260 protein-coding genes, 1 tRNA gene, 1 CRISPR repeat array, 6 riboswitches and 3 other annotated features (1 of these 271 only partly in view) are annotated in these 230686 nt (G+C 27.6%); of the genes, 112 read left to right on the forward strand and 149 right to left on the reverse strand.

Going from position 1 to position 230686, the window contains the following annotated elements:
* Positions 1-43 precede the first annotated feature (43 nt).
* A riboswitch (Lysine riboswitch) is annotated at positions 44-212 on the forward strand.
* Between the two features lie 81 nt (positions 213-293).
* The 3 genes from IC174_RS07790 (at position 294) to IC174_RS07800 (ending at position 3667) form a co-directional block, all read left to right on the forward strand.
* Positions 294-1487, forward strand: a complete 1194-nt coding sequence (locus IC174_RS07790; RefSeq protein WP_227482593.1) for an aspartate kinase — start codon at positions 294-296, stop codon at positions 1485-1487.
* A gap of 17 nt (positions 1488-1504) precedes the next feature.
* Positions 1505-2797, forward strand: a complete 1293-nt coding sequence (gene lysA / locus IC174_RS07795) for a diaminopimelate decarboxylase (protein WP_227482594.1) — start codon at positions 1505-1507, stop codon at positions 2795-2797.
* 204 nt (positions 2798-3001) lie between these two features.
* The gene (locus tag IC174_RS07800; protein ID WP_227435027.1) at positions 3002-3667 is read left to right on the forward strand and encodes a hypothetical protein; all 666 of its coding nucleotides are present in this window, start codon (positions 3002-3004) and stop codon (positions 3665-3667) included.
* Positions 3668-3815: 148 nt separating this feature from the next.
* Here the strand turns inward: IC174_RS07800 and IC174_RS07805 are convergent, their stop codons facing one another.
* Positions 3816-4901, reverse strand: a complete 1086-nt coding sequence (locus tag IC174_RS07805; RefSeq protein WP_227482595.1) for an AI-2E family transporter — start codon at positions 4899-4901, stop codon at positions 3816-3818.
* A 191-nt stretch (positions 4902-5092) separates the two neighbouring features.
* On the opposite strand from IC174_RS07805, the gene IC174_RS07810 reads away from it, so the two are divergent.
* From IC174_RS07810 to IC174_RS07820, 3 genes are all read left to right on the forward strand, one after another.
* On the forward strand, positions 5093-5809 hold the full coding sequence (locus IC174_RS07810) for a pseudouridine synthase (RefSeq protein WP_227482596.1): 717 nt from the start codon (positions 5093-5095) through the stop codon (positions 5807-5809).
* 42 nt (positions 5810-5851) lie between these two features.
* A complete protein-coding gene (locus IC174_RS07815; RefSeq protein WP_227435032.1) occupies positions 5852-6433 on the forward strand; it encodes a tRNA (mnm(5)s(2)U34)-methyltransferase in 582 nt (193 codons plus the stop codon).
* A 378-nt stretch (positions 6434-6811) separates the two neighbouring features.
* On the forward strand, positions 6812-7684 hold the full coding sequence (locus IC174_RS07820; RefSeq protein WP_227435034.1) for a MurR/RpiR family transcriptional regulator: 873 nt from the start codon (positions 6812-6814) through the stop codon (positions 7682-7684).
* Between the two features lie 185 nt (positions 7685-7869).
* On the opposite strand, the gene IC174_RS07825 is transcribed toward IC174_RS07820, so the two are convergent.
* Entirely contained in the window at positions 7870-8070 is a 201-nt protein-coding gene (locus IC174_RS07825) for a cold-shock protein (protein ID WP_021384215.1), read from the reverse strand.
* Positions 8071-8219: 149 nt separating this feature from the next.
* Positions 8220-8316: riboswitch (cyclic di-GMP riboswitch) on the reverse strand.
* 264 nt (positions 8317-8580) lie between these two features.
* Between IC174_RS07825 and hcp the strand changes: the two genes are divergently transcribed.
* Entirely contained in the window at positions 8581-10239 is a 1659-nt protein-coding gene (gene hcp, locus IC174_RS07830; protein ID WP_227482597.1) for a hydroxylamine reductase, read from the forward strand.
* Between the two features lie 48 nt (positions 10240-10287).
* Here the strand turns inward: hcp and IC174_RS07835 are convergent, their stop codons facing one another.
* From IC174_RS07835 to IC174_RS07845, 3 genes are all read right to left on the reverse strand, one after another.
* Positions 10288-10497 (reverse strand): helix-turn-helix domain-containing protein, encoded by a 210-nt coding sequence (locus IC174_RS07835; RefSeq protein WP_227482598.1) that lies wholly within the window; start codon positions 10495-10497, stop codon positions 10288-10290.
* A 10-nt stretch (positions 10498-10507) separates the two neighbouring features.
* Positions 10508-10975: a DUF2975 domain-containing protein gene (locus IC174_RS07840; RefSeq protein WP_227435040.1), complete on the reverse strand. Its 468-nt coding sequence runs from the start codon at positions 10973-10975 to the stop codon at positions 10508-10510.
* A 290-nt stretch (positions 10976-11265) separates the two neighbouring features.
* The gene (locus IC174_RS07845; RefSeq protein ID WP_227482599.1) at positions 11266-11964 is read right to left on the reverse strand and encodes an alpha/beta hydrolase; all 699 of its coding nucleotides are present in this window, start codon (positions 11962-11964) and stop codon (positions 11266-11268) included.
* Between the two features lie 243 nt (positions 11965-12207).
* Between IC174_RS07845 and IC174_RS07850 the strand changes: the two genes are divergently transcribed.
* On the forward strand, positions 12208-12765 hold the full coding sequence (locus tag IC174_RS07850; protein ID WP_227482600.1) for a TetR/AcrR family transcriptional regulator: 558 nt from the start codon (positions 12208-12210) through the stop codon (positions 12763-12765).
* A 269-nt stretch (positions 12766-13034) separates the two neighbouring features.
* Here the strand turns inward: IC174_RS07850 and IC174_RS07855 are convergent, their stop codons facing one another.
* On the reverse strand, positions 13035-13514 hold the full coding sequence (locus IC174_RS07855) for a GNAT family N-acetyltransferase (RefSeq protein WP_227482601.1): 480 nt from the start codon (positions 13512-13514) through the stop codon (positions 13035-13037).
* 307 nt (positions 13515-13821) lie between these two features.
* Here IC174_RS07855 and IC174_RS07860 point away from each other — a divergent pair, with 307 nt between their 5' ends.
* From IC174_RS07860 to IC174_RS07900, 9 genes are all read left to right on the forward strand, one after another.
* On the forward strand, positions 13822-14580 hold the full coding sequence (locus tag IC174_RS07860) for an N-acetyltransferase (protein WP_227482602.1): 759 nt from the start codon (positions 13822-13824) through the stop codon (positions 14578-14580).
* 639 nt (positions 14581-15219) lie between these two features.
* The gene (locus IC174_RS07865; protein ID WP_227435051.1) at positions 15220-15621 is read left to right on the forward strand and encodes a hypothetical protein; all 402 of its coding nucleotides are present in this window, start codon (positions 15220-15222) and stop codon (positions 15619-15621) included.
* 411 nt (positions 15622-16032) lie between these two features.
* A complete protein-coding gene (locus IC174_RS07870; protein WP_227482603.1) occupies positions 16033-16533 on the forward strand; it encodes a GNAT family N-acetyltransferase in 501 nt (166 codons plus the stop codon).
* Positions 16534-16613: 80 nt separating this feature from the next.
* Positions 16614-16827, forward strand: a binding site (T-box leader).
* A 262-nt stretch (positions 16828-17089) separates the two neighbouring features.
* Positions 17090-18124 (forward strand): N-acetyl-gamma-glutamyl-phosphate reductase, encoded by a 1035-nt coding sequence (gene argC / locus IC174_RS07875; protein WP_227482604.1) that lies wholly within the window; start codon positions 17090-17092, stop codon positions 18122-18124.
* Between the two features lie 41 nt (positions 18125-18165).
* On the forward strand, positions 18166-19383 hold the full coding sequence (gene argJ / locus IC174_RS07880) for a bifunctional glutamate N-acetyltransferase/amino-acid acetyltransferase ArgJ (RefSeq protein WP_227435055.1): 1218 nt from the start codon (positions 18166-18168) through the stop codon (positions 19381-19383).
* 13 nt (positions 19384-19396) lie between these two features.
* On the forward strand, positions 19397-20257 hold the full coding sequence (gene argB / locus IC174_RS07885) for an acetylglutamate kinase (RefSeq protein ID WP_227435056.1): 861 nt from the start codon (positions 19397-19399) through the stop codon (positions 20255-20257).
* A gap of 52 nt (positions 20258-20309) precedes the next feature.
* Positions 20310-21503 (forward strand): aspartate aminotransferase family protein, encoded by a 1194-nt coding sequence (locus IC174_RS07890; protein ID WP_255613184.1) that lies wholly within the window; start codon positions 20310-20312, stop codon positions 21501-21503.
* Positions 21504-21609: 106 nt separating this feature from the next.
* Positions 21610-22632, forward strand: a complete 1023-nt coding sequence (argF, locus tag IC174_RS07895) for an ornithine carbamoyltransferase (RefSeq protein WP_227435057.1) — start codon at positions 21610-21612, stop codon at positions 22630-22632.
* A gap of 124 nt (positions 22633-22756) precedes the next feature.
* The gene (locus tag IC174_RS07900) at positions 22757-23365 is read left to right on the forward strand and encodes a DUF4878 domain-containing protein (protein ID WP_227482605.1); all 609 of its coding nucleotides are present in this window, start codon (positions 22757-22759) and stop codon (positions 23363-23365) included.
* Between the two features lie 377 nt (positions 23366-23742).
* On the opposite strand, the gene IC174_RS07905 is transcribed toward IC174_RS07900, so the two are convergent.
* From IC174_RS07905 to IC174_RS07920, 4 genes are all read right to left on the reverse strand, one after another.
* Positions 23743-24957 carry a M20 family metallo-hydrolase gene (locus IC174_RS07905; protein WP_227482606.1) on the reverse strand — a complete coding sequence of 405 codons (1215 nt, stop codon included), beginning with the start codon at positions 24955-24957 and terminating at the stop codon, positions 23743-23745.
* Positions 24958-25187: 230 nt separating this feature from the next.
* Positions 25188-25826, reverse strand: coding sequence for an ABC-2 transporter permease (locus IC174_RS07910; protein WP_227482607.1), 639 nt, complete (start codon positions 25824-25826; stop codon positions 25188-25190).
* Positions 25826-26689, reverse strand: a complete 864-nt coding sequence (locus IC174_RS07915; RefSeq protein WP_227482608.1) for an ABC transporter ATP-binding protein — start codon at positions 26687-26689, stop codon at positions 25826-25828. Before IC174_RS07915 ends, IC174_RS07910 begins: the two co-directional genes overlap by 1 nt.
* Positions 26686-27060, reverse strand: coding sequence for a GntR family transcriptional regulator (locus IC174_RS07920; protein WP_227435065.1), 375 nt, complete (start codon positions 27058-27060; stop codon positions 26686-26688). The genes IC174_RS07915 and IC174_RS07920 overlap by 4 nt, the downstream gene beginning before the upstream one ends.
* Before the next feature lie 423 nt (positions 27061-27483).
* On the opposite strand from IC174_RS07920, the gene IC174_RS07925 reads away from it, so the two are divergent.
* From IC174_RS07925 to IC174_RS07945, 5 genes are all read left to right on the forward strand, one after another.
* The gene (locus IC174_RS07925) at positions 27484-27828 is read left to right on the forward strand and encodes a replication/maintenance protein RepL (RefSeq protein ID WP_227435067.1); all 345 of its coding nucleotides are present in this window, start codon (positions 27484-27486) and stop codon (positions 27826-27828) included.
* Positions 27829-27844: 16 nt separating this feature from the next.
* Positions 27845-28441: a hypothetical protein gene (locus tag IC174_RS07930; protein ID WP_227435068.1), complete on the forward strand. Its 597-nt coding sequence runs from the start codon at positions 27845-27847 to the stop codon at positions 28439-28441.
* Positions 28442-28477: 36 nt separating this feature from the next.
* On the forward strand, positions 28478-31072 hold the full coding sequence (gene clpB, locus IC174_RS07935; RefSeq protein WP_227435070.1) for an ATP-dependent chaperone ClpB: 2595 nt from the start codon (positions 28478-28480) through the stop codon (positions 31070-31072).
* 282 nt (positions 31073-31354) lie between these two features.
* Positions 31355-31825 (forward strand): methylated-DNA--[protein]-cysteine S-methyltransferase, encoded by a 471-nt coding sequence (locus IC174_RS07940; RefSeq protein ID WP_227435071.1) that lies wholly within the window; start codon positions 31355-31357, stop codon positions 31823-31825.
* Positions 31826-32413: 588 nt separating this feature from the next.
* Positions 32414-32554 (forward strand): hypothetical protein, encoded by a 141-nt coding sequence (locus IC174_RS07945; RefSeq protein WP_227435245.1) that lies wholly within the window; start codon positions 32414-32416, stop codon positions 32552-32554.
* Here the strand turns inward: IC174_RS07945 and IC174_RS07950 are convergent.
* Positions 32551-32922 (reverse strand): helix-turn-helix domain-containing protein, encoded by a 372-nt coding sequence (locus IC174_RS07950; protein ID WP_227435072.1) that lies wholly within the window; start codon positions 32920-32922, stop codon positions 32551-32553. The two genes, IC174_RS07945 and IC174_RS07950, sit on opposite strands and share 4 nt — an antisense overlap.
* Positions 32923-33559: 637 nt before the next feature.
* On the opposite strand from IC174_RS07950, the gene IC174_RS07955 reads away from it, so the two are divergent.
* Positions 33560-33817, forward strand: a complete 258-nt coding sequence (locus IC174_RS07955; RefSeq protein ID WP_227435074.1) for a hypothetical protein — start codon at positions 33560-33562, stop codon at positions 33815-33817.
* Between the two features lie 260 nt (positions 33818-34077).
* Here the strand turns inward: IC174_RS07955 and IC174_RS07960 are convergent, their stop codons facing one another.
* Positions 34078-34752 carry a VanZ family protein gene (locus IC174_RS07960; RefSeq protein ID WP_227482609.1) on the reverse strand — a complete coding sequence of 225 codons (675 nt, stop codon included), beginning with the start codon at positions 34750-34752 and terminating at the stop codon, positions 34078-34080.
* A 263-nt stretch (positions 34753-35015) separates the two neighbouring features.
* Between IC174_RS07960 and IC174_RS07965 the strand changes: the two genes are divergently transcribed.
* The 6 genes from IC174_RS07965 (at position 35016) to IC174_RS07990 (ending at position 41023) form a co-directional block, all read left to right on the forward strand.
* Positions 35016-35315 (forward strand): hypothetical protein, encoded by a 300-nt coding sequence (locus IC174_RS07965; RefSeq protein WP_227435077.1) that lies wholly within the window; start codon positions 35016-35018, stop codon positions 35313-35315.
* A 145-nt stretch (positions 35316-35460) separates the two neighbouring features.
* Positions 35461-35685: a DUF5071 domain-containing protein gene (locus tag IC174_RS07970; protein WP_227482610.1), complete on the forward strand. Its 225-nt coding sequence runs from the start codon at positions 35461-35463 to the stop codon at positions 35683-35685.
* Between the two features lie 922 nt (positions 35686-36607).
* Positions 36608-37261, forward strand: a complete 654-nt coding sequence (locus IC174_RS07975) for a TVP38/TMEM64 family protein (protein WP_227482611.1) — start codon at positions 36608-36610, stop codon at positions 37259-37261.
* A 156-nt stretch (positions 37262-37417) separates the two neighbouring features.
* Entirely contained in the window at positions 37418-39073 is a 1656-nt protein-coding gene (gene ilvD, locus IC174_RS07980; protein WP_227482612.1) for a dihydroxy-acid dehydratase, read from the forward strand.
* Between the two features lie 358 nt (positions 39074-39431).
* Complete coding sequence (locus tag IC174_RS07985; protein ID WP_227435084.1) at positions 39432-40370, forward strand: S8 family peptidase; 939 nt, start codon at positions 39432-39434, stop codon at positions 40368-40370.
* A 224-nt stretch (positions 40371-40594) separates the two neighbouring features.
* Positions 40595-41023 carry a flavodoxin gene (locus tag IC174_RS07990; RefSeq protein ID WP_227435085.1) on the forward strand — a complete coding sequence of 143 codons (429 nt, stop codon included), beginning with the start codon at positions 40595-40597 and terminating at the stop codon, positions 41021-41023.
* Between the two features lie 288 nt (positions 41024-41311).
* Here the strand turns inward: IC174_RS07990 and IC174_RS07995 are convergent, their stop codons facing one another.
* Positions 41312-41854: an aldolase/citrate lyase family protein gene (locus IC174_RS07995; protein ID WP_227482613.1), complete on the reverse strand. Its 543-nt coding sequence runs from the start codon at positions 41852-41854 to the stop codon at positions 41312-41314.
* A 159-nt stretch (positions 41855-42013) separates the two neighbouring features.
* Between IC174_RS07995 and IC174_RS08000 the strand changes: the two genes are divergently transcribed.
* The 8 genes from IC174_RS08000 (at position 42014) to IC174_RS08030 (ending at position 47975) form a co-directional block, all read left to right on the forward strand.
* Entirely contained in the window at positions 42014-42244 is a 231-nt protein-coding gene (locus IC174_RS08000) for a MerR family transcriptional regulator (RefSeq protein ID WP_227482614.1), read from the forward strand.
* 595 nt (positions 42245-42839) lie between these two features.
* Complete coding sequence (locus tag IC174_RS08005; RefSeq protein WP_227482615.1) at positions 42840-43202, forward strand: metal-dependent transcriptional regulator; 363 nt, start codon at positions 42840-42842, stop codon at positions 43200-43202.
* Positions 43203-43213: 11 nt separating this feature from the next.
* Entirely contained in the window at positions 43214-44878 is a 1665-nt protein-coding gene (locus IC174_RS08010; protein ID WP_227482616.1) for a helix-turn-helix domain-containing protein, read from the forward strand.
* Positions 44879-44940: 62 nt separating this feature from the next.
* A complete protein-coding gene (locus IC174_RS08015; protein WP_227435094.1) occupies positions 44941-45693 on the forward strand; it encodes a sulfite exporter TauE/SafE family protein in 753 nt (250 codons plus the stop codon).
* A 368-nt stretch (positions 45694-46061) separates the two neighbouring features.
* Positions 46062-46196, forward strand: coding sequence for a hypothetical protein (locus IC174_RS21095; protein WP_255287792.1), 135 nt, complete (start codon positions 46062-46064; stop codon positions 46194-46196).
* Between the two features lie 265 nt (positions 46197-46461).
* Positions 46462-46755, forward strand: a complete 294-nt coding sequence (locus tag IC174_RS08020) for an autorepressor SdpR family transcription factor (protein WP_227435096.1) — start codon at positions 46462-46464, stop codon at positions 46753-46755.
* On the forward strand, positions 46736-47377 hold the full coding sequence (locus tag IC174_RS08025) for an SdpI family protein (RefSeq protein ID WP_227482617.1): 642 nt from the start codon (positions 46736-46738) through the stop codon (positions 47375-47377). Before IC174_RS08020 ends, IC174_RS08025 begins: the two co-directional genes overlap by 20 nt.
* A 265-nt stretch (positions 47378-47642) precedes the next feature.
* A complete protein-coding gene (locus IC174_RS08030; protein WP_227435101.1) occupies positions 47643-47975 on the forward strand; it encodes a carboxymuconolactone decarboxylase family protein in 333 nt (110 codons plus the stop codon).
* Between the two features lie 421 nt (positions 47976-48396).
* Here IC174_RS08030 and IC174_RS08035 read toward each other — a convergent pair whose 3' ends face one another.
* Entirely contained in the window at positions 48397-49377 is a 981-nt protein-coding gene (locus IC174_RS08035; RefSeq protein ID WP_227482618.1) for a MerR family transcriptional regulator, read from the reverse strand.
* A 647-nt stretch (positions 49378-50024) separates the two neighbouring features.
* Between IC174_RS08035 and IC174_RS08040 the strand changes: the two genes are divergently transcribed.
* The 4 genes from IC174_RS08040 to IC174_RS08055 all read left to right on the forward strand — a co-directional run bounded on the left by IC174_RS08040 (position 50025) and on the right by IC174_RS08055 (position 53163).
* Complete coding sequence (locus IC174_RS08040) at positions 50025-50189, forward strand: hypothetical protein (RefSeq protein WP_227435106.1); 165 nt, start codon at positions 50025-50027, stop codon at positions 50187-50189.
* A 290-nt stretch (positions 50190-50479) separates the two neighbouring features.
* Positions 50480-51862: a PLP-dependent aminotransferase family protein gene (locus IC174_RS08045; RefSeq protein WP_227482619.1), complete on the forward strand. Its 1383-nt coding sequence runs from the start codon at positions 50480-50482 to the stop codon at positions 51860-51862.
* 280 nt (positions 51863-52142) lie between these two features.
* Positions 52143-52844, forward strand: coding sequence for an AzlC family ABC transporter permease (locus IC174_RS08050; protein ID WP_227482620.1), 702 nt, complete (start codon positions 52143-52145; stop codon positions 52842-52844).
* Positions 52837-53163: an AzlD domain-containing protein gene (locus tag IC174_RS08055; protein ID WP_227435111.1), complete on the forward strand. Its 327-nt coding sequence runs from the start codon at positions 52837-52839 to the stop codon at positions 53161-53163. Before IC174_RS08050 ends, IC174_RS08055 begins: the two co-directional genes overlap by 8 nt.
* Positions 53164-53470: 307 nt before the next feature.
* On the opposite strand, the gene IC174_RS08060 is transcribed toward IC174_RS08055, so the two are convergent.
* From IC174_RS08060 to IC174_RS08070, 3 genes are all read right to left on the reverse strand, one after another.
* Positions 53471-54295, reverse strand: a complete 825-nt coding sequence (locus tag IC174_RS08060) for a tetratricopeptide repeat protein (RefSeq protein ID WP_227435113.1) — start codon at positions 54293-54295, stop codon at positions 53471-53473.
* A 264-nt stretch (positions 54296-54559) separates the two neighbouring features.
* Positions 54560-55327: an ABC transporter ATP-binding protein gene (locus tag IC174_RS08065; protein ID WP_227482621.1), complete on the reverse strand. Its 768-nt coding sequence runs from the start codon at positions 55325-55327 to the stop codon at positions 54560-54562.
* A gap of 10 nt (positions 55328-55337) precedes the next feature.
* A complete protein-coding gene (locus IC174_RS08070) occupies positions 55338-57671 on the reverse strand; it encodes an FtsX-like permease family protein (protein WP_227482622.1) in 2334 nt (777 codons plus the stop codon).
* A 682-nt stretch (positions 57672-58353) separates the two neighbouring features.
* Positions 58354-58447, forward strand: a riboswitch (cyclic di-GMP riboswitch).
* A gap of 85 nt (positions 58448-58532) precedes the next feature.
* Here IC174_RS08070 and IC174_RS08075 point away from each other — a divergent pair.
* A complete protein-coding gene (locus IC174_RS08075; protein ID WP_227482623.1) occupies positions 58533-59015 on the forward strand; it encodes an SH3 domain-containing protein in 483 nt (160 codons plus the stop codon).
* Between the two features lie 249 nt (positions 59016-59264).
* Here the strand turns inward: IC174_RS08075 and IC174_RS08080 are convergent, their stop codons facing one another.
* Entirely contained in the window at positions 59265-59792 is a 528-nt protein-coding gene (locus IC174_RS08080) for a PadR family transcriptional regulator (RefSeq protein ID WP_227482624.1), read from the reverse strand.
* A gap of 376 nt (positions 59793-60168) precedes the next feature.
* Between IC174_RS08080 and IC174_RS08085 the strand changes: the two genes are divergently transcribed.
* From IC174_RS08085 to miaB, 4 genes are all read left to right on the forward strand, one after another.
* Positions 60169-60663, forward strand: coding sequence for an AAA family ATPase (locus IC174_RS08085; protein ID WP_227482625.1), 495 nt, complete (start codon positions 60169-60171; stop codon positions 60661-60663).
* Between the two features lie 289 nt (positions 60664-60952).
* Entirely contained in the window at positions 60953-61351 is a 399-nt protein-coding gene (locus IC174_RS08090; RefSeq protein ID WP_227482626.1) for a hypothetical protein, read from the forward strand.
* 281 nt (positions 61352-61632) lie between these two features.
* Positions 61633-61897 (forward strand) — a binding site (T-box leader).
* A gap of 150 nt (positions 61898-62047) precedes the next feature.
* A complete protein-coding gene (locus tag IC174_RS08095; protein WP_227435120.1) occupies positions 62048-62599 on the forward strand; it encodes a tryptophan transporter in 552 nt (183 codons plus the stop codon).
* Positions 62600-62952: 353 nt separating this feature from the next.
* Positions 62953-64389, forward strand: a complete 1437-nt coding sequence (gene miaB / locus IC174_RS08100) for a tRNA (N6-isopentenyl adenosine(37)-C2)-methylthiotransferase MiaB (RefSeq protein WP_227482627.1) — start codon at positions 62953-62955, stop codon at positions 64387-64389.
* A gap of 292 nt (positions 64390-64681) precedes the next feature.
* On the opposite strand, the gene IC174_RS08105 is transcribed toward miaB, so the two are convergent.
* The 3 genes from IC174_RS08105 to IC174_RS08115 all read right to left on the reverse strand — a co-directional run bounded on the left by IC174_RS08105 (position 64682) and on the right by IC174_RS08115 (position 67072).
* The gene (locus IC174_RS08105; protein WP_227435122.1) at positions 64682-65020 is read right to left on the reverse strand and encodes a DUF3784 domain-containing protein; all 339 of its coding nucleotides are present in this window, start codon (positions 65018-65020) and stop codon (positions 64682-64684) included.
* Positions 65021-65340: 320 nt separating this feature from the next.
* Complete coding sequence (locus IC174_RS08110) at positions 65341-65952, reverse strand: NUDIX hydrolase (protein WP_227435123.1); 612 nt, start codon at positions 65950-65952, stop codon at positions 65341-65343.
* A gap of 421 nt (positions 65953-66373) precedes the next feature.
* Entirely contained in the window at positions 66374-67072 is a 699-nt protein-coding gene (locus IC174_RS08115; RefSeq protein WP_227482628.1) for an amino acid racemase, read from the reverse strand.
* A gap of 580 nt (positions 67073-67652) precedes the next feature.
* Between IC174_RS08115 and IC174_RS08120 the strand changes: the two genes are divergently transcribed.
* Both IC174_RS08120 and IC174_RS08125 read left to right on the forward strand, forming a co-directional pair.
* On the forward strand, positions 67653-68660 hold the full coding sequence (locus IC174_RS08120; RefSeq protein ID WP_227482629.1) for a M56 family metallopeptidase: 1008 nt from the start codon (positions 67653-67655) through the stop codon (positions 68658-68660).
* Positions 68661-68800: 140 nt separating this feature from the next.
* Complete coding sequence (locus IC174_RS08125) at positions 68801-70207, forward strand: metallophosphoesterase (protein WP_227482630.1); 1407 nt, start codon at positions 68801-68803, stop codon at positions 70205-70207.
* 413 nt (positions 70208-70620) lie between these two features.
* Here the strand turns inward: IC174_RS08125 and IC174_RS08130 are convergent, their stop codons facing one another.
* Positions 70621-70797, reverse strand: coding sequence for a hypothetical protein (locus IC174_RS08130; RefSeq protein ID WP_227435127.1), 177 nt, complete (start codon positions 70795-70797; stop codon positions 70621-70623).
* Between the two features lie 53 nt (positions 70798-70850).
* Positions 70851-70940, reverse strand: a riboswitch (cyclic di-GMP riboswitch).
* A gap of 470 nt (positions 70941-71410) precedes the next feature.
* Positions 71411-71510: riboswitch (TPP riboswitch) on the forward strand.
* Between the two features lie 130 nt (positions 71511-71640).
* On the opposite strand from IC174_RS08130, the gene IC174_RS08135 reads away from it, so the two are divergent.
* From IC174_RS08135 to IC174_RS08225, 19 genes are all read left to right on the forward strand, one after another.
* Positions 71641-71931: an MTH1187 family thiamine-binding protein gene (locus IC174_RS08135; RefSeq protein WP_227435128.1), complete on the forward strand. Its 291-nt coding sequence runs from the start codon at positions 71641-71643 to the stop codon at positions 71929-71931.
* Positions 71906-72676, forward strand: a complete 771-nt coding sequence (locus IC174_RS08140; protein WP_227482631.1) for an ABC transporter permease — start codon at positions 71906-71908, stop codon at positions 72674-72676. The genes IC174_RS08135 and IC174_RS08140 overlap by 26 nt, the downstream gene beginning before the upstream one ends.
* Positions 72677-72697: 21 nt before the next feature.
* Complete coding sequence (locus IC174_RS08145; RefSeq protein WP_227482632.1) at positions 72698-73717, forward strand: ABC transporter substrate-binding protein; 1020 nt, start codon at positions 72698-72700, stop codon at positions 73715-73717.
* On the forward strand, positions 73686-74420 hold the full coding sequence (locus IC174_RS08150) for an ABC transporter ATP-binding protein (protein WP_227482633.1): 735 nt from the start codon (positions 73686-73688) through the stop codon (positions 74418-74420). The genes IC174_RS08145 and IC174_RS08150 overlap by 32 nt, the downstream gene beginning before the upstream one ends.
* Positions 74421-74582: 162 nt before the next feature.
* Positions 74583-77426, forward strand: coding sequence for a DNA mismatch repair protein MutS (mutS, locus tag IC174_RS08155; protein WP_227482634.1), 2844 nt, complete (start codon positions 74583-74585; stop codon positions 77424-77426).
* A 10-nt stretch (positions 77427-77436) separates the two neighbouring features.
* A complete protein-coding gene (mutL, locus tag IC174_RS08160) occupies positions 77437-79422 on the forward strand; it encodes a DNA mismatch repair endonuclease MutL (RefSeq protein ID WP_227482635.1) in 1986 nt (661 codons plus the stop codon).
* 38 nt (positions 79423-79460) lie between these two features.
* Positions 79461-80396 carry a tRNA (adenosine(37)-N6)-dimethylallyltransferase MiaA gene (gene miaA, locus IC174_RS08165; protein WP_227482636.1) on the forward strand — a complete coding sequence of 312 codons (936 nt, stop codon included), beginning with the start codon at positions 79461-79463 and terminating at the stop codon, positions 80394-80396.
* A gap of 115 nt (positions 80397-80511) precedes the next feature.
* Entirely contained in the window at positions 80512-80772 is a 261-nt protein-coding gene (gene hfq / locus IC174_RS08170) for an RNA chaperone Hfq (protein WP_003428780.1), read from the forward strand.
* Positions 80773-80895: 123 nt separating this feature from the next.
* Positions 80896-82176 (forward strand): methionine gamma-lyase family protein, encoded by a 1281-nt coding sequence (locus IC174_RS08175; RefSeq protein ID WP_227435134.1) that lies wholly within the window; start codon positions 80896-80898, stop codon positions 82174-82176.
* A gap of 69 nt (positions 82177-82245) precedes the next feature.
* Positions 82246-83592, forward strand: coding sequence for a M20 family metallopeptidase (locus IC174_RS08180; protein ID WP_227435135.1), 1347 nt, complete (start codon positions 82246-82248; stop codon positions 83590-83592).
* A gap of 138 nt (positions 83593-83730) precedes the next feature.
* Entirely contained in the window at positions 83731-84813 is a 1083-nt protein-coding gene (locus tag IC174_RS08185) for an SIR2 family protein (RefSeq protein ID WP_227482637.1), read from the forward strand.
* Positions 84814-84896: 83 nt separating this feature from the next.
* Positions 84897-85529 (forward strand): cyclase family protein, encoded by a 633-nt coding sequence (locus IC174_RS08190; RefSeq protein ID WP_227482638.1) that lies wholly within the window; start codon positions 84897-84899, stop codon positions 85527-85529.
* Positions 85530-85588: 59 nt separating this feature from the next.
* Entirely contained in the window at positions 85589-86128 is a 540-nt protein-coding gene (locus IC174_RS08195) for a prolyl-tRNA synthetase associated domain-containing protein (RefSeq protein ID WP_227435138.1), read from the forward strand.
* A gap of 51 nt (positions 86129-86179) precedes the next feature.
* The gene (locus tag IC174_RS08200) at positions 86180-86866 is read left to right on the forward strand and encodes a DUF554 domain-containing protein (RefSeq protein WP_227435139.1); all 687 of its coding nucleotides are present in this window, start codon (positions 86180-86182) and stop codon (positions 86864-86866) included.
* Positions 86867-87048: 182 nt separating this feature from the next.
* Positions 87049-87924 carry a kinase gene (locus IC174_RS08205; RefSeq protein WP_227435140.1) on the forward strand — a complete coding sequence of 292 codons (876 nt, stop codon included), beginning with the start codon at positions 87049-87051 and terminating at the stop codon, positions 87922-87924.
* 357 nt (positions 87925-88281) lie between these two features.
* Positions 88282-89580, forward strand: coding sequence for an acyl-CoA thioesterase/bile acid-CoA:amino acid N-acyltransferase family protein (locus IC174_RS08210; RefSeq protein ID WP_227482639.1), 1299 nt, complete (start codon positions 88282-88284; stop codon positions 89578-89580).
* Positions 89581-89731: 151 nt separating this feature from the next.
* Positions 89732-91123, forward strand: coding sequence for a hypothetical protein (locus IC174_RS08215; protein ID WP_227482640.1), 1392 nt, complete (start codon positions 89732-89734; stop codon positions 91121-91123).
* Positions 91124-91299: 176 nt separating this feature from the next.
* Complete coding sequence (locus tag IC174_RS08220; RefSeq protein ID WP_227482641.1) at positions 91300-91887, forward strand: TetR/AcrR family transcriptional regulator; 588 nt, start codon at positions 91300-91302, stop codon at positions 91885-91887.
* Positions 91888-91919: 32 nt separating this feature from the next.
* Entirely contained in the window at positions 91920-92711 is a 792-nt protein-coding gene (locus IC174_RS08225) for a class I SAM-dependent methyltransferase (protein ID WP_227482642.1), read from the forward strand.
* Positions 92712-92825: 114 nt separating this feature from the next.
* Here the strand turns inward: IC174_RS08225 and IC174_RS08230 are convergent, their stop codons facing one another.
* The 6 genes from IC174_RS08230 to IC174_RS08255 all read right to left on the reverse strand — a co-directional run bounded on the left by IC174_RS08230 (position 92826) and on the right by IC174_RS08255 (position 98925).
* Positions 92826-94148 (reverse strand): ABC transporter permease, encoded by a 1323-nt coding sequence (locus IC174_RS08230; protein ID WP_227482643.1) that lies wholly within the window; start codon positions 94146-94148, stop codon positions 92826-92828.
* Between the two features lie 44 nt (positions 94149-94192).
* Complete coding sequence (locus tag IC174_RS08235) at positions 94193-95236, reverse strand: FtsX-like permease family protein (protein WP_227482644.1); 1044 nt, start codon at positions 95234-95236, stop codon at positions 94193-94195.
* Between the two features lie 12 nt (positions 95237-95248).
* Positions 95249-95914, reverse strand: a complete 666-nt coding sequence (locus IC174_RS08240; protein ID WP_227482645.1) for an ABC transporter ATP-binding protein — start codon at positions 95912-95914, stop codon at positions 95249-95251.
* A gap of 82 nt (positions 95915-95996) precedes the next feature.
* Positions 95997-97028, reverse strand: a complete 1032-nt coding sequence (locus IC174_RS08245; RefSeq protein WP_227482646.1) for a sensor histidine kinase — start codon at positions 97026-97028, stop codon at positions 95997-95999.
* Positions 97018-97704: a response regulator transcription factor gene (locus tag IC174_RS08250; RefSeq protein ID WP_227482647.1), complete on the reverse strand. Its 687-nt coding sequence runs from the start codon at positions 97702-97704 to the stop codon at positions 97018-97020. Before IC174_RS08250 ends, IC174_RS08245 begins: the two co-directional genes overlap by 11 nt.
* Positions 97705-97860: 156 nt before the next feature.
* Entirely contained in the window at positions 97861-98925 is a 1065-nt protein-coding gene (locus tag IC174_RS08255; protein WP_227482648.1) for a 4Fe-4S dicluster domain-containing protein, read from the reverse strand.
* 298 nt (positions 98926-99223) lie between these two features.
* Here IC174_RS08255 and IC174_RS08260 point away from each other — a divergent pair, with 298 nt between their 5' ends.
* From IC174_RS08260 to IC174_RS08280, 5 genes are all read left to right on the forward strand, one after another.
* Positions 99224-99868 carry a TetR/AcrR family transcriptional regulator gene (locus IC174_RS08260; RefSeq protein WP_227435150.1) on the forward strand — a complete coding sequence of 215 codons (645 nt, stop codon included), beginning with the start codon at positions 99224-99226 and terminating at the stop codon, positions 99866-99868.
* Positions 99869-100013: 145 nt separating this feature from the next.
* The gene (locus IC174_RS08265) at positions 100014-100685 is read left to right on the forward strand and encodes a response regulator transcription factor (protein ID WP_227435151.1); all 672 of its coding nucleotides are present in this window, start codon (positions 100014-100016) and stop codon (positions 100683-100685) included.
* Between the two features lie 2 nt (positions 100686-100687).
* Positions 100688-101596, forward strand: a complete 909-nt coding sequence (locus IC174_RS08270) for a sensor histidine kinase (RefSeq protein ID WP_227482649.1) — start codon at positions 100688-100690, stop codon at positions 101594-101596.
* Between the two features lie 83 nt (positions 101597-101679).
* Complete coding sequence (locus IC174_RS08275; protein WP_227482650.1) at positions 101680-102366, forward strand: ABC transporter ATP-binding protein; 687 nt, start codon at positions 101680-101682, stop codon at positions 102364-102366.
* Positions 102363-104918 carry an ABC transporter permease gene (locus IC174_RS08280; protein ID WP_227482651.1) on the forward strand — a complete coding sequence of 852 codons (2556 nt, stop codon included), beginning with the start codon at positions 102363-102365 and terminating at the stop codon, positions 104916-104918. The genes IC174_RS08275 and IC174_RS08280 overlap by 4 nt, the downstream gene beginning before the upstream one ends.
* A gap of 139 nt (positions 104919-105057) precedes the next feature.
* On the opposite strand, the gene IC174_RS08285 is transcribed toward IC174_RS08280, so the two are convergent.
* Positions 105058-106257, reverse strand: coding sequence for a coenzyme F420-0:L-glutamate ligase (locus IC174_RS08285; RefSeq protein WP_227435155.1), 1200 nt, complete (start codon positions 106255-106257; stop codon positions 105058-105060).
* A gap of 118 nt (positions 106258-106375) precedes the next feature.
* Here IC174_RS08285 and IC174_RS08290 point away from each other — a divergent pair, with 118 nt between their 5' ends.
* Both IC174_RS08290 and IC174_RS08295 read left to right on the forward strand, forming a co-directional pair.
* A complete protein-coding gene (locus tag IC174_RS08290; protein WP_227435156.1) occupies positions 106376-107263 on the forward strand; it encodes a LysR family transcriptional regulator in 888 nt (295 codons plus the stop codon).
* A 254-nt stretch (positions 107264-107517) separates the two neighbouring features.
* A complete protein-coding gene (locus IC174_RS08295) occupies positions 107518-108072 on the forward strand; it encodes a GNAT family N-acetyltransferase (protein WP_227435157.1) in 555 nt (184 codons plus the stop codon).
* A 168-nt stretch (positions 108073-108240) separates the two neighbouring features.
* Here IC174_RS08295 and IC174_RS08300 read toward each other — a convergent pair whose 3' ends face one another.
* On the reverse strand, positions 108241-109101 hold the full coding sequence (locus IC174_RS08300) for a YitT family protein (protein WP_227435158.1): 861 nt from the start codon (positions 109099-109101) through the stop codon (positions 108241-108243).
* Positions 109102-109604: 503 nt separating this feature from the next.
* Here IC174_RS08300 and IC174_RS08305 point away from each other — a divergent pair.
* The 6 genes from IC174_RS08305 to IC174_RS08330 all read left to right on the forward strand — a co-directional run bounded on the left by IC174_RS08305 (position 109605) and on the right by IC174_RS08330 (position 116768).
* Positions 109605-111011, forward strand: a complete 1407-nt coding sequence (locus tag IC174_RS08305; RefSeq protein WP_227482652.1) for a sensor histidine kinase — start codon at positions 109605-109607, stop codon at positions 111009-111011.
* 242 nt (positions 111012-111253) lie between these two features.
* A complete protein-coding gene (locus IC174_RS08310; RefSeq protein WP_227482653.1) occupies positions 111254-113734 on the forward strand; it encodes an FtsX-like permease family protein in 2481 nt (826 codons plus the stop codon).
* Positions 113735-113750: 16 nt separating this feature from the next.
* Positions 113751-114440 carry an ABC transporter ATP-binding protein gene (locus IC174_RS08315; protein ID WP_227482654.1) on the forward strand — a complete coding sequence of 230 codons (690 nt, stop codon included), beginning with the start codon at positions 113751-113753 and terminating at the stop codon, positions 114438-114440.
* Between the two features lie 343 nt (positions 114441-114783).
* On the forward strand, positions 114784-115104 hold the full coding sequence (locus tag IC174_RS08320) for a Fe-S cluster assembly protein HesB (protein ID WP_227435162.1): 321 nt from the start codon (positions 114784-114786) through the stop codon (positions 115102-115104).
* A 139-nt stretch (positions 115105-115243) separates the two neighbouring features.
* The gene (gene trmB / locus IC174_RS08325) at positions 115244-115888 is read left to right on the forward strand and encodes a tRNA (guanosine(46)-N7)-methyltransferase TrmB (protein ID WP_227435163.1); all 645 of its coding nucleotides are present in this window, start codon (positions 115244-115246) and stop codon (positions 115886-115888) included.
* A 148-nt stretch (positions 115889-116036) separates the two neighbouring features.
* Positions 116037-116768, forward strand: coding sequence for a hypothetical protein (locus tag IC174_RS08330; RefSeq protein ID WP_227435165.1), 732 nt, complete (start codon positions 116037-116039; stop codon positions 116766-116768).
* 146 nt (positions 116769-116914) lie between these two features.
* On the opposite strand, the gene IC174_RS08335 is transcribed toward IC174_RS08330, so the two are convergent.
* Entirely contained in the window at positions 116915-117193 is a 279-nt protein-coding gene (locus tag IC174_RS08335; RefSeq protein ID WP_227435168.1) for a hypothetical protein, read from the reverse strand.
* 270 nt (positions 117194-117463) lie between these two features.
* Between IC174_RS08335 and IC174_RS08340 the strand changes: the two genes are divergently transcribed.
* The 10 genes from IC174_RS08340 (at position 117464) to lexA (ending at position 125885) form a co-directional block, all read left to right on the forward strand.
* On the forward strand, positions 117464-117910 hold the full coding sequence (locus IC174_RS08340; RefSeq protein WP_227435171.1) for a hypothetical protein: 447 nt from the start codon (positions 117464-117466) through the stop codon (positions 117908-117910).
* Positions 117911-118178: 268 nt separating this feature from the next.
* Positions 118179-118631, forward strand: coding sequence for an acetyl-CoA carboxylase biotin carboxyl carrier protein (accB, locus tag IC174_RS08345; RefSeq protein ID WP_227435173.1), 453 nt, complete (start codon positions 118179-118181; stop codon positions 118629-118631).
* Between the two features lie 15 nt (positions 118632-118646).
* Positions 118647-120008, forward strand: a complete 1362-nt coding sequence (gene accC / locus IC174_RS08350) for an acetyl-CoA carboxylase biotin carboxylase subunit (protein WP_227435176.1) — start codon at positions 118647-118649, stop codon at positions 120006-120008.
* Between the two features lie 14 nt (positions 120009-120022).
* Positions 120023-120877: an acetyl-CoA carboxylase, carboxyltransferase subunit beta gene (accD, locus tag IC174_RS08355; RefSeq protein WP_227435179.1), complete on the forward strand. Its 855-nt coding sequence runs from the start codon at positions 120023-120025 to the stop codon at positions 120875-120877.
* 20 nt (positions 120878-120897) lie between these two features.
* A complete protein-coding gene (locus tag IC174_RS08360) occupies positions 120898-121842 on the forward strand; it encodes an acetyl-CoA carboxylase carboxyltransferase subunit alpha (protein WP_227435182.1) in 945 nt (314 codons plus the stop codon).
* A 188-nt stretch (positions 121843-122030) separates the two neighbouring features.
* Entirely contained in the window at positions 122031-122291 is a 261-nt protein-coding gene (locus IC174_RS08365; RefSeq protein WP_003424039.1) for a stage V sporulation protein S, read from the forward strand.
* Between the two features lie 153 nt (positions 122292-122444).
* Positions 122445-122816, forward strand: coding sequence for an ACT domain-containing protein (locus IC174_RS08370; protein WP_227435185.1), 372 nt, complete (start codon positions 122445-122447; stop codon positions 122814-122816).
* Positions 122817-122845: 29 nt separating this feature from the next.
* Positions 122846-123691: a hypothetical protein gene (locus tag IC174_RS08375; protein WP_227435188.1), complete on the forward strand. Its 846-nt coding sequence runs from the start codon at positions 122846-122848 to the stop codon at positions 123689-123691.
* A gap of 328 nt (positions 123692-124019) precedes the next feature.
* Complete coding sequence (locus IC174_RS08380) at positions 124020-125147, forward strand: tyrosine-type recombinase/integrase (RefSeq protein ID WP_227482655.1); 1128 nt, start codon at positions 124020-124022, stop codon at positions 125145-125147.
* Positions 125148-125249: 102 nt separating this feature from the next.
* Complete coding sequence (gene lexA / locus IC174_RS08385; RefSeq protein ID WP_227435195.1) at positions 125250-125885, forward strand: transcriptional repressor LexA; 636 nt, start codon at positions 125250-125252, stop codon at positions 125883-125885.
* Positions 125886-126049: 164 nt separating this feature from the next.
* Here the strand turns inward: lexA and IC174_RS08390 are convergent, their stop codons facing one another.
* The gene (locus tag IC174_RS08390; protein WP_227482656.1) at positions 126050-127213 is read right to left on the reverse strand and encodes a ComEC/Rec2 family competence protein; all 1164 of its coding nucleotides are present in this window, start codon (positions 127211-127213) and stop codon (positions 126050-126052) included.
* A 449-nt stretch (positions 127214-127662) separates the two neighbouring features.
* Between IC174_RS08390 and IC174_RS08395 the strand changes: the two genes are divergently transcribed.
* Positions 127663-129069, forward strand: a complete 1407-nt coding sequence (locus IC174_RS08395; RefSeq protein ID WP_227482657.1) for a sensor domain-containing diguanylate cyclase — start codon at positions 127663-127665, stop codon at positions 129067-129069.
* A gap of 361 nt (positions 129070-129430) precedes the next feature.
* On the opposite strand, the gene IC174_RS08400 is transcribed toward IC174_RS08395, so the two are convergent.
* Both IC174_RS08400 and IC174_RS08405 read right to left on the reverse strand, forming a co-directional pair.
* Entirely contained in the window at positions 129431-130063 is a 633-nt protein-coding gene (locus IC174_RS08400; protein ID WP_227435201.1) for an OmpA family protein, read from the reverse strand.
* Positions 130056-131414, reverse strand: coding sequence for a hypothetical protein (locus IC174_RS08405; RefSeq protein ID WP_227435203.1), 1359 nt, complete (start codon positions 131412-131414; stop codon positions 130056-130058). Before IC174_RS08405 ends, IC174_RS08400 begins: the two co-directional genes overlap by 8 nt.
* 169 nt (positions 131415-131583) lie before the next feature.
* On the opposite strand from IC174_RS08405, the gene IC174_RS08410 reads away from it, so the two are divergent.
* Both IC174_RS08410 and IC174_RS08415 read left to right on the forward strand, forming a co-directional pair.
* A complete protein-coding gene (locus IC174_RS08410) occupies positions 131584-132183 on the forward strand; it encodes an ABC transporter ATP-binding protein (RefSeq protein ID WP_227482658.1) in 600 nt (199 codons plus the stop codon).
* Positions 132184-132563: 380 nt separating this feature from the next.
* Positions 132564-134162 carry a peptide chain release factor 3 gene (locus tag IC174_RS08415; RefSeq protein ID WP_227437655.1) on the forward strand — a complete coding sequence of 533 codons (1599 nt, stop codon included), beginning with the start codon at positions 132564-132566 and terminating at the stop codon, positions 134160-134162.
* A gap of 176 nt (positions 134163-134338) precedes the next feature.
* Here IC174_RS08415 and IC174_RS08420 read toward each other — a convergent pair whose 3' ends face one another.
* Positions 134339-134515, reverse strand: a complete 177-nt coding sequence (locus tag IC174_RS08420; RefSeq protein WP_227437652.1) for a hypothetical protein — start codon at positions 134513-134515, stop codon at positions 134339-134341.
* 341 nt (positions 134516-134856) lie between these two features.
* Here IC174_RS08420 and IC174_RS08425 point away from each other — a divergent pair, with 341 nt between their 5' ends.
* The 5 genes from IC174_RS08425 to IC174_RS08445 all read left to right on the forward strand — a co-directional run bounded on the left by IC174_RS08425 (position 134857) and on the right by IC174_RS08445 (position 139622).
* Positions 134857-136500, forward strand: a complete 1644-nt coding sequence (locus IC174_RS08425) for a recombinase family protein (RefSeq protein ID WP_227482659.1) — start codon at positions 134857-134859, stop codon at positions 136498-136500.
* Positions 136469-136660, forward strand: coding sequence for a hypothetical protein (locus tag IC174_RS08430; RefSeq protein ID WP_255287799.1), 192 nt, complete (start codon positions 136469-136471; stop codon positions 136658-136660). The genes IC174_RS08425 and IC174_RS08430 overlap by 32 nt, the downstream gene beginning before the upstream one ends.
* A complete protein-coding gene (locus IC174_RS08435) occupies positions 136650-137450 on the forward strand; it encodes an ABC transporter permease (protein WP_227435206.1) in 801 nt (266 codons plus the stop codon). The genes IC174_RS08430 and IC174_RS08435 overlap by 11 nt, the downstream gene beginning before the upstream one ends.
* An 813-nt stretch (positions 137451-138263) precedes the next feature.
* On the forward strand, positions 138264-138707 hold the full coding sequence (locus tag IC174_RS08440) for a deoxycytidylate deaminase (RefSeq protein WP_227435208.1): 444 nt from the start codon (positions 138264-138266) through the stop codon (positions 138705-138707).
* A 123-nt stretch (positions 138708-138830) separates the two neighbouring features.
* Positions 138831-139622 (forward strand): N-acetylmuramoyl-L-alanine amidase, encoded by a 792-nt coding sequence (locus IC174_RS08445; RefSeq protein WP_227435210.1) that lies wholly within the window; start codon positions 138831-138833, stop codon positions 139620-139622.
* A gap of 160 nt (positions 139623-139782) precedes the next feature.
* On the opposite strand, the gene IC174_RS08450 is transcribed toward IC174_RS08445, so the two are convergent.
* The 4 genes from IC174_RS08450 to IC174_RS08465 all read right to left on the reverse strand — a co-directional run bounded on the left by IC174_RS08450 (position 139783) and on the right by IC174_RS08465 (position 141692).
* Positions 139783-140136 carry a hypothetical protein gene (locus IC174_RS08450; protein WP_227435212.1) on the reverse strand — a complete coding sequence of 118 codons (354 nt, stop codon included), beginning with the start codon at positions 140134-140136 and terminating at the stop codon, positions 139783-139785.
* Between the two features lie 2 nt (positions 140137-140138).
* On the reverse strand, positions 140139-140522 hold the full coding sequence (locus IC174_RS08455; RefSeq protein WP_227482660.1) for a YtxH domain-containing protein: 384 nt from the start codon (positions 140520-140522) through the stop codon (positions 140139-140141).
* A gap of 535 nt (positions 140523-141057) precedes the next feature.
* Positions 141058-141375, reverse strand: a complete 318-nt coding sequence (locus IC174_RS08460) for a PBECR2 nuclease fold domain-containing protein (protein WP_413927186.1) — start codon at positions 141373-141375, stop codon at positions 141058-141060.
* A gap of 110 nt (positions 141376-141485) precedes the next feature.
* Positions 141486-141692 (reverse strand): helix-turn-helix domain-containing protein, encoded by a 207-nt coding sequence (locus IC174_RS08465; RefSeq protein WP_227435217.1) that lies wholly within the window; start codon positions 141690-141692, stop codon positions 141486-141488.
* A gap of 181 nt (positions 141693-141873) precedes the next feature.
* Here IC174_RS08465 and IC174_RS08470 point away from each other — a divergent pair, with 181 nt between their 5' ends.
* The gene (locus IC174_RS08470; protein WP_227435218.1) at positions 141874-142074 is read left to right on the forward strand and encodes a hypothetical protein; all 201 of its coding nucleotides are present in this window, start codon (positions 141874-141876) and stop codon (positions 142072-142074) included.
* Between the two features lie 343 nt (positions 142075-142417).
* Here IC174_RS08470 and IC174_RS08475 read toward each other — a convergent pair whose 3' ends face one another.
* The gene (locus IC174_RS08475; RefSeq protein ID WP_227482661.1) at positions 142418-143161 is read right to left on the reverse strand and encodes a hypothetical protein; all 744 of its coding nucleotides are present in this window, start codon (positions 143159-143161) and stop codon (positions 142418-142420) included.
* Positions 143162-143308: 147 nt separating this feature from the next.
* Here IC174_RS08475 and IC174_RS08480 point away from each other — a divergent pair, with 147 nt between their 5' ends.
* A complete protein-coding gene (locus IC174_RS08480; RefSeq protein ID WP_227482662.1) occupies positions 143309-143692 on the forward strand; it encodes a hypothetical protein in 384 nt (127 codons plus the stop codon).
* Between the two features lie 143 nt (positions 143693-143835).
* On the opposite strand, the gene IC174_RS08485 is transcribed toward IC174_RS08480, so the two are convergent.
* The 75 genes from IC174_RS08485 to IC174_RS08845 all read right to left on the reverse strand — a co-directional run bounded on the left by IC174_RS08485 (position 143836) and on the right by IC174_RS08845 (position 189094).
* Positions 143836-144651, reverse strand: coding sequence for an N-acetylmuramoyl-L-alanine amidase (locus tag IC174_RS08485; protein WP_227482663.1), 816 nt, complete (start codon positions 144649-144651; stop codon positions 143836-143838).
* Positions 144651-144908, reverse strand: coding sequence for a phage holin family protein (locus IC174_RS08490; RefSeq protein ID WP_076639254.1), 258 nt, complete (start codon positions 144906-144908; stop codon positions 144651-144653). The genes IC174_RS08485 and IC174_RS08490 overlap by 1 nt, the downstream gene beginning before the upstream one ends.
* Positions 144909-144923: 15 nt before the next feature.
* A complete protein-coding gene (locus IC174_RS08495; protein WP_021384792.1) occupies positions 144924-145154 on the reverse strand; it encodes a hemolysin XhlA family protein in 231 nt (76 codons plus the stop codon).
* Positions 145155-145190: 36 nt separating this feature from the next.
* Positions 145191-145373, reverse strand: a complete 183-nt coding sequence (locus tag IC174_RS08500) for a hypothetical protein (RefSeq protein ID WP_074091881.1) — start codon at positions 145371-145373, stop codon at positions 145191-145193.
* Entirely contained in the window at positions 145373-145666 is a 294-nt protein-coding gene (locus IC174_RS08505) for a hypothetical protein (protein ID WP_227482664.1), read from the reverse strand. The genes IC174_RS08500 and IC174_RS08505 overlap by 1 nt, the downstream gene beginning before the upstream one ends.
* An 11-nt stretch (positions 145667-145677) precedes the next feature.
* A complete protein-coding gene (locus IC174_RS08510) occupies positions 145678-147393 on the reverse strand; it encodes a glycine rich domain-containing protein (RefSeq protein WP_227482665.1) in 1716 nt (571 codons plus the stop codon).
* Positions 147394-147410: 17 nt separating this feature from the next.
* Complete coding sequence (locus IC174_RS08515; RefSeq protein ID WP_227482666.1) at positions 147411-148229, reverse strand: phage tail protein; 819 nt, start codon at positions 148227-148229, stop codon at positions 147411-147413.
* A gap of 15 nt (positions 148230-148244) precedes the next feature.
* Positions 148245-148862, reverse strand: a complete 618-nt coding sequence (locus IC174_RS08520) for a YmfQ family protein (protein WP_227482667.1) — start codon at positions 148860-148862, stop codon at positions 148245-148247.
* On the reverse strand, positions 148855-149904 hold the full coding sequence (locus tag IC174_RS08525; RefSeq protein WP_227482668.1) for a baseplate J/gp47 family protein: 1050 nt from the start codon (positions 149902-149904) through the stop codon (positions 148855-148857). Before IC174_RS08525 ends, IC174_RS08520 begins: the two co-directional genes overlap by 8 nt.
* A complete protein-coding gene (locus IC174_RS08530) occupies positions 149904-150323 on the reverse strand; it encodes a DUF2634 domain-containing protein (RefSeq protein WP_227482669.1) in 420 nt (139 codons plus the stop codon). Before IC174_RS08530 ends, IC174_RS08525 begins: the two co-directional genes overlap by 1 nt.
* Before the next feature lie 4 nt (positions 150324-150327).
* Positions 150328-150588 carry a DUF2577 domain-containing protein gene (locus IC174_RS08535; RefSeq protein WP_227482670.1) on the reverse strand — a complete coding sequence of 87 codons (261 nt, stop codon included), beginning with the start codon at positions 150586-150588 and terminating at the stop codon, positions 150328-150330.
* Between the two features lie 13 nt (positions 150589-150601).
* A complete protein-coding gene (locus IC174_RS08540) occupies positions 150602-152575 on the reverse strand; it encodes an NlpC/P60 family protein (RefSeq protein ID WP_227482671.1) in 1974 nt (657 codons plus the stop codon).
* The gene (locus tag IC174_RS08545) at positions 152568-153263 is read right to left on the reverse strand and encodes a LysM peptidoglycan-binding domain-containing protein (protein WP_227482672.1); all 696 of its coding nucleotides are present in this window, start codon (positions 153261-153263) and stop codon (positions 152568-152570) included. The genes IC174_RS08540 and IC174_RS08545 overlap by 8 nt, the downstream gene beginning before the upstream one ends.
* Before the next feature lie 12 nt (positions 153264-153275).
* Positions 153276-155669 carry a tape measure protein gene (locus tag IC174_RS08550; protein WP_227482673.1) on the reverse strand — a complete coding sequence of 798 codons (2394 nt, stop codon included), beginning with the start codon at positions 155667-155669 and terminating at the stop codon, positions 153276-153278.
* Positions 155670-155755: 86 nt separating this feature from the next.
* Positions 155756-156283 carry a zinc ribbon domain-containing protein gene (locus tag IC174_RS08555; RefSeq protein ID WP_021396655.1) on the reverse strand — a complete coding sequence of 176 codons (528 nt, stop codon included), beginning with the start codon at positions 156281-156283 and terminating at the stop codon, positions 155756-155758.
* An 815-nt stretch (positions 156284-157098) separates the two neighbouring features.
* Positions 157099-157257 carry a hypothetical protein gene (locus IC174_RS08560; protein ID WP_021396650.1) on the reverse strand — a complete coding sequence of 53 codons (159 nt, stop codon included), beginning with the start codon at positions 157255-157257 and terminating at the stop codon, positions 157099-157101.
* Between the two features lie 54 nt (positions 157258-157311).
* Positions 157312-158121, reverse strand: coding sequence for a Bro-N domain-containing protein (locus IC174_RS08565; protein ID WP_021396652.1), 810 nt, complete (start codon positions 158119-158121; stop codon positions 157312-157314).
* A gap of 127 nt (positions 158122-158248) precedes the next feature.
* The gene (locus IC174_RS08570) at positions 158249-158419 is read right to left on the reverse strand and encodes a ribbon-helix-helix domain-containing protein (RefSeq protein ID WP_021361718.1); all 171 of its coding nucleotides are present in this window, start codon (positions 158417-158419) and stop codon (positions 158249-158251) included.
* Between the two features lie 224 nt (positions 158420-158643).
* Positions 158644-159341: a CRISPR direct-repeat array (repeat unit 29 nt; unit sequence ATTTACATTCCATATAGTTAATCTAAAAC).
* A gap of 741 nt (positions 159342-160082) precedes the next feature.
* Entirely contained in the window at positions 160083-160244 is a 162-nt protein-coding gene (locus IC174_RS08575; protein ID WP_003429855.1) for a type I toxin-antitoxin system toxin, read from the reverse strand.
* Between the two features lie 340 nt (positions 160245-160584).
* Positions 160585-161025, reverse strand: a complete 441-nt coding sequence (locus IC174_RS08580) for a phage tail assembly chaperone (RefSeq protein ID WP_003429853.1) — start codon at positions 161023-161025, stop codon at positions 160585-160587.
* 71 nt (positions 161026-161096) lie between these two features.
* Positions 161097-161924 (reverse strand): hypothetical protein, encoded by an 828-nt coding sequence (locus tag IC174_RS08585; protein ID WP_009888843.1) that lies wholly within the window; start codon positions 161922-161924, stop codon positions 161097-161099.
* Between the two features lie 58 nt (positions 161925-161982).
* On the reverse strand, positions 161983-162453 hold the full coding sequence (locus IC174_RS08590; protein WP_009888842.1) for a phage tail tube protein: 471 nt from the start codon (positions 162451-162453) through the stop codon (positions 161983-161985).
* Positions 162454-162469: 16 nt separating this feature from the next.
* Positions 162470-163780 carry a phage tail sheath family protein gene (locus IC174_RS08595; protein ID WP_021396649.1) on the reverse strand — a complete coding sequence of 437 codons (1311 nt, stop codon included), beginning with the start codon at positions 163778-163780 and terminating at the stop codon, positions 162470-162472.
* A complete protein-coding gene (locus tag IC174_RS08600; RefSeq protein ID WP_022620090.1) occupies positions 163781-163966 on the reverse strand; it encodes a hypothetical protein in 186 nt (61 codons plus the stop codon). It abuts the gene before it with no gap.
* On the reverse strand, positions 163950-164387 hold the full coding sequence (locus IC174_RS08605; RefSeq protein WP_009888839.1) for a DUF6838 family protein: 438 nt from the start codon (positions 164385-164387) through the stop codon (positions 163950-163952). The genes IC174_RS08600 and IC174_RS08605 overlap by 17 nt, the downstream gene beginning before the upstream one ends.
* A 348-nt stretch (positions 164388-164735) precedes the next feature.
* A complete protein-coding gene (locus tag IC174_RS08610; RefSeq protein WP_009888838.1) occupies positions 164736-165542 on the reverse strand; it encodes a hypothetical protein in 807 nt (268 codons plus the stop codon).
* A gap of 109 nt (positions 165543-165651) precedes the next feature.
* Positions 165652-165942: an HK97 gp10 family phage protein gene (locus IC174_RS08615; protein WP_009893135.1), complete on the reverse strand. Its 291-nt coding sequence runs from the start codon at positions 165940-165942 to the stop codon at positions 165652-165654.
* Positions 165942-166289: a hypothetical protein gene (locus tag IC174_RS08620; protein WP_003433540.1), complete on the reverse strand. Its 348-nt coding sequence runs from the start codon at positions 166287-166289 to the stop codon at positions 165942-165944. The genes IC174_RS08615 and IC174_RS08620 overlap by 1 nt, the downstream gene beginning before the upstream one ends.
* The gene (locus IC174_RS08625) at positions 166283-166693 is read right to left on the reverse strand and encodes a hypothetical protein (protein WP_227482674.1); all 411 of its coding nucleotides are present in this window, start codon (positions 166691-166693) and stop codon (positions 166283-166285) included. Before IC174_RS08625 ends, IC174_RS08620 begins: the two co-directional genes overlap by 7 nt.
* Positions 166694-166702: 9 nt before the next feature.
* A complete protein-coding gene (locus tag IC174_RS08630) occupies positions 166703-166993 on the reverse strand; it encodes a hypothetical protein (RefSeq protein ID WP_227482675.1) in 291 nt (96 codons plus the stop codon).
* Entirely contained in the window at positions 166993-167892 is a 900-nt protein-coding gene (locus tag IC174_RS08635) for a capsid protein (RefSeq protein ID WP_227482676.1), read from the reverse strand. Before IC174_RS08635 ends, IC174_RS08630 begins: the two co-directional genes overlap by 1 nt.
* Before the next feature lie 11 nt (positions 167893-167903).
* The gene (locus IC174_RS08640; protein WP_227482677.1) at positions 167904-168467 is read right to left on the reverse strand and encodes a phage scaffolding protein; all 564 of its coding nucleotides are present in this window, start codon (positions 168465-168467) and stop codon (positions 167904-167906) included.
* 69 nt (positions 168468-168536) lie between these two features.
* Positions 168537-168809, reverse strand: a complete 273-nt coding sequence (locus tag IC174_RS08645) for a hypothetical protein (protein ID WP_227482678.1) — start codon at positions 168807-168809, stop codon at positions 168537-168539.
* An 18-nt stretch (positions 168810-168827) separates the two neighbouring features.
* The gene (locus tag IC174_RS08650) at positions 168828-169394 is read right to left on the reverse strand and encodes a hypothetical protein (RefSeq protein ID WP_227482679.1); all 567 of its coding nucleotides are present in this window, start codon (positions 169392-169394) and stop codon (positions 168828-168830) included.
* Positions 169395-169805, reverse strand: a complete 411-nt coding sequence (locus IC174_RS08655) for a hypothetical protein (RefSeq protein ID WP_227482680.1) — start codon at positions 169803-169805, stop codon at positions 169395-169397.
* 1 nt (position 169806) lies between these two features.
* Positions 169807-170058 carry a hypothetical protein gene (locus tag IC174_RS08660; protein ID WP_227482681.1) on the reverse strand — a complete coding sequence of 84 codons (252 nt, stop codon included), beginning with the start codon at positions 170056-170058 and terminating at the stop codon, positions 169807-169809.
* Between the two features lie 87 nt (positions 170059-170145).
* Positions 170146-171150: a minor capsid protein gene (locus IC174_RS08665; protein ID WP_227482682.1), complete on the reverse strand. Its 1005-nt coding sequence runs from the start codon at positions 171148-171150 to the stop codon at positions 170146-170148.
* Positions 171143-172594, reverse strand: coding sequence for a phage portal protein (locus IC174_RS08670; protein ID WP_227482683.1), 1452 nt, complete (start codon positions 172592-172594; stop codon positions 171143-171145). The genes IC174_RS08665 and IC174_RS08670 overlap by 8 nt, the downstream gene beginning before the upstream one ends.
* 5 nt (positions 172595-172599) lie before the next feature.
* Entirely contained in the window at positions 172600-173841 is a 1242-nt protein-coding gene (locus tag IC174_RS08675; protein ID WP_227482684.1) for a PBSX family phage terminase large subunit, read from the reverse strand.
* Positions 173831-174514, reverse strand: coding sequence for a phage terminase small subunit (gene terS, locus IC174_RS08680; RefSeq protein ID WP_227482685.1), 684 nt, complete (start codon positions 174512-174514; stop codon positions 173831-173833). The genes IC174_RS08675 and terS overlap by 11 nt, the downstream gene beginning before the upstream one ends.
* Before the next feature lie 80 nt (positions 174515-174594).
* The gene (locus IC174_RS08685; protein WP_227482686.1) at positions 174595-174963 is read right to left on the reverse strand and encodes a hypothetical protein; all 369 of its coding nucleotides are present in this window, start codon (positions 174961-174963) and stop codon (positions 174595-174597) included.
* A gap of 14 nt (positions 174964-174977) precedes the next feature.
* Positions 174978-175238: a Gp49 family protein gene (locus IC174_RS08690; RefSeq protein WP_227482687.1), complete on the reverse strand. Its 261-nt coding sequence runs from the start codon at positions 175236-175238 to the stop codon at positions 174978-174980.
* A gap of 59 nt (positions 175239-175297) precedes the next feature.
* A complete protein-coding gene (locus tag IC174_RS08695) occupies positions 175298-175999 on the reverse strand; it encodes a BRO family protein (RefSeq protein ID WP_227482688.1) in 702 nt (233 codons plus the stop codon).
* A 155-nt stretch (positions 176000-176154) separates the two neighbouring features.
* The gene (locus IC174_RS08700) at positions 176155-176361 is read right to left on the reverse strand and encodes a hypothetical protein (protein WP_219674184.1); all 207 of its coding nucleotides are present in this window, start codon (positions 176359-176361) and stop codon (positions 176155-176157) included.
* A gap of 78 nt (positions 176362-176439) precedes the next feature.
* Positions 176440-176516 (reverse strand) — tRNA-Ile (locus IC174_RS08705).
* Positions 176517-176717: 201 nt separating this feature from the next.
* Positions 176718-176849: a hypothetical protein gene (locus IC174_RS21100; RefSeq protein ID WP_255613378.1), complete on the reverse strand. Its 132-nt coding sequence runs from the start codon at positions 176847-176849 to the stop codon at positions 176718-176720.
* Positions 176850-176917: 68 nt separating this feature from the next.
* Complete coding sequence (locus IC174_RS08710) at positions 176918-178066, reverse strand: XRE family transcriptional regulator (RefSeq protein ID WP_227482689.1); 1149 nt, start codon at positions 178064-178066, stop codon at positions 176918-176920.
* Positions 178067-178099: 33 nt separating this feature from the next.
* Positions 178100-178855 carry a DUF5986 family protein gene (locus IC174_RS08715; protein WP_227482690.1) on the reverse strand — a complete coding sequence of 252 codons (756 nt, stop codon included), beginning with the start codon at positions 178853-178855 and terminating at the stop codon, positions 178100-178102.
* 320 nt (positions 178856-179175) lie between these two features.
* Complete coding sequence (locus IC174_RS08720) at positions 179176-179664, reverse strand: hypothetical protein (RefSeq protein WP_227482691.1); 489 nt, start codon at positions 179662-179664, stop codon at positions 179176-179178.
* 93 nt (positions 179665-179757) lie between these two features.
* Positions 179758-180495, reverse strand: a complete 738-nt coding sequence (locus IC174_RS08725; RefSeq protein WP_227482692.1) for an antA/AntB antirepressor family protein — start codon at positions 180493-180495, stop codon at positions 179758-179760.
* 62 nt (positions 180496-180557) lie between these two features.
* Complete coding sequence (locus IC174_RS08730) at positions 180558-180965, reverse strand: RusA family crossover junction endodeoxyribonuclease (RefSeq protein WP_227482693.1); 408 nt, start codon at positions 180963-180965, stop codon at positions 180558-180560.
* Between the two features lie 137 nt (positions 180966-181102).
* Positions 181103-181297, reverse strand: coding sequence for a hypothetical protein (locus tag IC174_RS08735; protein ID WP_227482694.1), 195 nt, complete (start codon positions 181295-181297; stop codon positions 181103-181105).
* A 70-nt stretch (positions 181298-181367) separates the two neighbouring features.
* The gene (locus IC174_RS08740) at positions 181368-181547 is read right to left on the reverse strand and encodes a hypothetical protein (RefSeq protein WP_227482695.1); all 180 of its coding nucleotides are present in this window, start codon (positions 181545-181547) and stop codon (positions 181368-181370) included.
* On the reverse strand, positions 181540-181710 hold the full coding sequence (locus IC174_RS08745) for a hypothetical protein (RefSeq protein WP_227482696.1): 171 nt from the start codon (positions 181708-181710) through the stop codon (positions 181540-181542). The genes IC174_RS08740 and IC174_RS08745 overlap by 8 nt, the downstream gene beginning before the upstream one ends.
* Positions 181711-181729: 19 nt before the next feature.
* Positions 181730-182020 carry a hypothetical protein gene (locus tag IC174_RS08750; protein ID WP_227482697.1) on the reverse strand — a complete coding sequence of 97 codons (291 nt, stop codon included), beginning with the start codon at positions 182018-182020 and terminating at the stop codon, positions 181730-181732.
* A gap of 10 nt (positions 182021-182030) precedes the next feature.
* Positions 182031-183026, reverse strand: coding sequence for a nucleoid-associated protein (locus tag IC174_RS08755; RefSeq protein WP_227482698.1), 996 nt, complete (start codon positions 183024-183026; stop codon positions 182031-182033).
* A gap of 11 nt (positions 183027-183037) precedes the next feature.
* A complete protein-coding gene (locus tag IC174_RS08760; protein ID WP_227482699.1) occupies positions 183038-183229 on the reverse strand; it encodes a hypothetical protein in 192 nt (63 codons plus the stop codon).
* A complete protein-coding gene (locus tag IC174_RS08765) occupies positions 183226-183447 on the reverse strand; it encodes a hypothetical protein (RefSeq protein WP_227482700.1) in 222 nt (73 codons plus the stop codon). The genes IC174_RS08760 and IC174_RS08765 overlap by 4 nt, the downstream gene beginning before the upstream one ends.
* Before the next feature lie 94 nt (positions 183448-183541).
* Positions 183542-183895 carry a hypothetical protein gene (locus tag IC174_RS08770; protein ID WP_227482701.1) on the reverse strand — a complete coding sequence of 118 codons (354 nt, stop codon included), beginning with the start codon at positions 183893-183895 and terminating at the stop codon, positions 183542-183544.
* On the reverse strand, positions 183895-184059 hold the full coding sequence (locus IC174_RS08775; RefSeq protein WP_227482702.1) for a hypothetical protein: 165 nt from the start codon (positions 184057-184059) through the stop codon (positions 183895-183897). The genes IC174_RS08770 and IC174_RS08775 overlap by 1 nt, the downstream gene beginning before the upstream one ends.
* Positions 184052-184240 carry a hypothetical protein gene (locus IC174_RS08780; RefSeq protein WP_227482703.1) on the reverse strand — a complete coding sequence of 63 codons (189 nt, stop codon included), beginning with the start codon at positions 184238-184240 and terminating at the stop codon, positions 184052-184054. Before IC174_RS08780 ends, IC174_RS08775 begins: the two co-directional genes overlap by 8 nt.
* Positions 184240-184563, reverse strand: coding sequence for a hypothetical protein (locus tag IC174_RS08785; protein WP_227482704.1), 324 nt, complete (start codon positions 184561-184563; stop codon positions 184240-184242). Before IC174_RS08785 ends, IC174_RS08780 begins: the two co-directional genes overlap by 1 nt.
* The gene (locus IC174_RS21105) at positions 184556-184681 is read right to left on the reverse strand and encodes a hypothetical protein (protein ID WP_255613033.1); all 126 of its coding nucleotides are present in this window, start codon (positions 184679-184681) and stop codon (positions 184556-184558) included. Before IC174_RS21105 ends, IC174_RS08785 begins: the two co-directional genes overlap by 8 nt.
* The gene (locus IC174_RS08790) at positions 184681-184854 is read right to left on the reverse strand and encodes a DUF3797 domain-containing protein (protein WP_227482705.1); all 174 of its coding nucleotides are present in this window, start codon (positions 184852-184854) and stop codon (positions 184681-184683) included. Before IC174_RS08790 ends, IC174_RS21105 begins: the two co-directional genes overlap by 1 nt.
* Positions 184851-184991, reverse strand: a complete 141-nt coding sequence (locus IC174_RS08795) for a hypothetical protein (RefSeq protein ID WP_227482706.1) — start codon at positions 184989-184991, stop codon at positions 184851-184853. The genes IC174_RS08790 and IC174_RS08795 overlap by 4 nt, the downstream gene beginning before the upstream one ends.
* Positions 184960-185340 carry an NUMOD1 domain-containing DNA-binding protein gene (locus IC174_RS08800; protein ID WP_227482707.1) on the reverse strand — a complete coding sequence of 127 codons (381 nt, stop codon included), beginning with the start codon at positions 185338-185340 and terminating at the stop codon, positions 184960-184962. The genes IC174_RS08795 and IC174_RS08800 overlap by 32 nt, the downstream gene beginning before the upstream one ends.
* 3 nt (positions 185341-185343) lie before the next feature.
* Positions 185344-185694 carry a hypothetical protein gene (locus IC174_RS08805; protein ID WP_227482708.1) on the reverse strand — a complete coding sequence of 117 codons (351 nt, stop codon included), beginning with the start codon at positions 185692-185694 and terminating at the stop codon, positions 185344-185346.
* An 11-nt stretch (positions 185695-185705) separates the two neighbouring features.
* Positions 185706-185963, reverse strand: coding sequence for a hypothetical protein (locus IC174_RS08810; RefSeq protein ID WP_227482709.1), 258 nt, complete (start codon positions 185961-185963; stop codon positions 185706-185708).
* 65 nt (positions 185964-186028) lie between these two features.
* Entirely contained in the window at positions 186029-186895 is an 867-nt protein-coding gene (locus IC174_RS08815) for a hypothetical protein (RefSeq protein WP_227482710.1), read from the reverse strand.
* A 14-nt stretch (positions 186896-186909) separates the two neighbouring features.
* On the reverse strand, positions 186910-187530 hold the full coding sequence (locus tag IC174_RS08820; RefSeq protein WP_227482711.1) for an ERF family protein: 621 nt from the start codon (positions 187528-187530) through the stop codon (positions 186910-186912).
* A complete protein-coding gene (locus IC174_RS08825; protein WP_227482712.1) occupies positions 187520-187798 on the reverse strand; it encodes a hypothetical protein in 279 nt (92 codons plus the stop codon). The genes IC174_RS08820 and IC174_RS08825 overlap by 11 nt, the downstream gene beginning before the upstream one ends.
* Positions 187799-187875: 77 nt before the next feature.
* Positions 187876-188121 (reverse strand): hypothetical protein, encoded by a 246-nt coding sequence (locus IC174_RS08830; RefSeq protein WP_131023942.1) that lies wholly within the window; start codon positions 188119-188121, stop codon positions 187876-187878.
* Complete coding sequence (locus IC174_RS08835) at positions 188111-188293, reverse strand: hypothetical protein (protein WP_021385604.1); 183 nt, start codon at positions 188291-188293, stop codon at positions 188111-188113. The genes IC174_RS08830 and IC174_RS08835 overlap by 11 nt, the downstream gene beginning before the upstream one ends.
* A gap of 133 nt (positions 188294-188426) precedes the next feature.
* On the reverse strand, positions 188427-188756 hold the full coding sequence (locus tag IC174_RS08840) for a helix-turn-helix domain-containing protein (protein ID WP_227482713.1): 330 nt from the start codon (positions 188754-188756) through the stop codon (positions 188427-188429).
* 140 nt (positions 188757-188896) lie between these two features.
* Positions 188897-189094 (reverse strand): helix-turn-helix domain-containing protein, encoded by a 198-nt coding sequence (locus IC174_RS08845; protein WP_227482714.1) that lies wholly within the window; start codon positions 189092-189094, stop codon positions 188897-188899.
* Between the two features lie 68 nt (positions 189095-189162).
* On the opposite strand from IC174_RS08845, the gene IC174_RS08850 reads away from it, so the two are divergent.
* Positions 189163-189396 carry a hypothetical protein gene (locus IC174_RS08850; RefSeq protein WP_227482715.1) on the forward strand — a complete coding sequence of 78 codons (234 nt, stop codon included), beginning with the start codon at positions 189163-189165 and terminating at the stop codon, positions 189394-189396.
* Positions 189397-189399: 3 nt separating this feature from the next.
* Here the strand turns inward: IC174_RS08850 and IC174_RS08855 are convergent, their stop codons facing one another.
* The 3 genes from IC174_RS08855 to IC174_RS08865 all read right to left on the reverse strand — a co-directional run bounded on the left by IC174_RS08855 (position 189400) and on the right by IC174_RS08865 (position 190629).
* On the reverse strand, positions 189400-189570 hold the full coding sequence (locus tag IC174_RS08855) for a hypothetical protein (RefSeq protein ID WP_227482716.1): 171 nt from the start codon (positions 189568-189570) through the stop codon (positions 189400-189402).
* 83 nt (positions 189571-189653) lie between these two features.
* Positions 189654-190454, reverse strand: a complete 801-nt coding sequence (locus IC174_RS08860; protein ID WP_227482717.1) for a BRO family protein — start codon at positions 190452-190454, stop codon at positions 189654-189656.
* Positions 190444-190629 carry a hypothetical protein gene (locus tag IC174_RS08865; RefSeq protein WP_227482718.1) on the reverse strand — a complete coding sequence of 62 codons (186 nt, stop codon included), beginning with the start codon at positions 190627-190629 and terminating at the stop codon, positions 190444-190446. Before IC174_RS08865 ends, IC174_RS08860 begins: the two co-directional genes overlap by 11 nt.
* A gap of 196 nt (positions 190630-190825) precedes the next feature.
* Between IC174_RS08865 and IC174_RS08870 the strand changes: the two genes are divergently transcribed.
* A complete protein-coding gene (locus IC174_RS08870; RefSeq protein WP_227482719.1) occupies positions 190826-191176 on the forward strand; it encodes a helix-turn-helix domain-containing protein in 351 nt (116 codons plus the stop codon).
* 208 nt (positions 191177-191384) lie between these two features.
* Here IC174_RS08870 and IC174_RS08875 read toward each other — a convergent pair whose 3' ends face one another.
* The 3 genes from IC174_RS08875 to IC174_RS08885 form a co-directional block, all read right to left on the reverse strand.
* Entirely contained in the window at positions 191385-191555 is a 171-nt protein-coding gene (locus IC174_RS08875; RefSeq protein WP_227482720.1) for a hypothetical protein, read from the reverse strand.
* 83 nt (positions 191556-191638) lie between these two features.
* On the reverse strand, positions 191639-192439 hold the full coding sequence (locus IC174_RS08880) for a phage antirepressor KilAC domain-containing protein (RefSeq protein ID WP_227482721.1): 801 nt from the start codon (positions 192437-192439) through the stop codon (positions 191639-191641).
* Positions 192432-192611 (reverse strand): hypothetical protein, encoded by a 180-nt coding sequence (locus tag IC174_RS08885; RefSeq protein ID WP_227482722.1) that lies wholly within the window; start codon positions 192609-192611, stop codon positions 192432-192434. The genes IC174_RS08880 and IC174_RS08885 overlap by 8 nt, the downstream gene beginning before the upstream one ends.
* A gap of 135 nt (positions 192612-192746) precedes the next feature.
* Between IC174_RS08885 and IC174_RS08890 the strand changes: the two genes are divergently transcribed.
* Positions 192747-192926 (forward strand): Arc family DNA-binding protein, encoded by a 180-nt coding sequence (locus IC174_RS08890; protein ID WP_074438730.1) that lies wholly within the window; start codon positions 192747-192749, stop codon positions 192924-192926.
* 3 nt (positions 192927-192929) lie between these two features.
* Here the strand turns inward: IC174_RS08890 and IC174_RS21110 are convergent, their stop codons facing one another.
* Positions 192930-193058 (reverse strand): hypothetical protein, encoded by a 129-nt coding sequence (locus IC174_RS21110; protein WP_255613034.1) that lies wholly within the window; start codon positions 193056-193058, stop codon positions 192930-192932.
* A gap of 102 nt (positions 193059-193160) precedes the next feature.
* Here IC174_RS21110 and IC174_RS08895 point away from each other — a divergent pair, with 102 nt between their 5' ends.
* Complete coding sequence (locus IC174_RS08895) at positions 193161-193355, forward strand: hypothetical protein (RefSeq protein ID WP_227482723.1); 195 nt, start codon at positions 193161-193163, stop codon at positions 193353-193355.
* A gap of 82 nt (positions 193356-193437) precedes the next feature.
* Here IC174_RS08895 and IC174_RS21375 read toward each other — a convergent pair whose 3' ends face one another.
* The 3 genes from IC174_RS21375 to IC174_RS08905 all read right to left on the reverse strand — a co-directional run bounded on the left by IC174_RS21375 (position 193438) and on the right by IC174_RS08905 (position 194474).
* Complete coding sequence (locus IC174_RS21375) at positions 193438-193869, reverse strand: hypothetical protein (protein ID WP_413927184.1); 432 nt, start codon at positions 193867-193869, stop codon at positions 193438-193440.
* Between the two features lie 89 nt (positions 193870-193958).
* Complete coding sequence (locus IC174_RS21380; protein ID WP_413927185.1) at positions 193959-194231, reverse strand: ORF6N domain-containing protein; 273 nt, start codon at positions 194229-194231, stop codon at positions 193959-193961.
* A 39-nt stretch (positions 194232-194270) separates the two neighbouring features.
* A complete protein-coding gene (locus tag IC174_RS08905) occupies positions 194271-194474 on the reverse strand; it encodes a helix-turn-helix domain-containing protein (RefSeq protein WP_021423652.1) in 204 nt (67 codons plus the stop codon).
* A gap of 166 nt (positions 194475-194640) precedes the next feature.
* On the opposite strand from IC174_RS08905, the gene IC174_RS08910 reads away from it, so the two are divergent.
* Positions 194641-195015, forward strand: a complete 375-nt coding sequence (locus IC174_RS08910) for a helix-turn-helix domain-containing protein (protein WP_227482724.1) — start codon at positions 194641-194643, stop codon at positions 195013-195015.
* Positions 195016-195049: 34 nt separating this feature from the next.
* Here the strand turns inward: IC174_RS08910 and IC174_RS21115 are convergent, their stop codons facing one another.
* The 3 genes from IC174_RS21115 to IC174_RS08920 all read right to left on the reverse strand — a co-directional run bounded on the left by IC174_RS21115 (position 195050) and on the right by IC174_RS08920 (position 197060).
* A complete protein-coding gene (locus IC174_RS21115) occupies positions 195050-195178 on the reverse strand; it encodes a hypothetical protein (RefSeq protein ID WP_255618924.1) in 129 nt (42 codons plus the stop codon).
* A 524-nt stretch (positions 195179-195702) separates the two neighbouring features.
* The gene (locus tag IC174_RS08915; RefSeq protein WP_227482725.1) at positions 195703-196647 is read right to left on the reverse strand and encodes a hypothetical protein; all 945 of its coding nucleotides are present in this window, start codon (positions 196645-196647) and stop codon (positions 195703-195705) included.
* Positions 196614-197060, reverse strand: coding sequence for a type II toxin-antitoxin system antitoxin SocA domain-containing protein (locus tag IC174_RS08920; protein WP_227482726.1), 447 nt, complete (start codon positions 197058-197060; stop codon positions 196614-196616). The genes IC174_RS08915 and IC174_RS08920 overlap by 34 nt, the downstream gene beginning before the upstream one ends.
* A gap of 624 nt (positions 197061-197684) precedes the next feature.
* Here IC174_RS08920 and IC174_RS08925 point away from each other — a divergent pair.
* The 3 genes from IC174_RS08925 to IC174_RS08935 all read left to right on the forward strand — a co-directional run bounded on the left by IC174_RS08925 (position 197685) and on the right by IC174_RS08935 (position 199512).
* Entirely contained in the window at positions 197685-197882 is a 198-nt protein-coding gene (locus IC174_RS08925; protein ID WP_227482727.1) for a type II toxin-antitoxin system HicA family toxin, read from the forward strand.
* Between the two features lie 40 nt (positions 197883-197922).
* Positions 197923-198324: a type II toxin-antitoxin system HicB family antitoxin gene (locus IC174_RS08930; RefSeq protein WP_227482728.1), complete on the forward strand. Its 402-nt coding sequence runs from the start codon at positions 197923-197925 to the stop codon at positions 198322-198324.
* Positions 198325-198393: 69 nt separating this feature from the next.
* Entirely contained in the window at positions 198394-199512 is a 1119-nt protein-coding gene (locus IC174_RS08935) for a site-specific integrase (RefSeq protein ID WP_227482729.1), read from the forward strand.
* Positions 199513-199678: 166 nt separating this feature from the next.
* On the opposite strand, the gene IC174_RS08940 is transcribed toward IC174_RS08935, so the two are convergent.
* The 6 genes from IC174_RS08940 to IC174_RS08965 all read right to left on the reverse strand — a co-directional run bounded on the left by IC174_RS08940 (position 199679) and on the right by IC174_RS08965 (position 205520).
* Positions 199679-200068 carry a YkvA family protein gene (locus IC174_RS08940; RefSeq protein WP_227432374.1) on the reverse strand — a complete coding sequence of 130 codons (390 nt, stop codon included), beginning with the start codon at positions 200066-200068 and terminating at the stop codon, positions 199679-199681.
* A gap of 191 nt (positions 200069-200259) precedes the next feature.
* On the reverse strand, positions 200260-201261 hold the full coding sequence (gene asnA / locus IC174_RS08945) for an aspartate--ammonia ligase (RefSeq protein ID WP_227432373.1): 1002 nt from the start codon (positions 201259-201261) through the stop codon (positions 200260-200262).
* 58 nt (positions 201262-201319) lie between these two features.
* Positions 201320-201575, reverse strand: a binding site (T-box leader).
* Between the two features lie 137 nt (positions 201576-201712).
* Complete coding sequence (locus IC174_RS08950; protein WP_227482730.1) at positions 201713-202903, reverse strand: MalY/PatB family protein; 1191 nt, start codon at positions 202901-202903, stop codon at positions 201713-201715.
* Positions 202904-203183: 280 nt separating this feature from the next.
* Entirely contained in the window at positions 203184-204305 is a 1122-nt protein-coding gene (locus tag IC174_RS08955) for a M20 peptidase aminoacylase family protein (protein ID WP_227482731.1), read from the reverse strand.
* Between the two features lie 59 nt (positions 204306-204364).
* Positions 204365-204850 (reverse strand): YjiG family protein, encoded by a 486-nt coding sequence (locus tag IC174_RS08960; RefSeq protein ID WP_227482732.1) that lies wholly within the window; start codon positions 204848-204850, stop codon positions 204365-204367.
* Position 204851: 1 nt separating this feature from the next.
* Entirely contained in the window at positions 204852-205520 is a 669-nt protein-coding gene (locus IC174_RS08965) for a nucleoside recognition domain-containing protein (RefSeq protein WP_227482733.1), read from the reverse strand.
* A 387-nt stretch (positions 205521-205907) separates the two neighbouring features.
* On the opposite strand from IC174_RS08965, the gene IC174_RS08970 reads away from it, so the two are divergent.
* The gene (locus tag IC174_RS08970; protein WP_227482734.1) at positions 205908-207932 is read left to right on the forward strand and encodes a sigma 54-interacting transcriptional regulator; all 2025 of its coding nucleotides are present in this window, start codon (positions 205908-205910) and stop codon (positions 207930-207932) included.
* Positions 207933-208083: 151 nt separating this feature from the next.
* Here the strand turns inward: IC174_RS08970 and IC174_RS08975 are convergent, their stop codons facing one another.
* The 3 genes from IC174_RS08975 to IC174_RS08985 all read right to left on the reverse strand — a co-directional run bounded on the left by IC174_RS08975 (position 208084) and on the right by IC174_RS08985 (position 211540).
* Entirely contained in the window at positions 208084-209271 is a 1188-nt protein-coding gene (locus tag IC174_RS08975; protein ID WP_227482735.1) for a DUF3798 domain-containing protein, read from the reverse strand.
* A 203-nt stretch (positions 209272-209474) separates the two neighbouring features.
* On the reverse strand, positions 209475-210746 hold the full coding sequence (gene brnQ / locus IC174_RS08980; protein WP_227432748.1) for a branched-chain amino acid transport system II carrier protein: 1272 nt from the start codon (positions 210744-210746) through the stop codon (positions 209475-209477).
* A gap of 140 nt (positions 210747-210886) precedes the next feature.
* Complete coding sequence (locus IC174_RS08985; RefSeq protein ID WP_227432366.1) at positions 210887-211540, reverse strand: pentapeptide repeat-containing protein; 654 nt, start codon at positions 211538-211540, stop codon at positions 210887-210889.
* A gap of 333 nt (positions 211541-211873) precedes the next feature.
* Positions 211874-211975, forward strand: a riboswitch (purine riboswitch).
* A 71-nt stretch (positions 211976-212046) separates the two neighbouring features.
* Between IC174_RS08985 and IC174_RS08990 the strand changes: the two genes are divergently transcribed.
* Together IC174_RS08990 and IC174_RS08995 are read left to right on the forward strand one after the other, a co-directional pair.
* Positions 212047-213390 (forward strand): NCS2 family permease, encoded by a 1344-nt coding sequence (locus IC174_RS08990; protein WP_227432365.1) that lies wholly within the window; start codon positions 212047-212049, stop codon positions 213388-213390.
* A 155-nt stretch (positions 213391-213545) separates the two neighbouring features.
* Positions 213546-214910, forward strand: a complete 1365-nt coding sequence (locus tag IC174_RS08995) for an amidohydrolase (RefSeq protein ID WP_227482736.1) — start codon at positions 213546-213548, stop codon at positions 214908-214910.
* 604 nt (positions 214911-215514) lie between these two features.
* Here the strand turns inward: IC174_RS08995 and IC174_RS21385 are convergent.
* The 6 genes from IC174_RS21385 to IC174_RS09025 all read right to left on the reverse strand — a co-directional run bounded on the left by IC174_RS21385 (position 215515) and on the right by IC174_RS09025 (position 223635).
* Positions 215515-217380 carry an HIRAN domain-containing protein gene (locus IC174_RS21385; protein WP_227482737.1) on the reverse strand — a complete coding sequence of 622 codons (1866 nt, stop codon included), beginning with the start codon at positions 217378-217380 and terminating at the stop codon, positions 215515-215517.
* Positions 217381-217551: 171 nt separating this feature from the next.
* Complete coding sequence (locus IC174_RS09005; RefSeq protein WP_227482738.1) at positions 217552-218334, reverse strand: shikimate kinase; 783 nt, start codon at positions 218332-218334, stop codon at positions 217552-217554.
* 63 nt (positions 218335-218397) lie between these two features.
* A complete protein-coding gene (locus IC174_RS09010; RefSeq protein ID WP_227432360.1) occupies positions 218398-219615 on the reverse strand; it encodes an MFS transporter in 1218 nt (405 codons plus the stop codon).
* A 220-nt stretch (positions 219616-219835) separates the two neighbouring features.
* Positions 219836-220699, reverse strand: a complete 864-nt coding sequence (gene aroE / locus IC174_RS09015) for a shikimate dehydrogenase (RefSeq protein WP_227432359.1) — start codon at positions 220697-220699, stop codon at positions 219836-219838.
* Between the two features lie 83 nt (positions 220700-220782).
* Positions 220783-222705 (reverse strand): FAD-dependent oxidoreductase, encoded by a 1923-nt coding sequence (locus IC174_RS09020; protein ID WP_227482739.1) that lies wholly within the window; start codon positions 222703-222705, stop codon positions 220783-220785.
* Positions 222706-222786: 81 nt separating this feature from the next.
* Positions 222787-223635: a sugar phosphate isomerase/epimerase family protein gene (locus IC174_RS09025; protein ID WP_227432357.1), complete on the reverse strand. Its 849-nt coding sequence runs from the start codon at positions 223633-223635 to the stop codon at positions 222787-222789.
* A gap of 412 nt (positions 223636-224047) precedes the next feature.
* Here IC174_RS09025 and IC174_RS09030 point away from each other — a divergent pair, with 412 nt between their 5' ends.
* Positions 224048-224929: a LysR family transcriptional regulator gene (locus IC174_RS09030; protein WP_227432356.1), complete on the forward strand. Its 882-nt coding sequence runs from the start codon at positions 224048-224050 to the stop codon at positions 224927-224929.
* Positions 224930-225139: 210 nt separating this feature from the next.
* Here IC174_RS09030 and IC174_RS09035 read toward each other — a convergent pair whose 3' ends face one another.
* The 6 genes from IC174_RS09035 to IC174_RS09060 all read right to left on the reverse strand — a co-directional run.
* Positions 225140-225949: a DUF3800 domain-containing protein gene (locus IC174_RS09035; protein ID WP_255613040.1), complete on the reverse strand. Its 810-nt coding sequence runs from the start codon at positions 225947-225949 to the stop codon at positions 225140-225142.
* A 210-nt stretch (positions 225950-226159) separates the two neighbouring features.
* Positions 226160-228094, reverse strand: a complete 1935-nt coding sequence (locus tag IC174_RS09040; protein WP_227482740.1) for a cell wall-binding repeat-containing protein — start codon at positions 228092-228094, stop codon at positions 226160-226162.
* A 110-nt stretch (positions 228095-228204) separates the two neighbouring features.
* Positions 228205-229218 carry a UDP-glucose 4-epimerase GalE gene (gene galE / locus IC174_RS09045; protein ID WP_227432353.1) on the reverse strand — a complete coding sequence of 338 codons (1014 nt, stop codon included), beginning with the start codon at positions 229216-229218 and terminating at the stop codon, positions 228205-228207.
* Positions 229219-229240: 22 nt separating this feature from the next.
* Positions 229241-230116, reverse strand: a complete 876-nt coding sequence (gene galU, locus IC174_RS09050) for a UTP--glucose-1-phosphate uridylyltransferase GalU (protein ID WP_285894577.1) — start codon at positions 230114-230116, stop codon at positions 229241-229243.
* A gap of 193 nt (positions 230117-230309) precedes the next feature.
* On the reverse strand, positions 230310-230630 hold the full coding sequence (locus tag IC174_RS09055) for a hypothetical protein (RefSeq protein ID WP_227432352.1): 321 nt from the start codon (positions 230628-230630) through the stop codon (positions 230310-230312).
* On the reverse strand, positions 230620-230686 hold the 3' end of the coding sequence (locus tag IC174_RS09060; protein WP_227482741.1) for a hypothetical protein. The gene runs 1925 nt beyond the window's last position; 67 of the gene's 1992 nt are visible here — the last part of the coding sequence; the start codon falls outside the window, past its right edge; its stop codon occupies positions 230620-230622. Before IC174_RS09060 ends, IC174_RS09055 begins: the two co-directional genes overlap by 11 nt.

The raw sequence follows: 230686 nt of genomic DNA on the forward strand, positions 1-230686 counted from the left end.
GAATATGATAAAACTATATTAATAAATTAATTAATAATAATGAGCCTAGGGTAGAGGTAGCTATATTCAAGAGTAATCAATAGTAGCTGGTAAGTGTTGATGATTGATGAAAGGGTCTATAGCCGAAGAAAAGTTGTTGACAAACAGATTTTCTGGACTTATGCAGAATATGCATAAGGCTGTCACTTTTAAAGTGGTGAGCTACAAGGTTACTTGGTCTATGAAGTTCACACGTCCAAAGTATACCTTTGGGCGTTTTTATTTATCAAAATTTAGCTTGAGGGGGAAAGAGCATGAGTATAATTGTCCAAAAATATGGAGGAAGTTCAGTTGCAGATACTGACAAAATAAAGTCAATTGCAGAAAATATAATAGAAAGAAGAAAAGAAAATCCACAAATGGTAATAGTTGTATCTGCTATGGGAAAATCAACAGATGAATATATAAACTTGGCAAAAGAATTGAGTAATGAACCTAGTAAAAGAGAGCTAGATGCTTTAATGTCTACTGGAGAAATGATTTCGGCATCTTTATTATCAATAGCATTAAATGCACTTGGTTGTAAAGCCATAAGCTATAATGCTTATCAATTAAATATAAAAACAAGCGGACTTCATGGAAAATCTCAAATTGACGATATAAATGTAAATAGAATAAAGAATAGTTTAGATGAAGGGAATGTTGTAATAGTAACTGGATTTCAAGGAATCAATGAAGATGGTGATGTAACTACTCTTGGAAGAGGTGGTTCAGACACATCTGCTGTAGCTCTTGCAGTTAAATTAAATGGTAAATGTGAGATATATACAGATGTTGATGGAATTTATTTTACAGACCCAAGAAAATATGCAAAGGCAAGTAAACTTGATGAGATTGAATATGAAGAGATGCTTGAATTAGCAAGTTTAGGAGCACAAGTAATGCATTCAAGAAGTATAGAACTTGCACAAAAATATGGTGTTGAAATTTATGTTGGACGTACATGTGGTACAGTAAAAGGAACATATATAAGAGGGGGAAAAGACATGAAATTAGAGGATAAAGTAATAACAGGATTAGCTACTAGTGATGATGATAGTTCTATAACAATAAAAGATTTTAAAGTAGAAAATATATCTAGTTTATTTGAAGATATAGCAACTATGGGAATAAGTGTGGATATGATAAGTCAAACTGCACCTATTTTAGATAAAATAAGTGTGTCATTTACAGTTCCAAAAGAAGAATTAGGAGAGTGCAAAAAGATAGTGTCTAAATATACAAATGAAGAACATGTAGTAATTGATAATAACATCACTAAATTCTCTTTAGTAGGTCTTGGTATGAAAAATACTTCTGGAGTTGCTGCTAAAGTATTTAAGATATTTAATGAAAATGGTATAATGGTAAAACTTATAACTACATCAGAAATTCGTATAACTTGTGCCATAAATTCTGATGATAAACAAGTAGCTATTGAGAAAATAGCAGAAGTATTTAATATATAAAACTTAGGGAGGATATTATGAAACTTCATGGAACTATGACTGTAAAAGACAATGAATTATATATTGGAGGTGTAAGCTGTCTAGAGCTTAGTAAAAAATATCAAACTCCATTATATGTATTTGACGAAGACTTAGTAAGACAAAACTGTAGAGAATATATAAAATATTTTAAGGCTAAAGATGGAAAAAATAAAGTTGCTTATGCAGGTAAGGCATTTTTACCTCTTTATATGTGTAATCTTATAAATGAAGAAGAGATGTGTTTGGATGTAGTTTCAGGAGGGGAACTATATACAGCTTATAAATCAAATTTTCCTATGGAAAAAGTTTTCTTTCATGGAAACAATAAAACTGAAGAAGAAATAAATATGGGATTAGATTTGGGAGTAGGTAAGTTTGTAGTAGATAATTTCTATGAGTTAGATTTAATTGAAAAATTATGTGAAGAGAAGGAGAAAACTCAAGAAATATATTTTAGAATAACACCTGGTATAGAAGCTCACACACACGATTATATAAAAACAGGTCAAATAGATTCTAAATTTGGTTTTGCTTTAGTAAATGGAGATTTGTTTAGAGCAATAGAAAAATTGAATGATTATACAAATATTAAATTGGTAGGTCTTCATGCTCATATCGGTTCACAAATATTTGATGTAGAACCATACATAGATACAGTAGATATAATGATGAACTTAGTAAAAGAAATAAAAGAAAAATTTAATATACAGCTGACAGAAATTGACTTAGGCGGAGGTGTAGGTGTTTATTATAGTAAAGGTGATAAACCTAAAACTATAAGAGAATTCTGTGAAACTATAATCACTAAAGCAGAAAATTCTTGTAAAGAACTTGGAATAGAAGTACCTACATTGGTAATAGAACCAGGAAGATCAATAGTTGCAAATGCAGGAAGTACATTGTATACAGTAGGTTCAATAAAAGATATAAAAGATGTTAGAGTTTATGTAAGTGTAGATGGAGGTATGACAGACAATGTAAGACCTTCACTATATCAAGCTAATTATGAATGCAGTATTGTAAATAAGATTAACCATGAGACCATGAACCATGTAACAATAGCTGGTAAATGTTGTGAAAGTGGAGATATATTAATTGGAGATATAGATATAATGGATATAAAAAGTGGAGATGTACTTATAACAACATCAACAGGTGCATATGGATATTCAATGTCTTCAAATTATAATAAAATACCAAGAGCAGCAGTAGTGTCAGTATTTGATGGAGATGACAAGATAATTTGTAAAAGACAAAGTTATGAAGACTTATTATCTTTAGAAGTATAGAAGAAGAATTAAATATTAAATTTTAAAATAAGTAGATTAGACGATATATCTATAGATTTAAACTAATTTTTAGTTTGTTATAGTTATTCAAGTCATATCTACTTATTTTCTGTTTTATTAACAATTTTCCTGTAATAAATATAAAATATTTTAAAAACTTCCTGATTATGATAAAATTTAAAGTATATGACAAGGAGGGATTTAATGAGAGGAAGAGTAATTTTATTGATATCGATATTATCTATATTTCTTGTAGGATGTTCATTTAATAAAAAAGATGAAATAAGTTCAACTGAGCAAGGAAAAATATATTTAGAGAAACATGACTATAAAAAAGCTATGGAAGCATTATCCTCTGCATTAGAAGAAGATAGCGCTAATGAAAATGCAAGAGCTATGTATATGCAATCTATGAGAATGCTAAATGTGGATGAATTTGAAAAAGCTACAAATTATACGGATGCAATTAAAGAGCTTAAGCTTATAGAGAAAATTAAAAACGGCTCATCTGTTATTAAAAATGAAGCATCTAAAAAGAAAGAGGAATTGACTAAATTAGAAAAAGAACAGAATGAAGCAGAGGAAGAACGAAAGAAAAAGGCAAAAGACACAGCTGGAGAAGATAGGTATAGAGTGGAATCAGAAGCAAAGAAATCTTCCTATAGTGAAAAGAGTAAAAATAATAAATCTAATTCCAAAAACAAAAATACAACTTCAAACAATAACAAAGATGTAACTAACAATGATTCTTCTCAAAATCAAGAAAAACCAAATACGAGCAATCCAACACCGACACCAACTCCACCTTCATCAGAAAATAGTGGAGGGTCAGATAGTAGTGGAAATTCTCAGAACTCAAATAATCAGTAAATGTAAAGTATTACATATAAAAAATTAAGACTTTGTATCAGAAAATGAAATTAACTTTTAGCATATATTCTTTGCCAAGAGTTAATTTCATTTTTTTATAGTAATGTAATAGATAATAATTAATTTTTAAAATTATAAAAGATAAAGCTTATTGCAATCTCTTGTCAATATATTTGTCAATAGAAGTTTTTACAACAGCAGCTACAGGTACTGAAAGAAAAACACCTATAAATCCAAAAAGAGACTGTCCTATTAAAATCGCAGAAATTATCCATATAGCTCCTATTCCAACTTGATTGCCCATAACCTTTGGCTCTATGAAATTTCCATCTAGTTGTTGTAATATAAATATAAATACGATAACCCATATGGTTTTTTGTGGGCTGTATAAAATTGTCATAGCTACTGGAGGTATAGCTCCAATAAATGGCCCTAGATAAGGTATTATATTTGCTAAAAATATTATTGAAGCTAAAAATAAAGCATTTTCTATTCGAATGATAAATTGAAATCCTATAAATGCAATTATACCAATAATGAGAGAGTCTAAAATTCTACCAATTAAATAATCATAAAAAATATCATGAGTAGTTCTAAAAAATTCTATAATGTCATCAGCTTTGTTTCTAGCAGTAGAAGAATATAGCAATCTTTTAAATCCTAATGCAATTTTTTCCTTATCATATATAATATATATAGATAATATAAAGCCCATTACCATACTAAATAGCATAGATGATATGCTAAGTGTATAGATTAAAAAGTTTTTAGGAATTCTACTAATAAAATTACTAGCTTCTTTTAATGCATTATCTAAGCTGTGTTGTATATGAGGAATTAGAGCTTTTAAAAAATCTATGTTTGACATATTTTTTTCTATAAAATTATCTATATAATCACTGTAGATAGGCATTTCATTTATTAATCTATTTAATGTATTGGCTATTGAAGGAATTAGTAATCTAATACCAAAAGCTAAAATAATACCTATCAATATATAAGATAAAAAAATGGATAAAAGCCTATGTGTTTTAAATTTTATTTCAAAAAGCATTACAAGAGGATTTAAAAGCAAAGCGAGTAAAATAGCTAGTAAAAATGGACTAAAAAAACTTAATAATCCTTCAATGCTAGATATAAAATCTGCTGGAGTATTAATAAACTTAAAAAATAAAATTCCAATAAACACGACCATTAAATAATATTTTACATTTTCTTTTGAAATAATAATCACTTCCTTAAAATAGTGTTTAATCAGCTATTACATATTAATAGTATGTGAAAAGAAATTACAATTATTTAGGAAAATTAAATAATTTTTTGGCTTGTTTTTAATTAAGGTCTAGTATAGTATAATAATGTAACAAAATTAATGTTGATAAAAATATTAAATAACATATAATTTAAGATAAGAAAGGATTATGTATGAGAATTAATAAATATATAGCTTCTTGTGGAATTGCATCTAGAAGAAAAGCAGAAGAAATCATTCTTGAAGGAAGAATAAAGGTAAATGGAAATATAGTAAAAGAGCTATCTTTTAATATTGATGAAGAAAAAGATATAGTAGAATTTGATAATAAAGCAGTAAAGCCAAGCGAAAATTATGTCTATATAGTATTGAATAAGCCAGAAGGTTATATAACTACTGTAAAAGATCAGTTTAATAGAGCAAGTGTAATAGATATATTAAAAGATGTAAAGGAAAGAGTATATCCAATAGGGAGGTTAGATTATGAAACAAGTGGGCTTTTGATACTTACTAATGATGGAGATTTAACATATAAACTTACTCATCCAAAACATGAAATTAATAAAACTTATGTGGCAAGTGTAAAAGGAATTATAAATAAGGATGAAATAAAAAATTTTGAAAAAGGACTAAAAATAGAAGATTATACAACAGCACCTGCTAAAATCAGAGTAACTAAGGAAAATAAAGAAAAGAATTATTCAGTATGCGAAATAACTATACATGAAGGAAGAAATAGACAAGTAAGAAAAATGTGTAAGGCTATAAATCATCCAGTTTTAAACTTAAGAAGAATTTCTGTAGGGAAAATAGTATTAAAAGATATAAAAGTTGGTGAATATAGATACTTAACAGAAGATGAAATAAAATATTTAAAATCAATAAAATAACATGAAAATGAAATGAAGTTAATAGTAGGGAGAAATAATATTATGGCATATGCAAAACATTTAACTAAAATTACAGATATAAATAAATTTTATTTAGAAAATATTATTAATAAAGGTGATGTAACAATAGATGCTACCATGGGAAATGGTTATGATACAAAGTATTTGGCTGAAAAGGTTGGAGAAAAAGGCTTTGTATATGCTTTTGATATACAAGAAGAAGCTCTAAAATCTACAAGAAAAAAATTAGAAAAAGAAGGATATATAGATAGAGTAAAATTAATACTTGATGGTCATGAAAATATCGATAAATATGTAAAAGAAGAAGTTTCATGTGTTTTATTTAATTTAGGATATCTTCCAAGAGCAAAACATCTAATTATAACTAAACCAGATACAACTTTAAAAGCTATAAAGTCTAGCTTAGAAATATTAAAAGAAAATGGAATAATAAGTATTGCTATATATACAGGACATGATGGAGGGCAAGAAGAAAAAGATAGTATATATAATTTTGTAAATAATTTAAATCAAGATGAATTTAATGTTTTAGAATCTAAATTTTTAAATCAAGTCAATAACCCACCACAATTGATTTTAATTGAAAAGAAAAAATCACAATAAACACTAAAAAAAACTTGACAAGATTCTATTAAGAGTTAATATATATATTGTAACCTTTTAAAAACACTTTAAATAATAAGTATATGATAATTTACTTTTAAAGTAAGTAATGTACTTAAATATGCAAAATAAAATATTTAACTTTTAAATGAGTAAAAATTGAAAATTTTAAAAGAAATATTGAATAAATCTTAAAAAATGCAAGGAAAGATGGTATAATAAATTTAATCGAAAATACTATGTGAAGTATAAGGTACAGAAAAGTTAGAATTTTATGAGTTTAAGAAGCTGAGATAAAAACTAAAATAATAAAATTTTTAGAAAAAATATTAGTAGTGATAAAAAGAAAATAGTTTATATAACTAAAAGGAGAAAAAAATGGAAGAAACAAATGAAATGAAAGATAGTAAACATTTGATATCAAATATACAATCTCAATACACGAGGTTAAGTAAGGGGCAAAAACTTATAGCACAATATATTTTGAATAATTATGATAAAGTTGCATTCATGACTGCATGCAAATTAGGTGAAACTGTAGGAGTGAGTGAATCTACTGTTGTAAGGTTTGCAAATGCTCTAGGCTATAGTGGGTATCCAAAATTACAAGCTGCACTTCAAGAACTCATAAAAAATAAATTAACTACAGTACAAAGAGTTGAAATGGCACATGATTATTCTGATGATTTTGCAATATTGAACAAAGTTTTAAAGAGTGATATAGATAATATAAGATCAACATTAGAAGAAATTGATGAAAAAGCATTTAAGGAAGCTTCTAATAAACTTTTAAAGGCAAGAAAAATATATATACTTGGTATGAGAAGTTCTTTTGTAGTAGCTCAATACCTAGGTTTTTACTTAGATATAATACTTGATAATGTCCATATAATTAGAATGGATATGGGAGATGCATTTGAACAGATTGTAAGAATAAACGAAGAAGATGTTATAGTTGCAATTAGTTTCCCACGTTATTCAAAAAAATCTTATCAAATTGTCAATTATGCTAAGGAAAAAGGAGCACATGTAATTTCATTAACAGATAGTTTATTTGCACCAGTAGCAGCACTTGCAGACAATACTCTTTTGGTTAAGAGTAATATGGCTTCATTTGTAGATTCACTAGTTCCAGCACTTAGTATTTCAAATGCTCTTGCAATCTCTGTTGGTATGAAAGAAAAAGAAGATATTAAACAGCACTTCGATGACTTAGAGCAAATCTGGAAGAGATATTCTGTATACGAGTAAAGTTTATATATTAATAAGTATGATTAATTATTAAAAATCTCAAATCCATCAGTTTTTGAGTAAAAATACTATAAAAAACTGACTGACATTTAACTGACAGTCAGTTTTTTTATTTAAATAAAATTTTGCTTAAATTATCAATAAAAAAAGACTCTCAAAAGAGTCTTTCCCGAAAAATCTATATATTATAATATAGTTATATTTTCTGCTTGAGGACCTCTAGCGCCTTTAACTATATCAAAGCTTACTTGTTGACCTTCTTCTAATGATTTAAATCCTGAAGTTTGTATAGCTGAGAAATGAGCAAATACATCATCTCCACCTTCTATTGATATAAACCCAAATCCTTTTTCATTATTAAACCATTTCACTATTCCATTATTCATTAAAAATACTCCTATTAACCTATATCAAGATATACTTGATTTAATTGTGTATTACCACAAATACTATTATATCATAGATTAATAGGAATGTCTATTCAATTATATTTTTTAGTTAACATTTTTGGTTATTATTAGTCTTAAAAATATATTTTTAAGACTGTCTGACATAACTCATAATTTAATTTATAAGTCTTAGTCCCTATAGCTTTGCGTCACTAAATTTCTCTAGTTTTGCCGATTTAGTTTTATTCTACAACTACAATAATACATTAGAATGAGTTATTATTCAACATTCTTGTTTTAAAATCAAATAAATTTAAAAATAGTTTACTTAAATTTTTAAATCATATCTAAAATAATTTAGGAGTACCTTTAAATTTACTTACTTTCATTATAGAGAATACTTATCATAGTATGTACATTTGAAGATGCAATTTTAATTTACTATTTTTATAATATATAACATATATGGGTAAACTATGTAACAAGGTAAAGAGGAGGTATAAATATATGGAAAATTCAATGTTCTGTTATCAATGCGAGCAAACTGTTGGTGGAAAAGGATGTACAAAAATAGGGGTTTGTGGTAAAACGCCAGAAATAGCAGCACTTCAAGACTTATTAATCTATCAATTAAAAGGTATAAGTTGTTATGCTAAAGTTTTGTTAGATAATGGAGAAAAAATAGATAAAGATATAGTTTCTTTTGTAGAAAATAGTTTATTTACGACTTTAACAAATGTAAATTTTGATGGTGATGTACATGAAAATATGCTAAGAAAATCACAAGAAATAAAGCAGAGATTAAGAGAAAAAATTAAAGAACCTATTGTAAACAATGAGTATGCTGAATATAATTTAAGTGAAACAAGAAGTCAAATGATAGAAGATGCTAAAAGAGCTGGAATAATGTTTGATGAAAGTTTAAACCCTGATATACGTTCACTAAGAATGACAATACTTTATGGATTAAAAGGAATAAGTGCTTATGGGCATCAGGCTAGAGAGCTTGGATATTATAATAATCAGGTAGATGAATTTTATTTTAGAGCATTATCAGCAATTACAGATGATGATATTTCTTTAGAAAACTTAATAACATTAACTCTTAAGACGGGTGATATGAGTGTTGCTGTAATGCAAAAACTAGATGAAGCTAATACTACCATTTATAAAAATCCAGAACCTCATAAGGTAAATGTAAAAATAAAAAAAGGACCTTTTATAATAGTTTCAGGACATGATTTAAAAGATTTGGAAATGTTACTTAAACAAACAGAAGGAAAAGGGATAAATATATATACTCATGGAGAAATGATTCCTTGTCATGGATATCCAGAATTAAATAAATATACTCATTTAGTAGGGAACTTTGGAGGAGCATGGCAAGATCAACAGAAGGAATTTGATTCTATACCAGGATGTATACTGATGACAACAAATTGCTTAATGAAACCAAGAGATTCTTATAAAGATAGAATTTTTACAACTAGTGTCGTCGGATGGGATGGTGTAAAATATATAGGTAAAAGTGAAAATGGAGAAAAAGATTTTAGTGAAATAATAAATAAAGCACTAGAACTTGGTGGGTTTGAAGAAAGTGAAGAACCATATGAAATATTAGTAGGATTTGGACATAATGCTACATTAAGTAATGCACCAGCAATAGTAGATGCAGTTAAATCTGGAAATATAAGACATTTCTTCCTTATTGGAGGATGCGATGGTGCAAGACCTGGAAGAAACTATTATACTGAGTTTGCTAAACAAGTTCCTAAAGATTGTATAATTCTTACACTTGCATGTGGAAAGTATAGATTTAATAAATTAAACTTTGGTGAAGTAGCGGGGTTTCCTAGGTTGTTAGATGTTGGTCAATGTAATGATGCTTATTCAGCAGTAAGAATAGCCTTAGCTTTAGCTGATGCATTTGATACAGATGTGAATAGTCTTCCTCTCTCAATAATATTATCATGGTATGAGCAAAAAGCTGTGGCAGATTTATTAGCATTATTATCACTAGATATAAAAAATATTTATTTAGGGCCAAGTTTACCAGCCTTTATAAGTCCAAATGTACTACAATACTTAGTTGATACATTTAATTTAATACCTATTAGTACACCTGAAAAAGATTTGGCAACATGTCTAAATGTTCCACTAAAATAATAAAAGCTATAGGTGATAATCAAAAAGAGTGTTTTAGACACTCTTTTCTTAATCATCTTCTACATATTCAAGTATATCACCTGGTTGGCAGTCTAAAGCTTTACAAATTTCATTTAGAGTGGTGAATCTAACAGCTTTTGCTTTACCAGTCTTTAAAATTGATAAATTAGCATTTGTAATATCTATTTTTTCAGCCAAATCTTTAAGTGATATTTTTCTTTTTGCCATCATTACATCTAGATTAACTATAATTGCCATAATATCACCTCTATATCGTTAAATCGTTATCTTCTTTTATTTTTATAGCTTTATTAAATGTTTCAGCAATTACAAAACACATTAGTGAAAAGATAAAAGAGATGACCATAAGTGGTGAAATTCCTCCATTATCAGTTCCAAATATTTTTATAGGACCAGCATTTACACTATAACCATTGATACATTCAATTATAGTATTTATCAATAAGCAATATCCCATTATTTTAAATCTCTTAACATTTTCAAGTATAAAAGGTGAGTATTTAGTGCTATTAATTATAAAAGTTAGGAATAAAATAACTATATAATAGTCAGAAAAATAAACAATTCTAACAATTGTAATAATCAATTTTTCAAAGCTAAAATTATACAAAGATATGGGTATCATACATAAGAATATTATACCTGTTGCAGCCATACTTACTAACATAATGTACAAAAACACTGTTAGAATATTTCTAAAAAATTTTGTACTCATAAATACCATCTCCTTAATATAGGTTATATTATTGATTATAATATATAATTTATTGTTTTTCAATAAAAAAATATTGATTAAAATATAAAAATATTATTGTATATATAAATAAAAATATTAAGGTGGTAAGTTTATATGAAAAAGAATATAAGTTCTAAAATATTAAATAATATTATGCTAGTTGGAATAATTTTAGCTTTATTATCGCTTATTTTAATGATACTAAAATAAAGTGAATTGATAGAATAATTATTCTAATTTATAGATAAATAGTAATAATGAAATTATCTTCATTCAAATAAAGTATTTGTCCATTTATTTAATACTTTTAATTGCTCTTGTGTATTAAACCAATGCTCCCCGTTTTCTATAACTGTTAAATTACAATTAAAATGGCGTGTAAATTTATCTACCACACTTAGTTCTGTAAGTTCGTCATGTTTACCATATAGTATTCTTGTTGTAGTGTTCCATTTAGTAATAGGATGTTTTTTGACATATTGCAGATATTCCCATGAAAGTGTATGACCAAATGAAGTTGGAATAATTAGTTCATGTTTAAGTTGTTCTTCTGATACATTTTCCCAAAGCATCATATTAGAAATAAGCTGTTGCATATCGAGAATTGGAGATACAAAAACACACTCTTCCAGATTCTCATTTTCAAAACTTAACATACTAAACCATGCACCAATACTATTTGCATATAATGCAATTTGATTCCAATTAGATTTTGCATATTTCATTATAGCTAATAACTCTGGAACAACATTCCATGGGTCAAACGAAATGTTTTCTTCTTTACGTTCTCCATGTTTAGGTAAATCAATGCTTAAAACCTGCCATCCATGATTAACAGCGATATTAGCAAAACTTTCGGCTTCTTCTTTATAACCGCATTGTCCGTGTATATAAATATACAATTTGTTTGAAGGATTTCCCCAAAGAATTGAAGGAATTCCATGAATTTGAAAATATTTCTTTTCCATAAAAATCTCCCTTCAGTTTAATATATAGTATCTATTGATATATCTATTAAACTATAAAATTATACTGTAATATTCTAATTTAATTAGTTATAATACTAATATAGTTAGTATTATATTAAACTAAAATTAAATTGTCAACATTGCACTCAATATAAAGTTTTTTATAAGTCTTAATTGTTGACGAAGCTAATTAGATTAGTTAAACTAATAAAGTAATTAATTTTAGTTGAGAGAGGTATAATCATGCGTGTTAGTAGAGATATAGTAATACAGGTAGCATCTGATATAGCTGATAAAGATGGGCTTAACAAGCTTTCTTTAAAAGTTGTTGCAGAAAAACTAAGTATACGTACACCTTCTTTATATAATCATATAGAAAGCTTAGATGATTTGTTGAGAGAGGTTGCTCATAATGGTATGAGGAAAATGAATAAACAGATGGAGAAAGTTGCTATTGGTGATTCTGGAGATACAGCTATAAAGTCTGTAAGTATTGCATATTTTAATTTTATAATTGCTCATCCTGGGGTTTATGAAACAATTCAATGGGCTATTTGGCATGGGAACAAAGAAACATCAGAGATATTTGAAGAATATAAATCGCTATTAGGAAAACTTATTCTTTCTTGTAATTTAAGAACAAAGAATATAGATGAAGTATTAAATTTGTTGATGAGTGTGATTCATGGATATTCAACTTTGCAACTTGGAAAAGCTCTTTTAGATTCAGAAGAAGCCATAAAAAGTTTATCTGACACTGTTGATACTGTACTATTAGGTATTCATAAAAAGTATGACTAAATATATCGCTAAATATTAATGTAAATGATAGAATTAATAATCAACATTACATATATATCAATAAATTATAATATAGTTGATTTAATTAATAGATTGGATTAGAAAATAAGAAGTAAAAAAATAAATATTAATGTCTTTGCTAGAAGATTCTTTCAAAGTATATTACTTAAAACTTAAAGAAAAATAGTGTACTTTAAAAATTTAATCTAAAAGCAAATCAACTTTAAAAACTTTAAGTGGATTTGCTTTTGATATATTTCTTTGTTAAATTAATTTGATATTGATAGTTTCATTGGAGTAAAACGTATACCATTGACAATCTGTTCAGCATTAGTATTTTTAAATCCTAATTTATGGTAAACTTCAACAGCATAAGGGGATGAATTTACAGTTACTTCAGTTAAATCATCTATGTTTTCAGTACAATACTTTACACCTATATCCATTAATTTTTTTGCAACACCACATTTGTGATAATTTTTATCTACAAATAACATACATATATGATTTAGGTCTCTGATAGCTAAAACCCCAATTAACTTTTCACAATCAAAACAGCCCCAAAAGAAAATAGATTTTTCTTTGACTTTTTCAATAATAGAGTTATATTCTATAAATTCATGGAATGACTTAATTCCTTCAACACAATAATCTGGAGACTCAAATTCTTCAAATACATTCCAAATTAAATTTAATGCACTTCTAATATCAGGTTCTTTTAATTCTCTTATTAGGTACTTTTCACACATTATAAACAACACCTCTATTATTAAAAATTTTTCTTATAATTATATACCTTAAATATATTTATTTCAATATAAATTGTTTTATTAAATTTGAATTTAAAGGTGATTAATAAAACAATCCATATATAATATAGTTAGAACATAAAAATTTATTTAATTTTACATATAATTTAATAATAATGATAAATTTAAAATAATTTAATATAAAATGAAAATATATATGACATATAAGTGTCATATATATAATAGTACAATTAAAGATATAGTATATATATGAAAACTATTTTGTAAAGAGAGAAGGAGAGGTAATATGCAGATTATAGATATAAATTCAAACAATATTGATAATGAACATGTATGTTGTGCAATTACTGAAAAAAAGGGAGAAAACTGTGTTTCTTCTAAAAAATATTGGATGAAAAGTAATTTTGACAAAGGTCTTGTATTTAAAAGATTAGATGAAAGAGGTAAAGTTTTTATAGAATATATACCAGCAGAAAATGCATGGTGTCCTATTACTGCAGATAATTATATGTATATTAATTGTTTCTGGGTATCTGGAAAATTTAAAGGACAAGGATACTCTAATTTATTACTACAAAAATGCATTGATGATGCAAAGTCAAAAGGAAAATATGGGTTAGTTGTACTTTCATCTGAAAAAAAGCTACCATTTTTATCTGATTCTAAGTATTTAAAATATAAAGGATTTTATATGGCAGATACATCAGAACCAAGTTATGAGTTATTGTATTTTCCATTTACTGATAATGCACCTATTCCATGCTTTAAAGATTGTGTAAAACAAAGTAAATCAAAGGAGAATGGGATAGTTTTATATTACAGTAATCAGTGTCCACATACTGCAAAATATGCTCCTATTTTAAAAAAAATTGCGAATGCTAGAGGTGTTGAAGTAAATCTTATAAAATTTGAAACAGCAAAAGAAGCACAAAATGCTCCTGCACCATTTACTACATATAGTCTTTTTTTCAATGGAGAATTTATAACTAATGAGATACTTTCTGAGAAAAAAATTGAAAAATTTTTAGATAGTAAAGGTTTTTAAAACTTAATTAAAATAAGATATAAATTTAAATCTTCTAGTTTTTGTGCAATTTTTAGGTGTTTGTTTGGACATAAATGAGAATATACATTCCATGTTGTTTCAATTTTTTCATGTCATAAATGTTCTGCTATTGTTAGTATATTTATTCACTAGTCAAATTATAATATTTTACAGAATAACTAAACATTGCAACAAGATGGTTGTGTATTGTTTTTAGATATGTTTGACTGTAATTAACTTTTAATAATTAGTTTTGTCACTTTCTTACATGGGAAGGAATAATTTCATTTATTTAAAAATTTCAAAAGAAAGGAAGTAATTTTAAATCTATTGTAAGCTTTTCATTAATAGTAGTATCCTTTGCTGTTGTTTGAGTTCTTCTATATTTATTCTCCATATACTTATATTAACATTATATGTGTATGTATCAATGTTTTTTATATACTATTTGTGCTATCCATTCAACCTAAATGAGTGTGATTTCCACTCTAAATTGTAAAAGCTTCATATAAATCCTATGATATATTTAAGATATTTTTATAATAATTATAAATTTATATTAATAAACAACTGTAAAGGTGAACTTGCTTATAGTATAATAAATTAATATATTATGCAAAGAGTTAAGGAGAGATACTTATGCAGACTTTAGATGTATACATGAAAAAATTATGTCCACAATATCTAATAAAACATAGTGAAATCGTTGATGAAGTAACTGTTGATGTACGTACATCGATAGAATATGGTAGTATAGCCAAATTAGAACATAATATCTCTGTTATTAATGAAAAAGAATATGACTTCCTGCACAGGAATAAACCCATCGCAGGAATTGTTGTCTTATATGGTTTAATAAAAAATCGTAAAAAAATAAAAGATAGGCTTCTATCTATTAGCGATAATAATAGTAAAAAGATAATAATTGTTTGCTCTAGAGGTAGGCTTCGTAGTCCAATTGTTTGGATGTATTCTAGATATTTAAAAATAGATTCTAAAGTATTAATAAATGGAATACACTCTCTAAAAAATAATTCTTAAACTTATAAAAATATAGATCATTCTCGATATTATGCAACTAATTATCACATATATAGTATCAAGCTAGAATGTATATATATTTACACAAATCTATATGTATTCTCACTTGTTGTTCAACTGTGTTGAATTAATAATGATACTTTTATCAGTTAATTTCCATCAATTTTATTTTCAATAATTACAATTGTAAAATTGAGGATGTTGTAGAAATAAAAAAAGATATTGAGTAGTAAAATTTATGATACTAATATACTTTATAGCCTGTTAGAAAATATAGAACTAATAAATGAAATTTCATGTGATAGATGAGCTTTTATCAGATTAAAAAGAAAATCAGAAGAAAGACTATTGTTGTGTATGATTAAGAATTCTTTGATAACAATTTTAGTCTTTCTCTTAAAAGGAGAAAAAATGATATTAAAAACAGAAAGATTAACTCTAATTCCACTATCACTTCGTCAACTTGAACTTTGGACTTCCAATAATTCAGAATTAGAAAAGGAATTAGAATGCATTTATTGTGCAGAACCAATGACTGGTTTTTTTTATGATATTGTAAAAGGACAATTAAATATTGCTAAAAAAGATGAAAAAAATATATTGTTTTATACATTTTGGTTTATTATGTTAAATGAAAACCGTACAATTATAGGATTAGCCGATTTTAAAGATGTGCCAAATTCTTATGGTGAAATTGAGATTGGTTATGGATTAGGTGAGGATTATAAAAAACAAGGATATATGACAGAAGCTATTAAAAAGATATGTAGCTGGGGATTAAGTCAACTAAATGTTTCTTCTGTGATAGCTGAAACTGATGCTTACAATACAGATTCACAAAATGTTTTATTAAGATGTGGTTTTAAGTTATATCGTAACTCGGATACAAAATGGTGGAAATTAACAACCTAGAAAAAATTTCCAAAAATTTATAAATAATATTGACAAACTACTAAAAATAAATTATTATATAAAACAACAAGAAAAGAAATTGAAATCCTATGAAAAAGAAAGTAGCATAAAAGGATTTGATAGAGAGCTAGGGATGGTGGAAGCCTAGTAATGAATTTTATTGTGAATAGAGCTTTGGAGGAAGTTACCAGAATTAGTAGTATGGTAATTGGTGAGTCTCGCCTTAAGAGATTAGAGTGGGTAAGATTATCTTATCAATTAGAGTGGTAACGCGGGTGTATATTCGTCTCTTGGTCTTTGACCAAGAGGCTTTTTTAATTTTAAATATACATTTGCAAATACTTTTTAATTCATAAGAATTATTATAATTGTAATTTTACCAATAAGAGTGGTACCGCGGAAATTCGCCTCTTAGCATTATAATGCTAAGGGGCTTTTTATTGTTAGTTAGATAGTTTTAAACTTATATATTATCAAATGATTATTAAATAATAATATTAATTTAAAAAAATAATTCGAAATATTCTTAAAATAATTATAAAACGGAGGAAATAAAATGAGCAAAATAAAAGCTGGAATTATTGGAGCAACTGGATATGTTGGTGTAGAATTACTAAGATTACTAATAAATCATGAAGGAGTAGAAGTTACAGCTATAGGTTCAAATTCATACATTGGCAAAAACATAGTTGATATATACCCAAGTATAGGTTATGAAAACAGTATGACATGTATAGAAAACGAAAAAGTAATTGATATGTGTGATGTTGTATTTACTGCTCTTCCACATGGTGTAAGTGAAAAGTTTGCAATAAAAGCAATTGAATCTAAAAAGAAAGTCATAGATTTAGGTGCTGATTTCAGAATAAAAGATGAAAAAATATATAGTAAATGGTATGGAGTATCTTTTATAGATACAATTTTGCACAAAAAAGCTGTATATGGATTAAGTGAGATATATCAAGAAGATATAAAAAGTGCTGATATAGTTGCAAATCCAGGATGTTATCCTACTAGTATTTCTTTACCATTGATGCCATTATTAAGTTCTAAATTAATAAAAAATAATAATATAATAATTGATTCTAAATCAGGTCTTACAGGAGCTGGTAGAGAGTTATCAACAAGTAGTCATTTTACAGAAGTTAATGAGAATATAACTGCATATAAAATAGGAAAACATAGACATACTCCAGAAATAGAACAAAATCTAAGTGAAGCGTATAAAGAAGATGTAGATGTAGTTTTTACACCAAATCTAATTCCAGTAAATAGAGGGATACTATCAACTATATACTGCATAAAAGAAGATAATGTATCTATAGGTGATATACATAAAAAATTAACTGATTATTATGAATATAAAGAATTTGTAGAAATACTCCCATTAGATAAGATAACCTCTTTAAAAAATGTTGTATATTCAAATAAATGTGTAATATCAGTACATGAAAATAAAGATACATTAATAATCTGTTCAACTATAGACAACATGATTAAAGGGGCAGCAGGGCAAGCCGTACAAAATATGAATATAATGTTTGGAATTGAGGAGACTACAGGCTTAAAGCATATTGCACCAGCATTTTAGGAATAGAAAAATACTAAACTCATATAATTAGGAGGATAAAAATGGAGATTATAAAAGGTGGAGTTACAGTTCCAGAAGGGTTTGTTGCTTCAGGAATTCACTGTGGCTTAAGAAAAAATAAAGAAAAGAGGGACTTAGCTTTAGTTTATTCAGATATTTTATGTGATGCAGCAGCAGTAGTTACTCAAAATAAAGTTAAAGGAAATCCAGTTTATGTAACACAGGAGCATATTAAAAATGGAAAAGCACAAGCGATTATAGTCAATAGTGCTAATGCTAACACATTTAATGGAAAAGAAGGTCTTATAAACGCATATAAAATGGCTAAATTTACTAGTGAAAAATTAAATATTAAAGAAGATGATGTTTTGGTTGCATCTACTGGTGTTATAGGAAAACCACTAAATATAGATTTAATAGAAAAAAATATGGATGAGTTAGTAAGTAATCTCAGTAAACAAGGTCATATTGGAGCAAGAGAAGCGATTATGACAACTGACATTATAAAGAAAGAAATAGCAGTAGCAATAATGTATGGAGATAAAAAAATAACTATTGGAGGTATGGCAAAAGGTTCAGGAATGATACATCCTAATATGGCAACAACATTGGGATTTATAACGACAGATGCAAATATCGATAGCGTTCTCTTAAAAGAAGCTCTAAAAAGTGCAGTTGATAAAAGTTTTAATAGAGTTAGTGTAGATGGAGATACAAGTACTAATGATATGGTAATGATTTTGGCAAATGGAAAAGCGAAAAATGAGAGAATGGATGAAAAAGATGAACATTATCAAGTATTTTTAAGTGCGCTTACATATGTTTGTATAGAACTTGCTAAACTTGTTGCTAAAGATGGAGAAGGATGTACAAAATTAATTGAATGCTATATAAATGGAGCACTAAGTGAAGAACATGCAGTAAAGTTAGCAAAAACAGTTATATCTTCTTCCTTGGTAAAGACAGCTGTATTTGGAGCTGATGCAAATTGGGGAAGAATATTGTGTGCTTTAGGATATGCGGGTGAAGAAATAGATATGGAAAAAGTAGATATTATTTTTGAAAGCATGAAAGGATATATAGAAGTATGTAAACAGGGAAATGGGTTGGATTTTAATGAAGAAAAAGCGAAAAAAATTCTTGAAGATGATGAAATAAGTATATTAGTAGATTTGAACATGGGAAATGCTAGAGGAAATGCATGGGGATGTGATTTAAGTTATGATTATGTAAGAATAAATGGAAGTTATAGAAACTAGGAGGAAATGCTTAATGATTGATATAGAAAAAGCAAATACACTGATAGAAGCTTTACCATATATAGAAAAGCATCAAGGCAAAACTATTGTAGTTAAGTATGGTGGAAGTGCAATGAAAAAAGATGGTTTAAAAGAGTCTGTTATGGAAGACCTTGTACTTATGAGTTATGTTGGAATAAATATAGTTTTAGTACATGGTGGAGGAGCAGAAATCAATAAAATGCTTGCTAAAGTAGATATAGAAAGTAAATTTGTAAATGGGCTTAGATATACAGATGAAGAAACTATGGAAATTGTAAAAATGGTCTTAGCTGGAAAGGTAAATAAAGACTTAGTAAACAAGATACATACAAAAGGCGGAAGAGCAGTAGGGCTTTGTGGGATAGATAATAATATGATTTTATGTGACCCATATAAAAATTATGAACTAGGATTTGTTGGAGAAATAAAGAAAGTAAATGTTGAACTTATAGAATCTTGCTTGAAATCAGGCTATATTTCAGTAATTGCAACTATTGGAGTAGGAGAAGATGGTGAGACCTATAATATAAATGGAGATACAGCAGCATCAGCTATAGCTAAAGAATTAAATGCAGATAAGCTGATACTTCTTACTGATGTGCCAGGTCTTTTAAGAGATCCAGATGAAGAAAAGTCATTGATAACAGAAGTTATACTAGATGATGTTGATAAGCTATTTGATGAAGGTATAATTACTGGTGGCATGATACCTAAGATACATGGATGTGTAGACGCTTTGAATAATGGGGTAAATAGAGTTCATATTTTAGATGGAAGAGTTCCTCATTCTATAATAACAGAGTTATTTACTGATAGTGGAATAGGCACATTAATAAGAAAAGAAAATGAATAAGAAAATAAGTTAAATATAAAAAAGATTATAAACTTAAGTGAGGATGATAAAAATGAAGATAAATAACAATAATATAGTTTCAAAATGGGAGGAATATTTCATAAATACATATAGCCAACCTGATTTTATTATAGATTATGGCGAAGGTAGTTGCTTTTTTGATACTAAAGGCAATAAATATATAGATTTTACAAGCGGATACGGAGTGTCTTCTCTTGGATATAGTAATAATAATTTAAAAACTGCTTTAAAGGAGCAAGTGGACAAATTATTACATACATCAAACTTATATTTCAATGGTCCAGTATTGTCTGTAGGAGAAAAAATAATTAATATAAGTGGATTGGATAAAGTATATTTTTGTAACTCTGGAACAGAAGCAAATGAAACTGCTTTTAAAATAGCAAGAAAGTACAGTAGTGATAAATATGGTGAAGGAAGAGGGACAATCATAAGTTTAAAGGATTCTTTTCATGGTAGAACAATGATGTCTTTGATGGCAACTGGTATGGATAAGTACCATAAATATTTTTATCCACTTCCCGAAGGATTTAAATATGTAGAAAAAAACGATATTGAAGATTTTAAAAATAATATTGATTCAACTGTTTGTGCAGTAATTCTTGAAGCAGTTCAAGGTGAAGGTGGAGTTAATGTTCTTGAAAAAGATTATATTTTAGAACTTGTAAAAATATGTAAAGAAAAAGACATAGCAGTAATATTTGATGAAGTTCAATGTGGCATAGCAAGAACGGGGAAACTTTTTGGATATGAATATTTTGATGTAAAACCAGATATTGTTACAATTGCAAAAGGTTTAGGCGCAGGGATACCAATAGGAGGAGTATTAGTAAATGAAAAATTTTCAAAAGTTTTAGGAAAAGGAGACCAAGGTACAACATTTGGAGGGAATTTATTAGCTATGGTGGCAACTTCTGTTGTGTTAGATGAAATATCTAAAGAAGGATTTTATGAAGATGTGTTAGAAAAAGGAGATTATATAAGAAAATCTATTGAAAATTTTAATAGTACAATCGTAGTAAAGACAAAAGGTATGGGCTTGATGATAGGAATCGAAACTACTATTGAATCTAGCACTATAGAAGAAAAAGCTAGAAAAAAAGGATTACTTATTTTGACTGCTGGAAAGAATGTACTTAGATTTTTACCACCTTTAACTATTAGCTACAAGGAGATAAATGAAGCTCTTGAAATTTTAAAAGATATATTACTAGAAGATAATTAAGTTATTAAAAGATTCATTGTTAGGGTGAGAATTAGAGTAGATAAAAATATATGAAACTAAAAATTTTATAGCATTTAAATAAATTTACAAAAAGGGGAAAATCAATATGAATAATATAAGTTTAAAAGGAAAGAGTTTTTTAACATTAAAGGATTTTACAAAAGAGGAAATTAGATATTTATTAACTTTATCTAGTTATTTAAAAACTAAGAAGAAGGTTGGTATAAAAGGAGATTTATTGCAAGGTAAAAATATAGCATTATTGTTTGAGAAGACATCAACAAGAACTAGATGTTCGTTTGAGGTGGCTGCTCATGATGAAGGTGCTCATGTAACTTATCTAGGACCCAATGACTGCCATATGGGTAAAAAAGAATCTGTATCCGATACAGCAAAAGTTTTAGGAAGATTTTATGATGGTATAGAATTTAGAGGATTTAAACAGGAAACAGTTGAAAGTTTAGCAAAATACTCTGGAGTACCTGTTTGGAATGGCCTTACAGATGAATATCACCCAACTCAAATACTTGCAGATTTTCTAACAGTAATTGAAAATGTAGATAAAGATTTAAATAAAGTTAAATTTGTTTATGTTGGGGATGCTAGAAATAATATGGGTAACTCATTGATGATAGGATGTGCTAAAATGGGAATTCATTTTGTAGCGCTTGCTCCTAAAGAACTTTGGCCAAATGAAAAGTTAGTTGAAGATATGAAAGAAATAGCTAAAAAGTCTAAAGGAGATATATTGTTAACTGAAAATATTGATGATGTAAAGGGTGCTGATGTTATATATACAGATGTATGGGTTTCTATGGGAGAAGAAGAACAATATGAAGCGAGAATAAATCAACTTAAAGATTATCAAGTGAATATGGATATGATAAAGAAAACTGAAAATGAAAATGTTATATTTTTACATTGTCTTCCAGCTTTTCATGATTTAGAAACTAAAGTTGGTCAAGAAATTTATGAAAAGTTTGGATTATCAGAATTAGAGGTTACTGACGAGGTATTTAATTCCAAGTATTCAAAAGTATTTGAAGAGGCAGAAAATAGAATGCATACTATAAAGGCTGTTATGGTTTCTACTATGACTGATGTAAATATGAATAATAATTTAATATAAATATTTTTTAATCTAGATTTATGTTTTGATAAAAGTCATAAATATTCTAAATATATTATTAAAAATCCTCATTATATGTTAAAATAATTTATGTATTAACAAATTAAGAGGGAGGATTTGAGATATGAAAAAAATCATATTACTTTTAACAACTTTTTTATTAGCAATATCTTTGACAGCATGTTCAAGTGCAAAACCAGAAGATACAATCAATAATTTTTTTAGTAGTGCAAAGAAATTTGACTTTGAAGGTATGAACAAAGTTATGGAAAATAATGATGAAAAATATAAGGATATACTAAAAGAATTAGAAACAGAAGACCCAAGTACACAGTATGTTTTAGATTATCTAAAACATAATGCATCTAAAATAACATACACAATAAAAGACAGTGAGATTAAAGATAATAATGCAAAAATTCAAGTAGAGTGTAAGTTTGTAGATTCAACACCATTACTTAAAGAAATAGTGGCTGAAGCATTTACAAAGATGCTTGGCATGAGTTTTTCAGGTCAAGATTTAACAGATGAGAAAACAACTGAAATGTTAGTGTCAATTATGAAAGAAAAGCAAAAAAGTGTTGAAGAAACTTTTGTAACAAAAACTGTAGAGTTTGAATGTACTAAGAAAGATAATAAATGGATAATAAGTTCAGCTAATGATGCACTGGCTGATGTATTATTATCTAATCTTGTTACAGCAGGAGAGGAATTTTCTAACTCTATGAGTTAAGTTGAATATTAAATTGGAACTATAATAAAAAATGAATATATAACATTTATAAGGGATATCAGCTTTGGTATCCTTTATATTTTTAAGGTAAATAGATAAAAATCAATGGAGATATTAAAAATAATTTGAATATTTATTGTCATTATTAGAAAAATATTTACTGTATAATATATATTATTTAAAATGAGATAATTACGAATAGAATGTATAATTATAAGTAAGACATATATCTAATGGAAATGATAGATGTGATATTATTGATGAGAAATCAACTTTTATATAAATAGAATTAGAAGGTAGCAATTAGAGTTAGTTGCTACCTTTTTCATGTTTATTTTCTTTTTTTATACATCAGAATGAAGAGTATTATCGTAAAATTATTTTAGATTAAGATTATCTAGTATTTTTAAAAATATTTTTACTGCAATATCTAAATCATTCACAGTAACATTTTCATTAGGATTATGACTTATGCCTTCAGTACATCTTATAAATACCATGCCTATATCAGTTATATTATCCATTTCTTGAGCATCATGACCAGCGCCACTATAAATATAAAATGGGTTGAGATTTAAATCCACAAAACTTTTTTCTATAACTTTTGTCATTTTATCAGAACATGGTACAGGAACATTTTCAAAAGAGAGTTCACTTGTATAATTAAGTTTTCTATTTTGACATATGCGAGTTATTTCATCAAATATTTTTATTACTGAAGTATCAAGAGTTTCTTGTGAACATGAGCGGATGTCAAGAGTAAAATCAACCCTTTCAGGAACTACATTTGATGATGATGGATAGAAATTCATCTTTCCAACTGTAGCAATTAAATCAGGCGTTATCTTAGCTATATTTTCAATTGATAATACACATTCACAAGCACAACATCCAGCATCAAATCGCATATCCATTGGGAGTGTTCCAGCATGGCCAGATTTGCCATTTACTGATATTTTAAAACTCTTAAATCCTGTAATACTTGAAACAATACCAGCAGGAAGAGCATTGTTTTCTAAGACAGGTCCCTGTTCGATATGGAATTCTAAATAAGCATCAATATCTTTTCTAGGGTGTAAATTTATTAAATTTTTAGTATCAAATCCAAATTTTGTCACAGCTTCTTCAAGCGTAATTCCATTTTCATCAACAGATTTGAGTAGTTCCTCTTTAAAAGTACCAGCAAAAACTTTACTTCCCATTAGAGATGTTTCAAATCTTGTTCCTTCTTCCTCAGCAAATGCAACTAATTTAATATTAAATGGATAAGACTTATTATTATTTATAGCTTCTTCAAGTCCAATTAGAGGAACAATTATTCCTAGCATTCCATCAAATATACCTCCACATTTTACACTATCTTGATGAGATGCAACTACTAATGTAGGTGCGTTTAAGAAATTAGATTTATATGTACCTATAATATTTCCAATATCGTCAATTTCAATATCAAGATTCAAATTTTTCATCCAAGAACTTATTAATTCAATCGATTTTTTATGCTCATCAGTTAATATAAGTCTTGTAAGACCTGTTGTTGAACTTATTTTTCCTAATGTTTGTAAATAATCCATACATCTTTGTCCTAACATGGGTACCCTCCTAAAAATATAATTGTCAACTAAATTTATCAGATAATTATATTATATCAGTATATTTAGAAAATAATAGGATGTTACTGAATAAATAAATAATAAAAAAATAAAAATCCGAGTAGAAATGAATTCATAAAAAACAAAAATACTATCAAATTTTACCCTGATAGTATTTTTATAAAATCTTTTATAAAATCACTTAAATATAAAACTAGTGTTAATATATTTTACACTTCTTTTTTACAATAAATTTTTGTAGAAATAAAATATGAAATTACAAATAATAAAATCGCAATAAATGGAAGAGAATAAACTAAAGTATTAAGTATAATTTCAATAGAAATACTTGAATTAAATCTTTCCAAAAGACTTTTAAATCCTAATATTGCAGCAGTAGGAAGTAAAAAGCATGCAATCATTAATAAACTAGCTTTTTCTGTACCAAATTTATAAATAAGTGGTAAAATAAGGCTAGCAAAACATACTGAAATTGATAAAATTAATCCTGTAATAACTAAAGTATCATCTAAAACAAGTGTATTTTTAAAATATCCATTAACAATGCGAATAATAAGTGAAAAAAATACACCTATAAAGCTAAATATTAACATAGTTAAATATTTACTTAATACAATAGTGTCACGTTTGATAGGCATTGTAAGTACATAGCTATCCCATTTATTTAAATCATCATATGAAAATGTTGAAACAATCATTGTTGTACATAAAACTATAATAACACCTATAAAACTACTGTTATTTCCATCTCCAACAGAAGAGATATATCCAAATACAATCATAAATAAAATTAGAAATTTTATATTGCTTTTTAAATTAAGTAAGTCCTTTAAAATTAGTCCCTTCATTATTTATCACCTCTCACATAAAATAACATAATTTCTTCAATTGATGTATTATCAACTATAAGGTTTGGATGTTTTGTAATAAATTTATACTTATCTTTAAGTAGTACTTCATATCCAAACTGGCTTTTACGATAATATGAATAATCTTCATTTGTAAGTTTAGCAAAATCATTAGAATTACATTTTAAGATACCCATAGTATCGATTAATTCATCTTTGCTTTCGCTAAATACAATTTTCCCCTTATGTATAAATGTAATATAATCTGCTATTTTGTCCAAATCACTTGTAATATGTGAAGATAAAATAATAGAATGTTCTTCATCTTGTATAAAATCTAAGAATATATCCAATATTTCTTCTCTTACAATAGGGTCAAGTGAACTAGTTGCTTCATCTAATATTAATAACTTTGGTTTATGAGATAAAGCTACAGCAATACTAAGTTTCATTTTATTACCTTTTGAAAATTCTTTAATTAGTTTATTATTTGGAACTCTTAGTTGTTTTAAATATTCTTTAAATAGTCTATCATCCCAGTTTTTATAGATATGGCTCATAATTTTTGAGATATTATTTGTATTTAAATTCTCATGAAAGTTGCTTCCTTCAAATACGACACCAATTTGTTCTTTGATTTCTTTTTCATTTTTTATGTTATCAAGGCCAAAGATTTCAATATTTCCACTATCATAAGATATTAAATTTAAAATTGATTTTAGTGTAGTAGTTTTTCCTGCACCATTTTCACCTACAAATCCCATTATAGAGCCTTTTGGTACTGAAAAAGATACATCTTGTAATGCAAAATTTTTGTAAACTTTGTTTAGGTTTTTTATAGTTATTGCGTCCATAATTATCATTCTCCCTTATATAATAAAAGTAAAATATCTTGTAACTCATTATATGTAATGCCACTACTTTGAGCTGTATCAACTGCTTTTTGTAGATATTCTTCGATTAAACGAAGTTGTTCTTCTTTAACAAAATCCATATTTTTGCCAGATACGAAACTACCTTTACCAGTAACTGTTTCAATAAATCCATCATGTTCTAAATCACTATATGCTCGTTTTGTAGTAATTACACTTATTCTAAGTTCTTTTGCTAATAATCTCATACTTGGAAGAGCAGTACCTTCTGGCAACTCTCCACTTATAATCATACTTTTAATTTGTGTAGTAATTTGTTCGTATATTGGCTTGCCACTTGAATTACTAATAACTATATTCAATTAAACACCTCCTTAAATTGTATATATAGTATATATACATTATATAAATATATATATACTATGTCAAGTAAACTTACAAAAAAATAATTGGAAATATTATGTGTTTAGTGGTTTTACTCTGTAGAAAAGATTATTTTACTGAGCATATTAAAATTTTTAAAAAAAATTTACAAATATTATTCAAAAATCTTACCAATAAATTGAAAATACTGATTTTAAAAAACAATAAAGTTTAGCTTATAGATAAATAAAAGTTTAGCTTATAGATAAACTTTTGCTATTTTTGTTTTTGACATACATATTTTTTTGTAATATATTTATATTATCAATTAGAGATAAGGAGAGTGAGAAGAGATATTTAATTTAGATAAGGCATTAAAAAAAGATTTAAATCAAGAATACACAGAAAGTAGAAATTTGGTTATGAACAAAAGTAAATATATGAATGTTTGCTTTAAAAATTATATCAAAGTGGCAGAAGGAATGTATACTAAAAGAGATTTAATTCCAATAAAATTGATAAATTCTATGGATAAAAATAATAAGATTAGGAAAACACTACATGAATTATCTTGCGAATTTGAATATCCAAAGACTTCCTTGTCTTCATTGTTTACAGAACTAAAAAAATTAGATTTTTTACAGAAAGTAAAAAATGGTGAGTATATGATAAATCCACATATAGCATATAAAGGAAATAAAGCTGATAAAGAAAGTTTACTAGAAGAATATAATCAGATAAAAAGACCTAATAAGGTTAGTAAATAAGGAAGAAGGTTTTTATATGAGTTTAAAACTTGATAGAAATGTTCTACAGTGGTTTGATTATGTATTTGAAAATGAAGAAACTAGTTTGAGATATTATAATTTTGAATGTACATTAAAAGAGATTAGCCCCACTAGTTTAAACAGAGTAGCATTTATATTAGAAAAAAATAATTCTGAATACTGGAAGTTGTATTTTGAAATACCAGCTGAAGTTACTTTGAAACTTAAACAAAACATTCATCCTTTATTTAGAGAGTATATATATGAACAAATATCACTGTATAACGATAATCAAATTTACAATTTTGTAAATTCAAATTTATTAAAAGTGTTTAATAATATTGCAATTTACCAATATAATCTTTTAGAAAATCTATATACTATTGATTTTAGAAAGAGTTTTATAGATAAGTGCCAATATTTGTTAATAGGTGAAAAAAGACTTATAGATGAAGATTTATATCTAAGAGCAAAATCAAAAGAAGTGTTTGATTTTTTTAATTCAGATGGAACCTTTAATCTGACATTAAGTTTTGACATACAAAAAAATGAAAGTTTGCTTGATAGTCTTTTAGAGCTTAGAAAATCAATAATCATAAATGAGAGAATTTAATTTATTTGGATATAATATTAAAATGGAGGGATTTATATGGACGTAGAAAAAATGACTTTAAGAGTTCAAAAAAGTTTAAATGAGGCTTATAATGAAGCAGTAAAAAATCATAACCAACAAGTAGATGTAATTCATCTTTTTTCAGCACTTATTAATCAAGAAGATGGATTAATACCAAATATAGTAGAAAAGATGAATATATCAATAGATTCTTTAAGAAATACTGTAAACTTTGAAATGGATAAACTTCCAAAAGTATATGGAGAAGGAGCAGATTCACAAGGAGTGTCAGCTACTAGAAAAATAAATGAAGTACTTATAAAAGCAGAAAGTATTTCTAAAGAATTTAAAGATTCATATATAAGTGTTGAACATGTTATGCTTGCAATGATGGAAACAGAATCAAAATCAGTTGTTGGTAAAATATTGAAACAATATAATATAAATAAAAATGATTTTTTAAATGTTTTATCACAAGTTAGAGGTAGTCAAAGGGTAGAAACGCAAGACCCAGAAGGAACATATGATGCACTTGCTAGATATGGAACAAATTTAGTAGATTTAGCTAAAAAAAATAAATTAGACCCTGTAATTGGAAGAGATGAAGAAATAAGAAGAATTATAAGAATTTTATCAAGAAGAACAAAAAATAACCCTGTATTAATTGGTGAACCAGGTGTAGGTAAAACTGCGATAGTTGAAGGCTTAGCAGAAAGAATAGTAAGAGGAGATGTACCAGAAGGATTAAAAGATAAAATAGTATTTTCTCTTGATATGGGTGCATTGATTGCTGGTGCAAAATATAGAGGAGAATTTGAAGAAAGATTAAAGGCTGTCTTAAAAGAAGTTCAAAGTTCTGATGGAAAAATCATTCTATTTATAGATGAGATTCATACTATAGTTGGTGCTGGTAAAACAGAAGGCTCAATGGATGCAGGTAACCTGATTAAGCCTATGCTTGCAAGAGGAGAGTTAAATTGTATTGGTGCAACTACTTTTGATGAGTACAGAAAATATATAGAAAAAGATAAAGCACTTGAAAGACGTTTCCAACCTGTAATTGCAGAAGAACCTACTGTTGAAGATACAATATCTATACTTAGAGGACTTAAAGAAAGATTTGAGATACATCATGGAGTAAGAATTCATGATAATGCTATTGTAGCAGCAGCAAAACTTTCTCATAGATATATACAAGATAGATTTTTACCAGATAAAGCAATAGATTTAATAGATGAAGCTGGAGCTATGATTCGTAGTGAAATAGATTCATTGCCAACAGAATTAGATGTGGTTAGAAGAAAATTATTTACACTAGAAACTGAGAGAGAAGCTTTGCTTAAAGAAAATGATGATAAGAGTAAGACAAGATTAGAAGATATTCAAAAGGAAATAGCAGAGTTAAAATCTAAAAATGATGAAATGACTGCTAAATATGAAAAAGAGAAGAGTCAAATACTAGATATCAAAAATTTAAAATCTCAATTAGATGAAGCTAAAGGAAAAGCTGAAAAGTACGAAAGAGAATATGATTTTAACAAAGCAGCAGAGGTTAAATATGGTGAAATACCTAAATTAGAAGAGCAAATAAAGAAATATGAAGAAAGTATGAATGATGGTTCTGAAAACTCACTTTTAAAAGAAGAAGTTACAGAAGAAGAAATATCTAATATTGTATCAAAGTGGACAGGTATACCAGTAACTAAATTAGTCGAAGGTGAAAGAGAAAAGCTACTTAAGCTAGAAGATGAACTTCATGAGAGAGTTATTGGACAGAATGAAGCTGTTACAGCAGTTTCAAATGCAGTAATACGTGCAAGAGCTGGCCTAAAAGATGAAAGAAAACCAATTGGTTCATTTATATTCTTAGGGCCTACAGGAGTTGGAAAAACTGAACTTGCAAAAACTCTTGCTAGAAATTTATTTGATAGTGAAGACAATATAATTAGAATTGACATGTCTGAATATATGGAAAAACATGCTGTATCAAGATTAGTAGGACCTCCTCCAGGATATGTAGGATATGAAGAGGGCGGACAACTTACAGAAGCAGTTAGACGTGCACCTTATTCTGTAATATTATTTGATGAGATAGAAAAAGCACATGAAGATGTATTTAATATGTTTTTACAAATATTAGATGATGGTAGACTTACTGATAATAAAGGTAAGACTGTAGACTTCAAAAATACTCTTATAATAATGACCTCTAATATAGGAAGTAATTATTTATTAGAAGCAGGTGGAAATATAACAGATACTACTAACAGTCTTGTAATGAATGAGATGAAGCATAGATTTAAACCTGAATTTCTAAATAGAGTAGATGATATTATAATGTTTAAACCTTTAGACCAAGATAATATCAAGAAAATTATAGACATATTTATGGAAGATTTAAAAAATAGATTAAAAGAAAAAGATATTTCTATTGAGGTTACAGATTCAGCTAAAGATGTAATGGTGAGAGAAGGTTATGACCCTGTGTATGGTGCAAGACCTCTTAAGAGATATATAGGAAATACATTAGAAACTATAATTGCAAGAAAACTTATTGCTGGAGATATATATAATGGATGTACTATAGTTATAGATGGGCAAGATGAAAATATTGAAGTTTTAGTTAAGTAATAAAAGTCAGTAGAGCAAAATGTATGGTTTGATACATCACGCTCTACTGACTTTCTTGTTCATTAATGTTAATTAATTTATATATTTATGGTTTTAATAAGGAAAATATAATTAGTTTTATTATTTATATAATATAGGGTATTAATTGATTTTATATAAAACAAATATTTTTAAACATAGTAAGGTTTTTTTAGTAAAAGTTGATAAAATATATGATATAAATAAGTAAAACTATTAATCATAACTGAAGATAAAAATAAATATGGAAGGATATAGTGCTCAATGAAAAATATATTTTACTATGAAACTAAAATTGGGAAAATAGGAATATCAGAAGAAAATAATTACATTACAGATTTATTCTTTGGGATACAAGAATTATCTTGTGAAAAATATACAGTTAAAGAGACTAAAATTATAAAAGATGCAAATAAACAACTAAGTGAATATCTAAATGGTGATAGAAAAAAATTTGATTTACCATTACATCCATCAGGAAGTGAGTTTAGTAAACAAGTGTGGAGTGAACTTTGTAAAATTCCATATGGAGAAACAAGAACTTATCTAGAATTAGCGAATACAATCAATAGACCTAAATCATATAGAGCAGTGGGGTTAGCCAATAGTAAAAATCCTATTTCTATTTTTATACCTTGCCATAGGCTTATTGGTTCTAATGGAAGTTTAAGAGGTTATTTGGGCGGAATAAAAACAAAGGATTATTTATTAAAACTGGAAAGTGAAAATAAATAATAGAATTATATAGTAAGTACATATTGAAAAGATAATACTTATAATGAAAATAGTTTAAAGCTAAATAAATTTTACTACACAAATATAAAGTGAATAACATAAATAAAAGATAAATAGTATTCTGTGAGAAAAATTTGAAGTGTAGTCAGGTAAATCTAGCCTCTTTAGAAAGTGGATTTTAATTACGTTTATAAATGGTAAAAAAATACTGATAATGATAGTTAGTAAACTATAATTATCAGTATTTTTTATACTTTATCAAGTACTAAAAAGTAGATTAAATAAACATAAAAATTTATATATTTATACAAAATTTTATAATAAGAATTATCTTAAAAAATATATAAAAACATAAAAAATATACAAAATTCTACAATAATAGATTTTTTTGTTATAATTACGAGTTTTTTATTGCATCTGTAGAATAAAAGTATTATTATATAGTTAAGATAATTATCCAAGAAAATTTTGGATAAGAGAAAAATATTTTATGAAATGAAAAAATCATAATTACATAATTTTTATTAAAAATTTGTTGGGAATCTTTGAATAAAATTAAGAACATAGGTTCGCTGGGGGATGGTGTATGTGGAAAAATCAAATACTACTATTATAAGAAAGGAAAAAATTAAAGACACAGGAATTAAATTAGATTTTTTATTGAGTGTAGATATTGATTTTTATGAACTGTTATTAGAAATATTGGAAAAAGTAAAAGAAGAGAACTAATTCTCTTCTTTTAAAAATCTCTTTATATAAGCATTATCAATCATTTTTTCTATAGCCTCTCTATCTTCTTCTTCAAGTGAATATATCTTTTCTAAAAGTTGCTTTGTTTTTTCACTAACTGATAAACTTTCTATTATTAATTTGTCTTCTCTATTTATTTTTGTATTTTCATTTATACCTAATAAATAATCTGTAGATGTCTTCAGTGATTTTGCTAATCTTACTATTATTTCACTTTTAGGTTCTCGCAGATTATTTTCATAACGTGATAAACTAGCTTCAGTTATACCAACTTTAGTAGCAAGTTCCTTTTGATTTATATTCAACTCTTTTCTTAGCTTTGCTATTCTATCTCCTAAACTTTCCATATGTACATCACTCCTTACCGAAATTATAAGTTATTTTGCTGAAAAGTAAAATAAAATTACCAAAAATATATAAAAAAAGAAAAAAGATAAGAAAAAAGATTGATAATTACCGTTTGTATATATATAATATAAATTATACAAATGGTAATTTATGGAGAGGTGATATGTTGAATGGAAACAAATCAAAATTAAAAATGATGCTATAAAAAAATAATGAAAATATTAAAAATAAATCCTATAATACATTTATTTGAAGAAAATATAAAAATAAGTTTATAGAAAAGAGATATATATGTTGTAAAATATTGTGTTTTGATATAGATGATTTAATATACAAATGATTTGAATAAAAATTTTTATTAATACAATTACCAAATGTATAAATCGACATAGAAAGGGTGGTAAGGATAAGTTTTACTAAGTGAAATAGATTATATAATGATGTTGGAATAATCAACAAATGATTTATTATGGAAATAAAAAAGAGAACTAATTAGCAAGGCTTTTAGGATTAAAGAAACTCTCAAAAGAGAAAGATGGTATATAAATATGTAATGGTAAAAGTTTTAATTATGTCAAAATAGTATATAACAAGGAAATGACTTAAAAATAAATTAAATATATTGGAGAATTTGAAATGATAATAATTAGAAGCCAGGATAAAACTAATTTAATGAAAGTTAGTAAAATTGAAATAAATGATAATCAAATATATGTAACATTTGAAGATATGTATAATACTAGGAAGATAGGATGTTATGAAAGTAAAGAGAGAGCAATACAAGTATTAGATAAGATACAAAATTTTATTGAGAATGGCACTGAATATGATTATATAACTGCTAATAAAGTTAGATGTAATGTAAATCGAATATTTCAAATGCCAATTAAGTAAGGTTATTATATTAGGCTATTCAGATTTGAAAATTATTCTAATAATTTTGTTGAAAGTGATTATAATTAAAATTTATTTTAAATATTGTTTTTGCTATAATCAAGCAGAAAAGTGAAAATAGGTATTATCAATAAGATAAAAAGTTATTGTTAAATATATTAAAGAATAAAATACCCTGTTCTTAAGGTAGTAAGAATGGGTATTTTATTTGTACATAAATATTAAGATAAAATGTAAAGCTAATAGATACATTAAATTATCTAATAAGTGATATAAAAATTATACAATAGAAATTCTCCTAAAACAGCTAATATTAAGTACATAATAGCTTCATTTTTAGGGAGGTTAATAGTTTTTCTATTTGTATCATCATCAGCTTCAACAGCAATTTCATCTTGAAGAATCTGTTCATATCGATGTGCAAAGATAGTCTTTTTACTTATATAATTAAATAAATTATCTATACATATCCATATGAAGTATCCCAAAATAGCACCTAGAGTATTCATCATCAAATCATCAATATCTGTGGTTCTATGATTAAATAATTGACAAATCTCAATTGCCAATGAAAAGCTTAGTCCAGTACATAATATGCTAATAAAATTTCTAAATCTTTTCCAAATCAAAGGAAGTAAAAATCCTAAAGGCATAAACATGATGATATTTAGAATGTAGGTTAAAGCACCACTTGAACTAAATGGAATTAAATTTATTTCATCTAGTCTAATAATTTCACCATATCTACCTATATCCCATATACTTCCAATACCTGCTTTGCTAAGTGCTAAGTAAATATAAAACAAAAAAACATAGACCCATATTAGATGTGTTACTAAATTCCTTTTTTCTTTTAAATTTACTCTTCTTATAACAATTATTTGGTATATTAAACAAGGTAATATTGCACAAAATAACGGATAAAGTGTACACATAATTTTAATTTATCTCCCTCCAAAATTTATATTTTTGACCTTATAAATACTATCTTTATTGTAATCTTTAAAAATAAACTTTTCTTTAATAAAACCTTAAAAATTTATTAACTTATAAAAATAAACTATATATCCTTATAAGACTTAGAAAATTGAATCTTCTACACTTAATATGTAAGTATTTAAAAATTTTATCATATGTATAAATATTATAAATATATGGAAATAATAATGGTATATATTGGTAAAATAGGAGGAATTGTATGAAATGGATTAAATGGTATAGTATTACATGTATATGTATTTTTGCTCTTATAACTTTTTTTATGTTGATGTTTCCTAATAAAGTAAAAATACTTGATGCTTCATCTGCATATAGTTTTATTGAAAAAAAAGTGCCAAATAATGCTAGCTATCAAGGATATAAGAGGAATCAAATTGATGGTACTACTACAATTTATTATAATTATAATAATTCAACTCATGTAGTAAAATTATCACACCCTGAATATAATTCGAGAGCGATTAACTGGGATAAAGTTTCAAATATTATATTTGATTAACTTAAAATTAGTACTTATATACAAGTATATTAAGTTATAATTTGTTTTACATTTGTAAATGTAGATATTAGAATCTAAACATAAACGATTTTTGTCTATCTTGAAGATAAGACAACTATTGTGTGTTAGACTGGAGAAATAGATTATGAAAAATGTCGAAGAACTACTTCCAAAAGATAAGTTTGATAACTATAATATTGAAAAATTAAAATTATTATCTGATGAAGAGATAAAACCTATTTGCCTTAAGCTTTTAGAATGGATACAAAATTACAATTGGCCTGTTGCAAAAGATATATTGCCTGTATTGGTATTACATCAAGAAATTATTACTCCACTGATAATAAATATTCTTACCCCAGAGGAATAAGATGATGATTGGAAATATTGGATAATCGTATGTCTATTACCAATGTTCACAGATAAAAAACTTGAACCAATTATACTTTTTATAAAGAGAATTGCAGAAAAGCCAACAAAATGGGAAAATATTTCAGAAGTAGATGAGGTTGCGAGAAAATTATTACAATTAAGGTTATGAGTATTTTTGGAGCGTGCTTTATTAGATAAGATATGTATAATGGTTCAACTTTACAAAACTATGCTATTATGTGATATGCAGTTAAAAATATGGGATTTTAGAAAATAATTATTTTATGAAGGTTTATGGATTTATATATGAATATATGAAGATATTTTAGACTTATATTCTCCAAAAAATATTGTTGATAGAATACAAATAGCAGTGTATTTCTAATATACTTATATACCTAAAAACATTCTCTTAATGGGAATGTTTTTTATTTATTAAAAAATCAATATTTATTAATGCATGAAATAATAAAGCTCATATTTTCTATAAATAATACTATATTACATCTTATTAAAAAAATTTTCTAAGGAATACAATAAAAAATAATTATTTAGTTTAATTGTGTAATTTATTGATATTTTTTAGATTTTTTGTAATTAGTTAATATAAAAATGTATTATAATGATATTATTGAAACTTGAAAATCTGATAAAGAGATAATATCATAAGAAGTGATTACTATTAACTTTCATCTAAGAAGTCTAAATCATATAGAATCTGAATTAATTAATATTAAAAATCTTATTTTAATTTTTGATGTAGGATTATTAACTTTGATGAAATTTTAAAAAGTCATGAAGAAGTTATTTAGATGGAATATAAATAAAGGGTTATTTATTGAAACTTAAAAAAGAAGATAAATAATAGAGATATACAGTAAATACACATAGAAAGGATGATATTTATTATAAAAAGGAATTTGAAAGGAATTGTTACAGCACTTATCATTGTTATTTTTATACTCATTTATTATGCATTTTTTAGGGGTATTACAGCAGAGCAAATACGTCAATATGTGCAATCATATGGAAACTATGCACCCTTTGTATATATATTGATTTTCTCAATTTTGCCAATTACTTTTTTTCCAGTTCCAGTATTAGCATTGGCTGGAGGATTAGCATTTGGATTGTGGAAAGGGACACTTTATACGATAATAGGTGCAGGTGTTAATAGTGCAATTATGTTTATGATGGCAAAGGTATTAGCTAAGGATGCCATAACTAAGTTTTTAAAAAATAAATTATCACCATCTTTATGGAAACTTTTTATGGAGGCAGATGAGAAGAGAGGATTTTTTATTATATTTGTATTAAGATTGATACCAATTACTCCATATAATCTTATAAACTATGGAGCAGGGCTTACTAATATAAGATTTAGTAGCTATATGTTTGCAACACTTATTGGTATTTTACCAGGAACATTAGTGTTCTTAAATATAGGAGATAAAGCTATTGATATCACTAATCCTTCTTTTATAATTTCTATAGTGTTGTTGTTTTTATTAATAATAACATCTTTAATATTGGCAAAAAAGATTTCTCCAACTAGTATATCTAAGAGAGAATAACTATTTAATTTATTTGTGTAAGATATTAATATAAAATAGTAATATTTTTATATTAATATCTTTTAATATTTTTTGGGTTTTTTGTAATTAATTGATATAAAAATATATTATAATAATATTATGAAAATTTTAAAAATATAAGAAAGAGGTAATACCATGAGAAGCGATATAAAAAAAGGAATAGAGGGAGCTCCAAAGAGAGCATTAATGTATGGAATGGGTCTTACTAGAGAAGAAATTGAAAGACCATTAATAGGTATAGTAAATGCACAAAATGAAGTGATTCCTGGTCATCTTCATCTTGATGAAATAGCAGAAGCAGCAAAAAATGGAGTGAGAATGAGTGGTGGATTACCATTAGAATTTCCGGCTATAGGAGTTTGTGATGGTATAGCTATGGGGCATGTTGGAATGAATTATTCACTTGCTTCAAGAGAATTAATAGCCGATTCTATAGAGGCAATGGCAATGGCACATGGTTTTGATGCTTTAGTACTTATACCTAATTGTGATAAAATAGTCCCAGGAATGTTAATGGCGGCTGCAAGACTTAATATACCAAGTGTTGTTGTAAGTGGAGGTCCTATGCTTCCAGGAAAAGCAAATGGAAAAGTATATGACTTTAACTCTGCAATGGAAGGTGTTGGCGCTTGTAAGGATGGGACAATGAGTGAAGAAGAACTAGAAGTGTTGGCAGTGAATTCTTGTCCTGGCTGTGGTTCATGTTCTGGGCTTTTTACAGCTAATAGTATGAATTGTTTAACAGAGGCACTAGGTATGGGTATTCCATATAATGGTACTGCTGCTTCACATTCAGGAGAAAGAAAAAGAATAGCAAAATATGCAGGTATGTATGTTATGGAACTTCTTAAGAATAATATAAAGCCTAGAGATATTTTGACAATAGACGCTTTTAAAAATGCAATAACTGTAGATATGGCAATGGCTGGTTCTACAAATACAGTGCTTCATTTACCTGCAATAGCCTATGAAGCAGGAATAGAACTTAATTTAGATTTATTTGATGAAATAAGTGAAAAAACTCCTTGTTTAACAAAATTAAGTCCAAGTGGTAAGCATCATATCGAAGATTTACATATGGCAGGAGGAATACCAGCTATAATGAATGAACTTTCAAAGATAAAAGGAATAAATTTAGATTGTAAAACAGTAACAGGCGAGTCTATAGGAGAAAACATAAAAAATTGTGAGATAAAGAATGAAGAAGTAATACATACATTAGAAAATACATATAGCAGTCAAGGTGGCCTATCAATTTTAAGAGGTAATCTTGCTGTAAATGGAGCAGTTGTAAAAAAATCAGCAGTAGCAGAGGAAATGTTGATTCATGAAGGTCCAGCAAGAGTTTTTAATTCAGAAGAAGAAGCTGTTAGTGCTATATTTGACAAAAAAATAAACAAAGGTGATGTTATAGTTATAAGATATGAAGGTCCAAAAGGAGGGCCAGGAATGAAAGAAATGTTATCTCCTACATCAGCAGTTGCGGGAATGGGGCTTGATAAGCATGTAGCACTTCTTACTGATGGGCGTTTTTCAGGAGCTACCAGAGGGGCATCTATAGGGCATATTTCTCCAGAAGCTATGGAAGGTGGTTTAATAGGAATAGTTGAAGAAGGAGATATAATTTCTATAAATATACCAGATAAAAAATTAGAACTAAAAGTAAGTGAAGTAGAAATAGAAAATAGAAAATCAAAATTTAAGCCTTTAGAACCAAAAATAAAGCATGGATATTTAAGTAGATATGCTAAGCTGGTTACATCAGCAAATACAGGGGCAGTTTTGAAATAGTAAATATATTAAAAAAGTAGAGAATATTAAATACTAACAGGATATCTTAAAAAGTTTTTACCATAAATAAGATATCCTATTTTATTGTTTTAAATGTATAAAATATTTTATATCCTACAAAAAAGTAAATTATCTATAAAAGTAAATCTGTATATGTAAGCAAATCTTTATTTTGATATAACATATAAATTTTATTTTGTAGACAATAAAATATGACTCCTAAAAATAAAAAACATATCATAAATATAAATAGATGAGTATAAGCATGTAACTATAAATTAATAATTTAATTTATAGTTTATCACTTTAACTTGTTTATAATTTTTTATATGCAATAAAATTTTTAGGGGGATACATTATGAATAAAAAAATGAAGTTAATTCCATATGAGATAAATGAAAATCTAAGAGGAACAAAGAATAAATTTCCATATGGTATAAAACAAATGAATGCTAAAGGAATGTGGGAAGAGGGTTACACTGGTAAAAATGTTGTAGTTGGTATAATAGATACAGGTTGCGATACATCTCACCCTCTATTAAAAGGAAAAATCATTGGAGGTGCAAATTTCAGTGATGATAGTAATGGAAATAAAAATATATATGAGGATTTTAATGGACATGGAACACATGTAGCAGGCATTATAGCAGCATCTAATTATAATAATGAAGTTATGGGAGTAGCACCAGATTGTAAATTATTAATAGCAAAAGCATTAAATAAAGATGGTATTGGGACATATCAGAGTATAATTAATGCTATCAACTTTGCTGTAAGTAGCAAGGTAGATATTATATCTATGTCTCTAGGAGGGAATAAAGATGATAAAAATCTAAAAAATGCTGTTTTACAAGCAGTAAAAAATAATATTCCTGTAGTGTGTGCAGCTGGTAATAATGGAGATGGGGATTCTAGTACAAGTGAATATAGTTATCCAGCAAGTTATCCTGAAGTAATAGAAGTAGGTGCAATAAATGAAAATTATTTAGTTGAGAAATTTAGCAATTCAAATAGTACAATAGATTTAGTTGCACCAGGAAGAAATATTTTATCCACTTATATGGATAATAAACTTGCTATTATGAGTGGTACTAGTATGAGTGCACCCTATGTAACAGGTTCAATGGCATTGATTAAAGAGTGGGCAAGAGAAGAGTTTGAACGAAATTTTGATGAAGCTGAGTTGTATGCACAGTTGATAAAGTGTACAAGAGCACTTGGTTTGCCTAGAACAGAACAAGGAAATGGTTACTTATATTTAAACCTTTATAAATACAAGGGAAATACTAAAAGATAATCTTTGTTTGCTAATGAAAGATAATGACTATATATTTACGAAATAAATGATAAAAATTATTCAATGAGAAAAATTATCAATAAGTATTGATTTTTAAAACTGTGCATGATATTATATATTTAGAAAAAATAAAGAGATTTCAAATAAAGAAATCTTTTATTTTTTAAATTCTAGTTAGCTATAGCTAACTAGAAGAATGATTAAAAATATCGTAGGAGGTAAAAATGAATAAAATATATATTGTTTATTGGAGTGGAACAGGAAATACTGAAAAAATGGCAAATTTTGTAGCTGAAGGTGTAAAGTCAAAAGGTAAAATAGCAGAGGTTTTAGATGTAAGTTTATTGAAACCAAGCGATTTAAAAGGAGAAAATAAATTTGCACTAGGTTGCCCATCTATGGGAGCAGAACAATTGGAAGAAGGTTATATGGAACCATTTGTATCAGAATTAGAAGCAATGGTATCAGGTAAACAGATTGGATTATTTGGTTCATATGGTTGGGGAAATTGTGAATGGATGAGAGATTGGGAAGAACGTATGCAAAATGCTGGTGCTACAATTATAGGTGGTGAAGGAATCACAGCAATGGAAGATCCAGATGGAGAGGCAGAGGCTAATTGTATTGAATTAGGTAAAATGTTGGCTGAATAAATTTGTATGCTATGAAAAGCTAATTTTTAAAAACTAATGATAATATTAGTATACATAACACTAAAAAATATTAATAGCATGATATATGTAATGAATATTTTATAAAAGATAAAATATTTAATATTTTGACTTCAATATATATTCAGTACTGCCAGATAACGATTTTTTATTTGTTATCTGGCAGTATGTTTATTAAGTATAAACTGAATAATCTGAGCTATTTAATCTTATGAAAGTTTTAATAAGTGTTGTAGAAAAATGTAAGGAAAAGGAGTAATGGTGAAATTATTAGACTAAATGTGCTCCATTTATTGTAAAAGAAATATAACCATCAACCTGTACTATCTCTTCAAGATTGTCATAGCCTGATTTTTGTTCAATTAACATCATTTTCAATGTTTCTTTATCTGCATTTTTAATATAGTTTAAATAATTCATACGTCCATAATACGAAGCACGTTGAGGGTTGCATCCTCTTATGCCTTTTGGTGGATAGGTACAAACTGATACTGCTTTTTGTGCGTCTTGTACTGTATTAATAAATGGAAAGCCTATAATATCTGTTCCCATATTCATTATAGATCTAACAAGAGTAGGGTCACTATTTCCCAATCTAACCAAAGAAGCAGCACCACCAGCATGTGCTGCTATCATATGTTGCTGAATGTATTTACGGTCTAAAGCTCCATGTTCTCCCTCAATCCATACAAAATCATATCCAGATAATTCTACTAATTCACTTACAGCTGAATCAGACAGTGAAACTGCAATCCCACAAAGTACTTTTCCTGCATTTAAATTTTCTTTAATCATAGTTGCATATTTTTCCATTTATATCATCCTTTCTTTTACAAATTGATTTTTACACTTCAAACTATACAACTTCAACCTAACTTGAAGTCAATATTTTTTATTGAATACTGATTGACTATTATGAAAGGAATTTTTATAATGTTATTATTCATTTAAAAGTTTAGGGGGGTAAAGAACATGCAATATTCCATGACTGAGGTATCAAAAATAACTGAAATTTCTCCATCAGCAATCCGTTTTTATGAAGAAAAAGGTTTACTACTTCCCACCAATAGAAAACCAAGCGGTGTTCGTTACTTTTCAGAAAAGGATGTAGAACACTTGATATTTATTACAGAACTTAAAAAGGCAGGTTTATCTATAAAGAATATATATGAATGTTTTCATTTCTGCGATATGGCACAATAGATAAAAGAATTTGCCTATTTGAGCAATATAAACAGAATATTCAAAATAAAATACATGTGTTGGAACATTGTATGGAGCAAATAGATGAAAAAGTAGCTTATCTAAATGAAAAAAAGGCAGTTAAGAAATAATTTTTTGTGCTCTTTTTATAACTATTTCTATTGAGGATAAGTAAATATAGAAAAAGGATACTAGTTTTTGATATTAACTTCTTAGAATTAATGGGTTGATAATAATTAAAATAGTGTGTAGAAAATGAATTAGTATTCCTGTCATTTATACCTGATTTTATGAAGGTTTTTCAACTATGTTGTCTATTTATTTATGTAAAGTCTCGTTTTTAATGATTTTTACACTATATATCAAAATCTAAAATGGGTTTTATTTTATATGATATTTCTCTATGTAATAAAAAAGAAAATTATGATAAGATATATTAATGTAAGTGATAAAAATACTTATGAGTATAAAAGTGAGTATTTTTTTATTATATATGAACAATCTAGATTATGATGTTAAAACATACAGTTATACTTTTTTAATTAGTATGATAAAAATATTAGAATTGAATTATTATTGCTTGGGGGAAGTAGAAATGTATGAATCAAGAGAAAATTATTTAGAGACAATATTGATTTTGGAGAAGAAAAATGGAGTTGTAAAGTCTATTGATATAGCAAAAGAATTAAATTATAGTAAAGCAAGTGTAAGTAGAGCTGTAGGGATTTTAAAAGAAAGTGGTCTTATTATAATGATGCTTGATGGTGAAATTATTTTAACTGAGAATGGTAGAAAAAAAGCAGAAGAAATTTATGAAAAACATATTTTAATTACTAGATTTCTAATAAATACATTGGGAGTTTCATTCAATATAGCTGAAAAAGATGCATGTAGAATAGAGCATGTGATAAGTAATGAGACATTTGAAAGAATAAAAAAATATTTAGACAAAAACTAAGAGGTGAGCTTATGGAGTATTTTAGTGAGTCGAGTAAATATGAAGTGCAAAAATTTAATTGGGGAGAAGTTACATGGATACATGAGCCATCAAAAACACAATCTAATAGACTTAGTGCTGGAGTTGTAAAATTTTTTCCAGGAAATTGTCAAGAAAAACATTTTCATTTAAGTGAAGAACAACTTTTATACGTGATTCAAGGAGAAGGAATACAAATAATTGATGGTAGAAAGATTAATATAAAGAAATCATCAATAATCTATTGCCCACCATATTCAGAACATGAAATTATAAATACTGGTAAAAATGATTTGATAATATTAATCGCCTATGTTCCCTATAAATTTTCGAGCTTAAAACAATTACCAATCATGTTTTCTGAGAATAATATACAAGAATTAGTTAATATAAATATACTTGAAAATATTGCAAATCAAATATCTAATATATTGAAGCTTAAAATATCTATTTATGATTCAAAACACGAAAAAATATTTGAAACTAATGGAGAAGTTAAATTTTGTGTTACTTGCAAAAATATAAGAACCTGTAATAGAAAACTTAATAAAAATATAAATAACGACAATTTTACTAAAATATATAATTGTGATTATGATGTTTCTAGTCTAGAGATACCTATAGTATTAGAAGAAAATATAATTGGATATATAGAATGTGGAAATTTTATAATATATAAATCTATTGATATAAATAAAAAGTTGTCTATATTATCAAATAACTCAAATATAGATACAAAATATATAAATAAAATTTACAGTGAAATTCCATTAAATCCTAAAAGTAGATTATATGTATTAAAAGAAAATTTACTAATGGTAACTGATTTTATTCAGGAAATAGCGAAAAGAAAATTCTTTGAAAACCAACTTAGCATAAAGGATGAGGAAATATTAAAAAATAGAAAAGACAATATAAGGCTTGAAGATGCACTTAAAAAGGCTAATACTAGGTTGTTAGAAGAAAAATGTATTATAAGCCCTATAGAAATTAGTATACTTAATACTGCTGGTGGAGAGTATCCTTATGAATTAGAATTTTCTCTTGAGAAAGAAATTAAAAATATGAATTTAGAAGGTATTTGTAAATTAATAGAGGTAAATAAGAAAATACATAATAATATTAAGAGTATTGTTCAAGAGATGACGCTCATATTATCTAGAACAGTACTTAGAGATTTAGAAGATTTAAATCTTATTTATTATGTAAAAAATAAATATACTAAAAAAATATCACTTGTAAGTAGTGATGAAGACTTATGGAATATATTACTTGAATTTTCTAAAGAATGTATTGATATTAATAGAGACTTTTGGAGAAAAGATAAAGTAAATTTAATTGAAAAGATAAACGAATATATACAAAAACATTATAAAGAAAATATAAATTTAAATAGCATATCTGATGTATTTTTTATAAGTCCAAATTATTTAAGTTCTATTTTTAATGAAAAGAATAAAATTTCAATAACTGAGTATATAAATATTCTTAGAATAGAAGAATCTAAAAAATATTTAAAAAATGGAAATATGAGTATAGCAGATATTTGTAAGAAAGTAGGATTTAATAATAGCAGTTATTTTTCACAAATATTTAAAAAATTTAATAATAGTACTCCAAATGAATATAGAAAAAATATATTGGACAATAAAAATTAAAAAGAAATTGTATAGAGTATATATTATAAAGGAGATTGAAATAGAATGTATGGAGGAATTTTATGTTTGTAATTACTTTTTTATGTATCGGGGGTTTTATAGCTGCTTTTGTAGATTCTATAGCAGGTGGAGGTGGGCTTATCAGTATGCCTGTTCTTATGGCTATTGGAGTACCAATACATCTTGCTATTGGTACAAATAAATTTGCAGCATCAGCAGGTTGTATAAGTAGTGCTTATAGATATGCAAAATCTGGCAAAACTAATAATGAACTTTTAAAAAAGCTAGTTCCTTTTACTATTATAGGTAGTATTTTAGGAGTAAAATGTGTATTATCAATAAATGAAAATATACTAAATGTTTTAGTTGTATTAATGATTTTAATAGTGGCAATTTATACTTTTGTTTCTAAAAATTTAGGTCAAGAAGATAGATTTGAAGGTATTAATAAGAAAAATTTGAGATTAGGAATGCTTATGGCATTTATAATGGGATTTTATGATGGTTTTTTTGGACCTGGAACAGGAACATTTCTAACTTTCGGATTTATAAAAATATATGGATATGATTTCTTGCATGCTTCAGCAAATACAAAAATATTAAACTTGACAAGCAATGTAACTTCGTTATTATTATTTATGATAAATGGTCAAGTATATTATAAAATTGCTGTATTGTTTGCATTAGTGATGATAATAGGGGCCTATGTGGGTGCTAAAGTTGCAATAAAAAATGGTTCAAAAATGATAAAACCAATATTTTTAGTAATGGCATTGTTTATGGTCACAAAGCTAATGTACCAGACATTGTTTTAATTAGATATTTTTAATTCCTATAATTATTTATATATTATATAAAAATCTACAACCATTGTAGTTATATTAGTTATGGCTTTTTTATAGGATACTGATAATTAAAAACTTCAAGTGTTTTGTAGTTTCTAAATGCTCATTATAGTATATATGAGAACATATATTTCATGTTATTTTAAGATTTTCATGAGGTTAATGTTGTATAAATATGAATATATACAAATTTTACAAAAATTCTAATTATCTTCTAATACAGTTCATATATAATACATATGGAAATTGTAATATTATAATAGAAAAGTTATATAGTATAAAAATATAACTTTAATCTATGTATATGAAATATATAATAATTTGTAGGAGGAATATATATGAACATATCAAGAAGAGCTATGAAAATAATTGAACTGGCACAGAGAATTGCTAATAAAAGAGGTGTAACAGTACAAGAAGCTTGGAATGATGCCGTAAGAGAATACAGAGAAAAGTATGAATATGTTGCATAAATAGTGCGCATTATATTTTAAATATAAGAAAGTTTATAAAATAAAAGGACTTAGAGTTTTATTTCTAAGTCCTTTATTTTTTTGAAAGTAAAGTATTTAAATAAAACAATCTATGATTGAGATTGTTTTATTTAAAGCTAGTTTTAGAAATTTATATAATAATTTTCAATAACTATTTAGAAAAAAATCTAAATAGTTATTGAAATGAATAATTAATTATGCTATATTGTATTTAGATGAAATTCTAAATAGAGAGGTGATATTGTTGGGTTTTCCAGAAACGTTTAAAGCTCTTTCTGACCCTGTAAGAAGAGAAATCTTACTTATGCTAAAGAATAACAAGATGTCAGCAGGAGAAATTAGTGAAAAATTTAATATGACAAATGCCACAATCTCTTATCATCTATCTCAATTAAAAAAGGCAGGGCTCATATTTGAAACCAAGTATAAAAACTTCATTTTCTATGAAATAAATACTTCAGTTTTTGAGGAAGTTATGCTTTGGTTTTCACAATTTATGGAGAAGGGAGAAAAAGATAATGAAAAAAATGATAAATAAACAATTTGTTTTATCAACTTTAGTATGTTTTATACCATTTATTGTATCAGTTTATTTTTATAATAGATTGCCAGATCAGGTTGCAATTCATTTTGACAATTATGGAAATCCAGATAATTATGCTCCAAAAGTTATAGCGGCTTTTGGTGTACCATTATTAATGCTATGTGTTCATTTATATACATGGTTTAGAATTGAAAATGAACCAAAGAAAATAGGATTTTCAAAAATACTTCAAGGTTTTTCAAAATGGGGAGTTGCTATACTTTCAGTTATTTTGCAAGTAATGATGACTGTGTATTCAATAGGAATTACTTTAGAGACAAATTTTTATATAGGATTATTTTCAGGAATATTGATTTTCTTTATTGGAAACTATATTCCTAAATGTAAACAAAACTATACATTAGGAATAAAATTACCATGGACTCTTAATGATGAAGAAAATTGGAATAAAACACATCATTTAGCTGGATGGATTTGGATTATTGGTGGAATATTGTTAATTATTAATGCATTTATTAATATTCCTTTTTATAATACTTTTGTAATAATTATGATTGTAGTGATACCATTTATTTATTCTTATTTTATATATAAAAGTTCAGCTAAAAATAACTAGGATAGTTATATATTTTTATAAAACTTAGCTAAATCTTATATATTTCAGAGCTAAAACAGACAATTAAAAACTTATTAAGATATTTATCTTAGCTCTGAAATTAATTAACATTAAAAGTAAGAAGTCATCAGTAACTATATATTCTAAGGTTATTTACCAATCAGGATATGCATTATAAATTGAAAATTCATATTTAATATTGAAAATATAAGTATGATGTTATATCATACTCTATAAAAATTATTTATGAACACAGGAGGTAGACATGAATCTTGAAGAAATGAAAGAATATAGAAAATTATATAATAATAAACTAAGTGAAACAGATGAATTTTTTAGAGCCTTTGGAAGTCTTGATGATAAGACTTATTCTGAGGGAGCTATAAGTAAAAAAAATAAAGAGTTGATGGGATTAGCAATTTCTATTTTAAGTCGTTGTGATGAATGCATTTGCTATCATATAGAGGGGTGTGTAAACTCTGAAGCAAGTAAGGCTGAAATTATAGAAGCAATAAAAATAGGTGTAATTGGTGGTGGCTCTATTACATATCCAAATGCAAGATTTGCAATAAAAATCTTAGAAGAACTTAATATATAATTATAGATTTGTTTTTGTAATTAATATTTAATATCTAAGATATATTCTAAGACAGTTTTTTTAATACTGATATAATAAAACCTCTTAGAAAATCAAGTATATCAGAGGATGTATGAGATAAGATTGACGATTAAAAAAAGGAAGTGGTTCTTGGTACTTCATTTATCTTTTTCAACTTTAAGACTTTAGATAAATTTTATTAGATTTAAATATATTGATTGCTTAAAGTTATAATAAAAAATAGATAAACTATATAGTTTATCTATTTTTTATTATAATTTTGTTTAATTGTCAATAGTTAGAATGTTAAATAGAAAGATATATTTCTTCTTTTCAAAAATAATCTTCCTCTATCATAATTGCTATCTCACAGTCATATAATCTTTTTGACAAACTAGTATTATTATGCTGATATTTTTTCTTATTTTTCCTTAATAGGTATTAGTAAATCAAGTTGTATATCTTTTACCTCAAGGTCTGTCTTTTCTATATGGCTAAAGTAGTTTAAATGTTCTTCTAAAAGACCACACATATGTTCTTGGTCTTGTAAATCACCTGCAAATTCATATTTCTCACTGTTATTCACCCATTCAAGAAGTGCATCCCATTCAGCAAAATTGCCAAAAGCAATCATATGTACACCATATAACCCTCCTGCAAATTGCTTTCTTTTAAGTGGTGCCGAAATCTCCATATTATCTGGAATTGTCACCCATGCCTCATAACCATGATAGCCTGTTTCATCTATTGGATTAGGATGATTGAAACCATAACGTCTTAAATCTGGTTTAATTTTATTCAAATTGTTTTTACGCACGAATTCATCAAGCATTGTATTTGCATGAAGTTCTGGGTCATCACCAATATAATGAGCGGAAGCAATAGTAGTTGGTGGTAGGTATACTATACGTATATCATTGATTTTTGATAGTCTTTCATCTGCTTTATTTAACTTATTCATACCTTGCTCCTCCTTAAAATTAATACTAACAATATTGAGTGATTCAATAGCTGATAACAATGTGTCATTTTCAGAAATAATATTTTTGAATGGTAGTTCTGTAACTTTAATTAATTCTTTGATAAAACAAAAGAGAATATCCTTGATTGTTGAAAGAGCAGTAATTTCCTCGTCCAATTCATTTATATTTTGACGAAAGATGTTAATAGCAGTAACTGCATTTTTATTTTCTAGAATTGTTTGAATTTGACGTAAAGGAATTCGCAATTTACGCAAAAGCATAATCTGCTCAATTCTAGAAATTGCTTCATCATCATAAACTCTGTAAGCATAACCTTCACGACGAAAACTTTTAATTAATCCAATTTGTTCATAATAGCGTAGCATTCTAGTGGATATCCCCATATTTTTAGATACTTGGCTTATAGTGATTGTCTTCATTATACTTCCTCCTTACAGTTTCAGTATAAACTACGACACGGTGTCAAAGTCAATAATTAGGCATTATAATTATTTATAACCTTAATTTAATCAGTTTAAATATCTCCTATTACACTTAGTTCTTTGTGAAATTAAATAAGTCTATATAGTAACATAAAAGTTTTTGAGATATTATATATCAAAGGCATACAGGCTATTTATTTCGAGCTGTGTAATCATCTGCCATTATACTAGATACTGTATTTTACAGGAAAATCAAATATTTGATATGTTTTTTTAGAAAAATTCTACTAATAGCATATAAGTTTGAAACTTTTCTGTTATTAAATATTTTACCTTTTATTTACTTTTAGAAATAAAATAGTTAAGGAATCTTACTTATACATTAAATCTGCTACACAATAAATGATTTTTGTTATTTTTACTGTAAAACTTTTAGAAAGAGAAGTACTGATTTTATTACAGAGTTTTTTACAAATTAAATTGCATATTTTTATTTATAGGGTAGAATAAACTAGTTTTGTTAAGTATTTTGAAGGTAAAATAAAGTCAAAAAAATAAAGGAACTAATTTGTCTAACGTTTATTGGTGAAAAATAAACATATAGAAGTTATAATAAATATATAAAAATGTATGAGAGGTGTTGTATGTTTGGCAAACAAAAGGAAAGTGTTAGATTTCTAGAGTTTAATGATGTAGCAGAGAAGTTTGGAGAGAAAAAAGCTGTTGCAATTTTTGATGCAATAGCTGGAAAAAAATCTAAAGAACATATTATCAAAGACATAGAGAAATTAGTCAAAAACGAAGTGTAGATATTTATAAGGTATATTGAGCTTGAGGGTAGCTCTTTATACCTTCTTTTTTATTGTATAAAAATAATTAAATATTCTAGTATTCATTTAATTATGATTGCATTACTTTTATGTTGACAAGAAAGCGCTTTAAATATATGGTGTATATATTAAAATAAATTTAAATGTAATTATGAAATACAGCTATTGATTCATTTGTTTAGGTTAGGGATTTGTATAATCACTTTCCTAATGAATTTATTGTTCTAAATAAACAAAATAGTCAAATTAGTAATGTGAGGTGAAACTTTATGCCAATTAATTCTTTTGAAAATTATCCTATGAATTGGAAACCAAAACGGCCATTAAGAGGACAAATATTATATAAAGCTATTGCAGAACAATTAGAACAAGATATTGATAATGGAACTTTGTTGCCTGGTACCAAATTGCCACCACAACGTGAATTGGCAGACTTCCTAGATGTAAATGTAAGTACTATTTCTAGAGCCTTTAAAATTTGTGAAAAGAAAGGATTAATAAGTGGGGTGACAGGAAGTGGAACTTTTGTAGCTTATGATATACGGTCAAATTTATTTTTGATGTCAAGTAATAAAATTACATTCATTGAAATGGGTACAATGAATCCTGATTTTGCATTAGAAGAAATGAGTACTTTATTTAAACAAATAACTAAAGAATTGGATTTTAAAACTATATTTCAATATGGACAGAGAGATGGCGCTGATTGGCAAAAAGAAGCTATAGCTAAATTGATTTCCCAAACTGGATTTAAAACCTCAGCTGATAGCTTACTTCCTGCAAGTGGAGGACAAAATGCAATTGTAGCCATTTTGGCAGGGCTATTTCAACATGGAGATAGAATAGGTGTAGACCCATTAACTTACCCTGGAATAAAGACAGCAGCCAAAATGCTTGGAATACAATTAATTCCAATTAAACAAGAAAATGGGGAGATTAGTGAAGAAGGTTTATTATATGCATGCAAGAATGAAAATATCAAGGGAATATATATAATACCAGATTATCAAAATCCCACTACACATATAATGTCAGAGGATGGACGAAAAATGATTGCACATATTGCATCCAAATATAACCTAATTGTTATTGAGGATGCTATTCATGGTTTACTTAATGAAATACATTTGAATCCAGTTGCTAATTATATACCTAATCAGACAATTTATATTACAAGTTTATCAAAAATTCTTGCACCTAGCTTACGTCTTGCATACATTGCTACACCTAAAAAGTATAGAGAAGCCTTATCAAGTGCTTTGTATAATATTAATCTCTCTCAATCATATTTTTTAACAGAAATAGCTTATCGTATGATTGCATCAGGAGAAGCAGATAAATTAATTGAGGCACGCCGTAAGTCTGCTAGAAAGAGAAATGAGATTGTCAATCAATATTTATCTGAGTATAATATTTTAGGAAATAATGAATGTATATTTAGATGGTTAATACTACCTGATGATATAATGGCTGAAAAACTTGAGTTACAAGCACTCAAAGAAGGTGTACAGGTTTATGCATCTGAGCGCTTTGCAGTTGGAAAAGAAAAACCTATTTCTGCAATAAGAATAGCTGTATGTGCTACAGAAAATATAGAAGAACTTAAATCTGGTTTAAGTGTATTAAAACGATTACTAAAAGAAAAAAGATAATTGTATTGCACACAATATTTTAATTGTGTGTAATTTTTTTTGCTGTTACAATGAAAATATGATAGATAATTGATTTATAAGAATTGACATATATTATTGCCTCACAACAAAAAGTAATTATAAATTAATAGTATTTCAAAATTAATTTATTTTTATTTATATAGTAAAGCTTATATAGTTAATTCAAATCTATGTTTAAGTATAATTGCAATTATATGATTAATCTATTTTATATTTTAATAATACTCAGTGTATTAAAGGTTAAAAGGAGTGATTTATCATGGAAAGAACTCAGCAACTAAGAGAAAGTTTTATTGCTTCTATACCCATATTTTTGGGCTATATACCAATAGGAATAGTAGGAGGAATACTATTGCAGAAATCTGGTCTTTCACCTTTCCAAATAGCATTAATGGTAACTTTGGTATTTGGAGGAAGTTCTCAATTTATTGCAGCTTCAATGATTTCAGCTGGTGCAAGTGTAACGTCTATTGTATTAACCACATTTATTGTTAATTTGAGACATTTTTTAATGAGTTCCAATTTAAATATGTATATAAAAAATAAAAGTCCAAAGTTTATATTGCCATTTTGCCATACCATAACTGATGAAACTTTTGCAGTTAATTATGAAAAATTTACTACTGGAAATTGGACTGATAAAAATGCAATCTATCTCAATTTTTTTTGCCTAGTTTCATCAGTCTTAGCTAACTTTATTGGCTCATTTTTAGGAGAAACAATATCTATAGATAGTTCTATTTCTGGATTTATACTGACCTCTATGTTTATAGCATTAATAGTTTCTCAAATAAAAAACAAGATTTATGTTTTAGTATTTATATCGTCAATTATTATTTCAATTATTTTATATGTATTGTTTAAGAGTAATTTAGTAATTATAGTTGCATCAATTTTAGCCTCTTTAATTGGGTTCTTTGCAGAAGAGGTACATTCTAAAAAGGAGGAATCTTATGAATAATAGTAATTATATATTTTTTATTATAATAGGAATGTACATTGTTACATACCTTCCAAGAGTTCTTCCAATGTTAATTTTTTCGAAAAAGGATATGCCTGAGTCTTTGAAAAAAATAATGAAATTTATACCTGTAGCAATACTTACTTCTTTAACAGCGAAAGATGTATTTTTTAATGGAGATAATTTATATTTGTCTGTAGTAAATCCTAAAATTATATCTTTTCTAATTGTGCTTCTTGTTGCATATAAATTTAAATCTATTGGAATTTCTATTGTTACAGGTGTGATATCTATATATTTATTTGGATTTATTATGTAATATTTAACTACTGTCATATACAAATTTTAAAATTATAAATATTTATAAATACATATTGCTTTAGATTTTATTATCTAACATAATTATATATTTTTAGTATTATCTTGTTATGTATTTTAAATTTAATTGATTAATGTTTTACGTACAAATATAAAGAACTTATTGCTCATATATTAACTTTCATATAGTAATAAGTTCTTTTTTATAATTTAAGTTTGTAATTGACTTATAAATATTTTGATTCAATAGGGAATATTATTAAATACATAATAAATAAAAATGAATTTATTTTGTATAAATTAAATACTTACTCTAAATCATTTTTTATTGTATCTAAGTTATATTTTGCATCAGCATTATTTTGATTAATATCTAATGACTTATTTAAAAATTTTTTTGCCTCATCATATTTTTTATTACACATTAATATAACTCCCTTTAAATTGTATGCATCACTTGCTTTCTTTTTGTAGTCAGAACTTTTTTTATCTAAATATTTTAAGCAGTTATTAATTGGGAGTAGAGCATTATCATAGTCATCTAAATACATATAGTTAGATGCCTCTATATAGTAAAGATCTGAATTGCTAGAATCAGCATCAGTTGCTTTTTTTAGCAATATAGCAATTTCCTTAAAAGATTCTTCTGAAAAATTTTCTAGTTTTAGATATACAAAATCAAGGTATCTAGAACTAAGGTTACTTTTAAAATTTTCATGCCATAATAACTTATATCGATTGTTTTCAACTACAAAATATCTATCAACTTTTAAAGCTTTCCTTTTTCTAGAAAACATATCTTTTATATCATAAGTTTCTTCTAGTTTAATAAGATTCTTATATTCTTTTCTATCATATTTCTTCTTTTCTATATTTTCTTCTTTTCCTAATTTATAGCCGATTACTTTTTTAGTTTCTATTAATACATCCTGATACTCTTTAAACCTTTCAAGGCTAACTTTTTTCTTGGTGTCTTTGCTTAGTAAATCATATGCTGTTTCATAATCTCCAGAATTTACTCTATCACTGTACTTTTTTGCTACTTCACTAGCACTTTCTCTTGGAGAACATCCTGTTAGTAATATTGCAATTAATACTATTAATATTAATGGTACTCTTTTAATAATGTTCATAATATAATCCTCTATAATTAAATATTTATTAATTTTATTTTATCATCAAACATTAGATAAGTCATCAGCTTTAATATATATGTGAAGTAGATAGTTTAATAAAATGTTGTATATCTTAATTTAGATATATGAAAAATTTCTTATAAATAATTAATGCTTTAAGAAGTTGTACTTATATTACTTTATAGATTTCCTCATTTCTTTACTTGTAACTATTTTGATTTTATAGTACTAGTAATATCTGTTTTATTTATACTAATATTTCTAGAAACCTAATTCTAATAACCAGTTTGTAAGTTTATTTTCTCTTTCCTTTAAATTGTTATTATATTCATTAAACTTTCCTAATATAATTTCTCCAATGATTACACCATCAGACATAAATACTACTCGTTCTGTTTTTGCTGCAACTTTGGCATCATGAGTTACAAGCATAATGGTTGTACCAGAGTTGTTGATATCTAAAAGAATGTCCATCACTTCATTTGTTACTTTAGAATTAAGTGCACCTGTTGGTTCATCTCCAAATAAGATTTCTGGAGTATTAATTAATGCACGACATATAGCTGCTCTTTGAAGTTGACCACCAGAAACCTGAGTAATATCTTTATCTTTGATTTCTGAAATATTTGTTTTCTCCATAAGTGTTTTTGCTCGTTCATTAATTATTTGGCGGCTTTCTTCCTTTCTCAAATAGGCGGAAAGGACTATATTATCAAAAATATTTAAATTTTTTAGTAAATTGCTTTGTTGAAAGATAAATCCCATTTTTTCTAATCGTATCTTCGATAATTCTTCCTCAGACATACTAGAAATCATTTCTCCGCAGAATGTAATATTTCCAGATGTGAGTTTATCCATACCACTTAAGTTATAAAGTAGAGTTGTTTTTCCTGAGCCAGAAGCTCCCATAACAGATACAAACTCTCCATGTTGAATGGTTAAATCAATTCCTTTTAAAACTTGATGTATATTCTCTTTGCTGATGACATATTCTTTACTAATTTTTCTAGCTTCTATAATATTATTCATAATATACCTCTTATTCTATGATAGACATAATTTTTATTTTTTTGATTGTCATACTAATTGCTGTAATAGTAACAGATACAGTTATAATTAAAGTTATTGGACAAACTATATATACAATTAGTGGATTTGTTATAAATTGTAAATTGGATATACCAGAAAGAAGTAGCCCTGCTATTTTCTGACCAATTGTATTTGATGCAATAATTCCTAAAATAATTCCAATTGTAAGCACTAATAATGCTCTTGCAGTATATTGAGTTCGTATATTTTTAGTAGAAAATCCTAAACTAAGCATAATTGCAATTTGTGATGTATCTTTAGCAATCAGCATTTTGAAAAACATTGCTGTAATAAATCCAGAAATCGAAACAGATAGAATAATAGCTAACTTTATAACAAGTCTTAGTTGGTTAATAACAGAGCCTAATGTCTGACTTACATAATCATCCATATTTGTAACTTTTGCAGGATAACAATCCATTCTATACTGATCTAATTTATCTGTTAAATTAACTCCAGGTTTCATATTTAAATTTATGATATACCATAAAATTGTATCTTTTTTGTAAGGTAGCATCGCTTTTGCAGTCTTACCACCATATGTAACATCTTGATAAATGCCACTAACAGTGAGAATTAGTTCATTATCTTCTTCTGAAAAAATGGATAAATTATCTCCAACACTTTTCCCTAGTTCATCAGCATTTATAACAGATAGAGCAATCTCATTTTCATTTGTTGGTGCAGAACCATTTACATATTCAAGTGGAAAAGTTGAAAAATCTCCATTTTCTATTTTCATGTTTTCTATCGCTCCATCCTGGTTCACTACCTTATAAGAACTCGTTATAAAGGAAGCATATTTTTCAACATCATCATCACTTTCAATCACCTTCAATATAGAATTAAGATGGTTTTGAGTTTCATTTGTCTGTTGCAAATCAATGCGAATATCGCTTTGACCAGCTCCCATATAAGTAATAAATTCTGGAGACTGAATAGTATTTAGAAAATTAAGTGGTATAATCATGAGGAAGGTGCAGACAGCATAAACAAAGCAGAGTAAGCTATAAATGGTAAATCTTCCAGTTACTTCATTTAATCCTAAAAAGAGATTAACATTTGTTATTTTGCTTTTGTACAGTTTTATATTATATCTGTTTTGTTTAGTGGTCATTGAAGTACCTGTTTTTAATGCTTTTACTGCTGATATTTTATTAAATCTTTTGAGTATTAGATTACAAAAGAATATAACTGCTATAAATACAATAACTGCACCAATTAATGGGATAAAGACACTAAAAGTATTTTTTTCTACTGTACCCATATAAAGATTGATATTCTCTGTAAAAAAAGTTCCAATAAATAATGAGGTTATATAACCAAAAAAACTTGCTAAAGATGCAATCAATAGATATTTTGCAAGATACAACTTTCGGATATTAACACTTTGGATACCAATTGCTTTCATAACACCAATTTCACGATAATCTTCTTCAATAGTTGTAATTAGTGTAAATCGTAAGCATAAAGTAGAAATTATAATAAGTAGAATACTAATTAATATAATAATTGCAACTAAAATTCCATCAGATAATGCATTTAGTACTTGATAAAGAGAATAAGTTATTGATGTTCCTGTTTGTGGAAGATTAGTTGATTGATATAACGTTTCAAATTCACTAATTTTATTTATATCATTTAATAGAAATTCAATAAGGTACTCACTTTCACCTAAGTTAGCATGTAAAGTATTCCAATCATCATTACTGATTAAGAAACGCTTTGAAGTAACAAGGGAAGGGTTCATTTGTACATCACGCACAAAGTCTTTTATTGTAAATTCCATGAAGAAATCACCATTGGCTATTTGTATCTTATCTCCAATATTTAAATTATTTTGTTTCATGTAATAGACAGGAACCCCTATTTCTCCATTTTCTACTTTTAATATAGCATTATTCATGTCTAACAAAAAATCGAACTTACTATTTTGCCTCACAAAACTATTTTCTAAAACACTGTCAGATTGGCTTTTTTTCTCATTTCCTAGAAAAATATTTCTTCCATTGATATTTAGAAGTTCAACCGTTTGTTGTTCTTTTACAGACGGAGTTGAAGATGTAAATTCATTGATTAATTTTTGGTTTAATTCTCCAGAATACATTTGAACATAGTGAGGTGCATGAGATTGTCTAAACAAGGAAGACATAGAACTAGTAAGTTCTATAATGATATTTGTAGCACTAGATACCAACATAGCTGTCAGGAAAATAAATATGAATAATGTGGCTGTTACTACTTTATTTCTTGCTAAATCTTTTTGTAATATTCTTTTTAACATATTTCATCCTCGTTTCTTAAAAATTTTAAAAAATTAAAAATAGCATAAGTATAGCAATGTAAATAACTAAAGTAAGTGAACTGAGTTGAATATAAAAAAACTCAAGAAAGTGTATCATAAGTGATTTTTTTATTAATGTTATATATTGATAAGAGATAACAATAGTTACCACTATTTTCATTAAAATTTTTATTAGTTAGTATTTATGTACTTTCATAATCATACAAATATATGTAGATTTTATACTTATATCTATTCTGTAGACTGACCGTCGGTTTATATTAATGATACAGTGATATACCTTTTTTGTCAAGTAAGCTTTAAAAAATTATGATACCTAAATAGTGTTCAATAATCAAAAAAGAGATATAAGGTATAAGAACCTGTATGAATACACACAAACTTTTTTGTTAATATATATTTATAAAAGTTCCTGTATTAAAGATATAAGAAATTATGAATTTGTCTTTATATCTTCATATTCTTAATATAGAAAAAAGTTTGTTATAAAAAATTATATGTTAGGTAAATTACTATTTTATAGATGATTCATAGAGAATAATACTTTATTTAGTAATATAAAGATATTTTTTATTTATTATTAATTAAAAATTGAATTTATATTTAATTAATATAAAATTTGAGGGAATATTATTTTGTAAATATTTAATTTGTGTTATTATTCAGATATAGGCAATATTAGATAAATCTAATGACGCAAAGCTATAGGGACTAAAATCTTTATATAATAAAGGTCATGTCAGCCAGTTGCCAAAAAGATAATAATTCTTTTTGTTAAATTTAATTTTTAAGAGTTAGGTATTTTTAATAACTTAAAATTTGGCAAGAGGAGGATTTTAAATGATATCTGAATTAATGTTAAAAAACTTTGATGAATCTAACATCAATTTTAAGACTAAGATTAAATTGAATTTAAGAGAGAAACCAGATATAAACAGTATGAAATTAAAAAGCATACCAGAAGGAAAAATGGTTAAGTTAAATTGTGTAGATGGAAAATGGGCAGAAGTTGAAAGTAATTATGACAAAGGTTGGTTACTATATAAATATTTAGAGAAATTGAGCAATGCTAAAAGTAATAATATTCTAGAAAACAGAAAAAGAAATTACATAGGAAATATAAAAACTAATGGTTTAAATCTAGAATTAAGAAATGACAGAACAACAGATTCAAAAATAATAACTACAATTCCTGATGGTTTTAAAGTTGAAGTCTGTTATAGTGTTGGAAAATGGACAAGAATCAATATTCACAAAAATGGGAAAAGATATTCTGGATATGTATATAGTCAGTATGTAGAAGAATATTCGACTTTGACATAATCATATATAATAAACTTTATAAAAAAGAATCCTAATAAATGCAAGATGTCATTCATAAGGGTATATGAAAATATATTGAGAAAAAAGTTTTATACAATAGTTAAAGGTAATAACTAAAAATGAATATAATATAGATAGGCACTTCATATGAGGTGCCCTTTCTATATCTATGAAAGAAGAGTAAATAAAATAAATACAAAACAGTAAACTATGAATTATATGTGGAAAGCCATTATCTACAGTTTTTGCTTAACCCTTACAAACAGTTAATAATTTTTTTGTTCCAGAAATTTCTGCTAATACTATATCTATCATACGTTTTACATTAGCAACATGAAATTCACTAACTTCTTTTTCCCAATCATCATCTTTTTGATTAATCCCTGTTAGATATTGATTTAAAACTTCTAATCGTTTTTCTAAAAGCTTCTTTCTTTCTTCTTTTCCTAGGCATTCAATAAAGAATGCTGTAATAGAAAAAATATTAGTGTCATAATCGAATTTTAAAATAGAACTTCTCAAAGTATCGTGAAATTCTATACTTCCTTTTTCTGTGATTGTGTAAACCGTTTTGTCTGGCATATTACCATCCTTTTTAACAGTACCTAAAATCAATCCTCTTTTTTCTAAAGTCTTAATTGTAGTATATACGGTTGAGTCTGCGATATTAAACCAGTACTTTACATTCATGTATTCTAGCACTTTTATAATTTCATAGGCATTAAGAGGCTTTTCATTTATTAGACCTAAAAGCATTGTTGCTGGTTTTGATAACATTATAATTCACTCTCCTTTGTAATATTTATTATTACATAATTATATATATATTAGTTTTATATTAAACTACTACTATTATCTAGCAGTATTATTGTATCATGGAATTTTAATGAAAGAAAGTATGAATATAGATTATGTTACAAATTAATAAATGTATAAAGTTTAAATTAATTATTTCAAAAATTTAAGTAATAAAAACTGATTTATAAGTTTAATTTTCTACTTAATCCATTTAGGAAGGAATATAAGAGACCTAAAGATAACAAAGCAATTGTATATGGTATGAATAATATGATAGATGTTAAAGTATGATTTTTATATGTTGATGTGATAAAATATGACTAACAAATAAATTGAACTTTGAAAGGAAAAATGAATGAAAAATATTTATATTATTGGTGGGACAATGGGAGTAGGCAAAACAACAGTATGCCAATCTCTAAAATTAATCTTGAAAAATAGTGTTTTTCTTGATGGTGATTGGTGTTGGGATATGCATCCATTTCAAATTACTGTTGAAACGAAAAAAATGGTTCTTTCAAATATTTGTTCATTGTTGAATAACTTTATAAAGTGTAGTACTTTTGAAAATATTATTTTTTGTTGGGTAATGCATGAACAAAGTATTATTGATACTATTATATCTTGCCTAGATATATCTGATTGTAGAGTAATAAATATTTCCTTAATTTGTGATGAAACTGTATTGAGAAAAAGGTTGAAGACCGATGTAGAGGAAGGTTTGCGTTTTACTGATGTAATAGAAAGAAGTGTTAACTATTTACCCATGTATGAAATATTAGCAACAACGAAAATTAATGTTTCTAATAAATCTGTCAAAGAGATTGTTGAAGAGATATCTAAATTGTAAAATTTTAGTTTTTAATTTAAAGTTAATGACATTATAGTATTGTTGAACATTCCACTGTTGATTGATAAATATAAAAAAGGAATGCATTGCTTAATTCTATTTGTGTAATTCCTATTGTTCCAGTTAGATTAAGAATAAGGACGAAAAAATATAGTCAAATTTTAATATTCTTCTGATATTATAAAAAATATCTAATATAAAAAAATTAGAAATTTGAAAAAATTTGTAGTTTTTGAGTGAGTATATATTATAATAAAATAGATATAAATTTTTTATGAGGGGAAAGTAAATGAAAAAAAAGAAAAAATTGATTAGGATAATTATATGTTTTTTGCTAGTAATCAGTATTGTAAATCCGCTACAAGTAGAAGCTGAAATTATTAACGATTTTAGTACATCTGTTTACTCAACACAAACGAACTATACATCTACTAATGCTAAGTTTAAGACTATTAAATCTAGAAAAAGACATAGAGGTAGTAGGTCAAATAAAAGTAAAATAAAACTAAAAAAACGAAGTACAAGTAATAAAAGGTATAGAAATGGAATTATAAATAGACATAGTAACAGAAGTATAAAAAAACACAGTATAATATCAAAGTTGATATTGTTAGTAATAGTGATATTTATCATTATAGCTATAGTAATAGTAATATTAATTAAAAGAAATAAGAAAAGATTTTATTAGAATATAAAAATAGAATTATTAAAGCCTTATTAAGACTAATTCAAAAATTACATAAAATAGCTAGATAAATAATAAGAAAATAAATTAAATTATTGAAAATAAAATTTAAAAAGTTTGAATTAGGTATAAAATTTTAAGAAAGAAATTAGTATTGATTTTTATTAGTATTATTTTAAAAAAATAGTTTTAAAAGAAGTATATTTAAAAAGCTATAAAAATATATTGACATTTTTTAGAAAAAGTAATATGATTATTTCAATGGCAAAACAATATATAATAAATTAAATCCTATGACAAGGAAGAGTAGTTAAATTTAGGTTCAATATAGAGAGCCAAGGATGGTGGAATCTTGGTAAGAAAAAATTTGATGAATGGGCCTTAGAGGAGTAAATCGAAATCATATTTTTGAGAGTAGACTTTATCGTTAGTCGTACGTTATAGCGAATAGGGTATGTAAGTACCTGATAATGAGATATATAAAAATTGAGTTTTATATTAAGTTTTTATATAATTTAGGTGGCAACGCGGATAATCTCCGTCCTATTAATTTAGGACGGAGTTTTTTATTTTACGAAAAATTCGATATGTAGAAGGTGGTGAAATAGATGTTATGAATTTCTAAAGCTAAAGATGATGATTTAGAAAACTGGCAAAAAAATAAATTGAAAATTAAAAAAATTAGGAGGAAATACAAAAATGAAAACAAATACAAAAAAACTAACTTTAAATGCAATACTTTTAGCAATGGGATTATTAATACATCAAATTACACCTGCTATAGGATTACCAATGAAACCAGATGTACCACTAGCAATGCTGTTTGTGATATTAGTTTTAAATAGAGATGACTATAAAACTTGCTTAATAGCAGGAATAGTGACAGGTATATTTACAGCACTTACATCAAGCTTCCCAGGAGGTCAAGTTCCTAATATAATAGATAAAACTCTTACAGCCAATATAGTATTTTTATTAATATATGTTAGCTATAAAATGCCTTTTATAAAAAACTTATCTAAAAAAACACAGGATACTATAGTAGTTGCAATTATAATGCCAATAGGAACACTTGTAAGTGGAACAATATTTTTGTTAGCTGCTCAAGCTATAGTTGGTCTTCCAGGAGCTTCTTTTACAGCATTATTCTTAACAGTAGTATTACCAGCTGTTTTAATAAATTTAGTTGCAGGAATATTTTTATTCAAAATTGTTAATTTATCAATAAGAAGGGTTAGTTACCAAAGTTAAAATTTGATTAGATATATGGCTTATAATATTTAATTTGAGATATACTTGATATAATAAAAAGTTTATTTTATAAAGATATTATGATTATTTTATTTTCTTAAATAAGATTAATTTAATGTACTTGTATAGTATAAACTTAGTAAATTATTAGATATCAATAGAAATATATTTTGTAGAATTGTAAATGGATTGATTTAAAATCTATTTTTATATAAAAGTATAATATAATAAAGGACAGCGATTTGGCTGTCTTTTATTATAGTTAAAACTTTAATAATACCTTTAAAAGATTTTTCTTATTTGATATAATTAAGGTTATGTGTAATATAAGAAATTAACTAGGAGGAATAGAAGTGAGCAAAAGAAAACAAGTAACAATACCTATAGAGAAAATACAAGAACAAGATAAATATATAGAACAAATACACAGACAAAATGAAGAGTACTTCAACAGAACTGGAAAGAGAAAACTCGTGTTTACTCAAACCTTTGGATGCCAAATGAATGAACATGATTCAGAAAAACTTTGTTCAATGTTAGAAGAAATGGGATACCAAATGTCAATGATAGTTGAAGAAAGTGACCTAATAATATATAATACATGTGCAGTAAGAGAAAATGCAGAACTAAAGGTGTATGGAAATTTAGGTCAGTTAAAGCATCTAAAAGGAAAAAATCCAAACATGAAAATAGCTGTGTGTGGATGTATGATGCAACAACCACATGTTGTAGAAGAACTAAGAAAAAAATACAAACATGTAGACCTTGTATTTGGAACACATAATCTATATAAATTTCCACAATTACTTACAGAATCAATAAATTCTGATAAAATGTTAGTAGATGTATGGGATGTAGATGGAGAAGTAATAGAAGGCCTTAGAAGTAATAGAAAATTTGAATTAAAAGCATTTGTAAATATAATGTATGGATGCAATAATTTCTGTACATATTGTATAGTTCCATATACAAGAGGAAGAGAAAGAAGTAGAACACCTGAAGATATAATTAATGAGATAAAAGAGCTTGTTTCAAATGGAACAAAAGAAATAACTTTGCTTGGACAAAATGTAGATTCGTATGGCAAAACACTTGAAAATCCAGTTGCATTCTCAGAACTTTTAAGAAAAGTTAATGATATAGAAGGAATTGAAAGAGTTAGATTTATGACATCTCATCCTAAAGATATATCTGATGAGGTGATATATGCAATTAGAGATTGTGATAAGGTGTGTGAATTTTTACATTTACCAATACAATGTGGAAGTAGTAGTCTTCTGAAAAAAATGAATAGACATTATACAAAGGAATATTATCTAGACATAATAGAGAAAGCTAAAAAAGAAGTGCCAGATATTGCTTTTTCAACGGACTTAATGATAGGTTTTCCAGGAGAAACAGAAGAAGATTTAGAAGATACTCTAGATGTGGTTGAAAAAGTTAGATATGATTCAGCATTTACATTTATTTATTCTAAAAGACAGGGAACTCCTGCTGCTAAAATGGAAAATCAAATACCAGAAGAAATAAAACATGAAAGATTTAATAGAGTATTAGAAGCAGTAAATAGAATCTCAGCAGAGATAAATAATGAATATAAAAATAGAGTAGTTGAAGTTTTGGTCGAAGGAAGAAGCAAAAATAATAAAAATAAACTTGCTGGTAGAACTAGACAAAATAAACTTGTAAATTTTGAAGGTGGAAGTGATGATTTAATTGGAAAATTAGTTATGGTTAAAATTACTGAACCTAGAACATTTTCATTGAATGGGGTACTAATAAATGATTAACACTGTATAAAATAATAAAATTATGTAAACTGATTGAAATAGATGTACTATAAAACAAAATATATTAAATTTTTTAATTTTAAGAACATATCATATATATTATGATAATTTCAGTTTCTATTATAAATAAAAATAAATTTGATATAGGATGTAGATTAATTGTACATCTATTTTTTATTCTATTTTATCAAAGCTTACTTAACTATATTTAGTATTTATTGTATACTAAAATATCTAATAGACATAAAAAAGCAGTCAATCTTTCATAATTAACTGCTTAACTTACTAATTTTTATTTTTTACATTTCTTGTTAGAGTAATAGATATTGAAAAACACGCTAGCAAGTATAACTATTATAAATATTACAGCAAACGGAAGCATTTTTTTTTCATCCATTTGTCCACTCTCTATTCTATATCCCAAAAATGACATGATAAATAACATTATAGATACGATAAAAGTAACAATGCTAGAACTTCTACATAGTTTTTTTACATCATATCGAGCTTTTTCTTTATCACTCATAGTATTATAACCTGCTAATAGCATACTTGCTTTTCCATTAAATAACAATATACTTAAAATGAAAGAGGCAATTGCAATTATAACTGTGAATCCTACTGCAAACATTATAAGCACCTCCAGATACTCTGATTTATCAGTTTACTTAATTATTAATATTTTACCATAAACATACATTAAAATCATTTATTTCATAGATTAATCTTATTAGATATATTATCATATTATAATTTATTTATAATGTGGTGTTAATACATAGTGCTTAGCTTGAAATTGTATTAAAAATTGTGTAACAATAATTGAACAATAATCAAGCATAAAAAATATTATAAAACATAATTTACTATCTTTTTTAGAATTATAACATTTTAAAGTTAGAAAATTTTAAAAACTTCTTATATAAAAATTTGAATATTTGATTACAAGTATTATTCTGATAAGAAGTTTAAAAAATTTTCTAATATTTTTGCTGTTATTCCCCAAATTACATAATCTTTATATTTATAAAATAGAACAGGGTAACTTCCACTTTCAAATTTATAATCTTTTTGATTTGGAATTGAACCATATGGAAGATTTTCATCAGGAAAAACTTTGACTGTATTATTATAGGTATTTGGAGGATTTTCTAAAAGATATTTTATAGGTACCAAAAAAGTATGGTCAACTTCATCTTTATTTATATTTAAATTATTGATGTTTTTTATATATCCTAAGTAGGGATGTATTATAAATTTTACAGGAGTTATAAGTAAGTCAAGACTTGCTATAACTTCTATATTGTCATTAAAAGTTCCAAGTTCCTCACATGTTTCTCTAATAACGGCTTCATAAGGAGTTTCGTTAGACTCTATTTTTCCACCTGGAAAAGAAATTTCATTGGGTTGATGCTTTAAATTTTTTGAGCGAACTTCAAATAATATATGATGTATGTTATTTATTTCTACTATTGGAATTAATACAGATGCTCTTTTCATATTTTCATAACCGTTTATATATGGTTTGTAATCTTTAAATTTATTTTTAATATTGTTTATCATTTTTTCCTCCTAAAATAATATTATTAAAAAAATGTAGAATTAAATTTTGACAATAACAATATATACGTAATTATATTTATCTAATTCAAGATATAGTAATATCTATATTATTATATAATAAATCAATAAATATATATTAACAAGTATTAACAAATACTAAAGTATTTAAGTTTAGTAATGTTTAAACTAAAGTATTATAAAATAATTTTGTGACCTTTAATTGAAAAATATATTTCTATTTTAACTGACATTCATTTTTTTATTTTTACAATCTCATTAAGGTGAATTTTATTTTAGAATCATCATCAAAAATAAAAAAGTGAGTATTTATAAAAAAGTAAAGTGGTAAGATAATCTTACTGCTTTACTTTTTTATGAATAATTTATCTAAAATATTTATAAATTAAAAATAGAGTAAATTCTATTTTTCTAACTCTAAATATTTCTTAATAACTGACTCTGCTAAACATTTTGACGAATCAATAATGTTAATTGATGGTTGTATATTTTCCAAGACAACATTTAAATCAGTGCAAGCAATCACTATATTTTCAATAGATTCAAATTTTATACTTTCTAGAAGTTCATTCCAAATATTGATATTTTGTGGATTATTCTTATCTGTTTTTATGTTTTGTATAAGAGCATTTATCTTTTTTTGCCATTCTTCTTTAAATATAAATTCATGACCAGCTTTTGTTATACCTTTTTGATAAATTGTAGATTTAAATGTTGAACTTGTTGAAAGTAGAGTTACTTTTTGTGGCGTAGCAGGTAAATATTTAATAGTTTCTTCTACAATATTTAATAATGGAATACCTATTGATTCTTTCAATTCTTCAAAATATATATGAGCTGAATTGCACGGCATCGCAATAAAGTTTGTTCCAATTGATTCAAGTTTTTTTAGACCCTTAATGATAGTTTTTTTCATAAGTTCATGATTTATTGCGCGGTCAATATAAAATGGAGTAGGTAAGGAATATATCATAATTTCAGGAAACTCTTCATCGTATCTCGCTCCATACTGAGACTGACATTCATCAATAATTAAATCAACAAATGGCGCTGTTGACCTTGGGCCCATCCCAGCCAAAATTCCAATTAATTTTTTATTCATTTAAATAATCTCCTTAGATTCTGTATAGTTTATTTTGTATAGGCTTTATCCGCCAAAAATGAAGAAATCATATGTTTCTTTAATTCTAATATTTGGGTGTCTTTCTGTCAAATGTAGAATAAATCTTTGTAACAATCCTTATAGTCTTTTATACTATTTTTGTATCATTTAACAATTGTAGCGTAATTATGAAAAATATTTGAGTATTCTTTATTTATATAATAGCTCTTGTGGTATTATGTCATGCTCTATGTTACAATCAAAATTATACAAAAGAAGTATTTAAATTTTTATAAAAAAAGATTCGGATGGAATAAAATTAAAACCAACTATGCTTATTGATAATAGAAGATGACTCGATTATGTCTTAAAAGAGATAAAAGAAAAGCTATACCTAAAAGTCATTATCCTATTTAATTAAATTTAAGTATGTCAACTGTCAAAAGATATTGGAATTTTTAACTGGTGTCATGAAGGAATTCTTTGTATTAAGAAAGACATAGTCCTGTTGCTATTTTTATATTGGTGCTTGTTTTTTAAATATTCCACAATTCACTCTAGAATAAGGGGGTGAAAATTTATGATTTCAATTTTAAACGATTTTTTTAGAACCGTTTTAGTAAGTAGTTTATTTATAGTTCTCTTATTAGTTTTTAGAATGACTATTTTTAAAACTTTCAGTAGAAAATTTAACTATTATATATGGTTTATTGTTATTATAAAACTATTATTACCATTTACATATTATACTTTTGCATTTAATGAATTGAAATATCAACACAATATTAATAAGGTAAATTTAGAAGGTTCTAACAATATTTCTACTTTGTGTACTATTATTTTAGTGTCTGTTTGGATTACTGTTACGATATTTTATTTGATTTCTACTTTATGGAAATATATTAAGCTTAAAAATCTGATAGAGGATTTGTCCTATGATGTTGATGATGAAGACATAAACAATCTTTATGATAGTTTATTAAAAGAGCTTAATATAAATAAAAATGTAAAGATTAAATATTCTCATGAAGTTGAAACTCCGTCATTTTTTAATTTCTGTGTTCTTTTACCACCATATGATTATAAATTAAAAGAACTTGAATGGATATTTAGACATGAACTTATGCATTTTAAGAGTAAAGACATTTATATTAAATATTTAGTATTATTCTTAAAAATAGTATATTGGTTTAATCCTTTTATGTACATTATGGATAAAGTTATAGATTTAGATTGTGAACTTTATTGTGATGAAAGAGTTTTAAAAAATCGTAGTATAGAAGATAAAAAAGAGTATGCTTTGACTATTATAGGTGCAATGAAAAAAGATTTAAATTCTTCAAATAAATTTGTAGCTGGACTGCATAAGAAATCAAATATAAAAAAAAGAGTATCTAATATGTTTAATGAAAAAAATAAAACAGGAAATTTAATGGCATTAATTTTATGTTTATTATCATTGATTACATATTTTAAAATAGATATAATTGATTCTAAATCATTAATTTATTCATTACCAAAACAATTAACTATTGAAAATAAGAATTCTAATTTTAAATACTTAGGACAGGTTAATACAGATGAGTAATGTAAATTTTAAATAATACATTTAGAGATTTATTGAGAATAAATTAGCTTATTAATTACGCTAATATATATTTTGGTGTAAATTAGTTTGTTAGTTTAACTGCTATACTTTATGTATATCAAGTTTTATAGGGGGATAAAATGAATTTTAAAAGTAAAGCCAAAGTATTAAGTTTATGTTTAATCTCAATTCTAATGATATTGACAGGTTGCACTAATTCTAAAAATGATAAAATCACTGAAATCAATATATTAGCAACTACAGACTTACATGGAGAAGTTACCTATAATGTAGCTGAAAAAATAAACGAAGAAAGAAAAAAAGACTCTAATATAACATTAGTAGATGCAGGAGATTTTTATGATTCGGATGGTTTAGGAGCAATGGAGCAATATCTTAGTGAGGCTCGAGATGCTTACGAAAAAGATGAAGTAATTAAAAAAGAAGTACCTATAGTTAGACAAATGAGTGAAGTTAAATATGATGCAGTAGTGCTTGGTAATCATGAGTTTGTTTCTAGCTCTAAAAAAAATTTAGATAAAATGATAAATGAATTTAATAGTGAAAATATAGAAGTTTTATCTGCAAATACATATAATAGTAACAGTTCAAGTTATGTTAAACCTTACACAATAAATACAATTGAAACAAAATATGGTGAAGTTAAGCTTGGTATACTTGGTCTTACAATCAAAGAAGTCGGAGAAGGATGGGATTTTGATGAAAACGAAAATAAAATTAAGGCTAAGTCCAGAGATTTAAAAGATATGGCTACATACCAGGATTTATATATGAATGATATGATAGATGATGCTAAAAAATGGGTGAAGGAAATAAAAGAAAAAGAAAATCCAGATATACTATTAGCCGTAGTACATAGTGGAGAAAAACCCAAAAAGCCTAAAAATCCAGGTAATAGAATACAAGAACTAGCTAAAGAAGTTGATGGAATTGATGCGATAGTAGCAGGGCATACTCATAAGGAAATTGAACAACATGATTATACAAATAATAAAGGTGAAAATGTGATAGTTACACAACCAGGCAGTCATAACTCTTGTATATCAAAAATAACATTTGAATTAGAAAAAGGTAATAATACTTGGAAAGTACAAGATAAATATTCAAAGTTAACTAAGATAGAAGAAGATAAAAGCTTAGAAAATTTTGGTGATTTGATAACAAATTTATCTGAGCTAAATGATAAAAAGAGCGAAGTGAATTTGTCATCATTAAGTAAATTCAAATGGGACAGAGCTTATTTATTTAGCAATGATATTAGTGTTGAAAAGATGTACAATATAGTTGGTTATAAATGGAAAAATCTTGCAGATATAGAAAATGATAATAGAATTAAGATGGTATTTATGAATGGTAAAAAGGTTTCCTCATATGCTTGTTTTAAGGGAAAAGACTTTGGGATAGGTTTAAAAGTAGATAAATCTAAATATCAAGATGGTGTACTAGAGATACTACCTAAAAAGAATGACAAATTTGAAGTAAAGAAAAATAGTGAAGGATATGACATTCAATTAGTATATAAATAACAATCAGTAGTTAAATTTAGTTTTATGGACTGTTGTTACATATTTAGAACAAAAGAAAAGCCCTTAGAATCCAAATAAATACGTTCTAAGGGCTTTTTACTAGATATTTTTAAATAAGTTAAATAAATTTTTAGAAACTAGTTCAAGTTTCTCTTTTAAAAACGGCTAAACCTTCAATCAAATGTATATGAACTAATTACCAATCTTTTCTACCTAATGAATTGAAAAGTTTTTCTAGTGGTTCTACTTTATTTTTATTTGCTGATTTTTTATCAATGTCATTTTGAACATATAACTGTATAAAGTTATATTAGAATTTTTTCATTTGCTATCTTTTTTTATCAATTTTATATCAATAATACATTTAAAATGTAGATAAAACTAAAAAGGTTTTTCTAGAAAATAAAATCCATTTAATTATATTTACTTACCAATACCATCACTTGATGTAAACAAGATTCCACAACATTTTCACCATACTCTAGTATAAAATCGTTTAACTGCGTATCTATAAAATTACAGTAGTCATATGAACTACATATATAGGCAGTTAGTATATGTGTACATCTATCTATTTTATTCATAAACATATATTATTTATCCCCCTAAAAAACTTTCATAAAAAACAAAAAGAAAATATCTTTTTGGCAACTGGCTGACATAACTTATTTTATAAGTGTTAGTCCCTATAGCTTTGCGTCACTAAATTTCTCTAGTTTTGCCTATTTAGTTTTATTCTACGATTATAATATTACAGGAAAACGTTTTGTTTTTCAATATATAAACTAAAAAAATTAAATATAAAAGTTATTTTGTCCTTTAAAAATAAAACATACAAGTAAATTATGTAATAAAGCTTGTTGTGTAAAAGGAACTGTAAAGTTATATTATTAATTTATTTGAATTATATTGATGAAGTAGCACAAAATTAATCAACAGGAAGTGTTCAATATATTAAAAAGAGTATAGATAATAAATATATGTGTATAAAAATCTATTATATCAAAAATAATAGCATTAACAGAATAAAGCTATAGTAAATCAAAGATGGTTATTGAAATTTTACAAAATTAGTGAGAATAAAGACAATAAATCATAAACTACTATAATAGTTTTGTAAATTTTAATACAAATAAAATATATGATATAAATAAAAAATTTGTTAAAATATGATAAGTGTAGTATAATCAAGTAGAAAAGATATAATATATTTCGGGGAGCTAATATGCTGAGAGGAGATTTTATCTCGACCCTTTGAACCTGTTTGGATAATGCCAGTGTAGGGAGACCAGTAAAGATAAAAATAAGTCTTATCCTATTTTGGATAAGACTTTTATTTTATTTAAATATACTATGTTTTTATCTATAAAATATTTTAATAAAAAACAAAATATACCTAGTAGGTATTAATTATTTTAAAAGGAGTGATTTAAATGGTAATTGCAGACATAGCAGTAATGCCACTAAGACCTTACAAAGGTGAAGAAGAAATGTATAAAGTAGTAGATGCTTGTATAGCAGAAATTGAAAACAGTGGTCTTAAATGTGAAATAGGAGCAATGAGTACTACTGTTGAAGGTGATTTTGATGAAGTTTTTGAACTACTAAAAAAAGTACATAAAATCCCTTTTAATCTTGGATGTGAAAGAGTTATAACAGTAGCTAGAGTAGATGAAAAAGCTGGGGGTTTAACTATAGATGATAAACTTAGAAATCATAGATAAAGTCAAAAATAGTATATATCCAATAGCAACATTTTTGTTTATACTTATTTTTTGGCAATCTGTGGTAGAAGTTTTAAGAGTTCCTCAATATATACTGCCTACACCAATAGATATAATTAATGTATTTTTTAAAGATTATCAAAATTTATCCATGCATGCCATGGTTACTATAGGAGAAGCAATATTTGGCTTTATAGTTGCGATAATAATATCTTTAATAATTGGAATATTAATGGATTTTGTATTGATAATAAAAAAATGTCTTTATCCTATTATGTTAGTGACTCAAATGATACCTACAATAATAATAGCTCCACTTTTTATGATTTGGTTTGGCTTTGGAACAATGCCAAAAATATTGATGGTAACACTTACGTGTTTTTTCCCTATATTAATAAGTTTTGTAGATGGTATTGAGAATATTGATAAAGATTATTTAAATTTGTTTAAGACTATGAATTCAAATAAGATTAATACTTTTATTCATCTTAAATTTCCTATGTCAATGGATAAATTTTTTTCTGGACTTAAAATATCTGCTACTTATGCTGTAATGGCAGCAACTGTTGCAGAGTGGTTAGGTGGAACTAAAGGTCTTGGTGTTTATATGCTAAGGTCAAAAAGTGCATATGCACTTGATAAAGTATTTGCATCTACTATATTAGTAGTTATATTTAGCTTAATATTTGTAGGAATTGTACAAGCTATAAAAAAAGTTGTTATAAAACATAGATTAGAAGATTAAATGTACTTGAGGGAGGATATTATGAATTTCAAAAAATTAGGAATATTAGGTTTAGTAAGTGCTCTTACATTAGCAACAATAACTGGATGTTCTTCTGGAAATAATAGTGATAAAGACAAAAAAAATAGTAAAGATACTTCTTCTAAAAAAGTGACTGTTGTACTTGATTGGACACCAAATACTAATCATACTGGATTATTTGTGGCGCTTGATAAAGGTTATTATAAAGAAGAAGGCTTGGATGTTGAAATAGTACAACCACCTGAAAGTGGAGCTGAGACTTTAGTAGCAACAGGAAAGGCTGACTTTGGTATAAGTTATCAAGAGCAAGTTACTTACGCAAAAACTAGTGAAGACCCACTTCCAATAAAAGCTGTAGCTACTGTTATACAACACAATACTTCTGGATTTGCATCTCCAAAAGAAAAAAACATAACTACAGCAAAAGATTTTGAAGGAAAAACTTATGGAGGTTGGGGTTCTCCATCAGAAGAAGCTGTTTTTAAAGCAGTTATGAATAAAAATGGAGCTGACTTTAATAAATTAAAGATAGTTAATACTGGTCAAGATGATTTCTTTGCAGCTATGAAAACTGTAGATTTTGCATGGATATTTGAAGGTTGGGATGTAGTTAAAGCTAATTTAATTGATTATGATTTAAACTTTATACCAGTAAAAGACCTAGATGAAAGATTAGATTATTATACACCACTTATAATTTCTAATGAGACTGTACTTAAAGACAATCCAGAACTTGCTAAGAAATTCTTAAAAGCTACAACAAAAGGTTATGAGTATGCAATAAAAAATCCTGAAGATGCTGCAAAAATTTTAGTAAAGCATGCTCCTGAGGTAGATGAAAAACTAGCAATAAAGAGTCAAGAATATTTAGCAAGTAAATATAAAGATGATGCACCAAGATGGGGAGAAATGAAAGATAGTGTATGGAATAACTATACATCATTCTTAAAAGAATATAAATTAATAGATAAGGATATGAAGGCAAGTGATGCTTACACAAATGAATTCTTACCACAATAAAAAGGCAAAAATATCTATAGAAAATGTATCAAAGACATATAAAGATGTAGATGTTTTAAAAGATATAAGTATTGATGTTTATGAAGGCGAATTTGTTTCTATATTGGGACCAAGCGGATGTGGAAAAAGTACTATCTTTAATATTATAACTCAATTGACAGACTATAATAGTGGTATGGTAAACATAAACGGTAATTATAGCTACATGTATCAAAAAGATTTACTTTTACCATATAAAACTATAATAGATAATGTGTCTCTTCCATTGGTACTAAAAAAAGAAAAAAAGAGCAAAGCTAGGTCTATGGTAAAACACTACTTTGAGGTTTTTGGTTTGGAAGGGTATGAGTATAAATATCCAGCAGAACTTTCCGGAGGTATGAGACAAAGAGCTAATTTTTTGAGAACTTTTATAAATTCTAATGACATAATGCTTTTAGATGAACCTTTTGGTGCACTCGATTCATTAACTAAAACATCTATGCAAAAATGGCTTTTAGAAGTTAAGAAAAAAGTAAATTCAACGATACTTCTTATAACTCATGATATTGATGAAGCTATAATGTTATCAAATAGAATTTATGTTATCTCAAAAAAACCATCAATAGTAAAAAAAGAATTTATCATAGATAATAGAAATATAAATGAAGATAATCTTGAGAATGTTATTAAACTGAAAAAAGAGATAATATCTTTATTATAAAATTCTATACGTTTTTACTTAGTGATTATTAAACTTAACAATCCAAAGTGCAATCAGCATTTTGGATTGTTTTTTAGTTATACGTCAAAATTTTATATATTATGTTAATAATAATCAAGTACTATGATATAATATTTAATTAGAAAAGAAGGAGGTTTAATAATGCAAATAGATATGAATAAATTAACTCCTATGATGAAACAGTATCTTGAAGTAAAAAATAGATATAAAGATTGTATACTGTTTTTTAGATTGGGAGATTTTTATGAAATGTTTTTTGAAGATGCATTAGTAGCTTCAAAAGCTCTTGAAATAGCATTAACAGGGAAAGCCTGTGGTTTAGAAGAACGTGCTCCTATGTGTGGAGTACCATTTCACTCAGCCAATTCATATATATCAAAGTTAGTAGAAAATGGATATAAAGTAGCAATAGGTGAGCAAATGGAAGACCCATCTACTGCAAAAGGAATTGTTAGGAGAGAGGTAATAAGAGTTATTACTCCTGGAACAGTTCTAGATGGAAATTTACTTGAAAATAAAAAGAATAATTATTTATTATCTTTATATAAAGATGACGCCAATATAGGTTTAACTTATGTAGATATAAGTACAGGAGAAGCTAATGCAACTTGTCTGAATGAAGATAAAGTAATAGAAGAAATTGCAAAAATTCATCCTACAGAAATAATTATAAATGATTTGAATTTTATAGAAAAACTTAGAGATATAGCTACTGTAAGCAACATATACATAAATGAAAGTTTTAGCGAAAACTATTTAGATATAAATATATTAAAAGAGTATTTTCCAGAGGTTTATCTACAAAAATTAAAGTTTGATGATAAGGGTCTTATAAAATCGAGTTTATCAATTCTTCTAAACTATATATATAACACTCAAAAGCAGATAACATCCAATATTAATAATATAAATATATACAATTCATCAGAGTATATGGTCTTAGATATGTTTACTAGAACTAATTTAGAACTTACTCAGACTATAAGAGGAAATAAAAAGAAAGGTTCACTATTACATGTTTTAGACAAAACATCTACTGCGATGGGAGGAAGACTTCTAAGAAAATATGTAGAAGAGCCTCTGATAAATAAACCTAAAATTGAAAATAGATTAAATGTAATAGAAGAAATAAAAGATGATTTTATACTAAGAGAAGATTTAAATGATATACTTAAAAATATATATGATATAGAAAGAATATGTGGGAAAATAGCATTTGAAAGAGTAACACCAAAAGAATTAGTTCACTTAAAAAATTCAGTAGAAAAATTACCAAATCTAAAAGACACAATAGACTTATCAAATGCAAATAGATTAAAAGAGTATGTATCAGAAATGGACAAGTTGGATGATATATACAGTTTAATAGATGAAGCCATTTTGGAAGAACCTACAATAACTATAAAAGATGGGAATATAATTAAGTCTGATTTTAGTGATGAACTTAAAGAATTGAGGGATATTTCTAAAAATGGTGCTTTTCTTATAAAAGAAATAGAAAATAGAGAAAGAGAAAAGACGGGAGTTAAATCATTAAAAATAGGATTTAATAAAGTATTTGGATATTATATAGAAATAACAAAGGCTAACTTTAAACAAGCAAAACTAGATGAGACATATATAAGAAAGCAGACACTTAGTAATGCAGAAAGATATATAACTCCAGAGTTAAAAGAAATAGAAGAAAAGATACTACATGCTGAAGAGAAAATTAAATCTCTAGAATATGAGATATTTGTAAGTATAAGAGATACTATATATAAAAATATAGACAGAATACAAAAAGTAGCTAAGATTATAGCTAATATAGACGTTTTTGTATCTTTGGCAACAGTTGCTCACATAAACAACTATATAAAACCACAGATAAACGAAAATAATAAACTCGATATAAGAAATGGTAGACATCCAGTTGTTGAAAATATAGTAGGTGAAGAAAATTTTGTTCCAAATGATACATATTTAAATCGTGGAGAAAACATCATTAACATAATAACTGGACCTAATATGTCTGGTAAGTCAACATATATGAGACAAACTGCTATAATAGCACTTATGGCACATATAGGTTCTTTTGTTCCAGCAGAATATGCTAATGTACCGATATTAGATAGAATATTTACAAGAGTAGGGGCTAGTGATGATTTATCTCAAGGACAATCTACTTTTATGGTAGAGATGAATGAGGTATCTCTTATATTAAAAAATGCTACTGAAAGAAGCTTAGTTATTTTAGATGAAATAGGACGTGGAACTAGTACTTATGATGGTATAAGTTTAGCATGGTCAATAGTAGAATATATTCAAAAGAATATTAGATGTAAGACACTATTTGCAACACATTATCATGAACTTACTGATTTAGAAGAAGAATTTAAAGAGGTTAAAAATTATTCAATAGCAGTTAAAGAAGATGGAGAGGGAATAATATTTTTAAGAAAAATAATTCCTCAAGGTGCAGATAAGAGTTATGGAATCTATGTTGCTAAATTAGCTAAATTGCCAGATGAAGTCATAGATAGAGCAAAATATATACTTAAGGATTTAGAAAAAAATCATGTTTATAACAGTGTAGCAATAAATGGAGATAAAGAAAAAACTATTGTGATTAATAATGATTTAGATGAAGAACTACTTAAGGTAAATCAGAGCAATTTTAAAAATAAATACGAATCTCTAAAAATAGAGCATGAGCTTATAGTAAAAGATTATAAACACATGAAAAAGGATTATGATAAACTAAATTCTAAGTTTAAAACGTTAAACGATGAAGTTATTTCAATGAAGAAAAAGGATAGTAAAGAAGAAATTGATAAAGAAGATTCTGTAAAGGAATTAGCACTAACTCAAATATCTTTTGATAGTGTAAAGAGAGATATATTGTCAGAAGAAATTTTAAACTTAGATATTTTAAATATGACTCCATTAGATGCTATAAATTCTCTTTACAATCTTCAAAAAAAAGCAAAAGAAATAAAATCTTAGAGGTGTAAAAATGAAAAATATAATTAACATCCTAGATGATTTGACTATAAATAAAATAGCAGCAGGAGAAGTAGTAGAAAGACCGTCTTCTGCATTAAAAGAATTAATTGAGAATTCTATTGATGCAGGCGCAAATAAGATTTCTATAGATATCATTGATGGAGGAAAAACCTTAATTAAAATCACAGATAATGGAATAGGAATACCTTCAAGCGAAGTTGAGAAATCATTTTTAAGACATGCTACTAGTAAAATTAAAAAAATTGATGATTTATATGATTTGTACTCTCTTGGATTTAGAGGAGAAGCATTAGCATCTATTTCAGCTATATCAAAATTAGAAATGATTACTAAAACCAAAGATGAAATGGTTGGAACTAAAATATTTGTAGAAGGTGGAAAAATAGTTTCAAAGGAGCCAATTGGTTCCACTAATGGTACAACAATCATTATAAAAGAGATTTTCTTTAATACACCAGCAAGACAGAAATTTTTGAAATCTACCCATGCTGAAACCATAAACATAAGTGATTTGATAAATAAGCTTGCAATAGGCAATCCTAATATCCAATTTAAATATACAAATAATAATAAACAAATGTTAAATACACCAGGTGATGGAAAGCTCATAAATACTATTAGGAGTATATATGGAAAAGAAATAACGGAAAACCTAATAAATATAGAATTTAAATGCAATCACTTTAAAATTGATGGATATATAGGAAATAATAACATCTATCGTTCCAATAAAAACTTGCAACATATCTATATAAATAAAAGATTTGTAAAAAGTAAAATAATTATAGATGCAATAACTGAAAGTTATAAGTCTATAATTCCAATAGGTAAGCATGCTGTTTGTTTTTTAAATATAGAAGTAGACCCAGCAGGTATTGATGTAAATATACATCCTAATAAGCTTGAAGTTAAATTTGAAAAAGAACAAGAAGTGTATATAGAGCTAAGAGATTTTTTAAAAGTTAAATTAATACATTCTAACCTTATTGGAAAGTATGCTACATATAATGATAAAAAAACGCAGCCTCGAATTGCTATCAATAGTAGAGAAAAAAGTACAGATTATGAATTTAAAAATAAGAACTTCATTGAAGCTAATTCAAAAAATAATAATACAACTAAAGATAAAGATGAATTCATTGAAGTTGTAAGTTTATCAAGTGAAAAACCAATAGACGAATTTCCTTCTGTAAGCGAAGTTTTAAATGCAAATATAGAAAATGAATTAAAAAATACGGGCTCTTTAGAAGAAGAGGTTGTAAATGACAATATACAAGAAGAATTTCAAGTTGATAGGCCTAAACAAATTGATAGTTCTAAAAATGAAGATAGTAATTATTTAGAAAGAAGTATTAAAGACAGCCAAGAGGAATATTTAACTAATTCAAAACAAAGATTTTCTTTATATGGATATTCTGTAATTGGAGTCGTATTTAATACTTATATAATTCTAAGTAAAGATGATTCTATGTATTTGTTAGACCAACATGCTGCACATGAAAGAGTTTTGTATGAGAGATATATGGATAAGTTCTATAGACAAGATATCAATATGCAAATACTTTTAGACCCAGTAATTCTTGAAGTATCAAATGTAGATATGCTTCAAATTGAAAATAATTTAGAGTTATTTATGAAATTTGGTTTCGAATTAGAAGTTTTTGGCAACAATCATGTAATGATAAGATGTGTTCCAACTATATTTGGAATTCCAGAAACTGAAAAGTTTATACTTCAAATAATTGATAATATAGATGAGATTACAAGTAATTATGATTTAAAAGGTGAGAGATTTGCATCTATGGCATGTAGGTCTGCTATAAAAGCAAATGATAAAATATATGATATTGAGATAAAAAGCTTATTGGAACAATTAGAAAATTGTGAGAATCCATTTACGTGTCCTCATGGTAGACCTATAATGGTTGAAATTTCTAAGACCGAAATAGAAAAAATGTTTAAAAGAATTATGTAAAATATTTTGGATATTTAAAATATATGGAAAGGAATGTTATGAAAAAAATACCACTTATAATACTTACAGGTCCAACTGCTGTTGGAAAGACTGATTTGTCAATAAAGTTAGCAAAAGATATGGATGCAGAGATAATTTCAGCAGATTCTATGCAAATATATAAATATATGGATATTGGAAGTGCAAAAGTTACATCTGAGGAAATGCAAGGAGTAAAGCATTATCTTATAGATGAGGTTAAACCTGACTATCCATTTTCAGTTTCAGAATTTCAACAAAGGGCAAAAAAATATATATCTGAAATAAATCAAAAGGGAAAGTGTATTTTAGTGACTGGAGGAACAGGTCTTTATCTCAATTCTTTAATATACAATATGGATTTTGCAAAATCTGATGCTAATAATGAATTAAGAAAAGAGCTTCAAAAACAACTTCTTGAGAATGGAATAGATTACATGCATGATAGATTAAAATCACTTGATGAAGAAGCTGCTGATAGAATTCATAAAAACAATACAAAGAGAGTTATAAGAGCACTTGAAGTTTGTTTAAGTGGTAATAAAATGAATGATTTTTCAAGTGACTTAAAATTTAATGACGATTATCAACCTATAATAATAGTTTTGAATAGAGATAGAGAGCATTTGTATGAAAGAATAAATATGAGAGTCGATATCATGATAGAGAGTGGTTTAGTTGAAGAAGTTAAAAAACTCCTAAATATGGGATTTAAAAAAGATATGATATCAATGCAAGGTATAGGATACAAAGAGATGTTGAAGTATCTAGATGGAGAATATACATATGAAGAGGCCATTGAAATAATAAAAAGGGATTCTAGAAGGTATGCAAAACGTCAGATAACTTGGTTTAAAAGATATGAAACAGCAAAATGGTTTGATTTGGATAAATATGAAGATATAGATTTATTAAAAAATGAAATAATTATATATATTAAAAATTCTATAAAATAATATATATAAATTTTTAAGTATACAACTTCATATTGAAAATTTATCATAACTTATATAGAATATAAGATAGGAATATTTTAGATGTTCAATTTAATCTTGGGAGGGTACAAATCTAATGAAAAATACAGTTTTAAATTTACAAGATTTGTTTTTAAATAATGCTAGGAAAGAAAGGATACCTGTTACTATATATTTAGTCAATGGAGTTCAAGTCAAAGGGCTTGTAAAAGGATTTGACAGTTATATAATATTGATAGAAGGGGACAATAGACAACAAAACATGATTTATAAACATGCTGTTTCGACTATACAACCTGGTAAATATATTAATTTAACTAATCAAAATCAAAATAATAACAACAATAACAATAGATAACTAATTTAATTTAAGATAATTAAAAGGAGACTTATGCTAACTTATAAACTACAATTTATTTGTTTTAGTAAAATAGTCTCCTTTGATATGTTTAAATAAAATAACAAAGAGACAGGTGATAAAATGCTTAATGAGACAAAAGAATTATTGAAAGGTTACTATGGGATAGATGATGATACTTTTAAATTATCACAAGAAATAATGGAAGATATAAAATATAAGTTTGAGGAAATAAAAGAAATAAGAGAATACAATCAATATAAAGTTTTAAAAGCTATGCAAGAATCTAAATTAAGTGACATGCATTTTAATTGGACTACAGGATATGGATATAATGATATTGGACGTGAAAAAATAGAGGAAATTTATTCAAAAGTTTTTAATACAGAAGATGCTCTTGTAAGACCAATAATTGTAAATGGAACACACGCACTCACTTTATGTATACAAGGAATAGTCAGACCAGGAGATGAAATTCTATCTGTTACTGGAAGACCATACGATACTTTAGAGGGTGTTATAGGTATAAGAGAAGAAAAAGGCTCTTTAAAAGAATATGGTGTTACATATGATGATGTAGATTTTTTAGAAGATGGAAATTTAGATTTAGAAGGAATTAAAAGAAAAATAAATGATAAAACTAAACTTGTTATGATACAAAGGTCAAAAGGGTATTCTTGGAGAAAATCACTTTCAATTAGTGATATAAAAGAAGCCATTGATGTAATAAAATCTGTTAAACCAGAAGTTATAGTAATGGTTGATAACTGTTATGGTGAGTTTCTAGATACTAAAGAGCCAACTGATGTTGGAGCAGATGTTATGGCTGGTTCTCTAATAAAAAATCCTGGAGGTGGACTTGCATTAACAGGTGGGTATATAGCTGGTAGAAAAGATTTAATTGAGCTTATATCATATAGAATGACTTCTCCTGGAATAGGTAAAGAATGTGGTCTTACTTTTGGAACTACTAGAAATGTTCTTCAAGGATTTTTCCTAGCACCCTATGTAGTATCTCAAGCTGTGATGGGAGCTATATTTTGTTCAAGAGCTTTTGAAAAATTAGGATATGATGTATTGCCAAAACATGATGATTTAAGAAGTGATATTATTCAGTGTATTAGACTTAATAATGCTGATGAAGTCATAAGTTTTTGCCAAGGAATACAAGAAGCTGCTCCAGTTGATTCTTATGTTAAACCTGTACCTTGGGATATGCCTGGATATGAAAGTGAAGTTATAATGGCAGCAGGAGCATTTATACAAGGTTCTTCTATAGAACTAAGTGCAGATGCTCCAATAAGACCTCCTTATAATGTTTACTTCCAAGGAGGGCTTACATTTGACCACTCTAAAATGGGTACTTTAAAAGCAATTGAATTTATAAAAAAACTAAAAAAGTAAGCATATTTTTCTTTTAAAAGGTCAAAATATTTACTAGTATATTATGATGAGAATTGAAGGGTGATAATTATGAAAGAACAAATTAAAGAAAAAGTAAGTTCTCTACAAGATGAAATGATTTCTTCAATACAAGAAAGTGTAAAAATACCTAGTGTTATATCTGAGCCAACTAAAAATTTCCCATTTGGAGAAAATATAGATAAGGCTTTAAGAGGTATTTTAGACTTATGTAAATCTTTAGGGTTTAAAACAGTATATAAAGATGGATATTATGGCTATGCAGAAATAGGACAAGGTGAAAAAATGATAGGTATACTTGGTCATGTTGATGTAGTTCCAGAAGGTGACTTAGAAAGCTGGAATTATCCACCATTTGAAGGTGTTTTAGAAGATGGTAAGTTATATGGAAGAGGAACACAAGATGATAAAGGACCTACAATATCAGCAATTTATGCAGTAAAAGCTCTTATGGATTTAAATATAGATTTAAATAAGAGAATAAGATTCATTTTTGGAGCTGATGAAGAAAATCTTTGGAGATGTATAAATAAATACAAAGAAAATAATGAAGAAGTACCAGACTATGGATTTACTCCTGATTCTAGATTTCCAATAACAAATGCAGAAAAAGGTCTTTTACAAGTTCATTTAACATGTGAGAGTAAAAGTGATATAGAATTATCAGTTGGGAAGGCTTTAAATGCAGTTCCAGGAAAAGCAGTTTATATTGGAAAATATTCTGATAAGTTAAAAAAAGAATTAGATAAATTAGGTTTTGAATACACTGTTGAAGGCAATAAAATATGTATAATAGGAAAAAGTGTTCATTCAGCAGCTAGTGATACTGGTATAAATGCAGTAGCTAGACTTTGTATAGCTCTTAATAATATAGGAATAGATTCTAATATAATTAAGTTTTTAGCAGAAGTTATTGGTGAAGATGCTAATGGAAACAATATAGTTCCTAATTGCAAGGATGATGTATCAGGAAAATTAACAGTAAATATAGGTAAAGTAACTATTGATAGTAAAAAAGAATTTGCTGGAATTGATGTAAGAATTCCTGTAACATATAAAAAAGATGATTTTGTAAAAGAACTAAAGAAAATAACAGATAAATATAATTTAGATTATAAAGAATATGATTTCTTAGATTCAATTTATGTTCCAGAAGATACACTTCTTGTTAAAACATTGAGAAAAGTATATGAAGAGGAAACTGGTCTTGATGGAACACCTCTTTCATCTGGAGGAGCAACTTATGCAAGAGCTTTAGACAATTGTGTTGCCTTTGGAGCTATTTTCCCAGGGAAACCAGAAACTGAGCATCAAGCTAATGAACATTTGATAGTAGAGGATATTGTAAAAGCTGCTCAAATATATGCTCTTTCTATTTATGAATTATTAAAGATTTAAATATAAATATAAAGCTGTCTTGTAATAGGATTTTTTCTAGTAAAAGACAGCTTTATTGTTGTATTATTAAATAAGTTAATAAGATAAATATTTAATAGATATAAAAAATAATAGTAATGTTTATATAGGAGGAATTATATGAAAATAGCTATATTTTTGGGAGCAGGAGCTTCAGCTGCAGAAAATTTACCCATTCAAAATGAATTATTTAGTGAATACTTTAAGAAATTAAAACCTAAAAATTATGATACTGATATGAATAGAGAATTGTATGCCTTTTTTAAACAAATGTTTAATATTGACATAAGAAAAGATAATCTAGATAATGCAAATTTTCCAACATTTGAAGAAGTTTTAGGGCTTTTAGATTTAGCAGAACAAAGAAGAGAAGCCTTTAGAAATTTTGGACTTGAAAATTTAAATAATAGAAGTGATAGTATACGTTTTTTAAGACAGTATTTAATACTATTGATGGCTGAAGCAATTCATAATACACCTAGAACAGATAATAAATATCACAAACTTTTAGTTGAAAATCTTTTACAAAATGATTTACTCCTTGATACAACTTTTATTAGTGCAAATTATGATATACATATAGACAATACAGTTACTGGCTTAAGAGATAAAAATGATTTGCCTATTATGCTTGATTATGGTGTAGAATTTACTAATTTTAAGGAAGAATTAAACTGGAGAAAACCAAAAGAACCATTAATTAAACTCTATAAGATACATGGTTCATTGAACTGGCTTTACTGTCCTATTTGCAACAGTTTAACTCTTACACCACATGAAGGTGGTGTTATGAAACTAATTGAAAATAGTTCAGAAACAAAATGTTTGGAGTGTGGAGAACTGACAGAACCAATCATAGTTCCACCAACATATTTTAAGAATATGTCAAATATATTTTTAAGTAATGTTTGGAATGAGACAGAAAAAACTTTGAGAGAGGCTGACCTTCTGGTATTTTGTGGGTATTCATTTCCAGAGGCTGATATGCATATAAAATATATGTTAAAAAGAGTACAAACAAATGGTGGAAAAACACCTCTTAAAACAATGGTGTTTAATAATCATTCACAAAAACAAAGGATTACTTTAAAAAAAGAAGAAAGAAGATATAAGCGTTTTTTAGGAGAAGATGTTATATTTACTGATAATTCTTTTCAAGATTTTTCTATGAATCCATTAAATTTTATAAAAAGTATATACTAATTTGGCAATAATAGGATAAAATCCAATAGAAATAAAGTGAATTTAGGTATATAATAGAAAATAAAACATAGGGGGTATAAAAAATGAAGGTTTTTGATTTAACTCATGTGACACATAATGATATGCCTGTATATGCAGAGACTAATAGACCAGATATAAAAAAAGTAGCTATTATTGAAGAAAATGGATATCAAGAAACATTAATCAGTGTATTTTCTCACAATGGAACTCATATGGATTCACCAAAACATATGTATACTAAAGGTGAATCCTTAGATACATTGGATATAGAAAATTTTGTCGGTAAGGCTTATGTATTAGAACTTGAGCAAGGAAGCAAAAACATAGAATTAGAATATCTAAAAAAATATGAAGATGAAATAAAAAGTAGTGAGTTTATAATATTTAAATCAGGTTGGTCAAAGTTTTGGGATAAAAAGCAATATTATGTAGGTTATCCTACATTAACAGAAGAGGCTGCAAACTATATAGCTGATAGTAATCTAAAGGGAATAGGAATTGATATGTTATCTGTAGATAGATACGACACATCAGCTTTTAAGGTACATCACATTTTATTTGAAAAAGGTAAAATAATAATAGAGAATCTTACAAATTTAGAAGCTGTGCCAGAAAGATTTCTATTTATAGCAGCTCCATTTAAGTATAATGACGCTGATGGTGCTCCAGTAAGAGCAATAGCCATAGTAGAATAATATTTACTATAAAACAGGAGAAGTGTAATATACAAAGTATTAAAGGAGAATATAGCATGATGAGTGATGTAAAAGATAAAATAACAGAATTATCAGATGCAACTGAAGTAAATTTAAATGAAACTAAAATATACAATATTTTAGATAAGTTAAATATTAAATATGAGGTAGTAGAACATGAAGCTGTATATACAGCAGAGCAGTTAGTAATTTTAAATGATATAACAAAAGGATGTCAGTGTAAAAATTTATTTTTAAGAAATGCTAAAGGAAACAAATACTATCTAATTGTAGTTAGAGGGGATAAACATGTTGATTTAAATTCAGTTAAAGAAAAAATAGGAAGTTCTAGGTTATCATTTGCTTCGCCTGAAAGATTATACAATGTACTTAAACTTCTTCCTGGAAGTGTAAATCCTTTTTCATTAGTGAATGATACAGAAAGAAAAGTAGAGCTTTACATAGATGAGGATGTAATTAAAGAAGAGTATTTAAATTTTCATCCAAATATAAATACTAAAACTGTAAATATATCAAAAAAAGGATTTGAAAAATTTTTGGAATATTTGGAATATCCACTACAAATCATTGACATTTAAGTTTTTAATGAACTTAAGCAAAATTTAATTAACTAATCGAGGGGAGAAAAAATGTTTGGAGTAATAGCAAATAGTCTAGCAATCGCAGGTGGGTGTATAGTAGGTCTTATAATCAAAGGTGGCTTACCTCAAAGAGTAAGTGATACTATAATGAATGGAATTGCCCTATGTGTATTATATATAGGGATATCAGGAGCACTAGAGGGAAAGAATACACTAGTGACAATAATATCTATAGCTTTAGGAGCTTTAATAGGAGAGTTAATAGATATTGATAAATGGGTAAATAAATTAGGTGCATTTTTGCAGAGTAGGTTTTCTAAAGGCAATAAAAAGGATTCTATTGCTGAAGGTTTTATATCATCTAGTTTGTTATTTTGTATAGGGGCTATGGCAGTAGTTGGTTCGTTAGAAAGTGGACTTACAGGAAGCCATGATACTTTATTTGTAAAATCAGTAATAGATGGGATAGCTTCTGTTATATTTACAGCTTCTTTAGGTATAGGTGTAATGTTTTCTGCTGTATCTGTATTTTTATATGAAGGTATTATATGTTTAGGGGCATCATTTTTAAATGGATTTTTAAGTGACCCTGTAGTTACAGAAATGACAGCTGCAGGAAGTTTATTAATTATAGGACTTGGTTTAAATGTACTTAAGCTAACAAATATAAAAGTAGCAAATCTATTACCAGCCATATTTATACCAATATTATTTGGTGTATTTGGAGTAATTTAGAGATTAAAAACTTAAAGTTTGTCTAATTTTTTTAAAAACTTTAGACAAATTTTTTATTTAGAAGGAAAATGGCTTTCATCATCAAATTAATAATTATAGTAGAAATAAGTTTAATATTATGATTATAAAGTTTATATTAAATTTATTTTATTGATGAAACTAATGGGGGAGGTTAAAACTCAATGATTACATTTGATGTAAATGGAGCTATTATCAGGTTTGATGATACAAAAAATAATTATAATAAGATAAGAAAAATTTTTAAATTGTATGCTTTAGAAATTTCTAAAAACTTTGAGAGAGATTGTTTAAATAATTTTCAAAATCTAAAACAAATATCAGATAGAGGTCTAAATCTAGGAGAAAAATATATAGAGGAATCTTTTAAGAAAGGAATCGAGACTATAGTGAGTTTTGGAATTATAACTATAGATATTGATACCTTTAAAAGTGTTTATTGTGAAAAATATTTAGATTTTAAAAGGCTTTTTAATAACTTAAATAAAACTTTTATCATACCAAATAAGAATAAAAAAAATAATCATGCAAATTTTTTAGAAATAGAATCTACAGTAAAAAAAATGAGCAATTATTTGTATAATGATTGTTTCAAAATTCATTATGCTGTAATAGATGCGCTTATAGAAAATAGAGTCAATGAAGTCCATTCTTATATTGATGAAGAATCTATAAAAAAATCTAATGCCTTGTTTAATAATTACAAAGATGGTTTTATTGGAAAAGCAGATGAGTGTAAGGTTGTAAAACAAATAATAACATTAAATCCATATAGAGAAGATGTATACGAGTTTTTGGTAAAGGAAGATGGAGATTTTAGTAAGGAGATTGAAAGATTAACTGAATTTTTAGGATATAATATAAAAGAATATAAGGCTTCTTTAATGGACCTTTATATAAATGAACTAGTAGAGAGCGATGAAAGTGATGCTGAAAATGCAAGAGAGAAGATTGAAAAGTATGCTAAATATATTGGTTGTAGTGATGAAAATCTATATATAGCAAGGGTTAATGCCATATACACTTTTGCCAATGCATAAATTTTGTGAAATTTGTAAATAAAGAAATACATGTTTGTACTAAAATTTTAAATAAAAAATACTTATTAAGCTTACTAAAAAATAATTTATATTTTCTAGATAAAACCATTTCTTTAAAGGAGTGGTTTTATTTTTTCTATCACTCAATATAAGCAAAATTTTAAATTACGAATAGCTCATATTATTAAAATAATTTTAAGTAAATAGAAAAGACAATATATTGACTAAAATGATTCGAGTTGATATAATGAAATAGTCAACATGATGTCTTATATTTGGATTATTCATAGCTTGCTGAAGAAAGCTATTTCAAATATATAAATCATGAGCAATAATTATTACATGGAGGAATCAATTATGAAAGTAAATATATACAATGCAGAATCACTTGTAGATGATAAAATTAAAGTTATAGTTTCAGGCTTAATTCCAAATAGTAAATTAAGAGTATCTATGAAAATGGAATTTCCATGGTGTAAAGGAGAGGAATTCTCATCTTATGGGGTATTTTATTCAAATGAAAAAGGAGAAGTGGATTTAGATTCAATTGAACCTGTAGAAGGGACTTATAAAACTACTGACTGCATGGGGTTAATTTATTCTCTGAAAAAATCAAAAACTGAAGGTGAAAATTTTGCAGAAAATATATCTATTGATAAACCAATAATCATGAATATGATATTTGAATCTGATATTGAAAGAAAAGAAGTTAAGTTGAAGAGATTGTTCAAAACAGAAGATATTATCACAAAAGATATATCTGATGAATTTATAGGAAAATTATTTTATAAACAAAACTCTAGTAATAAAACAATTTTAGTTTTAGGGGGTTCTGATGGAAATTTAGATGCTTTAGAACTCCTGGCAGCTCCACTTGCATCTAGAGGGTTCAATGTACTAGCAGTTGCTTATTTTGCTCTAGAAGGATTGCCAAGTAAGTTAGAAGAAGTACCATTAGAATACTTTGAAAAAATATTTAAATGGATTAGTGAAGATGAAATCACTAATACTAAAGAAATATTTGTACATGGGACATCAAAAGGTGGTGAGTTAGCACTTTTACTTGCTTCAAGATATAAACAAATTAAAAAAGTAGTAGTATCACAGCCTCATGCGTATTGTTTTCAAGCACTTGATGGACAAATGAATGGAAAAGATACTTCATCATGGTCATATAAAGGTAAGCCACTTCCATATATCAAGGTAGACAATAATATATTTTTTGAAGACCAGAAAAAAGATATAGAAAAAGGAATTCCATTTGGATTTGCCAGTACTTATAAGAAAAGTATTGAAAGGGCAGAAAATAAAGAAGAGGCTAGGATAAAAGTAGAAAATTCTGAAGCTGACATTCTTATGATTGCTGGAAAAGAAGATAATATTTGGAATAGTTATGATGGTTGTGTAGAAATCATAGAAAAACTTAAAAGAAATAACTACCAATATAATGTGGAACTATTAACATATGATAAGATGGGACATCCTTTACCAATTCCATATATTGTACCTCTAAGTGAAACTTTATCTATGAATATGGCTGGAGGAATATTTTCTTCAGGAGGAACTGTAAAAGGTAATGCAAAAGGACAGTTTGAATCATGGAAAAGAACTATTGAATTTTATAAAGAACCTTTATCAATCGATATAAAAAAATAAAAATGGATATATCTTTCTATATATGCACAAAATCTATCAATTTTACAATTTTAATTTATTGTTTATGTAATTTATATGTTATATACTAGTTTTAACAAGATTGATAATTTATAAACAATTAATAAGAGTTATTGAAAGGTGGAGTGAAATTATGGAAAGACTCACTAGAAGTGAACAGCCTCACATAAAATTTGGAATGTTTAAGATACGAATTCCATTTATACATTACAGATTTGAGAAACCGGAAGCTATTCAAGGTATAATATCAAGTATGACAAGCTTAGGAACTATTGGACTTAGCACGCAAATATTAGGATTACCCTATGAAGTAGCATGGAGTATGGCTATCATTAACTCAATATTGTATTGCCTGCATGTTTTTATGGGAGACCCAGTAGTTCCTGGCTGGATTACAGCTTCTATAACTCTTACAACTGCATATTTGTTAAAGTTCAATATTGGTATTGAAAGAATACAAGCATTAACAGCTTTACAAATAGATTTAGGAATTATATTTATTTTAATGGGTATAACAGGTATAGCTGGAAAACTAGTAAATAGAATCCCAAATTCCATCAAAGGTGGAATACTTATGGGAGTTGGTATATCAACTGTAATAGCAGAATTTAGCCCTAAAGGCAGATTTGAATCTTATCCAATATCTATAACAGTTGGGATTTTAGTTGCTTGCTTTGTAATGTTTTCTGAAAAATTCGATGCTCTAAAAGTAAAGAATAAGTTTTTATTTCGATTAGGTCAATATGGAGTGGTTCCAGCTATTTTAGTGAGTTTAATTATAGGAATATTTAGTAAAGAAATAGGAATTCCTAGCTTTAATTTTGAAAATATTATTTATATAATGGATTTTCAAAAATTAATAGATACAGTATCTCCTTTTGGAATAGGTTTTCCAAGTCTAATATTATTTATACAAGGATTGCCAATGGCTTTCATGATATACATAATTGCATTTGGTGATTTTATAACAGGTGAAAATTTAGTTCTTTCTGAAAGTAAAAACAGAACAGATGAGTATATTGATTTTAATTCTAATAGGTCTAATATTATAAGTGGGATAAGAAATATTGTTATGGCAGTTATTTCTCCATATATAGCTATGTGTGGTCCATTAGCTGCAACTCTTACTGGAAGTGTTGCTCAAAGATATAAGGTTGGAAAGGAAGCAATGCAGTCTATTTTTAGTGGTATGGGTACATTAGTATGGGTTTCAGCTATTTTTATCTGCTTTTATCCAATTGCCCAAATAGCTACGCCTCTTATACCATTAGCATTATCAGTGACACTTTTAGTTCAAGGTTACTTATGTACTAAACTATCAATGGAACTATGTGATACTGGCGTAGAGCGAGGATTAATTGGGCTGATGGGTGGCGTGATTGCTGCTAAAGGTGGAACCTGGGGACTTGTTGTAGGTTTTATACTATATTTTGTCTTAATTGATTCTAAAAAAAGAAAAGAAAGTAATATTAATTCATCAGAAGATTATGTATATGAAATATCATGTAAAAAGAAAAGTATTTAAAGTAAAATATGAGTTGCAATCGTCTATTAATAGATTAATTGCAACTCATATTTTATTTGTCAGCTTCAGGAATGATAAAAAATGCAAAACTATTTCTTGACATAATTTTTTTAACGTGCAACAATTGTTATATAACGTATGTATTTTATAAAAATTTAATGGAGAAGTGAATTTATATGCCACCTAAAGCAAAAATAACGAAAGGAATGATTTTGAATATTGTCCTGGATATTACAAGAGAAACAGGATTTGAAACTGTAAATGCAAGGAGTATCGCAAGTAAATTACAATGTTCCACTCGACCAATTTTTACTTGCTATGAAAATATGGATGAATTAAAAGGTGAATTTCTTGCTTTTGCATATGAATACTATAATCAGTATGTTATTAATTATCATAATTCTGAAAATGTCAGTCAATATTTATTACTTCCACTTTCATACATTGAATTTGCTCAAGAAGAAACACATTTATTTAAGTTGTTGTTTATAAACGATTTAGATTTGATGATGGAAGAGCCAAATGATTTCTACAAAGAAATTGATAATGAAAAAAAGGCAAGGCTTTTTTCTGAAAGTATTGGAATAGAGTTAGAATGTGCAAAAGTCATATTTTTAGATTTATTTCTTTATACTCATGGCATAGCTGTCTTAACAGCAACGAAAAAATTGACATTAGATAGAAATAGTGCCGAAAAAATGTTGAAAAATATATTATCAGCTTTTATAAAACAAGAAAAAAAGGATTGGAATTTATCTATTTGATGTTTACTAACTAATACAGAAGGGGGTGCAATATGAAAACAAACCAATACTTAATTGATTTTTACAATAATTACGACGAAGATAGTCGGTTGGCATTAAAGCATGGAACAGTTGAATTCCTAACCACTATGCATTACATTGAAAAGTACATAAAACCTAGCGACCATGTGCTTGAAATTGGTGCTGCAACTGGTCGATATTCTCACACGCTGGCACGTCAGGGATATGACGTCGATGCAGTCGAATTGGTCGAACATAACATAGAAGTTTTCCGTAAAAATATTCAATCAAATGAAAATATAACTATTACTCAAGGTAATGCTATGGATTTGTCTGCTTTCTCAGATAATGAATATGACATTACATTGTTATTAGGTCCGTTGTATCATCTTTATAGCAAAGAGGATAAACAACAAGCTCTACATGAGGCTATTCGTGTAACAAAACATGGTGGTGTGATTTTTGCTGCATATGTTATATCTGATGGCTGCCTTATTGATGAAGGGTTCAACCGAGGAAATATCAATGTAGCTGAATATATTGAAAATGGCTTGATTGACCCACAGACATTTGCTACCAAGTCAGGTCCTAAGGATTTGTTTGAACTTGTCCGTAAAGAAAACATTGACGATTTGATGTCTGTTTTTCCTGTAACAAGACTGCATTACGTCGCATCGGATGGTTTAGCCCTATGTATGCGTGAAGCAGTCGATGCTATGGATGATGAAGAATTTGAGTTATATTTGAAATATCACTTTGCTACTTGTGAACGCGAAGATTTAATAGGAGTTACGAGTCATGCGATTGATATATTCAGAAAATAAATAATAGAAGTTAAAAAACAAACAGAGGGTCGTAAAATCAAAGTTTTCAGACCCTCCAAATCTTGAAAATCTATGTTGAGTGTAGTATAAAAGTAGCTATTTTTATATATATTTTTATTGAGAGCGTAAACGTTTTGTAATTGATTGTTTTTCTAGATTTCTTATAAGGAATTCAATTATTAATATTTGCATGCCTATTAATATAAATGAAAAAATTAAAATAGAAAGTATAGAGAAATTGAAATTAATGAAGTCTAATCTAACAACATCTTTTATAAAAAAGCAGAGTAATTTTGAACCACAATAACCCAATGTAATTGATACAAATACAGCTTTAATACTCAAATTTAAACCTTCTCGATAGAGCATTTTGCGCAACTGTTTTTTTGTCATTCCAACCGCCTGAAGTAAGGCAAACTCTTTTTTTCTAGTTAATACACTATTTACAAGGATATTTGTCATATTAAGGATACCAAAACAGGAAATTAAACCAACAAATACATATGCAGCTATAATCATATACTTAAAAGCTCTAGTTAGCATTTTATAATCGCTATCATATGAATAAAGGATTAAATTTGAATTATTTTGAATAATATTTAATAGTTTTTCTTCAACTTCTTTTGAATACTTTTTATCGGATAAAATTGAAAAATGTAAATTTGTATTATATGGTGTTATTTTATCTAAAGCCTTGTCTGAAGTAAAGAACATGCATCCTGTATTTGAATTATCAATTATTCCAACTATTTTCATTTGTTTTTTGATGATGTCATTTCCACTAAATATATTAAATGTAATTGTATTTCCAATTTTCAAATCAACTCCATAAGATTTTGTCCTATATTTATTTACAATCAAGCTGTTTGAATCCAATTGCTTATAGTCAACTTTACCATTTACAATATACTTTTGGAATGATTTTGCAAGCTCTGGTGTGACACTTTCAATCAAAGTTGTTACGTTACTTCCATCTTTATCCTTAATAGAAGGGTATATAACTTCACATTTTATTCCTTTAGATTCAATTACTTTTTGTACTCCATAAATTGATTTGATTTCATTTCTAAGAGTGTTTGTAAATGGATTATTTTGCTGAATTTGTGTAATTCGTTCATACAAATTGTCAATTTTATTTCCAATAATATAATTTTCATTATAAACGAATGTCTGAGACATCTGTTTATTAAAATCTATAGAATTAGAAAGACTAGCAATTGAAATAAATAATATTCCACTAATACTCAATGAAATCAATGCTATTAAATTTTTCTTTCTATTTACCTCAATATTTTTTAGTGCTAAATTTTTAATATTTATATAATTAAGTGTTTTAATTTTATTTCTAAATTTAATTTCTGTGTATTGCATAGCTTCAATAGCGGAAGTTTTTGAAATAATTCTAGCTGGCTTATTTAAAGAAATTCTTACAGTCAAAAATATTACTATTGATAATACTAGAATAATAAATAAGTCAGTAGTCATGCTAAAGGCTGAATTATATATGTAATTATGCAGGAAGATATAATGCCTATTGGAATAAAAATAATAGATAAAATATTTCCTTGTAGGTAAATAATCTTCTTCAACTGAAAAGAAGTCATACCAAGTGCTTTCAACTTTGCATACATTTGAACTGAATTAACAACTGAAATATAAAAAATACTATAAATAACAAACAAACTAGAAAAAAGAATAATCACTCCTACTATTAAAACTGTAATAACTTGTTCACCATCAATTAAATTTGATTCAATATAATTATCATTTAAATATATATTATGTTTTTTAATATTTAAAGAGGAACCAATTTCACTTAATTGAGTCTTAATTAAAGTAGGGGATTTTTCTGTATTTTCTTTTGATAATCTAACTAATACATCTACAGTGTTTGGAGTTGCTTCATTAAAATTATTACTTTTGATTTGTAAAGGTGTAGAAGCCATATCCTTGAGATAATCATTGGAAACAACTGTATAGTATTGCTTAGCATTATCTTGATAGTAATTTTCTACAAATCCAACAATAATAAAATCGCTTTGTATTTCTTTATTAGTAATATTGTCGCGATATTTTAATGTAATGCTATCTCCAAGGTCTTTATTCAAACCAAGTTCAGATAGATATTTTTCTGAAATAGCAATTTCATATTTATTTGTTGGCATACCGCCCTTTAATAGTTGAAAATTCAGAAGCTCAATTGCAGTGTTATCTACATATATCATTGACATTCTATAATCTGATTTTATCTCACTACCAAGTGACTTATAAACTCCTACACTACTAAAGTTTTTATTTTGCTGTAATAATGTTTTTGATTTTTCATTTACAGATTGATATCTCGCATGATAGGGAGATGAATTAACCAAATCCATAGAGCCATTATATGAAACTAAAGCAGTTGTTAATAATAAACATGTGGAAATCATTATAATAATACCTGAAAGAAAAAATTTAAGTTTATTAATTTTTAAATCATTCAATGCTATTTTTCTAATGAAAGCACCATTATTATTTTTAAACATATATTTCACCTCCTAGTTATAAATTTTTCCATCTTCAATACGAACGATTCTATCTGCTAATTGTGCAATTTCATTATTATGGGTAATCATTACAATTGTTTGGTTAAATTTCTCACTTGTCATCTTAAGTAAGCCTAATACATCTGCACTAGTTTTGCTGTCAAGATTACCTGTTGGTTCATCAGCAAGTACAATAGCAGGCTTCGTCACAAGTGCTCTTGCAATAGCAACACGTTGCTGTTGTCCTCCAGAAAGATTACCTGGTACATCATATAATTTTTCATCTAGTGCAAGTAAACTTATAATTTCATTTATAAAGTCTTTATCTAGTGTTTCACCATCCAATCCAATTGGTAAAATGATATTTTCATATACATTAAGTAAAGGAACAAGATTATAATTTTGAAATATAAAACCTATATTTCTACGTCGAAAAATTGTAAGTTGTTCATCATTCATAGTTGATAAATCCTTTCCTCTTATAATGACATTTCCAGATGTAGGATTATCTAAACCTCCCATAATATTTAATAATGTAGATTTACCACTACCAGATGTACCTACAATAGAAATAAATTCACCTTTTTCAACAGATATGCTCACACCATCAAGAGCTTTTGTAATGTTTGAATTTCTCCCATAATATTTTTTTAAGTCTGTTACTTGTAAAATACTCACTATAAAGACCTCCTTTATATATTGTAAATACAGTATATAATCAAAATGTTGCAGAATTATCACAAATAAAATATTTAAAAATTTATTTATTAGGTAAAAATATAGAAAAAGTAGAGCCTTCTCCAATTTTTGATGTAACTTTGATATATCCACCTTGAAGAGATACAATTTTTCTTGAAAGATATAGACCAATTCCAATACCATCTATATCATGTACATCTTCCTCACGATAGAATCTCTTAAAAATTTCTGCTTGGTGACTTTCTGATATGCCTTTTCCAGTATCAGTAATATCTATTTTAGCATACATAACCCAGCATTCTGTAGATATATGTATCTTACCTTTAGGACTTGTGTACTTCACTGCATTGTCTAATATATTGAAAATAGCTTCAGAAGTCCATTTTTTGTCATGACATATATATAAGTTTGAATCACAATCAACTGTAACTTGAATGTCCTTTTTTTCAGCATCAAATAAAATTCCACTAAGTGAAGTAGCAATTGTTTCATAAATCGAATTCTTCTTTTTAGATAGTGAAATTATACCTGTTTCTAGTCTTGAAGTTTTTATCATAGACTGCATTAAAAATTCTAATTTATCTAATTGACCTTGCATATCCATCAAAAACTCATTTTGAATTTCAGTTTTAAGATTCTGATTCAGTAGAGTATTATTAATTATCTTTAAATTTGCAATAGGAGTTTTGATTTGATGAGAGATATCAGAAACTAATTCTTGTAAATCAGCTTTTTCCATAGCAATATTGTGGCGATTTTCTTGAATGACTTCATACATTCTAATCAGTCTATGATTAATACGTGACAGAAGTGTTTCTTCCTCCAAAGTAATTTCCAGATTATCTTTACTATTCATCATCTTATCTAAGGTTAAACATATCTCAGAGCAAAATAGAGTTATTTTTTTATGAAGTAAGAGCATGATTAATAATATAAAACCAGAGAATATTATTGTGTATATCAATAATAGAACAACTATTTTAAAATCATTAGTTATTATATAAATTGCTATATTGAATAGAATAGCTGTAAGAGCCATACTAACAGCAATTATTAAATAAAGAGTATTAAAAGAAAAATTTTTAAAATTCATTTTTTTCACCTATCCACATGTATCCCATACCATACACTGTTTTAATGTATTGAGAGCTATCTTTTTCAATTTTACTTCTAATTCTACTTATAACAGATGTCAAAGTATGTTCATCTACAAAATTAGCATCTATATCCCAAAGTTTTTCTAAAAGTATTTTTCTTGTTAGAATGGTTTTGGGATTCTCAATAAATAGTTTTAAAGTACGATATTCTAATGGTGTAAATACAATTTGATTGTCATTTATATATGCACAGAACTCAGAAAAGTTAATCTTGAGATATCCATCATCATAGCAATCTTGTTTTGTTTTTGTTGTAATATGATTTAAAAGTGCTCTTACTTTTTGTTTAAACACATTGATATTAAATGGTTTTGTTATATAATCCAAAGCTCCAAGTTCATAACCTTTAATCATATCATATTCCATATCATTGGCAGTTAAAAAAATTATAGGGATATCATAATTTTCTTTAATTTTCTTGCACAAATCAAATCCACTTCTATCTGGTAGATTAACATCTAAAATAATTAAATCAAATTTGTGCTTAACAATAGATTCTAAAGCAGATATAGCTGTAAATTTTGAAATAACCATATATCCCTCTTCATTTAAGTTGTACGATAGTGTTTTATTTAATATAGTATCATCTTCAACTACTAATATTTTTTTCATATATTCACTCCTTTTATGTTTAATATTCTATATAAAGCTAATTATATAATCAAAATGTTGCTAAATTATCATATTATATTCATATAAATAAAATACTTAATAAATAATCTGTCCTAGAATTTATCATGGGACAGACTATTTATTAAATATATAAAATTATTTTAACCAAGATGGATTTCCAGGTACAAATATTCTTTTACCAAATTTTGAAGTATATTCATCCAAAGCTTTCTCAATAAGCTCATTATTGCCTTTAAAAGAAGTAGTGTTTTTTATAGTTTCAAGGTTTTGGCTAAATGGGCAAGCAGATATACACATACCACAGTCTGTGCCTAAATATCTCCATTTAATGTAACATGTTTCATGTTCAATCACCCAATTATATTTTCCATCATCACCAATTTTAATATCATTAGAAAGTGAGTGAGAAGGGCAATTAAAAGAACATTTTTTACATACTTTGCAAAAATCTTCAAGTCCAAAATCAACATATTCATCTTCTATAAGTGGAATATCTGTAGTAACAACCCCTAGTCTAAGTCTAGAACCATAATCTTTATTTGTAAGTATTGCGTTTCTTCCTATATCACCCAATCCAGCATCACGAGCTATAAAAACAGGCATTACTAGATAATTAGCATCCATATGATTTCTAGCATCATATCCTAGGTTTCTTATGTAATAACTTAAAATCATACCAACAATAGATGCATCTACATAACATTTTGAAGTTTCTATAACTTCACATATCATCGGGGCTCTGTTTATCATTTCTTTATCCATTTCACATCCAAATACAATTGCATATTTGTGAGATAGATTAACTTCCTCACCATAGTTTTCTTCATATCTACCTCTATTTGTATAAATATGATAATCTTTTAATCTAGTTATACCAACCACAGAAGCTCCATATTGCTTTGCAAACCCTTTTATCTTTTTAGTCATAGATTTTGCATCTACATCCACTTTATTGTCACAAACTTTTCCTTCACATAGTGATTTTATATCAGATAAAAAGTCAAATGCACTACTTGCCATTGGAGAATTTATCTCATTATAAGTCATAGTTCCTTCACTACATAAATTTGGTCTACTTCTTATACTATCATCAACTTCTTTTTTTTCAGGATTTTTCTCATAATAGTCATTATAAGCAAAACCATTTTTTTTATAATTTGCTCTTGCAAACATAGTATTTCTTTCATCAACCCTTTTCAATTCTATTCCCCCTAGTAAAAGTATAATTAAATCATATAACCTTATCCTTACATAATTTAATTATATAAGAATAAGGTTATATTTTCAATTTAAGCGTCATTAAATTAAATAATATGTATTTATATATGTTTTATAATATTTTTACATATAAATTATATTAATGATAAATAATAAGAAATTTAAGAATAAATACGATTTGTTGTCTTTAAATGGTGTGTATTGACATACTGTAAAAAATCTTATTATAATAAATGTATGAACAATTAATATAAATTGATAAAGAAAGAAGTGAATTTATATGTCAAGAAATAAACATTCTGACAAGATGAGAAGTCAGATATTAGACGTTGCGTGGAAAATATTCGAAGAAAATGACTATGATGATGTAACTATGCAACAAATTGTGGATACTCTTGATATATCTAAAGAATCTGTATACTACCATTTTAAAGATAAAGAACTCCTGTTCGAAGAGATTATATCAAGTAATTTAAAAGTAGAGATGGAAAATTTAAAGTTAATATTAAATAATCCTAACTTTACGATTAGAGAAAAAGTGTCTGAATTTATCTTACACATATCTAGTTCAGAAATAAGGAAAAAATTGATTGATTATATGTGCCTCCAAAAAAAACCTATCTTATTTATGAAGAGTATAAGAGCATCTACGCTTGAAATGACCCCTTTACTATCTTGCTTAATAAAACAAGGTGTTGAAGAAGGCATTTTTAAAACTGATTATCCAAACGAAATGTCTGAAGTATTTATAATATTAATAAATATTTGGTTAGACCCAGTATTGTTTAATGAGAGTACAGAAAAACATTTCAAACGTATTGAGTGTCTTGCTAATTTATTAAGTGCAAGTGGTGTACATATTATAACTGATAATGATTTAAAATCAATTAAAGCCTTTTATAGAGAATGTTCTAAAGGTGAATAGTCTATAAATAAAAAACTGTAACTAGATTTGAGAAAAAACAAATTTAATTACAGTTTTTTTAGTAAAATAGGTGTATCAATATATTTTTAACAAAAGATAAGAAGAAATACTATTTTAAAAGTTTAAAAATAAAAGGAGTAGAAAATTGAATTTATTAATTATTGAAGATGATACAAACTTAAATGAAGGTCTTTTTTATGCTTTTGAAAGTGAAGGATTTAATGTTTTAAAAGCTTATACAAAACAAGAGGGCTTACATATATTTAATAATAAAAATATAGATTTTATAATTTTAGATTGTAACCTGCCAGACGGAAATGGATTTGATATATGTAAGCAAATACGAGAAATGTCAGATATTCCAATTATAATGCTTACTGCAAGAGATTCAGAGATTGATGAGGTAACAGGATTAGAAATAGGTTTAGATGATTATATCACAAAGCCGTTTTCTTTGTCTGTATTAAAAGCGAGGGTTAAAGTAGCAATAAGAAAAAAATCAAATAATAAAGTGCTGTATTCTAATGGTATAAGATTAGACCAAAAGTTATTAAAGGTGTATAAAAATGAAGTAGATTTGGAACTTAGTGCTGTAGAATATAAGCTTATTAATTATTTAATTGAGAATAAAGGACAAATATTATTGAAGGAACAAATTTTACATCATATATGGGATAGTGAAGAAAATTATGTTGATGAGAATATTATATCTGTAAATATAAGAAGACTTAGAATGAAGGTAGAGGATAATCCATCTAATCCAAAGTATATAAAAACAGCTTATGGAATGGGCTATCTATGGAATGAGGTGGAATAAATATGTTACTATTATTTTTTGCAATATGTATGATAATTATAGCTATAATAACTATTAAAAAAAGTCAAAATACATGTGACGAATTAAGTCTAATGCTAAATCAATTATTGGAAGGTAAAGAAATTTCTTATCCAGATACAAAAGATACAAGAATATCAAAAATTTCTTACCAAGTAAAAAAAGTTAAAGATATGATAGAGATAGAAGTAGAGCAGTCAAAATCAGAAAAGGAAGCAATTAAAAGTTTAATTTCAAATATGTCACATCAATTAAAAACACCACTTTCAAATATTACCATTTACTGTGAACTTTTAGAAAATAGTAATCTTCCTACATCAAAAAAAGTAGAATTTTTACAAAAAATGAAAAATCAAACTTTTAAAATTGACTGGTTATTAGAGTCTCTATTTAAGATGACTAAATTAGAAGATGGGGTTATCAAATTTGAAGCAGAAGAACTACTAATTAAAGACACTATTGTTCAAAGTATTAGTACTGTTTTTAATAAAGCAGAATCTAAAAACATAAAAATAAATTTAGAAATATTTTCAGATATAAAGTTATTTCATAATAAAAAATGGACTATAGAGGCAATTGTAAATGTCTTAGAAAATGCAATAAAATATTCACCATCAAATAGTATGATTACTATTTCTGTAGAAAAAATGGAACTATACACTAAAATTATAATCAAAGATGAAGGAATAGGCATTGATGGTAAAGAGTTGAACAATATTTTTAAACGATTTTATAGAGGTAAAAATGTTGAAAATCAAAATGGTACAGGAATTGGTCTCTATCTTACAAGATTAATTTTAGAAAAAGAAAAAGGGAATATTATAGTAGAATCCAAATTAGGAAGCGGAAGTTGTTTTAGTATCTTCTTACAAAATTGTAAGAGTTTAAATTAACTTTGTAGGATGGGTGTAATTATCGTCACTTACAATATCTTATAAGAACTTATATTTTAAGTTATGTTGAAAGGAGAAATAAAATGAGTATATTAGTGACGAATCATTTAGTAAAACATTATGGAGAATATGAAAACAAGGTCAATGCACTAAATGGGGTAAGCATAGAAATTGAAAAGGCTACATTTACTGCTATAGTTGGAACTTCTGGGTCTGGTAAAAGTACATTATTAAACATTATAGGTGGGTTGGATAGCTCATCATCAGGAGATGTAATAATTAAGGGTAAAAACATATCTAAATTAAGAAAAAAGGATTTGACTGTATTTAGAAGAAGGAATATAGGTTTTATATTTCAAAATTACAGTTTAATACCAGTATTAAATGTCTATGATAATATTGCTCTTCCTGTTACATTGGATAAAGGAAATTATGTAGACCATAGCTATATTGAAATGTTAATGAATACATTAGGTATTTGGGACAAACGTCTAAAATTTCCAAGTGAACTTTCTGGTGGACAACAACAGAGAGTAGCAATTGCTAGAGCCTTAGCAAATAAACCTGCACTTATACTAGCTGATGAACCAACAGGAAATCTCGATAGTAAGACTACAATGGAAGTAGTATGTTTACTAAAAGAAAGTAGTGCAAAATTTCACCAAACAATACTTATGGTAACACATAATGAAAATATAGCACAAATATGCGATTCTATTATACATATTGAAGATGGAATTGTAGTAAATAATGGTGGTGAAATACTATGATATCTTTAATGAAGTTTGCAATTCAATATATTAAACATTATAAAAAACAATCTATATCTATAATCTTAAGCATCGTACTATCAGTAGCCTTATTGACAGGAATTGGTTCTTTAGTAAATAGTGCAAATAAAAGTAAAATTGAGAAAATAAGAGCGGATAATGGAGATTATCATTTTTATTTTAAGGTAGATAATAAACAACTACAAAAAATTAAGAAAGACAAAAAATCAAATGAATACACTGTAAATAGGCTTGGTATCACAAATACTAAAGGTTCTATAGATGAACCTTTCATTATGAATTTTTTAAATGTGGATTCATCTTATTTAGATATGACAGGTAGAAAATTATTGAAAGGAAAGCTTCCTAGCAAAGGAGGAGAAATAGCACTTGATACCTATTCATTAAATAATTTAAATATAAAAGAAAAAATTGGAACAGAGATAAAATTAGACGGAAAAACTTATAAGTTATGTGGGATTTTATCTGATATTTTAAATCCAGAAACTGCTTTAGAGGGCTTTGTAGATAGTTCTACATTTTCTGAAGAAAATGGTAATTATATGGTTTATGTAAAATTTGATGAAAATAAAAATATAAAAAAACAGAGTGCTAGATTTATGAGAGAATTTAGTATATCGAAAAAAAGTTCCTATGTAAATTGGAATTTATCAAGTGAATTTGGTGTAAAACCTCCAATAACTTTTGAAAGATATAGTGTATTTCAATTTTTAAATTCTTTAAAATTAAATACAAATGCAATTGTTTTGATTATTGGAATATTTAGTGCAGCAGCAATATATAGTATTTTCCATGTTTCGATACTTCAAAGAATATCACAATATGGCGTTTTAGAAGTGTTAGGTGCTAATAATAAGCAACTTTTACTACTCTTGTTTTTAGAATTATTTTTACTTTTTATCATAGGTTTTCCTATAGGATGTATTTTAGGCATAGGAGTAGCTTCAACAATACATCAACAATTTCCTCATATATTCTTAGGTAGTGATATTATTCCAGGGTCATTTTTTATAAGTGAAAAATCTATTTACTTAGGATTTTTGTTTTTAGCATTATTGTTAATTTTAATCACTGTACGAGTTGTATATAAGCTAAGCAAATATTCTAGTATTGAGTCAATGAAAAATTTTGAAGTTATTAGTAAACAGAATAGAGAGATAAAAAGTATAAAGTTTTCTAACATGACAGCAGTATTATCTCATAAATATATGACTCAAAAAAAAGGAATGTTTATAGGGATTTTGTGTTCATTAGCACTTGGGGGAATTATTTTTCTATGTTCTAGCTATTCTATACAACTTACTAGAAATAATAACGAGCTTACAATGAAGGCTGATGATGGTTTAAATTCTGATTATCAAATAGCTATGCAAACAACTGATTTTGATATAGGAATACCAAAAGATAAAATTTCAAGACTAAACGAAGTAGAAGGTGTATCAAGTATTCACCCAGTAAGGTATTTTTTTGGCGGTATACACATTAGAGATGAACAATTACTTTGGAAAAATTTCTTTAAACCTCTTGAAAAAGATTACAGAATAAAGAATTTTTTCAATGGAATTTGCACTAAACAAAGTGATGGGGGACACCTTTTAAAGACAAATATCTATGGATATAATGCTAACATGTTAAAAGGATTAAATCCTTATATTATTGATGGAAAAATTGATAATTCTGACATGGTTAAAAATAATAAAGTGATTGTTAGACTTCCTATGGATGGTACTGGTATATATGGTGCAGTTGACATAAAGCCAGGAGATACTATCAAAGTTAAAGTGCCAAAAACAATGAAACCTACTGATGAGACTATTAAGTTTAAAGAAGAAGATAAAAATGATTATACAGTAAAAGAATTTGTAGTTGCTGCTACTGTAAAACGTGTAATGGCAAATAATATATACTTTATTGGCGATTATGGCATGGATATAGTTATGACAAATGAACAAATGGAAAGTAATTTTAATATCATAAATTACAATATGGCCAGTATAAAAAAGACGAAAGAAAGCAATAGCATGGAAGTAGCTAAAGAAATAAAAAATGTTATACATAATATAAAACGATGTATTGTGACAGATTATACTATTGCTATTGAAAAAAATAATATTTATTTAAACCAGAAATTATTGTTTATATATGGTATCGTATTTGTACTTCTAAGCATAAGTTTGTTTCATATTATCAATACAGTGAGTTATTTAGTTTTTTCAAGAAGACATGAATTTGGAATTTTAAGAGCTATGGGAATCACAGATAATAAGTTTTTGATTATGATGATGAGGGAAGGTTTTTTATATGGACTATATGCAAGTATTATAATGGTAATTGGAAGTATTATTGGGCAATCTATGATTTATTTTATAGTAAAACGCGTATATTTATATATAAATCCAGTTTTCAATATAAATATGTCTCTATATGTGGGTATGATTATTTTAAATATTACTATTAGTATTATTGCAGTTATCATTCCAGTAAAACAAATATTAAAGAGTGATATTATTTCAGAAATAAATAGAGATTAAAATTCTTAATAAAGATTAATAAATTAAACTATGTAAATATTAAATAACCTCTTAATTGATATACAGTAAAGTTATATCAATTAAGAGGTCTATATTAGTTTTTAATCTAAATAAATTACATAAAATGCTTTAATATATATTATTTTGTATAGTTATCAAAATAACCTTGTATGTAAATAATAGGAGTACCTTTATCTCCACTTCCAGAAGTTAAATCTGCTAAAGAACCTATAAGGTCTGTAAGTCTTCTTGGAGTAGTACCTTGAGAAACCATATTTCCTGTTAAATCATCAGATTTATTATCTTTTTCAACTATGTATTTTGAAATTGCTTCTTTTAACTCATCTCCAGATAAGTCAGCAAAATCATTATCAGCTAAATATTTTAATTTCACCTCATTTGGAGTACCTTCTAAGCCTTTTGTATAAGCAGGAGAAACTACTGGGTCAGCTAGCTCCCATATTTTCCCTACAGGGTCTTTGAACGCTCCATCTCCATAAACCATTACCTCTACATTTTTACCTGTAATTTCTTTTATATTGCTTTGAATTTTATTTACAACTTCATCACAATTTATAGGGAATAATTTTACAGTTTCTTCTGTAGCTTTGTTTGAACCTAAAAGTCCATATTGGTCATTATACCCACTACCATCTACACTTGATGTCATTATATCATCAAGAGAATATACCTTTTTAGCACCATTTTGATTTAAAATTCTCTTTGTTCTTTGTCTTGTATGTATATCACAAGTTAAAACACTTGTTGTGTAATTAAGTATAGTTTTTGGGTTGTTAGCAAAAACTATTTCTACTTCTGCACCACACTCTTTAATTAAATTTTTATAATAATCAACATAATCAACACCAGTAAATGTATGTTTATTATATCCAAATAGTTCTCTATATTTTTCTTCTGTTAACACATCTGACCAAGGGTTTATTCCTTTGTCATCAAGTTCATCAATACTTATCAAGTGATTTCCAACCTCATCAGAAGGGTAGCTTAACATTAATACAACTTTTCTACATCCTTTTGCAATACCCTTTAGACATATTGCAAAACGATTTCTACTTAAAATTGGAAATATAACACCAACAGTATCATCTCCAAATTTATCCTTTACATCTTTCGCTATATTGTCAACATGAGCATAGTTTCCTTGTGCTCTAGCAACAACAGCTTCTGTAACAGCAATTACATCTTTGTCTCTAACTTCAAAGTTTTCACTCTTTGATGCATTTAAGACAGAATCAACAACTATTTTAACTAAGTCATCTCCTTGTCTTATAATAGGTGCTCTAACACCTCTTGAAACAGTTCCAACTAATCTATCCATTATTTAAAATCCTCCTAAAGAATTAATATTGTCATATTAGTACCATGTATATTATAATTCAAATATAATCATAAGTAAAATAAATAATACTAATATTTGATATAAGGAGTAGTTATGTATGAACGTAAAACTTGAATTATATAAAGTTTTCAATGCAGTTGTAAGTCATAAGAGCTTTTCTGTTGCTGCCAAAGAATTATTTATGTCACAGCCAGCTGTAAGCCAATCAATTAAACAATTAGAAGAACAATTAGATACTATATTATTTTATAGAAATAATAAAGGTGTAAAGTTAACTCCAGAAGGGAAAATTTTAAGTGAACATGTTGCTACTGCATTAAACTTAATCGCATCAGGAGAAGATAGAATAAATAAATTTAAAAAATTGGAATATGGTTCATTAAAAATTGGAGTAGGAGATACAGCAGCACGTTTTTTTCTATTAAAGTATTTGGAAATTTTTCATAAGAAATACCCACATATACATGTATCTACAATAAATAGAACTAGTAGAGAACTTATATCCTTACTTAAAGATGGTAATATTGATATAGCAATCATAAATATGCCAATAGAAGATGAAACATTAAATATCGTTGAATGTATTGAGATACATGACATATTTGTATGTGCAAATGATTACATAGAATACAAAGGAAAGCAAATATCTTTAGAAGAATTAAATTTGTTACCTTTGATAATGTTAGAAAATAAAGCAAATTCAAGGCTTTATGTAAATGAATATTTTTTATCAAAAGGTATAAAGCTAAATCCAGATATAGAATTAGGCTCTCATGAATTACTTTTAGAATTTGCATATATAAATCTTGGAGTATCTTGTGTTATAGAAGAATTTAGCATAGATTACTTAAATAGTGGAAAATTATTCAAATTAGACATAAAAGAGCCAATACCTAAAAGAAGTATAGGTTATTGCCATTTGAAAAATATCTCTCTATCACTAGCAACAAAAGAGTTTTTAAGTATGATATCTAATAATATGTAAGTTTATATTTGGCATTTCTAAAATAAGTTTAATAAAAATAAATTAAAAAGTACCTACATATACATGTATCTTACAATAAATAGAACTAGTAGAGAACTTATATTATTACTAATAATGTTGTAGATTTGAGAGATTTATAATAAGCTAATTTTTATTAAATTAGAAATAAGGTTAATTTGAGCACATTTATATAATTAATATCGTATTTTAAATATGAACAGTATATTAGATTAATGTATAAAGGAGGATTAGAAATGTCTGATTCTGAATATCCTCAAATGAAAACCTTAGAAACTAGAAACTGCATACTAAGACCTGCATCATTAAATGATACTGAGGATTTTTTTGATTGTTATAAAAATAAAGTAGTAGTAAAACATTTACCATTTAATGAGCATAAGTCTTTAGAAGACACAAGAAAATTTATAAAATCATTTTTTTTAAATCCATATAAAAAAGGAAAAATAGGTCACTTTGCAATAGTGTACAAAAGAGATAATAAAGTTATTGGGAATATGGGGTTTAATAATATAAATCCAAAGGCATTGGAAGCTGAAATTGGCGTATGTATTAATCCCAATTACTGGGGTCATGACTTTGCTACTGAGATAACTAAAAGAGTAATACAATATGGATTTAGAGAACTAAATCTAAATAAAATCATTGCGATAACCTATGAGGAAAATGCGAATTCTACAAAATCATTAGATTTATTGGGTTTTAAATGTGTAGGAAAATATATCAAAAAAATTCATACTGGAAGCACAATAAAAAATGTCCCATGTTATCAGTATGAATTGAAAAAATAATGAGTATTTAGTGTTCTAATAAATGTTAGATAAAAACAATGCCAAAATCATATTATATCTACTAAAAAGGTTTAGTATATTAATTAATATACTCACACTTTAATATGATATGATTTTGGCATCTATAAGTTATTAAAAACTATATAAACAAAGTTATAAAACAACTTATTAATTTTCTAAGTTTTTAAATCCTTCTCCAAGAACCTCATGTACATCTGTAACAATAACAAATGCAGTAGGGTCAGTCTTTTTAACTAATCTCTTAAGATAAAGTTCTTGCTTTTTAGAAACTACAACAAGTAGTACTTCCTTGTTTTCTCTAGTGTAACCACCTTTACCATCAAGAATAGTAAGACCTCTATCAAGTTCTTTTGTTATGGCTTGTCTTAAACCTTCAGGTTCTTCAGAAATAATAAAAAATGCTTTTGAATGATCAAATCCTTCCATTATCATATCTGCTATTTTTATTAAGACACAAAGTGCTATCCCAGAGTAAAGGCCTGTTTCTATACTACGATTTACTATACCAGAAGATATAACGACCATTCCATCTAAACAAGACATAAATTTTGTAGCTTTTATCCCTGGAAACTTTTTACTAAGTATAAGTGCAATTAAATCTGTTCCTCCAGTAGAAGCATCTGATTTAAACATTATTCCTAAACCTATCCCAACTAAAATTCCTCCTGCAATAGCTGATAGTAGTAAGTCATCAGTTAATCTCAATTTCGATAGTGGGTCTGTCAATTGGACTATAGCAGAGAATACTATTGTCCCAAATAACGTTTTTAATGAATTTTTTGTACCCATAATTCTGAAAGCAAGTATTACTAATGGAACACCTATGATTAACATGATAGCTGATACTGGAAGCCCTGTAACTTTATTTAACACTAAAGATAGACCACTAAGCCCTCCAGGAGCAATTGTATGTGGTTTTAAAAACATATTTATACCAATACTCATTGATATACAACCAAAAAATAACCCAAGCATTTCAAGTAAAATTGGCGACTTTTGTTTTTTCATATAAACACCTCCATGAACTTGTCACAATTTAATATTATAACATATTTGACCAGTTTATATTATATAAAATTTCTTGACATAAGCAATTTCAAGTGTTTTATTATTCTTAATATTTGTGAAATATTTCCAAAGTACATGATTTTCTGTCATTCTTCTAACACGATTATTTTTTAGTGGAAATTTTTTATATGTTATAATTTTTAATTCTTTTATTAAAGTATCCCCTATAAAAGTGGTTCTATGATATGCTTTTCTATTTTCATTAATATACACATATTATTTTGTATCCAGATTTAGATAGTTTAATATTTAATAAGTAATTTTAAACTGTTTTATATATCATCACTGTTTTGTATATTGTTACAGTGCTTTATTAAATAACAGATAACTTGATAATATAAAACTATACACATATAATTTAAGATAGTATCATATTTAATAAGATTTACCTTAAAAATAGTTAAAGAACACAAATATATAAGTTTTGGAAAAGAGTTGATTAAATGCGTAAGTCTGGATACAGGACAATACTTTACTCGTACATTATTTTTTTCTTAGTGCTTTTCTGCCTGGCTTTAACTGCAATAGGAATTTTCTTATCACTTATTAATGTTCAGCATCCAAATGGAAAAAGCATACGTAGTGACTGGCCTCAAAATTTTATGGAAAGTTTTATTGAGCAAATTATATTTATAGATAATAAACCACAAATAAAACAATCTGGTTTGGAAAAGCTTCGAGAAAATCAATTATGGATACAAATCTTAGATAGTTATGGAAATAGAGTTTATGGATTTTCAGAACCAAAAAATCATAAAAATCATTATTCTAATTCTGAGTTATTGGAATTAGCCAAGAAAGATACTCCAAATGCTGATACGGTATACTTGAGTACTATTAAAAATAATGAGGATGAATTTATTTATATTATACACTTTCCACTTAATATTTCTAAAGTAACAATGTTTTTTGATGGGACTAAATTTATAGGTGGAAAACCTATTGTGCTTTCAATAATAGGTATTATATTTTTAATAGTTTTAATTTCTGGAATTGCCTATGGATATTGGGTAACAAAATTTATTTCACGAATCACGTCTTCTGTTAGTGATATTGCAAAGAGAACATATCTTCCAACCAAAGCGAAAGGAGCTTTTGCTGATGTCTATGATAGTTTGAATACTCTTAATGAAGAAATTCATATCAGTGATGAAATGAAAAAGAAAACAGATATTATACGAGAAGAATGGATTTCAAATATAACTCACGATTTAAAAACTCCCCTTTCGCCAATAAAAGGATATGCAGAGATACTTGTAGACACTGATAATATTCTTTCATATGAACAAGTACATAAATACGCTTCTATCATGCTTAAGAATATAGAATATACAAATACACTTATTAGCGATTTAAAGTTAACATATCAATTAGAAAATGGTATCATTCCGTTGAATAAGCAAAATAGCAACTTGATAAGGTTTTTGAAAGAGTTAGCTATTGATATTTTGAACTATCCAGAATATGGAACTAATACAATTGAATTTGACAGTAACATTGACAATATTAAATTTACTTTTGATTCTACACTTCTAAAGCGTGCATTTAGTAATCTGATTATTAATGCTTTTATGCATGGAAATCAAGATACCAAAGTTTCTTTGAATGTAATGATAGATGATAAAATTAATATAACTGTTTTAGATAATGGGAAAGGAATGACAGAGGAGGAAGTATCAAATTTATTTAATCGTTATTATCGTGGCACTAATACAGAACAAAAAACAGAAGGAACTGGTTTGGGATTGGCAATAACAAAGCAAATTATTGAGCTTCATAGAGGAACTATATCGGTCGAGAGTATTTTATCTTTAGGAACTACATTTCATATTTCCTTTCCTATCAATTAAGGTTAAATAAGGTTAAATAAAAGATATATTAAGGTTGATAAATTATCATATTTATATGGTAGTTATCAACCTTTTCTTATTTAGGAGAAGACTTAATTTTAGGAGGAAATTTAATGAAAATAAAAAAATTCTATGATTATCATTACATAAGTAAAATCTTTTTTATCTGACTCTATTTATGGAGTATTAATTAGCATTAAGAAACTTTAGAGTTACATTAAATCAAGAAAGTAGGTGTAAATTTGAAAATTATATTAAAATATATCCTAACAAATATTAAAGAACGAAAAATAAGAACAGCAGTTATGTTGCTATCCGTAATTTTATCAACAGTTTTACTTTTCGTTTCCTTTTCAATTGGATTGTCTTATGAAAGTGCACAGAGAAAAATGGCAAGAGGTATGGCTGGGACTGCAACAATAGCTGTTCAAGGTACAGGTTCAAATAAATTAATTAGTTTAGAAGATATACCAGATTTACATTCCATAAAATCAAAAGTCGGAATATTAGAAAGCTCTGCTGTTTATCATGAAGATGGATATTATGAATCATTCGATATTATAGCAGCAGATTTACCACAACTAAACAAAATTAATAAACCACGATTGGTAAATGGAAATAATATCACTGATTTTTCTGGTGATAAAATTATTCTTCCAGACCGTTTCACATCAAAATATAAAATTAAAAAAGGTGATTTAATCACTTTACAAATTTATAGTAAGCCTTACACTTTTGAAGTGGCTAATATTGCTGTATATGACACAGTCTTTTTGAGACATACAAGAGGGGTAAATGCATTAATACCTAAAGACACACTATCCAAAATTTTAAATAAAGAAAGTGGATATACAAAAATTTTGATAGAGCCGAAAAACGACATAACAACAGAAAATTTGATAAATGAATTATCAGAAAAAATTTCAACTAAAGAATATAAAGTATCAAATACTGTAAATGAAACTCAGATAATTGCAGATGCTAGACAGAAAACAATGCCATTTTTCCTAATAAGTTTTTTTGCATTAACTATGAGTATTTTTATTATATATAGTAGTTACAAGGTAATTACATTAGAGCGTCTTCCAATCATTGGAACATTTCGAAGTATTGGTGCTAATAAAAAAACAGTAACTAATATTTTACTATTTGAAAGTATATTATATGGAAGTGTTGGAGGGTTACTTGGAATTCCGATTGGTATAGTTGTTTTAAATTTTATGCTTCATGGTCTTGGTAATTCTCTTGAACAAGGTATATCAATTCCAACAGTAATATCTCCAATAGTAATTATTTCTTCTTTTTTAGTAGCGATAATTGTTTCTCTACTTAGTTCATATATACCTATAAAAAAGACTAGTAAGTTATCAATAAAAGATGTTGTTTTGGGAACGGTGGAAGAAAAGAATATTTCAAATCGTACTATATTTTGTATAGGTTTTATAGTACTTTTTTTATCTATTCTACTTCCAAGGATAACAACTGAAAATACTTTGTATTTAGCTGGAGGATTTTCGTTATTAGGACTGATTATATCTACTATTATTCTAATTCCTATTTTTACTGATACTATGTCTACAGTATTTGAATTTATTTATGAAAAGATTTTAGGAAATGAAGGTAAATTAGCTGCCAGAAATATGAAGAATAATAAAAATATCACACAAAACATTACATTACTATTTATAAGTATTTCTGCTGTAATTGCAATAAGTGTTGTAGGAAGTTTTGTCAAGACATATATAGGCGATGTATTTCGTGATGCCAAGTTACAGGGATTCGCAGATGGAAATATGAATCAAGAATTTATTGAAAATGTTAAACACATGGATGGAATTAAAAAAGTTTTACCTATCTATGTTATGAACAATGAAATATCTTGTGACAGTATAAAATTTTCAAGAGTAGAAGCAACTGATAATATAAAATCATATAGTTCTATGTTTGCAATAAATTATACTAATTCTCATATGAAGGAAGTAGCAATTAAATCTTTTGAAAAAGAACGCTCTATTATTTTAAATGAAGATACACTTAAAAAAACAAGTTTCTCTGTAGGGGATAAAATAATTGTATCTGATGGTGATAAAGAGGTTTTTTACACAATAGTTGGAAGTTTTAAATCTCGCGCAAATGATGTAGAAGCTGTTATACCATCTCGTTATGCAGTTAGTGATTTCGATAAAACTACATATGGATTTTTAGCTTACACAGCAGTCAATCCAGATGTGATTATGATTCAAATAAGAGATTTATTTGGAGATACATCTAATTGGAGTCGTACTGTTGAGGAATTCAACAATGACTCTTTAAATACGATAAATAGCTTTTTATCTCCTATGAATAATATGACCTATTTTATTTTACTGCTTGCTACAGTAGGTATAATTAATAATCTATTGATAAACTATATTCAAAAGCGACGTTCTATAGCTATGTATAAATCTGTAGGACAAAGTGATAAACAGAATATTAAAATGACTTTAATCGAAGGATTTACATCAGGTTTATTTGGTGCTGTTATTGGAGTATTAATATCTATATTAGAAATTCAGACGATTTTCATAGTTGCAGGACCAAAGATTTCAATGACACCAGATTTAGATTTTAAAACATTCATTTTTGTTGGAATGTTAGGTATTACAGTAACATTAATAGGTTCAGTAGTACCAATTATAAAAGGAAAGAAAATGAAATTAGTAGAAGAAATTAAATTTGAATAAAAATGGAGGATAACACATGAAAGCAAGCTATAAAAGTATAGCAATAGAAGCAAAAAATATTATTAAAGAATTTAAAGTTGATAATACAACTACTAAAGTTTTAAAAGATATATCTTTACAGGTGATGAAAGGTGAGTTCGTTTCTATTATGGGACAATCTGGTTCTGGCAAGAGTACTCTTTTATATATTTTAGGTGGGCTAGATACTCCAACAAGTGGAAAAGTATATATGAATGGAACAGATATATCACATTTCAATGACGATAAGATGAGTATAATACGTCGTAGAAATATAGGGTTTGTATTCCAATTTTATAATTTAATACCTAATTTAAATGTTGAAGAAAATATTATGCTACCTCTATTACTAGATGGGAAAAAAATGAATGATTACAAAAATCAATTAAACGATATTTTGGAAATTGTTGGATTATCAGATAAACGTAAACATATTCCACGTAAGTTGTCAGGTGGTCAACAACAACGTGTTGCAATAGCACGTGCATTAATAGGAAAACCAGAGATTTTATTTGCTGATGAACCTACTGGAAACTTAGACAGTAAGACAGGAGCAGAAATAATGCAATTACTCCGTAAAATAAATCAAGAAAGTGGTCAAACAATAATTATGGTGACTCATTCACCTGAAGCTGCTGGAAGTAGTAATCGTATTATTACAGTTCTAGATGGTGTAATAGCAGAATAATTAATAGATATATTTTGGTAATTTTTACATAATAATTTTAAATATTCTTAAAGATTTCAAGTCTTTTTAGATTGTATAATTTTTATATATATGAATTAGAATATGTTAAATGTGTTATAATATTAAGACAATGAATAAAAAATTATACTCTATGTAAATTATTTTATTTATTGTTTATTAAACATATTATTAGGGTATTTATTTAAGACAATAAAATATTTAAAAGTCTAAGTAATAATTGGTAGAAGTTTTGGCAAAATATACAAAAACTAATTGATTATATACGTTATATGGGTATATAATAGATATTGTTTTAATAAAATACTTGAAAGGGAATGATTTGATGAAAATTACTTTACCAGAAACAGCTATTGATACTTTAAAAAGTATCTTAAAAGACAATCAAGATAAACCTAACAATGTAAGAGTATACTTTGCAGGTGTTGGTTGTGGAGGTCCTTCTTTTGGATTAGCTTTAGATGAGAAAAAAGAAGATGACTTAACTTATGAAGTCGGAGAATTACAATTTGTGATGAGCTCTGATGAATATAGTCAATATGGAGATATAATTATAGAAGATACAGGATTTGGATTTAGAGTAATTCCAGAAAATATGAAAGATCAAGGTGGAGGAGGATGCTCTGGTTGTTCAGGGTGCCACTAGAATTGATTTTTTAGTATATTGAGAACTCTCTTTGATAGAAATAATTTTCTATTCTAAGAGAGTTCTTTTTATTTTTAAGTAAGATAATGTATAATAAAAAATGTATTTTACTAATTTTTATGTGTAAGGAGAATTTATTGTGAGAAGAAGACGAAAAAAAGGTGCAGATGAAAAACTTTTAAGTTATACAGAATATGTCTTAAGAGAAGATATAGACAAGTTAAAGGGCAAATGGAGTATAAAATTTGGAAATGATAATCCAATACATGTTGAATTTGGAACTGGAAAAGGTCAATTTATTACAACCTTGGCCAAGCAAAATCCTGATATAAACTATATTGCTATGGAATTAAAGGAAGAAGTACTTTTAAAGGCTGTTGAAAAAGCTGATGTTTCTAATTTAAATAATATATTATTTTTATGGGCTGATGTAAGTGATATTCTAAATTATTTTGAATCTAAAGAATTATCTAGGATTTATATAAATTTTTGTGACCCATGGCCAAAAAATAGATGGAGTAAAAGAAGACTTACTCATTCTGGATTTTTAGAGATGTATAATAATATTTTAGAAGATAATGGAGAAATTCATTTCAAAACAGATAATGAAAAATTATTCGAGTTTAGTTTAAATGAAATTGCTGCAAATAATTGGCTCTTAAAGAACATTTCTCTTGATTTAAGCAGTAGTGAGTATAAAAATAATGTTACAACAGAGTATGAGGATAAATTTATGTCACAAGGAATGCGAATATTTAGATGTGAAGCTAAAAAACGTAACTAGTAATATGTTTATAAGTTTAATAGTAGAAATTTATTCTAATTTATATTAATAAAGTGTACGAAAGTAGGCATATATAACAAGGAAACAGAGCCCTCTCATAGAAATTAATTTACTATGTAAAAAATTTTGTTTTATGTGGGAGGGTGCTATGAATTTAGCTAATTTAATACCATTTCTTATTTCTGCGACGGCTTTAAATCCAATAAATTCAAACGATAAGATTTTAAGTGAAAACCAACTTAAAGATATTTTTCCTGATGCTAACCTGAGAGCAGTTGTAAAACGATATGTAAATCCAGATGAAATGACTATAAGTAATATAAAGGCTTTGGATGGTGAATTTTATGCAACTGGAGAAAATATTTCAAATTTAAAAGGTATATCATATCTTGAAAACATAGACAATTTTATTTTTTGGAACAATAACATAAAGGAACTTCCTAGAGAAATACTAGGTCTAAAAGATATGGACTCAATTAATCTTGCAAATAATTATTTAATTAATGATAATACAGTTAATTCTCTTTCAAATAATGGTGTAGATGTAAATTGTGATTTGAATTTTATTGATACAAAAGATAATCAATATAAATTAGATTCTAAATACCATAATATTGACATATCAAAAGGCGAGAGTATTGATTTGAGAAAAATAGTTACAAAGAAAATTGATAGTTATTACAAATACTGGGAAGTAACTAATAGCCTTCCGAAAGATTTAAACTTTGTGGTATCTGTAAGTGATAAGAGTATACTTTCATGTAAAGATATGATTATTAAGGGTAATAATAAAGGGCAAGCAGTAGTGAAAGTTATACTAAATGACAAAGATGATTTAAATACATCTCAAGAAGTTTTAATCACTGTAAATGTAAAATAACATAAAATAAAGTGTATATTTATACAACTTATTTAATTATTATATTTTTAATTTTAATATTAAATCAAAACAAAGGTTGCTAGTAACAAGGCACTAATATTAATGTTTTGTTACTAGCAACCTTTAGATATCTATAAATAGATTATCTAAAAAATCCCATTTCTTTTGTTAGTAGACCATATTCCTATTAAAATTATCAATGAATATACTATATACAAAACTATTCTTATATACTGAACATCTAGTCCAAAAAACTCAATATTACTTTGTGAGGTATGCAACATCACAAGTACTGCAGATATACCAATAAGCAAAGGATTAATTACTATTTGCTTATCAGTTCTTAAAATCATTATTTTTCCCATCCAAATTATCGATAATATAAAAAATAAAACTTTAAGACCAAACTCTAATGTATCTACCAAAGCGAAAACATCCCTTCATTTATAATAAATTTTTCAGCTTAATCAAATATAAAACCCTAATATAACCTTTTAAACTTGTACTAAATCCATATAAGATAATTTAATTAAGTTCTATAAAACTTTATCTACATTAATATATACTACACTATACTTTGCATTTCTTAAATATAAATTATTAAAATTAATAAAATTTTGTTCATGAGTGTATAAAGATATATTTCATTATTTAAATGCATATCATTATATATACAGTTTTAGGAGGCGAGGTATATGGAATCTAAATTTTTTAATTGGTACACTCAATCCTTAGGAGGAACTTTTGGTATTATATCATGTATATGTGCTTATTTAAATGGATATATGTTTGTTTATACAAATAGTGCTAGCAGTTACTTTGAAAGTATAGGATTTTTAGGAATAATTTCAAGCTATGTATTACTTCCACTTTGTATGCTAACTTTGGTTTTTGGAATTATACGTTCTTATACTCCAGATACATCTGATAAAAGTATTTTTGATATACCATTTTTTACTTTAAATAAACGATTGATACTTGTTACAGTAGTTTTTGGATTTATTGGTGCTAGATTTTATTTTATAATTCCTGCAATTTTAATGACTTTTAACTTATATAGTAGTATTTTAATCACTAAATTAAAAGATATACTATATAAAAACAAAGAAAATGATACTAATATGAAAGAAAGCGAAGTCTAAATTGCATAATTTTGGTATTTGTCTTAAAAATTCCCGAGGTATTAATTTGTATTTTATTGTATTTTGCAAAATATATTGAATTTTATTCATTTTATACTTATAATTTATATTAATAATGGAAAATTAAAACAAAAGAATTTACTGGTTGTTAATTTAAAATTAAAATATATCTGAATGTGTTGATTCTATAGTCAGCACTTTTTCTTTTATAAATTTGCTTTTTGTGATATAATATTAGCACCAGGTAATAATACAAGGGGGTAACAACATGAACATCAATGAAATTAAGGAATTATTAAAGGTCATAGACTCAACTAACTTAGAATATGTAAAGCTTGAAAGTAGTGATTTTAAATTAGAAGCATCTAAAAAAACTGAAGTTACAAGCTCACCTGTTTTAAGTGTACAACAAGAATCGGTAGTAGATCTTTCTTTAGAAAAGCCATTTGTAAATGAGGAACCTGTAGTATCTAATGAGAATTTATCAATAGTAGTAGCTCCTTTGATGGGGACATTCTATGATTCTCCAAGTCCAGATGCAGAAGGTTTTGTCAAGGTTGGCGATGTAGTTGAAGAAGGTGACACTTTATGTATATTAGAAGCAATGAAGCTAATGAATGAAATAACAAGTGAAATTAAAGGTGAAATAATTGAAGTATTAGTTGATAATGAAGAACTAGTAGAATATAATCAACCTTTATTTAAGATAAAACCATTGTAGTAGGAGGTATTTAAGTTGATAAAAAAAATACTAGTTGCAAATAGAGGTGATATAGCAGTTAGAATCATCAGAACGTGTAAAGAACTAGGCATAAAAACTGTCGCTATCTATTCTGAAATAGATAAAGATTGTTTTCATAGATATATAGCTGATGAATCTATTTGCATAGGGCCAAACAATATAAGCAAGAGTTATAATAACATAGAAAATATTATATACCTTGCTCTTAAATTAAAATGTGATGCTATTCATCCAGGTTTTGGCTTTTTATCAGAAAACCCTGAATTTGCAAAACAATGTGAAGAGAATAATATTATTTTTATAGGTCCAACAAGAGAACAAATGATTTTGATGGGAGATAAATCTAGAGCGAGAGAAACTATGATGGAATTAAATATCCCTGTTGTTCCTGGTTCAGAGTCTGTTTTAAAAACTAAGGAAGAAGCTTTAGAAGTTGCAAGAGAAATTGGCTATCCTGTTATGATAAAAGCCTCAAGTGGAGGCGGTGGAAAAGGTATGAGAATCGTTAGAAAGGAAGAAGAACTTTTTTCAAATTTTGATATGGCAAGTTCAGAAGCTTTAGCAGCATTTTCTAATAGCGATTTATATATGGAAAAATTCATAGAAAATCCTAGACATATAGAAGTACAAGTATTTGGTGATAAACATTCAAATGCAATACATTTAGGTGATAGAGATTGTTCTATGCAAAGAAGAAATCAAAAAGTAATAGAAGAGTCTTTAAGTCCATACCTTTCAGATGAAGAAAGAATAAATCTTCATAAAATTGCAGTGGATATAGTAAAAGGTGTAGGTTATATTGGTGCTGGTACTATTGAATTTATAGTTGATAAAGATAAAAACTTTTATTTTATAGAGATGAATACAAGAATACAAGTTGAACATCCAGTCACAGAGATGGTAACAAATCTTGACCTTATAAAACTTCAAATATCTATAGCTAATGGAGAAGAAATACCTTTTAAACAAGAAGATGTTGTTTTTAGAGGTCATGCTATTGAGTGTAGAATAAATGCTGAAGATTCATCAAATAATTTTGCTCCATCACCAGGTAAAATAGAGTCATTAAATTTACCTGGAGGTTTTGGCGTTAGATTTGATACTTTTGTATATACAGGATATACTATACCACCTTTATATGATTCTATGATAGGTAAATTAATATGTTGGGCTGAGACTAGAGAAGAATGTATAAATAGAATTTATAGAGCTCTAGATGAAATTATTGTAGAAGGTATTAATACAAATGTAGAATTCCAAAAGGCACTTGTAACAAGTGAAGAGTTTAGAAAAGATACTCATCATACCAAATTTATAGAAGATGTCTTTATGAAGAAAGAATTTGCTACATTATAAGGAGTAAATAGATTATGATAAAAAAATTTTTATCATCAAAAGAATCTAAGTATGTTACGATTTCTTTAGATGACAACTTTAAAAAGAATAGTGTAGATGATAAATTTTGGACTTATTGCAAAGGATGTAATAGTCATGTATTTAGAAAAGACATAGAAGAAAATTCATTTGTATGTCCAAAATGCTCAAGACATTATGGTTTAAGAGTTCGAAATAGAATAAATTTATTGATTGATAAAGGGACTTTTATGGAATTTAATTCTGATATAGAATTTCAAAATCCATTAAACTTTCCTAAATATAAAGAAAAAGTAGACTCTTATAAGGAAAAAACGAATGAGTCAGAAGCTGTTGTCACAGGTTATGGAAGATTAAATGGAATTAAAACAGTTATTTGTGTAATGAATCCTGATTTTATGATGGGAAGCATGGGTTCTATTGTTGGAGAAAAAATAACTTACTCAATAGAATATGCTGCCAAAAACAATTTACCTATAATTATTTGTTCTGCTTCAGGAGGAGCTAGAATGCAAGAAGGTATGGTATCTCTTATGCAAATGGCAAAGACTTCTCAGGCACTTGCTAAGCTTGAAGAAAAGTCATTACCATATATATCAGTTTTAACTGACCCTACTACTGGAGGCGTAACTGCTAGTTTTGCTATGCTTGGAGATATTATAATTTCTGAACCAAATACATTAATCGGTTTTGCAGGACCAAGAGTAATAGAACAAACAATAAATCAAAAACTTCCTGAAGGATTTCAAACTTCTGAGTTTTTACTTGAAAAAGGTTTTATTGACATGATAGTAGATAGAAGAAAAATGAAGGAAGTATTGTATCAAATTCTTGCTATGCACAAGAAATAGGGCATAAAGGAGGAACTGTTTTGATTGAAAATAATAATGATAAAATAAAAGTCTTGGAAAATGATATTAAACAATTAATAGCTATTTCTGAGGCAAATAACATAGATTTAAGTGATAAAATAAATTCCCTTAATGAAAAATTAGCAAAGCTTAGAGAAGATGCCTTTTCACATCTATCACCATATGAAAAGGTAGTGTTAAGTAGAGATATAAAAAGACCTACAACTTTGGAATACATAGAACATATTTGTTCTAATTTTTTAGAGCTTCATGGAGATAGGCTTTATAAAGATGACCCTTCTATAGTTGGAGGAATAGGGCAAATAGGAAAATTCAATGTTACTATAGTTGGTCACCAAAAGGGAAGAGATACTAAAGAAAATATAAAAAGAAACTTTGGTATGCCTCATCCAGAAGGATATAGAAAAGCGTTAAGACTTATGAAGCAAGCTGAAAAATTTGACAGACCGATAGTGACATTTATTGATACATCAGGAGCATTTTGTGGTCTAGAGGCAGAAGAAAGAGGACAAGGAGAAGCTATTGCAAGAAACTTACTTGAAATGAGTAAACTTTCTGTTCCAGTAATTACCTTTGTAATTGGTGAAGGTGGTAGTGGAGGAGCTTTAGGAATTGGAGTAGGCAATGATGTGTGTATGTTAGAACACTCAGTTTATTCTGTAATTTCACCTGAAGGTCTTTCGAGTATCTTATTTAAAGATTCATCTAAAGCAAAGGAAGCTTGTGATGTTATGAAACTTACAAGTAATGATTTATATGATTTAAAAATAATAGATAAGATTATAAAAGAACCTCTTGGTGGTGCACAAAAAGATGTAGAAGCTGTTTCAAAGGAAATGAAGTCTTATATTTTAGAAAGATTAAATCATTATAAAGATATGCCTAAAGAAGAAATAATGTCTCAAAGGTATAATAAATTTAGAAATATTGGAAAATGCTTATAGAATATAAAGAAATTTGTAGATTTTTCATTATAAAATGGTTTTAAAAAATAAAGGTTTTCTTAAATCTATTATAGAAGTATATTTTTATAAAAGTATACTTTAAATGATGATTGTAATTAGTAAATGGCAATTGTGATTTAGTACTTTAGGTAATGGATACTTTAACAAATTAACAAGGAGATGTTGAAATGGAAGTACTAAAAGTTTCATCAAAATCTAATCCTAATTCTGTAGCTGGAGCTTTGGCTGGAGTACTGAGAGAGCGAGGTATTGCAGAAATACAAGCTATAGGAGCTGGAGCTCTAAATCAAGCAATAAAATCAATTGCAATAGCAAGAGGATTTGTTGCACCTAGTGGAATGGACTTAGTGTGTATTCCCGCATTTACTGATATAGAAATCGAAGGTGATAAGAAAACTGCCATCAAACTTATAATTGAACCTAGATAATATATCTTTTTGTTAGAATTTAATCAAGTTTTAAAGGTTGACTATGGAAATGATGTCCTGTAGTGAACCTTTTTTACTTCGATATATTTTATTTTATATAAATTTTAATGTATAATCTTAATTAAACAAATAAGTTTGAAGGAGATGTATATTATGAAATTAAAACTATTTTTAGAAGAGTATGCAGTATGTAGATTAAATAATAACAGTAAAATACCAACATGGATAGATACAGAAAAATTTTACTCTATAACTAAAACTGATGATGAATTGAGCATTGTATGTTCAAATAACAATATTCCTTCTGATATTAAGTCAGAAAAAGAATGGAGAATACTTAAAATCTTAGGCCCTTTAGATTTTTCACTTATAGGAATTTTATCTAAGATAAGTGGGTTATTAGCTGATAATAAAATAAGTATATTTGCAATTTCTACATATGATACAGATTATATTTTAATCAAAGAAAAAGATATAAAAAATGCTTGTAAAATTTTAAACTGTAATGGATATGAGATAGAGTAGTTGAATACTTAAATGCGAGGTCATAGTTTATGATTCATATAGTTGAGATTTTTAAAATAAGTATAATAAATATCTTTTGTTTTATAGGAATATTTATTGTATTTGGATTGATTTTTAGTATTATAGAAAATTTAAATAATAAATATATCTTTTTATCTTTTGGAAAAACTGGTGTCATTGTAACTGGAGCTATAGGAACTTTTGTACATGAATTGAGTCATTTAATAATGTGTTTGATTTTTATGCATAAAATAAATTCAGTAAAATTCTTTAGACCAATTGAAAGTAAAAATGATGGAGTATTAGGATATGTAAATCATAGCTATAAAAAAGATAATATTTATCAGAGTATAGGAAATTTTTTTATAGGAATCGCTCCAATTATAGGTGGAACAATGATAATTATTTTACTTTTTAGAATACTATTACCAGATAGCTATATTAAAATAATACAAAGCATAGATTTAAAGTTATATGTAAGTATGATTAATAACTTTAATATAGCAGGTTTTACACAGATTATTTTAGATGATATTTTTAATTTTGTAAAAATAATATTGTTAACGCCTGATATATATTCATTAAGATATTTTATATTTATGTTTTTAATGTATTCAATTTCCACTCATATGTCACTTAGTAGTGCCGATTTAAAAAGCAGTTTAAAGGGTTTGAGTTTTATAGTTATAATTATATTTGCAATTAGTTTAATCATATACTTATTTGGGCTTAATAGCTTAAATATTTCTAATTTAATAGTGAAGTACAATATATTTATAAGTTTTTTTATGACAATAGGTGTTATTTTTTCAATAGTAACTCTCATAATATCTTATATTTTAAGTTTGGTAAGTCCATTTAAAAATTTTAATTAAGATATTAAATCTTATACTATTTTACTTTCATTGAAAAGATAGTAAAATTCAAAATTGAAAGAGAGTTTAATAAAACATAAAATTTCTCAATATATTTTAGTAAATACTTATTAAGTATATATTGAGAAATTTAAAAAGAGCATTTGAATTCAACTAGTCTTTAAATGTGGATTTAGGGAATAGTTAGTGCAAAAACCAATTAGAGCACTACTAATCTCTTAAAAAATACATTAATTGATTAAACTAAATATTTATGCTAACATAGCTACATTGTTATTAATAAAAATAACTTACAAATATTCATATTTTAATTTTAGGAGGTTTAAATTTGAATAATGATAAGAAAATTATAAAAGTACATAATAAATCTGATAAACCTGATAATATTGTCATCAAAGAAAACGAACTTATAGAAAAATGTCTACTTTTGGAAAATAAACTTCCTGCATTTATGAAAGATTATTTTATATATCTAAAAGGTTCTGTTGCTGTCTCTACACGACTTGCTTATTTAGAAGATATAAAGTTTTTCTGTTTATACATGATTGAGACAAAGGAATTAACAAGTGCAGATTGTATAAAGGACATTACAGAAAGTGATTTTAACATGATAAAATCAAGAGATATAAACTTATTTTTAGGTGATTATTGCAGTAGATATTATAAAAATACAGAGAAAAATACATTGATTTTTGAAAATAACAATAGAGCTCTGGCAAGAAAAAAATCATCCATCTCTACTCTATTTAAATTTTTATATAGAAATTCTCAAATAGATAGTAACATAACTGATGGATTTAATCCAATAAAGCTACCTAAACCACAACCAGATGCTATCAAGCGTCTTGAAATAGATGAAGTTGCAAAAATGTTAGAGTCAGTAGAAACAGGTGAAGGTCTTACTGAAAAAGAAAAAGTTTATTGGAAAAAAACTAGGTTACGTGATAAGGCTATATTAGCTCTATTTGTTACATATGGGCTTAGATTAAATGAACTCAGAGAACTTAATATCTCCTCTTTTAATTTTTCAAGAGGTGAATTTAAAATATATAGAAAACGTGGAAAAGAAGTCTTAATGCCTATAAATCATACTTGTGAACATGTAATAAAAGATTATTTACAAAATGAGAGAACAAGAGATGACTTACTAGATGATGAAGTTAAAGATGCATTGTTCTTATCTCTTCAAAATAAGAGGATTACAGCAAAAGCTATAAGAACACTTGTAAAAAAATATACCTCTATTCCATTAGATACAACTAGAGATAATGGATATAGCCCTCATAAATTAAGAGCAACTGCTGCAACTTCTCTGATTCAAACAGGATTTTCTATATATGATGTTCAAAATTTACTCGACCATGATAATGTCACGACTACTCAACTTTATGCCGCACATAAAAAAAATGTAAAACGTGATATAGTTAAGAATTTTGAATGGATTGAAGATGATTAAAAATCAGGAACAAATGTTTGCAGATATAAATGGATTATGTTATAATTAAAAATATAAATGTATGGAAATAAAAACAAAATATGTTTGGAAATGAGTGATGTTATGTATTTAGATCTAACTGAAAAGCAAGTTTTAATACTGGAATTTATAAAATCTCAAATCATATTAAAAGGCTATCCACCTGCTGTAAGAGAAATATGTACTGCTGTAGGGTTACGATCTACTTCAACTGTGCACTCTCATCTAAATAAACTTGAAAAACTGGGATACATAAGAAAAGACCCTACTAAACCAAGAGCTATTGAAGTTTTAGAGCGTAGTAAAGTCAATGATGTTTCTGGAGCTAACCAGGAAATAATAGAACTTCCTTTAGTAGGTCAAATAACAGCTGGAGAACCCATTTTAGCTCAACAAAACATAGAGGAATATATTCCATTCCCTGCCAGTTTAGTAAAGGGCAGTAATAATTTTGTATTAAAAGTAAAAGGCGAAAGTATGATTAATGCAGGAATTTTAGATGAAGATTACGTTGTAGTAGACAAAAAAAATACAGCCTTAAATTCTCAGATAGTGGTTGCACTTATAAATGGTGAATCTGCGACGGTCAAGAGATTCTTTAAAGAAGGAAACTCTATAAGACTTCAACCAGAAAATGATTTTATGGAACCAATTATGCTTAAAGACTCAGAAGTTGAAATTGTAGGTATTGTAACTGGTGTATTTAGAGTTATAAAATAACTATTAAAGAATATCAAAAAAATAAGCTATTTAATAGATAAAATATATCTTAATTTCTTTATTTTATCTGTTTGGAATAGCTTATTTTTATATGCATTTACTTTTTTATAATATTTAATGCTTTTTATTTATTATTTCTCATACTTTAGCTATTGATATTTTAACTATTGCTTTCCATAACATATATCACATGGGGCATTTTTCTTACTTTCTGCAATTGTACCTGATAATATTTTTTTACTTCTTGAAAGCCCACTACAATTTTTAGTTGAGTGATAACTCTTCCCTTTTGGAGTAAAATACACTGTTTTTGACGAATTTGATACATTTTGTTCCTTATTTAAGGATTCGTTTTTGTCTGTATTGTTATTTAAATTTTCGTAGTTTCCATCTTCTCTAACACCCTTTTTGTAACTTCCATCTTTACAGCTTGTAAAAACTCCATCACCTGTAGATTCAAATACTATATCTGAACATTCGTCACTTCTATGTACTTTTACACCCATCTTTTTTAATTTGTTCATTGTTTCCTCATGTGGATGACCATATGAATTACCTTTCCCAACTAAAATTACTGCATATTCAGGGTTTACTTTATTTAAAAAAGCCTGAGATGAACTACTACGAGAACCATGATGAGCTACTTTTAAAAGGTCTACTTCTCCAAGTTTTGATAGTATTTCTTTTTCTGTACCTTCCTCAGCATCACCTGTAAATAAGGCTTTATCGTTACCATTAGTATATGCAAGTACTAGTGATTGTTCATTAGTAGTATCTCCTCCATTTGTATTTAGAACTTCAAAATAGGAGTCTTCAAGATAAAACTTTTTATTTTCAAGAGGTACACTTGGAGATAAATCCTTATTTGCTAAAGCATTTATAAAATCTCTGTAACTCTTTGTTTCTGCTGAACCATTTGATACAAAAACATTTTCTATATTGAAATTTTTTACAACAGAATCAAGTCCCCCTAGATGGTCTGCATGAGAATGAGTAGCTATAAGATACTTAATATCTTTTACCCCTTGATTATTTAGGTAGTCTACCATTAAATTCTCATCATCGTTATCTCCCCCATCTATCAACGTAAAAGTTTTGCCCTCTTGAATTAATATTGCATCACTATTTCCAGTATTAATAAAATGAATTTTTATATTTTTATCATTTGATATACTACTAGATAAAGTTTCTTGGTTATTTGATTGATTATTTTCACTGTCTGTTGCACTACTACATCCAGTTAAATAAATAGATATAGAAATTATCAATAAAAATACCAAAGCTTTAATTTTACAATTTCTTTTGTTTTTTATATTACCTTCTATCATAACTTACTCCTCCATTTTCACAATACTTTATGTCATCTACCGACTTATTCTATCATAATTAGCCATTTGATATCAATATTTATCCTATACAGTTAATTTATCTTGTATTAATAATAAAACAATAATATCTCAACTTTTTTTATTTTAATAATATAATTTATTAACTTTTTATATATTTTTAAGTAATAATATTTAATATAATAGTAATGATGATAAATTACAAAATAAAGGATTTTTAAGCTTTAATCCATTGGAAAAATATACTATAATATATGTATTAACCAAGAGAAAATAGCTAAATAAGCTATTCTTAGTAATATAAAAATATATTTCTAGATTTTGATAACTGTCAGTTTAACTATCATAACCTATATTTGAGGAAAGAAATTCCCATTTCAAACCTAGCTAAAGGATGAGTTATTGACAGAATTTTTACTCAGGAGGTAAAAATGAAAGATAATTCACATTATACACTCATTCTAGCATTAGCTGATATAATTATTGGAAAACAAATAGATACAAAAAAAGTCACTAGATCGCTTGAACTTATATGTAATAGTTTTTCGTTTGAATGTGCTCTAGTATATGAAGTAGACCAATATAATCATTTTAATTTAATTGAGAATTACAGTTTGAGTGACATAAAATTATGTAATAGTTTCAATGCATATGAAATTGAATCGGATTTTCAAAAGCAATTAGCTCATCAGAAAATAATTTATTTAAATAAAAATAAAAATTATAAACCATGTGAGATTGATTTTATGAATATTTTTCATGCAGAATCTTTGATTGGAATATCTGTGATAGATGAGAATTTTAATAATTATGGCTTTATTTTATTTTTAAATACTACATCTAGGAAAATAGATTTTTCTGATTCTGAACTTAATACACTATGTATTGTCCTTTCACTACTTGAAAAGTATTTAAGTGTAAGAATACATAGAAATAAAGTTTTCTTCACACAGACTGCACTTGAAAGCATAATAAATAATACAGGCATAGATATTTATGTCATTGATTTTTATACATATGATATTATATATGTAAACAAGTCAATGGCTGAACCTTATGGTGGGATATCTCAATTCTTGGGTCAGAAATGCTGGCAGGTTCTTTTCCCTGGGCAGACATCTCATTGTGAGTTTTGCCCACAAGAAAATCTTATTGATGAAAACGGCAACATTACAGGAGTACATACCTGGAATTATCAAAGACCTTTTGATGGAGCATGGTTTAGAGTATTTAGTACAGCTTTCAGATGGATTGATGGTCGTCTTGCTCATCTTGTTAGTAGTGCAGATATAACTGATAATAAAAAGAATGAAGAATTAATTGAATATATGGCAAATTATGATGTATTAACAGGTCTTCCAAACCGAAGAATGCTTATTGAAGAATGTAAAAATAGAATTGACAATGCTAAAGAAGATGAGCAAGGGTATGTAATCTTTTTCGATATTGATGGTTTTAAAGTAATTAATGATAATTATGGGCATGATGCTGGTGACGAGTTTCTTATAAAATTGGGGGAATTCTTCTCATCAATTCCACTTCTTAAAAATTCAGTTTATAGAAATGGTGGAGATGAATTTGTTGCTGTAATTGGTGGTGACATTACAAAAAATAACATACGTAATTTAGTAAGTTTTATACATGAAAGGTTTAAAAACCCATGGAATTTAAAAAATGGTTCTATATATTGTAATACTAGTGTTGGTATAGCTTGCTATCCAGAAGATGGAAATAATGCTGAAGAATTAATTAATAAAGCAGATCAGGCAATGTATCAAATTAAAAAAACTGGCGGTTCAGGAATATGTTTTGGCTACCAGTTAATAAAAAATGATTAAATCTAAATTTTTTAATCAGCAGTAAAAGGGTAATAACTAGAATTAGTTATTACCCTTTTACTAATTAATTGTAACATGATATGAGTTTTTACGATGTTTTTTTACATAATATTTAAATAATAATTTATAAAGCAATAACATAGAAAATTGACACCTTATAAGTTTTATATTATATAAAATGAATTATTTTACATCAGTAGTACCCAGTTATGCATTTTAAACGCCCATTTATGTTTAAAATATTGCAAAATTCTTCCAAAAACTATAATATATTAAATATCAACAAAAATAAATAAACTTTTTCCTTAAAGAAGGCTTAAAGCTCACACCAACTGCCTTCTTTTTTTTTATAATTTTTTAACTATTTATTTTGATTAATATTTATTTCATATTTTAGCTCTACTCTTCTAGATGCATCTCTATTTACACTATTATCTCCGTTTTTTAAGAGTTCAGCTTTTGACCTACCTATTGCAATAATATGTTTAGTTACCTTATCTTTATATTTATAATTACCTATTTCATCTCCTACTATAAATTTAGCAACGCTATATGCCCTTCTTTGTGATAAATCTAAATTATAGATATAGCTTCCTACATCGTCTGTATGGCCTTCTATAACTATTTTAGATATATAGTCGCCATAATCTTTATAAATAGTTTCTATGTACTTTGGAACAAACATTTTTAACATCTCTTTAGCCTCTGGTTTCAAGACATCACTATCTACATCAAACATTGTCCTTTCACCAAAAGTTACTTGACCATTAGCCTTATCCACTTTCACAGGTATACCACTTTTTTTAAAGGTATCTTCAACAGAAGCATTCACATTTTTAGCTAAATCCTGTTCAACTGAACCTGAGATACTTTCTGAACTAAATAATATAAGAATTACAACCATCAACACAGTGGATAATAAATCTGTAAATGTTGGCCAGAAACTACTCTTTTCAAATTCTCTGTTAACAGTTCTTCTATATTTATTATTCATTTAACTCATCCTCACCTATGACCTTTATTTCTTTCTTTTCTATCTCATAAATTTCTTCACTTAAAGGATTAAATATACTATCAATATTACTTTCAAATAAGTCTTCACTATCAAGAGGAACTTCGTCTTGCATGAAGGAGTTATTAAACATAACATCTAGCTTATCTTGAATGTCTAAAGAGTTCTCAAACATTATATCTAGTTTGGCTTGTAAGTCATTAGAAAAGTTCTCAATAATACTTGAAAGATTCTTAATTGAATCGTCTAGAGTATATTTTTCGTCTAAAAGAATTTTTTGATTTTGAGATATTTTGTTTTCATGAGTCATTAATTTAGTTAACAAATCTTGAGCACTTCTTTCATATAAAGCAAATCCTGCATTTATATTTCTTATATAATCTTTAATTTTATGTTGGCTTTCAGTGGAATTATATATATTTTTTGAGGATTCTTTTATATCAAATAAAATTTCCTTATTTATATTATCTTGATTATCATACTTATCAAACAGTTTTACAAATTTTACATTTAAAATATTAAACTGTTTATCTAATTTTCTTACACTTTGGTCAAATGTCTTAATAGAACTTTGAGAGCCTTCTAAAAGACTTTTTAAAGCTTCTATTCCACTAATAAATTCGTCATTAAAATCATTTAAGTCTTTAGATATTTTATCAAATTTTTCAATAGCTTCTATAGACTTGCTTATTTGTTTTATTGTATTTTTTACCTCCTCTACTTTTAAATCCATTCTTTCTGATTTAATATGAGTTACCTCAGAAGTCAGTAGATTCTCAGCTTTTAACATTATTTGTATCAAAACATGTTCACAGTCTTTTATTTTTGTAAAATAGCCTATAATTAGAGAAAACACCACTCCAAATATACTAGTTGTAAATGCAGTTTGCATGCTACTAATAGTCGAAGGAAGTGAATTTATAATATCTTTAGTATCAACACATAAAAGCATTGTAGAAAGCCCAACAAATGTACCTAAAACTCCAAGTAATATACTTATTGAAGATGAATTTTTTATGCTCCTAATTTTTTCTAATATCGGTAAGTTATTATATTTTAAATCTGATACAACTTCTTCTACAAACGAAGTTATATTTACATCAGCATAAGGATTTTCTTTACTATATGTATAGTAATCATTCCTTATTTTGCTATAAAATACACTCGTTTTATAGTCTTGGTTGATTTCTTCTAGTTTTGAACTTACAAACAAATACAACTTGTTGTTTTCCATAATTTTAAAAATAGAATACACAGTTATTGCAAGTAAAAATAATATAGTTATTGGATTAGTAAATATTGACTCTATCAAATTAGTTATTATGTTACTCAATTTTATCCCCTACCTTATAATTTATTTATCTATAATTTATACGTACAAGTTACTAAGAAAATACGTAAATAAACAAAATATTTATATTATATTTATGAAAAATGGTACAAATAGGTTGTAATGTTAATAACATAATATATACGAGCTAAAAGTTATAGGGGGTGGCATAATGAATGACAACATAGTAGAAGTTAAAAATATCAATATGAACTTCTACACTAAGGAAGGCGAGCTTGAAGTATTAAAGGATGTCAATTTTAATTTAAAAGAAGGTGAAATACTAACATTACTCGGTCCTTCTGGAAGCGGAAAATCTACAATTTTAAATATTCTTACTAATCTTTTAAAACCAACTAGTGGTGATGTAAAGATTACTGGAAATATTGGATATATGTTTCAAAAAGACAATCTGCTTGAATGGAGAAATATAATGGATAATATAACTATTGGTTTGGAAATTCAAGGTAAAAAAGATAAAAAATCTTTAGATAGAGTTGAAGAGCTTTTAAAGACTTATGGACTATGGGATTTCAGAAGTATGTATCCTAAAGAATTATCTGGTGGTATGAGACAAAGAGTTGCTCTTATTAGGACACTTTCTGTAAATCCAGATGTTTTACTTTTAGATGAACCTTTTTCAGCTCTTGACTATCAAACTAGACTGTTGGTTTGTGATGATGTTTATAGTATTATTAAAAATGAAAATAAGTCTACTATTTTAGTTACACATGATATTGGTGATGCACTTTCTATAAAAGTGCAACTTTAGGAATTAATCTATTTTATTTAAATCCATCCATTTAGATTCTAACTCAGATATTTTTCATGATAATACTCATAAATATGAAGTTGTTATAGTCAATCTTAATATGTATGAAATGTAGAATAGTTGAGGGTGCTATTGCTTCTAACGAGCTAGGAATTATAAAAAAGTCCTTTTAATCTTAAAAAGGGGTTTGTGCTATACAGTAAGATAGTAAAGCTGTTTTCATAAGGTTTTTATATTGACAGTTTTGCAATAAAGTTATAATATTAATAGGATTGTAGTTTTTTATAGCATATGGAAAATTATGTTCATTTTAAAACTATTAATAAATATAATTTTTTATATTTGGATAATCGTAAAATTAAAATAAAGGATGATAAAAAATGACAGAACAAAATTTAAGCTTGATTGATGAAGTTAAAAGAAGAAGAACCTTTGCAATCATTTCCCATCCCGATGCAGGAAAAACTACATTAACTGAAAAGTTTCTATTATATGGTGGTGCCATTCGTGAAGCCGGATCAGTTAAATCAAGAAGATCTCAAAAACATGCAGTATCTGACTGGATGGAAATTGAAAAACAAAGAGGTATATCTGTTGCATCAAGTGTTCTTCAATTTGAATATAATAACTTTTGTATAAATATTCTTGATACTCCAGGGCATCAAGATTTCAGTGAGGACACTTATAGGACTCTTATGGCAGCAGACTGCGCAGTAATGGTTATTGACTCTGCTAAAGGTGTCGAGGATCAGACAAAGAAATTATTCCAAGTTTGTAAAATGAGAGGAATACCAATTTTCACTTTTATAAATAAAATGGACCGTCAAGGAAAGGATCCCTTTGAACTACTTGAAGATATTGAAAATGTTCTAGGAATTCGCTCTTGTCCAGTAAACTGGCCAATTGGTTCTGGTAAAGAGTTCAAAGGTGTGTTTAACCGTCATAAAAATCAAGTTGAACTATTTGATGATGGTAACCATGGACAATCTATTGCTAAGTCTACAACTGGAGATATATCTGATGAAAAATTTAATACTTTATTAGGTGATGCTCTTCATGAAAAACTACTAGAGGATATTGAACTTTTAGATATTGCTGGAGATAATTTTAATTTAGACGGAGTATTAAATGGTGAATTGACGCCTGTGTTCTTCGGAAGTGCCCTTACCAACTTTGGTGTAGAACCATTTTTAGAATCGTTCTTAGAAATAACACCTCCACCAAATCCTCGTAGCAGTAATTTAGGTGATATTGACCCTAATTCTAATAGCTTCTCAGGATTTATATTTAAAATTCAAGCTAATATGGATAAATCTCATAGAGATAGAATTGCATTTTTAAGAATTTGCTCTGGTAAATTTGAAAAAGGTATGACAGTAACTCATGTACAAAGAAATAAAAAGGTTAAACTTTCACAACCTCAACAGTTTGTAGCCCAAGACCGTGTTATAATAGATTCAGCTTATCCAGGGGACATTATAGGGATACATGATCCAGGAATATTTAATATTGGTGATACATTAAGTGAAAAAAAATCAAATTTACAATACACTGGTATACCACAATTTGCTCCTGAACATTTTGTAAGAGTATCTACAAAGAATGCTCTTAAAAGAAAACAGTTCTTAAAAGGTCTTACACAATTATCAGAAGAAGGTACTATACAGATATACAAACAACCTAATTTTGGTATGGAAGAACTTATTGTAGGAGTCGTTGGAGTTCTTCAATTTGAAGTTTTAGAATATCGTCTAAAACAAGAATATGGTGTTGATATGATAATGAATACACTACCTTATCGTCACATACGTTGGATTGAACCTGATACTTTCAAATCGGATAAGCTTTCAATACCAATGGATACAATACTAGTTGAAGATAAAAATAGCAATCCAGTATTGTTATTTCAAAATGAATGGTCTATTAGACATCTAATTGAAAGAAATGAAAATTTAGTTTTAAGAGAAACTTCTTTATAAAAAATAAATATTAATGCCCCTACGTCTATTTTTAAACGTAGGGGGGAGATTTCCGATTTTCTTTTTTCTAACCACTCTTCTCTTTTAATGCATTAGTCTCATAAAATATATGTGAATCCAAATATTTTCTCATTTGTTTTTCCTCTCTTATATCATATGTATACCTTATCAAAATTTTAAGCTTTAGCTTCACTTTTTTCTAAATCTTCTTCTAGTATCTTAAAGGCTTTATCTAAAACTTCCTCAGGATACTTTTTTCTTAATGCATTTACAAACCATATAGCTTTAGCTGATTCTATTTTTTTTAGTTCCAGTGGATTTGTAGGAAAAATCTCCACAACTTTTATATCCATATATAATCCCCCTATGCCTTAATTGAGTTATTATATTAATCTATGAGGTTATAGACTTGTCTTGACACAACTAATTAAGTCTCAAATTTTCTCTATGAAAACGAAATCAATATTTTTTCATATGATGCAATAAAAATGTATTATTAACATTTAATGTATTCTTTACATCATATATTTATATATAAGTAAATAATAAAACACTATTAATACCTATACGTATTGAAAATACTACTATAAGGGGTGAACTGATAAATACATCTACTCTTTTGTGATATGAAGTTGAATACCAGAATATTACTTATTCAAGTCAATTTATACCAAAGTTTAAGGGGGTTAAACTTATGAAGGCTGCAATTTATTCAAGAAAATCAAAATTTACGGGCAAAGGTGAATCTATAGAAAATCAAATACAACTATGTATGGACTATGCTAAATCTGTTGGTATAAAAGATTTTTTAATATATGAAGATGAAGGCTTTAGTGGTGGTAATATAGATAGACCTCAGTTTAAAAAAATGATGCAAGATGCAAAAGCAAACAAATTTGATTATCTTGTGTGCTATAGATTGGATAGAATATCAAGAAATGTATCTGACTTCTCTACTCTAATAGAAAAATTAAATAAACTAGATATATCTTTTATATCTATCAAAGAGCAATTTGACACTTCTACTCCAATGGGAAGAGCTATGATGTTTATATCTAGTGTATTTGCACAGCTTGAAAGAGAAACAATAGCTGAACGTATAAAAGATAATATGTATGAACTTGCTCGTACTGGGAGATGGCTAGGTGGTAAAACCCCTCATGGATTTAGCAGTAAAAAAATCAAATACTTAGATGAAAACCTAAAAGAAAGAAGTATGTATCAGTTAGAAGTTAGTGATGATGAGATGGAAGTTGTTAAAATAGTTTATGCTAAGTATCTAGAACTTAGATCTTTATCTCAATTATACAAATATGTTTATCACAATGGAATAAAAGGTCCTCGTGGTGGTAAATTTGACCCTAGTTCATTATCTGGTATACTTAGAAGTCCTGTTTATGTGAAAGCTAATGATGTTGTTGTAGAATATCTTAGAAATAATAATATGGAAGTTATTGGTACTCCTGATAATGAATGTGGAATACTTACTTATGCTAAAAACACATCTACACCTATCGCAGCTATTGCTAAACATAAAGGAATTATAGATTCTACTACTTGGCTTGAAGTTCAAGGTTTACTTGATGCTAATCGTGATAAGAGTCCAAGAATTGCTACTGGTAAAGTTGCTTTATTATCAGGAATTTTAAAATGTTCTAAGTGTGGTTCTAATATGAGAATTACTTATAAAGGCAAACGAACTGATAAAGAATTAAAGTATTATTATGTATGTGGTACTAAAAAGAATCTTGGTGTTGATGCTTGTAATTGTAAAAATCTTAAAGGACCTTTAGTTGAAGCTATTGTTATTGAAAGAATTAAAAATTGTAATGTAGAATCTATTATAGATGCTTTTCATGAAAATAAGATTAAAGTTGATAATGCATCAAATAGTATTAATAGTGAGATTAATTTATTTAGGAATTTTATTAAGGATAAAGAAAAAATCATAAGTAATTTAGTTATAGAACTTGCTAAAAATACTGGTAGCGTTGCTTCTAATTATATTATTTCTCAGATTGAAAGTTTAAATAGTGAAATTGAAGAATTAAAAGTTAAGGTTAGAAACTTAGAAGATAACAATGCTGATATTAAAAATGCCAGTGTTAATTTAGATATTGTTGTTAGTAATTTAGAAAAGTTTAACAATATGGTTGATGATGCTAATTTAGATAATAAGAAGTTATTGTTGTCTACTATTATTGATTCTATAGTTTGGGATAGTTCTAGCAACACTCTTAGCATTGTTTATATGGGTGCTGACATAGATGACTTAGTTTCGTTGTCTGATAGGTCGCACTTCTGTAGTGATGGCAGAAGCAATAAGCATATCAGATAAAGTTGCAATACTATCTAAAAGACCAGCTACTATAAAAAATATTTATGACATTGAACTTAATATGGATGGAACAAAAACGCCTCTCAAAACACGTAAAGTTCCCGATTTTCAAAAGTATTTCGACATCTTATGGAAGGAGCTAGATACACATGAGGCTTAATAAAAGATCTGAAGGATATATAAACTATATTAAAGGTGTAAAAAGAGAAAAAAGAAATGTATTATTTTATCAACTATTAATTTTAATTGGCTTTATTATAATTTGGGAGATTTTAGCTGATTTAAATGTTATAAATACTTTTCTATTCAGCAAACCAAGTGATATTTACAATTTGTTTATTCAATATGCATCTAGTGGCCAACTATTTAAACACATTGGAGTATCTGTATATGAAACAGTTCTTGGTCTTGTTATAGGAACTGTTTTAGGTATTTTAGTAGCTATTGCTCTTTGGTGGTCAGAAAAATTATCAAAAATATTAGACCCATTTTTGGTAGTTTTAAATGCTCTTCCTAAGACTGCTTTGGCTCCTATAATTATAGTTTGGGTTGGTGCTGGAATAGAAGGAATTGTAGTAACAGCTGTAACTATTTCCGTTGTTGTTACCATACTTTCAGCCTATAATTACTTTATGAATATAGATGAAGAAAAAATTAAGATGTTAAAGAGTTTTGGAGCTAGCAAATCACAAATCCTATTTAAACTTATATTACCCGCAAATACAGGAAATTTAATAAACTTAACTAAGATTAATATTGGTATGGCTTGGGTAGGTGTTATAGTAGGAGAATTTTTAGTATCAAGATATGGAATAGGATACTTGATAGTTTATGGCAGTCAAGTATTTAAGTTAGATTTAGTAATGATGGGTGTATTCGTGTTAGCTGTTTGTGCATGGGCAATGTATGCTATAGTTAACATTATTGAAAAAATATATAATTCTAGATAAATAAAAAATATTATTTAGTAAATTTTAATCATTCTAGTATTTATAGGATAGTTTTCTAGAAATACTAGAATTGTACAATTAAAAAATTATAACTATATAACTTTAATATGTGAAACTGTAGGAATATTTGTGAGAAACATAAAGCAAATTTACCTACAGTTTTTAGTGTATAAAATCAGTAAAATAAGTTAGATATTTACTGATTTTATTACATAAATCCAATAGTACAATTCATCTTTCCATAATATCTGGAGATGTATCATACAATCTTATTTTTTATTGAGTATATTATAAAGTAATAGAACAATTAAAATACTGATTACCCTATTTTGCAACTTACACAATTGTATATAAAAGATAAAAAATAATTATCATCAAATTCATAATTTTAAGGCTTAATGCATATAATTATATGTCGGTTAAAGGCGCATAAAAATAAAAGGAATTCATAAGTTATATGTTGTATAGATATTGTAGTAGATGTAATATGTAAGAAATTTCAGCACTATTTATATTCTGTACAAAAAGATACTTGAAGGGAGATTGAAAAGCTGTAAAAGAGTTTAAAGAAAAATATGAACTTGTGTTATAAATTTTGATTATAAAAAACTGTCTTGATTTTATTAAGACAGTTTTCATATTTTATGATGAAAATTTTATACAAAGTTTAATGAAATAAGATTTAATTATTAAAAAAACAATTTAAAATTTATTTTATCTTTTATATTTTTAGCTATAAAACAAATTTGTTTTTAATACTGTTTTTGAGGTATAAATCTTATATATTAAAGATAAGATTTGGAGGTATTTAGTTTGGAAAGTAAACTTGAAAATAGATGTTCATGGCAAGAGTATTTTATGAGATTATGTGAGACAGTAGCTGAAAGAGGTACTTGTGACAGAGCTTATGTTGGAGCTATAATTGTTAACTCAGAAAACAGAATCGTATCTACTGGATACAATGGTAGTATATCTGGAGATAATCACTGTAGTGAAGTTGGTCATGAGATGAGAGATGGTCATTGTATTAGAACCATTCATGCCGAACAAAATGCCCTTTACTATTGTGCTAAAGAAGGCATATCAGTTAAAGATTGTTCTATTTATGTAACCCATTTTCCTTGTTTAAATTGTACTAAGGCCATAATTCAATCTGGAATTAAACATATCTACTATAAAACTGGATATAGGATGGATGAATATGCCTTGAGATTATTACAATCAAGCAATGTGTTATATACAAAATTGCAATTTTAATACTTACACATATTATTCTATAATTTTACAAAATATTTTATATTAGATAATTAAAGTATAAAAAGAAACAAAATTTTAAATTGTGCATATATTAAATAGAAGTTAAATTTAATCATAAAGGAGATGTATAATTTGAAAGTAGTAGTAATACCAGGGCACACTTTAACTGGGAAAGGTACAGGAGCTGTAGGATATATAAACGAAAGTAAAGAAACAAGAATAATGAATGACTTAATAGTTAAATGGCTTAAATTAGGAGGGGCTACTGTTTATACAGGAAAAGTTGATGCATCAAATAATCATTTAGCTGACCAATGTGCTATAGCAAATAAACAAGAAGCTGATTTAGCTGTTCAGATTCATTTTAATGCAAATGTTACAACTTCAGCCCCAGAAGGTACAGAAACTATATATAAATCTAATAATGGAAAAGCATATGCAGAAAAGGTAAATGCTAAACTAGCTACAGTATTTAAAAATAGAGGTGCAAAATCTGATGTTAGAGATCTTTATTGGCTTAATCACACTAACGCAACAGCTATACTAATAGAAGTATGCTTTGTAGATAGCAAAGCAGATACAGATTACTATGTTAATAATAAAGATAAAGTTGCTAAGTTAATAGCAGAAGGAATATTAAATAAATCTATATCAAATTCTCAAGGGGGAGATAAAGTGTATGAAAATGTAATAGTTTATAAGGGGGATGCTGATAAAGTTGCTGCTCAAATTTTATACTGGCAATTGAAAGATGCTTTAGTAGTAGAAGCATCTAGCTATAAGCAAGGTTTAGGCAAAAAAGTTTATGTTGTAGGTGGAGAAGCTAATAATCTTGTAAAAGGTGATGTAATAATAAATGGTGCTGATAGATATGAAACTGTAAAATTAGCATTAAGACAAGTAGGTAAGTTATAAAATAGATATTATTTTATAAATATATAATAAAAAGATGTATCTACTTATTATGTTTATTCATCAATAGATACATCTTTATTTATTTGTACTTTATAAAGTATTTTCTGTAAAATTAGTTTAGTAAAGTTTTAAATTCACAGAAATACTAAAGCTTATCGTATTAATATTTTTTATCCGAAAAAATATTTTTAATTATAGTTAATATATCAACTATGACATCCATATTTGATTTAACGCTGTCTTTAGTAACAAGAAAGTCTGCTGTAACTTCAGTAACAGCCTCTGTTACATCTTTCATATTCTCGCCTACTTCTCCAAAACTATCTACAACACTAGGAAGATTATTTAAAGTTGTATTTATATTTTGAGTATTTTCATTTAATACATTTCCAACAGTATTTAAAATCTTATGTAATTTAGCAAGTACAATAATTAAATAAATTAAAGCGATACACCCAAGTATAGCTAATAATACATATATTATACTAATATTAATTGTTATTGTGTTATTCATTGTTATTCCTCAGTGACACTTACTGGTTCAACAATGTCTATTACTTTATCTTCCTCGCTAGAATCTTCAACACGTTTTTTATTATCTATATAATTTCTTATCTTTTGCTTTGATTCAATGAAATTTCCTTTTCTGTCTTCTAATTTCTCAGACATCTTACCTTTTACATCCACTGTTTTCATGTTTATTTTATCCGCAATTTGTTGAGATGCATCTTTTATATCTTCTCTTGTTTCTTTTCCTGATTTAGGTGCTAGTAATACTCCTCCAACTGCACCAGTAACAGCTCCTAATACGACACCAGCCGTTGCAATTTTAGCTTGTTTGGCTTTTTCAGCTCTTTGTTTAGCTTTTCTTTTATCTTCTATTTTTTTTGATAAGCTCATATCCAATCGCTCCTTATTATAATATTTCTAAATATTATAATACATTTTTTTCCATAATGATATAGTTTCTAACTAAATTTTTAAAAACTAATAAAAAGTTCTTTCTAGTATTTATATATATAATAAGAATTCTAAACTACATTCCAAAAATTCTATAATATAAGTATCTGAAAACTCTTTAATATAAGTCTCCTACTCTTTCACTGTATATCAAAAATTTTGATGCAGTTTCTAAATACAATTCTTCATTAGCATTTAAACATCTTATTTCTTTTGTGCTAAATATCTCCATATTTTTAACCCTTTTAAATAAATTAATTAAAAAAACAATAAGAGAGGAATTAATCCTCTCTTTTAAATTTAATTAGATTTGGCAGGGCGGCGTATCCTGCATCTCTATTAACTACCCTATAAGCAGCGTATTGGGTGCCTTTTCCAACCTCAAATCTAATAAATAAATATTTACATATATATTTATATTATAACTTATTTGATAATATTTTTCAATGCTTTAGGAAAAATTAATAATATTATGTTAACCATCATATTGTAATACTCTTCCACTACTAATTCTACTTTCTAATTTTGCTTCTTTTATGGCGTATAATGAAGAGACATATAGATATCCCTTTTTTGTATCTAGTTCTGTAGCAACTAATATATAATCATCAAGTTTTTTTACAAATTCTACACTTTTACCAGGTTTTTTAGGATGACTTCCTATATACTCAGGAGATTTTAGCACTGTTTTTATAGTTTCTAGTATATCATTAAAAATGTCTTTACTCAATTGACCTCTATGTTTTTTCTTTATATGTTTTATAACACCAGAAGGATTACTTTTCTTTATAATCTGATAAAATCTCGTCTATTGCATGTAAGCTAATCTATTATTTTTATTATTTCCATATTTTCTAACACACTGTAAAACATATTAGTATCACATTAGTATCATAAATTTTACTACTCAATATCTTTTTTTATTTCTATAACATCATTTGGAGTACAATCAAAAACTAAACATATTTTTTCAATTACAGCTAATGCAACATATTCATTCTTACTTAACTTTGAAAGAGTTCCATTACTTATATTTGCTTTTTCTTTAAATTCCATTTTTTTAATATTTTTATCAAACATCATTCTCCATAAAGGTTTATATGAAATCATTTTATCACCTCTCTTGAGTAAATGATAACATCAATATTTCTATAATGTCAAAACAAACTTCTATTTTATTAGAATTTTGTATTGACATACACTTTAAGACATATTATATTTATAATAAATTAGAAATTATTTCTACTAAATCAGAAATAACTCTAACAATAAAATTAAAGGAGTAATATAGATGTGTTTTAAGACTTATATACTAAAAAGACTTGTAAATAACAAGCAACTAGAAATAACTCGTAGTTTTGACTTAGATAATCTTATTTGTACTGCAACAGAAATATTGAAAGATAATAAGATTGATTTGATAATCATTGATGAAGTAAACAACATTGTTTGGAGAAATGAAAAAAGCACTCCCGCTCATGAGAATGCTTAGTTGTAACTATAGAAGTGTATTGGTAGTACACTTCTATTTTTTTATTATATAATATAATTTAGGTTGTTAAAAAGAACTATTTAAATCAATTTTAAGGTGTATTGAGTAATGTTCTTGACAGTTTTATACCTTAATGTATTTCAAAAAAAATAAGCACTCCTATAAAAAGAGTGCTTTGGTGTATGTTAATGTATATATCTAATACAATTATAACATGTCTTATGTTTTAGTATGATGATTTTCGTTCGTTTTATTGTTACAACTTATACTATAATTTTATTTTTTATTATATCTTTAAGGTGTCAATATATCTTTAATTTTAATAAAACTCAATTAAAATGTTTTAAGGTTGAACGATGAAATTGAATGACCAAGAGCTTCCTCCTCTTACTAATGTCGAGCTTGATTCAAACCCACAATTGTATTGAAGAGAATCTCTACCCACTGGTTTCCAACTAGAAGGTGCATTATATGAAAAAGAATTTGATGTTGGGTCTTTCCTTTGTTGTTGCTTAATTCCTAATCCATTAGAAACAAATCCAGTTTGGTTTATGTACACCTTTCTATTTGTTACACGAATCTGACCATCTGCAATAGACCAGTTTCCAGAAACTTTACTGACAGAAATATATTGGAATGCTCCATCTCCTTTTGATATTGTATATGTAACTGTACCAGATGCTTTTACACCGCCAGTTTTATCCCATCCGTCTTCTGATATACTTGCTTTTCTAAGGGGCTTTATTGTATCAGTATCTAAAAAAACTGTTTTAGAATATGTCTTAGATGTTAAATCTTTAGATTGTTTGACTTCTAATAATTGTGTTGTTGATATAGCATCAACATACATAGATTCTCCTGTTCTTTCATTTTTGATTATACCTTTTTCGTTGGGACTTTTAACATCAGTGATTCCATTTTTAGCCATATCATATAACTTGTTCATATCTGTTACTTGTTTCTCTGAATATGTTACTTTCATAGATGAATTTTCTACTTCACTAGCGTTTACACTTGCTGGTAATAGTATTGTCATTGCAAGTAAAGATAAAATACTTGTTGCAGATTTTTTAAACCTAGAATTCATACTAATCCCTCCTTTTTTATTAATTATACCACATATTCTATCACGATAGAATATAAATATCAAAAAAATTCAGAAAATTCATAATAATGATGTTGGATAACTGTTTTCATGTTATAATACATATAATTATTCAAAGGAGGGCTCAGTATGAGAAAAAAACTTTTTCTAGGTATTTTTATAGTTTTAGTAATCGCTACGATAGTTGTACTTAATATAAAAAATGATAAAAATGTCTTTATTGGAGAATCAGAACATTGGACAGCTAAATTTGTTACTACTGAAGAACAATCAGAATTAGAAATAAAATATAAAGACAGTAAAGATGCAGTTAAGCAAAACTTTAATTATTCATATGAGTTTATAGATGGTGAAGATGCAGTTATAATTTTAAAAGATGCAGTTTTAGAATCAGGTCAAGAAAAAATAATAGAAAGACAAAGACCAGGTCTTTATTCAAATAGGGAATCTAATTATAAAGTAATTATATCTTGGAATAGAAATGAAGAAACTATAAACTTGAAAAAGAAATGATAGCAATATTATTAATTTTAAAAATTGATTATTGAAATCCTTGTAAAAAAGAGTGTTTAGAAAAATAAAACACTCTTTTTTATATAAGTTTTTGAAAATTATGGATGAAATATATCAAAGCTTTATCTTTAAAAATATAAAACTTATAATTTTGTCTTTACAAATTCTCTAGCCTTATCCATTGTTGACCACACATCATCAGCATATATCTGAGTAAACTTTTCTCCTGTGGTCTTACTCATTTCTTTCATCTTATTACAGGTTACTCCACCAATTACATACAGATTTTGCGTTTGGTGTGGCTTATAGTCTTTTATATCTGTAACTAAATAACTTTCTTTTAATCTCTTGTAATATAATCCTAAAAGGTCTGCTGATACTTTATCATCACCACTGTACACTATTGTATGTTTATATCTATTGTAATTATTTTCTTCTGCTGAACTTATATGTTTAGTTATAGCTTCTACTATTGCGGTAGCTAACTTATCAGCTCCTAATTCCAAATATTTATTCGCATCTTCACTATCTACGAAGCATACTTCTATTAACATACTTTTAGCTTTAGTTTTATTTACTACATATAACCCACTTCCATCTTTTACTCCTCTATTTGTAAATCCTAAATCAGAAATTTTTTTACAAACATCTATAGCATCTTGATACTGTTTACCTTTATAAGTATACACTTCGCACCCTTTACCACCACCTGCGTTAAAGTGTATTGATATGAACCAATCCAAATCCTGTCTATTTGCTTGTGCTGTTATTTTAGACAAACATTCTGATTGGGTAGATGCTTTATCTATAGTACAATCGACTACATTATTACCTAATTTTTTTAATTTATCTATTACTTTATATCCTACATTTCTAGTTTCTGTTGACTCATTTATTTTACCTATAGCTCCACTTCCTGGTCCTGTTTTTGTATGTCCACAATTTATACCTATTTTCATTATTTCTCACCATCCTTTAACTGTTTGTAAGTTTGATTTATACCTATTGATATACCCCAACAAATCACACCTTGTAAGACTGCATCAGCATTTAATCCTAGCATCCATACTGAAAAACCTATCCCAAGTATCAATAACACTACTGGAATATACTTGTTATCTAACTGTTTATACTTCTTACAACCTGCCCCTATAACATAAAGAGCAGCAACTAAAATTAGCAACTGCTCTGGTATGAAACTTATTAAATTATCCATTTATTTTCCTCCTAATTAAAATATTCCTCTCTGTATGGCAAATATAAAGAATCCTACAAGTGTTGTAATCATTGTTCCAATTAGCCACTTCAACATACTTGTAAGTGAGTTTAAATTCTCACATAGTGCCTTTAACTCTGCTTTAGACTCTATATTTGCTACTTTTAATTCGTCTATTTCATCATTATGTTTATTTATTGTTACCTCATGTCGTTTCAAATTATCTTTGAAAAGTTCTTCATTCATGTAAGCCTCCTAATTAATTGAAATAAAAAAAGAACCTTATGCCGTAGGTTCTGTTCCTTCTACTACTCCACTTTCTTTAATTATATAATCCTCTACGGCTTTTCTGTATTCTGTGTTAGTTACGTCATCTAACTCAAAAGGTCTGTTTTTTAAAGGGTTCAATCCTTTGTTTAATATCCTCTCTGCTAATATTCTTACTACAACATTATTTATGTTCATTATAACAATCCTCCTACTTTTTCATTTTCTGCAATTAGTAATTGATTTTCTAACTCTTGTATTCTCTTTTCTTCTTCACTCACATATATTGGTATTTCTTTTAAAATAAGTTCTTTTGTTATTGGATTTATAGATTCTATATACTGTTTACTATAGTTTATACTTCCATACTCAACATCTAAGAAATTTAATTCTGTTATACTATCATGTGGTAATACATCACCTATTGCTTCTCCAGTTTGTAAAAGTATTTTACCAGTTTGGTCATAAATAATTCTATTTGCTCTATTCATTTAATCACCTCCTAAGCAAATTTTATAGCATGCCAGTTATATGGAGAACTTGAAAGACTATAAGGCACAGGAACCCTAATACCATTATTGTTCATATAAACATTGTTTTTGCCTAGTGCAAATAACTCTCCAATTATACTAAAAGTTGTTTGACCATATGTTTTATTAAATATAATATTGACCACAAAACCACTATTATTAGAAATTGAAGGTGTATTTCTAACTACAAAAACAAAATATTTGAAAATTTTATCAGAATTCGGTTGATAATCTAGTTCAGCAAAAAATAAATCAGGGATAAATCCAATCCCATTAAAATCAAACCAGTAATCTGGACGAACTATTTTATCTGAGTGAGAACTATTAGGGTCATATAAACAAGCATGTAAAAGAGTATTTTCCCTCTGATAAACAGTTCCACTCGCATATTTATATTTAGAGTTTAATTGATTTATAGTATTATTAGCCTGTGTTAATTTACTTGTTAAATCCTCAATACTAGCATCCCCGCTATCAAAACTCGTTTTAATTTTCTCTGATAACTCAACAAGTGTATTATTTAAACTTGCTTCTATATTCTTTAATGCTAAAGTATTTACAATACTTGTTTTACCACTTTTGAATGTATCTTTAATTTCTATCCATTTGCCTGTAACTTCCTCAGTTGTAGAACCACTTGGAAGAGGTGCAATTCCTTTACTTATACTCAATACCTTTTCTACTGTAGCATTAGCACTATCTGTAACAACTATTTTAAGTGTGTGTAGTGCATTATCTTCTAATGTATAGTTAATTGTTTTCTCTGTTGCTAAATCTGTTGTTATAGTTTCTTTTAATACATCATCTATAAAATATTCTATCTTAGTCAATAATGTAGGGTCTGTGTGGTCTGCTTTAAACTTAGCAGTAGTAGAATTATAAGATGATATAGTTAAAAAAGGTAATGCTTGGAGTAATGTTATCTTAGCGTAACCATCTGCTCTTGTAGTATTTCCTCCAGCTGTCATGACCACATTTTCTAACCAATATTCTGAGGTTGGTATATAACCAGGTGGCTTATAGCTATCTTTAGTTAACACATAACCACTTCCACCTCCTGCTCCACCAACTCCTATTATAGCAGAGCCACCAAACCAGCCACCTCCACCTCCGCTTCCATCTCCTGTTATAACGGAACAACCTTTTCCAAAACTTCCATTTTCTGTACTTACACGACCGATACCACCTTGGTATTGTGTACCACCAGGGCGATGTGTAGAATTTGCGCTATATCCATTACCTCCTTCTAATCCACCTCCTGCACCACCAGTATGAGGATAATATGCACCACCACCTCCACCAGCAACAATTATACGAGAAAGCAAGCTTTGAGAATTATCCCAAGCATCTCCAACAGTTCTTATATCAGTGGCACCACCACCGTACATAGAATAATAAGTACCCATAACCTGTTGATTTAAATAACCTTTACCTCCACCATTAAAACCTTTTTTAGTGTTATTACTAGTAGATGAAGAAGCAAAACCAGTTTCCCCAACATAAACATACAATGTAGTTAGTTTATTTAATGTAAGTTCACCTTTAGAATATCCGCCTCTAGCATTAGTATCCCAAGAAGAATTATTAATACCGCCAGAAGCACCATAACACTCCATTTTATATTTGCCAGGTTTTAATATTACACTTTGTGGTGAACCTGTATAATTAAAATTCCATACTGTCTGCACCTTATCACTCTCCTTTCTTAAATAGGTAACATATCATTTTGTATAGATATATTAACCTCATTAAATCTTTCTATCTTTGCAACAACCTCATCAATCGCATTTTGAACATTTGTAGCAGTAAGACTACTTATTGCATTGTTATAACTTGTTTTCTCTGCTGTTGTTTCTATACTATCTACACTAGTTTTTACCTCATTAATTGCGCTAACTATATTGGTTTTATCTGTTGTATCAAGTTGTGTTGTATCTCCTATTTTATTGTTAATCTCTGTCTTAGTAGTTTCTATTTTCTTATTTGTTGTTGTATTATTTTCAGTTATCTTTTTATCTAAATTCGTATTAACTTCGTCTATTTTAGTACCTAAGTCTTGTATGTCTTTTAAGGTTGCAAATATAATTGTAGGGTCTATTTTTAACTCTATATTATCTGAATTAGACACAACAAAGATAGTTTTTACTTTCATATCAATGATTGCTCCATCTGCTTCTAGTGTCGGTTTATATGCTGACCTATACTTAGAAATAGCGAGTAAATTACCTTCTGTATCTAAATACCCTATCTCTCTAATTATAAAACCACCAGCACTTGCAGGAATAAGACTCTCTAAAATCAGACAATTTGACATAGTTTTATCAGTTGTGACATTCCCTACTTTACCTTCCCAAACTACCTTTTTTAATACTGTTTGTTCCTCTGTAGGATTATACTCATTTCCTCCGCCATCTCCAAGTTGAATCTTGACAAAATCAACTTTTTCTCCTACTAAACTTGCATTTGCTATTTTAGCCTTACCTATGTTTGTTAATATCGTGTAATAACTTTTATCTGTAGCCAAACTACCACCTCCTATCTAATAAATTGTAATCTCTTGGTATCCAAATCCATTGCCACTAAGTATATTAATCTCTCCTTGTGTTTCAATATCACTAGGTGACCAAGGGTAAATTGTAATCTCATGTCCTGTAATAGTGGTTGCACCAAAATACATACCATTATCTTTACTAACTAAAACTCTAGTGTAATCTAAAGTTAGGTTGCAAGGTTTAATGTTACTTACAAATGAATGAACCTCATTAAACCAATCTTGATTTCTTGCATCACTCTCTAAATGTATATTATAAGTAGCATTATTTATAGTTAATTCATAGTTTCCTTCTCCAACTATACTATCTAGCCAGTTTCTTAAAAATCGTTCTGAATAAGGTAGTTTACTTATATATCTACTAAAAATCCTAAACCTTCTATCCTCTAGGCTCTCATTTGATTTAGGAACTATAGACATTATTTTTTCCCATCTTTTTATACCACTTATGGTCAAATCCTCTAAAAACTGGTCATCTAAGACATCATCTAATTTATCATGTAGTATCTTTATTTCTTTGTTATCTGCATTAAATGCTTTTATATATTCTTCTTTATCTTGCAGAATTTGTGGTAAGTAACTTATTAGATTTACCTCTTTATCCAACTACATCACCTCTTACTACTATTGAATCTTTATCAACACTAAAATTTGATGCAACATCATTTATCATAGTATTTCCAATGTCTAATACTCCATCAATGCTAAGCAATCTAGTTTCTATCTGAGATATACGAACTATTAAGTTTTCTTCACCTTCCCAACTCATATTGAGTTCATTAAAATAGTTGTCGATGACTTCCTCTGCTATAGTCTTTATATTCTCCCAAGTATAGCCACTCTTATATGTTATATCTGCTGATATGTTTATAGTTGTACTCACGACTCCTTCAACTGTTACTTGATGCCCAATTGGTGCTAATCCAATGCCTTGTCCTTGATGTCCAATTGGGTCAATTTCTTCTTGTACTAGATTAACCAAATCAGTGCTTGGTACTTTGAAATTAGAGTTAATTATTACTAACTTAACAGTTCCTCCGCCATTCCAAACAGGATAAACTTTAACTCCTCCAACATCAGGTAGTTTATTAACTTCATCCCTATAATTTTGTATATTACCACCAAAACTTTGCGAGTTTAAACTATCATAGTATCTTTGTCTTAAACTGTCCTCAGATTCTTCATCTTCTCCATTTATCAATATTTCTGTCAGTTCTGCTGTTTCTAATTTATCTATATATTCGATAGGTATTAATTGTCCCAACTCAAATACAGGTCCAGCAGTTTCACATTTCATTTTATATATTCCTTCGCTAATTCTCTCTGTTGCAATATAATTGCATTCTCCTAGATTAAAACGTGAATCTAATGGAATGTCTATATTAAAGACTCCTTTTGCAATTGTATTAGTAGCTTCAAGTGGTGTAATTCCTCTTTCTTTACATCTTTTCTCTAAATAATAGTAACTGGCAGTATCAACAAAAGTTTGGTCTAGTAATTCATCCATTGCAATATACGTTTCTGTAAGTTCTATAGCAACAGGAGCAAGAGCATTATATATTATAGAACCTTCTCTTTTATCAAAGGTATCTGGTACACTATCTAACATTCTTTTAATTATATTTTCAAATGTCATTAACTCAAACACTAAATACTCACCACCTTCTCTGCTTTGATATTTCCATATTTAGTATGGACCATAAATTTACACTGGACCTTTCCTTTTTGATTTTCAAACTCAAAATTATCTACATTTTCAATCCTATCATCCTGCATTAATGCTTCTTTGATTCTTCTCTCTAGCTCGGGTATTACATATGAAATAGGCTCTCCAATTAAATCGTTTAATTCAACTCCATAATTTCTAGAATAAATAAGGTGCTCATACCTTTCAATATTTAAAATTAAAAAGATGGTCTGTTTTAATGCTTCTACATCATCACAAATACCATCTATCTTAGATTTTTCTATATTTAATTTAAAAGTCTTACTTGGTTCTTGCCTTACATCAAAGTTTATAATTGATACATCTTCTATATCATAGTCAATGTTATCTGTTGGTAACACTTTATCACATCCTATCTAAAATTAAATACTGTTGTCCTCCTTGCATACGAATTAAAACTAATTTATCTCCTATCTTTTTATCTGTACATCTTTTAAATGTATCTGTTTGTATTAAAAAAAATTCACCGATAGATAGTTTCTGTTCTATCTTAACTTTTAGAGGATTAATGCTTTCTATTGTTCCAAATACAACCCTAATTGGATTACTTGTTTCTACTGCATCCATTGCAGCTTTCTTGATTATTTGTAATAAATCTTGACTCATATTATCACCTCGCTTAAAAGAATCTTCTAGCTCTTGCAAAATCATGATTCTTATTTTGTCTACCACTTAAACTACTTATTTTGACTACATCACCAGTCTTTGGCGAATGTATGAACTGGTCATTTCCTATACATAGTCCAACATGATGTACATTTCCTTTACCTTGATTATATGCAAAGAATACTAAATCCCCAGCTTTTACATCATTTATGTTGCATAATAGTTTTGCTCTACTATCTTTTGATTGGTCTGCTGAAACTCTAGGTAGATTTATTCCTGCACCTCTTTTAAATGCCCATACCATAAGACCACTACAGTCAAAACTTTTTGGACCATTGCCACCTCGAGCATATGATTTACCAAGTTGATTTTTTGCTTCTTGAATAACTTTATTTACTTTACTATTATTATTTGTAGATGTATTAGCATTGTTATTATTTTGAACTTTATAAGTTGTATCTTTTAAATTCTTTTCTGCTTCTTCATTACTTCCAACTCCTGTACCTGAATTATTAGGACTATAGGTACTTCCTGTTATTTGTTTATAGAACTTGCTTACCCCTGGTACCCAATCTTTATTAAGAGGGCTATCATAAAGAGGTGCATATTTGTCTCTAATACGTTCTAATGTTTTTCTTCCTGTATGAATATAGTTTCTTGATAAATTGCTAATACCTCTTTTTATCCCTTCATCTACAGAACTAAAAGACATACCTTTCATACCAAAGAAATTATTTTTATTTTTACAAAGTGAGGAACTACCATTACCAGTTTCATGTATAGAAATAGCAGCCATTAAAGCTGCATTTACTTTGTAAGCATTAGAATATTTAACAAATATATTTCCTGTATTTGATAATTTTCCTTTAAATACTTTATTCAATTTATTTATCATGTCATTATCTTCTTTACTTGTAGTACTTTGTGCAGGACCATTTTTCTTTTCATCTTTATTATTTGTGTTTCCACTTGAATAGGAACTTGAAGAATAAGAAGCAAATTCGTCTCCATCAACTAAAGTTAGGTCCATGAAATGTGAATTGTTTTCAAAATTATGCTTTACTTTCTCAACTAGCATATAATTTTGAACTTCTATATCTCCTAAATCTAAAAAAACAGGTACTAAACAACCTGCTCTTACTCTAATGTCTCCTAATACATTTTTTAAACTTAATGACTTAGTTTTCTTATTATATAATTTTAAAAGTATATCACATTTTTGTTTTATTTCTGCTTCACTCATGTTCTTGTCTACTGTATCAAACATTTGAAGTATTCCCCAACTTCTCATATGCGTAGAATCTTGTGCAATATACACATCTCTTTTTCCTGTCTCCTCGTTATCTCTTACTAGTTTTATTTTTGTATAAGTATCACTGTCTATACTTGAGTTATAGTCAAAATCTTCTATTACATCATTATTCATAACAGTATCTAATTTCATTGATGCAACATTCTTTAATGTTATTCTTCCAAAATCATCATACAAAACATACATTTCCTTTTTCTCTCTTAGAGTATCATCTAGTGCTGTTAGTATCATATCAAAGAGTGTTTTATTTTCTTCAACTCTCGATATTTTATATTTTGTATCTTCTATGACATTGTATTTTAATTTAAAATCTTTAGCTAACATCTTTACAAGTTCACTTGCAGTATTGTTCTCAAGAACATAAGTATCTTTATTTTTAAAAAATCTTAATTGGTCATAGGCAACTATCTTGATATGATTTTCTTTATCTCTTTTCTTCTGAAATATATATCCATAAAATATGCCTACACCCTTGTAATATAATCTTACTGAGTTACCTTCGCAAAACTCTAATATCCTATCCATAACTATTGTAAATTCTAATTTACTTGGTATACCTCGTCTTTCAATTTCCCATGTAATACCATCTAAAACTACAGGCTCATAGAAATCTTCTAAGTGAGCTATTACTAGTCTTACATCCCTATCATTTGCAAGAATTAATTCATCAGACAAGCCTCAACACCTGCCCTTTGTAAATTGTGTATTTAGGTACTTTTTTACCCTTGTTAGCCTTATCCATCATAGTTTTATTTAATTCATATACTTTTTTATATAAAGAACCATTACCAAGTTGTTTTTGACAGATTGACCAAAGACTATCGCCTGCTTTAACTGTATAAGTCTTACCACTTGGGGCATTAACAGAATCGACCCTTTTAGGTTCTATTTTTACATTAGGTCTACCAGTCTCATTAGTAGTTTTGGGTGTGGCAGGAACTAACTTTTTAGTTGAGTAATCTCTATATTGTTTTAATTTTATTGCAACTTTTGTATCTGAGCCATTGTCGGCGTCTTCTAAGATTGTATATTCTTCAAGGGATACTTTTCTATTTGTATTAAATAGTACTTTATTGCCTAACTCACGAGATACAATAAATTGAAATGGCTTACAATCTGTTTTTAATAGTTCTAGTTTACTTAAAAAGAATTGAACATCTTTAAATTGGCCACGATAAAATGGTAGTTTATTATGTGTAAATTCTGCTTCAAATGAAAACTCTGATAAACCAGGAGTCTTTAATATGTTTACTTCACCATCATTTATAAGGTCTACAGTTTTATTTTTGTTTGTTATCTTTACTTCTAATTTGCCAGGTGTGATTGGTAATTGCACTCCATCTAAATAAAAATCATAAGCCATTTATATCACCTCCTAAACTATTCCCTCAGCAGATACAACCATAGCGTCATTCAGTTTCTCAGTTAAGACATTAACTATTCCATCTAAGTCAGTATCTTTACTTATGTTGTTTGTATTGTTCATGTCAATTTTAATGTTGACTCCTGTAAAACGATTGATAGTCTCTTGTTCTGCAATGTCTCTAAGATATTTAAGGTCTTCTTGACTTTTGTCCATTGTTTTTGCCATTTTGGCTGTGTTTCCTGCGGTATCTTTTGCACTTTTCCCTAAATCACTTGAACCTATGCCATTATCTAACCCATACTTATTTTTATCCCATAAGTCTTTTAATCCTAGCTTGTCTTTTGCATCTTCTAGCATCTTGTTAATGTCAAAGGTATCTTTTAATTTATTAGATATAGCATTTTGCCATTTAGTCCCAAGTGCATTTCCTTTTTGAAATTCCGCTCCAATATCTTTGTATCCCATTCTCTCTAGCGTCACTTTTTCTGGTGCATTTCCTACCCATTTGTTTAAACTGTCAATCTGTTGTTTAATGTAACTATTATCTGCTTTAACTGGTGTAAATGTTGCTTCTGTAACTTTCCCGATGTCCACTCCAGGAATTTTGTTTAGTAAATCAACAAGCTTATTTACTCCTCTGATTGCTATATTTGCCCCGTCTATAAAGGCTTTTCCAAGTGCATTTCCTGCACTATTTACAGAATCATTTAGAGATGCCATTTTTTCTATTATGAATATTACACCTTTTGCAATTGCTTGTTTCATAAAATATATACACTGATTCCAACCATTCGCAATAGCTTCATTTACAAATATACAACCATTGAGAAGCCCAATCATTATATTTTGTATTGTTGCAACTGCTGCAAATACTGCACCTACAATTGCTCCTAGTACAGTCAGACTTGTTCCTGCGAATTTATTTACTGCTGCTACTGCAACAAAAACTACTACTACAAATGCTATAATACCTGCTATTATCCAAAAAATTGGACAAGATAATAATGCTGCATTAAATCCCCATTGTGCTGCTGTTGCTTGTGCTGTTACCAAAGCTTCCATAGTTTGTGCAGATATTTTTCCAAATATCGCAAATTCTTGTGCTGCTAAAGCTGCACAAGCTTTATACGCAGCTACTGCATACAATGAATTTACAAAAGATGCTACTGTAGTGGCAATTGTACTTGCAAGTAATACTCCTTTATATATCGCAATTGCTGCCACCACTCCATAAATAATTGGCTTTATTATGCCCCAATTCTGAGCAAAGACATTAGCAACATTTAGTGCAGCATTAGTAATCCATCCCAATCCTTGTATTATCAGTACAGTTCCTGTTGTAATTCCTTGTACAAAACCTGAGAAAAAATCACTATTTAAAATATTTTTTATAATATTCAGCGTATCATAAAGATTTGAAGATATTGCAATCATAACGTTCCGCATAGATACAACAATCTCACTAAACCTAACGCTTTGCAAAGCTCCACTTATCTTTCCTAATGTCTCAGAGAAAATCATATAGGCATCATTTTTCATCATTGTAAGAGCTTGAGAAAAAGTTATTGGCATGCTTGCGAATTTCTTTTCTATTTCAGCACTTGCTTTAAATAGTGCATTTCTCACTACATCTGCCGTTATAGCTCCTGTCCGAGATAAATCTTTTAGTGCTTCTTTACCCTTACCCATAGATTCAGCTATTTTAGTAGCTAGAAGTGGAGCATTTTCCATAATAGACCTAAATTCGTCACCTTGAAGCTTTCCTGCCGCCATCGCTTGTGTAAGTTGATACATTGCTGCACTCGCTTCTGATGCTGACGTTCCTCCTATTACAAATGATTTATTCATTAATTCTGCAAATTTTACAACTTCTGCACTACTTCCAAAAGCTTCTCCTGCTAATATTCCCAATTTACTGACTTGTGCTGCTGTATCTGCATAACTAGCTCTTGCACTTTGAGCAGATAAATAAATCATTTTATTAAGTTGTTCTGTTGTCTGTAACCCATCATTCATTAAAGCCAATCTTGCTTTTGTACTTGCAATTGTATCTGCCGCTTTTGTAATACTTTCTATTCCTTTTATTCCAATATATACTCCCGCTATACTTCTAAGTTTAGCAACTAATACGGAGCTTGCTTCACTTCCTTGCTTTATCTTATTATTAAAGTTTTCCTGTTCATTTGTATTTCTTCCAATTTTCTGTTCTATCCTAGTTAATATGTTTTCAATATTGTTTAAACTTTGTTGAGATGCTTGTATACCACCAGCATTGAGTGGATTATTCAATCTCCCTTGTAGCCTTTCAAGACTATTAATCGTTGTGTTAATAGAAGTAGTCATATTGCGAAATGCAGGTGTCATTCCGTCGAAAATTCGGATTGATGTTTGTATTGTAGCCATATTGTTACTCTCCTTTCTTTTTAAGCATAATAAAAGCACCTACTTTTTAGTATGTGCTTCATAATTTAAAACTTATCTTTTATTATTTATGCCCAAAACTGCTTACCACAGCTCAAGCATGTAACTCTAACTTTCTTTGCACCTAAGTTGCCTGCCATTAAACCAAGTCCTCCTACAACAGTTGCTCCAGCTACAGCTTTTCCTATACCAAACCCCTTTTTATGAGCAGATAATGAAACAGAACCACATTTGGGGCAACGTGCTACATTATCATTCTCAAATTCATTAAATTTTTTATAGTTATCTTCCCTTAATTCGTCTTTTTCTTCTTCAATATTTATTTTTTCACTTAACTCTTTTAATTCTTTAAAAGCTGGATATATAATATTTTTACACTCTTTTATGTCTAGCTCTAGTAGCCTCATTACAACATCAATCGCTAAAATTTTATCTCCTTTAGTTTCTTTATAAATATTAGTCAGATTTAATTCTTTTCCATGAATATTTATAAAGAAATCATCATTGTTAACTGTATTTACTAATACAGGTGTTCCACAGTTTGAACAAAATTTTCCTGCACCAGTTATCTCATAACCACAGTTTGAACAAAACATAACAAATCCCCCTAGTACAATAATTTTATAAGATTATTATACTATATCAGTAAAATTTTTACATTATAATCACATCCTTTCAATAAAAAAACACCTACTATTCAAGTAAGTGTTTTTAGTATTTTGATTTTAAATCCACATAGTTAATATAAAATTAATACAAAGCATCGCCGATTATCTTGATGTAGATATCTTTACATACCACATAGTTAATATAAAATGAAGATGCAAAGAAAAAACTTGGGCTTGATGATTTAATTTACATACCACTTAGTTAATATAAAATCTGTGTCTTTTGCACCTTTTGCTGCATCATTTAAACTTACATACCACATAGTTAATATAAAACGAAACAAATGCTCAGTTTGAAAAAATGCCTTACACTTTCTTTACATACCACATAGTTAATATAAAACATTTACTATTGCTTTACTGTTTATCTCAAAAGAGCTCTTTACATACCACATAGTTAATATAAAACACTAAAGATGGATTTGATAATATTATCTTAAGAAACCTTTACATACCACATAGTTAATATAAAATCTTTATAGTAGTAGCTTTTATTCCTTTATCTTTCAACTTTACATGCCACTTAGTTAATATAAAATTTGGAAATGTAAGCCAAACTGCACATCATTTAATAAGCTTTACATACCACTTAGTTAATATAAAACGGTATAAAATCGGCTGGAAAAGACATTAATATATGTATTTACATACCACTTAGTTAATATAATCTTCTATTTCCATTATACCATTTTTTAACATATAAAGCACTTGAAACAACATAATATCCAAGTGCTTTATCTATATTATTTATTCTCTTTCTTTTCTTTTTTCCTACCTTCTTCTTTCACTAAATTTACAAATCTATAAAATCTTTCTGGATTTTCATTTTTCATCTTTTCAAAGATACTTCCAAGTTCTTTAATAAGTTCTATCCTATCCATATCAAGTAAATTCTCATACATTGTATTAATCCCCCTCAAAACTAAACTAAAATATATTATTTAATACAATAGAATTTACTCAATTTTATATACAACATGGAAATTCTTTTTCTCACCTGCAATTTTAACAGGTCTATTATTCTCCTCTATCCAATTTCTTATTTTATCTATTACACTTTGTGAATACTTTGTTGTAGTTCCATTCCAATTATCCTTATTTGCTAATACTATGAGTTTTTCTTCTTCTTTAATATCTAATTTCTTAATAATCTCACAAACTGCCACAAAAGCAGGTTTATTTGTTTTAGAATACATATTTAATTTAATTGCAATTTGTTTTGTATCAAAGAAATGCTCTTTTTCTTCAATCTCCAAAGGTAACTCTATTCCTGCTTTTTTATAGATAGTCTTTGCTGTAAGTAACTTTGCTTTTTCATCTATTCCAGCACCGTTTAGAAAAGGTGTTAGTATTTCTATAGTCTTGTTAACTGTATCTAAGCTTTCTATTTCATTTGCCTTGTCTCGTAGTTCTTGAGGGTTGGCATTGTTAGTTATGTATGCACCTGTTTGTCTAATAGTTGGAAGAACATCATCAAATATCCAGCTTTCAAATTTTTCTGCACTTTGTAATTCACTATTGCTAACGAGTCTATACATATCACCTTCTGGAATGATGTTTACCTCTAAAGTTTTAATTTTACTTTGTGGGTGAGGTATGTGGTGTTTCACCACCCACTTGCAATGTTGTTTAATTGCATTAGTAGTATCTTTATATCCAAGAGATTTAGCAATATCTGTCGCAACAAAATATAACTTTCTATCAATCTCAACTGTTCTTATTTCTCCAAAATCTTCATTTTTAAATATTTGTAAATCATTCATCATACATACTCCTCCTAAATTTAATTTGAAAGAAGTTTCTCTATATGATAAAATATTTCATATAGAAGTGCTAACTTCTTTGTTGGAAATAGAGCATTCAATCTTTGGTCGGGGAGAATGCTCTATTTTGTTATTTCTCTAAAAGTAAATGGATTCCCTGTCTTATAGCCTCTGCTTTTGTAAGGTTATTTTTTTTACAGTATTCATCTAATTTTTCATTAGTTTCATCATCTACTCTAACCTTAATATCATTAGTTTTAGGGCTTCCTACAACAGGTCTTCCTATTTTTTTAGGACTCATGTTATCACCTCACTTTTGAGTTCCATAATTAAATTATATAGTTTTGGAACTCAAAAGTCAATAACTTATCCCAATTTTTTCTAATTATTTTACTCAACCGACCAATTTGAGCAAAACAAAAGCACCTACATATTTGTAAGTGCTTTCTATGTTTATTTAGTTTTTATCTACATTGTTAATATAAAACTGTTGCAGAAAAATATTCCTGTATGAAATACATTTATATTTACATTCCATATAGTTAATCTAAAACTTGGATTGCCTTCTTCATCATATCCAGATACTAAATTATTTACATTCCATATAGTTAATCTAAAACCTGTCTTTTTAGCCATTGAATCAAAATCTGTTTGTCAATTTACATTCCATATAGTTAATCTAAAACTTAAAAACGTACTTATATTATAATGTCGTGTATAAGGATTTACATTCCATATAGTTAATCTAAAACGGAATAGATTCTTTCAGAGAAAGAAGCTTGTATACTTTATTTACATTCCATATAGTTAATCTAAAACTCTTTTAAGACTATAATATAATTAAAGATAAACAAAATTTACATTCCATATAGTTAATCTAAAACTTTTAACTCTTTTATAAGTTCTTGCATTATTGTGTTATTGTGTTATTTACATTCCATATAGTTAATCTAAAACGGAAATTTATTCTTTATGTTTTGCATAGATTCCCAAAGATTTACATTCCATATAGTTAATCTAAAACTCTCCATTATACCTTTGAAACGAAATAGGTATTTTTAAATTTACATTCCATATAGTTAATCTAAAACAAGATTTAATTGGAGTTCCTTCTGGTGATGTTTTTGTATTTACATTCCATATAGTTAATCTAAAACGGTTTTGAAATTGATTGTATTGTAGTAGTAGCAACTGATTTACATTCCATATAGTTAATCTAAAACCCCAAAATAAACTTAGTATTTCCAATATCTACACATACACACCTCTCTCAAATTTGCAGTGAACCGTGAGTAATGCAATTGATAACATTTATCACACACCCTCAATGCCTTGTATTGCAATTGTTAAACTTCAATTTATCGCAAATATTGCTCACTGCAAAATCTCTACATTTTTATTATATCATAAAAATATTATTTTTGAATATCTGTACCAATTTGTGGTATAATAAAAGCAATGAAATAATTTACTCCTACAAAGAGTGATTATTTTCAGTTGTTAAGTGAAAATATTATTTTTTTAAATCACCCTTATTGGCGTCTGGGTGATTTTTTATTTTGTCATAAATATAAGCTGATATAACACCAGCTAGTATGCTTAATAAAAAACCTATCATATAATTTCACCTCCTTCCTTATTTGGAATTTGGCGTTTAATATGAAAATAATCACCCTTCGCACTTTCGATTATTATCCTTGCTACAATCATTATAACATATAATTCTTACATATTTTACCAATTTTTTTATATAAACAATGAAATTCAAGTAAATAAATACCTACTTATTTATGTATATTTTATAAATTAATTGCTTTATAATCAAGTTTTCATTTTTTTAATAAAAATTTTTATTTTTTATTTTATATAAACAATATTTTTTCTAATTTGTGGTATAATAAAAGCAAGAAGAACTACAATCTATTTGACAGTAGAGTGAAGTTCATAATTTAAACAATTAGTAATTATTTAAATTTGTGGAACTTGATTTTAAAATCAAATTCCCAGCCACTTTTACTCTTGCCACGAGTTGAGTGGCTTTTTACTTTTAGAAATACTTTACAAATTAAGCAAAATATTAAACTAGCAATAACGCCAGCTATTACATTAAGTAAAAAGTTATTCATACTTCCCACCTCCTTTCATTAGGAAGTAGGTTTTATCCCAGTATGAACTCCACTCTATAAATTGTAGATTACATCTTCTTGCTAAAAATATTATAACATATAATTATTACATATTTTACCTATTCTATATTTATTTTTTTATTTTGCTATCTTCTTCGTCCCCTCTTTCTCTCTCTTTCAGCTTCTTTCATTGCTTCCTCTTCATCTTCTATCTTTATAAGTATTGAGGCGGCTGCTAACGCTCTCTCATTAACTTCTAAATTCATATATTCACTTGGCTTCCACTTTAATTTTTGAATACAATAATGAGTGATGCTAGCATCAAAATCGCCACCTCTGATTAGTTTTTTGCTTCTTCTACTTTATCCTCAAAAGATGTATCAAATCCATTGACTTCATTCACTTTTACTGTATAATTGACATACTCACCTGCTGTAAGCATTGTCTTTAATAACTGAGCTTCTCCCATTACTCCATAACTATTTTGGAGTTCGGCATCCTTTAAATCTGGAAATACTGTAGATGCTACACATAATTCAGCTACATAACTATTGTAGTCAATTTCACTTGTATATTGTCCAGTATGCTTACCATTGTTACCAATCACTTTTACTCTTTTAGTACACTTTCTTCTTAGTGCTTCGTCTTCTTCAGATGATAAAACTTTTAATTCCCATTCAACTGGTTTCCCTTCTTTATCTAAAAATCTGTTACTCGCTACATATTTTACATTATCAACCTTTATTGCATTTTGACTTAAAAAAGCACTTAAATTACTCATATTATTCTAATCTCCTTTTATTTTAATTTTTCATATAAAAAATACACATTTATAACTTATAAATGTGTATTTTACTCCATACCTATATTTTTTATTACTTCTTCCAATGGAATTTTTTTAGTAACTAATTGATTATAAAGAAATAGATACTTAACATTCAAATTTTCTGCACATTGTTTTAAAGTAATCATTTCACCTTTATAATTAACTCTAATACTATTTCTTTTATTATTTCGTTGAACTTCCCAAGTAACCCATCTACAATTTGATGGTTCGTAATTTCCATTCACATTAATTCTATCTATTGTTAAACCTTTTCTATATCCATTTTCTATAGACCAGTTATAAAAATTTATAAAATCCTCTAGCCATTCATTGCATACTTCTATGCCTCTACCTCCATAATAATTATAATCTTTATTACTCTTATTTGTGCACCTTTTAATCATACGGTGATAAACTCTATATAAGCTATCATTAGATTTATTATGCGTTGTAGAGCGCTCTAGTAATATTTCCTTTCTTATACAGCCACAACTTTGTGCTTTTCCTTGTTCTAATGCACTTGTACTAGTTATTGTTCTATTTCCACATTCACATTGACATAACCATAAATTGTGACTATATTTATCTTTCCCAGACATTTTCAATACTGTAAGCTTCCCAAAAGTTTTCCCAGTTATATCTTTAAATCTCTTATTTTGTCCTTTCCAGTTTGGAGAACAACCACAATGTGGAGGCTTCTCATTTTTAATTGATTGCTTTAAATTATTTTCTACTCTCTCAACTTTATTCCCACACTCACATTGACATAGCCAGACTTTTTTACTATGTTTATTTCTCCCTAAATATTTAATTAAAGTAAGTTTGCCTAATTTAATTCCACTTTCAAATTCCATGAAATACCTCCAAATAATTTATACTTACATCATAATATTTTTCAAGTATAATTCAATTTTATAACATTCCATTAAGTAATGCAAAGGATTCAACTAATTCCCAATCCTCAAAAGTGAAATCCATATCTTCATCTAAATACTCACCATCAGCATCAAATTTAGTAATTATTCCACTGTCCATATTACAATCTTTAAGTACTACTGTCTGTCTTCCTACAGCAGATGTAGGGTCTTCATTTGTAACTTGTATGTCAAAATAAATATCCTCACCAGTTTCTTTATATCTGTAAAGTAATTCTCTAAAAATAGAAGTATTATAATGAAATGTTGCACTTCCAGTATTTGTACTCCCAGTTGTTTTATTTCCCTTTGTTGTTCTTCCTAGAATTGGAACTTCACTTTTATTTTTTTCCATTTTAGCCTCTAAATCTATAGCTTGCATAAAATTATATCTTTTACCTTCTATAGTTATAAAACATTCAGCTTTCTTTGCACTAACTGTATCTTTAGCATTTATTGTTTGAGCCATATTATCACTCTCCTCTCTAATTAACTGAAACAGTCATATAAAGCTTACTCATAGCATTTATTACCTTAACAGCATCAGATACTATGACAGTTTTCTTATCATTTCCAAGCTCTACACTAACATCATCAGTTTTAAAATCTTCTATTGCCCTTATATTCTCTAATTCTTTATGGTGTTTAACAACATCATTCCAGAAACTTATTCTTCCTGCCTTATCATTCGGAACTTTACCTAAATACTTTTCATTAAATAAAGTTGCAATATCATTAGCAATTTGGTCAAGTACTCTAACACTTTGGTTACTTGAAAAATCGTCATTTTTATCATCTGTAAATGATACAAAAGTATTTATATCCTCTAACACATGAACTTCATCTCCCACCTTGTGGAATATAAATTTACCAGTTTTTAAAGCTTCTTCAAGTTGTATTTGTGTATAATTAACATCAACATCAAACTCACCATCATACTTTTTATTAGTATTAGATTTATTTATATCGCATCCTGCTATAGCTCCAGTAGCCCAATAAATCAAGCTAGATTCAACTAAATCTTTATCTTTAATCTTATTTTCTATAGACACTACACCTTCATAATCTGCATCACTTTTCTTATATAGTACTGTTTGAAACTTAGCTCCTACCTTATCTCTCATTCTCTTTGTAAATTCTACAAATAAACTTTTAATTTCTGTTGTTGTAGCCAAACACCCTAGTGCATTAAATGAATAACTTTCTATTTTATCCAAGAAAGCTTGGTACTCTGCTCCTGTCACAGCTTCGCCATTGGTTCCACCAGTAAATACAAGTCCTGCACTTGCTTCTAGTGTTGCATCCTTCTTCCAAGTGATATAGTCATTGTCTTGTAAGTCTGTAATAACCTTTGCTATTTGAGTATCTACCTTCTTATTATCTAAAAGTATTACAACATCAAACTTAGCATTATCATCTATATTTGTTGTAACTGTTACTTTTAAGTCATTTCCTCTTATACCACTATATTTTGCTGTGGCTATAGTACAACTGGCTTTAACGCCTTTATTTAATTTATAAAAATATCCCAACCTTATATTTTTGAATAAATCTCTCAAACCTTTCAGCTTCTCATGAGTATAATCATATCCAAAATACTTCACTGAATACTTCTCAAAATCATCACTGGTTACTTGGAATGCTTCTTCATCTATGCCCCAATCTAACTCTAAAGGCATTGCAACAATACCTCTATCTGATAATGAACTGGTTGCCCTCTTAGCTGAGATAAAATTTATATATGCACCAGGAAGTATTTTATTTTGCGTTACGAATGTTCCTCCACCTAAAGCCATCTAACTCACTCCTTTCATAAATTTATTTATTCTATCCTCTACCTCTGAGAAGGAATATAACTCATTTTCTTTTAAAATTGCATTTAATAAATCTTTTCTATTTACATACTTCTTAGAGTTAACTATCTGCTCCTTAGTAAACTTGTAGTTATCTTCTTTGCTTAATGCTTTACTCAAAATTATCACCTCTCTTCAAACCACCGAATAACTCTACTGTATCCATCTTATTGGTATCATTATTTTTTATAGTAAAATAGTTATAATCAACAAAGAAGTGAAGAACATTGTCTATAATTTCAAAATTCATATTTGTACCTCTTACTAAATCTCCATCAATTTCTATATACTCTAATTCCTCCAGTAGCATCTCAGCTATCTCATTTATTTCAAAATTCTTATCTTCTGAACGAGGGAAATAATGTACATCAAAAGAATTTTTCTTTAATTCTCTCCCGCTTGGATATGGTGTCTTGCTTGGATTTAAAGGAACAATAAAAAAACAAGGTTCATTAATACCTTGCTCCACATCTTCGCTATAAATTGTATATTTTTCTCCAAACGATTTATCTAACTTTACTGATATTCCATCTATAATATTATTAAGCATCAAACACTCCTTTAAGCAATATTAATAGTTTTTTCTCTATTATCTTATCAACTTGACTTTGTAGTTCCATTTCTGAAATAGTTAAGAAATGTTGTCCTTTAACCCAACCCTTGCCATTTTTAGTTCTATGACCAAATTCAACATATGCATTTTGTTATCCTAAAGGCTTTTTATCCTCTAGCTCTTATAGTTTCCTATAAGTTCGGCGTACATCATCAACAAAATAAACTTTATTTAGTTGCCCAGCACTCTTGGAGAGATTATATTTATTCACTCTCTACGCTCTACGGAAACCTATAGCCTATCCGCAATCTATAGGTTTTCCTCGGTATTGGCATATATAATTAATTAAATATTTTTCCATGTTCTTCTATGGACTATATTTGATATAGATGAATATGTTACAGGATATATTTCACTTAGTTGTTTTATTGTATATCCATCAGAATACTTTTTTCTAATTTCTTTTACATCCTCAATAGATAACTTAGCTCTGCTTTCTTCAATAATCTTAACTTTTTCTATAAGCTTATTTCCTACTAATCCCTTAGAATATCTACTTCTTAAGCAAGAGTATGAAATACCTGTTTTTTCAGAAAGCTCTATCAATGTAATTTCTTTTTCTTCATGTTTTACTAATATATTTGTTGACCTATTTCTACATTGTGTCTTTATATCCACCCATCTACAATTGCTTGATTCATAATTTCCTTCATTATTTATTCTATCAATTGTAAGTTTCTCTGAATATCCATTACTCAATGCCCAATTTGCAAAATTATCATAGCAAAACCATTCATCACACACAATTATATTCCTTTCACCATATCTATTGTATCTTTTATTATTTTTATCTGTACATCTAGATATTATACCCTTCCATATACTGTAAAGTCTTTTATTTTGAACCTTATATTTCTTTTTAAATTGGTATTTGTCTGTTAAATTTAATTTATCTTGTTCTTTTTTTAAACATCCACAAGATTGCACTAAGCCACTAGTTAAAGAGTCAGTTCTTATTTCTTTGAAATTTCCACAATCACACTTACATAACCAATATTTCCTATTTCTTTTACCGCTTTTTATCTCTTTAGAAAATTTAATGACTCTTAGCCTTCCAAATTTTTTTCCTGTAATATCTAAAAATTTTGCCATAAAATCACCTCTTTTATACATTATAAATCAAGAGTTATTCTATGTCCATATTCTACCTACTTTATAATGTAACACTATTACACTTAGCGTTTACCGATTTTGCTGGGTTTTATATGCCCCATTGTGTTAAGGCATATTCAGTTGGATTAACAACTTCTATAATATAATTATTACCTTGTTTGTAAACAGGAAGCGACCTAGCATAAGCTACTCCACTCCAACCCTCTCTCAAAAATCCTGTATCAACTGGTGTCCTTCTAATTACTTTTCCTAAGAGTCTTGCTGCTAATTCTCTTGCTGCATCCTTGCAAAACTTATCTAAATCAATCTTTGTAAATTTCTCCATCTTTTTACAAACTCTTTTAAACTCTCTAAAATCAACACTGCCCCATCTAGCCATTATGCTTTATCCTTAAATAACTCAAGTATTATTTCTTGATGATTTGGATATATAGCTGATTCTCCACTTCTTACATACTCTTTATCATTTATAATAAGTTTTGAACCTGCTTTAATTTCTATATCTGGAGATATAAAGAGTTTAATAGTTTGCTCTAGCTTAGCTAATTTCCCTTCTGTAGCAGAAACTATATTTTTATATGAAAGTTTACATGGTTGATTTTCTAATACAATCACTTCTTTATTGTTAGTTCGTTTTGTTACAGGGTCTTTAATTGGCTGATACTCAACTATAGTACATTTATCTCTATATAACATTTCTATTGCTTTTCTAGTTTTACTTACCATCTTAAGCACCTAAAGGTTAATATCTTATTCTTACCATAAGTAGTAAGATAAGCTATTAAGCTATCAAAGCGTTGTTCTGGTGTTTGAGAACCACTTCCTATAGCAAAATCTACCTTTGTATCACCTTCTGATATAGACTTTTCTACAACTTCGAAATTAAGACTTTCTATATCTAATTGACCCATATTCTTCTTAGTAAATAGAAATTCTCCAACTATCATATCTACTTCAATTTCTTTTAACTTAATTGGTATAGTCTTTATGTTACAATCAAGTTTAATTATATTCTCTATCTTTTCTTTTACAAAATCTATTAACCATTTATCTCCATCCTTTAGAACATATCCAAACCCTTCGAGTCTTTTTTCTATACTGTCAATCACATTATCAGCTTCTTTTTTCATAACATCCACCTACTTTTTAGTCTTACTTTTTTCTGTAAGTTCTGCTTTTTCTGTAGATTGACTATTTTCTTCCTCTAAAACTTTTACTTTCTCATTAAGCTGCTTATTTTCTTCTTCTAAAGATTCAACTTTATTTCTTAAAATATTATTTTCAGCTACCAAATCTTTTATATTTAATGACTTACCATACTTTATTGCCTTACCAGTTTCATCTATTAAGTCATATCCCATTTCTAAGAAATCATCTATCCTACATTCTTCTATAGTTAATATTCTATTTAATTTCCTTACTTGTGCCATTATGCTCCAGCTCCTTCAACAACAAATTGTATTGCATCAGCTTTTTTATTTAATATAAATACATCCTCAAAACTTTCTTCAAAGTACAAGTATTTTCCTTCCGTAACTGCTCTTGGTTCATCTAATGTAGAGAATTGATAAGAGACTGGTGTAATTACTGCGGATGGATGTATTAAAGACATATTTATTTGTTTAGCTCCTGCTCCTGCTTTCCATCCAGTTGTAAAATCATATGCAGTTTTCATAAGTGCTGATGGAATTTTAATTATCTTTACTGTATCTATATCAGTTGTTTGACGATTAAGAGAAGTCCCTCCATCTTTTATATTTACTGTTCTTTGTATCTCTTTAGCATTTTTAATAATAGTGTTTATTACTGGTGTAACATACAATATTCTTCCATTTTCTGGGACCCTAGCTTCTGTCATTCTTTCCATCATCATATCAAATATTTCTAAGACATTTGCAGTTGTAATAACTGTTGTATCTGCTACTTTGCCTAGTGATGTCCAATCAGCATATATTTTAGATATACAATAAGCGTCCATTTCAGGGAACTTTTGTTCTTCATTGTATACTTGAGTTATATTACCTATTGAAGCTACATGATTAGTTTGGTCAATATCCGCTGGATGAACTAATGTTGACCATTTTCTTTGGTTAGTTAATACCTTGGGTTCCCAAGCATTATCATAGTTTCTTTGAGCTACTGCTATTGTATCTCTGTTTGAATCTACCCTTCCAGTTGTAGATATAGTTGGTATTTCTATTGTTTTAGACCCAGTCCATCTATATCTTCCATTATTTTCTGTAGCATACAAATCCCCGAAGTTTAAAGTATAAGGATATGCTTGTGCTAAAACATTTGAATATTCTTTTGCATAATTTAGTGCTGCCATTTTATTTCCTCCTATTTATTATTATTTTCATGAGGTCTTACCCCAGTAAAATTAAAACCAAAATCATTTATCTTAGGCTCTTGACCTGGTGTTATCGTATCTATTTTAGGTTCTTCACCTTCTAGCGTTGCATTAAACAAATAATCTTTATCCTGTTTCAAAGGATTTATTTGTTCTTCAAAAGCCTTTTGTCTATCTTTACTATTTCTTAGTGCTTCCATGTCTAAATGAGCTTTTAACGCTATCTCATCCCTACATTTAACAGACTTAAAAGCATCATTTAACCAGTAATTAAAATCTTTTTCTTCAATTTCTTTTTTGTAGGTTTCTTCCAAAGTTTTCTTATCAGTTTCATAAGTTGTTTTTAGATTCTCTACATCTTCTTTTGTCATACCTCCTTCAAACTTTTTAATAGTTTCATTAGCTGTATTAAGCTGTGTTTCAAGATTTGTATAATCTTCTTGAGTAACTGTAGTCTCCTTTATTTTCTTTTCTATAGATTTTTGAAGAGAAACTACATCAATTTTATTATCTTCTACTTTTATTCCTTCTAGCAATTCTTTTAACCAATCCATTTTAAATATCTCCTTTCATTCTTTACATAATAAAAAAGTCCTATCTAGGACTTACTAAAACCAATATTATTATTCATAAATAATACAGCTTATTAGTGAAGCTATAAGGTATATTGCTTTTCCTATTAAATATCCACTTATAACTCCTACTAAGCCATAAACTAATCTAACACAGGTAAAAGTATTATTATCTACCATATTAGCTATTCCTAAAACATGAGCCATGATTATGTTGATACCTATAAAAATACCTAAAGCTATACCAATAACTTTAATAATAAATGCTATAATATTTCTAGCACTTATTTTATTTGACTTCTTAATATATTTCTGTTTAAACATATTTCCATCCCCAAAAACTTATTCAATACGTTCTCTTAGACTTTCTTCTAATTGTTTTACAATCTTATCTATATCAACTTTATTTTCTTTTGCAAATATCCTATTTAATTTTTTCTCTAGTCTGTCTACTGCTTCATCGAGTGTTTCAATTTCTTTTGTAGTATTTTCTATATTTTTATCAAAGTCTTTTGTATCTAATTTTAACTTAGCTGAAAATTCTAAGCTATTTTTCTTAACCTTTTCTTTATCAATGTATCTATGCCCTTGTTCTAAATTTTCAGCATAGTTTGTTAAATTCTCAATAGTTGCAGTATATTCAACTTTTTGATATGTCATTTCAAATATATCGGCTTTACAAGGATATATTTCTCCTTTTACACCTTGTATAATGTAATCTCCTATATTAGCTTGATATATTACCCCTTCAAGAGTTCTTATGAATAATTTAGCCTCCCCCTTAGCAATAGAGTGTTCAACCCAAGCGTTGCCACGTTCAATCTCTTTTCGTATCCATACTGTTGGTTCTACATCTATGTCAAATCTAAAAGCTTCCACTTCAATTGCTTTCTTTACAAATCTAGCCATTTATTCATCCTCCTTAAATCCTACAATTTCAAGTTTCATTTCTGGACATATTAACCTTACCTCTTTTGATACCATCTCACTTGGATATTTGAAAACTTTATCAGAAATCTTTGTTTTTTCATCATCTAAATCCTCATAATACTTTTCAAATTCCCCACATGCACAAGAATAGATTTTACCTTCACTATCTTTTATAATCCAATCTCTATTATTTGCTCTAATGACTCCATTTCCATACTTTATACAGATAGTTTTCTTTACTTCACCTTTACGATTCATAGAGTTTAAAGATTCATCAAGCCATATAGTTCCCTTCTCAAAAGCTTGATAAAACCATCTAGGAGTGTTTGGACTTCCTAATATCCATTTAAAAGCTTCTACTTCCTCGGATTTCTTTTTAAACTTAGCCATATTACTTATTCCTCCTTAAAGCTTTAACCATATTTTCATTACTAACAAGCAAAGAATATGGTATGAGTATCACACCTAAAATAAAATTGAGTAGTGGGAATAAAGCTAGAAAAATAAAATTATATTTTTTTCTTTTTCTAACATTCATACTTTTAAATAATTCAATTAATTCCTTGTTACCATCAACCCTCATTTTTAATAAGTAAAGCCCTGTACAAAACACAATTACTGATAAAATATATAATTTAAGCATTTCAAGTCACCCTTTCAATAAATTTTCACATAATAAAATCACCTACTAATTTAGTAAGTGTCTCTAACATATTTCTCATACCATTCTTTATACTTCATACTTTGATGGCACATAATAAGTCTCACCGTCTTCTTCTCTTGCTGCCCTGTAACTTTCTTCACCATCAAAATATGGCACTACTACACATCTGCATCTAGGATGAAATGGTGGAGCTGTAATTCCTATTTCATAATGCTTCATTTCAATAACTTTGCCATCAAGAGGACTACATCTTTTCTCACAAACCCTACTATCTAATGCACTTACTATTTCATATTTCTCAACACCTAGACTATTAAAACAATCCCTTTGACTTGCTGAACTAAAAAAGGCAAGCTCAGATTTTACTAATAACTTAGCTTCTTCTTTGCTTGTATTAAAGTTTTTATTAATTTTATTTGTTAAGTCTCCAGGAGATGCTCCATTAATTAAAGTTTGTTTTAATCCTTTATCAAGTTCACTTATTAATCTTGGTCTATGCTTATTCCATATTCTATTACTAAATGTTATTCCATCAGTAGTCCAAGGTTTATTAATTATTTTATTAATCATATTTGGAATAAGCATGGCTAATAAAACTCCTGAGCCTTCACCTTTTTGAGTCTCAAAAGCAGTATGATAATAACTATCTTTATATGTGTCTGTTATAAGTCTATTTACATTCTCATACTCTTTTGAATATAATACTTCAATTTGATGCCTTGTTTTTAACTCTAATGCTTCTAGTCTGCTTATACGAACTCTTTTAACTGCACTGTCTAGTTCTTTCATCCACTTTTGACTAATTGCATTTTCTTCTCCATACTTGATATATTCTTCTAACGATAATTTAAGTTCAGTTAATTCACTTGAATTTAATAACTTCTCAGCTTCTTGCATGCTTATTTTATTATCCTTAGCAAATTTCATATACCAATTATTTATTTCTCTAAGGATATTGTAAAGTATTATGTCATATTGTTTTTCTAGTTCCTTGTTAAAGGTATCACCTTTGTTATGAACATCTTCTTCTAACTGATTAAATGTCTTTATCCAGTAATCCATATTATTCATTTATAGATTCACCTTCTTCAGTTTTCTTTTTAGTTGGAAAAGCATCTTCATATTCTTTTATACTTTCTTCTTTCTGTTTTTTAAGTCTTTCAAGTTCGTCATTAACATCTTCAACCCAAGGATGGTTAGAAACAATAGTTTCATCTGATATAATTCCAATTGATTTAGAAGCCATGTCTATTTTTTCAGATTCATTTATTATCATAGAATGATTAAATGTTATTTGAACTGACTTATAATCATAGCTCTTACTGCTACTTATCTTTAAATACTCACATACAAACCATAAAAGCTCTCTAATTGCTTTTTTAAACTTCTTTTCAGTCTTAGAACATTTTAAATCAAGTAGTGAATATAAAAATTTAAGTGCTACACCCGATTTATCACCTGTATTTTGAGACTCGGGATTAACCCCTTGACCAAAGATAATTATGTTCTTTTCTAATCTATCAAGAAGCTCCTTTTTAGCTTCGATTGGTATGCTTATTTCTAATTTATCAACGCCACCTCCATCATCTACTTTAACCGATTTATAGTATCTTATATTATCTATAAACTCCTGTAGACTTGTGCCTGGATACTCTTTTAATACATAAATAAACTCTTGTATCTCATCCAAATTGTCTGCAAGTGTAGAAATGTTATTGTCATATATATCTATTAATGATTTATAGAAAGTTAAATCTGAGACACACTTTTCATTGTTTTTAAAAGGTATAAAAGGTACTTTGCCCCATCCTTGCTCATTGTTGTTTACTCTAAAATGACCCTCTTGTATTTCTGTCAATTTTCCATATTCATCATATAAAAGCTCTTGAACAAAACTATTACCTCTTTCAATAAAGTAAGTTACATCATTTTCTGTATAATATTCAACTCTTTTTATCTTGTTACCATCTATATCTTCAATGTAGTAGAATCTAATAAATGCAACTAACTCCTTTTGCCTTTTGCTGTCCCAAATAGGAATAGCTTCCTCAACAGGTATTATTACATATTTAAACTCACCTTTTCTATTAATATATGGATGTAACCATTCAATCCCTTTATTACTAGCATTAAGGTATAGTTCTGTTATTGTATCGTCAAATTCTTCCCCTAGTATATCATTTAAAAGCTTAGTGAAATTGTCATCATCTGCATTAAATACAATAGGATTTCCAACACTATAGCCCACCTTTTGGTCAACTAAAAGTTTATGGTAGTTATTAATTGCCTTATTATTAACCTTAGTAAAATCATCAACCTTAGCTCCATCTAAGAAATAATATCTTCTCTTATTGTTTATATCAGTATTACCATAATAGTATTCTTCTCCTTGTTTGTATTTCTCTGGTCTATGCTTTAAAATATAATGTTCTATAACTCTTGCTAGATTAAAAGTACTCTCTTTTTTTAGTTGAGCTTTTATTAAATCTGTTTCACTTATATAAATATTCAACACCTCCTTTACTTCAAGAAGCTTATTCCATTATTTTTAAGTTTATTATCTATAGAATATCTAAGAGCTGCCATTGCATCATCCATAAATTCAACTGGTTCATCAAGATATAATCCTGTTCTTTCATCTTGTTTCCATTTCCATTGTTGAATTTCTTTTATTGTATTGGTGCAACTAGGATGTACATGTATTCTTAATTGTTTCAAATAATCTATTTGAGCTTTAACACTTCCTGGCCCTTTTTTAACTCCTTTAGCTTTATATCCTGCACTCTTCCACATCTTAATTCTATCTGGTTCAGCACTATCACAGTACATAAATAGAGTCTTTTCTAAACCTATACTATTTGCAATCTTTATGATTTCTGAGGTATCCATTTCATGTACATATATTTCGTTACATATATATAACTCTCCATCCTTAAAGCCAATTCTAAGTACTACATTTGCATGATTAAATCCAAAGTCTTGTGATAACCTCATATTGTCAAAATACTCAAATTCTGTAGGAAATTCATGTATAACATAATTTTTAAGTATTGCTCCACCAGTTTCTCCCCATTCTCCAAGACCATAGACTTTGTACCCTTCTGGGTCTTGCTCTTTTCTCATTTGCATTCTTCTGTAGTAAGCTTCATCTATGAATCTATTTTGTAGATAAGTACTATGATGAGTAAATATATCATCATTTTTATAGTCAAAATACTTTCTTTTTATCCAATGAGTGGCTGAAACCGGATTAAATGTAAATGTCATTTGATAGTATAAATTAGTGTTAGTTAAAATACCTCTTAAACGGTCGTCTAGTATATCTATGTCACTTTCCATAAGTTCTGTAGCTTCTTCACACCAAACCCATGTTAATTTACCTTTTGAGAAGTTTATTGATTTTAATTTTTCTCTCTGTTTTGCATCATTAACGCCTCTAAATATTATAGAGTTGCCAGTAACTTTACTTTTAATTTCTAAAGGATTTAAAGTTGTTTTCCAATACTTATCAGCTTGCTTACCATAAATACGATTTATAGCTCCTGTAAGTTCTGCATAGGTTGAATATTTGTGTGTAGCTTCTGATTTTCTAACTACTAATAAGTTAGCTCCTTGATACTTTTTATCACCTAGCTTTAGGATATAATCTTGTGCTACATTAACAGATTTTCCACTACCTGCTGAACCTTTCATTGCTCTGTATCTTTTTTTAGTAAAGTTAGCTTCTCTAAAAGATGGATTAAATTGTACTCTAGTTATCATTAAAATCACCATAATCTATTACTATTTTTAATTCATCATCTTCATCATCAGTTCTATTAAGTTCTCTTACTTCACATTTTAACTTTTCAACTCTATTTTTCTGCTCCTCTGTAACCAAATTCCAATCCTTATGAATCATTTCATCATACTGCTTAATTAAACTCCTTAACTCACTCATTGCCCTACTCTGTGCATTAAGAAAAGATGCTTGCCTATCCCATGCAAATTGAAATTCATACTCTATCTTCTCGCCATTTTCTGTGCTTTCATGTTTCTTAAGTTCCTTAATCATTTCTTCCTTATCTTTAACATACATTATCTTTTGTGCTCTTATTATTGCTGCATATTGAATGGTTATCTGTTCCCAAAGAATATCAAATTTATCTTTATTCTTTATCTCATTAATTAGGTCTTGAGTTTCTTCAGGTAAGTATTTTGAGAAGAAACCAAACTTTTCAGCGTTTTTATTTCCAGGTGGGCCAGTGGCATTTTTATTACCTATGGGTGCACCCCTTTTATTTTTAGGTGCACTCTTATTTTTCTCACTAGCCCAATTGTATCTCTTAATCCATGACTTTAAGGTGTTTAAACTAATGTCATACTTTGCTGATATTTCCTTTTGTTTCATACCTTTTAGGTAATCTTGTTTTACATTTTCTTTGACATCTTGCACATCACCACCTCATTTGTTTGTCGTTTTGGGAATAAAAAAAGACCTAGAATTTTATATCTTCTAATTTAAGGCCTCCTATTCTAAATACCACTAGTTCCTTCAATATTTCTCATTTGTCTATCTAAAGTTCTTTTTCTAAGCCACATCAAGCATTCTTCTAACTTCTCTATAGCCTTCTCATTCTCTTTACAAGCATATTCGCTATCTTGAAATGCTTCTAATCTTGTTATAACTGCTAATATTACATCTTCATTATTAATTCCATTGACGCCACATTCTTTTACAGCTCCTTCTTGAAAACTAAGATATTGAATTGGTTCTATACAATCATCCTCACAATCTGCTCTTCCTAATATAAAGTAACATGGGGCATTATACTTCCATTCTTCTTTATCCTCGCAATAAAGCTTAGTATAATTTTGTGTGCATAAACTGTTTTTAACTTCCATAATTCATTCTCCTTTTATAATTTTCCTAGTTCACATTGAAGTCTATAACCTTCTAATTTCCAAAGTTCATTTTTAATTTGTTCTTCACAAATATCTAGTCCTATTTGTTCATCATAGTTTGCAGGGTCAACACAAGCACTATGTCCTACTAAAGTAAATCCATTTTGAAGTTGTATTGTCATTACTGTACACTTACCCCAATACACTTCCGCTATCTTTTCAGCTTGATTAAACAAATCATCTATTTGTTGCTGAGTTATTGAATTTTTATTCATAATCTTATTCTCCTTCTTAATTTATTGTATAAAAAAAGACCATCCCTCAAGACAGTCATTTATATCATTTCTATTAATTCCTTAATCTTTTTATATACTTCTTTATAATTCATATCTTTATCTATTAACTTAGGTAACTTCATAGATATAATTCTTTCAAGTGCTTGTATATCAAACAGTTCGCTTTGATTTAACTCATCTCTTTTTACACCTTTTGGTATACCTAATTTTTTTCTTACAAGTTCAGTAAAATGTTTATAATACATTTGAGGTTTATTACTTCCTTGACTAGTAGCATAATATACAAACTCTTGTATTTCATCTGTAAAATCTTTTCTAACCTTTTTACCTTCAGCTCTTATACCTAACCATTCTTCATCTTTTTCATTAGCTATATAGTATCCATTTTCTTTTATAGAATGTATAACTTCATATACCCAATCAAAATATTCATCAGAAACAGGCATATTAGATTTTCTTACTATAGCATAGATTCCTTTTTCATTATACATATATATTTTCTTAGCATTTTTATTTTTATATATCGACCCCTCAATTTGAGCCCCCGTTATTTCAATAGATTTTCCTCTCATATACTCAAAGTTTCTATTATGTATATTTTCTATCGCTTTACTTGGGTTAGAATATTTAAGAGCATGACCTAGTTGTGTTCTGCTCATAAATATTTCTTTTTCTTCATTCATGTAAAAGTCGCATGTTGTCCCTAAAAATTTTCCTTTTTTAACAAGTTTTAGTTTCATAAAATCAACCTCCTGGATATTTGAATTTTAGATATGCACATTATGCATATCCGAATAGTGCATATTATGCATTTTTAATAGACCTTTTCAGATGTCGGTAACTCCGACATCTGAAACTTATTAATTTTTGTATGAAAAAAGACCTAGAAATTAATCTAAGCCTTATTTGAGCCATCTTTTGCTTTCATATTTACTATATATTTTGCTGTAAGCACTACTCCTCTTATCAATAAATCTTCACTAATAGCACTTTTTCCTATAAAACTCTCAACATATTCAACTCCATAATCTAAGAATTCATCATCAGCATCTATATTAAATTCATCTAATTCTTTTATTATCTTTCCTCTTAAATCATTCATATTATCATGCTCCTGTAAAAAAATAAAAGACTAAGCTTACCCAAACTTAGTCTTTTTATAGGGGAGGTATATACTTTGTGGTAACAGTAATAGGAATCGAACCTATGACCTTTCGAGTATAAATCGACTGCTCTAACCATCTGAGCTATACTGCTATGTTGAGTGAGGTTACCAAGCCCCACCCGATTTTTAGACCTCTGAATTAAGATACAAAACTGTATGAGATTTTAATCTCAATTCAAATACTAACATAGTGTATTAATAAAACCTTTTGAACATAGTTAGAATTGAACTAACAGCATCCTCATGCCCTGCCTAGTCTGTTCATAGTAATAAAAAAAGACCATATACTGGTCTTAATTAAATTCATATTTTTCCTTGTACTCTTTAATAGCATCATTCCATGCCTCTTGCTCTGTTATTTTCTTTTCTATAGCAATTCTTTTTGCTATATCTCTTATCTTTGTTGCACCTTCTAATATTCCCATTTCATATTTCCCCCTATTCTATATAATTTAAGCGAGGTCATAAGTCCTCGCTCTATTTAAAATATAAGTTAAACATCTTTTTTAAGTTGTAAATCAGGAAATGGTATAACTTTAGCAGAAGTTAGAGTATTTTTAGGTAAACTTAATAGATATTCTACTTCTTCTGGTTCTAGACTAAAATTATATGAAAATGAAAGTTCATCCATAAATTCTTTAGGAGTAAAAACTTTTTCATTTAGCAACATCAAAACTGCTGTTTTTAACAATGCTGGTAGAGAAGTTAATAACTCATCATCTAATGGTTCTGATTTTCTTAGTCCCCTACGTTGTAAAGTACGAATCATAGACTGATATTCATCCATACTGATAATTCCTAAAGAATATGAACGACGAATCATTGCTTGTATAGAAACTTTCCATTTACGTTTCAATTCTGTATAGTTTGGAATACGTAAAGGAGTTCTCTTAGCATCAATTTTAAAAGTCTCTTCTGGTAATAAGAATGCAGATGCAAATCTATTAGCTTCTGATTCTCTGTCTTTAAATTCTTGTTTTTCTAAAGCTTCTACATCCTCGCTCCACTCATGCAAGCATATATGCCCTAATTCATGAGCTATATCAAAATGAATTCTAGAGGCAGAAGTCTTATTACTAGAATATCCAATCAGATAAACTGTCTCTCCCGAAATATCTACCATTTGGCTAAATGCATCTATATCGTCTGTAGAAGTCGAAAAACTTGTTACAAGTATTCCATGTTGCTCTACTTCATATATGATATTATCAATAGGTTTTAATCCTAATCCCCAAGCTTCTCTTAAAAGTAAAGCAGCTTCTTCTGGTGTTTTCCCAGAACAATCTGGTAAATTTAATGTTGGGAATTCAATATAATCTTGTAAGAAGAAATATATTTCTGCTAGAAATTCCATTTTTTGAATTTGCTCTGCTCTATATTTTTTATTTGTAGTCAATAATGCTCTGAAATATGTTGAACCTATTGCAATATTATTTCCTGTTTCTAAAAAGAACTTAACTGGAAAACCTAACTCTTTTGCTATTCGTTTCACTACATTATTATCATTTGGTTTCGATTTATTATTCTCATACATCGAAACGGTCTGTCTTTGACAGTCAATTCTCTCAGCTAATTCAGCTACTGTCATTCCTCTATATATACGAGCTTTCTTTAAACGCTCTCCATTAAAATTAATTTCCATAATTATTTCCTCCATCTATTCACTAAAAAGTGACTACTTGGCATCTTCCTCCTTTTTCGCCTTTTTTAAAGGATGTGTTTTCTTTCTTGCAACTGCTTTTGAAGTTAAGTTTAATCCAAGAGTAGGGTTATTTGCAATAGGATTAGTCTTGTCAACTTTTTCTGCAACAGTACTTTCTTCTATAGATATATAAGAACTCCAATCTTTTTCTGTAACAATGTCTAAGTTTGTATCAATCATTACAGCACGAATAGATGTAAGTTGATATTCAGATGCATCAAACAATATTAATGCATGATGGTTAACAACAACATTGTCTTTTATTAGATTCGAAAGTAATTTTTGTACATGTTCCTTAACTTTATCTTCATCATCAAATTTTTTAGGGAAAAAGGACATTTGCCCAATTGGTGCTTTTAAATCTTCATTAAAGTTTTTAGTCAACTCATTCAAGTAGTGCATGTTTCTTCTTTCAGGTTGTTTTTCATATATTTCCTTAAATCGTTGCTCTCTCATTATGGTAAAAATATTTTCACTACTTTTTTCATGTATAATGACCATTCCCCAACATCCACGTTTAGCTTCATATGCCATACAATCAGGACTATTAAGTACTTCACAAAGGTCTCTATTTAATAAATCCCAAATACGGGTAGGTATACTGTTTTTAGTCACAAGATTCTGCTTTTTAATATCTTCTTTTATTTTATCTCCAACAGCTCCATTAACACATTGAACAATTGTAGAGATTATTTCATTAGGTATTTCTAGTTTCGCGTCTTCTGGCATACAATTATGCACCTCCTACATATGTTTATATATTTATTGTAGGCGTTTTGTGCAAAAGTGTCAATATTAAAAGACAAATATATGCATCTTTTATATTTAAAAGGTCATTTAAAATTTTTTAATTGTTTATATAATATCCTTAATTATAAAAATTATTCACTTTGGCTAGAGCAAAGACAACCCCTTAACCCTAGCCAATTATTAAGTTTTGAGAGGGAAATCTTTATTTCCACAATACTATTATCTCATGCTTTTTTAATTAAAAACGGGAGAAAGTCGGGAATAAAATAGGAATTTTTCGGGAAAAAGTCGGAAATTTTTTAGTTTTTGAATAATGGTAATTCACTTTCTCTAAGCTTTGGATAAAGCATATCCATAATTTTATAAACCAACATATTTCTTGTACATCTACAAGTTTTTTCATCTAAACTCATTTTAAGCGATATATAGACCATGCTATTTTTAGTCTTACTATTATAAAATAATTTAAAGAAATGTTCTTCCCTTATATCTAAGCATGTAAGTGCATTTTCTATTTTCTTCTTTTCAATTTCCTTATCTTTTTTTATCTTCTTTAATCTCGCAATATCTCTTTCCTTTTTAATAACTTCATCTTCCACACTTGAATTAAAAGCATATGTTGGACTTACTTTCTCACCATATCCAATAGCCTTACATCCAAATATTTCATTCTCTCTACTCTCTATATCTAATTCAAGATTTTTAATCTCTGCATTTAAAAATTTATAATGATGCAATCTTCCTTCTACAGTCTTGAATATTTCTTTTTTATTGGTATTATTATCCATACTTTCACACTCCTGTTTATGTTATAATAATTTTGCATAAAAGTTTTATATTTTTGACAAGTGGAGTGTGAAAGCACTCCTTTTTCTTTTTAATTAGCAGAAATCTTTTTCAAAGAAACTAATCTGATTTGTTTTTCTTTCAGACTTTATAATTCTAATTGATTCATCTATAATATTTAAGGATTTTAATAACACATCTTTTGGTATATCCTCCCACTTATCAGCTCCAAGAATTAATAAAGTTCTCTTTTTAACTAAATCAAACTCCTCATTAGCTCTAGGAATATCTAGTCTATCTTTTATGTAGCTTGAAATATCATACTTAGTTTTACTTGTAGGTCTATAATATTGTGAGGATTCTTTTTTAAATTGTTCTATCTGTGCATCATGCTTAGTTTGCATTTCACATAATGCGTTACTTACAATATTATTAATTTGATTTAACTGTGTTTTTGTAAGATTGTTTGATGCTTTGTATTTTTCTTCTACTGCAATTAGATACTTTCTATAATTTTTAGAATTTCTTTTAAGTTCCTTATTTGCCCTTGGACTTGCTCCTGCTACTAAACAAATTTCTTTCGCTATTTCTAAATTTAATATATATTCTATTGAAGGTCTTCCGCCTTGTTCAGAGGTTTTCCCCTTTAAAGTGGAAAAGTCGATTCCTTCTACTGCATCTACATTTTCTAAGTTACTTTTAATCCAGTCAGAAAAATCTTTTTCTACTTCTAATCCTTCCCAAAGTTCTCTACCATTTACAACTTTTATATCTTCATCTGTTGCATATACTTTTATAAGCCCTTCATTTTCGATTAATTTTAAATCATTCATACTTATAATCCTCCTCCAAATTATTTTTATCTAATGATTTGATAAACGGATTTTTCCGTTGTTCAACTAATATCTTCCAATATAACTTCAACCCTTGGTCTATCGCTATAATATTTACTAGCTACAATTTCAACTATCTGTGTATCATCCTTATAAGCTATTTCATTAAGTGAATCAGCTATCACTTTGATAACATTATCAATATCGGGTTTCTTGCTGGGTCTTAACACATTATTTCTTTTCTGCTCTTTAACCTTTTTACTGTTACTTTTAGCTATAGAATAATAGCACCTTAAAGTCATTTTTATATAACCTATAAAATGATACTTAACTTTAGATTGATATAGCCACTTTATAAGATTCTCATAATCTTTAGTTTTCTGCGGAGTATGAGTTCTTTTAGTAGCCGAATTAAATCTTGGTCTTTCTTTCCCAACTGGCTCTCCATCTATTACAAGAAAAACTTTCATTTTTTCACCTTCTTAGCCTTCTTTCTACATTCCTTACAACAATAAACATCCTTAGATTTTTCCTTAAGATAAAATAGCTTCCCACACCAACTGCATCTTATCCTTTTCAAAGAATCACTTCCTTTTAATTCACATATTTAATCTATTTCAATTTCGACTATAGCTCTGCTTAAAAGCTTCACATTATAATTTTCTTTTATATTTTCCTCATCTTTTTTAAAAGCTCTTGCTTCTTCTAAATCATTAAATATAGAACTGTATATGTTCCCTTTTTCCCATTCTCTTGTTGTCTGCCAAGTTACTTTAAACTCTGTAATAACTATATTAACCACTCCTTTTAATAAGTCAAAGTAAGTCTATAAACTTTTAGTTTCATCCACAAACTTACCTTGACTATTTATTTTATTTTTTTAATTCCTTATAGTTTTCTTGACATATTTTATCCATATTTTCTTTGTATCTGCATCCTATACACACATTACAAGTTATAAGGTTATTGCTAATTACAAAGTCATAATTGGCACATCTTTCATCACATTTTTTATGAAGTATTCTTTTTTTTAATTTGATTCTTTTATTCATTTTCAATCTCCTTATCCAACCAATTTTCATATGCTATATCACAATCTTTGCTTTCACAATCTACTCTATCATTTATACAACTACCACAAATCTCTTTCCTAAATTCCTTATATATTTCTCTTTCACCAAGATTCTTTGACTCGCACATTTCTTTATTAGTCATATGAGCACCTTCCAGCTTTCTAATTATCTCCTGTAATTTTAAGCAATATTTGTTTGACCTGCATAATTTCATCTTTAAATTTATCAAAACTTATCTCAATTTCTTTTCTTAACCATTCGTTCATAGTTTCATCTTTAAAAACTATTGGAATTTCAATTCCATCTTTACCAATAATCAAAACTTTTGCTTTTTCACATTCTTTTAGTTCTTTTAAATAAACATTTATTTCTTTTTCATCCATTTCAACTTTTTTCATTACTTCATCTACTGTTCCAAGTTTATTCAGTACAAAACGACCTTGATTTTTCATTGCAACCTCCTTATTTTTCACTATAAAAACTTACATTTTTAATAATTATATCTACAGTTCCATTCCCATTATGTCTAATGCCATACTTCATAAAATCCTCAAAATCATCCATTTTGCCTTTTATCTCAAATCCTGTATCTGTTTTTATATGTCTATTTTTTAGATTTTTCTCAACCCACTTTTTATCAATATTAAAATTTTCAATTCCCTTTTCTTCCACATGGTCCTTAAAACTATCTTTTAAGTCTTCCTTTATTGCTATTTCAGTAAACTCATTTATATCAAGTTTTTGCTTTTCTCTTAGCATGTAAAGCAAGATACTTCTTACGTCTTCGCCCTGCTTCATATCACTATATAAATTCGCTATAAAGGAATCTACCAAGCCTTTAAACACCTTAGTCTTATACTTATCATCTTTAATTTTAGTAGCATTTAAAAACTCTGTAACAAACTTAGAATTAGTTTCTTCCTTTTCTGCATCCTTGTCTAAGACTCTTAAATGGTATTCGTCATTCATTCCACTCAAACCAATAATTGCCCCTATTTTAATTGCTTTAGTCTCTTGTATATTAACTTCATTGGCTGACATCTGTATGTTAAATTTATCATCTTCAAACTCAATAGAATGAGTATACGACTTGTTGTAATCAAGTTTTAATATAGCAACTCTCTTTTCATCTTTTTCAGTATATAAACATATTGCTAAGTCACAAGATTCTAATGTAGCATTCACTTTCATAACCTCAAATAAATAAGCTGCAATCTCTTTAGAGTTATTTAAAAATGAACTTTCATCATATATTATCTGTTCACAACACTTCTTAATCAGATTGTTACTATAGTCATTAAATACTGCTTTTCTGATGTCATTATCTCTTAATACTTTGTTGATTTTCTTTTGAAAGAAAACTTCAATATCTTGACTAACTCTCCCCTCAAAATCATTTAATATTGGAGTATCGCTATTCTTATCTAAAACATGTATTATAAATTTGTGTATTATCATAATTCACCCCTTTAATTATTTTCTCCAATTCCAAACCAGTACCAATCTATGAGATTTTCACAAATGTATTCTTGAGCTATTTTTTTCATATATTCTGTCTTTTCTTCATCACTCATACCTTTTAAAACATCATCATCTACTTTAATTTCACCATGAGTATACGAACCTTTTTTATTAGTTTTAACCATTGCACATATTATCACAACTCCACCCCTTCATTCTCAAAATATTCAGCCATTTTCTGACTTCTAGTATCTTTTATAACTTCATCTATCTTATCTATTGTTATAAATAATATCTTGTCATCTTTAGCTAATACTTCTGCTTTTTGTCTTAACATTTCTTTACTACCATATGTGTAGTGAATTCTTTTATTTTCTAACAACAATCCCATTTGCCATCTCAATATATATTTTGACATTTATTCCCCTCTCTATTTTCATTTTTAAGAGTCGCAAAACACTTAAACAATATTTATATTAAGATAAATTTTGCAACTCTCTAAACTGTTTTAATTAGATATTTTGCATATCTTCCATGTATTTACTTGTAAGTTTGCAAAGAACTTCATGCAATGCTCTTCTTGCTAATTCGAACTCTTCTTCTGTCGCTTCTTCATGTATACTAAAATTTGTATATCCTTCTGTAAAATTAGAAAAAACTATTTTTATTACTCCATCTCCATGTGTTCCTGCATAAAGAAATTGACTTTGCTTATATGCATGCTCTTTTTTATGTTTCAATTCTTCATATTTCTCAATTTTTTTCGTTATATTTTCTTCTGTACGCTTTAATTGTTTATACTCCTCAAGTTTTTTTATTATATCCTCTCTTTCGCACTTTAATTGTTCATATTCTTCTTCATGCATTATTCTTCTACCTCCATATCAAGCCACTCTTTGCATCCAACAAAACAACTATAGATACAAGTCTCAATTTCATAAGCACAATACTCACAAACACAATCAGTACTCCCAAGAAAATCAGCCATTCCATCCTCATCCAAACTTTTTATCATTTCAAAATTAGTCATTCTTAGCTCCTTCTTTATTTTTACAATAATTTTTTATTCCAAGATTCCAACAATCTTCACAGATATGTATGTCTATATACCTAAGTAGACTTGTATTGCCCTTTTCTTTATTAATAAAATATTTTTGTTTCTCAACATTAATTGTCTTCTTACAAAAATCGCACTGTATGAGTTCGTTCATTACTCTTCCACCTCATTTTCAACCCATTCTCTAATTCCTGCCCTGCATTTTTTTTCATCATCAGAAACAAACATACAATCACAAGCACAACAGTCACAAATCTCATGTTCAAACAAAAAGTCTATCAATTTATCCTTAAATCTTTTAGCATTTTCTACTTTCTCTATTTCCCCTTCAACCAATTTTTCATAACAAGTTGGGCATATGTGTTTATCCATCCCAAGTACTCCTTTGCTACAATCCTTTTTATATAGCTCAATACATTCTCCATTATATTTTTCAAATATTCTCTTACAAAAATCACATTGTATAACTTTACTCATTTTTAAATCCTCCCATATTATCGCAATTTTCACACTCTTTCAGATTCAATCTATACTCATAAATTCTACCTGCTACAAAACTAATTCCTATTAAAAGTAAACTAGTTAAGATATTCATTAGATTTCATTCTTTCTATCATCAACTAATATATTAAATCCACATTTACATTCTCTATAATATGTGTGTTCTTCAACTATTAACTTGCCTTCATCATTTCCAATCTTTTCATTACCACAATCAGGGCAATAGCAATATTTTTCTCCAAGTTTTATAATATCTTTTAATTTCATTTTTCTAACATCCCCTCACATTCATATCTACTTAATATTTTTATAGCTGTATCAATTGCTTTATTAATTGAACACTTTCTCTTATTTATTATCTTTTCAGCTAACTTAATTACTTGCTCTACATTTGCTAATACCATCTGTCACTCCTTGAATATATTCAGCTTTCCAACCTTCTCTAGTTACTCTATTTTCTCTAGCTAAACAACTAGCATAATCTCCACTAATTTTTAAATATTTACTTGCAGCCTTTGCACTTTTAAAAATCCTAACTTCTCCAGTTTCAATATTAAAAACTTTTATAGGTTTACTTTTTGTATCATTAGTTGGTTTTTTCCTTATTTTCTTGAATTTCGATTCATTAAGTTTCAGCTTTATTTTCTTACTTTCATTTGCTTGTCTTACTTTTCTTAAATTAAGCTCAAACATATCTTCTATATCAATAGTTTTTTCTAAAAACGTTCCTGCATCTACCCAAATTTTAGCCATATTCTACCACTCCAAATCTTTAAATATTATTTCATAGCTACACTCGCCAGCTTCAATAAATATACCTCTTTCATCTTGATAAATATTTTCTACTCCAATAATTCTTAATTCTGAATTTTCAAAGAATAACTTACACATATTGCCTTCTCTTAAATCTCCAAAATCTATAAGACATTCTTTGCCTGTTAAAAATGAGCATGTTTTTTCTCCTGTTTCAAAGTTAAAAACACTCACTAATTCCATAACTCTTAATCCTATTCCACAAATCTTGCAATACCTTGCATCCTTACTTATATCTTCATTTCTGCATTTATAACAAACATTAACCTTATTTTTTCTTGTCTTTTCCAACATTTCAGCTCTCCTCATTTTGAAATACCTAACATTTTATATTGCATTATTTTCGCTATAGATGCTGATAAATACAATATTTTAAGCCACAACATATCTTTTTTTAAACACTCATTTACAGATATAATCTCAAAAGTTCCTTTCCCTGTTAATGGTTCATATTTATCAGTTTTTCTATTACTTAACTTGATTTTTTCTGTTGAATTGTTCTGTATAAATTCAAATCTTTCACCATCACACTCTAAAAAGATTTTTCCATACTCTTCTTCCATTTTCCCTCCAATATTTTTAACTTCTAGGAAGTAATATTGTATAACTACTCCCTAGATTATTTAATTTATCCAAATTTACTTTCTTCAAGTTGACCTCTTGTAGCCATGTTTTTTAATTCCTCATCTGTATATTGTCCAAAGGTTTCATTGAAATTATGAAACTTATTTTTATTGAATTTACTTTGTATAGGCTTGTAATCTTCTTCTAATGCTTTTATAAGATAACCTGTGATACTTTTTACTCCATCTGTATTTTTAACCAACCTTAGTTTTTCTTCTAAGTAGTCAATTCCTCTACCTGTATGTATAAATACATCAACAATTTTTTCAATGTCTTTAGATTCTAAATCAAAGTATTGTTTTATTTTATCCACAACCACCGAATCGTCTTTATTGTTGTTGTTATTCTTATTGTTATTCTTATTGTTATTCTTATTGTTATTGTCCCCGTATCGTGGTACGATTCGTTCACGTATCGTCGACGTATCGTATGAATCGCTATTTCTAGCCATTTCATAATAGTCCTCAAATATTTTTCTTATATCTGATTTTTCTATTGATGGAATTACATATTTTATTAACTCAATATCTTTAACCTCTTTGAGTTCTTTATTGAGTAAATCTACAATTGGTTTGCCACCTTTAGTTAGGTTATATTTGCCCCAGTTTTTTATGGCAATTTCTCTAGTATCGGGATTATATTTAATACACTTATGGTGATTTATAAATCTATCCATTAATGCTCTTATACTTTCTTCTGAGTATCCCATCCAAAATGCTAATTGCTTCTTAGTCACTTGATAAACTCCTATTTGAGTTGTCTGAGGATTACTAAGAAGAAGTATGAAGAAGAATTTATCTTCTGGTGTCCATTCCTCTTGTACTTTTGGGTCAGTCCAAAAGCTTGTATATATCTGTCTAAAAACTGCCACTCTATCACCTCCTATTAAGCCCCTTTAAAGGCTTGTTTCTCATAAGCTGTACAAACAGCATCATATTCACTTTTATTTAAATCTTTTATGTCTTTTCCTAATTGTTTAAAAATCTGTTCTTTTAATAATGTTTTATTAACTCCAGCACTATTAGCTATTGCATATAGTCTACTTAGTTGTTTGTCAGTCAATATTCTATCTACTGTACTTTTACTTTGTTGAGTATTATTAGAATTACTTTTAGATTCATCTTTTCCACTTACTGCATCAAAACTATCATTCTCAGTTATGTTAAGTAACTGAATATATAAATATCTAGTCTGATAGGTTTCTATACCTCCTAATGCTTGTAATTCATTAGAGCCTTTAAGTTGTAAGTCTCTCATTGGAGAAGTGAATACAATCTGTTCTGTTGGGTTTTCTCCATTAATTAGTGTTAATGTTGCATAGTCATTTGTAAAAACTACTATAGGGCATAATTTGGCTTTTTCTAATAGTTCTGTAGCTTGTGGCAAGAAGTCTGCCAACTCAAAATACTTGAAGTTAGCGAACTTATTCTCTCCGCTTTTCTTTAGATTTAACTTACTAAATTTAACTCTTACATCCATTAATTTAATATAAATATTAGATTCCAATTCCATCACGCTCCATGTCCCTTATGTTTCTTTTTAAAACACCTTCCCATCCATCTATATAGTCTCCATATAAACCATCTGATTTTTGCTTTTCTAAATCTTCTTTAAACTGCTCTATTGTCCAATTTTCTTTATGCCTTTTTATACAATATTCTAGTCCTGCAATACTTCCTAAAGCTTGTTCTGCTTCTATTCCTTCAAATCTAGTAAATTTTAATATAAATACTCTATTTTCTAAATCCTTAATTATCTCATTTCTAGTTTTCATTTCTTCCCCCTTGTGCTATAATATAGCTAATTAAATTTTAGTATGTTTTTGAATTGAGCCACTGGAATGGCTCTTTTCTACATTATTTGAACACTTAATGGTCTATCTGTTTCAAATTCTTCTCTCATTAGCAGTTCTTCTGCTTCTTCTGTATCTTTTTCTATCCTCTTGTACTCTGCATATGCTTCATGCTTAATTCTGTCTTGTTCATCTGTTGTAAGACTTCTATCTGCCCATGCCCTTTGTACTATATCTAAATATATTAAGTATTGTGCTTTTCTGTATTTTTCTATATCTTTAATTAATTCTTGTCTACTTTTCATTTTCCACTCCCCCTATTGATTCAATTTCTGAATTTAGCATAAGCAAAATATCCTCATATGCTCCTAGCACTTTTTCATCTGACTTACACTTATATCCGATTGATTCTCTGTCCTCTATCTTCTTTCTTAAACTTTGTATCTTATATTCTAAAAATCTTCTTGTTACTTCCATGTTCAATCCCCCCTTAAAGTTCGAGTCCTCTTTGCTTACATTCTTCCATGTAACTTATACACTCTATATAAAACTTTGGTGTAGGTACTTTTTTATGTTTTATACAGAATCTTAGAAACCATCTTAGAGTCAATTAAATCACCCCCTTTCTCTTTTTCATTACATTCCTATCTTTCATTGCATTTTTCATTACATATTCTTCAAAAGAAATTAAATCTATCCTGTATGAACTACCTAGAGGAATTACAGTATAATGGTTTTGTGCCATTGCTTCTCTTATCATGTTTCTTGCAGTTGAATCAGAAACTTTCAAGTACTCACAGAACTCCTTTACTGTAACTAAATCCATTCTTTTAATTCCTTCTCTATCTAAAAACATCTTTATGATGTCTGTTGTATCATCTCTTTGCATTAATTCTTGCACTAAATCTTTTGTGTCTATGAATTGTAATGCTGTGCTCATTTTTATCTCACCCTTTCTGTATATGTAGATTTATTATTTAAAGAAAACTTTGCTAAATTCAATTCCTAAAAAGTAGAAAATTAAAATTAGAACTGCTCTAAGTAATAATGCTTTTTCTTTATTTTTCATTTTTATCATTCCTATCTTCCGACTAATTCATCTAATGTAATGTCTAAATAGTCAGCTATTTTTATTAAAGTGTTTACAGTTGGGTTCTTCTTTTCTCCTCTTAAAATTGCATATAAATTTCCTGAATCTACTCCTATTTCTTTTGCTAATTTCCATGCTTTTAAATTTCTATCTCTTAAAATTTTGTTTATGTTGTCATTAATTGCCATTAATTTCCTCCTTTGATATAATATATTTGTAGGATATATCCTACAAATATATGGTTAGGTGGTGACTTATGACTATTGATAAAATAACTAAAATTGAAGCTGCTTGTTCGAACTGTGACACAAAAATCATCATAAATGACTCTTATTTTAGGGAAGTTTGCAATAACGGACTAACATGTTCTGTATGCAAAGAAGATATTCAAAACATTAAATCTGTAATATCGAATGTACACAGATACAATCAAGCTGTTGATACTTTAGAAAAAGAATTAGATTCTTGTAAAGACATTTATATCTATTAATCTCTATTTTACTGGAGTACTTTGTTGCTCCAGTTTTTCATATTCAACTTCTTTTGTACACATGCAACATATCTTAGGCTTCAATCCTTTTTTAACTTCTGCCTCATTGTCAAACCCGCAGTATGGACACTTGCAAAAATATTTTACTCTTGAATCACTTGTATTATTTTTCATGTATTTAACCTCCTAGTTAATAATTAATTAAAATAATATATTTCAAAATATTCTGTATTTAATTCTCAAAGTGCTAGTTTTACTTAACCTAATAAAGTTATTTGACACCCTTGCTCTTTTTCTGTAATTAATCCATCTTTTATAAGTAATAATCTAAATGCTTCTCTTCCCTTTGGATTTATTAATGTTTGAGTATCTGAATGTCCATGTGGTGTTGTAAACTCTTTTAACTCAAAATATTGCATCTTGTTAGAATAAGGCTTTATTTTACCTTTTGTATCTCTATAACAATATTTCTTCTCTATTAGCCATGACACAAACACTTTTTCTTTGACTCCAAGTTCTTTTGCCGTATCTCTTATGTTTGTAAGTAAGTTTCTTTCTACTAAAGCATCAAAGTAATCTGCTTTTGGTTTCATTACTTGATTTTCTTGAATAACTAGTTGTTTTTCTTCTTGCTCCTCTATCCAACGTTTAGCACGCTCTATCGGATTTTCTATTATGTAACTATCCTTTTGCTGAGAATCTATTATGTTATATGTACCAGTCTTGCGAATACTTGGTAATACCTCATTAGTTACCCAACGCTTAAATGCTTTTGCATTTGGTAACTTAGAACTTAATATTAGCGAATAAAGTCCACTTTCATTAATAATAGGAGTACCCTTTGTTCCTATATCAATAAATCCTAATTCTTTCAAATCGTGAAATGCGATTTGCTCTTTGTCTTCTTCATCAACATGTTTTATTAAAGCATCACTTACATTTGAATAACCTAATTGCTCTGCTATATCTTTTCCTATAAACCAACACTCTCCATTTTTATCTAATACTCTTATTTCTCCAAAAATTTTATTTCTAAATACTTGTAAATTACTTTTCATCTTCAATATCCCCCGTTCTATTTTTAATCTTTAATTTTGAATTTTGTGTTTTTTGAGCGAATAAAAAATTATTGATAGAATTTAATATATAAGCTTGATATATTGGTTCTAATTCTGTTGCTAATATACCTATTTCTGTACCTGTCTTAATTGATTCATTCATATTTTTTTTCATTTACTTCACCTCTTGATTAATGTTTGTATGATTACTTTTTCAACAATATTTTGTTTGTATAAATACATATTAACATCTATTTTTGTTTGTGTCAACACTTTTACACTCCTTTTTAAAACGTTTTTTGTTTGTTTGGCAACATTTTGTATTGACATAAACAATTGCCCATGGTATTATATTTTTAGGAGGTGTAAACATGAACTTTGCCGAAAAACTTAAACTAATAAGAACTACAAAAGGTTTAACACAAAGTGATTTTGCTAAAACTATCGGAGTTTCAAGAGCCAATATTACAAATCTCGAATTAGACAATGTAAAACCAACTCAAATGTTTATTAATTGCGTTTCTTTGACTCATAATGTGGACAAAGATTGGCTAATTAATGATGATGATAATAGCTTAGATGGTTTAAAAAGTTATAATGACTTAACTAAATTAATAGCCGAAAAATATGAACAACTAGATGATGAATATAAGGTTTTTATAGAAAAACAAATTCAGGAACTTTTGATAATTCAAGAAAAACACATTCAACAAGAGTCCTAGAAATAGGGCTTTTATTTTTATTATTAAAGTTACCATAACAGAATCTAAATTTAGAGAAATTTGCAACCATGGTTTAACATGTCCTGCATGTCAAGAGCGTATATCAAACTCTAACTTTGCAGCAGAATATGTACTTCAATATAATCATGTTGTAAATGAACTAGAAAAAGAATTAGATTCTTATGATAATATTCGTATCTATTAATTTCTATTTTGCTGGAGTACTTTGTTGCTCCAGTTTTTCATATTCAACTTCTTTTGTACATAAGCAACATATCTTAGGCTTCAATCCTTTTTTAACTTCTACCTCATTGTCAAACCCACAGTATGGACACTTGCAAAAGTATTTTACTCTTGAATCACTTGTATTATTTTTCATGTATTTAACCTCCTAGTTAATAATTAATTAAAATAATATATTTCAAAATATTCTGTATTTGGTTTTCAAAGTGCTGGTTCAATTTAACCTAACATTGATAATTGTTGATTATTATTCTTTTCTATTTCTGGCAATATGTTATTTGCTCTTAATAAGTCATGTAAAAACAATCTTCCTTTTTGAGTCCATTTAGTTATCATTTTTGTACTTATATTTCCATTAGTTCTAGTTATCTCTATTGTTTCTGAGTGAGTATATCTTTTGCCTTGATGTTCCTTATATAAAAGCCATTGCTCACTTTGCTTATATTGCACCTTTAATTTATGAAGCAATTTATTCATTTCTGTACCACTCATACCATAATCTTTTGCAATCTGAGTTATCGTAACCAAACTATCACTTTTTAGTATTGTGTCTGTGTAATCTGCTTTAGGTTTGAGTTCGTTTATAACTTGGTCTTTCATCTTGCTTTGTAATTGTAAGTACTCTTTTTCTTCAACTTCTATTAACAACTGTTGTAATGCTTCTTTATATGTAGTTGGTAATTTAGGTTGTTGTTCTTTTAACTCTTGCTCCATTTCTTCAAACTTAGTTACATAAATTGCTGTAAATATAATCCCTTTTTCTCCTGTCATTTTGTTAGCTACCATATCACAACCTTTTTTAGTTAATAAGTAACAAGGATATTTCTGATTATTTTCATTCTTGTAAGTACTTTCAATAAAAAAATCATCAGTGTGCAATTTTGCACTCTGCTTTAATACACTTATGTAACCTCTTATACTTCTTAATAATTGATTATGGTCTTTTTCTATTAATTCAGCTACTTCTCTACTCTCAACTAAGTATTTATTGTTTTGCTTGATAATTGTTAAGTCATTCATATTTATTGTCCTCCTTATTGTTATTTTTATATTTAGATGAATCAAATTCTTTCCATAAAATGTCTATTATAAATGAGTTTTTCGTTAATCCTAAGTATTTTGATTTTCTGGTTATTTCTTCATTTAATTTTTCGGGCATCCTAACAGTTATTCTCTTTTTATTTGAGTTCATTTTGCCGCCAACTCCTTTCTTGTTTTAATAATATCACGCCGTCTTTATGCCGTCAATATATTTTATAGATTTTCTATAAATTATTTTTATGATATAATAATGACATCATTTAGACTTTAAAAAGGAGGTATTATTATGTCAACTTCATTGCCTAAATACACTTTGCGAATAAATAAAATTTTACTTGAAAAAATTAAGTATATTGCAGAAAGTGAAGGTCGTTCTGCTAATAAAGAAATTGAACAACTAATAAAGAAGCATGTTGAAAATTATGAACAAACAAAAGGAGAAATAAAAGTCAATATTGAAGAATAACATTTATAAAGCTTTGCTAATCACTGATAGTATGTACTCATTTACTGACATACCTCTTTGATTAGCTTTTTCTTTGCATTTAACATATAATTCTTCTGTAATACTCAGTGTATATTTCTTTTTACTATTCAATCTATCTCACCTCTTTTGAATATTCTGTATCTATTTCTTAACACATTATCTCAATACACCATGTTATAATTAATTTAAATTCTAATGAAAGTTGGTGTTATCATGAAATTTGTTTATGTTAAGATATTTAATAACTGGATTGATATAACTGATATTGGCACTATAAATGGTTGCAATGCAGTAGAATATATTAATGGGAACCTTGATGAAATGTACTCAAGTAATTATGTTTCTATAGATTACAAAGATAGAAACTATTGTGTTCATCCATCATGTATTCAAATAGTTACAAAATAAAGTGTTTATCTCTCTTTAAAAAACTTTTAAGGGAGATATTTTTATTCTGTATTTAGTTTTCAAAGTGCTAGTTCAATTTAAACTAATTCTTACTTAAATCACTTGATATTCCGTATTTTAAAGCCATGTCTTTTACAATGGTCACATAACCCTCTATAAGCTTTTTATCGTCTTGTATTACATCTAAATTATTCACCTTATCTCTTTTAGATTCAGATACCCCTTCTTCTGCCATCTTTCTTCTTTTATTGATTAATCTTCGATTTAAGTCAACTCCAAACCTATTGTTTAGTAACTCGTAACTTTCTCTTCTAAGCATGTTTATATGTTCAAAACCACCTTGTTGTTTTGCTATTCTTGCAATTAGTTGTTGTGTATCCTTTCTCCAGTCTGTAGCATTTAATGAAACAACTTCTTTTATTGTTTTAACTTCTGTTTTTGCTTCTAATGCTATATTGTTAGCTTGATTAACTTGTAGTCTTAAATCTTTCATTTCCTTTAAACTTTCTATCAAAACGTCTTCTATGCAATATGGTTTCTGTTGCTTAACCTTGAAGTATGTTTCTTCTAAGTTATCAAACTGTTCCCAAGCCTTATCTGTATCTAGGATTTTACAATGTCTATTTGCCCTCTTTCAGTCCAAAGATATAATTGACTAGAATGTTTTGAAACCAACTGACTATTAGTAGGTTGGTTCTTAAACTCTTTCAAATACTCACCTTGTAATAAAAAATAGTGTATATTCTCTTTGAATCTCTCTTTGTTTCTATTGAAGTTAGTTTGTATATTGTTTACATCAGTTTCATATACATCTGCTAGTTGTTGTGTAGTTAAAACTCTTTCGTTGTTTCTTTCTATTACTTGTAAGTTATTCATATTTATCTACTCCCTTCATCAAATTTCCATTTTAGAAATTTAATTTGTAAAAAAATTTTCTATATCACAATCAAGTATCTTAGATAATTTAGGCAACATATCAGCTCTAATTGAATATTGACCTGTCTCGTATTTAAAATAAGTTGATGCGTTTTTAAAACCTAATTCTTTTGCAACGTTTTGTAAAGATAAATTTAATGTATTTCTTCTTTTTTTTATAAAATCATGGTTTATCTTTTTCATACACTCACCTCAATTTCTATTTTAGCAATTTCTATATTTCAATAATAACATTTCTAAATTAGAAATTCAAGGCTTTTTTATATTTATTTTAGAAATTTTTTATTTCTATTATAGAAAAGTATGCTATTATATTTCCATAATAGAAAATTTTTCGAGGTGATTATACATGAATGCAAGTCAAAGAATTAAATATCTTAGGGAAAATATGAATATGTCGCAAAAAGAATTATCTGAAAAAGCAAATATAAATACAAGTGTTATGAATAGAATAGAATCTGGCGAAAGAGCAATAAGAGATGAGGAGTTAATAATCTTTTCTAAAATTTTTGATGTATCTACTGATTATATTCTTGGTTTGTCAGATACAGAAAAACTAAATATTGATGAAAGCTATGAATTTATAGATAGTTTAAGTAGTCCAGATGATATAAAAGAATTGATAAAAATAGTTATTAGCTTAGATGAAGAAACTAGAGATAAAATGTTAAAAATCGCAAAAGTATTTGTAACAGAAAAAAATATTAAACATAATGGCAATTAAAGCTTATAAATATAGCATATTTGAAAGAGAGGAACTATACCTCTCTTTTTTCTTTCTCTTCTTTCAACATCTTTTTATACTTCTCAAATTCCTCTTCCTCAACTTCTTTAAAGTTTTTAAATAAATTCTCTAGTTCTAATATTAATCTTTTTGAATACTGCACATATACCATCCCCCTGTTATAAGAACCTATGTTCTTATTTTTAGTTAAAAACTCCCAACAATTTTTAATAAAAACTATGTAATTATACCCTTTGATTTCTAGAAATGTTTTCCGACTATTCAGAATTGTCTTTGATAATTATCTTACTTACATAATAATACTTTTGTTAAATATATGCAATAAAAAAAGGGGAATTGTAACAAAAAAATCGAAATTTGTAGACAGTTGGTTATTTTTTCCATTCCTGTATATTATTAATCGTCTTTTTAATTATAATTTTTTGTATTTTCTTGTTTTTATAATATTTTTTATTATTTAATTTTAAAATCTTCGTTTTACTTTTTATACCATATAAATATAGTATTCTTTTCAAAACTATTTAATTCTATGTTTTTCCCAATATACATAGTATTTGTATGGAAGATTTTATATACTTAAATTATTATTATAAAGTAAAACAAAAATAAAAAAGGATAAACATGTTGAACATGTTTATCCTTTTTCCTTAAACATTAATAATTAAACTAGCTTGCATCTGACTTAGAACAATCTTTATCAAATATAATTTGTTTTGACATCTTATATATTATAAATAAAACAATGCCTAAAAATATAGAACCTGATATAGCTATAAAAGCTACTTTATTATCTAAATTCAAAATATCAGCTATAGCACTAAGGATATTGTAATTATCAATATTATATAATAAAAATACTATAAAAATTGAAACACTTGAAAAATAATTATAATAAAATAACAAAGGATGCCTATTTATTAAACAGTTTGATATTTTTCTATCTTCACAACCCTTGCATTCTTTTTTCTCCATATATATCTTACCATGAACTAACTTTGATACTATATAGAGCAACATATAAATAACATTAAACATTATAAAACCAATCGTAAGTAGCACAAAGATTAATCTATATTTACTTACATTATCCATATTGTTTAACGCACTTCCTATTAAGCTCATGCCTCCAAGAAATGCGATTATGACAGCTGCAAATATACTTAGAATACTTATAAATTCACTCTGTGATTTTGAAACCCGTTCCTCACACTCTTTTACTGCCATCACATAATTTTGTATCTCAGACCTCATATTATTATTTGTTTCTTTTGTATTTTTACTTTCATTTCTTAGAGATTCCATTTCTTTAGCTCTAGGAATCTCTAACAAAATATGATTTAATATATGAACTAAAATATCATCAATATCCCCTTCATTGGTTTCCATATAAAGTAAAGTGTTTATTTGTAAATTATCTCTACTATCAACGCCTAAAACTTTTATATATTCTAATATAAAACTGTACCTAATACTATTTCCATCCAGTTCAATCTTCTTTAGCTGTTCTAATTTTCCTTTTTCTAACTTTTTTAATACTAGTTCCACTTGCTCATCAGATACAAACTTCATTGTTCCTCCTAATGCTTTTCGAACCAATCCTTTAAATCCCAAATTGATATTTCCTCATTTCGACCTCTCATATAACTATATTTCCATGGGTCTTCTGAGTGAGTTTGCTCTACAATATCCCATACATCTTTATATACTAACGATTCCACAATTTTATTTATAAATATTTCATCGTTTTCATTAAACAAATTAAAATCTATAGGTTTTATATTTTTTATTGCCTTACTATTGTATTCTCCAAACTCAAAATATACATCTGGAACTACTGGACCATAATCCCAGGCCTCTATCCTATTATAAAAAAGAGGTTTTCTAAAATTGGCTACATATTTTCCTTGTACATAATATAGTATCTTTTGTAATTTCAAATTACTTATAGGATGATTGCATGCATTTTCGCAATACCATAAGATATATTTAGCAACCTCTATAGCACTACAATTTACGTTAAACATATAAAACACCTCCGCTCGTATTCATTATTAAATAATATTTGTAAAATTATATTATTTATACTAAGTTTATATTATTTGAATAAAATGTCATAATAGCGGTTCTATGTCTATAGAATTATTATAGCATAAAATTTCCACTTTTACTTATTCTAATCAAATATATGTCAAAAAATACCATATACTTTGTGCTTTTTAAAATATAGATATAAATTAGTATATACTTCTTTATATTCAAAATCGTCGTAACATTATACAAGAACTGTTTCGATAATGACCAAGTATTTCTATTTAATAATCATAAAATTGTTTATCACGTACATACGTTCGATAACATTGTACAATATATCTTGTTTTATCAATTTAAAAACAAATACATCAATCTAACACAGTTAAGTATCCTTTTTGTAACATAAGTATAACACACTAAAAGCTCAAAAACTACTATATTTGTAAAATTTTATATAATACAATACAATATGCACGTATAGTTTTAATTCTCTTAATTGTTAAAATACACCTTAATAATTTTACACTAAGCTTTCTTTTCATTCTTTAAAATATTTATCTTCTCATCAATTGACACGTATATAAATACGTGTTATAATATAATTGTAAGGAGGGAATATGAAATCTTATTCTTCAAGAGAAATTTTAAAAATACTTAATGCAGATGGATGGTATGAAGTAAATTGTGTTGGTGACCACCACCAATTTAAACATCCTACCAAAAAAGGTAAAGTTACAGTACCACATCCAAACAAGGATTTGCCTATCAGAACTGTAAAAAGTATTTTTAAACAAGCTGGGATTAATGTTAGTTAATCCCTTCTCTCCTTGCAAAACCTTTAAAGGAGTTGATAAAATGAAAAAAGATATATATGTATACCCTGCTATACTAAGCTATGATAGCGATGGTATCTCTGTAGAATTTCCTGATTTGCCAGGTTGCCTTACATGTGCAGATACAACAGAAGAAGCCTTAAAAATGGCAAAAGAAGCTCTAGGGCTACATCTGTATGGCATGGAAGAAGACAATAACATAATACCTAATCCAACAACTATAGATAAATTAAACTTAGAGAAAAATCAAATACCTACTTTAATAGAGATATATATGCCTATTCACAGAAAAGCTATAGAGAATTATTCTGTTAAAAAAACTCTCACTATCCCACAATGGCTTAATAGAGAAGCTGAAAAAAATAAGGTTAATTTTTCTCAGATACTTCAAGAAGCTTTAAAAAATCATCTTAATATTCATTAGATATAATTAGAGCAGTCTAACTGCTCTTTTATATAAATTTTATTCAAAACTTATAAAGGGAGTGTACATATGAATATAAAATCAGCTTTTATAAGAAAAAGAAGTGAAAAATTTCATGTATATGTGGAGTATGTGGAAGAAGAAACTGGGAAAAAGAAACAAAAAAGTTATGGAAGTTATGAAAAGAAAAAGGATGCTGAAAAACATTTAATTGAAATAAAATCTACTATAAACAATAATAAGTTTGTTGCTCCAAACACTGTAACGCTTGTAGACAGATGCTATAGATACATAGAGGAAAAAAAGGATGACTTTTCTCCATATACTTTAAGAAACAGAAAAAGTATAATTAGAAATCACATCCAACCTTTTTTTGAAGATATAAAATTAATTGATATTAGTCCAAACCTTTTACAAACATATGTCAATAAAATATATAAAAAATATTCTTTGAATTCCGCAAAAAATTCGATTAGTTTTTTAAATGCTTTATTGCATGAAGCTTATCGACTTAGAGAAATACAAGAAGATGTTTCTAAGTTTGTAATAACTCCAAATAAAGAAAATGCATCTACAACTAATTTTTATACCAAAGAGGAGGCTCAGATACTGTTAGAAAGGTGTCTTGATACTGATTTAGCTATACCTATCTATTTAATGTTAGGACTTGGTCTACGCTTCGGTGAAGCTGTAGGAATTAGATGGTGTGATGTTGAACTTAATAAAAGTATTATAAATGTAAAACAAACAATGATTCATGTTGATGGAAAAGTAACTTTTAAATCACCTAAAACAGATAAATCTAAAAGAAGATTGACAGCACCAACTGAGTTAATAATTTTGTTAAAAGATGAAAAGTTAAGACAAAGTAAATTAAAATTACAAGGGATACTAAAAAATGAATTAGATTTAGTATGTCTAAATTCAAAATTTAAACCTTGGACACAACAAATGTTTTTTAAACCTTTTAAAAGATTATTAGAGAACAACAATCTTAGGTATATAAAATTGCATGAACTTAGACATACAAATGCAACTTTGATGTTATTATCTGGCACTAACATAAAAACTATTTCAGAACGATTAGGTCATACAGATATAAAAATAACTATGAATAAATACTCTCATGTTTTAGAAGAAATGGACAAAGAAGCTTCTGATAATTTAAGTAAAATCTTATTTAAATAATCGTCAGTTCTATGTCAGTAAGATGTCAGTTAATCATATATTTTTTTATTTGTCAGTTAGATGTCAGTCAAATATTTATTACTAGACAGTAGTAAAAAGCAGTATTTTACTACTATCTAGCAGCACTTAATATTGTATAATATCTAAGCATAACACTTATAAAATGTTATTCTTCTTCATCTTTTATAGAAAATTCTACATTTTCAATTATATTTGAATGTTTATCCTGTTTTGCAATGATTCTGTACTTATTAATTTCTTCATTCACAATACCTATACTCCAAATTAATACTATAGCATCATCTATAAATCCAAATGCTCCAGCGAGCATTTCAGGTATTATATCAATACCAGATACAAAGTAGGATACAGTAAAAACTAATACAGAAACTACTTTGACCTTATCAATTATATTTATTCTTTTATCTGTCATAAAATCTGGTAGTTTAAGTAAATCAAATATAAAAAGTAATCCAAACTTAGCATTTTTAAATCTTACTAAAATTTTTTTTAAAGTATCTAAAATTATATCAATAACTCTTTTTAAAAGTTCCATATTTATCACCTCTTATAATCATAGGTTACTCTACATTATAACCGATATAATTAATTTGATGAATATTTTAGATATAAATTTTATTAATTAGTTTATACTTAAATTGTATTGATTACATATGGACAGTTATATAATAACTTAAGTATTTTAAATTGTTTATAATTTTTACAATAATATTAATTTATTTTTAATTATAACAATTCAATTCCTGCGTTTCTAAAATTTTCAATCATATCTTGTGGCCATACTCCAACTTGTACTTCCCCTATATGTGCCTTTTGCAAGAAATACATACAGATTCTTGATTGACCAATTCCTCCACCAATTGTATATGGAAGCTCACCATTTAAAAGCATTTTATGATAATCAAATTCTTTTCTATCTTCACATCCAGCAAGCTTTAACTGTCTATCTAGTGATTCTTCATCAACTCTAATTCCCATTGATGATAATTCTAATGCAGAATCTAGAACAGGGTTATAAAATAGTATATCTCCATTTAATTCCCAATCATCATAATCAGGGCTTCTTCCATCATGTTTTTCTCCTGATACTAATGTCTTTCCTATTTGTGTTATAAATACAGCTTTTTTATCTTTTACAATTTTATCTTCTCTATCTTTTGGCGATAACTCTGGATACATATCTTCTAATTCCTGTGATGTTATAAATGTTATTTCTTCTGGTAAAATTTCTTTTATACCTTCATACATACTACACACAAATATTTCAGTATCTTTAAATACTCCATATAATCTTTTTACAACGTCTTCTAAAGTTTTTTCATTTCTGCTACTTTTTTCTATAACTAATTCCCAGTCCCATTGGTCTACATATAAAGAATGTATATTGTCCAATTCTTCATTTTTTCTTATTGCATTCATATCTGTATATAAACCACTTCCAACTGCAAAACCATATTTTTTAAGAGCTAATCTCTTCCATTTTGCAAGTGATTGAACAATTTCTGCATTTTTATCCATAAATGGTATATCAAAGCTTACTGCTTTTTCTCCATTTAAATTATCATTTGCACCTGTTTCAGGCAATACAAATAGTGGTGAAGAAACTCTTATTAAATTTAACTCATTACTCAATCTCATTTCAAAGAAATCTTTTAATTTTTTTATGGCTACTTGTGTATCAATTACATTTAGACTGCTTTTATAATCTTTTGGTATTATTGTACTCATACTATTCACTCCCTATATTCTATATATTTTTCCATTAAAAAAACCTCTCATCCCTATAAAAAGGGACGAAAGGTTGCTTTTCCGCGGTACCACCCTGATTAGTTTGAAATAGATTCAAACCCAGCTCATAATGTACAGATATTACTCGATACATCCCAATATGATAACGGTTTGGTTCCGACTAAGCCTACTCTTTTAAAATTTCAGTTAGCAACTCCAGGATGTTCTTCACTATAGACTTCATATTGGTCTCACACCATCACCAACTCGCTTTAATTACATTCTATACCTACTCTTCCTTTCAACGTCTTTAAAGTTTTATTTTTACTTTAATAAAAGTTAACTTTTGTGTTTTCTATTTATTCATAATAGTATGATAAGTGATTAGTTAAATTTTGTCAAGTTTATTATTTTTTATTTTTTATATACTTTATACATTTTTCCCCATGTTTTATAAGTTTTCAAATGTAGTTTTTAATCTATCCATACATTCTTTTAATAGAGATTGTGGGCATGCTACATTTATTCTTTCAAACCCAATACCTTCTTTTCCAAATATATAACCTTCATCAAATAATACATTGGCTTTTTTAAACATTAAATCTTCAAGTTCTACTTCATTTAATCCATAAGCAGTAAAGTCTAGCCAAGCTAGATATGTCCCTTCTGGATAAACAAGTTTAACTTTTGGTAAGTATTCTTTTAAGTATTCATCAATAAATTTTATATTATTATCTAGATATTCATTTAATTCATCAAGCCAGTCTTCACTTTCATTATATGCTGCAATAGTAGCTACAATAGCAAAAGGATTTGGTGAAGTACCAACTCCAACAGCTGTAACTTCATCTTGATACTTCTTCTTTAACTCTTTATTATTCACTATTATATTGGATAATTGCATTCCAGCTAAATTGAATGTCTTACTTGGAGCTATACATGTGACTATTTTCTCTTTATATTCTGGGCATAATGATTGTAAAGGAATATGTTTAAATCCTTTTCGAATTAAGTCAGAGTGTATTTCATCTGCTATTATCCACAAGTCATATTTTTTGCATATTTCTACGACTTTTTTTAATTCTTCTTCTCTCCATACTCTACCAACAGGATTGTGAGGGCTACAAAGAATAAGTACTTTATTATTGCCACACTTAGCTTTTTCTTCTAAATCAGTGTAATCCATTCTATAAGTTCCATTTTCATATATTAGAAAATTATTTATAACTTCCCTATTATTGCTTTTTATCTTTGCTTCAAATGGATAATATACTGGTTTTTGAATTATTACTCCTTCTCCAGAGTTTGTTAATATTCTTACTAAAATAGCTACAGCAGGTACAACTCCAGGGCTAAAAACAATATCTTCTCTATTTACTTCCCAGTTAAATCTTCTTTTATACCATCCACAAACTGCATCAAAGTATTCGTCACTATTATTAGAACTATATCCAAATATTTTGTGGTCGATTTTTTTATGTAATGCTTCTATTATTGGTTCTGCACATTCAAAATCCATATCTGCAATCCAAAAAGGTAAACCATCTTTTTGTGCTTTTGGTGAACAATTAGTTCTGAAATCCCACTTTACACAGTCTGTTCCTACTCTGTCTACAACTCTATCAAAATTATATTTACTCATTTAAGCCTCCTAAAAATATAAATTCTATAAATATTAAATTTGTCACTACTTGTAATCTAAGGACATTTTACCACTCTACACACTATAATAATACTTTTTGGTTTAATAGATTTAAAATATACCTATTTTTCCTACAATAGATTTTTTCGATATTGTAAAAACAACTTCATTACAACAAAATAAAAAGAGACTATTTACGTCAATAATATTACAACTAACATAAAAAACCTCTTTTCATAAGTTTAAAAAATTTTAAATATAAATCAATTAATTTAAAATCTTATCCTAATCTCTTTTCAACTAGTCTGCACCAGATATCAACTCCATATTCTAAAGCCTTAGTATCAAACGTCACATTAGGATTGTGGAATCCTGGTGTAGCATCAGCACCTAGTCCAATATATGTAGTCTTACATTTTAGTTTTTGAGTATAATAGTGAAAATCTTCCCCACCAGAGTTTTTAAATACACCTATAGATGCATCTTCACCAAGTACATCTTTAATAGTCTCTTCAGCTAAACTTACAAGACCTTCATCAAACTCTGCTGCTGGAACTCCATCTTTCGAAAGCAATATAGCCTCTGCGTTTATAGAACTTGCAGCGGTTTTTATAGCATGAATAGCTTTTTCTTTTAATTCTTCTATTATTTCATTACTCTCTGCTCTTATATCTAAAGCCATAAAAGCTTCATCTGGTATATTATTATATGTTTCACCTTTAACTGATATCTTTGTAACTTTAATAGAATTTGGAACAGCTGGATTTACTCTTATTGCATTTATTGCATTTACTGCTAAACATACAGCATCTACTGCATTTACACCTAAGTGTGGCTTAGAACCATGACAAGTAATACCTTTAATAGTAAATTCCATTATGCAACTGGCACAATGATACATTGCAGGTATGGCCTTTCCTAATCTACAATCTTGCCCAGGTCTTAAATGCATACCTACCATCTCTTCAACATCATCTAATAAACCAGAATCTATTACTCTTAATGCTCCATAAAGTTTTTCTTCACCTGGTTGAAAAATTATTTTAAGTTTTCCTTTTTTTACTAAGTCCCTCTCTTTTATTAAACTTGCAGCTGTTAGAAGCATGGAAGTGTGACCATCATGACCACAAGCATGTATCATTTTCTTTTCTCCATCTATTATAAATTCTAATGCATCTATATCTGCTCTTATCGCAAATACTGGCCCTTCTTTTTTTGAGTCTATTGTTACTATAATGCCAGTTCCTGCAACACCTTCATCTATATTTTCAAATCCCATTTTTTTAAGTTCTTCTAAAATAAATGTAGATGTCTTGTATTCTTCAAATCCTTTTTCTGGAATTGTATGTAAATAATCATACACCTTATGTACATAGTCAATATAACTTTTATTATTTTCCATAATATAATACCTCCATAAATTTTAATTTTTACCTTATATTACTCTTTTCCATATGTTGTCTATACTACAAAATAATTCATTATAAGCATTGCAATACATCCATTTAAAGTTGCTATTATAAACATATGTGGATAGTATTTAGTTTTTAATTCGGCTGTTCCTAACAACCTACCCATAAACTGTATCTGAGCTCCTGAAAGTAATAACATTGGTAAAAGTATTGCAACATGTGCTTGATTTATTTGACCTGCTGTAAACAAGCCAGCTATTACCCCAGAAGCTCCTCCCATTGATATAAATATTGTCATTATTGCAGTTGCTGCAACACCTGGAAGTCCAAATATGCTCATTACAGGTGTGAAAATTGTTCCTATTATATCCAAAAGACCAGTTAAATTGAATATAGAAATTATAGCAAAACCAAATATAACATTTGGAGCCATTGAATTTGTGCTTATTTGAAACCCGTTTCTAGCTCCACCAATAAATGCATCTATCACATTTCCTTTTTTAACTTTCACCTCTTTTTTTGCTATATCACTCATATTAAGCTTCCTCCTTTTCGAATTTATTTAAGTATAATCTAAGTAAGTTTGCTCCAACAAATTTCATAATTAAGATTAAGGCAAGTGGTATAAATATTGGAACATCGCCTATAAATGGAAACAATGCTGCTCCTGAAGCAAAGAAATTTGTGATTGCAGATGCTCCAGAAAACTGAAATGCACAGAAAACAGCTTTTTGCTTTTCATCTATATACCCATCATCTTTAAGTTCCTTAGTCATAGATGCAGCAGCGTCTGTAGATTGTAAACTAGCTATTAAAGTTAATCCTGCAAATCCAGGTAATCCTAGTAATGGTTTTAATAGTGGACTAAGAAGTTTTTGCGCTGCTTTCATACCATCTAAGTGGTCTATAACTCTGACTATTCCAAGTGCAAACATAACTGATGGTATTAAAGTTAATGCATATAGCCATCCATCACGAGGACCAGTCCCTCCATCCCCTCTGAAGTTTGCAGCTAATATACCTACACCATCATTAACTGTCCCCAGTGAACCAAAGTTTCCTAATACATTATTAAAATCTAGTACTTTTAATGCTCCAGGTGCATCTTTAAATATTCCTGAAAAGAATAATGCTCCTAATATTAATGCTACATACCCATACCATTTAACTTCTATTTTTTCTGTTGTTGATTCTAACTTGCTCATATAAATTCTCCCTCCTGCTTAAATAAATTTTATTAGTACACCTTTTCATTAAGCAAAACCCATGCCAATACTTTAATAATAATATTTTTTCATTTGTTTTTTTATTGTTAATTTTTTACATCATATAAATTGCTTGCAATTGCTAACTTTTTAAACTTATATTTATACATCTTTTATTGTCATGCAGTAGAAAAATCTTTATATTATAAATATTTTTCTATATAATTTTTCAAACTAATTTTATAAATAGGATTTTATAGGATAAAAACCTATAAAATCCTATTATTTAGCTAAATGTATAAATTTATCATGTTATTTGTTGTATAATATAACTTGTTCTGCTCTTAAAAAAGCAAACTAAATATTACCTTAGTTAGGAGAAATAAAATGGACAGAAAAAAATTAATCCTTATAACATATGATAAATTAAATGCTGACCACTACAAAGAAGAGTTAATAAGCTTTTTTGGAGATGAAATAAGTATAGAAACTCAAAACATACTTGATGGTATAAGAGAGAATTTAGAGGGTGATGTAGTTCTTTCTCTATCACCTTTAACTAGTAATTTTTTAATAAAGCATTTCAAGGAAGATATTGAAATTATCCATGGAACAAAGGCACTTTCAAAGCTTGGATATGAGAAAATGATGAAACTACCTCCAGGTACAAAATCATTACTTATGACTACCAATAAAACTTCAGCGTTTGAAATGGCTACTTATTTATATAAAATAGGAATAAATCATATCGATTTTGTACCAACATACCCAAACTGTGAAGAAATATATGATTTAGATACAGCTATAACACCAGGTCAGACTAGATTTATACCAAAATACATAAAAAATATCGTTGACTTAGGTTGGAGAAAAATTTCATTAGATACATATATGTCGTTACTAGTAGTATTAAAGCTAAAAAACGAGAAGTTTATAGAAAAACTATACAAGCTATCTAAGGAAATACTTAGTCATGATTTTTTAAATACATCATTAGATAATATATCTAAATTAAAAACTATACTCTATATGACTATTGACGAAATTGGAGATGGGTTAATATTTTTCAATACATTCAACAAGGTTACATTTGTAAATAAATCTTTACTAAGCATGTTGGAATTAGATGAAAAGCTCATAAAATCACCTTCTTTAATGGAATATTTACCAAAGAGTTTTTTGGATAAAATCACTCAAAATCTAAACATAGATAATATGATTATATACATAGATGAAATAGACAAAAAATTTATACTATCAAAAAAACCATTTTATCTTTATAAAAATATAGAAGGTTGCTTAATTACATTAAAAGATGTAAGCAAGATAGAAATACTAGAACAAAAAATAAGAAGTGACTCTGTTAAAAGAGGTTATATAGCCAAGTATAAGTTCAATAATATAATTGGAAATAGCACTGTTATAAAAGACTGTATCAAAAAAGCAAAAAAAATGGCTCTTACAGATAACCCTATTCTAATAACTGGTGAAACAGGTACTGGTAAAGAAGCTTTTACTCAATCAATACACAACCATTCTCCTAGAAAAAATAAACCTTTTGTAGCAATAAATTGTGCTTCACTTCCAAGTGAGTTGCTTGAAAGTGAACTGTTTGGATATGAAGATGGTTCTTTTACTGGAGCAAAAAAGGGTGGAAAGAAAGGATTATTTGAATTAGCTCATACTGGAACCATATTTTTAGATGAGATAGGAGATATGCCACATGATTTACAAGTAAAACTCTTAAGAGTTTTACAAGAAAAGGAAATTAGAAAAATTGGTGGTACAAATATTATTCCAATTGATGTAAGAATACTAGCTGCTACAAACAAAAACCTAGAAAAATTAATTTTAGAAAATAAATTTAGAATGGATTTGTTTTACAGGATAAGTATGTTCACATTAGATTTGCCTCCTCTTAGAAATAGATTAGAAGATATACCATTTCTTTTAGAATCGTTTTTAAAAGAACTTCCATATAAAAATATTAAACTCGATAAAAATCTATTAAAAGCTTTAAATTCTTATACTTGGATGGGCAATATCAGAGAATTGAGAAATTGTATTGAATATATGGCTTATATGGGTTCTAATCAACTTACGATAAATGACTTGCCACAAAATATATCTTCAAAATTAAATAATCATCATATGTTAGGAAATACCTCTATATTTCATGATTTAAATCAATATGATAAAAATATATGTGTTTCTATCCTAAAATCGTTATATATAAAGCCAATGGGAAGAGCAAAACTCATGAAATTTATGGAGCATAATGTCACAGAATATGAAGTAAGAAGTATGCTAGAATATTTGACATCTAATGAATATTTAACTCCTGGTAAAGGAAGAAAAGGTAGCTCTATCACCGAAAAAGGTATAAAAATTATAGAAAATAATATATTTTAGTTTTATATTAATTCAAATTTACTACCTCAAAATTTATATTTATAATCATAAATTTTATTTTACTATAACTTATTATAAAATAATAAAAGATACCTTCAGCAAAAAAGCTATGAAGTAATAATTTTTATTATTAGTTTCATAGCTTTTAATATTAATATATTAATTGATTTAATATTACTGATTGATAATTATAAAGTGTATCTGTTAAAGGTATAAACTCTGAACCAATCCCAAATTTTAATTCTGCAAACGCCTCTAAATAGTCTGGGTCACATACATCTTCCTGTGTTAAATCTTGAAGTACCATTTCAGTCGCAAGATAAGTCGCTAATGATGGTATAAAAGCGTCCATTGGCATAGGATATCCACCAAGTCTATTTGACATGCCAGCAGCTTTAGCCTTTTCACTTATCATATCATTTATCTTGTCATAATTTTGAGCATCTTTTTTAGCTATTTTAAATCCCATAACGCTAGGATATGTATCTGTTGGTGATGGATTACTTTGCTCTGCAACTATATATTTTAACTCTAAAGCTTTAGTTAATATAACTTCATCCATATACTCATTTACACCAAATACATTTATATCTTTTCCATACTTCTTAACCTGTTTGTCTATATCTTCATTTAAAAATTGCTTCATTTTGCCCTTATCTTCTTCTGTATTTACATTTGGTGTATCAACTTGTACAAATTGCATTCCTAAACTTCTACAAGTCTCTTTAATTTTTTCCAGTCTTTTGGCTATATTGGCATCTTTCAAATCATCCTTAGATGCATAATGAATAAAAGCTTTTGCTCCCAGTTCCTTTGAACGTTCAACTAATAACTTTCCTCTTTCCTCTGTGTCAACGCCTAGATTTACATCTACATATTGACTCAATTGGTTTTTGTCCTCTCCCATAGGAGCTGAGATAGTTATTATTTCTGGACGCTTTTCTTTTACCTTTTGTAATGCTGGTAAAAGACCTGCTTGGTCCGTTGATACTACAATCGCCTGAATTTCTTTATCATCAGTCAATTTTACTATTTCATTTATAGACTTATCTATATTAGAAGTAAAGTTTTCTGGCAACACAACATGTTTTATAGTTCGCTCAACTCTAGCTTCACCATCTTTTTCTTTATCAGTTTCATTAGCTTCCTTATACTCTTTTGCTAAATCTTCTACTATACTGTATTGTACTTTATTTTCAGATAATGGCTGAGTTACTACTGCAACTTTGAAATCATCAATGATTTTCTCTTTATCATTTTTGCCTGTAACTAAACTACACCCTGTAATCCCAATAATTAAACATATAGATAGCATAAGTGCTGTTATTTTTTTAAGCATTAGTTAAAACCTCCTAAATTTGTACTTTCTTATCACTATTACTAATTTTATCATACTTCAAAGAAAAATTATATTATAAAAAAATTATATGCTAACTATTATAATCCAATCTAAAAAGTACTATGGGTAGATTAGATTTTGATTAAATCTACCCATAGTACTAAAAAAATTATATATTATAAAATTAAATTAACTATAAATTATTATGCTATTTGTTTTTTGCTTTTTATGAAGTTACCAACTATTCCACCCAATATAGCTGGTATTACCCAGTTAAAGCCCAAACCTGCAAGTGGTAAACTTTGTATAAATGGAACAGCTCCTGTCATTCCATTTACAGCTGATAATACACTAACTAGTAATGTAACATATGCTGCACCCTTAAATGCATTATCATTTTTTATATGCTTACCAGCTAATTCCATGATAACTATTGCCAATAAAACAGGATATATAGTTTGTAGAATTGGAACTGATATAGCTATTATAGCATCAACACCTAAATTAGATATAAGCATACTAGCCACACATATACCGATAACTAGTTGTTTATAAGTTGCTTTACTTATTCCTTCAAAATAAGTTGAAATTGATGCTGTTAGACCTGTAGAAGTAGTTAAACAGGCAAGTGCTACAATTACACCTAAAATTATCTTTCCTACTTGACCATATAATAGTATACTAGTTATCTCAACCAATAAAGATGCTTGAGGTATGCTAGTATCATATAAAGTTGAAGCTGTTGCTCCTAGATAAGTAAGACCACCATATACTAATGCCAGGAATACACAGGCTACAAAACCAGCTTTAATAGTCATACCTATTTGGTCTTTATCTGATGTATATCCTTTAGCCACTATAGACATTAACATTATAGTAGCCATAGACGCTGCACCTAGAGCATCCATTGTTTGATAACCTTGTGATATACCTTCACCAAATAGATTTTTATCTATCATATGTTCTGGACTCATAGGTCCTGCTGGAGATATTATCCCTTTTACAATTAGAACAAATAATACTAATAATAACGCTGGAGTTAAATATTTACCTATTATGTCTATAACTTTAGAAGACCTAATCGTAAATGCTAAAGTCAAACCAAAGAATATTACTGAAAATACTGCTTTAGCTACTGTTCCATGGTCTCCAAATATAGGTATAATACCCATTTCATATGTTGTTGCACAAGTTCTTGGTATAACAAGAAGTGCTAAACATGCTAGAGCAGCTACACTCATTACTCTTGCTAATCCTTTACCTGCTCTTCTAAGTACATCATCCATGCTTCCTTTACATCTTGCTGTTGCTATGATAACAAGCATTGCTATACCAGCATCTGCAACAACAAAGCCAACAAGAGGAATTAACCAGTCTTTACCGGATTCCATTCCTAAAAATGGAGGGAACATAAGATTTCCTGCGCCAAAGAACATAGAGAACAAAGCAAAACCAACTATAAAAATATCTCTCATCTGCTTACTCACACCAAACTACCCCCTTTGAAAATATTTTGAATATTAAGATAATCTTACTTTATTTTCATAAAAATGTCAATCTGGTAAAAATTCTCATATTGTTAACGTTTTCCCAATTTAATATTTGCATATAATTTTCATTTTATGATAATTCCCATCAGTTTTGTTAAATCAATTGCTTGCGACACATCAAAACAAGCTCCCCTAATATCATTTATTCCTACTTCAATACCTTCAATATTATTAGTGGTAAAATCTACTCCAGAAAGTTTAGTTCCATTAAAATTCGATTTTTTTAAATTTGTATACTCGAATACTAAATTTTCATTTTTTACTTCCTGAAACACAGAACTTTCAAAATTTGAATCTAAAATAGAAACTATCTTGAACTTAGAAAACGAGAAGTTAGAATATCTACCTAAAACATCCTTAAACAATACGTTTTTAAGTATACAATCATCCAATCTAACTCCTATTAATTTGCTGTCTTTAAATTCAACTCTGTATATACTTCCTCCATAGAAAGACGTATTGGATAAATTACAGTTTTCAAATACTACATCAAGTAAGTCAATCTTTTTTAAATTACAATTTTCAAAGGATACATTTCTAAATATACAAGATTCAAAACTTGCTCCTGTAATATCTAAATCACTTATAACCTCATTTTCTATAGTTTTATTAAATATTTTTTCATCATTGAATATATCATCTAATATAACTTCAATATTTTCAACATTTTCTAATTCCCCTGTAAATTTAGGCTTTTGTACTTTAATAATCTTAGTCATTTTCTCCTCCACTATAAATTATATTATTTTTAAACTCGTTTTTATTATTATATTAAGCTATTATATGTACTTTCAATATATTAAAAAGTTTTTACGAAATATTCTTGTATTCAGTACATTTATAATTATATCACAAACTTATTTATAATGAATTTCCATTAATAGCATAAGTGTTACAGAAGTATAACATTTATTATACTTCTGTAACATTTATCTTTAGAAATAATTATTCTTCATAAAAAATGACCTCGGTTTTTTATAAAATCGACAAAAAAAACGAATAATTTCTTTAAATTTATTGTAAATAATACAATATTACGATATAATACAACAGAAAAACAAATAGAAAATGTTCATATAATATTAGTAATATGGTCTAATAGTCTCTACAAACTCACCTTAAATGAGTTTTCTATGAATAGAATGTTAACTTTAATATATATTCTATTCTATCTATATGAATATATATTTTTTTGTTTATATTTTAAAGTTTTTTGGAGGTAAAAATGGTACCAAACACTAATAATGTACAACCAGATGGAAATAATTCATCATTAAGCTTTTTAGACAAGATGTTTAAATTCAGCGAACGTGGCTCTAACCTTAAGACAGAAGTAATAGGTGGGGTTACTACATTCTTAACAATGGCATACATAGTTTTCGTAAATCCAGCAATATTATCTGAAGCTGGCATGGATAAAGCAGCACTTATAACAGTTACTATATTAGCTACAGCCATTGGTACACTGATATTTGCAATTTTAGGAAATGCACCATTTGCACTAGCACCTGGTATGGGTCTAAATGCATTCTTCACATATTCATTGGTTATAGGAGCAGGAATTCCATGGCAAACAGGTCTTGGAGTTGTATTCTTATCTGGATGTGTATTCTTCACACTCGCAGTAACAGGTCTACGAAAGACAATTGCTGATGCAATTCCTCGAGAATTAGCAGTAGCATCTTCAGCAGGTATAGGTCTTTTCCTTGCTTTTGTTGGTTTAAAAAACATGGGTGTTATAATTGCAAACCCAGATACAATAGTTTCACTTGCAGATTTTACACCAACAGTTTTAATAGCTCTTTTTGCACTTATCTTAATGGCAATATTAGAATACAAAAAAATTAAAGGTGGAATATTAATAAGTATAGTAGTCGCAACAGTAATATCTATTATATGTGGATTTGTAGAATTACCAACAGCAATAATCTCAACACCACCAAGTATAGCACCAATTGCTTTTAAATTAGATATTATAGGAGCGTTAAAATTCTCATTAATTGGACCTATATTCTCTTTCATGTTTATAGACATGTTTGATTCGTTAGCATTCCTTATCACTTGTTGCAAACAGATGGGTCTTGAAGATGAAAATGGAGAAATAAAGGACCTTGGAAAAATGTTATATGCAGATGTTTCTTCTACTTTAATAGGTTCGTTTTTAGGAACTAGTACAGTTACAACATTTGGAGAATCGGCTTCTGGTATAGCAGCAGGTGCAAGAACTGGACTTGCTTCTGTAGTAACAGCGGCATTATTCTTAGCTACACTTATATTTACACCATTACTTGGTATAGTTCCTACTTATGCTGCAGCACCTGCACTTGTCATGGTTGGTGTATTTATGTTTGAAAGTATAAAACAAATCGATTTTGCTGATAGTAAAATAGCAGTCCCTGCTTTTGTTACAGTTTTATTGATGCCTCTAACTTATAGTATAAGTATTGGTTTGTGTTTTGGATTTATTTCATATATAATAATGCATGTTGTAGCTAAAGAAACTGATAAGATTAGTATAACACTTTGGGTTATAGGTATACTTGCAGTTGTAAACTTAGTACTAAGTTAGTATTTTAATTTTGATATATTAAAAGCTTATTTATTTTTAATTTAAAAATAGCAAAATCAATTTTATATCTAAATTGATTTTGCTATTAACTTTATATATAAAATTTATTATCATAATATATAGATAGAAAAATACATAGAAAAGGGATGATATTTATGTCACAATTACTTATAAAAAATGCATATCTAATCACTATGAATACAGATAGAGAAGTATATGAGAATGGAAGTATACTTATTGAAGACAATATTATAAAAAAAGTTGGGAAATTTGATAATAATATTGTAAATAAAGATGCTGAAATATACGATGCTAATGGAAAAATATTAATGCCAGGATTAGTCAATACACACGTTCACTTATCTCAACAATTAGGTCGTGGTCTTTCTGATGATGTTGTTCTTTTAACATGGCTTAGAGAAAGAATCTGGCCATATGAAAGTAGCTTTAATTACGAAGATTCTTTAATCTCATCTACTGCATGTTGTGTAGAACTAATAAAATCTGGTGTCACTACATTTTTAGAGTCTGGTGGTCAATATGTCGATGCTATGGTTAAAGCTGTTGATAAAACTGGAATTAGAGCATGTCTAGCTAAATCAGTTATGGATACAGGAGATGGTCTTCCTGAAGCATGGCAAAAAACTACTGATGAAGAAATCAACACTCAATTAGATTTATACCATAAGTTTAATAATACATCTAATGAAAGAATTAAAATATGGTTTGCTTTAAGAACTATTTTTAATACAACTGAGGATTTACTTGTTAGAACTAAACAATTGGCTGACAAATACAACACAGGTATACATATGCATGTAGCTGAAATAGCTGATGAAATTTCATTTGTAAAACAAAATACTGGAGTTGGAACAGTTGAATATCTTGATAAGTTAGGTGTTTTGGGGCCAAACCTTTTAGCTGCTCATACAGTTTGGCTTACGCATAAAGAAATTGATTTATTCAGATTACATGATGTAAAAGTTTCTCATAACCCTGGTGCAGCTATGAAAGTAGTACTAGGTTTTGCATCAATTCCTGAAATGCTAGAAAAAGGAATTCCAGTCTCAATTGGTACTGATGGGGCTCCTTCAAATAATAGAATGGATTTAATGAGAGATATGTATTTAACTTCATTAATACATAAGGGAAGAACTTTAAATCCAACAGTTATTCCAGCTGAACAAATATTGGAAATGGCTACTATAAATGGAGCAAAATGTGCCTTACTTGAAAAAGAAATTGGCAGTCTTCAAGTTGGCAAAAAAGCAGATATGATTATTCTTAATCCAGATACAATTCATTGCTTACCAATGCATAATCCAATTGGAAACATAGTGTATTCTATGACTAGCGAAAATGTAGATTCTACAATTTGTGATGGAAAGTGGCTTATGAAAGAAAGAAAGGTATTAGTTGTAAACGAATCTGAGTTATTGGAAAAAGTTAAAAAACAAGCTTCTAAAATAAAAGAAAAATCAGAAGTTAAAATTCCTTCTAAATTTAAAATTATAAAATAGAATAAAACCAATTGTTTTGTAGAGATACAGGTTCAAGTAAGCTTGTATAGTTTACTTACAAAACAATTGGTTTTTTTATGCTATATTTTATTAAAATAAAAATAGCTATTATATTATAAATACATCACTAACAGTTAGGTTCAGATTTAGATTCATTTTTTTATACTTAGTTATATCATTACAACACATTAGGCACGCACTTTTTTGTTCATTCATTGGACAAACTTCACATGGTTTATCTCTATTCTAAAATGCCTTATAACACAATTGATTTATCTCTGTGTTTGGAGCTATACTCAATGTGTTTTGATTTATAAATAAAAGTTCATATGTATTCTTGTTTATCATATAAGTCCATGAATTCAAATTATCCATAACTGCTTTTATATATTTTTGATATAAATGTCAAGGATTCTATTTACTCTTTTGTCCAAAATCTATTTCCATTACACTCGTCAAAGCCTACATAACCACTAAATTAGACCTCATCTAAGATTGTACATTGTGACATAGATTCTATCCCTTGTACTTTCAAAATTTTATATAACCCATCATCAAGTGAAGATTGATTACAGTTTAAATTTCATATAATTCATAATATTATTTAGTTTATAACTTTTACCTTACTTCTATCTAATACCATTTTAAGTGAATTTTCAACAGTTTCAATCACGTCTTTATAACTTAAATATACGTTTATGTAAATATAATCTTCATCTAAATTGTATTCAGTTACTCTACAATACAAAAGTTTTCCTCCATCTAATAAATTACTCAAAATATAATTATCTTTTCTTGGAACATAACCTATTACATACCCAGTTTCTCCAACTATTTTAATAGCATTTTCATCATATAAATTATCTTTCTCTCTTTTTAGATAGTATATCTTACTCTTCTCCAATTCCTTTTCTAAATATTCTCTATTTCTAAACCTTGAGCCAGAAACAGCTACTGAAATCAAATAAATGTCTTTACCATGCTCATTTACCTTCAGCTTTTTAGTATTTACAAATTCTTTTTTTAAGTTATTACTTTCATATAACAATCGTCTTAACTCATCTTTTAATTTGATATTTTTTTCTTTTTCATAAGCTTCTTTAACTATTTGCATTTCTTTAAGAGAAAGTCTCTCTCTATACCTCTTCAAAATATTTATAGATTCCTTACGTACTTCATTTATGTTTCCAAAAAGTCCTTTTAAAGATAAATTTTTTCCTTTAGGGTACAGTGATTTACTACCTTTAAGGACAATGAAAAATAACATATCATCATAATATTCTTGTGTTAATTTATTTTTTTCTATATCTTCCATTTTTCCAATTAACTCTTCTGTTTTAAATGTTTTTTCAAAAAAATCTAATAACTTCAACTTACAGCTTGCACTTCCCTTTTTAGATATATGCCAATATACCTCAAAATCTCGAATATCTTTATTTAAATATGGTAATAAATCATCAAAAGATAAACGTACATCATAGATTTCTGACATTTTTATCATATCTTCTGTCTTTCCATCAGCTTCATTTAATGCTTTAAAGAATATACTTTTCCACTTTTCACTAAGTAAAACATTATTCATTTCTTTCTTAAATTCAACTTTATCACAACTTACTTTGTCATCCTCTAAAACACCTACTGCTATTAAAAAAATAGAATACAGACTATCAAAGTTAGTCCCATAGCTTGCTACAATTGGAAGAAATTGATTCACTAATTCCACTTTATTCCCTATACATTTAAATTCTACACTTAACAAATAATTGCATATAAGATATGCTAAGTTGTTTACCTTATCTTTATCTAAATCTCGTCTTTCAAGATATTCGCTTAAATCTACTGTAGAAATAATATAGTTCATTAGTAATCCTTCATATTTTTTATCTTTATATCCTTCTTCAATTAAATAAGAGGTTATTTCAGAATCTAGATTTTCCATATTGACAATGGCAAATACTTTTATTGAGCCTGTAGATATTCTAGATAGATTAAACAAATATGTATTGTAAAACTCAAGTTTTCTAATAGTATTACTTAAGTAAAATATGTATTCTCCAGATTTAGAAAATGTATCCACTATTTCTCTTATATTATCTAAATCTAAATAATTTTCACTTAAAACAAGCCCAAGTTTTACATACTCATCTTTTTCACTTGTATATATTAAATCCTCTGTTAGCTGATATAACCACTTTTCATCAATTATTCGCTCTTTTATTAGAGTGTTTATCTTTTTCATAAAAATTTCAAAATAACAAATTAGAGACTTATGACTATACTCTTCTAACAGGTCAATTTTATTAGATTCACTTCTATAAATATTTAAAATATTCTCTACCAAATTATTTGCAAGTTCTACTTGTTCTCTTAAAGGTATCTTTTCGTATATACATAAATAATTCATTTCAAATGATTCTTTATATCCATCATAATCTTTAATCTTTTGTAGTTGCTTAAAAATACTACCCACTAAATTATCCTCCTTTACATTATTATAATTTATATTGATTATACTACTTATTTTAATGAATTTACATTTTTACACATAAAAAAATATTACTAGAAATTAAAATTTCCAGTAATACTAATTGTACAAATATTAAAGTTTCATCGCTTAACAATGGTTTTGTTAAATTAGAATTTATTTATCAAGTTCCGTTAACTTTACGACCAGCTCTTCACAAATTTCTTTTATTGTTTTATTATCTGTTTTTACAATAATATCTGCTGATGCCATATATTTCGCTTCTCGTCTTTTCATCAAATCAGATATAAATTCAACATTCATATTATTATTAAGTATTGGTCTTTCATCACTATGTTTAACACGTTGAAGAATAGTTTCTGGACTTGCTGTTAATAAAACAATTCTTCCACTTTTTTTCATATATTCTACATTTTTATCTCTAAGTACGATTCCTCCCCCACAGGAAACAACTAGTCCTTCTCTTTGTTGTAAATTTATTAATGCTTGGCTTTCAAGATTTCTAAAATATTCTTCTCCTCGTTTTTCAAATATTTCAGAAATACTCATCCCTTGATGCTCAACTATATATGCATCTGTTTCTACTTGCTCCATTTCTAATAAATGACTCAAGTATGATGATACAGTGCTTTTTCCTACCCCCATAAATCCAACAAGCATTATATTGTAAGAGAATAAATTTTTAGCCTGTATTTTCTTACTATTTTTTACTACATATCTGAAAATATCTATAATTTCATCTTCAAACTTATGACCTTTTAGCTTCTCAATTAATGCTACTTCTTTTTTATTTTCATAGTCTGGCTGTAAAATGGGAAGACCTTTTTCCTTTTTAATATCAATAATACCTTTTATACATTCCATTCTTTTCTCAAGTAAATCAATCAGCTCATCATCATATAAGTCTATTTTTTCTCTTATTTTTTCTATATTTTCCATTGTCACACCTCTTCTTTCAGACATGTTAAAATTAAAAATACTTACAGTTATATTATACTAATGTTACATATTACAATCATGTACTTTTTCTTTTTCATATCTCATGTTTACAAACAATGCAAGTAAAATTCCAACAAATGTTATAGCTACATTAAATAGTACAACATATTTTGGCCCATTTACTCCACCAGATTTTGTAATAAATCCAGCTATATTTAAAATAACATAGTTAGCTATACTAGATGCAATCATAACTATAGATGTTATTTTTCCTTTATTAGTTGGAAACATTTCATTTGCTGTCGATGTAGTCAATTGAAGCACACCACCTGCTGCTGAATAACCTATTACAAATCCTCCTACCATACAAATAGTTGGAGACTGAACAAAATACACAATTAATAACATAATTGAAGCTATTACAGGATAGATAACAAGTATTCTTATTGGCTTAACATATTTTTTTATAAGCACAGAAGTTATTAATACTGCACAGATTACTCCCATTGAATAAAAAGATTGAATTTTTGTAGGGTCAGCCATACCATATAATTTACCTAATTCTTGATTACAATTTAGCCATAGTACAAATGTAGATGTACATGTAAATCCAATACAAACAAGAGCTATACTTGTTGGTGTAAACTTCATTTTCTCTGACTTAACAGTCTTTCCATTATTATCAATAACATTGTTAGCTGGAGGAAATGGCAATATAGCTATTAAAATTGCATCTACAATAATAAGAACAGCTGTTACTATAAAAATAACTTTAAATGATATTGAATTTGCTGCAACAAATCCAATTATAAAAGGAAGTAAAAATTGCGCTAAAGCTATTGTGAATTTAGTAAACATATTTGCTATTGTTCCTAGACTAGCAAATATCTCCATACAAGAAGGTGTTACACAAGTATCTAAAAATGAGTTTGCTGCACCTCCAATTACTGCAAATATATACGCTATGTAAAAATTTGGTGAAAATACAATTCCAATAAAGAAAATTGCATGTAGAAAATTACCTATAAGTCCACTTACCTTTCTTCCATATTTATCTGAAATAGGGCCTGCAAATGGATATGATATAAGTCTACCTAACCCTAATGCAGCAATAACTGCTAAAACAATACTCACATCAAGAGTTCCATCTGATAGTGTCTTAGCTCCCCACATAGATGCAAATTCTGGTTTATATTGTCCTAAAATTGAAATTCCAATACCAAGTAAAAAATATGAAAAATACAACGCTATGGCAGTAGGATAGTATTTTTTATTATTCATAGTTATTCTCCCATTCTTGTTAATTTCTTAACATTTTTATATACAATAAACGCATTCCCATAATGGGTTTAAAGAATAGCTAAACTTTTACATTTAACTATACCACCGATACAAAACCCACTATGACAATTTATAAAGTAATATCAAAATATTTTGTAAAGTAATATCAAAACATTGAGATACATATATATTCTATATTATTAAAGTATTATTTTTTTGTCTATTTAAAGTATAATTCTTTAATTTCTTCTACAGGCATTTCCAATCCAGTGTATAGATTAAAAGCCTCAGCTCCTTGATATAATAACATTCCTAATCCACCAATAGCTTTACAACCATTAGCTTCAGCATCCTCAATCATTTTTGTTTTATTTGGATTATAAACAACATCTGTTACAACTAACTCTTTTCTTAATACACTAACATCTTTTATATTAGTTTCATTATCATGAGGTTTCATCCCAATAAGCGTTGCATTTGTCAAAATATCACTTGATGATACTTCTTCATAAAGTTTTTCTGTATCTGCTAAATCATATAAATTAACAATACATTCTGGTACTTCTTTCTTTATATTTTCAATTGTTTGTTCCGCTCTTTTATAAAAATCATCCTTAGCATTGAAAATAGATATTTCTCTTGCTCCATCTAATGCACATTGTACTTGTATAGCAGTTGCCGCACCACCAGCACCCATAATCGTAAGTTTTTTACCCTTTACTTCAACTCCATTTTCTTTTAAATTACGAACATAACCAACACCATCTGTTATATGTCCAATTAACTTTCCATTTTCATTTACAATTGTATTACATGCTCCAATTATACGAGCAGCTGGAGAAAGTTCATCCATATATTCTGTAACAGCAGTTTTACATGGCATTGTTACATTTGCTCCTTTTATGTTGAACGTCTTTATAGCTGAAAGTGCATCTTTTACCTTGTCCACAGTAATATCAAAAGCTAAGTATCTATAATCTAAATCTAATTTTTCAAAACTATAATTATACATTAGTGGTGATTTAGAATGCCCCACTGGTGTACCTATTAATGCGAATAACCCTGTTCTTCCTGAAATTTCCATAATTTTATATCCTCCCAATATCATCAATTTCTTTGCAAATAATCTATTTAATTATTTGCAAAGAAACATCTATTTAATTTCAACTATATATTTAATGCTACTTCAAAAGCTTCTTTTGTTGCATCCAATGCTCTACGAGCCTTTACTGCATCTCCAACAACATAAGTTTCATTCACAAATTTCTTTACTTCTTCGCTTAATGGGTCATAATTACGAGAACCCATAGCAAGTACTACTGAATCGAAGCCTTTTAAATTATCTTCTGTTCCATCTGCAAGTGAATAGTCAACTCCATCGTTATAGAATTTAGCAACTTTAGCACCAGTAACAGTATGTATATTGTAACTTTCAAAATCATCCATAAGGAATTTACGATGTTCAGAAATTACATCTGCACCAACTTGTTCTCTTAATTCAATAACAGTAACATCATGTTCTTGTTCACCAAGGAAGGCTGCCACTTCACAACCAACCATTCCACCACCAACAACAAGAACTTTCTTTCCACAAGATTCTTTTCCATCAAGAAGATCCACTGCATGTATTAATCCTGATTCATTAATTCCTGGTATAGGAAGTACAAGTGGAGTTGCACCAGTAGCTACAATAACTGCATCAGGTGATTTTTCTTTTATAAACTCTACTGTAACTTCTGTATTAGTGTATATTTTTACACCATATTGATTGCACTTTGAAATATAACTACGAACTAAATTAGTAATATCTCCTTTACCTGGAGGATATGCAGCTAAACGCATTTGACCACCAAGCATTTCAGATTTTTCAACTAGAGTTACCTTATGCCCTCTATCAGCACATACCCATGCTGCAAGCATACCTCCAACACCACCACCAACAACAAGAACTTCTTTTGTAGTTTCAGCTGGTTTAAGTTCAGATTCATGACCTAATATCGGATTTGCAAGACAAGCTATAGGCTTACCTTGGAACATATTTGGCACACAACCTTGTAGACACGCAATACATGGTATCATTTCATCTAACTTCCCATTTTTAGCTTTGTTAGGCATACTTGGGTCAGCTAAACTTTGTCTACCAAATGCTACTAAATCACATCTACCTTGACGAACCATTAATTCAGCAAATTGTGGCTCTGTATAGCGACCAACAGTTATTACTGGTATACTAACAGATTTCTTTATTTCTGTAACTAAATCTGCACTAAATCCAGCATGAAGAACTGTAGGAGCCCACATATATTCATCATGTATATGTATACTACGTGAAACATGAAGTCCATCTACTCCACAATCTTCTAAATAAGCTGCGATTACTGAACTATCATGTACATCAATTCCACCTAAAATATCATCTGTACTATTTATACGACATAGTATTGCTATAGAATTACCTACCTTTTTACGTATATTTTCAATTATAAGGCGAGGTAATCTCATTCTATTTTCAAAACATCCACCAAATTCATCTACACGTTTATTTGTCCTTGGTGATATAAAGCTACTAACTAAATATCCATGAGCACAGTGAACTTCAACAGCATCTACACCAGCTTTTTTTGCACGTAACGCAGCATCTCCATAAGATTCTATAAGTTCATATATTTCTTCAGTTGTTATTGCTAGTGGTGTATTACGTCCATTTGACGCAGGTATTGCAGAAGCAGCTTTTAAAGGATACCCTGCAATTTTTTCATTTCCCTCAGAACCAGCATGTTGTAATTGTATAGATACTTTTGAACCTGCATTATGACAGGCATCTATTACATTTTTAAAACTATCTATTGTGCTATCATCATACAAACAAGGTTTACGAGGTCCTCCTTTGGCTTTCTTATCCACAACACTAGATTCTATAGTTATTAATCCAAAACCACCTAAGGCACGTTCAAGATAATAAGCCTTAGAAGTTTCACTTAAAGTACCATCTGTGTTTGCGAAATTATTTCCCATAGGAGGAACTACAAAACGGTTTGGAACTGTCATTGAACCAATTTTTATAGGTGTAAACATAGAACTAATCTTCATAAGGTTTTCCTTCCTTTCAAGTTTTATATTTTTTCTTATATTTTTATGCTTTATATACTTTAATATCGAATAAGTCTATTTTTATTTTGGAGATACTTCTGGCCATGCTTTATCTAATACTTTTTTAGTTGCCTTAAATACAGTCTCAGCTGTAGTTGATAATCCTTTAGCTACTAAAGAATCAGATATTACTTCAACACCTATAACTTCTGGTGATATATTATGTTCTTTGATTATTTTTACAAATTCTTCTGTATTTCCATATCCTTCACCTGGAGCTACACGGTCATGTAGTGATTCATCTCTAAGTTTTTCATAAGGTGTCTCTAAAACATCACAAACTTGAATTGATACTATCTTTTCTGCTGGAACAGGTGCAAGGTCATCTACTGTTTGTTTTGCTCTAGCCCAGTGCCATGTATCTAATATAAGCATTGCATTTTCACGGTTACATCCTTTTACAACACGCCAAGCAGTAGCTAAATCTGGCACACCGCTGTATGGCATAAACTCAAGTCCTATAATAAGTTCTCCTGCTCTATCACATAATTCTCCTAATGCAGTTATAATTTGTTCTTCTGGTACCATTTCTAATAGACCACAGTTTATATGTTTAACATTAAATAAACGAGCCATATGATAAACATTTTGTTCTTTTTCTTGTTGAGCTTCTGTTCTATCCTCTTTAGTTCCCCATTGAGTTATATATTCTACTTCTGTAACTTTCATATTATATTCATCAAGAATTGAAAGCATTTCTTCGTCTGTAACTCCAGCATTTTTTGCATCCACATAATTTTCAGCACGTAATCCGATGCCATCAAATCCAGCTTCTTTTGCAATACGCACTCTATCACGGAATGAAACTTCTGTGCCTAATGTATAAGAACTAATAGTAATTGGAATGTTAATATTTTTTTGATTATTCATAATTTAAATATGCCCCCTTTAATTTCTTTATAATCAATCTTTTTTTGATTTTATTTTTTTATTTATTCTACTAGTAGCATTATTTTACTTTAAAAATAAAAATATTTTTTTGATTTATCTTTATCTAGATTTTATAAATTCATTGTATCATGAGACTTTATTAATAACAAATTGATAATTTCCTATCAATCCATAGATTTTGTTTATAGATTTTATTGATAATATAATTTATTAATATATACCTTAACTCTATCTATCTAAAATTTAAGACAAAAAACGATAAATTTCTTTAAAAGCTTTTATTATTACACTGTAATCATATATAATAAAAATGTGAAAAACTTCTTTAAGGTCAACTTCTTTAAATACATACAAATAAAAAATACGATACTCATGAAAGGATGAACAAAAATTGAACTTATATCACTTACGCTATTTTGTTACATTGGCACATTTAGAGCACTATACAAAAGCAGCAGAAAATTTATCTATAACACAACCAAGTTTGAGTCATGCTATTTCTTTGTTAGAAAGTGAACTTGGAGTGTCTCTATTTGAAAAGGAAGGTAGAAATATAGTTTTAACTAAATATGGTAAAATATTTTTAAGAGACGTGGAAAAATCATTAGAAATCTTAGACTCAAGTGTAAAGTCACTAAAGATAACGGGTACTGGTGAAGGTCAAATTGACTTAGCTTTCCTTAGAACACTTGGTACAGACTTTATACCTGATATGGTTCATAGATTCTTAAAATCTAATCCTGATAAATCAATTGACTTTAAATTTCATACAGGTGTAACTACTGATATTATCCAAGGTCTTAAGGAAAGAAAATACGATATTGCTTTTTGCTCAAAACTTGAAAAAGAGAAGGGAATTGAATTTATACCTGTATCCAAACAAGATTTAGTATTAATTGTACCATATAGCCACCCACTGGCTACAAAAGATACTATAGATTTAAAGGAGACAATACCTTATCCTCAAATAGTATTTAATCAAAGAAGTGGACTTAGATATATAATTGATGACATGTTTAAAAAAATAAATCAACAACCTAACATAGTTCATGAGGTAGAAGAAGACCAGGTAGTTGCTGGATTAGTTGCAAAAAATTTCGGTATAGCTGTAGTACCAAATATGCCTATGCTTAAGTTTACAAAAGTAAAAGTAATTCAAATCGTTTACCCAAGTTGGGAAAGAAATTTTTACTTAGCAGTTATAAAGGATAGATATTTGCCTCCTGCAATTAAAAATTTCAAAAACTTTGTCATTAAAAATGCTCAATTATAAGTATTAATAAAAGAGGTTATTTTTAAATAGTCTCTTTTTTAGGGTTTCTTCCAAAATAAAAAAATCTATACTTCTAAAAGTATAGATTCTTAACTGACAGTCGGCATCCGAGTCTCAGTAGTAAGCGTTATCTAACAGCAACTGTATTTCAATTCCTGAATAACTAAGTTATTTATATTATATCAATTTTCTAAAAATTTGTCAATCTATCTATCTCATTTTTTCAAGCCATGGTCCGACAGGCTCTACAATTGGAACTTCTTTAAAACCCCAATTTCTTATGTCATTTAAACTAGTTGGAGTGTATATTTTACTTCTTACAGATTTAAATATTTTATTTTTTTCTCCATATTGCACACATTTTGGATTTGCTTCTATTAATCCTCTTCTAGCTCTACTAAGAGGATTACATAGAATATCAGCTATTTCTAAACCTTCTTTGTAATCTACATCTTCCTTTTTGGCAATTATAAAACCTTTTACCTTGTCTCTTAACTCTTCATCTATATCTAAATATATTGTTCCATTATTAAAAACATCAAAAAATGCCTTTTGTACTTTTAAATTTGAAACATCATCTCTTGATTCAATAACGATTCTTGCAGACTCTACATTTTCATTATTTACAAATGAATAGAAATTTTGAAGCACATGTATAAAAGCTACAACATAAGGTTCCTTTGAAGGTGCATAGTATTTTTTTAATCTAGCCTTATCTACTGTTACTGATATTATGGTGCACTCTAGTTTAGATAGAAATAAAGGTAATTCATCATAAAATAACTTAATTTGTGAATCATCAAACCTTTCAAATGCTCTTGACTTTCTGGATATATCAGTCAAGTGTATTCCTATATTACTAGTTCCAAAGCAATAATCTTTAAAGGCATCCATCTCTTTCCTTAAACAACAGACATAATCACCTTGACTCACTGCATATTTATATTCAAAAATTACTCCTGTTAATGTAAATGGGTCCTCATGATTTATATCAGCTCTCCCACTTTCATCAATAAACATTATATACTTCTTCTTTATAATTTCACTCACCCTCTTAACATATGATGATATCACCTATATTTATTTTATATGAGTTTTGAAAATATTCCAAGATTTTTAGATAACTTAAACTTAATTTTGTAATAAAAAATTGAGATATAAACAATCAAAGCTTTAGGCTGTTGAATTTTACATCTCAATTTCATTTTATACATTATTTATATAGTTTTATTATTTTCTAAGAATATCTATTAATTTATCCATACCTATATAAGATACTCCTCCTCCAATTTGATAAGGAGTTTCAACTTTTTTATTTGCAAATACTCTATTTTGTTCTGCTGATAATCCTGAATTATCCATTAAAACTATTGGTGAGTGTAATTTTGCAGCTAATGGCCCAGCTGATAAAGCATCTACTAAAGCATCTGATTTGCTAACTAACACAGATTGTAAATCAGTATCGCCATAGAATTTTTCTATAACTTTAGCATTAGTATCTAATCTGTCATTTCCATATATTCTATTTCCTGAAACATCTTCAGTAGTTATTTCATTCATCTTAGCTATTGTTGAATCATTAATTGCATTTGGTCCACCTATAAAATATGCATTTTCTAATTTTCTTTCTGTTAGCCAAATATAAGATTCTTCTGTAATTCCATCTTTCTTAACTAGTATTATAGGTTGTTTTTCTTCTCCAGCTTTAGAAGCTACAGATAGAGCATCTGCCTCTCCATTTCCAGAAACCATATAAGCTGTCTTTATTTCTTCTCTGTTTCCAAGTTCATTAGCTATTCTTACAGCAGTTTGATATCTATCTTGACCTGATATTCTCTTTGTCTCTGCATTAAAAGTACTCTTTATTTCTTGCTCTAATTTAGAACTTATTGCATTTTCTCCACCTATTAAAATTACTGTTTTAGGTGCTAATGAATTCATTTCTGCAACAGTTTCAGTTGGTAATTTATCTGTATTAGTAAGTAATATTGTTGCATTGTAACTACTTGCCAAAGGCGTTGCTGTTATTCCATCTGCTATTGCATTTCCATTTACTAATACAACAGTATCTGAACTGTCAGCACCCCAATTTCCAACTTCACTTATTTTTTTAGCTGTATCAAATCTATTTGCTCCTACAACTGTGTTCCATGTAGGGTTTATTGTTCCATCTTCATTGAAAGTATAATCTTTTCCATCTATTTTTTGAGTTCCTGTTAGCATTTTACCTTCTTTGTCTAAATAGTAAGATTTACCTTCTAATTGCTGCCATCCTGTTTGCATTACTCCTGTTTTATCAAAGTAATACTTATTACCATCTATTTCTTGCCATCCTACTACTGATAAGCCATCATTTCCTAGATAGTATTTCTTGCCATCTTTTTCTTGCCATCCTGTTTGCATTACTCCATCTGAATTAAAGTAATAAGTTTTTCCATCAATTACCTTCCATCCAGATACTCTTACTCCATCAGTTCCTAAGTAATATTTTTTGTTATTAATTGTCTTCCATCCTGTTTGCATTACTCCTGAAGCATCAAAATAATACATTTTTCCATTTACTTTTAACCAACTATTTTTTTGGTATGTTCCATCAGATTTTACATAATACTTCTTCCCATTTTCTGTTTTCCATCCTGTTTGGTTTAAATTTATCTTATATTTTGCTGCTATTTTAGTATAACTGTCATTACTATAATCTATAATTACATCTGAACCTACTGGAACTTGGTCAAATAACCATCTAACCTCTTTATTGTGCATTCTTATACATCCACCAGAAATGTGTTTTCCTATAGAACTTTCATTATTATTTCCATGTATCCCATATGTATCTCCATAAGTTCCTTTTAGTGCTAATCCCATCCATCTATCTCCTAATGGATTTTTTGGGCTTCCTCCAGGTATATTTCCTTTATAATATGGTCTATTTTTTATCTTGTTAACTACCTTTGTTTTCCCTGTTGGTGTCTCTGAACCTTTTTTCCCTGTTGCAACTTTAAATTCTTTTACAAGCTTGCTATTTACAAAATATCCCAGAGTGTTTTTTCTTGAGTTTACTATAATTACATGTTTACTGGCTGCACTTGATTCTGGTACACCACATGCAAATACTAAAACTAAAGTCATTGCTAGTACTAAATACTTTTTTAGACTTTTTTTCACTACAACTTCCCCCTCTTTTAGAAACATAACTACACGCCTCTAATTATAACATAAAATTACCAATATCTTGTATTTACAAATTTGTTACATTTACCCCTTTAATATACATTTTATGCTTCGTATCCATTTGGATTCATACTTTGCCATCTCCAAGAATCTTGGCACATTTCTTCAAGTTCATATTTAGCTTTCCATCCAAGTTCTTTCTCTGCTTTTGATGAATCTGCATAACACATTGCTACATCTCCAGCTCTTCTTCCAACAATTTTGTATGGTATCTCTTTTCCACTGGCTTTAGAAAATGCTTTAACTAAATCAAGAACACTATATCCTTTACCAGTTCCTAAATTGTAAACAACAAGTCCTGGATTTTCTTCTAATTTTTGTAATGCCTTTACATGACCAGCAGCTAAATCTAATACATGTATATAATCTCTAACTCCAGTCCCATCATGAGTTGGATAATCATTTCCATATACACTTAGTTCTTTTAATTTACCCACTGCTATTTTTGTTATATAAGGCATTAAGTTACTTGGAATTCCATTTGGTTCTTCACCAATTCTTCCACTCTTATGAGCACCTACTGGATTAAAATATCTTAAAAGTGCTATATCTAATGACTCATCTGCTTTTGATATATCCACTAACATCTGCTCTATCATAAGCTTAGTTCTTCCATATGGATTAGTTACAGAAAGCGGGAAATCTTCTAATATCGGACAAGTATGTGGATCTCCATATACAGTAGCTGATGAACTAAATACAAATTTCTTAACACCATATTCTCTCATTAATTCAAATAAATTTAATGTACTTATTAGATTATTGCTATAATATTCAATTGGCTTTTCTACTGATTCTCCAACTGCTTTTAAAGCTGCAAAATGTATAATAGATTCAATATTATTTTCTTTAAATACAGTGTGCATTTCATTTTTATTAGTTATATCAATATTATAAAATTTTACTTGTTTTCCAGATAATTCTCTAATTCTATCAACTACTATTGAGTTACTATTACTTAAATTGTCAACTATAACAACTTCATAACCTGATTCTAAAAGTTCTATTGCTGTATGGCTTCCTATATATCCTGCTCCTCCAGCTACTAAAACCGCCATAGTAATTACCTCTTTTCTAAATTTATTTTTCGCTTACTTTTTTTCTCATATAAGCCATTAAATCATCTTTTAGATTTTCTCTTTTTAGAGCAAAATCTATTGTCGCCTCTAAAAAACCAATCTTATCTCCCACATCATACCTTCTTCCTTCAAAATTATAAGCATAGATAGCTTCTTGTTTTCCAAGAGTTTGAAGTGCATCTGTTAACTGTATTTCTCCACCCTTTCCAGGTGTTTGTTTCTCTAATATATCAAATATTGCAGGAGTTATTATATATCTTCCAAGTATGGCTATGTCTGATGGTGCTTCTTCAATTGCAGGCTTTTCAACCATATCTTTAACTTTATAAACCCTATCTTCTATATGTTTTATATCCAATATTCCATATTTGTTTGTATCTTCTTTAGCTATCTTTTGAACACCTAGTACAGTTGTTTTATATTCATTATAAGTATCTATTAATTGCTTTAGACAAGGCACATCTGAGTCTACTATATCATCACCTAATAATACAGCAAAAGGTTCATCTCCTATAAAACTTTTTGCACAGTAAATTGCATGTCCAAGACCTTTTGGCTCCTTTTGTCTTATATAGTGAATATTTACCATATTTGATATATCTCTTACCATTTCTAGCATTTCTGTCTTACCTTTTTGTTCTAATTCTAACTCTAATTCAACTGATTTATCGAAATGGTCTTCTATAGATTTTTTATTTCTACCTGTTATTATAAGAATTTCTTCAATTCCTGAGTCTATAGCTTCTTCTATTATATACTGTAAAGTTGGTTTATCTACTATAGGAAGCATTTCTTTGGGCTGTGATTTTGTTGCTGGTAAAAATCTAGTTCCTAGCCCTGCTGCTGGTATTATCGCTTTTTTTACTGTCATCTGCATTTTTTCACCCTTCTTCGTAAATTTTCTCTTGTACCAAATTAATATACCATATTTATACTTTTTCTTCAAACTCTATATTATCCCAATTCTTAACATTACAAGAACATAAAGGTAGATGAAATTTCATCTACCTTTAGTTTTTATAAGTTAATATATTATATTGTCTATATTCTACCTAAAACTCACATAGGTACTAAATTTCATCCAAAATACCCTTTATATCACTATCTATATCATCATCCAAATATGAATCTAAATCTTCTAAATCCACTTCTAATTCTTGATATGTCATGTCAACACTTACATCTTCATCTATATCCATTTCTGATATTAATTCTCCTAAGATGCTATTTCCATCAGTATCTAAATCTCCATCTATATCTTCACTTATATAGTTTTCATTCAAGACTTCATCTAAATCAATCTCATAATAAACTTCATTATTTTTTTCATCACTTGAATTCAAACCTAAAAACTCATAATTAAAATTCCATACATTGTATTTACTTGACATACTTCATTCCTCCTGTGAAAAACATATTTTCATCTAGCTTATTGGCTCCATAATCA

Origin of the sequence: Clostridioides sp. ES-S-0001-03, assembly GCF_020676075.1 — a bacterium.
In the GTDB taxonomy this organism is placed as follows: Bacteria; Bacillota; Clostridia; order Peptostreptococcales; family Peptostreptococcaceae; genus Clostridioides.

Coding starts and splice junctions, on each gene's coding strand:
- IC174_RS08340 (WP_227435171.1), top strand. CDS start 117,464: ATGGAATCTAAATTTTTTAATTGGTACACTCAATCCTTAGGAGGAACT.
- IC174_RS08055 (WP_227435111.1), top strand. CDS start 52,837: ATGAATAATAGTAATTATATATTTTTTATTATAATAGGAATGTACATT.
- IC174_RS08295 (WP_227435157.1), top strand. CDS start 107,518: ATGTCTGATTCTGAATATCCTCAAATGAAAACCTTAGAAACTAGAAAC.
- IC174_RS08765 (WP_227482700.1), bottom strand. CDS start 183,447: ATGTCAAAATATATATTGAGATGGCAAATGGGATTGTTGTTAGAAAAT.
- IC174_RS08500 (WP_074091881.1), bottom strand. CDS start 145,373: ATGAACATAAATAATGTTGTAGTAAGAATATTAGCAGAGAGGATATTA.
- IC174_RS08410 (WP_227482658.1), top strand. CDS start 131,584: ATGAATGACAACATAGTAGAAGTTAAAAATATCAATATGAACTTCTAC.
- IC174_RS08895 (WP_227482723.1), top strand. CDS start 193,161: ATGAAATTTGTTTATGTTAAGATATTTAATAACTGGATTGATATAACT.
- IC174_RS08890 (WP_074438730.1), top strand. CDS start 192,747: ATGTCAACTTCATTGCCTAAATACACTTTGCGAATAAATAAAATTTTA.
- IC174_RS08965 (WP_227482733.1), bottom strand. CDS start 205,520: ATGAGCAAGTTAGAATCAACAACAGAAAAAATAGAAGTTAAATGGTAT.
- IC174_RS08135 (WP_227435128.1), top strand. CDS start 71,641: ATGGTAATTGCAGACATAGCAGTAATGCCACTAAGACCTTACAAAGGT.
- IC174_RS08130 (WP_227435127.1), bottom strand. CDS start 70,797: ATGTTTATGAATAAAATAGATAGATGTACACATATACTAACTGCCTAT.
- IC174_RS08695 (WP_227482688.1), bottom strand. CDS start 175,999: ATGAAACTAAAACTTGTTAAAAAAGGAAAATTTTTAGGGACAACATGC.
- aroE (WP_227432359.1), bottom strand. CDS start 220,699: ATGGAAATTTCAGGAAGAACAGGGTTATTCGCATTAATAGGTACACCA.
- IC174_RS08730 (WP_227482693.1), bottom strand. CDS start 180,965: ATGAAAGTTTTTCTTGTAATAGATGGAGAGCCAGTTGGGAAAGAAAGA.
- argB (WP_227435056.1), top strand. CDS start 19,397: ATGATTGATATAGAAAAAGCAAATACACTGATAGAAGCTTTACCATAT.
- IC174_RS08685 (WP_227482686.1), bottom strand. CDS start 174,963: ATGGAAGTTAAAAACAGTTTATGCACACAAAATTATACTAAGCTTTAT.
- IC174_RS08365 (WP_003424039.1), top strand. CDS start 122,031: ATGGAAGTACTAAAAGTTTCATCAAAATCTAATCCTAATTCTGTAGCT.
- IC174_RS09055 (WP_227432352.1), bottom strand. CDS start 230,630: ATGTCAAGTAAATACAATGTATGGAATTTTAATTATGAGTTTTTAGGT.
- IC174_RS08955 (WP_227482731.1), bottom strand. CDS start 204,305: ATGGAAAATAATAAAAGTTATATTGACTATGTACATAAGGTGTATGAT.
- accD (WP_227435179.1), top strand. CDS start 120,023: ATGATAAAAAAATTTTTATCATCAAAAGAATCTAAGTATGTTACGATT.
- IC174_RS08560 (WP_021396650.1), bottom strand. CDS start 157,257: ATGTATGAGAATTTACTTGATATGGATAGGATAGAACTTATTAAAGAA.
- IC174_RS08880 (WP_227482721.1), bottom strand. CDS start 192,439: ATGAATGACTTAACAATTATCAAGCAAAACAATAAATACTTAGTTGAG.
- IC174_RS08580 (WP_003429853.1), bottom strand. CDS start 161,025: ATGAGTAATTTAAGTGCTTTTTTAAGTCAAAATGCAATAAAGGTTGAT.
- galE (WP_227432353.1), bottom strand. CDS start 229,218: ATGGCGGTTTTAGTAGCTGGAGGAGCAGGATATATAGGAAGCCATACA.
- IC174_RS08720 (WP_227482691.1), bottom strand. CDS start 179,664: ATGGATAATAATACCAATAAAAAAGAAATATTCAAGACTGTAGAAGGA.
- IC174_RS07815 (WP_227435032.1), top strand. CDS start 5,852: ATGGCATATGCAAAACATTTAACTAAAATTACAGATATAAATAAATTT.
- IC174_RS08610 (WP_009888838.1), bottom strand. CDS start 165,542: ATGGCAAAATTTTTAGATATTACAGGAAAAAAATTTGGAAGGCTAAGA.
- IC174_RS08650 (WP_227482679.1), bottom strand. CDS start 169,394: ATGGCTAGATTTGTAAAGAAAGCAATTGAAGTGGAAGCTTTTAGATTT.
- IC174_RS08195 (WP_227435138.1), top strand. CDS start 85,589: ATGAGTGATGTAAAAGATAAAATAACAGAATTATCAGATGCAACTGAA.
- IC174_RS08445 (WP_227435210.1), top strand. CDS start 138,831: ATGTATAATTTGAAAGTAGTAGTAATACCAGGGCACACTTTAACTGGG.
- IC174_RS08750 (WP_227482697.1), bottom strand. CDS start 182,020: ATGAAAAATCAAGGTCGTTTTGTACTGAATAAACTTGGAACAGTAGAT.
- IC174_RS08630 (WP_227482675.1), bottom strand. CDS start 166,993: ATGGCACAAGTAAGGAAATTAAATAGAATATTAACTATAGAAGAATGT.
- miaA (WP_227482636.1), top strand. CDS start 79,461: ATGAAAAAAATACCACTTATAATACTTACAGGTCCAACTGCTGTTGGA.
- IC174_RS08085 (WP_227482625.1), top strand. CDS start 60,169: ATGAAAAATATTTATATTATTGGTGGGACAATGGGAGTAGGCAAAACA.
- IC174_RS07870 (WP_227482603.1), top strand. CDS start 16,033: ATGATATTAAAAACAGAAAGATTAACTCTAATTCCACTATCACTTCGT.
- IC174_RS08640 (WP_227482677.1), bottom strand. CDS start 168,467: ATGGATTGGTTAAAAGAATTGCTAGAAGGAATAAAAGTAGAAGATAAT.
- IC174_RS08565 (WP_021396652.1), bottom strand. CDS start 158,121: ATGATGAATGATTTACAAATATTTAAAAATGAAGATTTTGGAGAAATA.
- IC174_RS08435 (WP_227435206.1), top strand. CDS start 136,650: ATGAGGCTTAATAAAAGATCTGAAGGATATATAAACTATATTAAAGGT.
- hfq (WP_003428780.1), top strand. CDS start 80,512: ATGAAAAATACAGTTTTAAATTTACAAGATTTGTTTTTAAATAATGCT.
- IC174_RS08300 (WP_227435158.1), bottom strand. CDS start 109,101: ATGAAAAAACAAAAGTCGCCAATTTTACTTGAAATGCTTGGGTTATTT.
- IC174_RS07950 (WP_227435072.1), bottom strand. CDS start 32,922: ATGGAAAGTTTAGGAGATAGAATAGCAAAGCTAAGAAAAGAGTTGAAT.
- IC174_RS09005 (WP_227482738.1), bottom strand. CDS start 218,334: ATGGAAAATATAGAAAAAATAAGAGAAAAAATAGACTTATATGATGAT.
- IC174_RS07970 (WP_227482610.1), top strand. CDS start 35,461: ATGAAAAATGTCGAAGAACTACTTCCAAAAGATAAGTTTGATAACTAT.
- IC174_RS08715 (WP_227482690.1), bottom strand. CDS start 178,855: ATGCCAGAAGACGCGAAACTAGAAATACCTAATGAAATAATCTCTACA.
- IC174_RS08075 (WP_227482623.1), top strand. CDS start 58,533: ATGATATCTGAATTAATGTTAAAAAACTTTGATGAATCTAACATCAAT.
- IC174_RS08150 (WP_227482633.1), top strand. CDS start 73,686: ATGCTTACACAAATGAATTCTTACCACAATAAAAAGGCAAAAATATCT.
- IC174_RS08465 (WP_227435217.1), bottom strand. CDS start 141,692: ATGATTTCATATAAACCTTTATGGAGAATGATGTTTGATAAAAATATT.
- IC174_RS08960 (WP_227482732.1), bottom strand. CDS start 204,850: ATGAGTGATATAGCAAAAAAAGAGGTGAAAGTTAAAAAAGGAAATGTG.
- IC174_RS07930 (WP_227435068.1), top strand. CDS start 27,845: ATGAGTTTAAAACTTGATAGAAATGTTCTACAGTGGTTTGATTATGTA.
- IC174_RS08090 (WP_227482626.1), top strand. CDS start 60,953: ATGAAAAAAAAGAAAAAATTGATTAGGATAATTATATGTTTTTTGCTA.
- IC174_RS07900 (WP_227482605.1), top strand. CDS start 22,757: ATGAAAAAAATCATATTACTTTTAACAACTTTTTTATTAGCAATATCT.
- IC174_RS08015 (WP_227435094.1), top strand. CDS start 44,941: ATGTTTGTAATTACTTTTTTATGTATCGGGGGTTTTATAGCTGCTTTT.
- IC174_RS08210 (WP_227482639.1), top strand. CDS start 88,282: ATGAAAGTAAATATATACAATGCAGAATCACTTGTAGATGATAAAATT.
- IC174_RS08805 (WP_227482708.1), bottom strand. CDS start 185,694: ATGTTGGAAAAGACAAGAAAAAATAAGGTTAATGTTTGTTATAAATGC.
- IC174_RS08885 (WP_227482722.1), bottom strand. CDS start 192,611: ATGAACTCAAATAAAAAGAGAATAACTGTTAGGATGCCCGAAAAATTA.
- IC174_RS08595 (WP_021396649.1), bottom strand. CDS start 163,780: ATGGCTTTAGGTGGAGGAACATTCGTAACGCAAAATAAAATACTTCCT.
- IC174_RS07865 (WP_227435051.1), top strand. CDS start 15,220: ATGCAGACTTTAGATGTATACATGAAAAAATTATGTCCACAATATCTA.
- IC174_RS08025 (WP_227482617.1), top strand. CDS start 46,736: ATGAAAAAAATGATAAATAAACAATTTGTTTTATCAACTTTAGTATGT.
- IC174_RS08005 (WP_227482615.1), top strand. CDS start 42,840: ATGTATGAATCAAGAGAAAATTATTTAGAGACAATATTGATTTTGGAG.
- IC174_RS08415 (WP_227437655.1), top strand. CDS start 132,564: ATGACAGAACAAAATTTAAGCTTGATTGATGAAGTTAAAAGAAGAAGA.
- IC174_RS21095 (WP_255287792.1), top strand. CDS start 46,062: ATGAACATATCAAGAAGAGCTATGAAAATAATTGAACTGGCACAGAGA.
- IC174_RS07955 (WP_227435074.1), top strand. CDS start 33,560: ATGATAATAATTAGAAGCCAGGATAAAACTAATTTAATGAAAGTTAGT.
- IC174_RS08845 (WP_227482714.1), bottom strand. CDS start 189,094: ATGGCAATTAATGACAACATAAACAAAATTTTAAGAGATAGAAATTTA.
- IC174_RS08775 (WP_227482702.1), bottom strand. CDS start 184,059: ATGACTAATTTTGAAATGATAAAAAGTTTGGATGAGGATGGAATGGCT.
- IC174_RS08975 (WP_227482735.1), bottom strand. CDS start 209,271: ATGCTTAAAAAAATAACAGCACTTATGCTATCTATATGTTTAATTATT.
- IC174_RS08925 (WP_227482727.1), top strand. CDS start 197,685: ATGAAATCTTATTCTTCAAGAGAAATTTTAAAAATACTTAATGCAGAT.
- IC174_RS08660 (WP_227482681.1), bottom strand. CDS start 170,058: ATGCTTAAATTATATATTTTATCAGTAATTGTGTTTTGTACAGGGCTT.
- IC174_RS08110 (WP_227435123.1), bottom strand. CDS start 65,952: ATGATAAACAATATTAAAAATAAATTTAAAGATTACAAACCATATATA.
- IC174_RS08990 (WP_227432365.1), top strand. CDS start 212,047: ATGGTACCAAACACTAATAATGTACAACCAGATGGAAATAATTCATCA.
- IC174_RS08840 (WP_227482713.1), bottom strand. CDS start 188,756: ATGAGCACAGCATTACAATTCATAGACACAAAAGATTTAGTGCAAGAA.
- clpB (WP_227435070.1), top strand. CDS start 28,478: ATGGACGTAGAAAAAATGACTTTAAGAGTTCAAAAAAGTTTAAATGAG.
- IC174_RS08480 (WP_227482662.1), top strand. CDS start 143,309: ATGAGAAAAAAACTTTTTCTAGGTATTTTTATAGTTTTAGTAATCGCT.
- IC174_RS07940 (WP_227435071.1), top strand. CDS start 31,355: ATGAAAAATATATTTTACTATGAAACTAAAATTGGGAAAATAGGAATA.
- IC174_RS08545 (WP_227482672.1), bottom strand. CDS start 153,263: ATGGCTTATGATTTTTATTTAGATGGAGTGCAATTACCAATCACACCT.
- IC174_RS08050 (WP_227482620.1), top strand. CDS start 52,143: ATGGAAAGAACTCAGCAACTAAGAGAAAGTTTTATTGCTTCTATACCC.
- IC174_RS08200 (WP_227435139.1), top strand. CDS start 86,180: ATGTTTGGAGTAATAGCAAATAGTCTAGCAATCGCAGGTGGGTGTATA.
- IC174_RS08795 (WP_227482706.1), bottom strand. CDS start 184,991: ATGGTATTAGCAAATGTAGAGCAAGTAATTAAGTTAGCTGAAAAGATA.
- IC174_RS08770 (WP_227482701.1), bottom strand. CDS start 183,895: ATGCATGAAGAAGAATATGAACAATTAAAGTGCGAAAGAGAGGATATA.
- IC174_RS08830 (WP_131023942.1), bottom strand. CDS start 188,121: ATGAAAAGTAGACAAGAATTAATTAAAGATATAGAAAAATACAGAAAA.
- IC174_RS07810 (WP_227482596.1), top strand. CDS start 5,093: ATGAGAATTAATAAATATATAGCTTCTTGTGGAATTGCATCTAGAAGA.
- IC174_RS08625 (WP_227482674.1), bottom strand. CDS start 166,693: ATGAAAAAAGAAGCTGATAATGTGATTGACAGTATAGAAAAAAGACTC.
- IC174_RS08575 (WP_003429855.1), bottom strand. CDS start 160,244: ATGAATAACTTTTTACTTAATGTAATAGCTGGCGTTATTGCTAGTTTA.
- IC174_RS08190 (WP_227482638.1), top strand. CDS start 84,897: ATGAAGGTTTTTGATTTAACTCATGTGACACATAATGATATGCCTGTA.
- IC174_RS08620 (WP_003433540.1), bottom strand. CDS start 166,289: ATGGTAAGTAAAACTAGAAAAGCAATAGAAATGTTATATAGAGATAAA.
- IC174_RS08080 (WP_227482624.1), bottom strand. CDS start 59,792: ATGTTATCAAAACCAGCAACAATGCTTTTAGGTCTAATAAATGAAAAG.
- IC174_RS07905 (WP_227482606.1), bottom strand. CDS start 24,957: ATGTTAGGACAAAGATGTATGGATTATTTACAAACATTAGGAAAAATA.
- IC174_RS09035 (WP_255613040.1), bottom strand. CDS start 225,949: ATGTTTATTGATGAAAGTGGGAGAGCTGATATAAATCATGAGGACCCA.
- IC174_RS08040 (WP_227435106.1), top strand. CDS start 50,025: ATGTTTGGCAAACAAAAGGAAAGTGTTAGATTTCTAGAGTTTAATGAT.
- IC174_RS21105 (WP_255613033.1), bottom strand. CDS start 184,681: ATGAATATCTTAACTAGTTTACTTTTAATAGGAATTAGTTTTGTAGCA.
- mutL (WP_227482635.1), top strand. CDS start 77,437: ATGAAAAATATAATTAACATCCTAGATGATTTGACTATAAATAAAATA.
- IC174_RS08145 (WP_227482632.1), top strand. CDS start 72,698: ATGAATTTCAAAAAATTAGGAATATTAGGTTTAGTAAGTGCTCTTACA.
- IC174_RS08065 (WP_227482621.1), bottom strand. CDS start 55,327: ATGAATAATATTATAGAAGCTAGAAAAATTAGTAAAGAATATGTCATC.
- IC174_RS08930 (WP_227482728.1), top strand. CDS start 197,923: ATGAAAAAAGATATATATGTATACCCTGCTATACTAAGCTATGATAGC.
- IC174_RS08115 (WP_227482628.1), bottom strand. CDS start 67,072: ATGAATAAAAAATTAATTGGAATTTTGGCTGGGATGGGCCCAAGGTCA.
- argC (WP_227482604.1), top strand. CDS start 17,090: ATGAGCAAAATAAAAGCTGGAATTATTGGAGCAACTGGATATGTTGGT.
- IC174_RS08645 (WP_227482678.1), bottom strand. CDS start 168,809: ATGTTTAAACAGAAATATATTAAGAAGTCAAATAAAATAAGTGCTAGA.
- IC174_RS08275 (WP_227482650.1), top strand. CDS start 101,680: ATGAGTATATTAGTGACGAATCATTTAGTAAAACATTATGGAGAATAT.
- IC174_RS07990 (WP_227435085.1), top strand. CDS start 40,595: ATGAATAAAATATATATTGTTTATTGGAGTGGAACAGGAAATACTGAA.
- IC174_RS07820 (WP_227435034.1), top strand. CDS start 6,812: ATGGAAGAAACAAATGAAATGAAAGATAGTAAACATTTGATATCAAAT.
- IC174_RS08495 (WP_021384792.1), bottom strand. CDS start 145,154: ATGAATGAAGAACTTTTCAAAGATAATTTGAAACGACATGAGGTAACA.
- argJ (WP_227435055.1), top strand. CDS start 18,166: ATGGAGATTATAAAAGGTGGAGTTACAGTTCCAGAAGGGTTTGTTGCT.
- IC174_RS08140 (WP_227482631.1), top strand. CDS start 71,906: ATGATAAACTTAGAAATCATAGATAAAGTCAAAAATAGTATATATCCA.
- IC174_RS08725 (WP_227482692.1), bottom strand. CDS start 180,495: ATGAATGATTTAAAATTAATCGAAAATGAAGGGCTTATAAAAGTATAT.
- IC174_RS08175 (WP_227435134.1), top strand. CDS start 80,896: ATGCTTAATGAGACAAAAGAATTATTGAAAGGTTACTATGGGATAGAT.
- IC174_RS08490 (WP_076639254.1), bottom strand. CDS start 144,908: ATGGATAATTTAATAAGTTTCATACCAGAGCAGTTGCTAATTTTAGTT.
- IC174_RS08455 (WP_227482660.1), bottom strand. CDS start 140,522: ATGAGCTTATCAAAAAAAATAGAAGATAAAAGAAAAGCTAAACAAAGA.
- IC174_RS08475 (WP_227482661.1), bottom strand. CDS start 143,161: ATGAATTCTAGGTTTAAAAAATCTGCAACAAGTATTTTATCTTTACTT.
- IC174_RS08585 (WP_009888843.1), bottom strand. CDS start 161,924: ATGGAATTTGAAAGTGGAATTAAATTAGGCAAACTTACTTTAATTAAA.
- IC174_RS07800 (WP_227435027.1), top strand. CDS start 3,002: ATGAGAGGAAGAGTAATTTTATTGATATCGATATTATCTATATTTCTT.
- IC174_RS08235 (WP_227482644.1), bottom strand. CDS start 95,236: ATGTTTAAAAATAATAATGGTGCTTTCATTAGAAAAATAGCATTGAAT.
- IC174_RS07910 (WP_227482607.1), bottom strand. CDS start 25,826: ATGAAGGGACTAATTTTAAAGGACTTACTTAATTTAAAAAGCAATATA.
- IC174_RS08505 (WP_227482664.1), bottom strand. CDS start 145,666: ATGAATAGAGCAAATAGAATTATTTATGACCAAACTGGTAAAATACTT.
- IC174_RS08790 (WP_227482705.1), bottom strand. CDS start 184,854: ATGAAATTAAAAGATATTATAAAACTTGGAGAAAAATATTGCTATTGC.
- IC174_RS08835 (WP_021385604.1), bottom strand. CDS start 188,293: ATGGAAGTAACAAGAAGATTTTTAGAATATAAGATACAAAGTTTAAGA.
- IC174_RS08800 (WP_227482707.1), bottom strand. CDS start 185,340: ATGGCTAAAATTTGGGTAGATGCAGGAACGTTTTTAGAAAAAACTATT.
- IC174_RS08425 (WP_227482659.1), top strand. CDS start 134,857: ATGAAGGCTGCAATTTATTCAAGAAAATCAAAATTTACGGGCAAAGGT.
- asnA (WP_227432373.1), bottom strand. CDS start 201,261: ATGAGTACAATAATACCAAAAGATTATAAAAGCAGTCTAAATGTAATT.
- IC174_RS08280 (WP_227482651.1), top strand. CDS start 102,363: ATGATATCTTTAATGAAGTTTGCAATTCAATATATTAAACATTATAAA.
- IC174_RS07835 (WP_227482598.1), bottom strand. CDS start 10,497: ATGGCAATTATAGTTAATCTAGATGTAATGATGGCAAAAAGAAAAATA.
- ilvD (WP_227482612.1), top strand. CDS start 37,418: ATGAGAAGCGATATAAAAAAAGGAATAGAGGGAGCTCCAAAGAGAGCA.
- IC174_RS08675 (WP_227482684.1), bottom strand. CDS start 173,841: ATGATAACTAGAGTACAATTTAATCCATCTTTTAGAGAAGCTAACTTT.
- IC174_RS08825 (WP_227482712.1), bottom strand. CDS start 187,798: ATGAAAACTAGAAATGAGATAATTAAGGATTTAGAAAATAGAGTATTT.
- lysA (WP_227482594.1), top strand. CDS start 1,505: ATGAAACTTCATGGAACTATGACTGTAAAAGACAATGAATTATATATT.
- IC174_RS08755 (WP_227482698.1), bottom strand. CDS start 183,026: ATGATAATACACAAATTTATAATACATGTTTTAGATAAGAATAGCGAT.
- IC174_RS07925 (WP_227435067.1), top strand. CDS start 27,484: ATGAACAAAAGTAAATATATGAATGTTTGCTTTAAAAATTATATCAAA.
- IC174_RS07960 (WP_227482609.1), bottom strand. CDS start 34,752: ATGTGTACACTTTATCCGTTATTTTGTGCAATATTACCTTGTTTAATA.
- IC174_RS08260 (WP_227435150.1), top strand. CDS start 99,224: ATGTCAAGAAATAAACATTCTGACAAGATGAGAAGTCAGATATTAGAC.
- IC174_RS08985 (WP_227432366.1), bottom strand. CDS start 211,540: ATGACTAAGATTATTAAAGTACAAAAGCCTAAATTTACAGGGGAATTA.
- IC174_RS08205 (WP_227435140.1), top strand. CDS start 87,049: ATGATTACATTTGATGTAAATGGAGCTATTATCAGGTTTGATGATACA.
- IC174_RS08285 (WP_227435155.1), bottom strand. CDS start 106,257: ATGGATAGATTAGTTGGAACTGTTTCAAGAGGTGTTAGAGCACCTATT.
- IC174_RS08780 (WP_227482703.1), bottom strand. CDS start 184,240: ATGAACGAACTCATACAGTGCGATTTTTGTAAGAAGACAATTAATGTT.
- IC174_RS08060 (WP_227435113.1), bottom strand. CDS start 54,295: ATGAACATTATTAAAAGAGTACCATTAATATTAATAGTATTAATTGCA.
- IC174_RS08225 (WP_227482642.1), top strand. CDS start 91,920: ATGAAAACAAACCAATACTTAATTGATTTTTACAATAATTACGACGAA.
- IC174_RS08555 (WP_021396655.1), bottom strand. CDS start 156,283: ATGTTTTGTTCAAACTGTGGTTATGAGATAACTGGTGCAGGAAAATTT.
- IC174_RS08655 (WP_227482680.1), bottom strand. CDS start 169,805: ATGGCTAAGTTTAAAAAGAAATCCGAGGAAGTAGAAGCTTTTAAATGG.
- IC174_RS08270 (WP_227482649.1), top strand. CDS start 100,688: ATGTTACTATTATTTTTTGCAATATGTATGATAATTATAGCTATAATA.
- IC174_RS08865 (WP_227482718.1), bottom strand. CDS start 190,629: ATGAAAAAAAATATGAATGAATCAATTAAGACAGGTACAGAAATAGGT.
- IC174_RS08920 (WP_227482726.1), bottom strand. CDS start 197,060: ATGTTTAACGTAAATTGTAGTGCTATAGAGGTTGCTAAATATATCTTA.
- IC174_RS08185 (WP_227482637.1), top strand. CDS start 83,731: ATGAAAATAGCTATATTTTTGGGAGCAGGAGCTTCAGCTGCAGAAAAT.
- IC174_RS08850 (WP_227482715.1), top strand. CDS start 189,163: ATGACTATTGATAAAATAACTAAAATTGAAGCTGCTTGTTCGAACTGT.
- IC174_RS08375 (WP_227435188.1), top strand. CDS start 122,846: ATGATTCATATAGTTGAGATTTTTAAAATAAGTATAATAAATATCTTT.
- IC174_RS09025 (WP_227432357.1), bottom strand. CDS start 223,635: ATGAATAATCAAAAAAATATTAACATTCCAATTACTATTAGTTCTTAT.
- IC174_RS07825 (WP_021384215.1), bottom strand. CDS start 8,070: ATGAATAATGGAATAGTGAAATGGTTTAATAATGAAAAAGGATTTGGG.
- IC174_RS08010 (WP_227482616.1), top strand. CDS start 43,214: ATGGAGTATTTTAGTGAGTCGAGTAAATATGAAGTGCAAAAATTTAAT.
- IC174_RS08810 (WP_227482709.1), bottom strand. CDS start 185,963: ATGGAAGAAGAGTATGGAAAAATCTTTTTAGAGTGTGATGGTGAAAGA.
- IC174_RS21100 (WP_255613378.1), bottom strand. CDS start 176,849: ATGGGAATATTAGAAGGTGCAACAAAGATAAGAGATATAGCAAAAAGA.
- galU (WP_285894577.1), bottom strand. CDS start 230,116: ATGCAGATGACAGTAAAAAAAGCGATAATACCAGCAGCAGGGCTAGGA.
- IC174_RS08000 (WP_227482614.1), top strand. CDS start 42,014: ATGCAATATTCCATGACTGAGGTATCAAAAATAACTGAAATTTCTCCA.
- IC174_RS08035 (WP_227482618.1), bottom strand. CDS start 49,377: ATGAAGACAATCACTATAAGCCAAGTATCTAAAAATATGGGGATATCC.
- IC174_RS08045 (WP_227482619.1), top strand. CDS start 50,480: ATGCCAATTAATTCTTTTGAAAATTATCCTATGAATTGGAAACCAAAA.
- lexA (WP_227435195.1), top strand. CDS start 125,250: ATGTATTTAGATCTAACTGAAAAGCAAGTTTTAATACTGGAATTTATA.
- IC174_RS07850 (WP_227482600.1), top strand. CDS start 12,208: ATGCGTGTTAGTAGAGATATAGTAATACAGGTAGCATCTGATATAGCT.
- IC174_RS07845 (WP_227482599.1), bottom strand. CDS start 11,964: ATGGAAAAGAAATATTTTCAAATTCATGGAATTCCTTCAATTCTTTGG.
- IC174_RS08120 (WP_227482629.1), top strand. CDS start 67,653: ATGATTTCAATTTTAAACGATTTTTTTAGAACCGTTTTAGTAAGTAGT.
- IC174_RS08320 (WP_227435162.1), top strand. CDS start 114,784: ATGAAAATTACTTTACCAGAAACAGCTATTGATACTTTAAAAAGTATC.
- IC174_RS08635 (WP_227482676.1), bottom strand. CDS start 167,892: ATGGCAGCACTAAATTATGCAAAAGAATATTCAAATGTTTTAGCACAA.
- IC174_RS08485 (WP_227482663.1), bottom strand. CDS start 144,651: ATGAAAATAGGTATAAATTGTGGACATACAAAAACAGGACCAGGAAGT.
- IC174_RS08605 (WP_009888839.1), bottom strand. CDS start 164,387: ATGCTTAATAATATTATAGATGGAATATCAGTAAAGTTAGATAAATCG.
- argF (WP_227435057.1), top strand. CDS start 21,610: ATGAATAATATAAGTTTAAAAGGAAAGAGTTTTTTAACATTAAAGGAT.
- IC174_RS08995 (WP_227482736.1), top strand. CDS start 213,546: ATGTCACAATTACTTATAAAAAATGCATATCTAATCACTATGAATACA.
- IC174_RS08875 (WP_227482720.1), bottom strand. CDS start 191,555: ATGAAAAATAATACAAGTGATTCAAGAGTAAAATACTTTTGCAAGTGT.
- IC174_RS08745 (WP_227482696.1), bottom strand. CDS start 181,710: ATGACTAATAAAGAAATGTGCGAGTCAAAGAATCTTGGTGAAAGAGAA.
- IC174_RS09020 (WP_227482739.1), bottom strand. CDS start 222,705: ATGAAGATTAGTTCTATGTTTACACCTATAAAAATTGGTTCAATGACA.
- IC174_RS08700 (WP_219674184.1), bottom strand. CDS start 176,361: ATGAATGATTTAAGAGGAAAGATAATAAAAGAATTAGATGAATTTAAT.
- hcp (WP_227482597.1), top strand. CDS start 8,581: ATGGAAAATTCAATGTTCTGTTATCAATGCGAGCAAACTGTTGGTGGA.
- IC174_RS08250 (WP_227482647.1), bottom strand. CDS start 97,704: ATGAAAAAAATATTAGTAGTTGAAGATGATACTATATTAAATAAAACA.
- IC174_RS07995 (WP_227482613.1), bottom strand. CDS start 41,854: ATGGAAAAATATGCAACTATGATTAAAGAAAATTTAAATGCAGGAAAA.
- IC174_RS08940 (WP_227432374.1), bottom strand. CDS start 200,068: ATGGAACTTTTAAAAAGAGTTATTGATATAATTTTAGATACTTTAAAA.
- IC174_RS08125 (WP_227482630.1), top strand. CDS start 68,801: ATGAATTTTAAAAGTAAAGCCAAAGTATTAAGTTTATGTTTAATCTCA.
- accB (WP_227435173.1), top strand. CDS start 118,179: ATGAACATCAATGAAATTAAGGAATTATTAAAGGTCATAGACTCAACT.
- IC174_RS08710 (WP_227482689.1), bottom strand. CDS start 178,066: ATGGAAATTAATTTTAATGGAGAGCGTTTAAAGAAAGCTCGTATATAT.
- IC174_RS08180 (WP_227435135.1), top strand. CDS start 82,246: ATGAAAGAACAAATTAAAGAAAAAGTAAGTTCTCTACAAGATGAAATG.
- IC174_RS08390 (WP_227482656.1), bottom strand. CDS start 127,213: ATGATAGAAGGTAATATAAAAAACAAAAGAAATTGTAAAATTAAAGCT.
- IC174_RS07985 (WP_227435084.1), top strand. CDS start 39,432: ATGAATAAAAAAATGAAGTTAATTCCATATGAGATAAATGAAAATCTA.
- IC174_RS08290 (WP_227435156.1), top strand. CDS start 106,376: ATGAACGTAAAACTTGAATTATATAAAGTTTTCAATGCAGTTGTAAGT.
- IC174_RS08220 (WP_227482641.1), top strand. CDS start 91,300: ATGCCACCTAAAGCAAAAATAACGAAAGGAATGATTTTGAATATTGTC.
- IC174_RS08105 (WP_227435122.1), bottom strand. CDS start 65,020: ATGTTTGCAGTAGGATTCACAGTTATAATTGCAATTGCCTCTTTCATT.
- IC174_RS09010 (WP_227432360.1), bottom strand. CDS start 219,615: ATGAATAATAAAAAATACTATCCTACTGCCATAGCGTTGTATTTTTCA.
- mutS (WP_227482634.1), top strand. CDS start 74,583: ATGCAAATAGATATGAATAAATTAACTCCTATGATGAAACAGTATCTT.
- IC174_RS08330 (WP_227435165.1), top strand. CDS start 116,037: ATGAATTTAGCTAATTTAATACCATTTCTTATTTCTGCGACGGCTTTA.
- IC174_RS08535 (WP_227482670.1), bottom strand. CDS start 150,588: ATGAGTCAAGATTTATTACAAATAATCAAGAAAGCTGCAATGGATGCA.
- IC174_RS21380 (WP_413927185.1), bottom strand. CDS start 194,231: ATGAATAACTTACAAGTAATAGAAAGAAACAACGAAAGAGTTTTAACT.
- IC174_RS08570 (WP_021361718.1), bottom strand. CDS start 158,419: ATGAGTCCTAAAAAAATAGGAAGACCTGTTGTAGGAAGCCCTAAAACT.
- IC174_RS08395 (WP_227482657.1), top strand. CDS start 127,663: ATGAAAGATAATTCACATTATACACTCATTCTAGCATTAGCTGATATA.
- IC174_RS08935 (WP_227482729.1), top strand. CDS start 198,394: ATGAATATAAAATCAGCTTTTATAAGAAAAAGAAGTGAAAAATTTCAT.
- IC174_RS08030 (WP_227435101.1), top strand. CDS start 47,643: ATGAATCTTGAAGAAATGAAAGAATATAGAAAATTATATAATAATAAA.
- IC174_RS07890 (WP_255613184.1), top strand. CDS start 20,310: ATGAAGATAAATAACAATAATATAGTTTCAAAATGGGAGGAATATTTC.
- IC174_RS08550 (WP_227482673.1), bottom strand. CDS start 155,669: ATGGCTACAATACAAACATCAATCCGAATTTTCGACGGAATGACACCT.
- IC174_RS08095 (WP_227435120.1), top strand. CDS start 62,048: ATGAAAACAAATACAAAAAAACTAACTTTAAATGCAATACTTTTAGCA.
- IC174_RS07840 (WP_227435040.1), bottom strand. CDS start 10,975: ATGAGTACAAAATTTTTTAGAAATATTCTAACAGTGTTTTTGTACATT.
- IC174_RS08370 (WP_227435185.1), top strand. CDS start 122,445: ATGAAATTAAAACTATTTTTAGAAGAGTATGCAGTATGTAGATTAAAT.
- IC174_RS08905 (WP_021423652.1), bottom strand. CDS start 194,474: ATGAAAAAGATAAACCATGATTTTATAAAAAAAAGAAGAAATACATTA.
- IC174_RS08615 (WP_009893135.1), bottom strand. CDS start 165,942: ATGGCTAGATGGGGCAGTGTTGATTTTAGAGAGTTTAAAAGAGTTTGT.
- IC174_RS08665 (WP_227482682.1), bottom strand. CDS start 171,150: ATGAATAATATGGATTACTGGATAAAGACATTTAATCAGTTAGAAGAA.
- IC174_RS07855 (WP_227482601.1), bottom strand. CDS start 13,514: ATGTGTGAAAAGTACCTAATAAGAGAATTAAAAGAACCTGATATTAGA.
- IC174_RS07915 (WP_227482608.1), bottom strand. CDS start 26,689: ATGATAATTATGGACGCAATAACTATAAAAAACCTAAACAAAGTTTAC.
- IC174_RS08970 (WP_227482734.1), top strand. CDS start 205,908: ATGGACAGAAAAAAATTAATCCTTATAACATATGATAAATTAAATGCT.
- IC174_RS08450 (WP_227435212.1), bottom strand. CDS start 140,136: ATGAATAACACAATAACAATTAATATTAGTATAATATATGTATTATTA.
- IC174_RS07790 (WP_227482593.1), top strand. CDS start 294: ATGAGTATAATTGTCCAAAAATATGGAGGAAGTTCAGTTGCAGATACT.
- IC174_RS08245 (WP_227482646.1), bottom strand. CDS start 97,028: ATGAATTTTAAAAATTTTTCTTTTAATACTCTTTATTTAATAATTGCT.
- IC174_RS08950 (WP_227482730.1), bottom strand. CDS start 202,903: ATGAGTAAATATAATTTTGATAGAGTTGTAGACAGAGTAGGAACAGAC.
- IC174_RS08910 (WP_227482724.1), top strand. CDS start 194,641: ATGAATGCAAGTCAAAGAATTAAATATCTTAGGGAAAATATGAATATG.
- IC174_RS08420 (WP_227437652.1), bottom strand. CDS start 134,515: ATGGATATAAAAGTTGTGGAGATTTTTCCTACAAATCCACTGGAACTA.
- IC174_RS08740 (WP_227482695.1), bottom strand. CDS start 181,547: ATGAATAAAAGAATCAAATTAAAAAAAAGAATACTTCATAAAAAATGT.
- IC174_RS08315 (WP_227482654.1), top strand. CDS start 113,751: ATGAAAGCAAGCTATAAAAGTATAGCAATAGAAGCAAAAAATATTATT.
- IC174_RS08070 (WP_227482622.1), bottom strand. CDS start 57,671: ATGTTAAAAAGAATATTACAAAAAGATTTAGCAAGAAATAAAGTAGTA.
- IC174_RS08855 (WP_227482716.1), bottom strand. CDS start 189,570: ATGAAAAATAATACAAGTGATTCAAGAGTAAAATATTTTTGCAAGTGT.
- IC174_RS08870 (WP_227482719.1), top strand. CDS start 190,826: ATGAACTTTGCCGAAAAACTTAAACTAATAAGAACTACAAAAGGTTTA.
- IC174_RS08305 (WP_227482652.1), top strand. CDS start 109,605: ATGCGTAAGTCTGGATACAGGACAATACTTTACTCGTACATTATTTTT.
- brnQ (WP_227432748.1), bottom strand. CDS start 210,746: ATGAGAGATATTTTTATAGTTGGTTTTGCTTTGTTCTCTATGTTCTTT.
- IC174_RS08215 (WP_227482640.1), top strand. CDS start 89,732: ATGGAAAGACTCACTAGAAGTGAACAGCCTCACATAAAATTTGGAATG.
- IC174_RS08400 (WP_227435201.1), bottom strand. CDS start 130,063: ATGAATAATAAATATAGAAGAACTGTTAACAGAGAATTTGAAAAGAGT.
- IC174_RS07860 (WP_227482602.1), top strand. CDS start 13,822: ATGCAGATTATAGATATAAATTCAAACAATATTGATAATGAACATGTA.
- IC174_RS08860 (WP_227482717.1), bottom strand. CDS start 190,454: ATGAAAAGTAATTTACAAGTATTTAGAAATAAAATTTTTGGAGAAATA.
- IC174_RS08590 (WP_009888842.1), bottom strand. CDS start 162,453: ATGGCTCAAACAATAAATGCTAAAGATACAGTTAGTGCAAAGAAAGCT.
- IC174_RS08785 (WP_227482704.1), bottom strand. CDS start 184,563: ATGAGTAAAGTTATACAATGTGATTTTTGTAAGAGAATATTTGAAAAA.
- IC174_RS08690 (WP_227482687.1), bottom strand. CDS start 175,238: ATGAATAAAAATTCAATAACTCAGCAACAAATAGATGATTTGTTTAAT.
- IC174_RS08470 (WP_227435218.1), top strand. CDS start 141,874: ATGTGTTTTAAGACTTATATACTAAAAAGACTTGTAAATAACAAGCAA.
- IC174_RS07965 (WP_227435077.1), top strand. CDS start 35,016: ATGAAATGGATTAAATGGTATAGTATTACATGTATATGTATTTTTGCT.